This window comes from Bacillus sp. FSL K6-2839, from assembly GCF_038003365.1.
Lineage (GTDB): Bacteria > Bacillota > Bacilli > Bacillales > Bacillaceae > Bacillus.
Genome location: NZ_JBBOOZ010000001.1, coordinates 2,299,388 through 2,530,073, shown reverse-complemented (window position 1 = coordinate 2,530,073; position 230,686 = coordinate 2,299,388). Strand labels below are relative to the sequence as shown.

General features: G+C 42.1%; 236 protein-coding genes, 22 tRNA genes, 3 rRNA genes, 4 pseudogenes, 2 riboswitches and 2 other annotated features (2 of these 269 cut by a window edge). Of the genes and pseudogenes, 182 read left to right on the top strand and 83 right to left on the bottom strand.

The genetic code is table 11. The annotated features are described in order from the left end of the window. From MHH26_RS13075 to malK, 7 genes are all read right to left on the bottom strand, one after another. On the bottom strand, positions 1 to 105 hold the start of the coding sequence (locus tag MHH26_RS13075; RefSeq protein ID WP_003213451.1) for a 2-hydroxycarboxylate transporter family protein. It extends 1,233 nt beyond the left edge of the window; only the first 105 of its 1,338 coding nucleotides appear in the window; it begins with the start codon at positions 103 to 105; its stop codon lies off the left edge, out of view. A gap of 175 nt (positions 106 to 280) precedes the next feature. Beyond that, a complete protein-coding gene (locus MHH26_RS13070; protein ID WP_060597207.1) occupies positions 281 to 1,240 on the bottom strand; it encodes an ABC transporter permease in 960 nt (319 codons plus the stop codon). Further along, positions 1,241 to 2,287, bottom strand: a complete 1,047-nt coding sequence (locus tag MHH26_RS13065; RefSeq protein ID WP_003212654.1) for an ABC transporter permease — start codon at positions 2,285 to 2,287, stop codon at positions 1,241 to 1,243. Further along, positions 2,280 to 3,815 (bottom strand): ABC transporter ATP-binding protein, encoded by a 1,536-nt coding sequence (locus tag MHH26_RS13060; RefSeq protein WP_034659811.1) that lies wholly within the window; start codon positions 3,813 to 3,815, stop codon positions 2,280 to 2,282. Before MHH26_RS13060 ends, MHH26_RS13065 begins: the two co-directional genes overlap by 8 nt. 159 nt (positions 3,816 to 3,974) lie before the next feature. After that, positions 3,975 to 5,057, bottom strand: coding sequence for a BMP family lipoprotein (locus tag MHH26_RS13055; RefSeq protein ID WP_066030472.1), 1,083 nt, complete (start codon positions 5,055 to 5,057; stop codon positions 3,975 to 3,977). Positions 5,058 to 5,451: 394 nt separating this feature from the next. After that, positions 5,452 to 6,159 carry a response regulator gene (locus MHH26_RS13050; protein ID WP_340973634.1) on the bottom strand — a complete coding sequence of 236 codons (708 nt, stop codon included), beginning with the start codon at positions 6,157 to 6,159 and terminating at the stop codon, positions 5,452 to 5,454. Further along, positions 6,152 to 7,753 carry a malate sensor histidine kinase MalK gene (gene malK, locus MHH26_RS13045; protein WP_095285840.1) on the bottom strand — a complete coding sequence of 534 codons (1,602 nt, stop codon included), beginning with the start codon at positions 7,751 to 7,753 and terminating at the stop codon, positions 6,152 to 6,154. Before malK ends, MHH26_RS13050 begins: the two co-directional genes overlap by 8 nt. Positions 7,754 to 7,938: 185 nt before the next feature. Between malK and MHH26_RS13040 the strand changes: the two genes are divergently transcribed. Next, positions 7,939 to 8,496, top strand: coding sequence for a YufK family protein (locus tag MHH26_RS13040; protein ID WP_034659805.1), 558 nt, complete (start codon positions 7,939 to 7,941; stop codon positions 8,494 to 8,496). A gap of 243 nt (positions 8,497 to 8,739) precedes the next feature. Here the strand turns inward: MHH26_RS13040 and MHH26_RS13035 are convergent, their stop codons facing one another. The 3 genes from MHH26_RS13035 to MHH26_RS13025 all read right to left on the bottom strand — a co-directional run bounded on the left by MHH26_RS13035 (position 8,740) and on the right by MHH26_RS13025 (position 12,357). Then, the gene (locus tag MHH26_RS13035) at positions 8,740 to 9,150 is read right to left on the bottom strand and encodes a thiol-disulfide oxidoreductase DCC family protein (RefSeq protein ID WP_034659802.1); all 411 of its coding nucleotides are present in this window, start codon (positions 9,148 to 9,150) and stop codon (positions 8,740 to 8,742) included. An 18-nt stretch (positions 9,151 to 9,168) separates the two neighbouring features. Beyond that, positions 9,169 to 11,070: a transglycosylase domain-containing protein gene (locus MHH26_RS13030; RefSeq protein ID WP_340973633.1), complete on the bottom strand. Its 1,902-nt coding sequence runs from the start codon at positions 11,068 to 11,070 to the stop codon at positions 9,169 to 9,171. A gap of 108 nt (positions 11,071 to 11,178) precedes the next feature. Next, entirely contained in the window at positions 11,179 to 12,357 is a 1,179-nt protein-coding gene (locus MHH26_RS13025; RefSeq protein ID WP_249114944.1) for an MFS transporter, read from the bottom strand. Between the two features lie 217 nt (positions 12,358 to 12,574). Here MHH26_RS13025 and kapD point away from each other — a divergent pair, with 217 nt between their 5' ends. Then, positions 12,575 to 13,192, top strand: a complete 618-nt coding sequence (gene kapD, locus MHH26_RS13020) for a 3'-5' exonuclease KapD (protein WP_095285843.1) — start codon at positions 12,575 to 12,577, stop codon at positions 13,190 to 13,192. On the opposite strand, the gene MHH26_RS13015 is transcribed toward kapD, so the two are convergent. Further along, positions 13,189 to 13,581, bottom strand: coding sequence for a kinase-associated lipoprotein B (locus MHH26_RS13015; RefSeq protein WP_034659797.1), 393 nt, complete (start codon positions 13,579 to 13,581; stop codon positions 13,189 to 13,191). The genes kapD and MHH26_RS13015 overlap by 4 nt on opposite strands. Before the next feature lie 90 nt (positions 13,582 to 13,671). Here MHH26_RS13015 and MHH26_RS13010 point away from each other — a divergent pair, with 90 nt between their 5' ends. Continuing rightward, positions 13,672 to 13,851, top strand: a complete 180-nt coding sequence (locus MHH26_RS13010; protein WP_034659795.1) for a hypothetical protein — start codon at positions 13,672 to 13,674, stop codon at positions 13,849 to 13,851. Here the strand turns inward: MHH26_RS13010 and MHH26_RS13005 are convergent, their stop codons facing one another. Together MHH26_RS13005 and MHH26_RS13000 are read right to left on the bottom strand one after the other, a co-directional pair. Next, positions 13,852 to 15,144 (bottom strand): ATP-binding protein, encoded by a 1,293-nt coding sequence (locus MHH26_RS13005; RefSeq protein WP_307500171.1) that lies wholly within the window; start codon positions 15,142 to 15,144, stop codon positions 13,852 to 13,854. Positions 15,145 to 15,277: 133 nt separating this feature from the next. After that, positions 15,278 to 16,453, bottom strand: a complete 1,176-nt coding sequence (locus MHH26_RS13000; RefSeq protein WP_334750393.1) for a MalY/PatB family protein — start codon at positions 16,451 to 16,453, stop codon at positions 15,278 to 15,280. A gap of 83 nt (positions 16,454 to 16,536) precedes the next feature. On the opposite strand from MHH26_RS13000, the gene MHH26_RS12995 reads away from it, so the two are divergent. Continuing rightward, positions 16,537 to 16,797 (top strand): YugE family protein, encoded by a 261-nt coding sequence (locus MHH26_RS12995; RefSeq protein ID WP_003213422.1) that lies wholly within the window; start codon positions 16,537 to 16,539, stop codon positions 16,795 to 16,797. Here the strand turns inward: MHH26_RS12995 and MHH26_RS12990 are convergent. Beyond that, positions 16,794 to 17,618: an alpha/beta fold hydrolase gene (locus MHH26_RS12990; protein ID WP_034659788.1), complete on the bottom strand. Its 825-nt coding sequence runs from the start codon at positions 17,616 to 17,618 to the stop codon at positions 16,794 to 16,796. The two genes, MHH26_RS12995 and MHH26_RS12990, sit on opposite strands and share 4 nt — an antisense overlap. Before the next feature lie 176 nt (positions 17,619 to 17,794). Between MHH26_RS12990 and MHH26_RS12985 the strand changes: the two genes are divergently transcribed. The 3 genes from MHH26_RS12985 (at position 17,795) to yugI (ending at position 20,079) form a co-directional block, all read left to right on the top strand. Beyond that, positions 17,795 to 18,295, top strand: a complete 501-nt coding sequence (locus MHH26_RS12985) for an Lrp/AsnC family transcriptional regulator (RefSeq protein ID WP_003213765.1) — start codon at positions 17,795 to 17,797, stop codon at positions 18,293 to 18,295. Then, a complete protein-coding gene (locus MHH26_RS12980) occupies positions 18,296 to 19,483 on the top strand; it encodes an aminotransferase (RefSeq protein WP_307500169.1) in 1,188 nt (395 codons plus the stop codon). A 203-nt stretch (positions 19,484 to 19,686) separates the two neighbouring features. Continuing rightward, positions 19,687 to 20,079, top strand: coding sequence for a S1 domain-containing post-transcriptional regulator GSP13 (gene yugI, locus MHH26_RS12975; protein ID WP_307500168.1), 393 nt, complete (start codon positions 19,687 to 19,689; stop codon positions 20,077 to 20,079). A gap of 67 nt (positions 20,080 to 20,146) precedes the next feature. Here yugI and MHH26_RS12970 read toward each other — a convergent pair whose 3' ends face one another. Further along, on the bottom strand, positions 20,147 to 20,383 hold the full coding sequence (locus MHH26_RS12970) for a DUF378 domain-containing protein (protein ID WP_003212952.1): 237 nt from the start codon (positions 20,381 to 20,383) through the stop codon (positions 20,147 to 20,149). Positions 20,384 to 20,527: 144 nt separating this feature from the next. Here MHH26_RS12970 and MHH26_RS12965 point away from each other — a divergent pair, with 144 nt between their 5' ends. The 5 genes from MHH26_RS12965 to MHH26_RS12945 all read left to right on the top strand — a co-directional run bounded on the left by MHH26_RS12965 (position 20,528) and on the right by MHH26_RS12945 (position 25,233). Next, the gene (locus MHH26_RS12965) at positions 20,528 to 21,691 is read left to right on the top strand and encodes an iron-containing alcohol dehydrogenase (protein ID WP_340973630.1); all 1,164 of its coding nucleotides are present in this window, start codon (positions 20,528 to 20,530) and stop codon (positions 21,689 to 21,691) included. Between the two features lie 119 nt (positions 21,692 to 21,810). Beyond that, a complete protein-coding gene (locus tag MHH26_RS12960; RefSeq protein WP_034659782.1) occupies positions 21,811 to 22,983 on the top strand; it encodes an iron-containing alcohol dehydrogenase in 1,173 nt (390 codons plus the stop codon). Between the two features lie 126 nt (positions 22,984 to 23,109). Next, positions 23,110 to 24,465: a glucose-6-phosphate isomerase gene (locus MHH26_RS12955; protein ID WP_340973628.1), complete on the top strand. Its 1,356-nt coding sequence runs from the start codon at positions 23,110 to 23,112 to the stop codon at positions 24,463 to 24,465. A gap of 112 nt (positions 24,466 to 24,577) precedes the next feature. Beyond that, positions 24,578 to 24,739, top strand: a complete 162-nt coding sequence (locus tag MHH26_RS12950; protein ID WP_307500165.1) for a hypothetical protein — start codon at positions 24,578 to 24,580, stop codon at positions 24,737 to 24,739. Between the two features lie 92 nt (positions 24,740 to 24,831). Beyond that, entirely contained in the window at positions 24,832 to 25,233 is a 402-nt protein-coding gene (locus tag MHH26_RS12945; protein ID WP_034659780.1) for a YugN-like family protein, read from the top strand. Here the strand turns inward: MHH26_RS12945 and MHH26_RS12940 are convergent. Beyond that, positions 25,230 to 26,216, bottom strand: a complete 987-nt coding sequence (locus tag MHH26_RS12940) for a potassium channel family protein (RefSeq protein ID WP_106043645.1) — start codon at positions 26,214 to 26,216, stop codon at positions 25,230 to 25,232. The two genes, MHH26_RS12945 and MHH26_RS12940, sit on opposite strands and share 4 nt — an antisense overlap. Before the next feature lie 125 nt (positions 26,217 to 26,341). On the opposite strand from MHH26_RS12940, the gene MHH26_RS12935 reads away from it, so the two are divergent. The 6 genes from MHH26_RS12935 to MHH26_RS12910 all read left to right on the top strand — a co-directional run bounded on the left by MHH26_RS12935 (position 26,342) and on the right by MHH26_RS12910 (position 30,524). Beyond that, positions 26,342 to 26,566 carry a hypothetical protein gene (locus MHH26_RS12935; RefSeq protein ID WP_095285849.1) on the top strand — a complete coding sequence of 75 codons (225 nt, stop codon included), beginning with the start codon at positions 26,342 to 26,344 and terminating at the stop codon, positions 26,564 to 26,566. An 81-nt stretch (positions 26,567 to 26,647) separates the two neighbouring features. Next, positions 26,648 to 27,322, top strand: coding sequence for a zinc metallopeptidase (locus MHH26_RS12930; RefSeq protein WP_041816317.1), 675 nt, complete (start codon positions 26,648 to 26,650; stop codon positions 27,320 to 27,322). A 48-nt stretch (positions 27,323 to 27,370) separates the two neighbouring features. Further along, positions 27,371 to 28,663: a hemolysin family protein gene (locus MHH26_RS12925; RefSeq protein WP_034659775.1), complete on the top strand. Its 1,293-nt coding sequence runs from the start codon at positions 27,371 to 27,373 to the stop codon at positions 28,661 to 28,663. A gap of 138 nt (positions 28,664 to 28,801) precedes the next feature. Then, positions 28,802 to 29,203: a secondary thiamine-phosphate synthase enzyme YjbQ gene (locus MHH26_RS12920; RefSeq protein WP_340973624.1), complete on the top strand. Its 402-nt coding sequence runs from the start codon at positions 28,802 to 28,804 to the stop codon at positions 29,201 to 29,203. Between the two features lie 16 nt (positions 29,204 to 29,219). Beyond that, a complete protein-coding gene (locus tag MHH26_RS12915; protein ID WP_340973623.1) occupies positions 29,220 to 30,251 on the top strand; it encodes a nitronate monooxygenase in 1,032 nt (343 codons plus the stop codon). A gap of 24 nt (positions 30,252 to 30,275) precedes the next feature. Then, the gene (locus MHH26_RS12910; protein WP_334750381.1) at positions 30,276 to 30,524 is read left to right on the top strand and encodes a hypothetical protein; all 249 of its coding nucleotides are present in this window, start codon (positions 30,276 to 30,278) and stop codon (positions 30,522 to 30,524) included. 21 nt (positions 30,525 to 30,545) lie between these two features. On the opposite strand, the gene MHH26_RS12905 is transcribed toward MHH26_RS12910, so the two are convergent. Then, the gene (locus tag MHH26_RS12905) at positions 30,546 to 31,286 is read right to left on the bottom strand and encodes a protein-glutamine gamma-glutamyltransferase (RefSeq protein WP_307500160.1); all 741 of its coding nucleotides are present in this window, start codon (positions 31,284 to 31,286) and stop codon (positions 30,546 to 30,548) included. Positions 31,287 to 31,442: 156 nt separating this feature from the next. Here MHH26_RS12905 and MHH26_RS19265 point away from each other — a divergent pair. The 7 genes and pseudogenes from MHH26_RS19265 to MHH26_RS12880 all read left to right on the top strand — a co-directional run. Next, positions 31,443 to 32,492 (top strand): annotated as a pseudogene (locus tag MHH26_RS19265) (cache domain-containing protein); the annotation flags it as partial. Beyond that, positions 32,484 to 33,434, top strand: coding sequence for a methyl-accepting chemotaxis protein (locus MHH26_RS19260; protein WP_370876321.1), 951 nt, complete (start codon positions 32,484 to 32,486; stop codon positions 33,432 to 33,434). The pseudogene MHH26_RS19265 and the gene MHH26_RS19260, both read left to right, overlap by 9 nt. A 125-nt stretch (positions 33,435 to 33,559) precedes the next feature. After that, positions 33,560 to 34,606 (top strand): annotated as a pseudogene (locus tag MHH26_RS19255) (cache domain-containing protein); the annotation flags it as partial. Beyond that, the gene (locus MHH26_RS19250; RefSeq protein ID WP_409481746.1) at positions 34,601 to 35,551 is read left to right on the top strand and encodes a methyl-accepting chemotaxis protein; all 951 of its coding nucleotides are present in this window, start codon (positions 34,601 to 34,603) and stop codon (positions 35,549 to 35,551) included. The pseudogene MHH26_RS19255 and the gene MHH26_RS19250, both read left to right, overlap by 6 nt. Positions 35,552 to 35,727: 176 nt before the next feature. Continuing rightward, complete coding sequence (locus MHH26_RS12890) at positions 35,728 to 37,704, top strand: methyl-accepting chemotaxis protein (RefSeq protein WP_340973617.1); 1,977 nt, start codon at positions 35,728 to 35,730, stop codon at positions 37,702 to 37,704. Between the two features lie 165 nt (positions 37,705 to 37,869). After that, positions 37,870 to 39,858 (top strand): methyl-accepting chemotaxis protein TlpB, encoded by a 1,989-nt coding sequence (gene tlpB / locus MHH26_RS12885; RefSeq protein WP_034659765.1) that lies wholly within the window; start codon positions 37,870 to 37,872, stop codon positions 39,856 to 39,858. Positions 39,859 to 39,948: 90 nt separating this feature from the next. Further along, positions 39,949 to 40,473, top strand: a complete 525-nt coding sequence (locus MHH26_RS12880; protein WP_340973616.1) for a type 1 glutamine amidotransferase domain-containing protein — start codon at positions 39,949 to 39,951, stop codon at positions 40,471 to 40,473. Between the two features lie 61 nt (positions 40,474 to 40,534). Here the strand turns inward: MHH26_RS12880 and MHH26_RS12875 are convergent, their stop codons facing one another. Continuing rightward, positions 40,535 to 41,539, bottom strand: a complete 1,005-nt coding sequence (locus tag MHH26_RS12875) for a Gfo/Idh/MocA family protein (protein WP_307500156.1) — start codon at positions 41,537 to 41,539, stop codon at positions 40,535 to 40,537. A gap of 201 nt (positions 41,540 to 41,740) precedes the next feature. On the opposite strand from MHH26_RS12875, the gene MHH26_RS12870 reads away from it, so the two are divergent. From MHH26_RS12870 to MHH26_RS12855, 4 genes are all read left to right on the top strand, one after another. Continuing rightward, positions 41,741 to 42,133 carry a DoxX family protein gene (locus MHH26_RS12870; protein WP_095285853.1) on the top strand — a complete coding sequence of 131 codons (393 nt, stop codon included), beginning with the start codon at positions 41,741 to 41,743 and terminating at the stop codon, positions 42,131 to 42,133. A gap of 65 nt (positions 42,134 to 42,198) precedes the next feature. Beyond that, entirely contained in the window at positions 42,199 to 43,341 is a 1,143-nt protein-coding gene (locus MHH26_RS12865) for an AI-2E family transporter (RefSeq protein WP_034659761.1), read from the top strand. Between the two features lie 127 nt (positions 43,342 to 43,468). After that, positions 43,469 to 44,302: an undecaprenyl-diphosphate phosphatase gene (locus MHH26_RS12860; protein ID WP_034660680.1), complete on the top strand. Its 834-nt coding sequence runs from the start codon at positions 43,469 to 43,471 to the stop codon at positions 44,300 to 44,302. Between the two features lie 377 nt (positions 44,303 to 44,679). Continuing rightward, positions 44,680 to 45,153, top strand: coding sequence for a stress protein (locus MHH26_RS12855; RefSeq protein ID WP_340973614.1), 474 nt, complete (start codon positions 44,680 to 44,682; stop codon positions 45,151 to 45,153). A 41-nt stretch (positions 45,154 to 45,194) separates the two neighbouring features. Here MHH26_RS12855 and bioB read toward each other — a convergent pair whose 3' ends face one another. The 3 genes from bioB to MHH26_RS12840 all read right to left on the bottom strand — a co-directional run bounded on the left by bioB (position 45,195) and on the right by MHH26_RS12840 (position 47,280). Next, positions 45,195 to 46,190 carry a biotin synthase BioB gene (gene bioB, locus MHH26_RS12850; protein WP_340973613.1) on the bottom strand — a complete coding sequence of 332 codons (996 nt, stop codon included), beginning with the start codon at positions 46,188 to 46,190 and terminating at the stop codon, positions 45,195 to 45,197. Positions 46,191 to 46,352: 162 nt separating this feature from the next. After that, positions 46,353 to 46,703 (bottom strand): hypothetical protein, encoded by a 351-nt coding sequence (locus MHH26_RS12845; RefSeq protein WP_034659757.1) that lies wholly within the window; start codon positions 46,701 to 46,703, stop codon positions 46,353 to 46,355. Positions 46,704 to 46,902: 199 nt separating this feature from the next. Next, entirely contained in the window at positions 46,903 to 47,280 is a 378-nt protein-coding gene (locus MHH26_RS12840; RefSeq protein ID WP_307500155.1) for a helix-turn-helix domain-containing protein, read from the bottom strand. A 158-nt stretch (positions 47,281 to 47,438) separates the two neighbouring features. Between MHH26_RS12840 and MHH26_RS12835 the strand changes: the two genes are divergently transcribed. The 18 genes from MHH26_RS12835 to MHH26_RS12750 all read left to right on the top strand — a co-directional run bounded on the left by MHH26_RS12835 (position 47,439) and on the right by MHH26_RS12750 (position 58,693). After that, a complete protein-coding gene (locus MHH26_RS12835) occupies positions 47,439 to 47,702 on the top strand; it encodes a helix-turn-helix transcriptional regulator (RefSeq protein ID WP_034659755.1) in 264 nt (87 codons plus the stop codon). Next, on the top strand, positions 47,699 to 47,851 hold the full coding sequence (locus MHH26_RS12830; RefSeq protein ID WP_164847178.1) for a hypothetical protein: 153 nt from the start codon (positions 47,699 to 47,701) through the stop codon (positions 47,849 to 47,851). The genes MHH26_RS12835 and MHH26_RS12830 overlap by 4 nt, the downstream gene beginning before the upstream one ends. After that, positions 47,829 to 48,071 (top strand): hypothetical protein, encoded by a 243-nt coding sequence (locus tag MHH26_RS12825; RefSeq protein WP_307500154.1) that lies wholly within the window; start codon positions 47,829 to 47,831, stop codon positions 48,069 to 48,071. Before MHH26_RS12830 ends, MHH26_RS12825 begins: the two co-directional genes overlap by 23 nt. Positions 48,072 to 48,121: 50 nt before the next feature. Next, complete coding sequence (locus tag MHH26_RS12820) at positions 48,122 to 48,520, top strand: hypothetical protein (RefSeq protein WP_034659754.1); 399 nt, start codon at positions 48,122 to 48,124, stop codon at positions 48,518 to 48,520. Then, entirely contained in the window at positions 48,517 to 48,723 is a 207-nt protein-coding gene (locus MHH26_RS12815; protein WP_034659753.1) for an XtrA/YqaO family protein, read from the top strand. The genes MHH26_RS12820 and MHH26_RS12815 overlap by 4 nt, the downstream gene beginning before the upstream one ends. A gap of 119 nt (positions 48,724 to 48,842) precedes the next feature. Beyond that, positions 48,843 to 49,361, top strand: a complete 519-nt coding sequence (locus MHH26_RS12810) for a sigma-70 family RNA polymerase sigma factor (RefSeq protein WP_307500153.1) — start codon at positions 48,843 to 48,845, stop codon at positions 49,359 to 49,361. Positions 49,362 to 49,513: 152 nt separating this feature from the next. Continuing rightward, the gene (terS, locus tag MHH26_RS12805; RefSeq protein WP_307500152.1) at positions 49,514 to 50,158 is read left to right on the top strand and encodes a phage terminase small subunit; all 645 of its coding nucleotides are present in this window, start codon (positions 49,514 to 49,516) and stop codon (positions 50,156 to 50,158) included. Between the two features lie 8 nt (positions 50,159 to 50,166). Then, positions 50,167 to 51,468, top strand: coding sequence for a PBSX family phage terminase large subunit (locus MHH26_RS12800; protein WP_307500687.1), 1,302 nt, complete (start codon positions 50,167 to 50,169; stop codon positions 51,466 to 51,468). Beyond that, the gene (locus MHH26_RS12795; RefSeq protein WP_340973610.1) at positions 51,465 to 52,922 is read left to right on the top strand and encodes a phage portal protein; all 1,458 of its coding nucleotides are present in this window, start codon (positions 51,465 to 51,467) and stop codon (positions 52,920 to 52,922) included. The genes MHH26_RS12800 and MHH26_RS12795 overlap by 4 nt, the downstream gene beginning before the upstream one ends. Positions 52,923 to 52,960: 38 nt before the next feature. Continuing rightward, complete coding sequence (locus MHH26_RS12790; protein WP_340973609.1) at positions 52,961 to 54,049, top strand: XkdF-like putative serine protease domain-containing protein; 1,089 nt, start codon at positions 52,961 to 52,963, stop codon at positions 54,047 to 54,049. Positions 54,050 to 54,071: 22 nt separating this feature from the next. Then, positions 54,072 to 54,995, top strand: a complete 924-nt coding sequence (locus MHH26_RS12785; RefSeq protein ID WP_034659746.1) for a phage major capsid protein — start codon at positions 54,072 to 54,074, stop codon at positions 54,993 to 54,995. A gap of 13 nt (positions 54,996 to 55,008) precedes the next feature. Continuing rightward, positions 55,009 to 55,392 (top strand): protein YqbG, encoded by a 384-nt coding sequence (gene yqbG, locus MHH26_RS12780; protein ID WP_034659745.1) that lies wholly within the window; start codon positions 55,009 to 55,011, stop codon positions 55,390 to 55,392. Next, positions 55,389 to 55,745, top strand: a complete 357-nt coding sequence (locus MHH26_RS12775; RefSeq protein WP_307500148.1) for a YqbH/XkdH family protein — start codon at positions 55,389 to 55,391, stop codon at positions 55,743 to 55,745. The genes yqbG and MHH26_RS12775 overlap by 4 nt, the downstream gene beginning before the upstream one ends. Next, entirely contained in the window at positions 55,742 to 56,239 is a 498-nt protein-coding gene (locus MHH26_RS12770) for an HK97 gp10 family phage protein (RefSeq protein ID WP_340973607.1), read from the top strand. The genes MHH26_RS12775 and MHH26_RS12770 overlap by 4 nt, the downstream gene beginning before the upstream one ends. 4 nt (positions 56,240 to 56,243) lie before the next feature. After that, a complete protein-coding gene (locus tag MHH26_RS12765; protein WP_334750360.1) occupies positions 56,244 to 56,699 on the top strand; it encodes a phage tail terminator family protein in 456 nt (151 codons plus the stop codon). Then, positions 56,686 to 56,898, top strand: coding sequence for a hypothetical protein (locus tag MHH26_RS12760; RefSeq protein ID WP_003212736.1), 213 nt, complete (start codon positions 56,686 to 56,688; stop codon positions 56,896 to 56,898). The genes MHH26_RS12765 and MHH26_RS12760 overlap by 14 nt, the downstream gene beginning before the upstream one ends. A 3-nt stretch (positions 56,899 to 56,901) precedes the next feature. After that, a complete protein-coding gene (locus MHH26_RS12755; RefSeq protein WP_340973605.1) occupies positions 56,902 to 58,248 on the top strand; it encodes a phage tail sheath family protein in 1,347 nt (448 codons plus the stop codon). A 1-nt stretch (position 58,249) separates the two neighbouring features. Beyond that, positions 58,250 to 58,693 (top strand): phage tail tube protein, encoded by a 444-nt coding sequence (locus MHH26_RS12750; RefSeq protein WP_340973604.1) that lies wholly within the window; start codon positions 58,250 to 58,252, stop codon positions 58,691 to 58,693. A gap of 292 nt (positions 58,694 to 58,985) precedes the next feature. On the opposite strand, the gene MHH26_RS12745 is transcribed toward MHH26_RS12750, so the two are convergent. Continuing rightward, positions 58,986 to 59,075 carry a putative holin-like toxin gene (locus tag MHH26_RS12745; protein ID WP_081311383.1) on the bottom strand — a complete coding sequence of 30 codons (90 nt, stop codon included), beginning with the start codon at positions 59,073 to 59,075 and terminating at the stop codon, positions 58,986 to 58,988. 152 nt (positions 59,076 to 59,227) lie between these two features. Here MHH26_RS12745 and MHH26_RS12740 point away from each other — a divergent pair, with 152 nt between their 5' ends. From MHH26_RS12740 to MHH26_RS12655, 18 genes are all read left to right on the top strand, one after another. After that, a complete protein-coding gene (locus MHH26_RS12740; protein WP_334750349.1) occupies positions 59,228 to 59,668 on the top strand; it encodes a phage tail assembly chaperone in 441 nt (146 codons plus the stop codon). Positions 59,669 to 59,709: 41 nt separating this feature from the next. Continuing rightward, complete coding sequence (locus MHH26_RS12735; RefSeq protein ID WP_095285871.1) at positions 59,710 to 59,847, top strand: hypothetical protein; 138 nt, start codon at positions 59,710 to 59,712, stop codon at positions 59,845 to 59,847. After that, positions 59,848 to 64,005, top strand: coding sequence for a transglycosylase SLT domain-containing protein (locus MHH26_RS12730; RefSeq protein ID WP_445661637.1), 4,158 nt, complete (start codon positions 59,848 to 59,850; stop codon positions 64,003 to 64,005). Beyond that, positions 63,998 to 64,666 carry a LysM peptidoglycan-binding domain-containing protein gene (locus MHH26_RS12725; protein ID WP_003213616.1) on the top strand — a complete coding sequence of 223 codons (669 nt, stop codon included), beginning with the start codon at positions 63,998 to 64,000 and terminating at the stop codon, positions 64,664 to 64,666. Before MHH26_RS12730 ends, MHH26_RS12725 begins: the two co-directional genes overlap by 8 nt. 11 nt (positions 64,667 to 64,677) lie before the next feature. Beyond that, entirely contained in the window at positions 64,678 to 65,688 is a 1,011-nt protein-coding gene (locus tag MHH26_RS12720) for an XkdQ/YqbQ family protein (RefSeq protein WP_044140764.1), read from the top strand. Then, on the top strand, positions 65,685 to 65,951 hold the full coding sequence (locus MHH26_RS12715) for a DUF2577 family protein (RefSeq protein ID WP_034659738.1): 267 nt from the start codon (positions 65,685 to 65,687) through the stop codon (positions 65,949 to 65,951). Before MHH26_RS12720 ends, MHH26_RS12715 begins: the two co-directional genes overlap by 4 nt. Before the next feature lie 14 nt (positions 65,952 to 65,965). After that, a complete protein-coding gene (locus MHH26_RS12710) occupies positions 65,966 to 66,388 on the top strand; it encodes a DUF2634 domain-containing protein (RefSeq protein WP_307500142.1) in 423 nt (140 codons plus the stop codon). Continuing rightward, positions 66,381 to 67,430, top strand: a complete 1,050-nt coding sequence (locus tag MHH26_RS12705; protein ID WP_307500141.1) for a baseplate J/gp47 family protein — start codon at positions 66,381 to 66,383, stop codon at positions 67,428 to 67,430. Before MHH26_RS12710 ends, MHH26_RS12705 begins: the two co-directional genes overlap by 8 nt. Next, positions 67,414 to 68,337 carry a YmfQ family protein gene (locus tag MHH26_RS12700; RefSeq protein WP_340973602.1) on the top strand — a complete coding sequence of 308 codons (924 nt, stop codon included), beginning with the start codon at positions 67,414 to 67,416 and terminating at the stop codon, positions 68,335 to 68,337. Before MHH26_RS12705 ends, MHH26_RS12700 begins: the two co-directional genes overlap by 17 nt. Before the next feature lie 11 nt (positions 68,338 to 68,348). Then, on the top strand, positions 68,349 to 68,732 hold the full coding sequence (locus MHH26_RS12695; protein WP_003212666.1) for a phage tail-collar fiber domain-containing protein: 384 nt from the start codon (positions 68,349 to 68,351) through the stop codon (positions 68,730 to 68,732). Positions 68,733 to 69,005: 273 nt separating this feature from the next. After that, the gene (locus MHH26_RS12690) at positions 69,006 to 70,154 is read left to right on the top strand and encodes a hypothetical protein (RefSeq protein ID WP_340973601.1); all 1,149 of its coding nucleotides are present in this window, start codon (positions 69,006 to 69,008) and stop codon (positions 70,152 to 70,154) included. Between the two features lie 2 nt (positions 70,155 to 70,156). After that, positions 70,157 to 70,504: a hypothetical protein gene (locus MHH26_RS12685; protein WP_340973600.1), complete on the top strand. Its 348-nt coding sequence runs from the start codon at positions 70,157 to 70,159 to the stop codon at positions 70,502 to 70,504. Then, the gene (locus MHH26_RS12680; RefSeq protein WP_340973599.1) at positions 70,505 to 70,651 is read left to right on the top strand and encodes an XkdX family protein; all 147 of its coding nucleotides are present in this window, start codon (positions 70,505 to 70,507) and stop codon (positions 70,649 to 70,651) included. It begins immediately after the preceding gene. A gap of 146 nt (positions 70,652 to 70,797) precedes the next feature. Continuing rightward, a complete protein-coding gene (locus MHH26_RS12675) occupies positions 70,798 to 71,883 on the top strand; it encodes a pyocin knob domain-containing protein (protein WP_340973597.1) in 1,086 nt (361 codons plus the stop codon). Between the two features lie 135 nt (positions 71,884 to 72,018). Beyond that, positions 72,019 to 72,231: a BhlA/UviB family holin-like peptide gene (locus tag MHH26_RS12670; RefSeq protein WP_034659732.1), complete on the top strand. Its 213-nt coding sequence runs from the start codon at positions 72,019 to 72,021 to the stop codon at positions 72,229 to 72,231. 12 nt (positions 72,232 to 72,243) lie between these two features. Next, on the top strand, positions 72,244 to 72,507 hold the full coding sequence (locus tag MHH26_RS12665) for a phage holin (RefSeq protein WP_003212734.1): 264 nt from the start codon (positions 72,244 to 72,246) through the stop codon (positions 72,505 to 72,507). A 19-nt stretch (positions 72,508 to 72,526) separates the two neighbouring features. Continuing rightward, positions 72,527 to 73,330 (top strand): peptidoglycan recognition protein family protein, encoded by an 804-nt coding sequence (locus tag MHH26_RS12660; protein WP_340973595.1) that lies wholly within the window; start codon positions 72,527 to 72,529, stop codon positions 73,328 to 73,330. A gap of 112 nt (positions 73,331 to 73,442) precedes the next feature. Next, positions 73,443 to 73,631, top strand: coding sequence for a hypothetical protein (locus tag MHH26_RS12655; RefSeq protein WP_340973594.1), 189 nt, complete (start codon positions 73,443 to 73,445; stop codon positions 73,629 to 73,631). Positions 73,632 to 73,684: 53 nt separating this feature from the next. Here MHH26_RS12655 and MHH26_RS12650 read toward each other — a convergent pair. Together MHH26_RS12650 and cudC are read right to left on the bottom strand one after the other, a co-directional pair. Beyond that, positions 73,685 to 73,757: transfer RNA gene (locus MHH26_RS12650), tRNA-Ala, on the bottom strand. Positions 73,758 to 73,829: 72 nt separating this feature from the next. Next, the gene (gene cudC / locus MHH26_RS12645; RefSeq protein WP_340973593.1) at positions 73,830 to 74,387 is read right to left on the bottom strand and encodes a choline uptake/conversion transcriptional regulator CudC; all 558 of its coding nucleotides are present in this window, start codon (positions 74,385 to 74,387) and stop codon (positions 73,830 to 73,832) included. A gap of 206 nt (positions 74,388 to 74,593) precedes the next feature. Here cudC and betB point away from each other — a divergent pair, with 206 nt between their 5' ends. Then, positions 74,594 to 76,063 (top strand): betaine-aldehyde dehydrogenase, encoded by a 1,470-nt coding sequence (betB, locus tag MHH26_RS12640; protein ID WP_340973591.1) that lies wholly within the window; start codon positions 74,594 to 74,596, stop codon positions 76,061 to 76,063. A 27-nt stretch (positions 76,064 to 76,090) separates the two neighbouring features. Continuing rightward, positions 76,091 to 77,299: an iron-containing alcohol dehydrogenase gene (locus MHH26_RS12635; protein WP_034659709.1), complete on the top strand. Its 1,209-nt coding sequence runs from the start codon at positions 76,091 to 76,093 to the stop codon at positions 77,297 to 77,299. 40 nt (positions 77,300 to 77,339) lie between these two features. Here the strand turns inward: MHH26_RS12635 and MHH26_RS12630 are convergent, their stop codons facing one another. Further along, positions 77,340 to 77,819, bottom strand: a complete 480-nt coding sequence (locus MHH26_RS12630; RefSeq protein WP_307500131.1) for a DinB family protein — start codon at positions 77,817 to 77,819, stop codon at positions 77,340 to 77,342. A 204-nt stretch (positions 77,820 to 78,023) separates the two neighbouring features. On the opposite strand from MHH26_RS12630, the gene MHH26_RS12625 reads away from it, so the two are divergent. Together MHH26_RS12625 and MHH26_RS12620 are read left to right on the top strand one after the other, a co-directional pair. Beyond that, on the top strand, positions 78,024 to 78,554 hold the full coding sequence (locus MHH26_RS12625; RefSeq protein WP_060597128.1) for a hypothetical protein: 531 nt from the start codon (positions 78,024 to 78,026) through the stop codon (positions 78,552 to 78,554). 11 nt (positions 78,555 to 78,565) lie between these two features. Next, positions 78,566 to 80,113, top strand: coding sequence for a flotillin family protein (locus MHH26_RS12620; RefSeq protein WP_034659707.1), 1,548 nt, complete (start codon positions 78,566 to 78,568; stop codon positions 80,111 to 80,113). Between the two features lie 45 nt (positions 80,114 to 80,158). On the opposite strand, the gene ftsW is transcribed toward MHH26_RS12620, so the two are convergent. The 3 genes from ftsW to MHH26_RS12605 are packed head-to-tail and all read right to left on the bottom strand — an operon-like array spanning position 80,159 to position 83,086. After that, positions 80,159 to 81,277 (bottom strand): putative lipid II flippase FtsW, encoded by a 1,119-nt coding sequence (ftsW, locus tag MHH26_RS12615; RefSeq protein WP_400559262.1) that lies wholly within the window; start codon positions 81,275 to 81,277, stop codon positions 80,159 to 80,161. 5 nt (positions 81,278 to 81,282) lie between these two features. Then, positions 81,283 to 82,437: a rod shape-determining protein RodA gene (rodA, locus tag MHH26_RS12610; RefSeq protein ID WP_334750320.1), complete on the bottom strand. Its 1,155-nt coding sequence runs from the start codon at positions 82,435 to 82,437 to the stop codon at positions 81,283 to 81,285. 13 nt (positions 82,438 to 82,450) lie between these two features. Then, positions 82,451 to 83,086, bottom strand: coding sequence for a helix-turn-helix domain-containing protein (locus tag MHH26_RS12605; protein WP_034659703.1), 636 nt, complete (start codon positions 83,084 to 83,086; stop codon positions 82,451 to 82,453). Positions 83,087 to 83,257: 171 nt separating this feature from the next. Between MHH26_RS12605 and MHH26_RS12600 the strand changes: the two genes are divergently transcribed. Next, entirely contained in the window at positions 83,258 to 83,812 is a 555-nt protein-coding gene (locus MHH26_RS12600) for a GNAT family N-acetyltransferase (RefSeq protein WP_334750317.1), read from the top strand. Between the two features lie 240 nt (positions 83,813 to 84,052). On the opposite strand, the gene thiT is transcribed toward MHH26_RS12600, so the two are convergent. After that, a complete protein-coding gene (gene thiT, locus MHH26_RS12595; protein WP_034659700.1) occupies positions 84,053 to 84,628 on the bottom strand; it encodes an energy-coupled thiamine transporter ThiT in 576 nt (191 codons plus the stop codon). Positions 84,629 to 84,726: 98 nt separating this feature from the next. After that, positions 84,727 to 84,828: riboswitch (TPP riboswitch) on the bottom strand. A gap of 435 nt (positions 84,829 to 85,263) precedes the next feature. Here thiT and MHH26_RS12590 point away from each other — a divergent pair. The 24 genes from MHH26_RS12590 to MHH26_RS12475 all read left to right on the top strand — a co-directional run bounded on the left by MHH26_RS12590 (position 85,264) and on the right by MHH26_RS12475 (position 92,574). Beyond that, positions 85,264 to 86,812, top strand: a 16S ribosomal RNA gene (locus tag MHH26_RS12590). Between the two features lie 182 nt (positions 86,813 to 86,994). Then, positions 86,995 to 89,925 (top strand): 23S ribosomal RNA (locus tag MHH26_RS12585). A gap of 61 nt (positions 89,926 to 89,986) precedes the next feature. After that, positions 89,987 to 90,102: ribosomal RNA gene (gene rrf / locus MHH26_RS12580) — 5S ribosomal RNA — on the top strand. The 16S, 23S and 5S rRNA genes sit together here, the layout of an rRNA operon. Before the next feature lie 542 nt (positions 90,103 to 90,644). Next, positions 90,645 to 90,720, top strand: a tRNA-Val gene (locus MHH26_RS12575). A gap of 33 nt (positions 90,721 to 90,753) precedes the next feature. Further along, positions 90,754 to 90,829, top strand: a tRNA-Thr gene (locus MHH26_RS12570). Between the two features lie 37 nt (positions 90,830 to 90,866). After that, positions 90,867 to 90,942 (top strand) — tRNA-Lys (locus tag MHH26_RS12565). A gap of 8 nt (positions 90,943 to 90,950) precedes the next feature. Beyond that, positions 90,951 to 91,033, top strand: a tRNA-Leu gene (locus MHH26_RS12560). Positions 91,034 to 91,063: 30 nt separating this feature from the next. Beyond that, positions 91,064 to 91,135, top strand: a tRNA-Gly gene (locus tag MHH26_RS12555). A gap of 12 nt (positions 91,136 to 91,147) precedes the next feature. Beyond that, positions 91,148 to 91,233, top strand: a tRNA-Leu gene (locus tag MHH26_RS12550). Positions 91,234 to 91,245: 12 nt separating this feature from the next. Further along, a tRNA-Arg gene (locus MHH26_RS12545) sits at positions 91,246 to 91,322 on the top strand. 7 nt (positions 91,323 to 91,329) lie between these two features. Next, a tRNA-Pro gene (locus MHH26_RS12540) sits at positions 91,330 to 91,406 on the top strand. 8 nt (positions 91,407 to 91,414) lie between these two features. After that, positions 91,415 to 91,487 (top strand) — tRNA-Ala (locus MHH26_RS12535). 25 nt (positions 91,488 to 91,512) lie between these two features. After that, positions 91,513 to 91,586 (top strand) — tRNA-Met (locus MHH26_RS12530). A gap of 4 nt (positions 91,587 to 91,590) precedes the next feature. Further along, a tRNA-Ile gene (locus MHH26_RS12525) sits at positions 91,591 to 91,667 on the top strand. A 7-nt stretch (positions 91,668 to 91,674) separates the two neighbouring features. Then, positions 91,675 to 91,767 (top strand) — tRNA-Ser (locus tag MHH26_RS12520). A gap of 22 nt (positions 91,768 to 91,789) precedes the next feature. Then, positions 91,790 to 91,866, top strand: a tRNA-Met gene (locus MHH26_RS12515). 4 nt (positions 91,867 to 91,870) lie between these two features. Further along, positions 91,871 to 91,947 (top strand) — tRNA-Asp (locus MHH26_RS12510). A gap of 18 nt (positions 91,948 to 91,965) precedes the next feature. Continuing rightward, positions 91,966 to 92,038 (top strand) — tRNA-Phe (locus MHH26_RS12505). Positions 92,039 to 92,065: 27 nt separating this feature from the next. Further along, positions 92,066 to 92,141, top strand: a tRNA-His gene (locus tag MHH26_RS12500). 11 nt (positions 92,142 to 92,152) lie between these two features. Then, positions 92,153 to 92,226: transfer RNA gene (locus tag MHH26_RS12495), tRNA-Gly, on the top strand. 17 nt (positions 92,227 to 92,243) lie between these two features. Further along, positions 92,244 to 92,320 (top strand) — tRNA-Ile (locus MHH26_RS12490). 6 nt (positions 92,321 to 92,326) lie between these two features. Next, positions 92,327 to 92,401: transfer RNA gene (locus tag MHH26_RS12485), tRNA-Asn, on the top strand. Positions 92,402 to 92,404: 3 nt separating this feature from the next. Next, a tRNA-Ser gene (locus MHH26_RS12480) sits at positions 92,405 to 92,495 on the top strand. A 7-nt stretch (positions 92,496 to 92,502) separates the two neighbouring features. Beyond that, positions 92,503 to 92,574, top strand: a tRNA-Glu gene (locus MHH26_RS12475). A gap of 77 nt (positions 92,575 to 92,651) precedes the next feature. Here the strand turns inward: MHH26_RS12475 and MHH26_RS12470 are convergent. From MHH26_RS12470 to MHH26_RS12460, 3 genes are all read right to left on the bottom strand, one after another. Continuing rightward, entirely contained in the window at positions 92,652 to 93,128 is a 477-nt protein-coding gene (locus tag MHH26_RS12470; RefSeq protein ID WP_034620862.1) for a TspO/MBR family protein, read from the bottom strand. 86 nt (positions 93,129 to 93,214) lie between these two features. Beyond that, a complete protein-coding gene (locus tag MHH26_RS12465; protein WP_307500126.1) occupies positions 93,215 to 93,949 on the bottom strand; it encodes a TraR/DksA C4-type zinc finger protein in 735 nt (244 codons plus the stop codon). Between the two features lie 117 nt (positions 93,950 to 94,066). Next, positions 94,067 to 95,005 (bottom strand): 1,4-dihydroxy-2-naphthoate polyprenyltransferase, encoded by a 939-nt coding sequence (locus MHH26_RS12460; protein WP_340973588.1) that lies wholly within the window; start codon positions 95,003 to 95,005, stop codon positions 94,067 to 94,069. Between the two features lie 382 nt (positions 95,006 to 95,387). On the opposite strand from MHH26_RS12460, the gene MHH26_RS12455 reads away from it, so the two are divergent. The 6 genes from MHH26_RS12455 (at position 95,388) to menC (ending at position 102,828) form a co-directional block, all read left to right on the top strand. Continuing rightward, a complete protein-coding gene (locus MHH26_RS12455; protein ID WP_307500123.1) occupies positions 95,388 to 96,806 on the top strand; it encodes an isochorismate synthase in 1,419 nt (472 codons plus the stop codon). Then, complete coding sequence (menD, locus tag MHH26_RS12450) at positions 96,799 to 98,541, top strand: 2-succinyl-5-enolpyruvyl-6-hydroxy-3-cyclohexene-1-carboxylic-acid synthase (RefSeq protein ID WP_034665266.1); 1,743 nt, start codon at positions 96,799 to 96,801, stop codon at positions 98,539 to 98,541. Before MHH26_RS12455 ends, menD begins: the two co-directional genes overlap by 8 nt. After that, positions 98,526 to 99,377 carry a 2-succinyl-6-hydroxy-2,4-cyclohexadiene-1-carboxylate synthase gene (gene menH / locus MHH26_RS12445; protein WP_340973586.1) on the top strand — a complete coding sequence of 284 codons (852 nt, stop codon included), beginning with the start codon at positions 98,526 to 98,528 and terminating at the stop codon, positions 99,375 to 99,377. The genes menD and menH overlap by 16 nt, the downstream gene beginning before the upstream one ends. Next, positions 99,367 to 100,185: a 1,4-dihydroxy-2-naphthoyl-CoA synthase gene (menB, locus tag MHH26_RS12440; protein ID WP_034665273.1), complete on the top strand. Its 819-nt coding sequence runs from the start codon at positions 99,367 to 99,369 to the stop codon at positions 100,183 to 100,185. The genes menH and menB overlap by 11 nt, the downstream gene beginning before the upstream one ends. A 71-nt stretch (positions 100,186 to 100,256) precedes the next feature. Next, positions 100,257 to 101,717: an o-succinylbenzoate--CoA ligase gene (locus tag MHH26_RS12435; protein WP_340973585.1), complete on the top strand. Its 1,461-nt coding sequence runs from the start codon at positions 100,257 to 100,259 to the stop codon at positions 101,715 to 101,717. Beyond that, complete coding sequence (gene menC, locus MHH26_RS12430) at positions 101,704 to 102,828, top strand: o-succinylbenzoate synthase (protein ID WP_060597104.1); 1,125 nt, start codon at positions 101,704 to 101,706, stop codon at positions 102,826 to 102,828. Before MHH26_RS12435 ends, menC begins: the two co-directional genes overlap by 14 nt. Before the next feature lie 106 nt (positions 102,829 to 102,934). Here the strand turns inward: menC and MHH26_RS12425 are convergent, their stop codons facing one another. The 4 genes from MHH26_RS12425 to MHH26_RS12410 all read right to left on the bottom strand — a co-directional run bounded on the left by MHH26_RS12425 (position 102,935) and on the right by MHH26_RS12410 (position 105,778). After that, a complete protein-coding gene (locus tag MHH26_RS12425) occupies positions 102,935 to 103,126 on the bottom strand; it encodes a hypothetical protein (RefSeq protein ID WP_034665287.1) in 192 nt (63 codons plus the stop codon). 25 nt (positions 103,127 to 103,151) lie between these two features. Then, the gene (locus tag MHH26_RS12420; protein ID WP_008360682.1) at positions 103,152 to 103,310 is read right to left on the bottom strand and encodes a DUF1540 domain-containing protein; all 159 of its coding nucleotides are present in this window, start codon (positions 103,308 to 103,310) and stop codon (positions 103,152 to 103,154) included. 68 nt (positions 103,311 to 103,378) lie between these two features. Then, positions 103,379 to 104,425 (bottom strand): cytochrome d ubiquinol oxidase subunit II, encoded by a 1,047-nt coding sequence (locus MHH26_RS12415; protein ID WP_181185487.1) that lies wholly within the window; start codon positions 104,423 to 104,425, stop codon positions 103,379 to 103,381. Between the two features lie 21 nt (positions 104,426 to 104,446). After that, positions 104,447 to 105,778 carry a cytochrome ubiquinol oxidase subunit I gene (locus tag MHH26_RS12410; RefSeq protein WP_340973584.1) on the bottom strand — a complete coding sequence of 444 codons (1,332 nt, stop codon included), beginning with the start codon at positions 105,776 to 105,778 and terminating at the stop codon, positions 104,447 to 104,449. 175 nt (positions 105,779 to 105,953) lie between these two features. Between MHH26_RS12410 and MHH26_RS12405 the strand changes: the two genes are divergently transcribed. Then, positions 105,954 to 106,196: a type B 50S ribosomal protein L31 gene (locus MHH26_RS12405; RefSeq protein ID WP_034665302.1), complete on the top strand. Its 243-nt coding sequence runs from the start codon at positions 105,954 to 105,956 to the stop codon at positions 106,194 to 106,196. Positions 106,197 to 106,460: 264 nt separating this feature from the next. Here MHH26_RS12405 and MHH26_RS12400 read toward each other — a convergent pair whose 3' ends face one another. Further along, the gene (locus MHH26_RS12400) at positions 106,461 to 107,438 is read right to left on the bottom strand and encodes a metal ABC transporter substrate-binding protein (RefSeq protein ID WP_340973582.1); all 978 of its coding nucleotides are present in this window, start codon (positions 107,436 to 107,438) and stop codon (positions 106,461 to 106,463) included. 212 nt (positions 107,439 to 107,650) lie between these two features. Between MHH26_RS12400 and MHH26_RS12395 the strand changes: the two genes are divergently transcribed. Next, positions 107,651 to 108,217, top strand: coding sequence for a beta-class carbonic anhydrase (locus MHH26_RS12395; protein WP_034665310.1), 567 nt, complete (start codon positions 107,651 to 107,653; stop codon positions 108,215 to 108,217). A 1-nt stretch (position 108,218) separates the two neighbouring features. Here the strand turns inward: MHH26_RS12395 and yidD are convergent, their stop codons facing one another. Further along, a complete protein-coding gene (gene yidD / locus MHH26_RS12390) occupies positions 108,219 to 108,443 on the bottom strand; it encodes a membrane protein insertion efficiency factor YidD (protein WP_003217666.1) in 225 nt (74 codons plus the stop codon). Positions 108,444 to 108,569: 126 nt separating this feature from the next. Between yidD and MHH26_RS12385 the strand changes: the two genes are divergently transcribed. Both MHH26_RS12385 and MHH26_RS12380 read left to right on the top strand, forming a co-directional pair. Then, positions 108,570 to 109,043 (top strand): S-ribosylhomocysteine lyase, encoded by a 474-nt coding sequence (locus tag MHH26_RS12385; protein ID WP_003217624.1) that lies wholly within the window; start codon positions 108,570 to 108,572, stop codon positions 109,041 to 109,043. 114 nt (positions 109,044 to 109,157) lie between these two features. Continuing rightward, complete coding sequence (locus MHH26_RS12380; protein ID WP_034665315.1) at positions 109,158 to 109,592, top strand: FixH family protein; 435 nt, start codon at positions 109,158 to 109,160, stop codon at positions 109,590 to 109,592. Positions 109,593 to 109,599: 7 nt separating this feature from the next. On the opposite strand, the gene ytzI is transcribed toward MHH26_RS12380, so the two are convergent. After that, positions 109,600 to 109,746, bottom strand: coding sequence for a YtzI protein (gene ytzI / locus MHH26_RS12375; RefSeq protein ID WP_034665318.1), 147 nt, complete (start codon positions 109,744 to 109,746; stop codon positions 109,600 to 109,602). A 131-nt stretch (positions 109,747 to 109,877) separates the two neighbouring features. On the opposite strand from ytzI, the gene MHH26_RS12370 reads away from it, so the two are divergent. The 4 genes from MHH26_RS12370 (at position 109,878) to MHH26_RS12355 (ending at position 111,541) form a co-directional block, all read left to right on the top strand. Next, on the top strand, positions 109,878 to 110,315 hold the full coding sequence (locus MHH26_RS12370) for a Dps family protein (RefSeq protein ID WP_003217576.1): 438 nt from the start codon (positions 109,878 to 109,880) through the stop codon (positions 110,313 to 110,315). Between the two features lie 121 nt (positions 110,316 to 110,436). Next, positions 110,437 to 110,628 carry a hypothetical protein gene (locus tag MHH26_RS12365; RefSeq protein WP_034665322.1) on the top strand — a complete coding sequence of 64 codons (192 nt, stop codon included), beginning with the start codon at positions 110,437 to 110,439 and terminating at the stop codon, positions 110,626 to 110,628. Between the two features lie 156 nt (positions 110,629 to 110,784). Then, positions 110,785 to 111,189, top strand: coding sequence for a phage holin family protein (locus tag MHH26_RS12360; protein WP_034665325.1), 405 nt, complete (start codon positions 110,785 to 110,787; stop codon positions 111,187 to 111,189). A gap of 43 nt (positions 111,190 to 111,232) precedes the next feature. After that, positions 111,233 to 111,541, top strand: a complete 309-nt coding sequence (locus tag MHH26_RS12355; RefSeq protein ID WP_034665329.1) for a hypothetical protein — start codon at positions 111,233 to 111,235, stop codon at positions 111,539 to 111,541. Positions 111,542 to 111,570: 29 nt separating this feature from the next. On the opposite strand, the gene MHH26_RS12350 is transcribed toward MHH26_RS12355, so the two are convergent. Both MHH26_RS12350 and MHH26_RS12345 read right to left on the bottom strand, forming a co-directional pair. After that, complete coding sequence (locus MHH26_RS12350) at positions 111,571 to 112,362, bottom strand: AIM24 family protein (protein WP_307500116.1); 792 nt, start codon at positions 112,360 to 112,362, stop codon at positions 111,571 to 111,573. A 22-nt stretch (positions 112,363 to 112,384) separates the two neighbouring features. Continuing rightward, the gene (locus MHH26_RS12345; protein WP_340973581.1) at positions 112,385 to 113,038 is read right to left on the bottom strand and encodes a TerD family protein; all 654 of its coding nucleotides are present in this window, start codon (positions 113,036 to 113,038) and stop codon (positions 112,385 to 112,387) included. Between the two features lie 249 nt (positions 113,039 to 113,287). Between MHH26_RS12345 and ytkD the strand changes: the two genes are divergently transcribed. After that, positions 113,288 to 113,764: an RNA deprotection pyrophosphohydrolase gene (gene ytkD / locus MHH26_RS12340; RefSeq protein ID WP_034665337.1), complete on the top strand. Its 477-nt coding sequence runs from the start codon at positions 113,288 to 113,290 to the stop codon at positions 113,762 to 113,764. A 33-nt stretch (positions 113,765 to 113,797) separates the two neighbouring features. Here ytkD and MHH26_RS12335 read toward each other — a convergent pair whose 3' ends face one another. Genes MHH26_RS12335 through MHH26_RS12325 form a run of 3 tightly spaced genes read right to left on the bottom strand, consistent with a single transcriptional unit; the run spans position 113,798 to position 116,366 of the window. Further along, entirely contained in the window at positions 113,798 to 114,544 is a 747-nt protein-coding gene (locus MHH26_RS12335; RefSeq protein WP_370876318.1) for an ABC transporter permease, read from the bottom strand. A gap of 34 nt (positions 114,545 to 114,578) precedes the next feature. Then, positions 114,579 to 115,349 carry an ABC transporter ATP-binding protein gene (locus tag MHH26_RS12330; protein ID WP_034665342.1) on the bottom strand — a complete coding sequence of 257 codons (771 nt, stop codon included), beginning with the start codon at positions 115,347 to 115,349 and terminating at the stop codon, positions 114,579 to 114,581. Positions 115,350 to 115,364: 15 nt separating this feature from the next. Further along, positions 115,365 to 116,366 carry an ABC transporter substrate-binding protein gene (locus tag MHH26_RS12325; RefSeq protein ID WP_307500115.1) on the bottom strand — a complete coding sequence of 334 codons (1,002 nt, stop codon included), beginning with the start codon at positions 116,364 to 116,366 and terminating at the stop codon, positions 115,365 to 115,367. A gap of 434 nt (positions 116,367 to 116,800) precedes the next feature. On the opposite strand from MHH26_RS12325, the gene MHH26_RS12320 reads away from it, so the two are divergent. From MHH26_RS12320 to MHH26_RS12305, 4 genes and pseudogenes are all read left to right on the top strand, one after another. Then, positions 116,801 to 117,058 (top strand): hypothetical protein, encoded by a 258-nt coding sequence (locus MHH26_RS12320; RefSeq protein ID WP_340973580.1) that lies wholly within the window; start codon positions 116,801 to 116,803, stop codon positions 117,056 to 117,058. Then, positions 117,055 to 118,507, top strand: a pseudogene (locus tag MHH26_RS12315) (phytoene desaturase family protein). The gene MHH26_RS12320 and the pseudogene MHH26_RS12315 overlap by 4 nt, the downstream one beginning before the upstream one ends. Before the next feature lie 26 nt (positions 118,508 to 118,533). Next, the gene (locus MHH26_RS12310) at positions 118,534 to 119,328 is read left to right on the top strand and encodes an alpha/beta hydrolase family protein (RefSeq protein ID WP_340973578.1); all 795 of its coding nucleotides are present in this window, start codon (positions 118,534 to 118,536) and stop codon (positions 119,326 to 119,328) included. A gap of 39 nt (positions 119,329 to 119,367) precedes the next feature. Beyond that, the gene (locus MHH26_RS12305) at positions 119,368 to 119,610 is read left to right on the top strand and encodes a DUF2584 domain-containing protein (RefSeq protein ID WP_025092385.1); all 243 of its coding nucleotides are present in this window, start codon (positions 119,368 to 119,370) and stop codon (positions 119,608 to 119,610) included. 44 nt (positions 119,611 to 119,654) lie between these two features. On the opposite strand, the gene pckA is transcribed toward MHH26_RS12305, so the two are convergent. Beyond that, positions 119,655 to 121,241 carry a phosphoenolpyruvate carboxykinase (ATP) gene (pckA, locus tag MHH26_RS12300; RefSeq protein ID WP_012010978.1) on the bottom strand — a complete coding sequence of 529 codons (1,587 nt, stop codon included), beginning with the start codon at positions 121,239 to 121,241 and terminating at the stop codon, positions 119,655 to 119,657. A 228-nt stretch (positions 121,242 to 121,469) separates the two neighbouring features. Then, positions 121,470 to 121,604, top strand: a riboswitch (SAM riboswitch). A 195-nt stretch (positions 121,605 to 121,799) separates the two neighbouring features. Here pckA and metK point away from each other — a divergent pair. Beyond that, positions 121,800 to 123,002, top strand: a complete 1,203-nt coding sequence (gene metK, locus MHH26_RS12295; RefSeq protein WP_034665356.1) for a methionine adenosyltransferase — start codon at positions 121,800 to 121,802, stop codon at positions 123,000 to 123,002. 148 nt (positions 123,003 to 123,150) lie between these two features. Further along, positions 123,151 to 125,049, top strand: a complete 1,899-nt coding sequence (asnB, locus tag MHH26_RS12290; protein ID WP_066030514.1) for an asparagine synthase (glutamine-hydrolyzing) — start codon at positions 123,151 to 123,153, stop codon at positions 125,047 to 125,049. Positions 125,050 to 125,191: 142 nt separating this feature from the next. Here the strand turns inward: asnB and MHH26_RS12285 are convergent, their stop codons facing one another. After that, the gene (locus MHH26_RS12285; RefSeq protein ID WP_370876265.1) at positions 125,192 to 125,767 is read right to left on the bottom strand and encodes a gamma carbonic anhydrase; all 576 of its coding nucleotides are present in this window, start codon (positions 125,765 to 125,767) and stop codon (positions 125,192 to 125,194) included. On the opposite strand from MHH26_RS12285, the gene MHH26_RS12280 reads away from it, so the two are divergent. Then, the gene (locus tag MHH26_RS12280; protein ID WP_034665364.1) at positions 125,753 to 126,532 is read left to right on the top strand and encodes an alpha/beta hydrolase; all 780 of its coding nucleotides are present in this window, start codon (positions 125,753 to 125,755) and stop codon (positions 126,530 to 126,532) included. The genes MHH26_RS12285 and MHH26_RS12280 overlap by 15 nt on opposite strands. A gap of 30 nt (positions 126,533 to 126,562) precedes the next feature. Then, positions 126,563 to 127,642, top strand: a complete 1,080-nt coding sequence (locus tag MHH26_RS12275; protein WP_066030516.1) for a tetraprenyl-beta-curcumene synthase family protein — start codon at positions 126,563 to 126,565, stop codon at positions 127,640 to 127,642. A 215-nt stretch (positions 127,643 to 127,857) separates the two neighbouring features. Here the strand turns inward: MHH26_RS12275 and MHH26_RS12270 are convergent, their stop codons facing one another. Both MHH26_RS12270 and MHH26_RS12265 read right to left on the bottom strand, forming a co-directional pair. Further along, a complete protein-coding gene (locus MHH26_RS12270) occupies positions 127,858 to 128,433 on the bottom strand; it encodes a tRNA (mnm(5)s(2)U34)-methyltransferase (RefSeq protein ID WP_066030517.1) in 576 nt (191 codons plus the stop codon). Beyond that, entirely contained in the window at positions 128,430 to 129,395 is a 966-nt protein-coding gene (locus MHH26_RS12265; protein ID WP_340973576.1) for a TIGR01212 family radical SAM protein, read from the bottom strand. The genes MHH26_RS12270 and MHH26_RS12265 overlap by 4 nt, the downstream gene beginning before the upstream one ends. Positions 129,396 to 129,547: 152 nt before the next feature. Here MHH26_RS12265 and MHH26_RS12260 point away from each other — a divergent pair, with 152 nt between their 5' ends. The 7 genes from MHH26_RS12260 to MHH26_RS12230 all read left to right on the top strand — a co-directional run bounded on the left by MHH26_RS12260 (position 129,548) and on the right by MHH26_RS12230 (position 134,423). Beyond that, on the top strand, positions 129,548 to 129,823 hold the full coding sequence (locus MHH26_RS12260) for a YtzC family protein (protein WP_034665376.1): 276 nt from the start codon (positions 129,548 to 129,550) through the stop codon (positions 129,821 to 129,823). A gap of 142 nt (positions 129,824 to 129,965) precedes the next feature. Continuing rightward, complete coding sequence (locus tag MHH26_RS12255; RefSeq protein WP_034665379.1) at positions 129,966 to 130,145, top strand: hypothetical protein; 180 nt, start codon at positions 129,966 to 129,968, stop codon at positions 130,143 to 130,145. Between the two features lie 17 nt (positions 130,146 to 130,162). Continuing rightward, positions 130,163 to 130,555, top strand: a complete 393-nt coding sequence (locus MHH26_RS12250; RefSeq protein ID WP_034665384.1) for a GntR family transcriptional regulator — start codon at positions 130,163 to 130,165, stop codon at positions 130,553 to 130,555. Beyond that, positions 130,548 to 131,426 carry an ABC transporter ATP-binding protein gene (locus tag MHH26_RS12245; protein WP_340973574.1) on the top strand — a complete coding sequence of 293 codons (879 nt, stop codon included), beginning with the start codon at positions 130,548 to 130,550 and terminating at the stop codon, positions 131,424 to 131,426. The genes MHH26_RS12250 and MHH26_RS12245 overlap by 8 nt, the downstream gene beginning before the upstream one ends. After that, complete coding sequence (locus tag MHH26_RS12240) at positions 131,420 to 132,403, top strand: ABC transporter ATP-binding protein (RefSeq protein ID WP_034665391.1); 984 nt, start codon at positions 131,420 to 131,422, stop codon at positions 132,401 to 132,403. Before MHH26_RS12245 ends, MHH26_RS12240 begins: the two co-directional genes overlap by 7 nt. Positions 132,404 to 132,424: 21 nt before the next feature. Continuing rightward, positions 132,425 to 133,123 (top strand): ABC transporter ATP-binding protein, encoded by a 699-nt coding sequence (locus tag MHH26_RS12235; protein WP_066030519.1) that lies wholly within the window; start codon positions 132,425 to 132,427, stop codon positions 133,121 to 133,123. Then, positions 133,113 to 134,423: an ABC transporter permease gene (locus MHH26_RS12230; RefSeq protein WP_034665395.1), complete on the top strand. Its 1,311-nt coding sequence runs from the start codon at positions 133,113 to 133,115 to the stop codon at positions 134,421 to 134,423. The genes MHH26_RS12235 and MHH26_RS12230 overlap by 11 nt, the downstream gene beginning before the upstream one ends. A 62-nt stretch (positions 134,424 to 134,485) precedes the next feature. On the opposite strand, the gene MHH26_RS12225 is transcribed toward MHH26_RS12230, so the two are convergent. Together MHH26_RS12225 and MHH26_RS12220 are read right to left on the bottom strand one after the other, a co-directional pair. Next, positions 134,486 to 135,187, bottom strand: coding sequence for a coiled-coil domain-containing protein (locus tag MHH26_RS12225; protein WP_307500106.1), 702 nt, complete (start codon positions 135,185 to 135,187; stop codon positions 134,486 to 134,488). An 84-nt stretch (positions 135,188 to 135,271) separates the two neighbouring features. Beyond that, the gene (locus MHH26_RS12220) at positions 135,272 to 136,075 is read right to left on the bottom strand and encodes a PAS domain-containing protein (protein ID WP_034665400.1); all 804 of its coding nucleotides are present in this window, start codon (positions 136,073 to 136,075) and stop codon (positions 135,272 to 135,274) included. Between the two features lie 427 nt (positions 136,076 to 136,502). Here MHH26_RS12220 and MHH26_RS12215 point away from each other — a divergent pair, with 427 nt between their 5' ends. The 6 genes from MHH26_RS12215 (at position 136,503) to MHH26_RS12190 (ending at position 144,106) form a co-directional block, all read left to right on the top strand. Next, positions 136,503 to 136,832, top strand: a complete 330-nt coding sequence (locus tag MHH26_RS12215; protein ID WP_223249904.1) for a DUF4257 domain-containing protein — start codon at positions 136,503 to 136,505, stop codon at positions 136,830 to 136,832. Between the two features lie 103 nt (positions 136,833 to 136,935). Further along, positions 136,936 to 137,157, top strand: a binding site (T-box leader). A 97-nt stretch (positions 137,158 to 137,254) separates the two neighbouring features. After that, the gene (gene leuS, locus MHH26_RS12210) at positions 137,255 to 139,669 is read left to right on the top strand and encodes a leucine--tRNA ligase (RefSeq protein ID WP_340973568.1); all 2,415 of its coding nucleotides are present in this window, start codon (positions 137,255 to 137,257) and stop codon (positions 139,667 to 139,669) included. A gap of 130 nt (positions 139,670 to 139,799) precedes the next feature. After that, positions 139,800 to 140,702 carry a dienelactone hydrolase family protein gene (locus tag MHH26_RS12205; RefSeq protein ID WP_066030522.1) on the top strand — a complete coding sequence of 301 codons (903 nt, stop codon included), beginning with the start codon at positions 139,800 to 139,802 and terminating at the stop codon, positions 140,700 to 140,702. Positions 140,703 to 140,748: 46 nt separating this feature from the next. After that, complete coding sequence (locus MHH26_RS12200; protein ID WP_066030523.1) at positions 140,749 to 141,501, top strand: NAD-dependent epimerase/dehydratase family protein; 753 nt, start codon at positions 140,749 to 140,751, stop codon at positions 141,499 to 141,501. A gap of 219 nt (positions 141,502 to 141,720) precedes the next feature. After that, positions 141,721 to 142,581, top strand: coding sequence for a carbohydrate ABC transporter permease (locus MHH26_RS12195; RefSeq protein WP_087976618.1), 861 nt, complete (start codon positions 141,721 to 141,723; stop codon positions 142,579 to 142,581). A gap of 25 nt (positions 142,582 to 142,606) precedes the next feature. After that, positions 142,607 to 144,106, top strand: coding sequence for an extracellular solute-binding protein (locus MHH26_RS12190; protein WP_106031931.1), 1,500 nt, complete (start codon positions 142,607 to 142,609; stop codon positions 144,104 to 144,106). A 45-nt stretch (positions 144,107 to 144,151) separates the two neighbouring features. On the opposite strand, the gene MHH26_RS12185 is transcribed toward MHH26_RS12190, so the two are convergent. Together MHH26_RS12185 and MHH26_RS12180 are read right to left on the bottom strand one after the other, a co-directional pair. Next, positions 144,152 to 144,991 carry an aldo/keto reductase gene (locus tag MHH26_RS12185; RefSeq protein WP_106031932.1) on the bottom strand — a complete coding sequence of 280 codons (840 nt, stop codon included), beginning with the start codon at positions 144,989 to 144,991 and terminating at the stop codon, positions 144,152 to 144,154. Between the two features lie 13 nt (positions 144,992 to 145,004). After that, entirely contained in the window at positions 145,005 to 146,192 is a 1,188-nt protein-coding gene (locus MHH26_RS12180) for an MFS transporter (RefSeq protein ID WP_066031743.1), read from the bottom strand. Positions 146,193 to 146,349: 157 nt separating this feature from the next. Here MHH26_RS12180 and MHH26_RS12175 point away from each other — a divergent pair, with 157 nt between their 5' ends. Beyond that, a complete protein-coding gene (locus MHH26_RS12175; protein ID WP_003217763.1) occupies positions 146,350 to 146,721 on the top strand; it encodes a winged helix-turn-helix transcriptional regulator in 372 nt (123 codons plus the stop codon). 37 nt (positions 146,722 to 146,758) lie between these two features. Here MHH26_RS12175 and MHH26_RS12170 read toward each other — a convergent pair whose 3' ends face one another. Continuing rightward, positions 146,759 to 149,059, bottom strand: a complete 2,301-nt coding sequence (locus tag MHH26_RS12170) for a helix-turn-helix domain-containing protein (protein WP_034665420.1) — start codon at positions 149,057 to 149,059, stop codon at positions 146,759 to 146,761. Between the two features lie 235 nt (positions 149,060 to 149,294). On the opposite strand from MHH26_RS12170, the gene MHH26_RS12165 reads away from it, so the two are divergent. From MHH26_RS12165 to MHH26_RS12135, 7 genes are all read left to right on the top strand, one after another. Continuing rightward, the gene (locus MHH26_RS12165; RefSeq protein ID WP_066030527.1) at positions 149,295 to 150,260 is read left to right on the top strand and encodes an ABC transporter permease; all 966 of its coding nucleotides are present in this window, start codon (positions 149,295 to 149,297) and stop codon (positions 150,258 to 150,260) included. 18 nt (positions 150,261 to 150,278) lie between these two features. Beyond that, entirely contained in the window at positions 150,279 to 151,391 is a 1,113-nt protein-coding gene (locus tag MHH26_RS12160) for a glycoside hydrolase family 88/105 protein (protein WP_095286129.1), read from the top strand. Next, a complete protein-coding gene (locus tag MHH26_RS12155) occupies positions 151,388 to 151,912 on the top strand; it encodes a lipoprotein YteS (protein WP_334750194.1) in 525 nt (174 codons plus the stop codon). Before MHH26_RS12160 ends, MHH26_RS12155 begins: the two co-directional genes overlap by 4 nt. 17 nt (positions 151,913 to 151,929) lie before the next feature. Then, on the top strand, positions 151,930 to 153,219 hold the full coding sequence (locus MHH26_RS12150) for a Gfo/Idh/MocA family protein (RefSeq protein ID WP_340973564.1): 1,290 nt from the start codon (positions 151,930 to 151,932) through the stop codon (positions 153,217 to 153,219). A 24-nt stretch (positions 153,220 to 153,243) separates the two neighbouring features. Beyond that, on the top strand, positions 153,244 to 153,927 hold the full coding sequence (locus MHH26_RS12145) for a YesL family protein (protein ID WP_307500092.1): 684 nt from the start codon (positions 153,244 to 153,246) through the stop codon (positions 153,925 to 153,927). A 54-nt stretch (positions 153,928 to 153,981) separates the two neighbouring features. Further along, on the top strand, positions 153,982 to 154,293 hold the full coding sequence (locus tag MHH26_RS12140) for a rhodanese-like domain-containing protein (RefSeq protein WP_066030532.1): 312 nt from the start codon (positions 153,982 to 153,984) through the stop codon (positions 154,291 to 154,293). A gap of 99 nt (positions 154,294 to 154,392) precedes the next feature. Next, positions 154,393 to 154,575, top strand: coding sequence for a sporulation protein Cse60 (locus tag MHH26_RS12135; protein ID WP_003217582.1), 183 nt, complete (start codon positions 154,393 to 154,395; stop codon positions 154,573 to 154,575). A 44-nt stretch (positions 154,576 to 154,619) separates the two neighbouring features. Here MHH26_RS12135 and MHH26_RS12130 read toward each other — a convergent pair. The 5 genes and pseudogenes from MHH26_RS12130 to MHH26_RS12110 all read right to left on the bottom strand — a co-directional run. After that, positions 154,620 to 154,820, bottom strand: a pseudogene (locus MHH26_RS12130) (CbrC family protein); the annotation flags it as partial. A gap of 20 nt (positions 154,821 to 154,840) precedes the next feature. Continuing rightward, complete coding sequence (locus tag MHH26_RS12125; RefSeq protein WP_307500091.1) at positions 154,841 to 155,143, bottom strand: CbrC family protein; 303 nt, start codon at positions 155,141 to 155,143, stop codon at positions 154,841 to 154,843. A 126-nt stretch (positions 155,144 to 155,269) separates the two neighbouring features. After that, the gene (gene opuD, locus MHH26_RS12120) at positions 155,270 to 156,802 is read right to left on the bottom strand and encodes a glycine betaine transporter OpuD (protein ID WP_106031156.1); all 1,533 of its coding nucleotides are present in this window, start codon (positions 156,800 to 156,802) and stop codon (positions 155,270 to 155,272) included. 140 nt (positions 156,803 to 156,942) lie between these two features. Next, positions 156,943 to 157,140: a hypothetical protein gene (locus tag MHH26_RS12115; RefSeq protein ID WP_106031157.1), complete on the bottom strand. Its 198-nt coding sequence runs from the start codon at positions 157,138 to 157,140 to the stop codon at positions 156,943 to 156,945. Beyond that, positions 157,137 to 158,408 (bottom strand): BaiN/RdsA family NAD(P)/FAD-dependent oxidoreductase, encoded by a 1,272-nt coding sequence (locus tag MHH26_RS12110; RefSeq protein WP_106031158.1) that lies wholly within the window; start codon positions 158,406 to 158,408, stop codon positions 157,137 to 157,139. The genes MHH26_RS12115 and MHH26_RS12110 overlap by 4 nt, the downstream gene beginning before the upstream one ends. 175 nt (positions 158,409 to 158,583) lie before the next feature. On the opposite strand from MHH26_RS12110, the gene MHH26_RS12105 reads away from it, so the two are divergent. Together MHH26_RS12105 and MHH26_RS12100 are read left to right on the top strand one after the other, a co-directional pair. Then, the gene (locus MHH26_RS12105) at positions 158,584 to 160,206 is read left to right on the top strand and encodes a putative polysaccharide biosynthesis protein (protein ID WP_034665449.1); all 1,623 of its coding nucleotides are present in this window, start codon (positions 158,584 to 158,586) and stop codon (positions 160,204 to 160,206) included. A gap of 16 nt (positions 160,207 to 160,222) precedes the next feature. Then, entirely contained in the window at positions 160,223 to 160,939 is a 717-nt protein-coding gene (locus tag MHH26_RS12100; RefSeq protein ID WP_034665452.1) for a pseudouridine synthase, read from the top strand. Between the two features lie 270 nt (positions 160,940 to 161,209). Here MHH26_RS12100 and MHH26_RS12095 read toward each other — a convergent pair whose 3' ends face one another. Further along, positions 161,210 to 161,431: a DeoR family transcriptional regulator gene (locus tag MHH26_RS12095; RefSeq protein ID WP_008356419.1), complete on the bottom strand. Its 222-nt coding sequence runs from the start codon at positions 161,429 to 161,431 to the stop codon at positions 161,210 to 161,212. 371 nt (positions 161,432 to 161,802) lie between these two features. Next, positions 161,803 to 163,101, bottom strand: a complete 1,299-nt coding sequence (locus MHH26_RS12090; protein ID WP_034665455.1) for an NCS2 family permease — start codon at positions 163,099 to 163,101, stop codon at positions 161,803 to 161,805. Between the two features lie 94 nt (positions 163,102 to 163,195). Between MHH26_RS12090 and pepV the strand changes: the two genes are divergently transcribed. Both pepV and MHH26_RS12080 read left to right on the top strand, forming a co-directional pair. Beyond that, on the top strand, positions 163,196 to 164,596 hold the full coding sequence (gene pepV / locus MHH26_RS12085) for a dipeptidase PepV (RefSeq protein ID WP_340973561.1): 1,401 nt from the start codon (positions 163,196 to 163,198) through the stop codon (positions 164,594 to 164,596). A gap of 23 nt (positions 164,597 to 164,619) precedes the next feature. Next, positions 164,620 to 165,246 carry a Type 1 glutamine amidotransferase-like domain-containing protein gene (locus MHH26_RS12080; protein ID WP_060597036.1) on the top strand — a complete coding sequence of 209 codons (627 nt, stop codon included), beginning with the start codon at positions 164,620 to 164,622 and terminating at the stop codon, positions 165,244 to 165,246. Between the two features lie 50 nt (positions 165,247 to 165,296). Here MHH26_RS12080 and cysK read toward each other — a convergent pair whose 3' ends face one another. Continuing rightward, on the bottom strand, positions 165,297 to 166,226 hold the full coding sequence (gene cysK, locus MHH26_RS12075) for a cysteine synthase A (RefSeq protein ID WP_370876264.1): 930 nt from the start codon (positions 166,224 to 166,226) through the stop codon (positions 165,297 to 165,299). A 94-nt stretch (positions 166,227 to 166,320) separates the two neighbouring features. Between cysK and thpR the strand changes: the two genes are divergently transcribed. The 4 genes from thpR (at position 166,321) to MHH26_RS12055 (ending at position 169,896) form a co-directional block, all read left to right on the top strand. Beyond that, positions 166,321 to 166,872 (top strand): RNA 2',3'-cyclic phosphodiesterase, encoded by a 552-nt coding sequence (thpR, locus tag MHH26_RS12070; RefSeq protein WP_307500083.1) that lies wholly within the window; start codon positions 166,321 to 166,323, stop codon positions 166,870 to 166,872. A gap of 25 nt (positions 166,873 to 166,897) precedes the next feature. After that, a complete protein-coding gene (locus MHH26_RS12065; RefSeq protein ID WP_307500082.1) occupies positions 166,898 to 167,833 on the top strand; it encodes a hypothetical protein in 936 nt (311 codons plus the stop codon). 48 nt (positions 167,834 to 167,881) lie between these two features. Then, positions 167,882 to 168,811, top strand: a complete 930-nt coding sequence (locus MHH26_RS12060) for a YegS/Rv2252/BmrU family lipid kinase (RefSeq protein ID WP_034665473.1) — start codon at positions 167,882 to 167,884, stop codon at positions 168,809 to 168,811. 284 nt (positions 168,812 to 169,095) lie between these two features. Further along, entirely contained in the window at positions 169,096 to 169,896 is an 801-nt protein-coding gene (locus MHH26_RS12055) for a phosphotransferase family protein (RefSeq protein ID WP_170938436.1), read from the top strand. Here MHH26_RS12055 and MHH26_RS12050 read toward each other — a convergent pair. Then, positions 169,893 to 170,168 (bottom strand): YtzH-like family protein, encoded by a 276-nt coding sequence (locus tag MHH26_RS12050; protein ID WP_095286138.1) that lies wholly within the window; start codon positions 170,166 to 170,168, stop codon positions 169,893 to 169,895. The genes MHH26_RS12055 and MHH26_RS12050 overlap by 4 nt on opposite strands. 188 nt (positions 170,169 to 170,356) lie before the next feature. Here MHH26_RS12050 and trmB point away from each other — a divergent pair, with 188 nt between their 5' ends. The 3 genes from trmB to MHH26_RS12035 all read left to right on the top strand — a co-directional run bounded on the left by trmB (position 170,357) and on the right by MHH26_RS12035 (position 173,734). Continuing rightward, the gene (trmB, locus tag MHH26_RS12045) at positions 170,357 to 170,998 is read left to right on the top strand and encodes a tRNA (guanosine(46)-N7)-methyltransferase TrmB (protein WP_060597029.1); all 642 of its coding nucleotides are present in this window, start codon (positions 170,357 to 170,359) and stop codon (positions 170,996 to 170,998) included. Between the two features lie 116 nt (positions 170,999 to 171,114). Further along, the gene (locus MHH26_RS12040; protein WP_034665483.1) at positions 171,115 to 171,963 is read left to right on the top strand and encodes a YtnP family quorum-quenching lactonase; all 849 of its coding nucleotides are present in this window, start codon (positions 171,115 to 171,117) and stop codon (positions 171,961 to 171,963) included. Between the two features lie 73 nt (positions 171,964 to 172,036). Next, positions 172,037 to 173,734 carry an NAD-dependent malic enzyme gene (locus MHH26_RS12035; RefSeq protein WP_034665486.1) on the top strand — a complete coding sequence of 566 codons (1,698 nt, stop codon included), beginning with the start codon at positions 172,037 to 172,039 and terminating at the stop codon, positions 173,732 to 173,734. A 43-nt stretch (positions 173,735 to 173,777) separates the two neighbouring features. Here the strand turns inward: MHH26_RS12035 and MHH26_RS12030 are convergent, their stop codons facing one another. Beyond that, a complete protein-coding gene (locus MHH26_RS12030) occupies positions 173,778 to 174,092 on the bottom strand; it encodes a PepSY domain-containing protein (RefSeq protein WP_003217759.1) in 315 nt (104 codons plus the stop codon). Positions 174,093 to 174,291: 199 nt separating this feature from the next. On the opposite strand from MHH26_RS12030, the gene MHH26_RS12025 reads away from it, so the two are divergent. After that, positions 174,292 to 175,365, top strand: a complete 1,074-nt coding sequence (locus MHH26_RS12025) for a M42 family metallopeptidase (protein WP_307500078.1) — start codon at positions 174,292 to 174,294, stop codon at positions 175,363 to 175,365. A gap of 129 nt (positions 175,366 to 175,494) precedes the next feature. Here MHH26_RS12025 and MHH26_RS12020 read toward each other — a convergent pair whose 3' ends face one another. Further along, positions 175,495 to 175,941: a YtoQ family protein gene (locus tag MHH26_RS12020; RefSeq protein ID WP_003217634.1), complete on the bottom strand. Its 447-nt coding sequence runs from the start codon at positions 175,939 to 175,941 to the stop codon at positions 175,495 to 175,497. A 200-nt stretch (positions 175,942 to 176,141) separates the two neighbouring features. Between MHH26_RS12020 and MHH26_RS12015 the strand changes: the two genes are divergently transcribed. From MHH26_RS12015 to ccpA, 11 genes are all read left to right on the top strand, one after another. Next, positions 176,142 to 177,170: a PTS transporter subunit IIC gene (locus MHH26_RS12015; RefSeq protein WP_307500077.1), complete on the top strand. Its 1,029-nt coding sequence runs from the start codon at positions 176,142 to 176,144 to the stop codon at positions 177,168 to 177,170. Continuing rightward, positions 177,157 to 177,477, top strand: a complete 321-nt coding sequence (locus tag MHH26_RS12010) for a thioredoxin family protein (protein ID WP_034665496.1) — start codon at positions 177,157 to 177,159, stop codon at positions 177,475 to 177,477. Before MHH26_RS12015 ends, MHH26_RS12010 begins: the two co-directional genes overlap by 14 nt. 19 nt (positions 177,478 to 177,496) lie before the next feature. Further along, positions 177,497 to 178,309 (top strand): DUF1444 domain-containing protein, encoded by an 813-nt coding sequence (locus MHH26_RS12005; RefSeq protein ID WP_340973557.1) that lies wholly within the window; start codon positions 177,497 to 177,499, stop codon positions 178,307 to 178,309. A 16-nt stretch (positions 178,310 to 178,325) separates the two neighbouring features. Further along, a complete protein-coding gene (gene ytpR, locus MHH26_RS12000) occupies positions 178,326 to 178,931 on the top strand; it encodes a YtpR family tRNA-binding protein (protein ID WP_340973555.1) in 606 nt (201 codons plus the stop codon). Positions 178,932 to 179,127: 196 nt separating this feature from the next. Then, positions 179,128 to 181,875 (top strand): DNA translocase FtsK, encoded by a 2,748-nt coding sequence (locus MHH26_RS11995; protein ID WP_340973554.1) that lies wholly within the window; start codon positions 179,128 to 179,130, stop codon positions 181,873 to 181,875. Between the two features lie 303 nt (positions 181,876 to 182,178). Beyond that, positions 182,179 to 183,477: a UDP-N-acetylmuramate--L-alanine ligase gene (gene murC, locus MHH26_RS11990; RefSeq protein WP_034665503.1), complete on the top strand. Its 1,299-nt coding sequence runs from the start codon at positions 182,179 to 182,181 to the stop codon at positions 183,475 to 183,477. Positions 183,478 to 183,702: 225 nt separating this feature from the next. Next, positions 183,703 to 184,122, top strand: a complete 420-nt coding sequence (locus tag MHH26_RS11985) for a DUF948 domain-containing protein (protein ID WP_003217556.1) — start codon at positions 183,703 to 183,705, stop codon at positions 184,120 to 184,122. Between the two features lie 27 nt (positions 184,123 to 184,149). After that, positions 184,150 to 184,620, top strand: coding sequence for a YtxH domain-containing protein (locus tag MHH26_RS11980; protein ID WP_034665507.1), 471 nt, complete (start codon positions 184,150 to 184,152; stop codon positions 184,618 to 184,620). 33 nt (positions 184,621 to 184,653) lie between these two features. Then, the gene (gene ytxJ / locus MHH26_RS11975) at positions 184,654 to 184,977 is read left to right on the top strand and encodes a bacillithiol system redox-active protein YtxJ (RefSeq protein ID WP_034665511.1); all 324 of its coding nucleotides are present in this window, start codon (positions 184,654 to 184,656) and stop codon (positions 184,975 to 184,977) included. A 218-nt stretch (positions 184,978 to 185,195) separates the two neighbouring features. Continuing rightward, complete coding sequence (locus MHH26_RS11970; RefSeq protein ID WP_003217626.1) at positions 185,196 to 186,272, top strand: bifunctional 3-deoxy-7-phosphoheptulonate synthase/chorismate mutase; 1,077 nt, start codon at positions 185,196 to 185,198, stop codon at positions 186,270 to 186,272. 451 nt (positions 186,273 to 186,723) lie between these two features. Beyond that, on the top strand, positions 186,724 to 187,725 hold the full coding sequence (gene ccpA / locus MHH26_RS11965; protein ID WP_034665514.1) for a catabolite control protein A: 1,002 nt from the start codon (positions 186,724 to 186,726) through the stop codon (positions 187,723 to 187,725). 42 nt (positions 187,726 to 187,767) lie between these two features. On the opposite strand, the gene MHH26_RS11960 is transcribed toward ccpA, so the two are convergent. Genes MHH26_RS11960 through MHH26_RS11950 form a run of 3 tightly spaced genes read right to left on the bottom strand, consistent with a single transcriptional unit; the run spans position 187,768 to position 190,238 of the window. Further along, positions 187,768 to 188,928 carry an acetoin utilization protein AcuC gene (locus MHH26_RS11960; protein ID WP_066030541.1) on the bottom strand — a complete coding sequence of 387 codons (1,161 nt, stop codon included), beginning with the start codon at positions 188,926 to 188,928 and terminating at the stop codon, positions 187,768 to 187,770. After that, a complete protein-coding gene (locus MHH26_RS11955) occupies positions 188,925 to 189,566 on the bottom strand; it encodes a CBS and ACT domain-containing protein (protein WP_034665520.1) in 642 nt (213 codons plus the stop codon). The genes MHH26_RS11960 and MHH26_RS11955 overlap by 4 nt, the downstream gene beginning before the upstream one ends. Before the next feature lie 39 nt (positions 189,567 to 189,605). After that, positions 189,606 to 190,238: a GNAT family N-acetyltransferase gene (locus tag MHH26_RS11950; protein ID WP_340973553.1), complete on the bottom strand. Its 633-nt coding sequence runs from the start codon at positions 190,236 to 190,238 to the stop codon at positions 189,606 to 189,608. A 155-nt stretch (positions 190,239 to 190,393) separates the two neighbouring features. On the opposite strand from MHH26_RS11950, the gene acsA reads away from it, so the two are divergent. The 5 genes from acsA (at position 190,394) to MHH26_RS11925 (ending at position 197,605) form a co-directional block, all read left to right on the top strand. Beyond that, entirely contained in the window at positions 190,394 to 192,118 is a 1,725-nt protein-coding gene (gene acsA, locus MHH26_RS11945; RefSeq protein WP_340973552.1) for an acetate--CoA ligase, read from the top strand. A gap of 59 nt (positions 192,119 to 192,177) precedes the next feature. Continuing rightward, positions 192,178 to 192,416, top strand: a binding site (T-box leader). 53 nt (positions 192,417 to 192,469) lie between these two features. Beyond that, a complete protein-coding gene (tyrS, locus tag MHH26_RS11940) occupies positions 192,470 to 193,738 on the top strand; it encodes a tyrosine--tRNA ligase (RefSeq protein ID WP_034665529.1) in 1,269 nt (422 codons plus the stop codon). A 310-nt stretch (positions 193,739 to 194,048) separates the two neighbouring features. Beyond that, positions 194,049 to 194,636: an esterase/lipase family protein gene (locus MHH26_RS11935; RefSeq protein WP_370876317.1), complete on the top strand. Its 588-nt coding sequence runs from the start codon at positions 194,049 to 194,051 to the stop codon at positions 194,634 to 194,636. 380 nt (positions 194,637 to 195,016) lie between these two features. Continuing rightward, a complete protein-coding gene (locus MHH26_RS11930; RefSeq protein ID WP_340973550.1) occupies positions 195,017 to 195,580 on the top strand; it encodes a cysteine hydrolase family protein in 564 nt (187 codons plus the stop codon). 300 nt (positions 195,581 to 195,880) lie between these two features. Further along, positions 195,881 to 197,605, top strand: coding sequence for a BclA C-terminal domain-containing protein (locus MHH26_RS11925; protein WP_340973548.1), 1,725 nt, complete (start codon positions 195,881 to 195,883; stop codon positions 197,603 to 197,605). Between the two features lie 235 nt (positions 197,606 to 197,840). Here the strand turns inward: MHH26_RS11925 and rpsD are convergent, their stop codons facing one another. Continuing rightward, the gene (gene rpsD, locus MHH26_RS11920) at positions 197,841 to 198,443 is read right to left on the bottom strand and encodes a 30S ribosomal protein S4 (protein ID WP_340973547.1); all 603 of its coding nucleotides are present in this window, start codon (positions 198,441 to 198,443) and stop codon (positions 197,841 to 197,843) included. A 296-nt stretch (positions 198,444 to 198,739) separates the two neighbouring features. After that, complete coding sequence (locus tag MHH26_RS11915) at positions 198,740 to 199,237, bottom strand: GAF domain-containing protein (protein WP_340973546.1); 498 nt, start codon at positions 199,235 to 199,237, stop codon at positions 198,740 to 198,742. 126 nt (positions 199,238 to 199,363) lie between these two features. On the opposite strand from MHH26_RS11915, the gene refZ reads away from it, so the two are divergent. Next, positions 199,364 to 200,029 (top strand): forespore capture DNA-binding protein RefZ, encoded by a 666-nt coding sequence (gene refZ / locus MHH26_RS11910; protein ID WP_340973544.1) that lies wholly within the window; start codon positions 199,364 to 199,366, stop codon positions 200,027 to 200,029. On the opposite strand, the gene hisJ is transcribed toward refZ, so the two are convergent. Further along, positions 199,999 to 200,814 carry a histidinol-phosphatase HisJ gene (gene hisJ, locus MHH26_RS11905; protein WP_340973542.1) on the bottom strand — a complete coding sequence of 272 codons (816 nt, stop codon included), beginning with the start codon at positions 200,812 to 200,814 and terminating at the stop codon, positions 199,999 to 200,001. The two genes, refZ and hisJ, sit on opposite strands and share 31 nt — an antisense overlap. A gap of 340 nt (positions 200,815 to 201,154) precedes the next feature. Between hisJ and ezrA the strand changes: the two genes are divergently transcribed. Continuing rightward, on the top strand, positions 201,155 to 202,858 hold the full coding sequence (gene ezrA / locus MHH26_RS11900) for a septation ring formation regulator EzrA (protein WP_307500066.1): 1,704 nt from the start codon (positions 201,155 to 201,157) through the stop codon (positions 202,856 to 202,858). A 40-nt stretch (positions 202,859 to 202,898) separates the two neighbouring features. Here ezrA and brnQ (MHH26_RS11895) read toward each other — a convergent pair whose 3' ends face one another. Beyond that, positions 202,899 to 204,242 (bottom strand): branched-chain amino acid transport system II carrier protein, encoded by a 1,344-nt coding sequence (gene brnQ, locus MHH26_RS11895; RefSeq protein ID WP_060597011.1) that lies wholly within the window; start codon positions 204,240 to 204,242, stop codon positions 202,899 to 202,901. A 209-nt stretch (positions 204,243 to 204,451) separates the two neighbouring features. Further along, positions 204,452 to 205,795 (bottom strand): branched-chain amino acid transport system II carrier protein, encoded by a 1,344-nt coding sequence (gene brnQ, locus MHH26_RS11890; protein ID WP_340973541.1) that lies wholly within the window; start codon positions 205,793 to 205,795, stop codon positions 204,452 to 204,454. A gap of 200 nt (positions 205,796 to 205,995) precedes the next feature. On the opposite strand from brnQ (MHH26_RS11890), the gene MHH26_RS11885 reads away from it, so the two are divergent. The 5 genes from MHH26_RS11885 (at position 205,996) to MHH26_RS11865 (ending at position 211,202) form a co-directional block, all read left to right on the top strand. After that, complete coding sequence (locus MHH26_RS11885) at positions 205,996 to 207,138, top strand: cysteine desulfurase family protein (RefSeq protein WP_307500064.1); 1,143 nt, start codon at positions 205,996 to 205,998, stop codon at positions 207,136 to 207,138. Positions 207,139 to 207,142: 4 nt separating this feature from the next. Then, positions 207,143 to 208,348: a tRNA uracil 4-sulfurtransferase ThiI gene (gene thiI, locus MHH26_RS11880; protein WP_106031174.1), complete on the top strand. Its 1,206-nt coding sequence runs from the start codon at positions 207,143 to 207,145 to the stop codon at positions 208,346 to 208,348. An 89-nt stretch (positions 208,349 to 208,437) separates the two neighbouring features. Then, positions 208,438 to 208,650, top strand: coding sequence for an alpha/beta-type small acid-soluble spore protein (locus MHH26_RS11875; RefSeq protein ID WP_024424829.1), 213 nt, complete (start codon positions 208,438 to 208,440; stop codon positions 208,648 to 208,650). Positions 208,651 to 208,875: 225 nt separating this feature from the next. Next, a complete protein-coding gene (gene mbcS / locus MHH26_RS11870; protein ID WP_060597007.1) occupies positions 208,876 to 210,456 on the top strand; it encodes an acyl-CoA synthetase MbcS in 1,581 nt (526 codons plus the stop codon). Between the two features lie 131 nt (positions 210,457 to 210,587). Next, complete coding sequence (locus MHH26_RS11865; RefSeq protein ID WP_307500063.1) at positions 210,588 to 211,202, top strand: LysE/ArgO family amino acid transporter; 615 nt, start codon at positions 210,588 to 210,590, stop codon at positions 211,200 to 211,202. Between the two features lie 115 nt (positions 211,203 to 211,317). On the opposite strand, the gene MHH26_RS11860 is transcribed toward MHH26_RS11865, so the two are convergent. Beyond that, positions 211,318 to 211,749: a MarR family winged helix-turn-helix transcriptional regulator gene (locus tag MHH26_RS11860; protein ID WP_106031176.1), complete on the bottom strand. Its 432-nt coding sequence runs from the start codon at positions 211,747 to 211,749 to the stop codon at positions 211,318 to 211,320. A 117-nt stretch (positions 211,750 to 211,866) separates the two neighbouring features. Between MHH26_RS11860 and MHH26_RS11855 the strand changes: the two genes are divergently transcribed. Beyond that, positions 211,867 to 212,454: an NAD(P)H-dependent oxidoreductase gene (locus MHH26_RS11855; RefSeq protein ID WP_282068469.1), complete on the top strand. Its 588-nt coding sequence runs from the start codon at positions 211,867 to 211,869 to the stop codon at positions 212,452 to 212,454. A 104-nt stretch (positions 212,455 to 212,558) separates the two neighbouring features. Then, positions 212,559 to 213,911: an amidohydrolase family protein gene (locus MHH26_RS11850; RefSeq protein ID WP_340973536.1), complete on the top strand. Its 1,353-nt coding sequence runs from the start codon at positions 212,559 to 212,561 to the stop codon at positions 213,909 to 213,911. Between the two features lie 40 nt (positions 213,912 to 213,951). Here the strand turns inward: MHH26_RS11850 and MHH26_RS11845 are convergent, their stop codons facing one another. The 10 genes from MHH26_RS11845 to MHH26_RS11800 all read right to left on the bottom strand — a co-directional run bounded on the left by MHH26_RS11845 (position 213,952) and on the right by MHH26_RS11800 (position 225,104). Continuing rightward, a complete protein-coding gene (locus MHH26_RS11845) occupies positions 213,952 to 215,889 on the bottom strand; it encodes an ABC transporter permease (RefSeq protein ID WP_340973533.1) in 1,938 nt (645 codons plus the stop codon). Continuing rightward, positions 215,879 to 216,640, bottom strand: a complete 762-nt coding sequence (locus MHH26_RS11840; protein ID WP_012010889.1) for an ABC transporter ATP-binding protein — start codon at positions 216,638 to 216,640, stop codon at positions 215,879 to 215,881. Before MHH26_RS11840 ends, MHH26_RS11845 begins: the two co-directional genes overlap by 11 nt. 106 nt (positions 216,641 to 216,746) lie before the next feature. Continuing rightward, positions 216,747 to 217,751 (bottom strand): sensor histidine kinase, encoded by a 1,005-nt coding sequence (locus MHH26_RS11835; protein ID WP_340973530.1) that lies wholly within the window; start codon positions 217,749 to 217,751, stop codon positions 216,747 to 216,749. Continuing rightward, positions 217,751 to 218,440, bottom strand: a complete 690-nt coding sequence (locus MHH26_RS11830; RefSeq protein WP_307500684.1) for a response regulator transcription factor — start codon at positions 218,438 to 218,440, stop codon at positions 217,751 to 217,753. Before MHH26_RS11830 ends, MHH26_RS11835 begins: the two co-directional genes overlap by 1 nt. A gap of 110 nt (positions 218,441 to 218,550) precedes the next feature. Beyond that, positions 218,551 to 219,471, bottom strand: coding sequence for an iron-hydroxamate ABC transporter substrate-binding protein (locus tag MHH26_RS11825; RefSeq protein WP_034661895.1), 921 nt, complete (start codon positions 219,469 to 219,471; stop codon positions 218,551 to 218,553). A gap of 197 nt (positions 219,472 to 219,668) precedes the next feature. Further along, positions 219,669 to 220,268 (bottom strand): response regulator transcription factor, encoded by a 600-nt coding sequence (locus MHH26_RS11820; protein WP_034661892.1) that lies wholly within the window; start codon positions 220,266 to 220,268, stop codon positions 219,669 to 219,671. Next, on the bottom strand, positions 220,265 to 221,401 hold the full coding sequence (locus MHH26_RS11815) for a sensor histidine kinase (RefSeq protein WP_106031182.1): 1,137 nt from the start codon (positions 221,399 to 221,401) through the stop codon (positions 220,265 to 220,267). The genes MHH26_RS11820 and MHH26_RS11815 overlap by 4 nt, the downstream gene beginning before the upstream one ends. 118 nt (positions 221,402 to 221,519) lie before the next feature. Further along, complete coding sequence (locus tag MHH26_RS11810; RefSeq protein WP_095285570.1) at positions 221,520 to 222,569, bottom strand: fatty acid desaturase; 1,050 nt, start codon at positions 222,567 to 222,569, stop codon at positions 221,520 to 221,522. Positions 222,570 to 222,758: 189 nt separating this feature from the next. Then, entirely contained in the window at positions 222,759 to 224,201 is a 1,443-nt protein-coding gene (locus tag MHH26_RS11805; RefSeq protein WP_106031183.1) for a DEAD/DEAH box helicase, read from the bottom strand. Between the two features lie 99 nt (positions 224,202 to 224,300). Further along, the gene (locus tag MHH26_RS11800; RefSeq protein ID WP_106031296.1) at positions 224,301 to 225,104 is read right to left on the bottom strand and encodes an NAD kinase; all 804 of its coding nucleotides are present in this window, start codon (positions 225,102 to 225,104) and stop codon (positions 224,301 to 224,303) included. A 444-nt stretch (positions 225,105 to 225,548) separates the two neighbouring features. On the opposite strand from MHH26_RS11800, the gene sppA reads away from it, so the two are divergent. The 7 genes from sppA to MHH26_RS11765 form a co-directional block, all read left to right on the top strand. Continuing rightward, a complete protein-coding gene (sppA, locus tag MHH26_RS11795) occupies positions 225,549 to 226,550 on the top strand; it encodes a signal peptide peptidase SppA (protein ID WP_060596993.1) in 1,002 nt (333 codons plus the stop codon). 14 nt (positions 226,551 to 226,564) lie between these two features. Next, entirely contained in the window at positions 226,565 to 227,086 is a 522-nt protein-coding gene (locus tag MHH26_RS11790) for an RDD family protein (protein WP_106031184.1), read from the top strand. Positions 227,087 to 227,184: 98 nt separating this feature from the next. Beyond that, complete coding sequence (locus MHH26_RS11785; RefSeq protein WP_060597089.1) at positions 227,185 to 227,892, top strand: DUF2953 domain-containing protein; 708 nt, start codon at positions 227,185 to 227,187, stop codon at positions 227,890 to 227,892. Between the two features lie 14 nt (positions 227,893 to 227,906). Next, a complete protein-coding gene (ytfJ, locus tag MHH26_RS11780; protein WP_003216488.1) occupies positions 227,907 to 228,359 on the top strand; it encodes a GerW family sporulation protein in 453 nt (150 codons plus the stop codon). A 112-nt stretch (positions 228,360 to 228,471) separates the two neighbouring features. After that, positions 228,472 to 228,972, top strand: coding sequence for a thiol peroxidase (tpx, locus tag MHH26_RS11775; protein ID WP_034321005.1), 501 nt, complete (start codon positions 228,472 to 228,474; stop codon positions 228,970 to 228,972). An 88-nt stretch (positions 228,973 to 229,060) separates the two neighbouring features. Continuing rightward, the gene (locus MHH26_RS11770) at positions 229,061 to 230,035 is read left to right on the top strand and encodes a class I SAM-dependent methyltransferase (protein WP_034661875.1); all 975 of its coding nucleotides are present in this window, start codon (positions 229,061 to 229,063) and stop codon (positions 230,033 to 230,035) included. Between the two features lie 229 nt (positions 230,036 to 230,264). Then, a protein-coding gene (locus tag MHH26_RS11765; RefSeq protein ID WP_034661872.1) for an acetate kinase crosses the window boundary here: on the top strand, positions 230,265 to 230,686 show its beginning. Its footprint extends 763 nt past the window's final position; the window shows 422 of its 1,185 coding nt (coding positions 1–422); it begins with the start codon at positions 230,265 to 230,267; its stop codon lies beyond the right edge, outside the window.

The window sequence follows — 230,686 nt, the reverse complement described above, 5'->3', positions numbered from 1 at the left end:
AGGTAAGTCAATAACACCAATTTTCCAAGACATGATCTTACGGAAAACGCTTTTATTATTGTCAGAATCGTCTGTAATCGATTTCAATTGTTGTGTATTAGCCACATAAACACCCCCAAATGCTATTTGACTCAATTGTAGAAGATTCTGTGACACTCATCTATTTATTAAACTAAATTAAGTGTAATAAAAGTAAAATAAACAGGAGTTTTTATGTTTTTATCATACAAAAATCCCCTGAAGGTAGTTTGTCCTTCAGAGGATTGAACATACATCGTATTTATCGTTTTCCTTTTAAATAAGGGGTCCCAAGTGCTTTCGGTGCATCTGCCCGGCCGATGAAGCCAGTGAGTGCTAGGATGGTAAGCACATATGGTGCAATGAGCATATACACGTTCGGTATATCTTGGAATAGCGGCAGGAGAGAGCCAATGATGCTTAAACTTTGAGCAAATCCAAAGAATAAAGCAGCGCCCATTGCGCCGAATGGGTGCCATTTACCGAAGACAAGCGCAGCTAGTGCGATGAAGCCTTGTCCAGTAATGGTAGCATGTGAGAAATCAAGTGCGATGGTCGACGCATAAACAGCTCCGCCAAGACCACCAAACAGTCCACTAATAAAGACGCCGATATAGCGCATCCGGTACACTTTGATTCCCATTGTATCAGCAGCCATTGGATGTTCTCCGACTGCACGAAGACGAAGACCAAACGGCATTTTAAATAAAACAAACCAAGCAACAACCGCAAGCGCTAATGCCAGTATGGACGTATAATAAACATCTTTAAAGAATATATCGCCAATTATCGGAATGTCACTTAAAAGGGGAATATCACCTTTATAGAAAGGCTCTGTAATTTTATCTGTTTGTGCTTTCCCGTAAATGAGTTTCACGACAAACAGCGTAGCGCCAAGTGCCAGCATGTTAATAGCAACACCACTGACCGTTTGATCAGCCCGGAATGTAATGGTCGCAACTGCATGAATCAAAGAGAACAATCCGCCAATTGCCATACCGACGAGGAGCCCAAGCCACGGGGTCAAGGCCCCAAACGTATCAGCATAAAATAAGTTAAAGATAATACTAGAAAATGCTCCGACGACCATCAAACCTTCAAGACCGATATTCACAACACCTGATCTTTCTGAAAAGACGCCTCCAAGAGCGGTTAAAATAAGTGGTGCAGCATAGACAAGTGTTGCTGGGACGATGATTTCAAGAATTTGCAGAAATCCCACTTATTTTCCCCCCTTTTTCTTCATTTGGTTCATCACAAGACGGATAATATAGCTTGAGGCGACGAAAAGAATAATGATCGCTATGACAATATCAACGACCTCAGTCGGTACGCCAGATTCAAGCGGCATATTTAAAGCACCGACCTTCAATCCACCAAGCAGCAGTGCAGCAAGAACAACACCAACAGCAGTATTTCCACCTAATAAAGCGACGGCGATTCCATCAAAACCTACACCGGTAAAAGAGCCTTTAATTGAAGCATATTCAAATGTACCAAGACCTTCCATTGCGCCTGCAAGACCTGCAAAAGCACCTGAAATGAGCATCGCATAAATGATATTGCGGCGAACGTTCATACCGGCATAATGGGAGGCCTGCTGGTTCATTCCAACAGCCCGCAATTCAAAGCCTTTAGAGGTTTTTTGAATAATGACCCACATCACGACCGCAGCAATAATGGCAACAAAAATACCATTATGCATCCGGGAGAAATCGGTGATTTGTTCAAAGAAACCAGAGCGAAGCGAGGCAGTGGCATCGATTTTTTCTGTTTTATCTTTATTATTTGTTAAGACATTTGAGATCAGATAATTTGTAACATGAAGGGCAATGTAGTTCATCATGATCGTGACAATCACTTCATGAACATAAAAACGAGCCTTTAAAAACCCAGGAATAAAGCCCCATAATGCACCAGCAGCAGCTGCTGTGATGAGGGCAAGCGGCAGATGGATATACATAGGTGCATGGACAGTTGTACCGATCCATACAGCAGCTACCCAGCCAATCAGCATTTGACCTTCTACACCGATATTAAAGAGACCAGTCCGAAATGCAAAAGCAACAGCAAGTCCTGATAAAATGTAAGGTGTAACTTGTCTGATGGTTTCTCCCATATAATAGGTTTCACCGAAGACGCCATTCCAAAGGGCGCCATAGCCTTCGATGACACTATAACCGCTTGCCAGCATAATAATGGCCCCAACAAAAAGACCAAGTACAATGGCTATAAGCGGAATTAGCAGATTTGTTAAGCGATTAGACATTTGCTTCGTTCCCCACTTCCTGTTGCGTACTTCCAGCCATTAATAGACCAAGCTCTTGCTCTGTTGTTTCTTTTGGATCAACGATGGCAATAATGCTGCCTTCGAAAATAACAGCGATCTTATCACTGACATTGATAATTTCATCAAGCTCAAAGGAGATGAGCAGGACGGCTTTCCCTGAGTCCCTTTGCTCAATCAGACGCTTATGAACAAATTCAATTGCACCAACATCAAGTCCTCGTGTCGGCTGAGCGGCAATTAATAAATCAGGATTGCGGTCAACTTCTCGGCCAATAATGGCTTTTTGCTGGTTCCCGCCTGACAGGGCGCGTGCCTCTGTATATTCACTCGGTGTTCTTACGTCATACTCCGCAATGATTCGTTTTGCTTTTTGGTAAATATTTTTCATATTCATCAAGCCAAATTTTGAGTATGGGCGCTGATAATACGTTTGTAAGGAAATATTTTCTCCAATTGAAAAATCAAGCACCAGTCCGTGTTTATGACGGTCTTGAGGAATATGTCCAATTCCAGATTCGGTCACCTTCCGAGGCGGAAGGTTTTGAATGGCTTTCCCGTTTAGCATGATCGTGCCAGACTCTGATTTTTTTAGACCAGTAATGGCTTCAATTAATTCAGATTGACCATTGCCATCTACTCCAGCAATTCCGACAATTTCGCCAGCCTTCACTGAGAGGTTGAGATGTTTGACTGCCTCAATTCCTCGCGCGTCTTTTACCGTAAGGTCTTGAATTTGAAGCACTTCCTCAGCAGGGGAGGCGTCTTTTTTGTCTGTTTTAAATGAAACTTCACGACCGACCATGAGGCTCGCAAGTTCATCTTTATTTGTGCTTTCCACATCAAGTGTACGAATGCCTTGGCCTTTTCGGATAATGGTCACACGGTGACAGGCATCCATAATTTCTTTCAGCTTATGGGTAATTAAAATAATGGATTTGCCTTCATTGATTAAGTTTTTCATAATTTGTATGAGTTCTTTGATTTCTTGAGGTGTTAAGACGGCTGTTGGTTCGTCGAAGATCAAAATGTCAGCGCCGCGGTAAAGTGTTTTTAAGATTTCTGCACGCTGCTGCATGCCGACAGAGATGTCAGATACTTTTGCGGCAGGGTCTATTTTTAAACCATAGCGGTCAGAAAGCTCTTGTACTTGCTGTATGGCTTGTTCTTTGTCGATCTTTCCAAACTTCTTAGGCTCTTTTCCTAAGATGATGTTTTCAGCGACGGTGAATGTATCGACAAGCATAAAGTGTTGATGCACCATACCGATGCCTAAATCACTTGCATCATTTGGGCTAGAAATGGTTACAGGTTTTCCGTGAACCTTGATTTCACCTTTTTCAGGCTGGTAAAGACCGAAAAGCACGTTCATAAGCGTTGATTTTCCAGCGCCGTTTTCACCAAGCAGCGCATGAATTTCGCCCTTTTTTAGCTGCAGCGTAATGTTGTCGTTTGCTACAATGCCAGGGAACTCTTTGCGTATATTCAACATTTCAATGACATAATCCACAGGTTTAACCGCTCCTTTTTTAGGGTGCTGATAAAGATAAAAACTAGCAAAAGAAAAGCTGCAAAGCGAGGCTGCAGCTTTTCTTTTACCACCTTTTACGAATAAAGAGGAGGTAAAGGAGAGGCAAGGGGATAAGCCGCGCTTATCCCGATGCTCAAATTAAGCTTTAAAATCTTTTAGTTCATCACGTGTTGCAGGGATTTTGACTTCACCCTTGATGATTTTTTGTTTCCATTCTTCTACTTTCTTCAATACATCTTTGTCAAGGTTGTCCTGAGATGGAGAAATGTCAACAGCGCCTTCTTTCAGACCGTATGTGATCACTTCGCCGCCAGGGAATTTACCTTCTTTTGCTTTCGTCGTTAAGTCTTGTACCGCTGTGTCTACTTTCTTAATCATAGAAGTAAGAGTGACACTTTGTTTTGTTCCAGATACTTTTCCTTCGTCATACTGGTCTTTATCTACACCAATAACCCAAACTTTACGGTTAGGATCAGCTTTTTTCAGGTTTTTTGCTTCTGTGAAGACACCAGTTCCAGTACCGCCAGCTGCGTGATAAATGATGTCGACGCCAGATTTGTACATGCTTTCAGCTGTTGCTTTACCGATGTCTGCTTTATCGAATGCACCAGCATATTTCACTTCCACTTTTGCTTTCGGGTTAGCTGCTTCAACGCCTGCGCGGAATCCAACTTCGAATTTTCTGATTAATTCAGAGTCAACGCCGCCAACAAAACCGATTTTGTTCGATTTTGTAGAAAGAGCAGCCGCAACACCTACAAGGAATGATCCTTCATTTTCGTTAAACATAATGCTGGCTACGTTGTCTTTTTTCACAACTGCATCAACAATACCAAAGTGATTATTTTTACGTTGATCTGCGATTTCACTAATAGAATCTTGCATTAAGAAACCAATTCCATAAATCAGGTCGAATTTCTCACGAGCAAGTGTGTTTAAGTTCGTTGTATAGTCAGCGTCTGATTTAGATTGTAAGTAATCAAAGCCGTTTTTACCTTTTTTTAAATTGTTGTCTTTCCCAAAAGCTTGTAAACCTTCCCAAGCTGATTGGTTAAACGATTTGTCATCGACACCACCGACATCAGTTACCATTGCAACAGTGAATTGATCTTTATCTTTTTTGCTTTCACCGCTGTTTGAGCCAGAGTTGCCGCATGCTCCAAGGATGGTTCCTGCTGCTACGACTAAGGACAATGCTAGTCCAATTTTGCGCTTCTTCAAAACATAACCCCCTATAAAATTTAAAAGTTTCAGAAAAGTCTCGCGAAAAAAGACCGTTCTACCTCTTCTCACCCTTCTGAATAGGGTATTTTATCCTGCTTTCTCCTGAAACTTATGGAGGGCAGGAGAGAAGATGTAAGACATCAGACTTATATCTCGTTGAACTAATCAATCATAATTTATCATTTCCAATCGAATAAATAAATAGAAATTTGTTTTATTTTAAAAAAAATGTTAAAAGGCTAAATTCGATGTCTTTTTATCTGCTGAAATATGATATAATGCCGCTTTTGTGATGTGCTCTACTACAGTGGAACCGCTGATATCAAGGGGTTTGTGACATCGTGTGCCATAAAAAAACATCTGGCCTCTGTAAAAGGTCAGATGTGTCAAATTATAGATATTGCTGAATCAAATTCATATTTGTTGTACTGAGTTTATATTGGAAAACAGGACGTCCAATTGTCCCGTATGCCATTTCGACATCAACTACTTCGATGTCCTCAAGGAATTTCAAGTATTTTCTAATGGAGACTTGAGAGATTTCTGTATGATTCGCTAGGTCTTCGGTCGTGAAAGCTTGATGACCGAATGATTGAATACTTGTCCAGATGAGTTTGAGTGTGCTTTTGGTCAGGCCTTTTGGCAGAAGGACTTTTTCTGTCTCTGCTTTTTTATGAAAGAACTTCGCATCTAAATCATTTTGCGAGATGCTGTTCATCGTTTGGTACAAGGCGTGTTTACGTTTATACTCTGAGAGCGCTGATTGGAAACGTTCAAACTCAAATGGCTTGATTAAATAATCAACAGCCCCGTTTCGCATCGTTTGCTGGATCACGTCGACTTCATTGGCAGCTGAAATGACAATGACATCAACAGAATGATTTTGTTTGCGTATTTCTGATAATAGGACCAGTCCATTTTGTCCAGGCATATAAATATCGAGCAGTACAAGGTGAATGGCTTCTGTTTTTAAGATGTCCAGTGCCTGCTGAAAAGAGGTGGCAATCCCTTTTAATTCAAAGCCGTCGATTTGGGTCAGGTAGCGTTTGTTCAGCTCCCCAACCATTGGGTCGTCTTCTACTATTAACACATTAATCATGTGAATCCTCCTTTTGTTTATACGGAATGCGGAGACTAAAGGTTGTTCCTTCTCCTTTTTCACTCGTGACAATCAGGTGTCCGTTCAATTTTTTGATGCTTTGGTCAACAAAGTAGAGACCGAATCCTCTGTCTTCTCCTTTAGTTGAAAAGCCTTGATCAAACATGATGTCTTGTTCGTCTTTTGTGAGACCAACACCTGTGTCCGTAATCTCAATATGAAGCTGCTCCTGGACGTATCGGAATGAGATTGAGATGTTTTTCGTCTCAGTATGAGAAACAGCATCGAGTGCGTTATTTAACAGGTTGCCAATCACGGTAATGAGATCATGCGTCACTGCTGGGTCCTCTGAATTTGGGACTTGTGTGCTGCATATGACTTCTAAGGTCGCGCCTTGTTCCCTGATGTAGCTTTGTTTTCCTAGTAAAAATCCTGCTAAAACAGAGTTTTTCACATGGTTGATGATTTCATTTGTTTCCGTTTGCTGATATATCGCAATATCTTTGATATAGGTGCCAAGGTCATCGTAGTTTTTGAGCTGAACCAATCCTAAAATGACATGAAGCTTGTTCATAAATTCATGTGACTGGGCACGGAGGGCATTTGCATACATTTTGACCCCGCTCAGCTGCTCAGCCAAGTGTTTGACTTCTGTTTTGTCACGGAAGGTGGCGATTGCCCCGACAATCTCGCCTTTTACCGTAATCGGGACCTCGTTAAAGACAAGCTCCAGTCCGTTCATTCTCACATCGCGATCAAGCAGCGGCTTGCGTGTTTCAATGACTTGCTTTAAACCGCTTGAAGGGAGGAGAGCCTGAACATCTTGTTCTCTAGGGTCAACCATAATGCCCATATTATGAAAGAGCCGTTTGGCTTCAGCATTGGCTAGCTTGATTTTACCGTGCTGATCGACGGCAAGAATCCCTTCTTTTGTTGATTCTAGCATGGCGCTTCGTTCTTTTAATAGTGTGGCGATCTCATCTGGCTCTAGTCCAAACATAATCTTCTTCACTTTTCGTGCCACAATGAGTGCTCCGATGATACCAGAAAGAAGACTGAGCGATATGACGAAGTAGAGCGGAAGTAAGCTTTGATGAATAATCAAGTCAATTTCCTTTAACGTAATCCCTACTGCCACAGCCCCGAGCTGCTTTCCATCTTGATCATAAACAGGAACAAAAGCACGCATGGATCTGCCAAGTGTTCCAGAAGCCGTACTAATATGTTCTTTACCCTGTAATGCTGGTTTTTCATCACCGCCAGCAAACCGCTTCCCGATCTTCTGCGGATTTGGATGGGTTTTTCGAATACCGTTCATATCCATCACGACAACGAATTCGGTTTTGGTGATTCGCTGAACACTTGTTGTATATTGACGCAATGCTGAATATGATCGATTTTCTTCTAATGATTTCGCTGTGATCGGAGCCTCTGCGACCATTTTGGCAGTGGAGAGGGCGATGTCACGTTCCTGCTGATGAATGTTCTTAGCTGTTTCCGACCAGATCGTAAAGAATGTGATACAAAGGGAGATCAGGACAACGATACAAACAAAAATCGTCAGCCGTGTTTGCAGTCTTAATGTTTTTTTCACGAGTATACCCCTAACGCACGATTTTTTCGTAATAGTAATACTTTAACGGGAAAATGTAAGTTTGTGAAGGAATGTACGTGCAAAATCACAAATTTGATTTTGCTGCCAGTTTACTTTGAAAGCATCTTGTCAATCCGTTTTAAGTGAGCCATAATAAATGTGAGCTTATGAGAAAGGATCTATTTATGAAAAATACATATTTGACTGGATATTTTCCGCTGATTTCGATTTTACTATTCAGCTCTGCTTTTTCGATTTTCACAGTAGGTATCACGACTGATTTCTTGACTCAAGCAGGTATTTTAAAAGGAATGCTGGAATTTTTCTCGGAACAGGGCATCCGGCTTGCTCTTTTTGCTGCTTTTGCACTTGTTTATTTTATGATTTTATCAGCCTTGAAACTGATTGCAGATACGGTGTTAGAGCTGGCACTACTCTTTTTCGCGAAAGATCCTGAAGGGGAGAACTTAAAGAAAATTCGGATTGCATCCGTTGTTTATTTATTTGCCAGCTTGCTTGCATTTCTGTTGACGCAGCAGCTGATTCTGCTTGTCGGACTGTTTGTTTTAGCAAGTCTTGTCTATTTTATCTGGGTTGTGGTTCGCATTTATCAATCGCTTTCCATGCTGAATTTAATTGGATTTATGATGTTTATTCTTCTGTTTTGGGCAACGTTTTTAATCGGCATTTTGTACTTATTTATTAAGCTTTATAACAGTGTTATGGCGAGTCTGCCTTCTTAAACAGACAAAGAAAGCATCCTCCACCATCGGAGGATGCTCAGCGTGTAGACAAACCCTCGCATTCGGTGTCAGGGCTGCGTTCCGGTGCTCACGAATGTTCAATTCGCTCCGCTCCGGTACTCGTCCTTCCTAGACTGCAAAGGTTTTCAGGTCACGCTGAAAAGAAGACAAAGGGCTAAAATAAAAATCATTTTAGCCCTTTGTCAACAATGTGAGCATCCTCCAACATCGGAGGATGCTTTTTTATGAAAGAAACCGTTTTTGAATATCGGGTGTAGGCATCATACAAGATGTTTTTTGACCAAACCATTTGTAGCGATTTTTCGCCATCCGCTCATAAAACCAATCACGGATAGGGCGGGGAATGGCAATGAGTAAATAACTCCATTTGTAGATCCCTTTTAAATGCCGCGTGGCTTTTAAGATGCCTGTCGACTTCGTATAAAGGGTGCCTTTTTCAATATAAATGAATGAATTGAACTCATCTAAAGGCAAACCGTTTTCTTTTAAAATGCGCTGCCCTGTATCTGATTGTAATGAAGCAAACATCATTCGCTCATCTGGATCACGCTTAATCACAAACTGAACAGCACCGCTGCACACGTTGCAGACACCGTCAAATAAAATTAAATGGGGTGGATGTGTTGAATGCATCGCAATCAAACCTCCTGTTTATCTGGCGTATTGCATCGTATTTTTCCAAATACGTAAGTGCGGGCTGGAGCTGTAAATCGATTCAACCGTTCCTCTATCTCTTCCAACCCATACACCCATTGTATATTGATCTGTCAGTCCAACAAACCAAATGTCTTTGTAGTCATTGGATGTCCCTGTTTTACCACCAATGTAAGGGGAACTGAAATTCGCTTTTTTCCCTGTTCCGCTTTTTACAACGGAGGCAAGCAGTTTACGCATGGTGTCATTTGTACGCTGAGAATACACTTGCTTCGGTGACTCTTTCCACTTGTAAAGGGTCTTACCGTTTAAGTCTGTTACCTTTGTGATCGAATGACTTTGTGTGTAACTGCCTTGATTGCCAAAGACGGTATACGCATCTGTTATTTCTAGCGGCGAGAAGCCCTTCGTAAATCCGCCAAGTGCAGAAGGAAGGCGATAATCATCCGCTACGATATGTTCGAATGAGAATTTCTCTAAATAGCTGAAGCCTTTTTTGACACCGACTGTATCCAGCATTCGGATCGCAGGTGTATTGTAAGAGTTCTTAAAGGCTGTTTCAAGTGTGACAGTTCCATACGTTTTATGATTATAGTTCTGCGGACAGTATCCGCTGTTGCAAAACTTGCCGGCACTGATTTTGCTTGAAGCTGTTGCACCGGTTTGGTCGATGTAAGGACCATAGTCTAAAAGCGGCTTAATTGCAGAACCAGGCTGTCTTTGCGCTTGATAGGCGTAGTTGAAATCAAACTTCTTATAGTTTTTTCCGCCAGCAAGTGCGACAATTTGATGCGTTTCATGATTAATGACCGCTGATCCGCCTTCTACACCTTGGTAAGGGAGTTGCGTATTGAGCTGATAGACGGCTCGTTGCTGTAAGGAAGGATCAAGTGCCGTATAAATTTTGACACCATCCTGAAGCAGGGCACTAACTTTTTCAGATAATTCTTTTTGAATGGCTTTTTTTGCTCCATCTGTTTTGGCTTTCTTCAAGCGTTTTGTAAAGCCTTCCTGATCTGACACAAGATCGGTAAATTCCTCATTGGTATATGTCACATAGTCAGGATAAAGGTTTTTCTTTTCACTTAAGGACAGGCTGATTTTTTCTTTGACGGCTTTTTTGTATTGTTTTTTGGTGATGACGCCGTCTTTCTTTAAAATACCAAGCAGTCGTTCTTGGCGTTTCTTCGTGTGCTTGAATTGTTTCAATGGGTCATACAGTGTTGGGTTGTTTGGAATCGCAGAGATAAATGCCATCTGTGCAAGCGTTAAAGAACTAAGCGGCTTATCAAAATAGTAATTAGCCGCAGAACCGACACCGTAAACACCATTACTGAAATAAATCGTATTTAAATAGCTTTCGAGAATTTCATCTTTCGAGAATTTCCGCTCTAATTCATAGGAATAGAGAAGCTCTGTAAACTTTCGGGTGAACGAACGTTCATGGCTTAAATATAAGTTGCGGGATAATTGCTGTGTGATCGTACTCGCTCCTTGGCTGATGCCATGGTTTTTGACATTTGAGGCAAGGGCACGAACAACCCCCATAAAGTCAATGCCTTTATGGTCATAAAAGTTCCGGTCCTCTGAGCGGAGGAACAGCTCCTTCACAGAATCAGGAATTTTATCATACGTCACGAACACTCGGTTTTCATCGTTTGATACGATCTCGGAGATGAGAGAACCATCCCGATCATACATATAACTGTTTTGGGAAAAATCTATCTTTTCCAGCTTGATTTTTTGATCAAGCACTTCGTTAACAGGCTTGACACTTGCAGCTTCTTCCTTTGATAGATAAAAAGTCAGAACAAATAATGGAATGAGGGCAGCAAGTAATAACCAACCAATGATTGCACGAAACATGAGGTCACTCACTTTCTTCAATTTTCTAGCCATATCGTACCATTCTTTTGCGAATACGAGAAGGTTATTTTTAGAAAAGAATGGGCGTGAAGTCTAGTGAATAAGGCTTCTACACATGAAAAAAAAGTACCTGATGCTGGATCAGACACTCCTTTCTTTTGTCTTCGCATGCGAGCGGACCGCCCATAAAAATAACGCGCCAAACAGAAAAATTCCGGCGGTGACATAAAAGACAGCTGGAATCCCGTAATGACTCGCCACAATGCCGCCAATCACCGGACCGACGACATTCCCAAGAAAGCGGAAGCTGACATTGTATCCGAGCACTTCCCCTTGCATAGAGGCAGGTGCTTTGATCCGAATATACGCCGTCGTACACGGAATAATCCCGCCAAGTGCCATTCCGTATAGAAAACGGAAAAGTACTAACATCACATAGGAATCCGCCATCGCTTGCGGGATGAATAAAATAGAGGAGAGGATGAGAAGGGCAAGCAGCACCTTGTCGTGACCAATTCGATCTCCGAGATCTCCCCATTTTCGTGTAAAGAGCAGATTGCCAAGTCCAGTTGCAGAGAACGCAAGACCCGCATAAAATGCGAGATTAACAGGACCGTGTAAATCATGAATGTATAAAGCCAAAAGTGGCTGAATGCTAAAGTTCCCTACTTGTGTAATAAACGTTAAAAGCATCGTGACCACAAGCAAAGGCTGTTTGAAAATATGAACGAGTACATCCTTCCGTGAGTAAGAAACGCGCTTTGCTTCTTTTGAACGGATGGGCTGTTCTTTCACTCCGAAAATAATCACAATAGCTGACACATAAATGACAGTCGCTGTGAGGAAAAACGTATAAATAAATCCGACGCTGTCTGCCATGAAGCCGCCCATTAATGGACCAAACAACCCCCCGGCGACATTACTCATCTGCATCGTTCCAAGGGTTTTACCTGCAGTTGCCTTTTCCGTCTGTGCAGAGATCAGTGCCATTGAAGTCGAGATAAAGCCTGTGACAAGCCCCATGAAGAGCCGCAGTGCGAATAGCTGATAAACGGTTTGCACAAGCCCCATTAATAGAATACTTGTTGCAATCCCAATTCCGTTAATGAGTAAAATCTTTTTATAGCCATGACGGTCACCAATCCGTCCCCAAATCGGAGAAATCAGAAAGGCCGTTAAAAACGTGACCCCAAAGACATAGCCGCTCCACCTTTGGACAAATTCATTTGAATAGCTGCTATCAAGAGATTCTATGTAAAGTGATAAAAAAGGGACGATCATTGTAATGCTGGCAGATACAAAAAAGTTCACAAACCACATGATGTACAAGTTTTTCTTCCTGTTTGTGATAGAGACCACCTTCTTTATTTATTTCGTGTTCCTTAATAATTATAAAGGAAAATAAACGATCTTTCATCTGATGATAGGTTGGGCATAGTGAATCTGCATTATTTTCAAGAAAATGAAGTGATTTCAAGGTCCGTCTTAATATAATGATATCAGGATGAAAAACTGACGAGAAAGTGAGGTGAGACTGGTGGAACAGAAGGCGGTGCTTGTGGTCGATTTTGAATTTACGATGCCTGATGGAAAGTATCATCCACAAAATTTTTTTCCTGAAATTATTGAAGCTGGGGTAGTGAAAGCGGCAAGTGAAACGATTATAGACACGTTCTCTAGCTACGTCAAACCGAAAAAGTTCCCGAAGCTGACGAAGCGCTGTAAATCGTTCCTCGGCATTACGCAGCAGGATGTAGAGAGCGGAATTTCCTTTGAGGCGTTTATCGAGAAGCTCGTGTCGCTTGATGGGGGAGAGGATTGTGAGATTATTACATGGGGCAATATGGACATGAAGGTGCTGAAGCAAAACTGTATGCTGAATCACATTGCCTTTCCTTTTAAGGGGAAGCTGAGGGACCTTGCCTTTGAGTATAAAACCTTTTTTGGTGATCGTACACTGACAGGGCTTCGCAAAGCGGCAAAGGAATACGGCAGTGAAGGAGCTGGTAAGCATCATAAAGCACTTGATGATGCTATGACGACTTATCAGCTGCTAACCCTTTTTGAAAAAGACAGAGCCTATGTGGAAAATCCGCAAACAACCAAAATTGGTGAGCTGATCGATTTCTCACACTTTTTTGATTCGGCTGATTAGCGGGCGTCTTCTGGAAAATAATCTTTTTCGAGAGAAGATAGGCACGCTCTTGATTTTTCAGCCCATTTGGAATCATCCGCATGGAGCGTTTGTTTTAATTTATCTACAGCTTCTTTTAGTGATACTTGATAATCTGGTATACCGCCATCATAAGGCTTCACCATATGATGAGGGATATTCGTCTGTTCACGATAGGCCAAAGCCCGTCTCTCTTGGAAAAAAGGCACGTCTGCTTCTTTTGGGTGATGCAGGTCGCCTTGAGTGGGATGTGTCAGAACGGCTTTTACTTGAACGAGATAGGTCGATGGTTTCACTGCTGTCACTTCCCCAACGTAAACACCTGTTTTGTAAAATCCTTTCACAACTTGTCCAATTTGAATGTCTGTCATGTGAAATTCCTCCATTTCCTTCTCGCAGGAAGGTATTTCATTTCTTTTAGCCAATATAGTGAAGTAAACGAGCAAAAGGGGGAATGGCGAATGCTGTCGTTCATCGCACTCTTTCTACTGTATTTTCCTGAAGATAAAAGGGAGTACATCCCAGCGGCAATCACCACGGTGATTTTCTTCATTGCTGCTTTTATTTGCTTTCGTCTGATCGTTCGTGCGTCTAAGAAGCAGGAGCGGATAGATGAAAAAAGGACAAAAAAAATGGATTGATCATTTTCTTCTTGTATCTTCAGGAAACTTCACGGTGACGGTTGTACCAGACTGCAGCGAGCTTTTGAAACGAATGGTTCCATGGTGATTTTCAATGATAGAAAATGTCACTGTCAGCCCAAGTCCAGTCCCTTTATTTTTCAGGGTGTAATATGGTTCGCCAAGCTTTTTCATTTGGCTTTCTGTCATTCCTACACCGTTATCCACGAAACAAAGGCATATTTTATGATTTTCTTTTGAAGCAAAAAGTTCAATTTCCCCTTCGTGTTCTGGGGCTGCTTCAATCGCATTTTTGATTAAATTAATCATGACTTGCTTGATCTTCGTTTCATCACCTTGAATGTATAAGTCTGGTTCAATGGATTGATGAATCGTGACTGATTTGAAATTCGCATAGGATGTCATCAGTGATGCACATTCCTCTAGTAACTTAGATAGATTGAGAGATTCAATTTGATAATAGTTTTGTTTCGCAATGTCAAGATAACTCGTGATAATATCCTGCGCCCGGTCTAACTCGGACAGAACGAGATTTTTATAATCTTTATTGGTTGATGGCTCTTTTGTATTGTCACTAGAAAAGAGCAATTGGATAAAGCCTCTCACCACTGTCAGCGGATTGCGTACTTCATGGGCAACGCTTGCAGCGAGTTCACTTACAATGGTCAGTTTTTCTGAGTGGACGAGCTGTGTTCTCATTTGCGCATTTTCTTTGACGAATTCAATGGAATAGATACTTAGCACAAGAAAGAATATGTAGTAAAGGGTTGAGAAAAATAACTCCAGTAACTTTTGCTGCATAATAAAGGCTGGGCTGTATTCCATTAAGCTGACCGCGAACAGTCCAATGTAAATAAAGAATCCTTTGGATAAACCGATAAGCACTCCATACATCAGCTTTTTCAGCTTCGAATATTGACGCCATTTCCGGTAGAACAGAAATGGGATGAAAAAGTAAATCGGAACAACAATGAGTCCAACCCATAAGAAGGAGCCATACATTACGAATTTGACCATGGAACTTATCAAGATGGCGACGATCCCAGCAGTGTACCCTCCGTATAAAATGGCAAGTACAAGAGGGATGGATTGAAGCCCAGTCTGCAAATCTAAAATCGAACCAACTGGATATATAATACATAGTGCTGAAGAGATGGATGCGAATACTGTGATGAGCAGTTTATTCGTTTTTGGGAAATGAGCAGGGGTCCGGCTTAGCCATAGCGCATGATATAAAAAGATTGGAAATAGAATAAAAGATACATGGAGCAGAAAATCCTTGAACATTTCCATTTAAATGCTCTCCTCGTAAATAATTGTAATTCCTCTCATTATATCATCTCATGTACAAAGTAGATATGATAAAAGGAGGGTTTTTTTCTTTAAAAAGAACACCCGTTAGGATGTTCTTTCGATCGTATAGGGCTTATTCAGATGATTGCGTGAACGCTTGATGAAGGCGTTTCAATCCTTCTATGACTGTTGAAGCAGGACAGCCGAGATTCATCCGAATAAAGCCGTCTCCTTCGTGTCCGTACACGTGACCAAGCTCTAGGATCACTTTGCCCTTTTTCAGCAGATTCCGTTTCAATTCCGCTTGACTGAATTGATAATCCCGAATGTCCAGCCACAATAAATAAGAAGCATCTGGTTTCATATAACGCATATTTGGAAGGTGTTCGTCAATATAGTCCATCGCCATTTTTATATTGTTTTCGAGATAAAGAACAAGTGCATCGAGCCACTCATCCCCGTGGCGGTATGCTGCTTCCATCGCAGGAATCGCAAATGCATTCAGTTTGGCCAGTCCGTTTCTTTGCAATTCATTGGTGAAAAGGGTTCTTTTTTCTTCATCGGAAATGATAATGGCAGATGCTTGGAGGCCAGCTAAATTAAATGTTTTACTTGGTGCAATACACGTCACTGTGATATGTGCTATGTCGTCAGAAAGACTAGCAAATGGCACATGCGGCTTTCCGTATAGCATCAAATCAGAATGAATCTCATCTGAAACGACTGTGACACCATGCTTGACACATAAGTCTCCTACTCGTTTTAATTCCTCTTTTGACCACGCTCTTCCGGACGGATTATGCGGATGACAAAGGAACATGAGCTTCGCTTCTGGTCTGCTCAGTTTTTTCTCTAAATCATCAAAATCCATAAGATAGCGGTGGTTTTCTATTTTTAAAGGGTTGGTTGAGACTGTACGTCCATTTCGCTCAATCATTTGATAAAAAGGCGTATACACTGGTGACTGTATGACCACTTCGTCATTCGGTGCTGTAAAGGCTTGGACAGCAAAACTAAGTGCCGTGACAATCCCTGGTGTGAAGGTGACGGCTTCTGTCTGAATCGACCACCCGTGTCTTCTTTTGAGCCATTCGGCTACTGCCTGCTGCGTATCCTGGTCTTGAAAGGCATAGCCAAATACGCCATGATCCAATCGCTCTTTCAATGCATCAAGGACGACCTGCGGCGCTTTAAAATCCATATCTGCCACCCACATCGGCAGTGCATCTGTTGTCAGGAACAAAGACTCTGCTTGGTCCCATTTCACTGATTTTGAACCTTTACGTATGATCTGTTCGTCGAAATTCATGAAACCCACCTCTAGCCGTTTTTCAACCATTGTTGGTTGTGCTAAAATAAACATCACAAAATTTATTATAAGCGGTGATACCGATGAAAGATAGTCAAGCTGTAGAAGAGATGATTCAACTTATTAAGGCATGGGACCCTTTTCAATATGGAGAGGACTTTTATGAAACGGAGCCTGCTGACGTCATCAGTGCATTATACGACGCAGAAGACTCTTTATCTTTAGCAAAAGACATTCAAGCCATTTATCATCACTCATTTGAGCAGCTCCTGCCTTTCGAAAGCTGTCAACATATAGCGAATCAGCTTTTCGTCATACGAGACAGCAGCTCCTGCACACGCTAAGACAGGCTGAAATGTCCGATTTGATCAGACACAAAGACCGGATTTTCCTCAGGAACGAGGTGTCCGGTTTTTTTTAATGCATGCAAGGTCGAGTTTGGCAGATCCTTGTGCAGTCTTTCTCCTATTTGAATGGGAACGATCCGATCTTCCTCACCCCAAATGAGCAGCACTGGTGTCTCCATTTTCTTTAGGACATCCGAGGTCAAATCGCCTTCCCGGTGCCGAATCAAGCGGAAAATTCCTCGGAAAATTTGATCATCAGAAAAAGGCTTTAAATATCCGTCCACCATCTCTTGATCAATGATGGAATGATCATGTACAACAGCGGTTAAATTTTTCATTATGCCTTGCTTCAAGAGCTTTCTTTTGAGATAGAGATAAAAATAAGGAATATATGTGCTGTAAACAAGCGATCTCTTTGATTTATTTAAATACCCTGAGCTGCACAAAAGTACCGCCTTTTCAAATAGGTCTGGCCGTTCAGATGCAGCGTATAAAGCAATTTGGCCGCCCATCGAATGACCCACTAGGATCGCATGCTGAATCTGCAAGTAACCAGCTAGCTCAATAATGATCTTTCCCATGTTGCGATAGCTGTAAATAAACGTATTCGACTTCTCGGACTGTCCAAATGGCGGCAGATCGATTGCAATTAAATTGAAGTCTTGTTTCAGAAGCGGGATGAGCTTTCGATAGCTGAAGGTAGAAGAGAAGAGTCCGTGAATTAAGATCAATGTTTTCTTCCCCTTATTTGGATAGTGCTCATAATAGATATCTAAACCGAATTTACTTTTCATATAAGCTGGCTGAACAAAGTCCACACTCATCACTCCGATACTTGATACTCTCTCTGTTAGGTGACTGTATTGTACCCTAAAAAGTGGATTTTAAGCTATGGTTAGCATCTTTTCCCTGCTTAGCATAATGGGAAAAACGTGCTATAATGTTCAGAAGATTTTTTAAAACTAGCTTTTTACAATCTGAGGTGTGAAATCAAATGAAACTAACAGAAAAAGAAACTGAAATATTAGAGATTTTAGATGAAAACAGCCGTGCCGATTTAAATACAATTGCAAAAATGGCAGGCGTGACAACAGAAGAAGCAGAAGCGATTATTCAAAAACTTGAAGATCAAAAAGTCATTATTGATTATTCAACCATGATTGACTGGCGTAAAGTAGATGGTCACGAAGGCGTCACAGCAATGATTGATGTCAAAGTGACACCAAAAAGAGGCGTAGGATTTGATGAAATTGCTGAACGTATTTATCGCTTTCAGGAAGTGGAGTCTGTCTATCTCATGTCAGGTGTTTATGATCTATCTGTTGTGATCCGCGGAAGATCTATGTCTGATATTGCCCGCTTCGTGTCTGAAAAATTATCGACACTTGATTCCGTGGTTTCAACAACTACCCACTTTATTTTGAAGAGATATAAACATGATGGGAAAGTGTTTGAAACAGGAGACGATGACAAAAGAATCGTGGTGTCACCATAAATGAAAAAGTCTTATTTATCTGAAACGGTACAAAGCATTCAGCCGTCAGGTATTCGGAAATTCTTTGATTTGGCAGCCACAATGGAAGGGGTCATTTCCCTCGGTGTCGGCGAGCCAGATTTCGTGACAGCTTGGAATGTCAGAGAAGCAAGTATTATGTCATTAGAACAAGGGCTTACCTCTTATACGGCGAACGCAGGGTTGTTATCTTTGCGAAAAGAACTGAGCCATTATTTATATAAGCGGTTTCACATTGACTACAGTCCTGAAGAAGAACTTATTATCACAGTTGGCGGAAGCCAGGCACTTGATTTGGCCTTTCGTGCGATTTTAAACAGCGGGGATGAAGTGATCATTCCAGAGCCTTGTTTCGTAGCATATGGGGCCCTTACGACACTTGCAGGCGGAGTACCTGTTTATTTAAGTACCTCGGCTGAAAAAGATTTCAAAGCAGACTCGGCGGATCTGCGCACGAAGCTGACGCCTAAGACAAAAGCGATCCTGCTTTGCTCACCATCAAATCCAACTGGCTCTGTCTATTCAAAGGAAGAGCTTGAAGATATTGCTCATTTTGCAAAAGAGCATGACCTTCTCATTATCACGGATGAGATTTACGCAGAGCTGACGTACGATGAAGCTTTTACAAGCGTGGCGGCAATTCAAGATATGAAGGAAAGAACGATCCTGATTTCAGGCTTTTCAAAAGGGTTTGCCATGACAGGCTGGCGCTTAGGATATGTGGCAGCACCACCTGTACTGCGCGATGCTATGCTGAAAATACACCAATATTCTATGATGTGTGCGCCCGCTATGGCACAATATGCAGCAGAAGAAGCTTTGAAAAATGGGCTTGAAGATGTAGAGAAAATGAAGAAAAGCTACAGAAGGCGCCGTAATTTGTTTGTCGGCTCCTTGAATGAACTGGGGCTTGCATGCCACCAGCCAAACGGCGCATTTTACGCTTTCCCGTCCATTAAAACGACGGGCATGACGTCAGAACAATTTGCCGAGGAGCTGCTCCTGAGTGAAAAAGTAGCCGTTGTCCCTGGTAATGTCTTCGGGCCGAGTGGTGAAGGTCATATTCGCTGTTCATATGCTTCGTCTCTTGACCATCTTCAGGAATCACTTTCAAGAATCCAGCGCTTTTTGCAGGAACGACAAGTGAAAGAAGAAGCACCTGTCATCTAAAATAAAAAAAGGCATCAATCCATTAGGACTCATGCCTCTCAAATTAGGGGGGAATACTAGAAAGCATTCTTGTTTTCAGGTATTCCCCCTTTTGAACTGATCTAAACCCAAATAAAAAATATTTTGCGTAACTGACCGTTCTATGATATAGTTTTTAATTGCGTATAAACGAATATTAAAACATTTATTTAGGAGTTGTTATCATGGCGACAAAGTTTGAAGTAGGCAGTGTTTACACTGGTAAAGTAACAGGATTACAAGCGTATGGTGCGTTTGTTGCATTAGATGAAGAAACTCAAGGACTTGTGCATATTTCTGAAGTAACACATGGCTTTGTAAAAGACATCAACGAGCACCTTTCAATTGGTGACGAAGTACAAGTAAAAGTTCTTTCTGTTGATGAAAAAGCAGGTAAAATCAGCCTTTCTATCCGTGCTACACAAGATGCACCTGAAAGAAAAGAAAGCAAACCAAAGAAACAAAGACCACAGCAAGTGAAAGAAGAAGCTGCTCCACCACAAGGTTTCAATACACTTAAAGATAAACTTGAAGAGTGGATTGAGCAATCTAACCGTAAAGATCTTATCAAGAAATAAAAAAAGCACCGCTTCAAACGGTGCCTTAGGCTGCCTCGTATAGGCGGCCTTTTTTATGTCTTTTTGTTTAGCGAACCTCTGGATTCGGCTCGTCACGGCGAACAGCTTCTTCGCTTGGCTTGAACAATAGACCAAGGTTAACAAGACCTGCAATTCCAACAAGACCATAAATAATACGTGATAATGCAGAGCCTTGTCCGCCAAAGATCGCTGCTACTAAGTCAAATTGAAAAAAGCCGATTAGTCCCCAGTTAATAGCACCGATAATCGTGAGCACGAGGGCAATACGCTGAATAGCACTCATCGTGATTCCTCCTTTCGCTACAGCATCAATACATTTATATTTTGCAGATTTTTAGCCAAACTATGCGTAAGAAAATGGATTAAAGCAAATTACTTTACTTTTGGAATGATTGAGGCGCATAATGTAGCGCGAGGAGGAGATCAAATGGATCGATTTACTTATTGGAACCCAACGAAATTAATGTTTGGAAAGGGAGAAGTATCAGCCCTTTCAGATGAACTCAAACACTACGGAAAAAACGTATTACTTGTATATGGTGGAGGCAGTATTAAACGAAACGGTCTTTATGACCAAGTTGTCAGCATCCTAAAAGAATCAGGAGCTGCAATCACTGAACTTGCTGGTGTTGAGCCAAACCCGCGCTTAACAACAGTAAGAAAAGGGGTTGAGCTTTGCAAAGAGAACAACGTTGATTTTATTTTGGCAGTCGGCGGCGGCAGTGTCATTGATGCCACGAAAGCGATCGCAGCTGGAGCGAAGTACGATGGAGATGCTTGGGATATCGTGACGCGTAAGCATGTCCCAATGGAAGCTATTCCGTTCGGTACTGTGTTAACACTTGCTGCAACAGGTTCTGAAATGAACTCTGGATCAGTGATCACAAACTGGGAAACAAATGAGAAATATGGCTGGGGAAGTCCAGCAGTCTTCCCTAAATTCTCTATTCTTGATCCAGTGAACACATTCACTGTGCCAAAAAACCATACGATTTATGGCATGGTTGACATGATGTCACATGTGTTCGAGCAATATTTCCATCACACGGAAAATACACCTTATCAAGACCGTATGTGTGAAGGGCTTCTTCGTACGGTCATTGAAACAGCACCGAAGCTGATCAACGATCTAGAGAACTATGAGCTGCGTGAAACCATCTTATTCACTGGCACCATTGCCCTTAATGGAATGCTGTCAATGGGGGCACGCGGTGATTGGGCTTCTCATAACATTGAGCATGCGGTATCTGCTGTTTATGATATCCCTCATGCCGGCGGACTTGCGATCTTGTTCCCGAACTGGATGAAGCATGTCATTCAGGAAAACCCAGGCCGCTTTAAACAATTAGCGGTACGTGTATTCGATGTGGACCCTGCGGGCAAAACAGACGAAGAAGTGGGCTTAGAAGGAATCGACAAATTGTCAGCTTTCTGGACAAGTCTTGGTGCACCAAGCCGTTTAGCGGACTATGATATCAACGATGAGAAAATTGATTTAATTGCAGACCGTGCAATGGCACGCGGTGAATTTGGTCATTTTAAAAAGCTAAACAAAGAAGATGTTCTAGCCATTTTGAATGCTTCTTTATAATCGAACAACCAAAAGATAGCTGCTTTTGAGCAGTTATCTTTTTGAGTTCGACGTGTACATATGTTAAAGTAGTCTTTCATGTTTTTGGATATATACGCTGTAAGGAGATGTATCAACAGATGGAAAATTTTATTTACTATAATCCAACGAAATTAATGTTTGGAAAAGGACAACTAGAAGGACTAAAAAGCGAACTCGCTCGTTATGGAAAACGAGTGTTACTTGTATATGGTGGAGGCAGCATTAAGAAAAATGGTCTTTATGACAATGTGATCAGCGCGTTAAATGAAGCAGAAGCTGAAGTATTTGAGCTGTCAGGTGTTGAACCAAACCCGCGCCTTACCACAGTGGAAAAGGGAATCGACATCTGCCAAAATGAAAAAATTGATTTCTTATTAGCTGTTGGCGGCGGCAGTGTGATTGACTGTACAAAAGCGATTGCAGCCGGAGCAGAGTATGACGGAGATGTGTGGGACATTATCTCTAAGAAAACAACCGCTCAAAAAGCATTGCCATTTGGCACAGTACTGACACTTGCAGCAACCGGTTCAGAAATGAATCCAGACTCTGTCATCACAAACTGGGAAACAAATGAAAAATATGTGTGGGGCAGTTCAGTCACTCATCCTGCTTTTTCCATTCTAGACCCTGAGCATACATATTCTGTGCCAGAAAACCAGACGGTGTACGGCATGGTCGATATGATGAGCCACGTCTTCGAGCAATACTTCCATAATGTAAAAAACACGCCGCTACAGGATCGAATGTGTTTTGCTGTTCTTCAAACAGTCATCGAGACAGCACCAAAACTGCTTGAAGACTTACAAAACTATGAGCACCGTGAAACGATCCTTTATGCAGGAACGATCGCTTTAAATGGCACGCTGCAAATGGGCTACTTTGGAGACTGGGCGTCCCATACGATTGAGCATGCGGTATCGGCTGTCTATGACATTCCGCATGCAGGTGGACTTGCCATCCTCTTCCCAAATTGGATGCGTCATACACTCGATCACAATGTGGAACGCTTTAAAAACCTCATGCTGAACATGTTTGACATCGAGACAGAAGGAAAATCAGATCGTGATATCGCATTAGAAGGAATCGACAAGCTGTCAGCCTTCTGGACAAGCCTCGGTGCACCAAGTCGTTTAGCGGATTATGACATTGGTGAAGATCAGTTGGACAAAATTGCCGACATTGCGGCGAAAGAAATGGAATACGGTGGTTTTGGTAACTTTATGAAACTTGGTCGTGATGACATTCTTTCTATTTTGAAAGCTTCTTTATAATCCTGCTTGCCGTTTCTCATAGAGAGAAACGGCTTTTTGCTATGCCAGTGACGATCACTTGATTTCAATAGCTAGTTCCGCTAAAGTGAAAGGGACAGAACTAACGTAATGGAGGGCTTACAAGCGATGACACATATTCAATTTGACTACTCGAAAGCGTTACCTTTCTTTCAAGAACATGAGCTTACATATTTAAAAGATTTTGTGAAGGTGGCCCATCATAATATTCATGAACAAACGGGTGCAGGCAGTGATTATTTAGGCTGGGTTGACTTACCGAAGCAATATGATCGCGAAGAATTTGCCCGCATTAAAAAAAGTGCAGATAAAATTAAGTCTGACTCTGATGTCTTGCTTGTTGTCGGAATCGGCGGCTCTTATCTCGGCGCACGTGCGGCGATTGAATTTTTGAACCACTCTTTCTATAACACGCTGCCAAAAGGCAAACGCAAGACGCCGCAAATCATCTTTATTGGAAACAACATCAGTTCTTCTTATTTAACAGATGTGATGAATCTATTGGAAGATGCAGATTTCTCTATTAACGTCATTTCAAAATCTGGAACAACAACAGAGCCAGCGATTGCGTTCCGCATCTTTAAAAAGCTCCTCATTGAAAAATACGGTGCTGAAGAAGCGAAAAAACGTATTTATGCGACAACTGACAAGGCACGCGGTGCACTGAAAACATTAGCAACTGAAGAAGGCTACGAATCATTTATCATCCCTGATGATGTAGGTGGACGCTATTCTGTATTAACAGCAGTTGGTCTATTGCCAATCGCTGTGAGCGGTGCAGACATTGATCAGATGATGGAAGGGGCGGCAAAAGCAAGCGAAGACTTCGCTTCATCTGAGCTTTCTGAGAATGCGGCATACCAATATGCTGTCGTCCGTAATGTCCTTTATAATAAAGGCAGAACGATTGAAATGCTGATTAACTATGAGCCAGGCCTGCAATACTTTGCAGAATGGTGGAAGCAATTATTCGGTGAAAGTGAAGGAAAAGATGAAAAAGGAATTTATCCTTCATCTGCGAACTTCTCAACAGATCTTCATTCACTTGGTCAATATGTTCAAGAAGGAAGAAGAGACTTGTTTGAAACAATCGTCAATGTAGACAAACCTCGCCATGAGCTTGTCATTGAAGCAGAAGAACAAGACCTTGATGGCTTGAACTATCTAGCAGGAAAAACGGTTGATTTCGTTAATAAAAAAGCATTTGAAGGAACGATGCTTGCTCATACAGATGGAAAAGTACCGAATCTTATCGTCACAATTCCTGAGATGGATGCTTATACATTCGGATACCTCGTTTACTTCTTTGAGAAAGCATGTGCGATGTCTGGATATCTACTAGGCGTCAATCCATTCGACCAGCCTGGAGTAGAAGCTTATAAAGTGAATATGTTTGCTTTATTAGGAAAACCAGGCTTCGAAGAGAAAAAAGCCGAGCTTGAAAGCCGTCTAAAACAATCGTAAGAATGAAAAAGCACACCTTTTGATAAGGGTGTGCCTTTTTTGTTTTCTCATGGTTCCTGTGCAAGCTTCCTCATGCTCTGTACATAGAATAATGAGTAGAGGAGAGTGAAACATGAGAACGAATCATATTTACATTCACGATATTTCTGGCCAGGCAATCGTCAACTTTGGCAATGTCGGACGTATTTGTTCTATGAGTGCTGTCAAAGATACTGAAGGTGCTGGCAGTGTGAACGAGACGAATCAATCAATTATCCAATCAAAGCTTATTTGATGCTGCTTTTACAAACAATGTACAAATCACGAGGGGCAATGTATGAATTCCTCTCTTTAACGAACCCTATTATACAAAAAGGAGGGTTTCGTATGATTCATGTACCATCCAGGCTGCCTGGTGAAAGCTTTTCACTTTACCATTTAGAAGAGACCATGAAGCCGCTCGGTTATGTCATTAATGGCAACTGGGATTATGATCACGGGTACTTTGATTATAAAATTGATAACCGTGATGGCTATACTTTTCTCAGAGTTCCTTTTACAGCCGAAAAAGGCCAGCTGGATCAGCCAGGCGTTGTGGTGAAAATGGGAGATCCATTTCTCTTAAAGCATGTATATCAAGATAAGTTAGATGATCATGCGATGGTTGGAAATGTGGGAGCATCCTTTAACCAATTCCAAGAACCAAAAGAGAAAGATGGAGATGTATCAAAAGCTTATACTGAGATTGGCTTTTCACTCGTCAAGGAATTAGAAGACGCACTGCTTTAAAGGCTGATCAGTTCATCCTCTGGATGAAGCTCATATCCAAAGGGAGGATTCATCATGGGTCCTTCTTTTTTTTGTACACCGACAATGATCACATGATGCTCTAAAAAGTGATGGAGCACTGTTAAGAATGTTTCTCCGGCTAACGAAGCTGGAACCGGTATGATGGTGACGTGTTTATGCAAGGTCATATGGCTTTTTTTCTTTAACGCTTTGAACTGTTCCTTTAGAAGAAAATGTTCGACCATTAAATGATTGACTGCATCAGAGGTATGAATGACTTGATTGGCTCCAGCACGCTCGGCATTTTTCACGTAACGATCTGTTAAGATTTCAATTAAACAGTATAGCGAAGGGTTTAATCCTTTTGCTGCAAGTAATGTTAAAACACTCTGCATATCAGCTGTCACTTCATTTTCGTGCTGATCTGCGGTAATCATCAGTGCATCTGCACCGGTAATATTGGCTTTGCGAAGTGTGACATCTTCGGTGCCATGCCCTTTAATAAAATGAACATTCTCTAAAAGTGGCCCTTCCTTCAAGGAGTCATCAATCAGCACAATCGGCATAGCTGGATCAATTGTTTGAAACGACTGAAGCAGTTTGTTCGTTTTCTCATTCCAGCCGACGATAATGAGATGTCCTTTCCCTTTAAAGGCGACCTTTCCTTCTACATAATGGTGCTGCTTGCTGAACACAGCGGCGGCAAGCGTGGCGAAATAAGCTGTGACAAAGCTTGCGCCGATCAAAATCAGAGCCATACCCGCTACTTGTCCAGGCATGGTTTGCGGCACAAAATCACCATAGCCTACCGTAGAGACTGTAATGAGCGCCCACCAGATCCCATCAAAGATCGTATGATACTGCTTCGGTTCAAGCAAAACGATTAATTGTCCAAAAAAAAGAAGCAAGAAACAGATGATGATGGCAATTCGAAGATAGAGTGGCCACCTTAGCCAAGCGATAAAGATACGATTTGATTTCATCGGACTCTTCCTTTCAGGAGACTGCTAATGTCAGTATGCCCGATTGAGGAACATTTTTTCATCTTCGTCATGTATTGAAACAGATCCCATATCTTAAAATAAGAGAGAAGAAGGAGGGAATGCGAATGTCGTTCGTTCAAAAGACCGTACTTCTTTTTATCGGTGCGCACTTTTTATCATCAGCTGTGATCTTGCTCGTGTTTGACTTAAATGCTGTGAATCATTTTATGAGTGATTTTTCTTGGCTGCACTTTTTTCAAGACCTATACGGAACGGTGACCTTTTATACAGCATGCTTAGGTGTGTTCTTCTTTTTTATTGGCGCAGTTGTTCCCCTTAAAAAGACCTAGTGCTTTTTTCTGTACACGTTACATAAAAGTCATTAAAATTGTAAATAAATATATAAAATAAAAAGGAAGCTGATGAGCATGCTGTTTTTTTATTTTTTAACTTTTGCCGCATTGGGATTGTCATTTTGGGCACAATTTAAAGTAAAGAATAATTTTGAAAAGTATTCAAAGGTTGAAGCATCCAGTATGAAAACAGGTGCGGAAACCGCTCGGCATATTTTAGATCGCAACGGGTTATATGACGTGCCTGTTGAACCGGTAAGAGGAACTTTGACTGATCATTACGACCCGACGCAGCGTGTGGTTCGCTTATCTGAACCTGTGTACTACGGTCATTCCATATCGGCCATTTCAGTCGCATCACACGAGGTTGGACATGCCTTGCAGCATCAGGAATCCTATGGTGCGCTTGTCTTGAGACATAAGATCTTCCCTGTCGTGAACTTTGCATCTGGTGTTGCCCCGCTTCTTTTCCTTGGAGGAATCTTGCTCGGCAGCCTTAACTTAATCGGGCTTGGGATCATTTTGTTCTCAGCGGCTGTGTTTTTTCAGCTTGTGACATTGCCTGTCGAGTTTAATGCAAGTTCTCGTGCAAAAGATATCATTGTTTCAGAAGGAATCATTAGAAGCAGTGAAGAAAGAGGCGTGAACAAGGTGTTAAATGCTGCAGCTCTTACGTACGTCGCAGCGGCCCTTGTTTCCTTGTTTGAATTGCTCCGTTTTGTAATGATCTTCCTAAATGGCCGTAATGATTAATTGATGCCAGAGGAGGTGAGCCCTTACCATTGTTAGGTAAGGGTTTTTTTGTATATTTTAAACGTATTTTTAGTCATATTACTTATTGCTGCGACAGCATTTTTTGTTGTCACTGAATTTGCGATTGTGAAAATTAGAGGCTCTAAAATCAATCAGCTGATTGAAAGCGGTGATAAGAGAGCCATCCACGTACAAAAGCTCATATCAAATCTCGACGAATATTTATCCGCCTGTCAACTCGGAATTACCATCACCGCTTTAGGCTTAGGGTGGCTGGGCGAGCCGACGGTGGAACATTTTCTGCATCCGCTGTTTGAGGAATTAGGGCTTCATTCCGCATTAACCGACATCCTATCGTTTATCATCGCATTTGTGATCATTACGTTTTTACATGTCGTTGTGGGAGAACTGGCGCCTAAAACGATTGCCATTCAAAAGGCAGAGGCCGTCAGCCTTGTGACAGCAAAGCCACTCATCTTTTTCTATAAAGTCATGTACCCGTTTATTAAAGCATTAAATGGGGCGGCACGAGGCATTGTGAAATTATTCGGTTTTCATTCTGTCAAAGAACATGAAGTGGCGATCAGTGAGGAAGAATTGCGTCTCATTTTATCTGAAAGCTATGAGAAGGGCGAAATTAACCAATCTGAGTACAAATATGTGAATAAAATTTTTGAATTTGATAACCGGGTGGCGAGAGAGATCATGATCCCTCGTACAGAAATTTCAGCCATAGAGGTTGAACAGACGCTTGAAGACATGACGCATTATATGCTGAACGAAAGATACACACGCTACCCTGTTATTAAAGAAGACAAAGATCATGTGATTGGTGTCATCAATAGCAAAGATGTGTTTAAGGCGAGCTTCCTGAATCAAGATGTGACGATTGAAGACTTAATGCGTCCGGTGATTCGGGTGATTGAAAGTACTCCTGTTCAAGAATTGCTCATTTTGATGCAAAAGGAACGAATTCATATGTCAGTGCTCGTAGACGAATATGGAGGAACAGCCGGACTTGTCACAGTAGAGGACATTTTAGAAGAAATCGTGGGCGAAATTCGGGATGAATATGATCAAGATGAAACACCTCATATCGTCAAAAAAGGTGACTTCCACTATGTAATGGATGGGAAAGCCTTGATTGATGAAGTAAATGATTTATTGGATTTAGCCATTGAGAATGATGATGTTGATACAATTGCTGGCTGGATGATGACACATAAATTTGATTTTGAGATTGGAGATACGATTGAAGCAGAAGGCTGTGAATTTACCATCATAGATGCAGAAGACCATCATATTCGGACCATTGAAATCAAAAAGGTTCACTTTTTCTAAAAACCTCGTAACACTTGACGAGGTTTTTTTAGTTGGTAAACTTTAGGTAAGAGAATGCCTTCTGCCGATAAGCAGTGATTTATTTCACATAAAAAGGGTATGGTGGTTTTATAGAAATGACAAAAAGGAGCCGCTCATATGAAAAAAATCAATGTACAAACAGACAGACGCGATGAGATGATCGACGTGACGAACGAGATCCATCAATATGTCAAGGAAACAGGTATTCAAAACGGAACCGTCATTGTCTACTGTCCTCATACGACAGCAGGGATGACCATTAATGAAAATGCGGACCCAGATGTGAAACGAGATATGCTCCGCCGGCTTGACGAAGTCTTTCCGTGGGAACATCCGAAGGACCGCCATATGGAAGGAAATACAGCCGCACATATGAAAGCGAGCTATATGGGTGCCTCACAGCATGTTCTCATCAATCATGGTGATCTTGTACTTGGCACATGGCAGGGAATCTATTTCTGTGAGTTTGACGGGCCGAGACATCGCCATTTTTATATACAGGTGTCTTCAAACGAATAAGAGATGGGGGAAATGAATGGGAGATATCACGAAATTACTGCAAATCAAATATGGAATTATTCAAGCGCCAATGGCAGGAGGAGCCGTGACATCGCAGCTGGCAGCCGCTGTTTCACTGTACGGGGGACTTGGCAGTTTGGCAAGTGGATATGTGCAGCCTGACAATTTAAGGAAGCAGATCAGACAGGTCAAGCAGCTGACAACTCGCCTGTTTCAGGTCAATGTATTTGTACCAGAGCCAATTCCTGAAGTCAAACAAGAGGATGTGGCATTTTGGGAGAAGAGACTGCCTGCATGGCCAGCAGCTGATAGGCTGCCGAGTGAAGAGGAATTGTGGGATGATTTTGAACAGAAAATCAACATTATTCAGGAAGAAGACGTACCGGTCGTTTCCTTTACCTTCGCTTGTCCAAATGAACAAACGATTCATCGCTTAAAACAAAAGGGGATCTTTTTAATTGGAACCGCCACAACAAAAGAGGAAGCACTGCTTTTAGAGGAAAAAGGGATGGATGCCATTGTTCTGCAAGGAAGTGAAGCAGGGGGTCACCGAGGTACCTTTTTACCTGCAAAAGGAGATGCCCTGGTGGGACTCTTTAGTCTGATCTCTGACGTCAAGCCGCTCTGTCATGTGCCATTGATCGCCGCAGGCGGGATCACAGAACGAGCAGGTGTGAAAGCCGCTCTAGCGCTTGGAGCGGATGCGGTTCAAATCGGCACACGATTTTTAGTCAGCCAGGAAAGTGCTGCGGCAGACGTATACAAAAAGGCGATTTTACAGGCAGAAAGCAGTGAAACAAAGATCACGAAGCTTTTTTCTGGGAAAAGAGCAAGAGGAATTGTGAATCAGTGGATGGAGGAAGAAAGACAGAATGAAGATAGGGTTCTTCCTTATCCGGTTCAGCATGTATGGACGACACCGATGCGAAAAGCAGCCGCGGCTGCAGGAAACCCTGATCAAATGGCTCTTTGGGCAGGACAGGGCGTTAGCCGTATTCACTCGATTTTAACCGTTGAGGAGATCATGCATGAACTGACGCACATATAAAATCATGTTGGGTGGTGTGAAAGGATGGACATCTTAAAGCATTCATACCGAAAAAAAGGACAAATTGAATGTTGGTTTGATGAATTTCCGCACTCTTCTGCCGTCCTTACGCCCATTCGTCATTACTATTTTGTTCGTTACGTAAAATGGAGCCGGCACGATCCGCCGGTCACAAGAAAAGACTTAGAAAAAATGGAGATCCTTGCGAACACGATGCTTGGCACGTTGCAAGATTATCGTAAACGCAAGGCATACAAAAGCCCCTTGTCATAACCAATAGACAAGAGGCTTTTTTTAGCTGCCAAACATTTGCCTGAGATAAATCACATCCATCCGGGTGGTCTGCGGCAATAGATAAGCAGATTGAACAGCACCTGGCCGCCTTCTCTTATTCAATTTGTCGATAATTTCTGCCGCTGTTAAAATCCCAAGTCCATGTCCGTAATATTGATCTTCTCCTAAGTAAATCACATTTTCCCCGCGCCACTGTGACTGCTGATAGCTAAACTCTGGATTTTCAAAATATAAGCAATCCCCATAGATAAAGTCATTCCCGCGTTCTGTATAAATCGACAATGTATCATAATGCCAGTCATACAGGGTTAAGCTGCGAAGCCTTCGGTTAAACTTCTCCTCTCCTACCGTTTGCAAGACCCCCATATAAAATACGATCACAATGGCTGTGGCACATTCAAATGCATATTGTGAGCCATTTTCAAAAATGTCTTTAATTCCTCTAGATGGTTCCACTTGATAGCGCAGCTCTAGTGCTCCTGCTTCCGATACACGCCAAAAGGCATCATTTGCACGAGATTTTTGGAAGATGGCAAATGAGGCACCACTTTTATGCAAATCTCTTGCAGCATTCATAATGTTCGATCTCAATGTGACCTCAAATAACAAATCAGATGCTTGCCTGTAGCGGAACGTATCATTTGAGGCTTGTAACTGCATCAAAATGATCCGCTTTTGTCCCTCTAGCTGAAATGAAGCCAGCTGCTCATTTGTCACTGGCTGTCCTGAAAGAATAATCATAAGAAAAGCGCCCCCTTTTGTATTAGCGTATGCAGGATGCTTGGGCAAGGAATCAATTAGTGAAAATAAACAAAAAGGCATCCTTTTTATTTGAAAAACATGAAAATAATATGAAGATGTCCGATATATAACATATCGTTTAAAAGGAGGAAAAACATGAAAAATGCAATAAAATGGTTGAAAAAACCATCGATTTCTAAGAGACTGATTATTTCATTCATGCTCGTTCTTGTCTTGCCAATTATTACACTCAGTACGATTTCATATCAGATTGCCAAAGAAGAATTAGATCATGAAATCATGTACGGAGCAAACACAAGAGTCAATGAACTGAATGACATGATTCAGCAAAAGCTTATGAATAAGGAAAACGCAGTAAAACTCTTTACTGAAACATCTACTGCTGCAGACTTTAAGAAGAACAACCAGGACAAGCTGTATGAGCATTTCGAGATATACAGTAAAATCAATGAAGATGATGTGGTTGGCTTTTATGCAGCAAGTAAAAAGCGTGATTTCATTCAGTTTCCTAAAGTAGACATGCCAAAAGGCTATGATCCAACAACACGCGATTGGTATCAACTAGCTATGCAGGATGACAGTGGTAAGCCAGTTGTTACTAATCCATACATCTCTGCCACAACAAACGGCATGGTTGTCACGATTGCCCAGCGTCTGAAGGACGGGTCGGGAGCGATCGGAATTGACATTGATGTGCAAGACATTGTCGATAAAATAAAAGAGATTAAAATTGGACGACAAGGATATCCAATTATTGCGAATAAAAATAAACAAATTGTGGCCCATCCAGAAGAAAAGTCAGGATCTAAGGTCACTGAAAATATTTCATCTATCCTTTACAGCGGAAAAGAAGGAACGTCAACTTATGAGAATAAAGGAGAACAAAAGCGTCTTGTTTTTGTGACAAATGATTTAACAGGTTGGAAAATTGCTGGAACGATGTTTGTATCAGAAACAGAAGAAGCAGCACAGCCAGTTTGGAATTCTGCCATTATTCTTTTAATTTCTTCATTTATCCTTGGCGGCGTTGCGATCTTCTTTATCGTTCGATCCATCACAATTGGACTTCGAAAGCTTGTTGATTTCTCAAACAAAGTGAGTGAAGGGGATTTAACCGAAACCCTTGAAACCAAATCGAAGGATGAAATAGGAGAGCTGACAAGAAGCTTTAGCAAAATGAGTGAATCCCTCCGTGACGTCATTCGAGCGGTACAGCAATCTGTCGACAATGTGGCTTCCGCTTCCGAGGAGCTGACGGCAAGTGCCAGCCAAACAAGTCAAGCAACTGAGCATATCACGATGTCGATTGAACAATTTTCAAATGGAAATGAAGCACAAAACGAGAAAGTCGAATCTAGTACGAATCAGCTTGTGGCAATGAATGAAGGGTTACAAGACATGTCACATACGTCATCAGAAGTGGCTGCTGTCTCACTTCAATCGACAGAGGCGGCTGGTCAAGGTGGCCGAATTGTTGAAAGCACAGCGAGCCAAATGAAACATATTGATACATCTGTACAAGAAGCAGAACAAGTCATGAAACAATTAGAATACAAGTCTAAAGATATTACGAGCATTTTAAATGTTATTAACGGCATTGCAGATCAAACGAATTTACTTGCGCTAAATGCAGCCATCGAAGCAGCAAGAGCAGGTGAATCAGGACGCGGCTTCTCCGTCGTTGCAGAAGAAGTGAGAAAACTAGCTGTCCAATCCGCAGATTCAGCGAAAGAAATTGAAAAGCTCATTCAAGAAATTGTGTTAGAAATTGCTAAATCTCAAGATATGTTCAAAACGGTCAATCGAGAAGTACATGCAGGACTCGGTATGACAGAAGAAGCAAAAGAAAGCTTCCAGAACATTTATGAGGCGGCAGAAGGAATGTCGAAAAAACTGACTCAATTAAACGATACAGCGATTGATCTATCGAGCGGTTCAAAGCTTGTCTCACAAGCTATGCAGGAGATGCGCCAAGTCTCTAGAGAAAGTGCGGCAAACATTCAGGACATTGCGGCTTCTGCTGAAGAGCAGCTTGCATCTATGGAAGAAATCTCATCTTCTTCTGTGACACTTGCTAACATGGCAGAGGAACTAAAAGAGCTCACAAGTCAATTTAAAATTGATTAAAAAATGATGAAAAAATACCCAGAATTGTCTGGGTATTTTTTTTATGTTTAAACATCGTTTTCAGCCTGTAAAAATAAACCTTTCATCCGATAATAACTTTAGAGAAGTAAAGGGGGAAAGAGAAAATGGGGAAAATGATCCAATGGTTAAAAAAACCATCCATTTCAAAAAAATTAATTATTGCCTTTTTGGTAGTCCTTATCCTGCCAACCACTGCACTGACAATTAGTGCATTTTTTACATCAAAGACAGAGCTAGACAAACAGATTATGGGCAGTGCGATGAGTCAAGTCAATGCATTTGATACCTTAATCAATGAGAATATAGGAAACAAAGCAGATGCTGTGACCCTGTTTACAGACTCACTCAAAGCGTCTAATCTTCAAGAAAAAAATAGAAATGCGACCATTAAAGAATTGCAGCAATTTGGAAAAATTAATGAAAAAGATGTTTCTGCTATCTATGCAGGCTCCGAAAAGGGATTGTTTATGCAATATCCTGTTCAAAAGATGCCTGATGGCTACGATCCAAGAGAGCGTCCATGGTATCAAGAGGCACTCAATGCAGAAAACGGCAAACAAGTCATCACAAAACCATACGTAGCAGCCTCCACAGGAAAAATGGTCATCACCATTACTCAAAAAATGAAAGATGGTTCAGGTGTTATTGGAATTGATTTAGAAATTGACACCCTACTGCAAAAGTTAAAAGAAATCAAAATTGGGCAAAAAGGCTATGCCTTTATCATGGAGAAGGATAAAACAGTTTTAGCAGATCCGACCCAAAAGCCAGGAAGTCAGGTAAATGAGAATCTGGCGAATATTATTTTTAAAAACAAAGAAGGAAACGGCAGCTACACACTCAAAGGAATAGATAAAAAGGTTGCGTATGTGACCAATGAATTAACCGGCTGGAAAATCGGTGGAACGATGCTCGTATCAGAAGTAGAAGATGCAGCAAAGCCCGTTTTCAATACAGCCATTATTGTGTTCAGTGTGACACTTATCGTAGCAGGTACCCTTATCTTCTTTATCGTCCGCTCTATATCTAAAAGATTATCCAACCTTGCCCGCTTCTCGAAAAAAGTCAGCGAAGGTGATTTGCGCGATAAGCTTGAGATCCAATCAGATGACGAAATTGGACAAGTTGGGAAAGGCTTTAATACAATGATTGACTCATTAAGAACCCTCATTGGTGCCGTTCAAACCTCAGTCGAAAATGTCGCTTCTTCATCAGAAGAACTGACCGCCAGCGCAGGGCAAACAAGTAAAGCAACAGAGCATATTACACTAGCCATTGAACAATTCTCCAATGGAAATGAAAGTCAAAATGACAAAGTCGAATCCAGCTCAGACGAGTTAGAGGAAATGAACCGAGGACTTCAGCACATGAATGAGTCGGCTGAATCCATTACTGCTTCATCGATCAAATCAACAGATATCGCAGGGGAAGGCGGACAGCTTGTGGAAAAAACCGCTTCTCAAATGAATGTCATTGATCAGTCCGTGAAAAAAGCAGAGAATGTCATCAGCGCTCTTGAAAGTAAATCAAAAGACATTACACAAATTCTAGGTGTCATCAATGGAATCGCTGACCAAACGAATTTACTTGCGCTAAATGCAGCAATCGAGGCAGCAAGAGCTGGGGAATCTGGCAGAGGCTTCTCCGTTGTAGCAGAAGAAGTAAGAAAACTGGCTGTTCAATCAGCCAATTCGGCGAAAGAAATCGAGAATTTGATTAAAGAGATCGTTCAAGACATCGATGTATCACAGGAAGTATTCACTGCGGTGAATCGAGAAGTTCAATCAGGCTTAAGCTTCACTGAACAAACAAGAGCCAGCTTCCATAATATTTTCGAAATGACAAAAGAAATTTCTGACCAGCTTCAAACGATGAATCAAACGGTTATCATGCTTTCAAATGGCTCTGCCCATGTGTCAGAGGCTGTCCGTGAGATTGCAGACGTCTCACGTGAAAGCTCCGCAAACATTCAAGACATTGCGGCTTCAGCGGAAGAACAGCTGGCATCAATGGAAGAAATCAGCTCATCCTCTGCTACGCTCTCATCAATGGCAGAAGAATTGCGTGATTTGATCAGCAAATTTAAAGTCGAATAGACATAATGAAAAGAGTCCTACAGCTAGAGGGCTCTTTTTTCATTAAATAAATCAAAAGAAATAGGTGAATTTACTCGTTTTAATTAATTTAAGAACATTGAGTCTTGAAAAATAATTCGTATTACCTAAGAATAGAAGGGAAAGACCACAAATCATAATTCAAAAGGAGTAGAGTCATGAAAAAAATCAACTTTTTTAAGCACTTTACAATGTCGAAGAAATTAATTACTGCATTCTTAGCGATTCTCCTAGTGCCAATTCTCGTATTGGCAGCATTTTCTTATGAAGTGGCCTCAAAGTCTCTCAATGATGAGATTATGTCTAGTGCTGCAAATGGTGTTCAGCAATTAAACGAACTCATTAATAAAGATGTACAGCCTAAAATTGATATCGTTTCCTATTTAGCCAAATCGGTGAAAAAGAGTGAATTGGCTTCTAAAAACAAGGATTTACTCAAGGTAAAATTAGAGCAATTATCGGAAACAGATGAAGATGTGGTGGAAGTATTCATTGCAGATCAAAATGGTAAACTAACCGAATATTCCAAGATTCACAAAGGTAGTGCCTCGAGCGCAAAAAACGAATCGTGGTTTCAACAATCGATGGGAGATGAGAAACTCATCATTTCAGATCCTTTTGTCGACAAGTCATCAGATGACCTGCTCATCACAATATCAGAACAATTAGCAGATGGTTCTGGTGTGATTGGGATCAATGTGCGCTTGAACACGATCGTGAAAGATACAAACAGCATCAAAATTGGCAAAGAAGGCTATGCGTTTGTCGCGACTGCAGATCAGCATTATATTGCCCATAAAACAGACAAGCCTGGGGCGAAATTGACAGGTGATTTCATCTCGAAATTGTATGATAAAAAACAAGGCAGCTTCAAATATGAATACAATGGACAGCCGAAGCAAATGTTTTTTGACACAAATGAAGCAACAGGCTGGAAGCTTGCTGGAACAATGTATACGGGCGAAGTCAAAGAAGCTGCACAGCCAGTTCTCGACTTAACAATGATCATACTGGCAGCTGCGATGGCCATAGGCGGAATCGCGATTTATTTTATTATTAAATCGATTCGAAAGCCACTGATAGAGCTCTCTGAATCGGCTGAGAAAATCAGTCAGGGTGATCTGACCCAGCATATTGAAGTTCGTACGCACGATGAAATCGGGAAGCTTGCGCAGAGCTTTAACGAGATGTCAGCAAAGCTGAAACACGTCATTCAAGCTGTTCAGAATTCCATTGAAAATGTGGCCGCCTCTTCTGAAGAATTAACAGCAAGTGCAGGACAGACCACCCAAGCGACTGAGCATATCACAACGTCTATTGAACAGTTCTCAAACAGCACTGAACACCAAAATGATATGATCGAAAAAAGCTCAGTCCAGTTGAACGAAATGGATCGCAGCTTATCCCATATGGTCGATACGACCTCACATATGATGGAATCGTCGATTGATTCGAGCAAAACGGCTCAGGCTGGTGGAGAACTCGTTCAAAAAACAGCAGGTCAAATGCAAACCATCGAGCAGGCAGTGAAAGAAGCAGAGCTTGTTATTCAAGGCTTAGAGCAGAAATCAAAGGATATTACTAACATTCTGGGTGTCATTAACGGCATTGCTGACCAGACCAATCTCCTTGCTTTAAATGCTGCGATAGAAGCCGCTCGGGCAGGAGAAGCAGGCAGAGGTTTCTCTGTTGTTGCAGAAGAAGTTCGTAAGCTGGCAGAGCAATCAGTAAGCTCTTCAAAGGAAATTGAAAGCCTGACGAACGAGATTGTGGAGGAAATTGAAAAGTCACAGAAAATGTTTAAACAAGTAGCAGGTGAAGTACAAGCTGGATTAAACATTACAGATGAAACGAAAGTCAGCTTTGAGAAAATCACCGATAAAACATCAGAAATGACAGAAAAAATGAAACAAATGAACGGAACCGCCAAAGAACTCTCGCATGGCTCAAATGATATTTCACATGCGGTGAATCAAATCAAAGAGCTTTCAAGAGAAAGTTCCGCAGGCTTCCAAGATATCGCAGCATCCGCAGAAGAACAGCTGGCATCTATGGAAGAGATCAGCTCATCCTCTGCCACGTTATCTCAGATGGCAGAAGAGCTAAGAGAGCTCATTAAACAATTTAAAATGTAAGAGATATAGGGAAGCACCTGATGTTTTGACGTCAGGTGTTTTTCCATTCGATGCATATAATTTGGGTGTTTTGGACTTATTTAGACTTTAATAAATTAAAAAAGTAAACAACCTAGTAGTACTTCCGATATATATACTATCTTACTAAAAGGAGTTTTCTTTTTTATGAAATTCATACAGTATTTCAGGAAGCCATCTATTTCAAAAAAGCTCGTATTCTCTTTCTTATTTATTCTCTTATGCCCAATCATTGTATTGGCATTCTCTTCATATCATACGGCGAGCACCTCTTTAAATGATCAAATCATGCAAAGCGCCAAGGAGAACGTAGAGCAGCTAGATAAAAATATTACGAAGGTTGTGAAAGTGAAAACAGACGCAGCCGATTTCTTTAGCAAATGGATCACGGAGAAAAAGCTTAAGCAAAAAGGCACGACAGATATTCAAGGGCGCTTTGAGCAGTTCATGAGTATGAATGATGACACAGAAGGCATTTTTGTCGCTTCAAGTGATGGCAAAGTGTTTTCAAGATATCCTAATAAAAAAATGCCTGCTGACTATGTCGCAACGGAGCGGGATTGGTATAAAGACGGCTGGGCGAAAAACGGGGAGCTGTCTGTTTCAGCACCGTATCCAACGGCTTCAACCGGTACGCTTGTGGTCACAATCTCTAAAAAGTTAGAGGACGGATCAGGAGTCATTGCAATGAACCTAGACATTGCGAATCTAGTAAAAGAATCAAATAGCATAAACATTGGGAAACAAGGCTATGCCTTTATCGGAAGTCCGGATCGTACCTTTGTTGCCCATCCAACGAAAAAAGCTGGATCCAAATTATCTGGTGAATGGCTAGAAAAGCTTTATTCACAAGATGAAGGTTCTATGAGTTATATGTTTGAAGGAAAAGAAAAGCAAATGGAGTTCACCACAAACAAAGCGACTGGCTGGAAAATTGTCGGTACGATGTTTGTGACGGAAGTAGAAGAAGCTGCACAGCCAGTCTTTAACATGGCCGCTATCATTTTAGCAGGCGCGCTCATCATTGGCGGGATTCTGATCTTCTTGATCATCCGTTCCATTACAAAACCACTTTCTATACTTGTCTCTTCCTCAAGGAAGATCAGTGAGGGAGATTTAACAGAAAAAATTGATGTCCGGTCAAAAGATGAAATTGGACAGCTAGGCACAAGCTTTAATGAAATGAGTGAGTCATTAAGAGATGTCATCCAAGCTGTACAAACATCTGTTGAAAACGTGGCTTCTTCATCTGAAGAACTGACGGCCAGTGCAGGTCAAACAACAAAAGCAACTGAACATATTACATCATCTATTGAATCATTCTCAAATGGCAACGAAAATCAAAGCGAAATGGTGGAACAAAGTGCGTCTCATTTAAAACAAATGAACGAAGGATTGAACGAAGTCGCAAAAACGTCTGATGTCATCACAGCGTCATCTATTCAATCAAAAACAGTTGCGGAATCAGGCGGACAGCTTGTGGAGCAAACCGTTGGCCAAATGAAGACGATCGACCATTCAGTGAAAGAAGCTGAAGGGGTGATCAACGGGCTGGAGCATAAATCAAAAGATATCACAAACATCCTAGGCGTGATTAACGGCATTGCGGATCAAACGAATTTACTTGCACTCAATGCTGCCATTGAAGCAGCACGTGCAGGTGAGTCAGGCAGAGGCTTCTCTGTTGTCGCAGAAGAAGTGCGTAAACTTGCAGTTCAATCATCGGATTCAGCAAAAGAGATTGAAAAGCTTGTGAAAGAAATCGTATCTGAAATCGAAACATCTCAAAATATGTTCAAATCAGTGAATGAAGAAGTGAAGAATGGTCTTTCCATTACAGATCAAACGAAAGAAAGCTTCTCACAAATTAATCTGCAAACAGCGGAAATCGCAACAAGAATCAATGAAATGAATACAACAGTACGCGAGCTTTCAAAAGGATCAGAGCAAATTTCTAAAGCGGTGAATGAAATTGCAGATGTATCACGAGAGAGTTCAGCAAGCATCCAAGATATCGCCGCATCTGCTGAAGAACAGCTTGCTTCTATGGAAGAGATTAGTTCTTCATCTACGACTCTTTCCCAAATGGCGGAAGAATTACGTGATTTAATTAAAAAATTCAAGATCAGCGAATAAGATCAAGTGGTTCTCCTCAAGGGGAACCGCTTTTCTTTTTAAGAGGTCATCTCGTACAATAGAGGAAATCGAAAGAATAGGAGAGATGTTATGCGTTTATCAGATAAGAAGATCATTGCGTTTGTCAGTGATGATTTTGAAGATTTAGAGCTATGGTATCCGGTTCTGCGTTTAAGAGAAGAAGGGGCAACTGTGCATCTTGTAGGAGAAAAAGCAAATCATGAGTACATCGGAAAATACGGTGTGCCGGCTGTATCTGATGCAGATTTTTATTCCATTCAAGCGGATGAATATGATGCTGTGCTTGTCCCTGGTGGATGGGCACCAGATAAACTGCGCCGTTATCCAGAAGTGTTAAACATTGTTCGTTCATTTGATGCAAAGGCAAAACCAATCGGGCAAATTTGCCACGCTGGCTGGGTGCTGATTTCAGCAGGAATCCTGCAAGGCAAAAAAGTAACAAGTACACCTGGTATTAAAGATGATATGACAAATGCTGGAGCGGACTGGTTTGATGAAGCAGTCGTCACAGATGGCCACCTCGTCTCGAGCAGACGTCCGCCGGATCTCCCTCCATATGTGAAAGCATTTGCGGATGTGTTAGCGGCAACATAAACAAAGGATCCGAAACAAAAAACAAAGGGCGAACAGACACATCATGTTCGCCCTTTGTTTATCATTTCATGCCCCATTCATTTTGTCTGTCGGCAGGATACATCACACCCATTTGTCTTCTCGCCTCGTCCATGACGGACATGGTTTGAACAGATAAGGCAAATGTATTGACTGAAGACTGACCCATTCCTTGCTGAATACACTCAATAAAATGACAGATTTCATAATACATGGCTGGCTGATCATCTTTGAGAGAGATATCGGTTTGATGTCCTTGACGATCGTGGATCGTGATACGCGAAGGACGGTGGAATTGATCAATCACCATCGTGGCGTCCTCTCCTTGAATTTCCGCAGATAAATGAGACGTTGAAATTTTAGAATGGAAAAGGAGTGCTTGATGCCCGTCATATTGTAAAAGGACAGAGCCGCTCCCATCTACACCAGAAGAAAGCTTATAGCCTCTCGCGGTGATTTGATTCGGCAGACCAAATAAATAGATCGCCGGGTAGACAAGATACACACCGATATCCATTAAAGAACCATTCGATAATTCAGGCTTAAAAGCATTTGGAATCTCGCCATTTCGGTAAGCATCGTATCTTGAGGAATATTTACAGTAATGAGCGACCACTTGCCGAATGGGCCCGAGCTGATCAAGATGCTGTTTGATTTGCAGGAAGTTTGGCAGAAATGTCGTTTTCATCGCTTCCATTAAACACACATGATGTTTTTTCGCTGCAGCAATCATCTCTTCCACTTCTTTTCGGTGAGAGGCGAATGGTTTTTCGCATAAAACGTGCTTTTGGTGCTCCATCATCAACATGGCCTGCTCCTTATGAAGGGCATTTGGACTTGCAATATACACGGCATCAAACGCATCACTTTCCGCCATTTGATGTAAGTTCGTAAAAACTGTATCAATCCCGTATTTTTCGGCAAATGCCTGGCCTTTTTCAGCGGACCGTGAATAGACGGCTGTACATGTAAAATCAGCTGCTCCTTCACCGGCCTGTAAGAATCGATCTGTAATCCAGTTCGTTCCGATGACAGCAAATCGAATCATGTCATTCCCTCCTTCTGCTTTTCTCTGATTATACATCCTTTGAAAGCGTTTGTATGAAAGAACATTCTTTTTATTGAAGAGCGGATGAAACCTTTATATAGGCTGATGCGTCTTACATAAAGGATATAAATGTACGAAAAGTGGGTAGTTTCTTCCTTCATTCGGGTAATACTCTGATAGAAGGGAGAGGAGGAAACGAACATGAAGCGCACCCTGCATATAGGAAGTACATACGTCTTTGCGCTTTTATTCATAGCAGCCGGTATTTTTCATGTGATAGAGCCGAGCGGCTTTGCCCGTATGATGCCAGGCTGGCCATTTCCATATGTGATAGTCTATGCGACTGCATGCCTTGAATGGCTGCTGGCTGTCTTGCTGCTTTTGCCAAATGTCAGGATTGCAGCAGCAAAAATCATGGCTGTCTATCTTGTACTCATTTTCCCTGCAAACTTATTTGCTGCACGAGAGGGAATTCCATTTCCAGGTCAAAAAAGCACAGATCAGGCCTTGCTATGGATAAGGCTTATTGGACAGCCGATTCTCATTATATGGGCGATGTCCATTGCGAAATGGGAAAAAAAGCTGAAACAATGACCACCATATCATGATCAGATAGTGTACAATTTATTAATAAAATAGCCCGAGTTTGGAGGAACGATATGAATTCTATGCAAATGTGGAGCAGTCGATTTAGAAAATTTTTTCTTGATAACAAGTTTGTTCTCTTTTTACTCGTCCTGCTATTAATCGGATTGAATATCCTTGTTTTCATGAAAACATCTTTTATTTTCACACCGCTCATTGTACTCGTCAAAACCATAGCCTTACCGATTATTTTAACGGGGGTCGTGTATTATTTATTAAATCCGATTGTCAACTTGTTAGAGAGGTTTAGAGTCAAACGGATCTTTTCAATTTTGCTTTTATATATTGTCATTATTGGTATCATTACAGTGACCATTGTGTCTATTATTCCTTTTTTACAAGCACAAACGATGAGTCTGTTTCATAACCTTCCGAAATATGTTGATACGGTAGAAGAACAGATTCGCCAACTAACGGGAAGCAACTTTATTAATCAAGCGCAGAAAGCGATGAATTTTAACGTCTCTGAATTGGTGAGTAAAGCGTCAAGTCAAGCGACGAAGATTTTGGAAAGCACCTTTACCGGTGTAGGGACATTTTTAGGGGCGCTCACCGAAATCATCATTTCGATCGTGACCGTTCCGTTCATTCTGTTTTATTTATTAAAAGACGGTAAAAAATTGCCTGACTATTTCCTGAAATTTATTCCGAATAAGTTTAGAGATCATACACATATCGTGCTTCACGAAATGAACCATCGCCTGAGCTCTTATATTCTCGGACAGATCATTGTCAGCTTCTGTATTGGTGTTCTTCTTTTAATCGGTTATCTGATTATTGGACTTGACTATGCGTTGCTGCTGGCGATCATTGCGGCATGTACAAGTGTGGTGCCTTACCTTGGTCCAACGATTGCGATTACACCAGCGATTGTGATTGCGCTTGTGACATCACCAGTGATGCTTTTAAAACTCATCATTGTCTGGACAGTGGTTCAGCTCATTGAAGGGAAATTTATTTCACCTCAGGTCATGGGGAAAAACCTTCATATCCATCCGATCACGATTATTTTTGTTCTATTAACAGCAGGTAAATTGTTCAGCGTAGTCGGCATCATTGTCGCGATTCCAACATATGCCGTCCTGAAGGTCATCACGACCCACTTGTTTGATTGGTTCAAAATGCGATCCAATTTGTACAAAGAAGAAAAGGTTTAATGTCATAATCTTTTTTTGAAAAAAATATAGTATCATAAAGACGAGCTTTCGATGAAGAAAGCTTGTCTTTATGTGGACATAGATGGTTGGCCTGTTCAAAAGATCAGAATTGAAAGGAAAGAAAATCATGAATCTATGGGATTTATTCGTGGCACTGGTTTTAGGAATTGTCGAAGGATTAACAGAGTATGCACCTGTCTCATCTACAGGTCACATGATCATAGTCGATGATCTATGGTTAAAATCAAAGGAAATCATTACGCCAGAGGCGGCAAACACATTTAAAGTCGTGATTCAGTTAGGTTCTATTTTAGCTGTCATGATTGTGTTCAAGGATCGTATTTTGAACTTGTTAGGCTTAAAGAAAAATATCACCGAAGAACAAAAGCGCAGCGGGCATAAGCTGACTATTGCTCAAATTGCAGTAGGACTCGTCCCAGCCGTCATTTTAGGATTCTTATTTGAAGACTATATTGATAAATACTTGTTTGACGTGAGAACAGTCGCTGTCGGTTTGATTTTAGGCGCAGTGCTGATGCTTGTCGCTGACTGGATCAATAAACGTAAAACAGAAACAAGCTCTGTCGATAACATGACATACAAACAGGCGCTTTATATCGGACTGTTTCAATGTTTGGCATTATGGCCAGGCTTCTCTCGCTCAGGTTCGACGATCGCAGGCGGGGTTATTCTTGGTTTGAATCACCGTGCTGCAGCTGACTTTACATTTATCATGGCGATGCCGATTATGGCAGGCGCAAGCTTCTTAACACTTGTGAAAAATGCCGAATATTTAACAACAGACATGCTGCCATTCTTTATCGTCGGCTTTGTGAGTGCATTTGTTGTGGCTCTCTTTGTTGTTCGATTCTTCCTAAAACTGATCAATAAAATCAAACTTGTGCCTTTTGCGATATACCGAATTATCCTAGGTGTAATTTTATTTATCCTGTTCATGTAATGCTGTAAACTACTCTTATAAAAGAGTAGTTTCAGCGTGTAGACAAACCTTCGCATTCGTTGTCAGGTCTGCGCGCCGGTGCTCACGAATGTCAAATTCGCTCCGCTCCGGTGCTCGTCCTTCCTAGACTGCAAAGGTTTTCAAACACGCTGAGCTGAAAAGAAGACAAAGGTCTAAAATAAAGATCATTTTAGCCCTTTGTCAACAATCTGAAACTACTCTTATAAAAGAGTAGTTTTTTTGTTGTTTCAGCTCTTTTAAACAGTAAAATCACCCTCTTAATTGGTAGAAAAAGAAGTTTTTTCATAATTTAGTGTTTAAGAGACAGAGGAAGGGGTAGTACATAAACATACCAATTAAAGGAGGAGTTAGAAATAATGAGCAAAACAAGCAAATTTGTTGTTAGTTCTATGATTGCTACGTCAATGGTTGCTGCCCCTCTATCTCTTACGACTTTTGGTCAAACGGCTGAAGCTGCTACGACAACAGGTGTTGACGGAAGTGTCTCTATTGATCCAGTAGCCATTGCCGATAAAATTGAACAAGCAGTAAAATCATCTCAAAATCGTGATGGATTTGTAAAAAATGCGGCGTACAGTGCCTTCTATGAAGCAGGTCAAAACTATAACGTAGTTGTCCAAAACTTAAGCCAAGATCATGACTTTAGCGGACTGAACAATGTTGTCTACTATGATAGTGTTGAATATGATGGTATTACGTTTGGTATTTGGGTATTTGAAGATGGTACGTTCGTCAACAATGGTGACGGCGGCTATATTAACTGGACATTTGTTGGCAGCTTTGACCGTGAGGAAGGAAGCGGCACTGTCGATTTCCATAAAAGATTCTAATCTTATTGCCAAAAGTCTGCCGATTCACCGGCAGACTTTTTTTATAACGCACATTCTTCTATGTCAAAACCTAAATCTTCAATGATGTGATGATCCGTTTGGACTTGCTGGCCTTTTGTTGTTAAATAATCGCCTACGAAAATGGAATTTGCCGCATAAAGGGCAAGCGGCTGAAGCGTCCGTAAATTGAACTCTCTGCCTCCAGATACTCGAATTTCCTTGGTTGGATTGACAAATCTCATGAGTGCTAACACTTTCAATGCTTTGATCGGATGTGTTCGTTCTTGATGCTCAAGCGGTGTTCCCTCGATTGCATGAAGAAAGTTGACTGGAATGGAATCCGCATCAAGGGCTCTGAGCGCAAAAGCCATTTCAACAATTTGCTGGTTGGTTTCACCCATCCCAATAATAATCCCTGAGCAAGGAGACATGCCCGACTGTTTGACCTCCTCAAGGGTCGACAAACGATCATGATATGTATGAGTTGTCGTAATGTGAGCATGATGATCTTGATGTGTATTGATATTGTGATTATACCGATGAACCCCTGCTTCCTTCAGCCGCCTCGCTTTGTCTTCATTTAATAACCCAAGACATGCACACACCTTCAAAGGCATGGTCTCAGTGATCTCTTTTACTGCTGCCGTCACCTCATCTAACTCTCTGTGAGAAGGTGCTCTGCCGCTTGCGACAATACAATAAGTCCCCGCTTTTCTCTTGAGCGCCTCACGCGCGCCAGCCACAATCGTTTTTTGATCAAGCATTGTATATCGTTCAACCGGTGCTTTTGAAATGATCGACTGTGAACAATAACCACAGTTTTCAGGACAATAACCGCTTTTTGCGTTAAAAATCATATTTAATTTCACCTTGTTTTGAAAAAAATGAAATCGTACTTGATAGGCTGCATGCATCATAGATAATAATTCTTTATCGTCAGCTGCAAGAATGTCTAGACCTTCTTGCAGCGTGATCCGTTCATTTTTCAGCGCTTTCTCCGCCATCGCTTCCCAAGACAAAGATATTTGTTTTCCCATCATAAGCTCCTCTCATTATGTTAACTTATTTTTATTAAAAGTTAACATAAGAGATGGTCGTTGGCAAGCATTGGATAAATGAAGTCTATGAATATACATGTAGACACACAAAAAGGCGATGATCATGAAGTCATCGCCTTTTCATATGTAAAGCAATATGGCTTATCGAACAGTAATATAGTTAATCACACGTTCTCCAAGTGAATTATAGTAAGAAACCGTCACTGAACCACGTTGTACGGCACGAATCCAAGTGAAGTTTGGAGCTGTTTGATCTAATTGAATCGCATAAGTTGCGCCCGTCACAGTAATTTGGCTAGCTGGAAGAGAGACGGCGATCGAAGAACCTACAGGAAGCGTACGGGTCAACGTAATTACTTTATTCATAATAGGAGCTTTTGCTATGACTGGTTCTTTTGGCTGTGCAGCTGCATGAGCACCTTCAGTTTGGAAGAACGTAAGAGCACCTAAAGCAGCTAAAGACAATGTACAAGCTTTCATTAATTTTTTCATCGGTAACACTCCTTTTTTTGGTATATACATATATTATTAATAATAGAATTATATGTCAATAAAATTACGTAGAAAAAAGAGTATTTATGGTGAAAATTGCCATATATTATTCATATGCCTTCTCTTTTTTAGGGGAAAAAGAGGCATAAAAAAAAGCTGGGCTCATCCCAGCAATGTAAAGCTTTATGAAAAGAGATCATCAATCGTCGTCTCGCTGTTTTGGCTGACGGCCTTTTTGCTTCTCTTTTTCTCTAATGTAGTGAATAAAATCGATGGTTTGTCTTCGTGCTTCTTCGGAAAAATCGGAGGCAGCCTTAAACGCAATTTGCAAATCAGGATCGTCTGAAAGGTCGGCATCAGTTCCGCCTTTGTCCTTACCTGTGAGAAGATAATCCGTTGAGACCCCATATAACTCGGCGATTTTCACAATCATCTCACCGTCAGGCTTTCTCAAGCCATATTCCCAATTTGCATAAGTGGACATCGCCTTTAATCCGAGTTTTTTAGCAACCGTTGACTTGCTCCATCCATGCTTCTCTCTTAATTCAGTTAAAATCTTTCCAGTCAAATTATCCATTGGAAACACCTTTTTTCATGTTATGAGTAAATTTTATCATGAATTACACGGAAAAGATAAATAATTACACAAAAAGAATAAAAAATGATTGACTTACTCGTTTCGTGTATATTATCATGATGAATATAACTTACACATATTGAGTAAGAGGTGGAAAGATGAAACTTGAACATTTACGAGAAGAACGCATATTACAAGGAAAAACACAAACCTATATGGCGAAAAAATTAGGATATAAGTATACGAGCGGCTATGCAAATATAGAAATGGGCAGAACGAAGCCTAGCTTAGAAATCGCAAAGCATATTGCAGATCTGCTGAATAGGGGTGTTCAAGAGCTTTTTTTTGACCAAAAGTTACACGAAATGAGTAATTCTCTGAAGGAAGAGCATTTCTTAGAAAAGGGGAGACGAACAAAATGAATATTGAACATCCAATGGTAGCGCAGATGAATGACTTTGGATATCCAAAAAGCTACTGGTCATATGACATGAAACGTTATGGATATCAAACAGAGATTGAGGACAGTCTGGAGGGATTTGAAGAAGATGAAACATCAGATGACGTTTGATGCCAGAAAGGAAGCGCAGCTTTGTTTAGTCCAAGCCGGCGGTTGGATGACCTTTCATCACCAGAAACCGGTGTTTGTTTTTTCCACAGCAGAAGATAAGCAAACATACATGAACCTCTTGGCGGCAAAGGTCGCTGAAGCAAAAAAGGAGGAATCAAGGCGACGTGAAACGATGGAAGCAAATTATGACAATCCTCAAATGCTTGCTCAAAGCGAGTAAAAACGAACAAGACATCCGTCAGTTTGAAAAGGATGACGGGAGATCCTAACATGGTCATCCATTTTATCATTGAGGCAGAGTTTTTAACAAAAGATACATTGATAAAAAGAATACGAGCAGCTGCAAAAGCACAATGCCCGCATAAAATAAAAGGCGCACTATCACTCGAGATTCGCTTATTTGACGACATGCCGCTTGACATAGCTGACTGTCAAAACAAGCGTACATACGCAGAAAAAGGTTTGATACGCCCGGTGCACGTCAGCATCTTTCAGCCAAGACTACAACATATTCAAGAAGCACTTCATTCTATTGCGGATAAGGTCCCTCTACAGATTGTCGATTTAAGAGTTTCCCAGTTTTATAGTATGCGTCCAAGAATTGAAATCATTTTAAATACGATAGGTGATGGCACGAAATCCTCACCAAATAAGGAGACAAGCATATGAACGAGCCAAAACAATTATTCATTCAAGAAAACCAGACATTTGTCGGTGAGATGGAAACAGGAAAAATTCAAGTCATCGTGTTAGATGGGAATGTAGGAACGGCTTATAAGTTGGATGTACCTGAACATGGAAAAACCATTATTCAAACGGCAAAAGGTCACTTTGCAAGAGTAGATCACGAGATTGGTTTTAAAATCAGCTAGATCACAACACAACATAATACGTCCAAGACGGAAAGCCTGCGGACACTGATCAAGACCCTATGAAAAGGGGACTGATTGGTGTCCGTTTTTTATTTTCTTAAAAAAGGGAGAGAGCCAATATGCAAGATTTACTCATCGAATACAAACGAGCATTAAAGGATGCTAGAAAAAGATATGAACCATATAGAGAAAAAGAAGAGAAACAGCTGTCGGATCAAGAGAAGCATGATAAAAAAATTATCGCCAGTATGGTCAGCGATCTCGAATACGTCGTGGAATGGCTTCAAATCGGCAGGCAGCCAGGTGCACGCAGAGGATTAGACAGACGTTCAGTCTATCAGCGCACCATCCTGGCAAATCCAGAAGTGTTAGAGGCTTTATCACATGAATATACACTCATCCAAGAAAATGAAAAAGAATTCAGTGAGCGGGACAAGAAACGAATTGACGAAGCCTTGTCCGTTTTAACGGATCGAGAAAAGGACGTATTCTTCATGCACACAACACAAGGATTATCGTTTAGCGAGATTGCGATTATGCTGGATGTGAAAAAAGGAACTGTCCAAAAACATATGGAGAGAGCTCGGACAAAGATGTCCAAAAAAGTACAAGAACGCCTATTCGAAGCAGCTGAATAGGCGTTTTTTCTTTTACAAAATAAATGGAGCAAAACTTGTCTTACAGTTGCCACCTATAGTTAGAAAGACCAAACGGATGTTTGCTAGCCCTACACAAATGATTCCTTCACAGGAAATCGTTCGAATTAAAAGGAGGCGGCAGGTGAATGTAAATGAAAGATAAACAGATAGGAGCCAAGCAAGATTATATGAAAGGGATGACGTACCAGCAAATTGCTGATCATTACAATGTCTCGATCCATACCGTGAAATCATGGAAAAGACGATACGGATGGCAAAGGCAAAAAGGTTCGTCAAAGCAGGCACACTCGATCTTCAATCAGTTTCTTTCAGATGAAACAATTGAAATCATGGAGAAAATGGCCGAGCGTACATCGCTTGATTTAATCTGGGATCAAATTCAAATTCAATATGCTGCCATTATTCGGGCGCAGCGCATCATGTATGTGTCAGATCAAGATGACATGATCAAAGAGCTGAAAAAGGCGGCATACATGCCTTCTTCATTAGAAGAAACAGTAGAAGGCATTCAGCCAGAACAAGAAACCAGCACAGAAGAATATTCGTTTCAATTTTCGTGGGATCGGCATGCCACCTTTTTAAATGCCCAATCCCGTGCAATGGGAGAGCTCAGGCGTCTCATTAAACAGTTTGAAGAGCTCGCACATGCGAAGGATGAACGAAGATTAAGGCTAAAGCAAATTGAACTGACCATCGAAAAAACAAAAAAAGCAGTGCGCGAAGAAAAAGAGGAAGATCTTCACATCATGATCAAGCGAAAAGAGGATAACTCATGACGTCATTGATTGAAAAAGAAGTCAATCCTCACTTTGAACATTTTCTATTCGATTGGAATCAAAAGTTTCAATTTTTAGTAGGCGGCTACGGCTCCTCGAAAAGCTATCACATTGCGTTAAAACTCATTTTAAAGCTGCTGGAAGAAAAACGGACAGCACTTGTCATTCGAGAAGTATATGATACGCACCGCGAATCAACATTTTCTCTCTTACAAGAGATCGTCAGCGATCTTGGCATCGGTCATGTGGTGAAGTGCCGCAGTTCGCCGCTTGCCTTGACGTTTCGAAATGGCAGCAGCATCTTATTCAAAGGGCTGGACAAGCCTGAGAAATTGAAATCGATCAACAACATCTCGATCATTTGGATTGAGGAGTGTTCAGAGGTTTCTTATGAAGGCTTTAAAGAGCTGCTTGGAAGGCTGAGGCATCCGTCCTTACCGCTTTATATGATGTTATCGACCAATCCTGTTGGTCAAGATAATTGGACGTACAGACATTTCTTTCGAGATGAACAGCTGAAGCGATTTGTCCTAGATGACGAAACCTTATACAAAAAGCGCACCGTTGTGATCAGAGATACGTACTATCATCACTCCACAGCGGAAGATAATCTATTTCTCCCTAAAAGCTATGTGAAGCAGCTGGATGAGCTGAAAGAATACGACCCAGACCTCTATCGAATTGCGAGGAAGGGCTATTTCGGCATCAATGGCACAAAGGTTTTTCCTCAATTTGAGGTAAGAAATCATTCTGATGTATTAGAAGCGATTCACCAGATTGACCGGCCGCTGAAACGAGCAGGCATGGATTTTGGATTTGTTGAATCATACAATGCGCTCATTCGATTAGCCGTCGATCATGAAAAAAAGTACTTATATATTTACTGGGAATATTACGACCGCGGGAAAACAGATGATGAAACAGCCGTTGATCTAAAAGAGTTCATTGAATCAAAGGAACTCATCAAAGCTGATGCAGCTGAGCCTAAAACCATTCACTATTTTCGGCAGCGTGGATTTCAAATGGTGGCAGCACATAAATATCAAGGCTCCCGTTTGCAGTATACAAAAAAGATCAAACGGTTTAAGAAAATCATTTGCTCTGATGCTTGTCCGTACACAATCTATGAACTTCAATCACTGACCTATAAGGCAGATAAGGATGGCCGTTTAGAGGAAGATGCATTTCAAATCGATCCGCACACATTATCAGCCATTTGGTATGCGCTGGATGATTATGAAGTGACGGATTTGAAACAGACCGCCTCGGAGCGTGTCCGCCCAAACAGAGAGAGGAGGTCCATACAATGAAACAATTGAAAGCAACGATTATGAAGGCAAACATGTCTGATCATACAAAACAAATGTATGCAGATGAATTTTCCTATGAAAAAGATGACATTGTTCCCCCGCCTTACAACATCAATGAATTAAAAAGCATGGCAGAATATTCAACCATTCTTCAGCAATGTATTGATGCGTACAAAACGAATATTTTAGGCTTTGGATTTGGAGTGGAATATGCCTTTGACTTTAATGCAGAAGGTGTAAAACCGGCAAAAAAGAAAGCCGCAGAAAAGGAATGGACAAGACTTGAAGAGTTTACGAAGTACATGAACTATGATGAGTCCGCTGATGTGATTCTTGGCTATGTCCTCGAAGACCGAGAGAAAACGGGCAATGGTTTTTTAGAGGTGCTGAGAGATGGACAAGGAAAGCCGGCAGGAATCGAGTATTTAGATGCGCTTCATACCCGCATTTGCAAGCTTAGTGAGCCAATCGACGTCGAATTCAGGTACACCGAAAATGGCGAAATGAAGACAATGAATCGAAAGAAACGATTCCGTAAATATGTACAGGTGATCAACGAAAAGAAAGTCTTCTTCAAGGAGTATGGTGATCCGCGCATTTTGCACTGTGAAACAGGCAAATACGATGACACCACACCAGAGCCGCTTCGCGCAACAGAAGTGATTCATTTTAAAATTGGCAGTGGAACGTATGGGATTCCCCGCTGGATTGGCAACATCGTCAATATGTACGGAGCACGCAAGGCAGAGGAGCTGAACTACCTTTATTTTAAACAAGGGCGGCATGTACCAGGTGCCATTATTGTCGAAAATGGCATGCTGTCAGAATCCTCTTATCAGCAGCTTCAAGATTATATGGACGATATTGAAGGATCTGATCATGCACATAAGTTTCTATTGCTTGAAGTTGAAGGTCTACCGACAGAAAAAGGGTTAACGGGAGAAGAAGATGTCTCAAATGTCAAAGTGAACTTTAAATCCCTAGCCGAGATCCTGCAAGAAGATGCGCTCTTTTTAGAATACGATGAAAAAACAAGAAACAAAATCCGCTCTGCGTTTCGCCTTCCTCCAATTTACACAGGTGAGTCTCAAGACTATAACAAAGCGACAGCAGATACGGCGCGTAAAACAACAGAAGAGCAGGTATTTCAGCCGGAACGGCATCTCATCACAGGAAAACTCAATACTCTTTTCCTGCCGGATCTTGATATTTGGCATGTCCGTTTTCTATTAAATGGCCCTGATTTTAGAGACCCATTAGAGATTGCGAAAGTACTGACGCCATTTATTCAGGCTGGGGCAGTGTCACCTAACGATTTGCGCGATCTAGCAGGAAGAATTCTCGGAAAAACGCTAGAAGAATGGCCTGAGGAACTATATCACCGACCTTTAGAAAGCCGCATGAAATCAGCTGAAGAAAAGTCTCAACCAGAGCCGGACCAGCTGACGAAATAAACAGAAGCGCGTGCACTTTTTTGAAAGGGGGTGAACATATGCCAAGAGAACTAAAAAACGCTAAAATTACGCATGTTTCCTACGTGGACAAAGCAGCGAACAAGAAGAAATTCTTTTTGATGAAAGCAAAGAAAAAGCGGCCTGACTTTCAAAAGGAGGTCAGTGTCCTAACAAAGGCTGAAGATGCTCATCGCCTCGTGTACGGTGTCGTGTATGAACCGAATACGCCTGATGCACATCAAGACTTTATGACAGCCAAGGAAATTGAAAGAGCGGCACACGGCTTTATGAAGGATGCCCGTCATATTGACAAGCAGCATGATTTTCAGGATGGTGTTGGCGAAGTGGTTGAATCGTATATTGCTCCGGCTGATGTTGAAGTGGGCGGGGAGCTGATTCGAAAAGGATCTTGGGTGCTTGTGACAAAAGCTTCCCAAGAGATTTGGGATCAAATTCAAAAAGGCCACATTACAGGCTATTCAATGGCTGGAACGGCGGACATCGTCGCCATAGAAGAACAAGATCAGCTTCTATCTCAAGGCACGAATGAGAGAGGGCTTTTTTCTTTGCTGAAAAATTTCTTTTTAAAAGAGGAAGGTGCAAACATGTCACAACCATTTTGGAACGTTTTAGACCATCTGCTGGAAACCTTACAGTCAAGTGATGGTGATGAGGCGGATGTAAGAGCTGCCTTAGAACAGCTCATTTCAATCATGCAGGACATCCTGAAGACAGAGGATGTACTTCAAACGATTGGTGAAAGGTCAGCCGCCGTACAAAAGGAAGATGCTGCTTTGACGACAGATCAAGTACGAGAGCTCGAAAAAGCAAAAAAGGCCATCGAAAACGTCTTACAGCAGGCTGAACAACAGGAAACAGATCAAACCGGGGAAGAACCTGTCCAAAAAGTGCTCGAGCAAGTCGTTGCACCGATTCGTCATCAGCTCTCTTCCTTAGAGAAATCAGCCAGCAGAGAAAAAGCAGCGGTGCAGGAAGTGCTTGAGCAGCAGCTTTTGCCTATTTCAGAGCGAATTCACATGCTTGAAAAGGCGCGGGGCATGTCAAAACAGACAATCCACGATACACAAAACGACACGACAACACCCATATGGGATGGCTTACTATAAGCCTAAATAAGGAGGAAACAGTGTGAGAAATCAAGAGTTGATTCGCAAGGCTGAAATGACACTTGCCAGCTTAAAAACCGGCGGTCTCATGAACGCAACCCAATCCAACACATTCATTAGAATGATGCAAAACACACCAACCGTTTTAAATGATGCACGCATCATTCCGATGGAAAGTGATTCACAAAAAATCGAAAAAATTGGCTTTGGCCAGCGTATTTTGCGCCCAGCAGAAGAAGGCCAAGCGCTTGATGCAAAAGACCGTGTTGTCCCAGCGACAAGCACTGTCCAGCTAAATGCGAAAGAGGTCATTGCAGAGATTCACATGACCTACGACAGCATTGAAAACAATATTGAAAAAGACGGAATCCAGCAGACAATTATGCAAATGCTGGCTGAACGAGCGGCGGTCGATATTGAAGAGCTCATCGTCAATGGGGATACGACTTCATCAGATCCATTTTTAGCCCAAATGGATGGCGTGAGAAAACAAGCAGTATCTCATATTGTTGATGCAAATGGAGCGGAAATTAGCCGCCAAATGTTTAAACAAGCCTATAAAGCGATGCCGTCAAAATATTTACGTGTACCTCAGGATTTCCGTTTCTACACATCCCCAAGTTTAGAGGTTGAGTGGAAGGATCAAGTAGCAAACCGTCAGACAAATCTCGGAGATGCGGTCATTCAAGGCGGACTTTCTTCTGCATTCGGTGTGCCGGTCAAAGGTCTTGCCAATATGCAGCCATATGACGAAGCGGGAACAGACGTATCAGATATTTTGCTGACACACCCTAAAAATATTATCGTAGGTTTTTCTCGTAATATTCGAATTGAAGTAGAAAAAGATATTCGCAGCCGTAAATTTATTATTGTCCTGACAGCGAAGCTAGACAGCAAATTTGAGGAAGAGGATGCTGTAGCAAAAGTGATGAAAGTGAAAGAGTAGGTGACGGCAGGCCATGATTATTTCTCCTGAAGAAGTACAAGCCTATTCTGTATTTGAGCGTGTGAAAAATCGCTCTGTAGAAAGACTGACAGCAGATATTATCGAAGCCGAAGCTGCGGTATTTCAGATCGTAGGTCATGATTTCTCAAGCGAAAAATATCAGCCCCTTCCTGAAAAAGCAAGAATCGCATTATTAAAAATGGCCCAATATTTTGCCATGCTGAATGATGACGAATCTATGATGAAAGGCTTTACGTCAGAAAAAATGGGTGATTATTCATATGCGAAGGCAGCTGATCAAGTGAAAGGCAAACCTTATGTATATGCCCTGCTTGTCGATTACATTGAACCATCATTAACTGGCGGCAGTACCAAATTAAAGGCGAGATCATTATGAGTTATCACTCTTTATTAACAGACCGCTGTGATCTTTTTCACCTTGAACATCAGGAGGCTTCCCGAGGAAAATTCGGGGTTCCAGCTGATGACGTACAAATGACTCTTTCCTATCCCGATGCTCCTAGCCTGACAGATCTGGCTTGTTATGTCATAGAAAAGAATCAGTCCCTTGTGCAAGAAGAGCCGAATACAGTTATTTATCAGTCCTATCTTGTCCATTTCCCTTTAGCAAGTGATATTCGCCTGCATGACAAAATGGTGTGGAACGGCGTCTCACTTAAGTTGCAGCAGCCCAAAATAGTGAAAAATCATCACATTGAAGTGATGGCAGTCAGGAAGGAAAATCTATGAAAATTGATGGACTTGACCGGCTGCTTTCACAGCTGGAAACAGCGTGTGCCGGCGGCTTAAAAGCAGAATATCAAGATTTGTTGCAAGACATGTGCCTAGAACTTTTGGACATCATTCAGGATGAGCTAATCAAGGAGAATGCTGTCGATACAGGCCGGCTTCTAAGCTCCTTTACGCAAGGAGACAAGGAGAATCATTTTCTTATGTCAAAAGGTGGTCTCACGCTTGAAGTGGGAACGCAGCTTGAATATGCCTCCTATGTCAATGACGGACATGCTACTTCTTCAAGTGAAGAGCGAAGATGGGTGCCTGGCAGATGGGCTGGCAGCCGCTTTGAATATGATCCGAATGCAAAGACAGGAATGATGCTTGCCTCTCAATGGATAGATGGAAATGGCTACTGGGATCATGCTGTCATGCTCTATGAGCAGATGTTTGAACAGTCGCTGGATCGAAAGCTTCAAAGCTGGTTCGATCGACATTTTGGGAGGTGATGAAATGAATCAAGAAGTCGGGGCAATCATGCATTATATTTACACACACTTTCCTGTGACAATGTATGATCGACTTTTGCCAGAGCGTTTTCAAGTGCCATCCGTTTATGTGCCGCCCGTAACAGTCATCAGCGGTCCAGATACGGTATCTACGTTTATGAAATCTTATTCGCTGCAAGTGAAAGTGTTTCATATGGATTCAGAAAAAGCGCATGACGCAGCAGAAACAATTGTTGATGCATTGCTTGCTGATCGTCAAATGATTCAGATGATGAGTGAAGATGGAGAGGTGCTTGATGATTATGTCCGCATAAAAAGAGTGGAAACCAGAATGATAGATCAAGGCGTAGCAGCGATTGTCCTGACGTGGGATAGCAGTTATTGGTACAACCGAGACAAACAAGCAAGCCTTGAAGATATCAACTTTTCAGATGGAGTGATCAAACGTGAGCAAGACTAAAAAAGCAGAGCCCGCTCAAACAGCTGGCGAAGAAAAAGAATTTGGCTTTTCATTTGAAGCCTTAAAAGAGCACAGTAAGGATCTTTTTGGGGTTAAACCAGAAATCCTTGAAGGTGCTCTTTTTTATATCAAACATCAACCAATTACAAAAACAGAAGCGAAAAAGCACATTGATGCTTTTTTGTCCAAGGAGGTTTAAAGGATGAACGGAGGCACATTTACACCAAGTACAGAGAAAAAGCGTCCTGGCATTTACTTTAATTTTAAAACAACAGCAGAGCAGCGAATTACTTTAGGCGATCGAGGTACGGTGGCACTTCCTCTTGTGATGAGCTGGGGAGAACCAAAAACCTTTATTTCCGTTTCCAATATGGAAGACTTAAATAAAAAGGTTGGACTCAACATTGATGACAAGTCACTTCTTCTTTTCCGTGAAGCAAAGAAAAAAGCACAAACGGTCTTGCTTTACCGCCTAAATGAAGGGGAGACGGCCAAAGCCGAAATCGCTGAAAATTTTGTGGTCACAGCCAATTATGGCGGTCTAAAAGGAAATGAGATCACTGTACAAGTGGCAGAAAATGTACTTGATAGCACAAAGCGTGACGTCATCACTTATCTTGGAACAGATATTGTCGATAAGCAGGTTGTCACGGATGTCAAAGATCTTGTGAAAAACAAATATGTTCATTTTTCTGGTGAAGGTGAAGCCGTCATCACAGCTGGTGTGGCACTAAGCGGCGGGAAAAATGGTGTGGCAAGTGTCGCAGATTATACAGCTTTCCTAGAAGCAGCAGAAACAGAATACTTTGATGTTATTGCTCTCCCGATCGATAATAGTGAGCAATTAAAAGCGACCTTCGCTTCATTTATCGAGCGTTTACGTGATAAGCAAGGACGTAAGGTGCAAGGAGTTGTGGCCAACTATGCAGCTGACCAAGAAGGCATCATCAATGTGACAAGCGGTGTTGTGCTGGAAGATGGAACAGAACTAACGCCTGCTCAAGCAACAGCATGGGTCGCAGGTGCAAGTGCAGGTGCAAACTTCAATCAGTCACTGACCTTTGTAGAATACGAAGGAGCAGTGGATACATTAGAACGCCTTGATAATGATCAAGTAGAATACCGATTATCACAAGGGGAGTTCCTGTTCACCTTTGATGCGAGAGATCGTACCGTGAGTGTTGAAAAAGATATTAACTCCTTGACAAGCTTTACAGCTGAAAAGAACCAGCAAATGGCGAAAAACAAAATCATTCGTGTGCTTGATGCGATCAACAATGATTTGACGTTCGAATTAAAAAATCTGATTAAATTACGCAAAGCCAATGGCAATGACATTCCAGCATCAGATGATGGGGTGCAGCTTGTGAAAACACTGATTACTCAGTATCTCACACAGCTTCAAGATGGCAGCGGCATTACAGGCTTTAACTCAGAAACAGATATCGTGATCGGTCTCAATGAAGATCGTGATGGATTTATCATCGATCTAGCGGTTCAACCAGTAGATGCAGCAGAAAAATTTTATTTCAATGTGGAGGTGAAGTAAGATGGCTTTTAAAGCGCAAAATACAATTTCAGGTAAAGAAGGTCGTCTTTTCTTAGAAGGTGAGGAGCTTGCCTTTATCAAAACGTTTGAAGCAAACGTGGAGAAAAACAAATCAGAAGTCAACGTAATGGGCCGCCGAATGACTGGTCATAAAACAACAGGGGCAAACGGAACAGGAACGGCAACATTCTATAAAGTCACGTCACATTTCGTTCAATTAATGCTCAACTATGTGAAAAAAGGGGAAGACCCATATTTCACTCTTCAGGCTGTAATTGACGATAAGTCATCAGGCCGAGGCACTGAGCGTGTGACATTATTTGATGTCAACTTTGATTCAGCTAAAATCGCTGGATTGGATGTTGATTCAGAGGCGCTTGAAGAAGAAGTTCCGTTTACGTTCGAGGACTTTGATCTTCCTGAAAAGCTGAAGAATTCTTTCTAATTACAATTGAAAAAGGCATTACGAATGACGAAAATATATGTTATTTTTATTTTATTCAACGATATGGTATAATTTTTCATAGTTACAGAGTAGCTACAAAAGAGTTACTGTGTAACCCCAAAAAGTTTCTTAGAAATATGTTTACATGCAAAGTACTTTGCATAAAATAAAAAGAAGCCAGGATGCGTCAACATCCCGGCAATGTACAATGAGGCCCTCAAGGGGCTGGCTAATCAATTAGATAGTTTTAAGGATAGACTTTCCCTTCAACCGTCCAAAGCTCAAGGGGAGTCTATTTTTTGTCTATATACGTCAACAGGGCAACGATAAATGACCCGAATGCAAGCATTAACATAAGCGCTTGAAATGTTGACATGAGCATCACCCCCTTCCTATCGGGGATGAGCCAGACACCCTTGAGCAAGCCATTCAATTGTACAACCTAAATTATACATGAAAAGATTGGAAAGCACATTTAAAAAATGGATGTGCTTTTTTGCATTCAAAAAAACATAACAAAGGGAGTTTTTAAACATGACCGAAAAACAAACATTTGATCTTTCATTTTTTATGCCAGGACAAACAGTAGAAGCGGAAGAGGTCAAAGTACCGATTTCTAAGCGTTTTGTTGATAAAAAAGGGAATGTCATTCCTTTTGTCTTTAAAGCCATTACAACTGAACGCATTGATGAACTGGAAAAAGAAAATACGACCTTCAAAAATGTCAAAGGCAGAGGCCGCGTAAAGGACTTAGACAGTCAGCGCTTCTACGCACGAATTGCGATTGAATCGACCATTTATCCAGATTTCCGCTCAAAGGAATTAAGGGAAGCCTACAGCACACAAGATCCAGTTGAAGTAGCAAAACGCGTCCTGTCAGTTGGCGGTGAATATGCGAACTGGTTAAACAAAGCCATTGAAATCAACGGATTCGAAGACGAAATTGAAGATTTAGAAGAAGCAGCAAAAAACTAATAAAAGATGGGGATAAAGAAGCCGTGTTTTTATATTACGCCATGCACGAGCTTCACTACTCCCCATCTGAACTCCTAGATTTATACGAATCACCAAGACCGTTCAAAGCATTCCTATTCGGACTCATCAGCTACAAACTAGACATGCTAGAAAAAGAAGCAAAGAAAGGAGGGAAATAATTGGCGAAACTCACTGCACGATTTGAATTAGAAGACAAAGTATCGAAGAAGCTTATGCGCATTCAAAAACGATTTCAAACGTTTGAGAAGCAGCTAAAACCATTTAGAAAACCAGTGAAAATAAACCTGGAAATAGATGAAAAGAAGTTAAGAAACTTCAGTTTATCGCTTCGGAAAATTTCAGTATTTTCCATGAGACTGGATCAGGGAATCTATCGTGATTTAAAAGCATTAAACAATCAGTTAAATATGCTCCCAAATCATCTGGTCATATCCATTCAAGCGAAGGGACTAGATGTCATTAAATCCAGCATAAATCGTTTAAAACAAGCGGGAATAAGCCCCATTCTGCTGACGTTTAAACTAAACGATCAATTGTCAGGTAAAATGTCATCGATCAAAAAATCTATCCTTCAGCTCATGAACAGAACGTATTATATGAGATTAAACATGGTTGACCAAGCCACCGCTGCAATTCAACGAATCAAAAAGACACTCAAAAGCTTGACGATGTCTAAACACGAAATCAGAGTGTCTGTTCAAGACAATGCAAAGAGTAAGTTGAAAAAACGAGATCAGGCTGAGTCGGTTGTGAAAGAACAAAACATAAAAAAAGAAACTGAGGCTGTTAGTCCGTCAGTGAAAACGGAAGATCCTAAACAGAGCTGGCTCCAGAACCTTGCCAATAAGGGATTAAGTGAAATTCAAAAATATGCAGGTGATGTTGCAGATAAAGTGAAGGAAAAATTGAATCCTAGAAAGTTTTGGGATGAAAAGGCACTTCCTTGGGTTGAAAATAAAATAGAAGAGTACAAGCAAGACGTGATCGGAAGAATTAAAGAGAAAATTAAATTTAATCCTGAAGAAAAACTAGATCAATTGGTGAAGACTGGATTAGATCGTCTCTTTGGTGCAAGTGATCAATCAAGTGAAAGTGCCACTCCAGCACCAACAACAGCACCAACAACAGCACCAACAACAGCACCAACAACAGCACCAACATCAACACCAACAACAGCACCAACATCAACACCATCAAATCCAGCTCCCAAAACGAAACCTCAGCCGCGAGGTGGAAAAGGCTTGTTTCGCAATAGTTGTTGCCCCTGTTGTGCAAGAGGTTTAAGCAGGGGAGGATCTACTAAAACTAAAAATAGAAATGGTCAATCACCAAGACAATCCACAAACCCAAATGCCACAACAAGAACCGAAATGAATAGAAGACCTCCAAGTAGATTAGGGAAACTTAAAACAAATGCAGGTAAATTATTTGGAAAAATTCCTAGTGGACTAAAGAAAGGTGCGGGTATCGCAGCTTCAGTTGGCGGACTTACGGGTTTAGTGAAAGGTAGCAAGGGGTTAAGTGGATTAGGGAATGCGATGAAGAGTATAGGTAAAGGGAGCGGCAAGTTATTAAAGAAAGTACCTATTCTAGGAAGTGTACTTAGTGCAACAAATCTAATCGGTATGAACAAAGAGAATGCTGGTGAAAAGATTGGTACGACTGGAGGCGGAATCGCTGGCGGGATGGCAGGTGCTGCAGCAGGTGCAGCTATTGGAAGCGTAGTTCCAGGGGTAGGTACAGCCATCGGCGGTCTAGTAGGCGGCATCGCTGGAAGTATGGGTGGAGAATCTATCGGTGAAACAATTGGAAAATGGTTTGATGGCGGCGGATTTGAAAAGATTGGCCAAAAAGCCATTGAAATCAAAAATCAAATTGTCGAAGTTTGGTCAACAGTTGCGGCTTGGTTCACAGAAAATGTATGGACACCATTAAGCAATACGGTTGTCACAGTAGCGTCATCCATTTGGTCAAGTTTAGTCAATGCATGGACATGGATACAAGAAACCTTCAGTGCAGTTGCAGGCTGGTTTATTGAAAATGTATGGACACCGCTAAGCGATACAGTCGTCACAGTAGCAACGACCATATGGACAAGTCTAGTTAATGCCTGGACATGGATTCAAGAAACATTTAGTGCCGTAGCAGGCTGGTTTATCGAAAACGTTTGGACACCTCTCAGCGACACAGTTGTTACGGTAGCAACGACCATCTGGTCAAGTTTAGTGAATGCCTGGACATGGATTCAAGAAACGTTCAGTGCAGTAGCGGGTTGGTTTATTGAAAACGTTTGGACACCGCTAAGCAGCACAGTCGTTACAGTCGCTACAGAGATTTGGACAGCATTATCAAATGCATGGAAAACGATACAATCAATCTTTGGAGCTGTATCGTCATGGTTTATGGAAAATGTATGGAACCCACTTGTAGATACGGTAGGAACCATTAAAGATAGTTTCGGTAAAAAGTTTGAAGAAGCGTATAAAGTCGTGACAGATATATGGGATGGATTATCCAAATGGTTTGAGGACAACATTCAAAAGCCGATTGTAAAAGTAGCAGAAGCTATTAGTGATGGGTTTTCTGCAGCATTTGGTTGGGTTAAAAAGATTTTTGACAAAGCAGGCGGTATTGTAGATGTAGTCATAAATTGGATTGTTGGGAAGAAAAAACCCGATAACAATGCCACAGGCGGCTATATCACCCAGCCAACCTTATCATGGGTCGGAGAAGCAGGTAACGAATTTGTTATTCCAACTCAAAATAACCGAGGACGCGGGAAGATGCTGCTTGCTCAGGCTGCTTCTCATCTTGGAATGTCTGTTATGCCAAGCGGAGCAGCTGGAAATCAAGTATCAAGCTCTCCAGCTCCTACAGCAGTAGCTTCATCATCTTCTGTCGGTTCAATAGACGGATCTGTCTCGATGACTGGGAACATTCAAGCCTCCAGCATAGGCGAGCAATTTAATAAGGATTTTGAACAAGGATTAAATCAAAAAGTGATTACACTTGATCAATGGAAGCAAAAGAATATTCAGCAACCTTTTGCTCAATTGACCTCAGACTCAGGTAAGTATGGTCAGCAAACAGTTGCTGCTTTTGCGAATGGTCAGCAGGTGACACCCACAGGAACAGACAGCTTTTTGCAAAGTCGTGTAAAAGCACCATACCAACAAGTGATGACAGCATCACCAACTTGGGGTTCTGGAACAGTTAATGGTTTTGCCACAGGTCAAAATGCCACATCAGTTGGTACTAGCCAATACGTAGATCAGCACATCAAACAACCATTCCTACAAGCAAAACAAGAATCACCAGGCTGGGGCTCAGGAATGATGGATGCCTTTAACAACGGCATGCGTTCAAAAGCAAGTGAAGTCACACAAGCTGCCAAAGAAATGGCGAAGAAAGTAGAGCAGGCGTTTAGAGAGGAATTAGACATTCATTCCCCTTCACGCGTCATGATGAGTCTTGGGAAATTTGCATCGATCGGTGTCGTTAAAGGGCTCGACTCAGTGGATGTGAAAAAGTTTGCTGAAAATCAGGCTGGTTCATTAATCGGAGCTTTCAGTGGTATGGGGGTTTCAGGTCTTAGTGTTCAGCAATGGCTCATGGCAGCTCTCATGGCAACTGGCACATCGATGAACTGGCTTCCAGGTCTTATGACCATTGCACAGCATGAATCGAATGGAAATCCGAGAGCAATCAACTTATGGGATTCCAACGCTAAAAAGGGAACGCCTTCTAAAGGCTTAATGCAAACCATTGGACCGACGTTTAACTCCAATAAAGGCAAAGGTATGAATGACATTTGGAACCCAATTCATAATGCCGTAGCCGCCATTAACTACATTAAGGGCAGATATGGAACAGTCTTCAATACACCGGGATTACGAAGTATGAGAAGAGGCGGGCCTTATAAAGGCTACGCAAATGGTGGACTGATTACTCAGGAGCAGGTTGCTAGAGTCGGTGAAGGAAACAAACGCGAATGGATCATTCCTGAAGAAAGAGGTATTCGCGGAAGGTATTTATTAACGCAGGCAGCCAAGGCACTTGGGATGCAAGTATATGATCCAGCAAATGCGTCTGCACCTTTACCAGAATCACAAATGCAGCAAGTCACCTCAGCTCATTCTTCTAGTGGTACAACAGCGTCAGGCAATAAACAAATTACCATTCAATTCAATGGGGATCAGCATTTCCATAATGGACAAGATCAGCAATCGCTTGTCGAAAAAATTAGACAAATGCTCGTAGATGAACTGGAAGTAGAGCTTCATACAGGAACGAAGGGGGTCGTGATCGATGGGTAAATCAGTGTATCAATTGTGGATTTCCCAAGGAAAGGACAAGTTGCGATTCCCTGTCCTTCCATCCGAACTTGAAATCACAAATAACGTACAAAATGAAACGGTAAAGGTTGCTTCTTTTGGAGAACTGACCTTTATTGATGTCCCATCGGCTAAGCAAGTATCATTCACTTCATTATTTCCTAAGAAATATTCGCCAATTGCTGAATATAAAAGCATTCCATCACCGGAGAATGCGATAGCGAAAATAGAACGAATGATGCGTTCAAAGAAGTCTGTGCGGCTGATTGTAACGGGGACAAAAATCAATATGACGTGCAGCATTGAAAGCTTCACCCATAAAGAAGGGTCATATGATATTGGCGATCGTGAATTTACGATCGAGTTAAAGGAATACAAAACCGCATCGCCTAGGAAAATTAAACGAAAGAAAAAAGCAAAACAAACGAAAAAGAAAAGGCCTTCAAAAACCCCGCCAAAAATGTACACCGTCAAAAAAGGGGATACGCTATGGGCTATTTCAGGCAGATTTTATGGCGACAGTACAAAATGGCGGCGTATTTGGAATGCCAATAAATTAGCGATGATTAAACGTAGCAAACGCAATATTAAGCAGCCGGGGCATTGGATTTTCCCTGGACAAAGGTTAAAAATACCACAATAGGGGGGCTGGCATTGATCGAGCTTTTTGCCATCAGAAGCGGCACCATGTATGAGCTTGTCACAGAGAGTGTGACACTTCAGGGGCAAAGGTATCAAGCCCCTCGCTCTATTCAGGCAAATATTATCACTAAACAAGGCAGTCAAACATATTACCGTGTCTCAGAAGGGGACACGGTTCTTTTTAAATGGAAAGGAAAAGAGCTGTTCAGAGGCATTGTGTTTTCCCGGACGCCTGTTGAAGGGAAGCTGACCTTTACCGCATACGACATGCTTCAATATTTGGTGAAAAACCAAGATGTCTATGTTTTTTCAAAACAAAGAGCAGATCAAATCTTGAGACGGATAGGGGCTGACTTTCAAATTCCAATGACCTCCATCGCCAATACAGGACATGTCATAAAATCACTAGTGTTTAAAAACGATACGAGTTTGTATGACATGATTCTGAAAGCGTTAAAAGAAACAAAGCGTCAAACCGGTAGAAACTATCAAATCTATTCTGCTAAAGGAAAGATGGGGCTGAGAGCTTGGCCAGATCCAGAGGACGTATGGGTCATTGAATCAGGCGTCAATCTCATTGGTTATCAGTACAGCACCTCAATTGAAGAGACAGCCACTCGTGTCAAACTGCGCACGTCTGCAGATGAACAGGGAAAGAATAAGAAAAAAGGCAGCAAATCAGAGATTGTGGTGGTCGAACAGGATAAAGCAGGTCAGAGTAAATACGGTATTTTACAGCATGTTGAGACAGTTACAGGGCAAATCAACCAGCCGCAGCTACAAAAAAGAGCCAAAGTACGGCTGGCAGAGAAAAAAGGCGTGAAACAAGAAGTCAAAAGCATACAAGCGCTAGGCATTCCTGAACTGCAAAGCGGTCTTCCAATCTATTTAAAAATCCCTGAAATCAACGTGAAAAAAACCTACTGGATCGATCAAGACAAACATGAATTCAGTGGGGTGAAACACACCATGACAATTGATGTCGTTGAGAAAAATTCCATTCCAAAGGGTGATCAAGCGTGAGGTTAAGTGAAGCGATTAAACGATTAGCAGTGAATGCTGTAGATGCCGCCTCTCCAATTGATCTCGTGGTTGGAGAAGTCACGGCAGTTTCTCCTGTAAGCATCCGGTTAAATGAAAACCATAAGCTAGTCATTCCGGAAGAATTACTGATTTGGCCAAAGCGCCTAAATAAGGGTGAGGATGATGAACTGAAAAGGGGAGACAGCATTATGGTGCTGGCAATGGCAGGAGGGCAGTCCTTCTACATCATCGACAAATTGTAAGGGAGGTGATGAATGTGGCACTTTCACCAGAGGAAGAAATCGAGGAAATAGAAGAAGAGGAAGAGGTGGAAACCTCGACGACGTATCGAATAGATGTTGAAACTGGCAGACTGACAGGTGAAACCATTTCAGGCATTGAAGCAATTCGTCAATTCGTTTATATGACACTCAGGACAGAGCGGTATGCATATCCTATCTACAGCCACGACATTGGCACTGAAATCCAGGAGCTCTTGACAGATACAGAAGCCACCGATGAATACAAAGAAATGGAGATTCCGAGGCTGCTAGAGGAAGCACTGATCATTGACGAACGGATTGATCATATTGAAGAGTTAGAGGTCACAAAGCAAAATGACTCGTTTCATGTCAAACTAGCTATTGTCACAGATGAAGGCACATTAGAAATAGAGGAGGTGATGGAGGGCGATGTTTGAGGAACAAACGTATGAAGCATTGATAGAAAGAATGCTGGACAGACTGCCAGATGACATAGATAAAAGAGAAAACAGCGTCATTTGGAATGCCTTGGCACCTGCTGCCGCTGAACTGGCCCAGTCCTATATTTGGCTTGATCAAGTGTTCGAGCTGGTCTTTGCAGATACAGCACAAGGAGAGTTTCTAGATCGGCGGGCTGCTGAAGTAGGGATTGAAAGAAAACCAGCGACTAAAGCGATTTGGTCAGCAGCTATTCAGCCGGAGGATATCAACATCCCAGTTGGCTCACGGTTTTTTATTGAAGACGTCTATTTCCAATATTCGAAAGAAGGCACGCTAGAATGCGAGACACCTGGCAAGATCGGCAATGGTCAATTAACAGATCAGCCGCTGCTATCACTTGATACAATTCCAGGACTCGAATCGATTACCATGAAAGAACTGGTGATACCAGGACAAGAGGAAGAAGATGACGCTTCGTTATATGATCGCTACTTAATACGTGCTAGGCGAGAGGCTGTCAGTGCCAACAAGGCGCATTATAAAAAATGGGCTGAGGAGGTGACAGGGGTTGGCAGAGCGAAAGTATTCCCGCTTTGGAATGGAGAAGGAACGGTCAAAATTGTCATCACAGACAGCAATCTAGATGTTGCATCAGATCTTCTTGTTAAAAGAGTACAGGAATATATCGACCCTGTGCCAGGCGAAGGGGAAGGACAAGCGCCTATCGGTTCAAAAGCAACCGTCGAAAGCGCCAAATGGCTGGATATTGACATAGAAGTAGCCGTCGAACTTCAAATGGACTGGACCCTTGAAGGAGCGCAGAAAGAAATAGAAGAAAAGGTCAAAGCGCTGTTGAAATCAATCGCATTTGAAAAGAGTACCATTCGAATGTCCGCCTTAAATGACATTCTGTACCATTCAGAAAGTGTATCAGATTATGCAAACGTGTTATTGAATGGGGAATCGAAAAACTTAGTGTTACAGGACATTGAGATACCGCGTCTGAGGCAGGTGAAGGTTATTGAGCAAACAGGATGAAATGAAAAACTACTTGCCGCCATATTTTACAGAGATTTATGAAGTAGATCATCTACTCAAAACAGAAGCACCGGAGTTTGAGCAATTGGATGAATCCATTTTCGATTTAACGGATCAGTTCTTCCCTTTAACTGCGACATGGGGATTGAATAGATGGGAAAGAATGCTGAAGGTGCAGCGAGAATCAGATGACTCCATTGAACTTCGCAGGGCACGCTTACTCAATATGATGTCAAACATTCCACCGATCACGTATCTTTCATTAGAGAAATCGGTGAATCGCTTTCTCAAAAATCCAAGTGCCATCATCCGTCTCATCACCAATCGCTATCATTTCGCCTTACGTGTGAACCTAGATGACCTGCAAAACACTAGATATATTGTAGAAATACTTGAAACGTTAAAACCAGCGCATTTGGCTTATACGTTCACTGCTTTTCATCATACCGATGTACATGAAAAAAATGACCATCACGGGAGGCTCACACTGCGAAGCAGAGTGGGTTTTTTCGATCATATCCCGATTTTACTGAATGGTGAATTTGTATTAAATGGTACGTTTTATCTTAGCGGGACAAGAGGTTCAACCGATGTACCTGCTCGTTTTCGGCATTCGTTGAAGATGAGAATGCCGCTTCAGCATAAGTCAGAAACCACATATCGCATGAATTATGTCATGACTGGAGCGTTAAATGAAAAAGGGCAAACAGCGGCACTGACTTTACGCACAAAGAACCAGCTGACACATCAAACCAAAAAGAAGATGACGTTCCGATTGCCAGTACATGTCAAAACTGAACAGCGCGGCAGCTTACTGATTAAGGATCATTACTGGATTCTCGATGGATCTGTTCCGCTGGACGGATCAAAAATGCTAGCAGCAACTTCTCAAAAAATAGAGCTATAAGGAGGATCACAATGGCTGATCAATTAACCGTAACAACACTATATGCACGTCAACAAATGGCAAAGGCAAGAGCAGAAGGAACAAAACTCACAAAAGTCGTCAAAATGGCATTTGGAAATGGTGGGACGAAGGATGGGAAACCAATTTCACTAGACGGAACTGAACAAAAACTCAAAAAAGAACTAGTCCAAAAAGAGATTGATTCGTTTACCTTCATGGAACCAGCAAAAATCCGCTACACTTGCACGATCGCCGAAGGAGAACTTGCAGGAGAAGTCATCAACGAACTAGCACTTGTCGACGAAGCCGGCAAATTCACCGCCATCCGCACCATGACAGACAAACAAAAAGACGGCGACATCGAATTTGTTTTTGAGATTGATGATATTTATTAATGGAGTGACTTCAGGAATTAACCCAGTGTTTATTTTTTCAGAAGAATACAGCCAAAGCAGGCGATCTACTTTATAGGAGTTGCTTTGAGTATAGAGGCACTAGGAGCACTTCAATCACATCGTTAGATCAATTTAAAGGTATGTGTGCATCTTTCTTCATATAAAGCCAATCCCACTGGGTTTTAAGTTTAGTAAAAGGTGAAGTCATATATCATTACAAGTAAAAATAGATTAAACAAGCGATTATAGATTTTGAAAGGAGAATGATCAAACATGGAGATTAAGACACCACGAACTTTTAAAACAACTGATAAAGCCCATGCCGACCTATTTAATAATATGGTTGAAGACTTTTTTGACAATGATGTAGGACTATTAGAAGCAATCAATCAACATATTGTTGATACAAATCCACATACGTCTGAAGCAGAAAAGAAAAAATGGAATGATTCTCAGAGCTATAAGATTACTGCAGATAATGGTAGCCAATTAATTAATGTTCCAGCTGATGCTAGGATCTTTGACGCGATAAAAGGGAAAGGAATGTGTACTTTTTATGCAGCTGCTGGAGTTGAAGATTCCCCGACCCCAGCGAATATTTCATTGAGAGGATTACAGACAGTAGGGCAAGATAACATTGGTACTGGCTTTGCTGTAGATATTGCTGGTAATGCTTATAGCTTTTATTATAATTCTGCGCATACTGCTATTAACTGGACAAAGCTTCCGACAGACGCGGAGAGAAATAAATGGAATGAAGGGCAATTATCTAAGATCACTGCAGATAATGGAGGGGTGATTATATCTGTTTCTGATGGTGAAGATTTACTTGAAAAGGTTGTTTCTTTAGGTCCGAGCCATGGTACATTTTATGTCACAGGTAAAGCATTAAACACCCCAACAACTAGATCGTGTCGTGGTATGTATCATTTTACTTCTCAAGATAGCAATGGAAAAGGGACATTTGGGTGGGTTATGGCAATAGATTATAACAATTACATGTATACAAACTATCTTGATTTAAATTTGGGGTGGCAAGGCTGGAAACGTGTTTTAACAAATGCAGAGCAAATAGAATGGAAGTTCCCAACAACAATAATAAACGGATGGAAACAATACAGCACTCAAAAAGTGCAATTTTATAAGAATCCATTTGGAGAGGTAGAGTTAATTGGTTCTATTACAGGGGGGACTATCGGTTTTGAAGTACCTGTTTTTACATTGCCAAGTGGTTATCGTCCTATACAAGGTATGCATTTTATAGGGGTAGCATCTAGTATCGGCGCTGGTTCAACACCACAAACACACAGGACATTTATTGATACTAAAGGTAATGTGTATATACAAAGTGTCTCCAATTCAACAAACCCAAATGAATTTATCACTTTCGGCTTTAAATTCATGGCGGCACAGGAGGGATGAAAGTGAAATGGATATATAAATACGATGAAAAATTTAATTACATTCCAGGAGAAGAAATAGAAATTGAAGGGGACGCAGACATCCCAAAAGGATATACAGATGTAAGACCTCAAGATGGTTTATACAAAGGTAAATACAATGAAGCGAAAAGGGCATGGTATGAGTCGGCAACACAAGAATACATTGATAGTTTGCAGCCAAAACCACTGCCACCATCAGATATTGATTTATTAAAACAGCAAAATGCTGATCTGCTTCAGCAACTGGCAGAGTCAGAAAAGAGAGCAGAAGAACAATCAAAAACAACATCAGAACTTGTCATGCTGCTGACTGAAAAGGGGGTAATTTAATTGGATTGGTTCCGTAGTATTTCATTGTTCTATCAATGGAAGTGTTATGAAAATGAAGACGTAGCAAAATTTGTTCGTTTCGAAAAGATTACGCTGGAACAATACAAAGCAATAACGAAAGAAGAATATCCAACAAACGCTGAATAGGCGTTTTTATTTTGCCTTTGGGAGTAGGATGGAAATGGATTTGCCTCAATATTTAATGACACAAGGCCCATTGCCGTTCTCTTTTGCTGGATTCTGTCTTAATCTCATTGAAACAACTTACGTAATGGTAGAAAGGAGAGTACACATTGGATATAAAAACTCCTCGTTCTTTTGAAACGAGTGATAAAGCTCATGCTGATCTATTCAACGAGATGTTGAAAACATTGCTTCATAACGACACTAGGATATCAGAACAATTAACTCTTCATATGGGGGATTCGAGACAACACTCTTCAGAAGTAGAAAAAAAGAAATGGAATGAGTCGCAGCTGTATAAAATTACAAATGATAATGGAGTACATCTTTTAAATATTCCTGCCGGCTCAAGAATCTTTGATTCAATTAAAGACAAAGGGACATGTACTTTCTATGCGCCCAGTGGAATAGAGGATAGCCCTTCACAATTTGCCATTAGAGGGATTCAGACAGTGGGACAAAATAATGTTGGAACAGGTTTTGCGATAGATACATCAGGTAATGCATATTACTTCTACTACAATTCTAGCCATATATCTATCAATTGGACTCAGCTTCCGACAACTGCTGAAAAAGATAAATGGAACAATGGACAGCTGTATAAATTGACTCAAAACAATGGTAGGCCTATTTATAAAGGGGTAAGTGAAACCACTGACTATAATGAGATTACAGAAACAGGAATGTATCTCATTTATAATGCTGGTTTAAATGGTCCAAAAGAGATCAAAAGGGCATTTATGATAGTGATAAGTTATGGAAATACCCTATTACAAACTATTTATGATGCAGTCAACGGTCTTAATTCTTTTTATAGAATTAGGAAGATTGACTATACATGGACTGAATGGGAAAGGCAGCTTACATCTACAGATTTAGATGCCTCCTGGTATAATGTAAATCTAAATAGTAATATAAAGCAATATTTAGTCAACCCATTAAAATACTCTGTTAGACAAAATATTTTATATTTGAGAGGATCATTTGAGCAAGTTCCGGCTAATGAAACAGAAATTGCAATTTTAACGCAGAAACCTTCTTCTTTAACCGTTTTCACTTGTGCGACGGTTGGTTCATACGGATCTGCAAGGTTGTCTTTATCTAAAGATGGTATTCTAAAATTTGATGGATTAATTGCAAATGATCCGTTAAATGTAACCCGTATTGAAATTAATGAAGCAATTCCACTATGGTAGCTATAATATGGGCAAGCTACTATGACTTTTTTATGTAGTTAATTTGAATCACCGCAGACGACTACCAAGATATAACTGGAGAAATGTACAAAGCCTAATAGCTTTATTTTTTTGCCGGAAAGAAGGTGATTTCAAATGGAAGTAGATGTCGTCCAAAACTTAATGACACAAGGCCCATTTGCCGTTCTCTTTTGCTGGATTCTGTTTTATGTTCTCAACACAACAAAAGAAAGAGAAAGTAAACTCAATGAGCAAATCGAGGCGCAAAATGAAGTGTTAGCAAAGTTTAGTGAGAAGTATGACGTCGTGATCGATAAACTCGACAAAATTGAACGGAATTTAAAATAGGAGGAAAAAATTATGAAAACATTCGACAAAGGCACTGTGATTCGCACAGTGCTTCTTTTTATTGCTCTCATCAATCAAACGCTTGTCATGTTTGGACAGACGGTGCTGCCGATTAGTGAGGAGCAAGTACAAACCGCCGGTGAGGCACTATATGTAGCAGGTTCCACCATTTTTACGATGGTGACAGCTATTATCGCTTGGTTTAAAAACAATTATGTGACCTACAAAGGTCAATTACAAAAAGATACCCTGAAACAAAGAGGGCTAACAAAATAATAGTTGAAGGAGAAACAATATGGTCAATATCATTCAAGCCTACATTCCAAAACACAACCGCAACAGACCAGGAAATAGGATGAAGCCTCTCTATATTACGGTGCATAATACCTCTAACACTGCAAAAGGTGCAAATGCGGGGAGTCACGCTGCGTTTGTTGCACGTTCAAGTACTGGGGTCAGCTGGCATTACACTGTCGATGATCAGGTCATTTATCAGCATTTACCGTTAAACGAGAACGGCTGGCACGCAGGCGATGGCAGGGGCACTGGCAATATGAAATCAATCGGAATTGAAATTTGTGAAAATACAGACGGCAATTTTGAACAAGCAGTCGAAAATGCTCAATGGCTCATTCGGAAACTGATGGGCGATTTGGGGATTCCTTTATCAAATGTAGTGCCCCATAAACATTGGAGCGGGAAAGAATGTCCAAGGAAACTGCTCGGACGATGGGATCAATTTAAAGCTGGAATAGCTACAGCTCATACCGGCAGCAAAAGCACAAGAAAGCCAGTCCGAACAGAAAGCTTGAGCCACAAAGCACCCGTAACCAAACAGAAATCGTCAAATCTGCCATCTGGCATTTTAAAAATAACCAAGCCCTTGACAAAAGGATCTCAAGTGACAGCCGTGCAAAAAGCCTTATCTTCCCTCTATTTTTACCCAGACAAAGGAGCAAAAAACAATGGGATTGATGGCTATTATGGACCGAAAACAGCGAATGCCGTTAAGCGATTCCAGCTCATGAACGGCTTAGCGGCAGACGGGATTTACGGACCAAAGACGAAGAATAAAATGGAACAATTGCTGAAAAAGTGATCATTCATAAAGTGCTATCAGCAGGTGAAGGGATTTTTCCTTGCTGATAGCTAATAAAAAATGACATCATTTGTGATATAATCGACCGAATCTATCATAAGGGGAGAGTAAAATGAAAAAGGAACTGTTCCAAGTCATCATGCTGTCAGTGCTGCTCATCTATTTCATTTATCACGGAATGACGAGCGATTTCCCTGTGCCTTACACAATCATTCTCATCACGGCTTATCTCTCTGTGATCGCGTACCGGATCATAAAGATATTAAGGTTAAGAAAAAACAAAGAACAAACACAACTGTAAGAAATATATACATAAAAAAACCATCCTTGATTTCTCAAGAATGGTTTTTCGTATGGAGCATAGCGGGATCGAACCGCTGACCTCTACGCTGCCAGCGTAGCGCTCTCCCAGCTGAGCTAATGCCCCGAAGTATGACGACATAATTTATTATAATCAATCCTCCTGTAAAATTCAAGCTGTAAAACGCAAACATATCGCCTATTTATCTTTCTGATCAATCGGAATATAGTCGAAGATCTCCCCTGATTGTACAGAGTCCGCTAAGCGTCTCAGCCAGTCATAATAGGCTTTCGAGCTTTCAAGCTGTTCAAGAAGCTGCTGCGCTTCCTCTCTTACATGTTCCTCCAGTTGATCATCACGCGCCACCTCTTGAAGCCGCTCTTGCGCTTCTTCAATCGCCGCTAAATTGACCTCGACCTCTCGTTCCCATTTTTGCGGAAAGAAGTTCGTGAAAAACTTAAAGAAGTCTTTTTCAGCAACAAAGCTGTGTTTTCTTCGGCCCCGGTGAAACGTCTTTTTGACAATATTCATATCTTGCAGTTTTTTCACACCCGTACTCATACTTGGCTTGCTCATTTGCAGTTCTTCACGCATTTCATCGAGCGTCATTTCCTCATTTAAATACATGGTCCCATAGAGAATACCTGCACTTCGTGTAATGCCATAGAGATCCATCGTTTCAGCTATGGAATCAATGACTAGATCTTTAGCAGCTAAAATACGATCTTCTGCTTGTGGCTGTTCCTGCTTTTTCATCTTGTCCCTGCTTTCTATTAAGAGAATTCAATACGTTCAAAAAAATCTTTATGGACTATATGTTAACGAAAGAATACAAAATGTCAAAATAAATGAAGCCTATCTCCCTTTGACAGAAAAATTTGAACATGATAAGTTAATTATGTTCAAAACGTTAAATTTTTATTTAACAAACTTACCAAAGAGAATCAGAGGAGGTTCCTTCTATGAGTCAAACACTATTTATAGATGGACAATGGGTTGGCGCCAAAAGTGGCGACACACGGGATATCATCAATCCATTTAATCAAGAAGTGATCGCGACAGTCAGCGAAGGATCAAGAAATGATGCGCAGCTAGCCATCAAAGCAGCGAGAAAAGCCTTCGATCAAGGGGACTGGGCAAATCAGCCTGGACTTGAAAGAGGAAATATGGTGTTTAAGATTGCTGAGTTGATTAGACGTGATCTTGATGAACTAGCCAAATTGGAATCCCTTGATACTGGTAAAACATTAGAGGAAAGCAAAGCAGATATGGACGATATAGCGAACGTGTTCCAATATTACGCAGGTCTGGCTGACAAAGATGGCGGGGAAATCATTGCGTCACCAATCCCGAACTCAAAAAGTGAATTAGTCAGAGAGCCAGTCGGTGTGTGCGGGCAAATCACTCCTTGGAACTATCCATTGCTTCAAGCAAGCTGGAAAATCGCTCCTGCTCTTGCAGCGGGGAACACAATCGTTTTAAAACCAAGTGAAATTACACCACTCACCACGATCAAAATATTCAAACTCATGGAAGAAGCAGGAATTCCAGCAGGAGTTGCAAACCTAGTCCTTGGACCAGGGGCAACGGTTGGCGATGAGCTTGCTGTGAATGAACATGTAGATTTGATTTCATTTACAGGCGGTATTGAAACAGGCAAGAAAATCATGCAGGGAGCCAGTGGGAATGTGAAGAAAATCGCCCTTGAGCTCGGCGGGAAAAATCCGAATATTGTGTTTCAAGATGCTGATTTAGACGTAGCGGTTGACCAGGCAATGAATGCTGTGTTTTTCCATGCAGGGCAAGTATGTTCAGCAGGTTCACGTTTGCTAGTGGAAGAATCCATTCATGATGAATTTTTAGAAGAACTGGTGAAGCGTACGAAAAAAATCAAGCTAGGCAACGGCTGTGATGAAGAAACCCAAAGCGGGCCGCTCATCTCAGCTGAGCATCGAGAAAAAGTAGAGAAATACGTCAGCATTGGGTTAGATGAAGGCGCAAGATTAGAAACAGGCGGAAAAAGTCCTGACGCAGAGGAGCTTTCAAATGGGTTCTTCTACTTGCCAACGATTTTCTCAGGCTGTACGTCAGAGATGCGGATTGTCCAAGAAGAAGTCTTTGGCCCAGTATTGACAGTCGAATCCTTCCGAACAGAGGAAGAAGTGATCGAGCTGGCAAATGATACGATTTATGGATTAGCAGGAGCTGTGTGGTCTTCTGATATTGGAAAAGCCGAAAGAGTGGCTCGTCAATTAAGATTAGGCACAGTTTGGATCAATGACTTCCATCCTTATTTCGCTCAAGCACCTTGGGGTGGATATAAGCAGTCAGGTCTTGGACGTGAATTAGGGCGTACCGGGCTTGAGGAATATACGGAACTGAAGCATGTATATCGAAATACGAAACCTGAAGCGGTTCATTGGTTTAAATAAATATCACACATTTGGAGGAGATTCTATATGACATTAAATATGAAAATTGAAAGCATGCAGAAATTCCACACATTTGAAATCCCGACTGTCATCAAACATGGCATCGGTGCAGTGAAACATGTTGGGGAAGAAGTGAAAGCATACGGTGTCTCGAAGGTATTGCTTGTAACAGACCCTGGTATTTATCAAGCGGGCGTAGTAGACCCAGTGGTTGCTTCATTAAAAGAAGCACAAATCGATGTGATCCTATTTGATAAAGTAGAGCCAAACCCGCCAGTTCGTTTAGTGAATGAAGGATCTGCGTTATATGAAAAAGAAGGCTGTAATGGATTAGTCGCTGTAGGCGGCGGAAGCTCAATGGATACAGCGAAGGCAATCGGAGTAGAGGTGACTCATAAAGGCTCAGTCCTTGATTACGAAGCGGCAGAGGGAAAAAAACCGCTTGAAAACAGAATCCCACCTTTAACCACCATTCCGACCACGGCTGGTACAGGTTCAGAAGTTACGCAGTGGGCAGTGATTACGGATGAAGAAAGAGAATTTAAATTCAACACAGGTGGACCACTCATTGCAGCTCACCTCACAGTGATTGACCCAGAGCTTCATGTATCCATGCCTCCTCATGTGACAGCAATGACTGGAATTGATGCGCTTGCTCACGCTATCGAATGCTATACAATGAAATTTGCTCAGCCCATTACAGATGCGGTAGCGCTCATGGCCATTGAATATGCTGCTCATTATATCCGCCGTGCCTTTGCCGATGGCGAAGACCTGGAAGCGAGATATGGAATGGCACAAGCTGCAATGCTTGCCGGGCTTTCTTATGGAAGCGAGTCAGCTGGAGCTGCACATGCGATGAGTCAAACACTCGGAGGCATTATTCCTGTAGCGCATGGCCAGTGTGTAGCAGCAATGATGGGACCGGTGATGGAGTATAACTGGAAAGGGTATCCGGAAAAATTCGCTCGTATTGCGCAAGCGTTCGGCATTGATACAAGCAGAATGTCTACAGAGGAAGCAGCAAAAGCTGCTGTGAACTGGATGTATGATTTAGTGGAAGATCTAGAAGTTCCTTCATTAGAAGAACAAGGTGTATCAAAAGATATGATTGACCGTTTATCTAAAGAAGCAATGAAAGATCCGCAAACAATTGGAAACCCAAGAGATCTAAATGAAAAAGCGTACAACTGGATTTATGCTCGCTGTTTTGATCTAACACCTAAAACAGTGTAACAATGAAAAAAGGCTCCCAAAAGGGAGTCTTCTTTATGTCTTATAGCTGTTCTTTAATTTCTTTGATTTGATGAATATGACGTTTTTCGTGTGCGCCGATAAAATCAAGATATTGCTTAAGGGATAACTCTTCAAACACAGGGTGCGCAATGACACGTTTGAAATCATCCTCAGTAAACGTTGATAAAATTTGATTGAGCTGTTCACGAGCTGTATCGAGCTCATCCTTTAAATGTGTAGGTGTCACATGCTTGCATTCAGGCTCAACAATACTAGGTGCAGTGGCTTTTCTAGAACGGTCCTCTGCCATTTCCACCGGCTTTGGCTCATATTCCTTGATCGGTGCTTTTTTTCCCTCAGCAGCTAGATGTTTGGCTGCCATGAGATCCATCTTCTTTAAGTGATCTGTCACCTCTTGAATACTCCAAGTATCATCAGATAACTTTTGATTCAATTGTTCTTCGTTCAAACCTTGCAGCTCTTGCCACAATTCTTGTCTTGCCTCATGTAATAAACTCATTTTCATCACCTCAAGATCAAATTTTAACATAGTGGTACATGACAATCATTCTTGAGCTATCGGGGAATTCCTGTGAAGAATTGTGAGGAAATTTGAAACCTTTACAAAAGTGGTTCGTATTACCTGTTAGAAGGAATACATTGGAGGTGAGCATGGTCTAAATGAAACAAAGGCTGTTCATTTCATGAAGAAAGGGTGAGGAAGATGGATGTGTTCGGGCTGCCGCTTGAGACGCTGTATTTATACATATTGATGATATCAGGAATCCTGACACTAGTTTTCGTCTTTTTCGGCGATGTATTTGATGGATTGTTTGAAGCGATTCCTGTTTCATTCCTTCAACCAACATTGATCCTCGCATTTCTTACCTTTTTCTCGGCTGGAGGGTTTATCTCTGAAAAAACAGCAATTGTAGGGAGTGGACTTGGCGCAGTATTATCTGCCATCCTCGCAGTGGTCCTTGTGACCTGTTTGAATGTATTTGTCTTAGTCCCGCTTTCCTCTGCTGAAGAATCTCTTTCATATACAGAGGCCGACTTAAAAGGAAGAACTGGGGAGATCATTGTATCTGTTCCAAAAGACGGGTTTGGAGAAGTGCTGTTAATTAGTAATAGCGGGAAAATCTCAAAGCCTGCCGTCAGTTTCGACGAAGAGGAGATTCCATATGGAACCCGGGTGCTGGTCGTCGAAGTGAACAAAGGCGTCTTATCAGTTATACCAAATGAAGAAATCTAGGAGGGAATGCTATGCCAGGAACAACCATTTTGATTATCATTGGAATTGTGCTTGTGATTCTTATTGCACTTATTGGTGTATTTGTTTCGAAATACCGGACAGCAGGTCCAGATGAAGCGTTAATTGTCACAGGAAGTTACCTAGGAAGTAAAAATGTCCACGTGGATGAAGGTGGAAACAAGATTAAGATTGTAAGAGGCGGAGGTACCTTTGTGCTCCCTGTTTTTCAACAAGCAGAGCCGCTCAGCTTACTATCTAGCAAGCTGGATGTTTCAACGCCTGAAGTCTATACCGAACAAGGTGTACCGGTCATGGCGGACGGAACGGCCATCATTAAAATTGGCGGATCGATTGAAGAAATTGCTACTGCTGCAGAGCAATTTTTAGGTAAAACAAAAGAAGACCGCGAAAACGAAGCGAGAGAAGTACTAGAAGGACACCTTCGCTCCATCTTAGGATCAATGACAGTCGAAGAGATTTATAAAAACAGAGAAAAATTTTCTCAAGAAGTACAGCGTGTCGCTTCTCAAGATTTAGCGAAAATGGGCCTCGTCATTGTGTCGTTCACGATCAAAGATGTCCGTGATAAAAATGGCTATTTAGAATCACTAGGTAAACCTAGAATTGCCCAAGTGAAACGCGATGCAGATATTGCAACAGCTGAAGCAGATAAAGAAACACGTATCAAACGTGCCGAAGCAGATAAAGATGCGAAGAAATCTGAGCTTGAGCGTGCTACTGAAATCGCTGAAGCAGAAAAGATCAATGAGCTGAAAAGAGCAGAATTCAGACGTGAACAGGATACAGCGAAAGCAAGCGCTGACCAAGCGTACGATTTAGAAACAGCTCGTAACCGTCAGCACGTAACTGAACAAGAAATGCAAGTGAAAATCATTGAACGTCAGAAGCAAATTGAATTAGAAGAAAAAGAGATCCAGCGTCGTGAGCGTCAATACGATTCTGAAGTGAAAAAGAAAGCAGATGCGGATCGTTATGCTGTTGAGCAGTCAGCTGCGGCGGAAAAAGCGAAACGCCTCGCTGAAGCAGATGCCAAGAAATACAGCATTGAAGCAATGGCAAAGGCAGAAGCTGAGAAAGTCCGAATTGACGGGCTTGCCAAAGCGGAAGCTGATCGTGCGAAAGGGGAAACCGAAGCAGAAGTCATTAGACTGAAAGGACTTGCGGAAGCCGAAGCGAAAGAGAAAATAGCTGAAGCATTCGAACAATATGGTCAGGCAGCGATCCTTGATATGATTGTGAAAATGCTTCCTGAATATGCGAAGCAAGTATCTGCACCACTTTCTAACATTGATAAAATTACTGTTGTGGATACGGGAGGTAACGGCGAAGGCAGCGGTGCCAATAAAGTCACAGGCTATGCTACAAACCTCATGTCCAGTTTACAAGAAAGCTTGAAAGCATCTTCAGGAATCGATGTCAAAGAAATTATTGAGAACTTTTCCGGTAAAGGCAATGTGAAGCAAAGCATTCAGGAACTAACGAATGAAATCAAACAGCCAAGAAAAAAAGAGATCGCTGATCATCAAATAGAAGAATAAAATGAATAGACACCTTCCATCAGAAGGTGTCTATTTGGCATGCGCCTAATATGGATTCCTCTTTACATATGAAGAAAGATTCACGAGAATACCAGCAGATATCATCATGAACACAAGGGAGGAGCCGCCATAGCTAATAAAGGGAAGCGGAATGCCTGTGATTGGAAGAAGACCAAAGACAGCGCCTAAATTAAAGACTGCTTGGAGCATGATTTGAAACGTAAGCCCAATCGTTAACAGCTTTCCAAAAGGGTCATGTAAAGCCTGTACAATTCGCATAGCGCGATACATGATGAGTAGATATGCACCAATCACAATCAAAATCCCCATGATTCCCAGCTCTTCACTGATGATGGCCATGATAAAATCCGTATGGGCTTCAGGAAGAAAGCCTAGCTTTTGAATGCTCCCGCCTAAGCCATTCCCTGTCAGCCCGCCTGAATTCATTGCGAGATACGAATGAATCAGCTGATATCCATCTCCATCTTCATACTGAAAAGGATCACGAAAAGAAGTCAGCCTCTTCAAACGGTAAGGAGCTGTCACTGCAAAAAAAGTGATACCTGCTGCCGCAGTCGATCCTAGCAAAATGAGATGGTGCGTTTTCAGCCCAGCGCATAATAAAATGATGCCGCAGCTTAATAAAATAGACACAGCTGTGCCTAAATCAGGCTGCTTTAAGATCAACAAAAAAACAAGACCTAAAAGAATGAGTGGCGGCAGTACGCCTTTTTTAAAAGATGTAATGTACGCCTGTTTTTTCGCGTACACATAGGCAAAATAGATCACCATCACTAGTTTCACAGCTTCAGAAGGTTGGAGCATGAGAGAGCCCAACTGAACCCAGCGCTGGGAATTGTTTTTGACAACACCGATTCCAGGAAGCAGGACTAGGATCAGGCATAACAATGACAGCATAACAAGCCACCGAATCCATTTACGATAAATCTGATAAGGGAACAGAGCGGCAATGAAGAAAAAGAATCCCCCAATCAGGAGCCATTGCCATTGTTTGATGAAGAAATAGCTGCCCTTTTCATACTTCACTTCTCCTAAAGGATAACTCGCACTGTAAACCATCAGTAAACCAAATAAACAGAGGAACACAATCGTTCCAACAAGAATGCGGTCGACTCTTTTGAGATGAGATAGAAGAAATGTCATCATCTTCAATTCCAATTGCGCCCAAACATATAGGATGATGACCTAAGATTGACGCTAAACACGAGGCCAATGGCGATCATGTTGGTCAAAAGCGCACTGCCCCCATAGCTGATAAAAGGAAGCGCGAGTCCCGTCACAGGCATTAAACCGACTGTCATCCCTACGTTTTGGAAAACTTGAAACACGATCAGCCCAACGACTCCCGCACATATGTACAATCCATAAAGCGTATTAGCATGCATAGCCACATGAATGATTCGGTAAATCATCATTAAGTACAAACACATCAAAAGGGAGGCGCCGATAAAACCAAACTCCTCACCAATAACGGCAAATATAAAATCCGTATGCGCTTCAGGGATATTACCTCCTTGTACTTGATGCCCCTGTGTAAAACCGCTTCCTGATAATTGACCTGATCCAATGCCGAGCATCGATTGTTTCAGCTGATACCCGTATGTTGAATCAAATTCATCAGGAGAGAGCCAGCCATAAATGCGATCAAGCTGATGAGGCTTAATGATTTTTGTAAAATGCTCAAAGTGTTTATTGTGCAAGTAGACCAAAAATGCAAGAAGTGCAAGAAAAGTAGCCATTAATGCGGCCATCATCTTGCTAGAAATCCCTGACACAAGCATCAGTGTAAAGGCGATGGATAATATCACGAGCGCTGTCCCTAAATCAGGCTGAATTAAGATGAGGAAAAAAGGGACAACGGTCCAGCAAACGACTTTACTTGTAGGAATGATGCTTTCTTTAAACGAAAATCGCTGATGCTTGTATTGGTTCAAGACAGCCGCTAGCAGCAGGATCACAAAAATTTTCATGAACTCTGATGGCTGAACTTTGATTGAACCGAAGCTGATCCACCTTTGGGATCCGTTTTGACTCGTTCCGAAAAAATGCACAAGAATAATGAGGAAAATACCACCTGCAAATAACCGAAAAGATAAACGCTCAAGCAGTTCATAATCAAAGTATGCAGCAGCTGCCATGAGGCCGAAACCGACGATATACCAGAAAATTTGTCTTTTGACGAAATAAAACATATCTTGCGTTTCATACTGTCCCGATCCGCTATATACAGCTATCAGGCTGATGACAAATAAACAAATCACAGTGAATAAAAGTACGAAGTCAATGCTGTACTGTTTTTTCATAGCTTCTTTCCTGCTACCTATTTGTCAGCTGGTCAATGACAATTTTCACAGCCGCAGCATCATCAATATAACCGATCGGAAAAATATAATCTGGTATTAAGTCAACAGGCATAATGAAATAAAGGAGTGCGCCCCCCATCAGCATTAATTCTCGAGAAGTACCCCGTCCGGTCATAAATAAGCTGTACATGTTTTTCAAATGTTGAAGGAACGGTCCGACGCCGCTTAGCGTCTCCTTCTTTTTCTCAAAATTTGCCGAGATCGTTTCTTTTCCCTCGTTTGTTTGGCTATAGGCTTCGTATTCGTTTAACTTTTGTTTCAATTTGGTCTGACTAAATGTACCGTCGTAGACGTCCTGATCTTTCAGTATTTTTTCGATCTCTTCTACCGCTTGAATGAACGTATCACCGTGCACCTTTTCGCTTTTGACTGGAAACCCTGCAGCAGTCAATAGTTGATCTAATGATATGTTCAGAGAATCTGAAAGCCGCTGCAGATGATTCAAAGTTGGTTTTCTTTTTCCATTCATGATTCGAGACAGTGTCGCTTTATCAATTCCTGTGTATGTGCTGAGATCTCTTAAAGATAGAGAACGTTGTTGCAATTTTTCCTTTAAGAGCGGCCCAAGCTCAGTTGTCTTAAAATCCATCTTTTACGCCATCCTTTGTATGATGTATGAACTCTTCTATAGAAGAAGTCGTACCCAATATAAAGGTGTGTTGACAAAATGTCAACAAATATCCTGTATTGATTGAATTTTAGGAAATAGGAATTTATCATAATGAAGATAGGGTGAAAACAGTGAGAAGGAGTGGCGCGGATGAAGGTGAGACATGCTGTACAACAAGATATACCTAAAATCGCCGAGATACATGTGAAAAGCTGGCAGACGACTTATCATGGCATTATTAATCAGGAGTATTTGGATGGTTTACATATAGAAGATCAGGAAGAGAGCTGGAGAAGAAGGTCGCTTGAAGGGACGTTTGTCGCAGAAGATGATGACGGGGTATTTGGTTTTGCTTCTTTTGGAAAACAACGTGATGAGCGCTATTCAACATATGATGGAGAACTTTATGCGATCTATTTATTGCAAGAGAAACAGAAATCAGGAGCAGGTATCGCTTTACTTGCAGAAGGAGTGAGTTATTTAATAGAGAAAGGGTATCAGAATATGATGCTGTGGGTGTTTGAACAAAATTCGGCAAAGCATTTTTATCAAAAGCTTCAACCTAGTTTTGTCGTTACCAGCCAGTTCGAGCTGGCTGGCGAGAAGTATAATGAAATAGGGTATGGGTGGGAACTGTCTGTATTACATGACCATGTACACCGAATTAAATCGTCAGCTTCCAATAATAATGAGAGAAAAAAGTGAAAAGCACAGCTAGCAAAATATAAGAGATAAAAGGAGAAGCTTCTACTTTTCCTTTTATTCCTGCTATCTTTAAAGCTTCATAGAAACCTGCCAAAAAATAAGCAAGACTGAGAATATAACAGCACAGCATAATGGAGTAAGGGTTCATTGGCGTACCTCCAGTATGAAATCTTCTACTATTAATAGATTCCATAGAGCGGCAATTTATGCATAAAAAAATAACCAGCTGAAATCAGCCAGTTATTTTTTGTGAGGAAAAACCAAACGAGATGCACTTGGTATGAGTATGCAAAGAACGATACTGCAAATAATAAATGAAGGAACCATATATGTGCTGTTATAAATTAAAGAGTAAACCCAACCTGGAGTTCCTTTTGGTGCATAATGAGAAAAGAAAACAACACCAGAGATAAAGAACGTCAACAGTCTAAAGAAACTTGCAACAAATACGGATAAGGTAATATAGAAGAATTGCTGCTTTCGCTTTTGATCCTGAATGGCTTTTTTGATCAATCCAGAAAATAGACCGCTTAGGGAAATGACAACAGATGCGACGAAATAATCGAGAAATCCTTGAACAGGTGTAGCGATAATAGGGCCATTCATCAGCTGAAGGCCTGCAATAAGCACACCAATGATAAACCCGGTTGATATTCCCCATCTAATAGACATAAGAATGACGGGTATCATAATCAGCGCAAGAGATCCGCCATTTGGCATTCTTAAAAATAGCCCTGATAAGTAATCTAATACAAGTGCAAGTGAAGTCATAATTGCGATTTCCATCAGTCGTACCAATTGATTTGATTGCTGCATAAAAAAATCTCCTTTTTCATGAATTGAGCAAGGAGAGACCGTGTAAGGATGAGTATGTTATTCATAGAAAAACATATCGAGTTGAATACACCACATGTATTCAATTGAATCCACATTCCTACTTCAGTATTAACTGACAGGTTCAAAGGGTCAGAACAACGAGTGTTCACTCTCAGCACAAAGCTCCCCCTGCGGTTATTTAGTTTTTTTCTATTATAAATATACTAAAGACCTTCAGGATCAACAATAGAGAATTCCTGTGGTAATCAATTTTTGTATGATTATATAGGAAGAGATAAGGAAAAATAAATTATTTAGAAAAAATACTTGTTTCCTCTCTCGAAAGGTGTTATATTTATATTCGCCGCTAAAACAGCGCGGTTATTAAATAACATAAAGAAAAAAGTTGTTGACTTTATCTTGATAGAATGTTATATTAATAAAGTCGCCTCTGAGAGACGATGAAGATGATCTTTGAAAACTAAACAAGACAAAACGTACCTGTTAATTCGAGTTTTTATAAAAAAATCCTATGATACATCATAGGTAGTCAGTCAAACTGGCGAGGCAGGAAATGATCACATGCTAATTTCGCTACATCGTGTAGCAACGCATGTGTGATATGCATCCTGCATACCTCGGAGAGTTTGATCCTGGCTCAGGACGAACGCTGGCGGCGTGCCTAATACATGCAAGTCGAGCGGACAGAAGGGAGCTTGCTCCCGGATGTTAGCGGCGGACGGGTGAGTAACACGTGGGTAACCTGCCTGTAAGACTGGGATAACTCCGGGAAACCGGAGCTAATACCGGATAGTTCCTTGAACCGCATGGTTCAAGGATGAAAGACGGTTTCGGCTGTCACTTACAGATGGACCCGCGGCGCATTAGCTAGTTGGTGGGGTAATGGCTCACCAAGGCGACGATGCGTAGCCGACCTGAGAGGGTGATCGGCCACACTGGGACTGAGACACGGCCCAGACTCCTACGGGAGGCAGCAGTAGGGAATCTTCCGCAATGGACGAAAGTCTGACGGAGCAACGCCGCGTGAGTGATGAAGGTTTTCGGATCGTAAAGCTCTGTTGTTAGGGAAGAACAAGTGCGAGAGTAACTGCTCGCACCTTGACGGTACCTAACCAGAAAGCCACGGCTAACTACGTGCCAGCAGCCGCGGTAATACGTAGGTGGCAAGCGTTGTCCGGAATTATTGGGCGTAAAGGGCTCGCAGGCGGTTTCTTAAGTCTGATGTGAAAGCCCCCGGCTCAACCGGGGAGGGTCATTGGAAACTGGGAAACTTGAGTGCAGAAGAGGAGAGTGGAATTCCACGTGTAGCGGTGAAATGCGTAGAGATGTGGAGGAACACCAGTGGCGAAGGCGACTCTCTGGTCTGTAACTGACGCTGAGGAGCGAAAGCGTGGGGAGCGAACAGGATTAGATACCCTGGTAGTCCACGCCGTAAACGATGAGTGCTAAGTGTTAGGGGGTTTCCGCCCCTTAGTGCTGCAGCTAACGCATTAAGCACTCCGCCTGGGGAGTACGGTCGCAAGACTGAAACTCAAAGGAATTGACGGGGGCCCGCACAAGCGGTGGAGCATGTGGTTTAATTCGAAGCAACGCGAAGAACCTTACCAGGTCTTGACATCCTCTGACAACCCTAGAGATAGGGCTTTCCCTTCGGGGACAGAGTGACAGGTGGTGCATGGTTGTCGTCAGCTCGTGTCGTGAGATGTTGGGTTAAGTCCCGCAACGAGCGCAACCCTTGATCTTAGTTGCCAGCATTTAGTTGGGCACTCTAAGGTGACTGCCGGTGACAAACCGGAGGAAGGTGGGGATGACGTCAAATCATCATGCCCCTTATGACCTGGGCTACACACGTGCTACAATGGACAGAACAAAGGGCTGCGAGACCGCAAGGTTTAGCCAATCCCATAAATCTGTTCTCAGTTCGGATCGCAGTCTGCAACTCGACTGCGTGAAGCTGGAATCGCTAGTAATCGCGGATCAGCATGCCGCGGTGAATACGTTCCCGGGCCTTGTACACACCGCCCGTCACACCACGAGAGTTTGCAACACCCGAAGTCGGTGAGGTAACCTTTATGGAGCCAGCCGCCGAAGGTGGGGCAGATGATTGGGGTGAAGTCGTAACAAGGTAGCCGTATCGGAAGGTGCGGCTGGATCACCTCCTTTCTAAGGATATATGGAGCAGCGTACGTTTTCGTCTTGTTTAGTTTTGAAGGATCATTCCTTCAAAATATGTCTCTAGCGAGACAGGATTGTTCTTTGAAAACTAGATAACAATAAGTAATACATTCACATTGAATGCAATGCAAAGTTCATCACACATAGTGATTCTTTCTAAAGTAAGAAATGGTTAAGTTAGAAAGGGCGCACGGTGGATGCCTTGGCACTAGGAGCCGATGAAGGACGGGACGAACACCGATATGCTTCGGGGAGCTGTAAGCAAGCGTTGATCCGGAGATTTCCGAATGGGGAAACCCACTGCTCGTAATGGAGTAGTATCCATACTTGAATACATAGAGTATGAGAAGGCATACCCGGGGAACTGAAACATCTAAGTACCCGGAGGAAGAGAAAGCAAATGCGATTCCCTGAGTAGCGGCGAGCGAAACGGGAACAGCCCAAACCAAGAGGCTTGCCTCTTGGGGTTGTAGGACACTCTATACGGAGTTACAAAGGAACGATATAAGCGAAGAGGTCTGGAAAGGCCCGCCAAAGAAGGTAACAGCCCTGTAACTGAAATGTTGTTCTCTCCAGAGTGGATCCTGAGTACGGCGGAACACGTGAAATTCCGTCGGAATCCGGGAGGACCATCTCCCAAGGCTAAATACTCCCTAGTGACCGATAGTGAACCAGTACCGTGAGGGAAAGGTGAAAAGCACCCCGGAAGGGGAGTGAAATAGATCCTGAAACCGTGTGCCTACAAGTAGTCAGAGCCCGTTAATGGGTGATGGCGTGCCTTTTGTAGAATGAACCGGCGAGTTACGATCCCGTGCAAGGTTAAGCAGAAGATGCGGAGCCGCAGCGAAAGCGAGTCTGAATAGGGCGCATGAGTACGTGGTCGTAGACCCGAAACCAGGTGATCTACCCATGTCCAGGGTGAAGTTCAGGTAACACTGAATGGAGGCCCGAACCCACGCACGTTGAAAAGTGCGGGGATGAGGTGTGGGTAGGGGTGAAATGCCAATCGAACCTGGAGATAGCTGGTTCTCTCCGAAATAGCTTTAGGGCTAGCCTCAAGGTAAGAGTCTCGGAGGTAGAGCACTGATTGGACTAGGGGCCCCTACCGGGTTACCGAATTCAGTCAAACTCCGAATGCCGATGACTTATCCTTGGGAGTCAGACTGCGAGTGATAAGATCCGTAGTCGAAAGGGAAACAGCCCAGACCGCCAGCTAAGGTCCCAAAGTATACGTTAAGTGGAAAAGGATGTGGAGTTGCTTAGACAACCAGGATGTTGGCTTAGAAGCAGCCACCATTTAAAGAGTGCGTAATAGCTCACTGGTCGAGTGACTCTGCGCCGAAAATGTACCGGGGCTAAACGTATCACCGAAGCTGCGGACTGTTCTTACGAACAGTGGTAGGAGAGCGTTCTAAGTGCTGTGAAGTCAGACCGGAAGGACTGGTGGAGCGCTTAGAAGTGAGAATGCCGGTATGAGTAGCGAAAGACGGGTGAGAATCCCGTCCACCGAATGCCTAAGGTTTCCTGAGGAAGGCTCGTCCGCTCAGGGTTAGTCGGGACCTAAGCCGAGGCCGAAAGGCGTAGGCGATGGACAACAGGTTGATATTCCTGTACCACCTCCTCACCATTTGAGCAATGGGGGGACGCAGGAGGATAGGGTAAGCGCGGTATTGGATATCCGCGTCCAAGCAGTTAGGCTGGGAAATAGGCAAATCCGTTTCCCGTAAAGGCTGAGCTGTGATGGCGAGCGAAATTTAGTAGCGAAGTTCCTGATTCCACACTGCCAAGAAAAGCCTCTAGCGAGGTGAGAGGTGCCCGTACCGCAAACCGACACAGGTAGGCGAGGAGAGAATCCTAAGGTGATCGAGAGAACTCTCGTTAAGGAACTCGGCAAAATGACCCCGTAACTTCGGGAGAAGGGGTGCTTCTTAGGGTGTTAAAGCCCCGAGAAGCCGCAGTGAATAGGCCCAGGCGACTGTTTAGCAAAAACACAGGTCTCTGCGAAGCCGTAAGGCGAAGTATAGGGGCTGACGCCTGCCCGGTGCTGGAAGGTTAAGAGGAGCGCTTAGCGTAAGCGAAGGTGCGAATTGAAGCCCCAGTAAACGGCGGCCGTAACTATAACGGTCCTAAGGTAGCGAAATTCCTTGTCGGGTAAGTTCCGACCCGCACGAAAGGCGCAACGATCTGGGCACTGTCTCAACGAGAGACTCGGTGAAATTATAGTACCTGTGAAGATGCAGGTTACCCGCGACAGGACGGAAAGACCCCGTGGAGCTTTACTGCAGCCTGATATTGAATGTTGGTACAGCTTGTACAGGATAGGTAGGAGCCTTGGAAACCGGAGCGCTAGCTTCGGTGGAGGCATCGGTGGGATACTACCCTGGCTGTATTGACCTTCTAACCCGCTGCCCTTATCGGGCAGGGAGACAGTGTCAGGTGGGCAGTTTGACTGGGGCGGTCGCCTCCTAAAATGTAACGGAGGCGCCCAAAGGTTCCCTCAGAATGGTTGGAAATCATTCGCAGAGTGTAAAGGCACAAGGGAGCTTGACTGCGAGACCTACAAGTCGAGCAGGGACGAAAGTCGGGCTTAGTGATCCGGTGGTTCCGCATGGAAGGGCCATCGCTCAACGGATAAAAGCTACCCCGGGGATAACAGGCTTATCTCCCCCAAGAGTCCACATCGACGGGGAGGTTTGGCACCTCGATGTCGGCTCATCGCATCCTGGGGCTGTAGTCGGTCCCAAGGGTTGGGCTGTTCGCCCATTAAAGCGGTACGCGAGCTGGGTTCAGAACGTCGTGAGACAGTTCGGTCCCTATCCGTCGCGGGCGCAGGAAATTTGAGAGGAGCTGTCCTTAGTACGAGAGGACCGGGATGGACGCACCGCTGGTGTACCAGTTGTTCTGCCAAGGGCATCGCTGGGTAGCTATGTGCGGACGGGATAAGTGCTGAAAGCATCTAAGCATGAAGCCCCCCTCAAGATGAGATTTCCCATTCCGCAAGGAAGTAAGATCCCTGAAAGATGATCAGGTTGATAGGTCTGAGGTGGAAGCGTGGTGACACGTGGAGCTGACAGATACTAATAGATCGAGGACTTAACCTATATTCTAATGTGAAGCTTGAACATTGTTATCTAGTTTTGAGAGAACATTCTCTCCATCAGGTTTGGTGGCGATAGCGAAGAGGTCACACCCGTTCCCATACCGAACACGGAAGTTAAGCTCTTCAGCGCCGATGGTAGTTGGGGGTCTCCCCCTGTGAGAGTAGGACGCCGCCAAGCTCTTCTAAGGATCAGTTTCATACGGAACTGGTCTTTTTGTGTTGCTTGAGAGGATATTTTTTTGATTGCACTTGTTTGATGAACGTGCGGCACTCCAACTCATTTACAAGTATGTGAGACATTTTAAATCAAAAAGATAGAACGTTCATCATATTATAAATCCTTGTTATGAAAAAACTAGTAGAGAGATAGAGTATTAGATTATAGAAGGGGACTGTATCAATCTTTATAGTTAACTCTATTCTAATATCTATAAAAACTGTACCTAAAGTTTGATTCCAAGGAATACCTATACCATGAAAGCATAAAAATAATAGGCTGCTGATATTTCTGAAGGAATTGACCGTTATTAAAGAGAATATAGAGAGGAGAACTTCAGCTGATAAACGTTGAATGACAGTAGTTTGAATGGAGAAAATGACGATCATTTGCTAAAAGAAATACCAATGAAAATTGAAATAAAATTTTTTTAATATAGCCTTTACAAATGATGAAAACCTGTATATAATAATCTTTGTCGGATCGAGAGATTCCTACATAGTGGAGGATTAGCTCAGCTGGGAGAGCATCTGCCTTACAAGCAGAGGGTCGGCGGTTCGAGCCCGTCATCCTCCACCATATTTATTCTTACATAATGTTAGGATAGATAAAGCCGGTGTAGCTCAACTGGTAGAGCAACTGACTTGTAATCAGTAGGTTGGGGGTTCAAGTCCTCTTGCCGGCACCACTTTCATATGGTAAGATAGACAAGTCGCTTTTAAAGAGAGCCATTAGCTCAGTTGGTAGAGCATCTGACTTTTAATCAGAGGGTCGAAGGTTCGAGTCCTTCATGGCTCACCATGTTTCATGCGGGTGTGGCGGAATTGGCAGACGCGCTAGACTTAGGATCTAGTGTCTTTATGACGTGGGGGTTCAAGTCCCTTCACCCGCATTGCCAAATAAAATAAAGAAATCCTGTAATGCGGAAGTAGTTCAGTGGTAGAACACCACCTTGCCAAGGTGGGGGTCGCGGGTTCGAATCCCGTCTTCCGCTTATACCATCCACGCCGGGGTGGTGGAATTGGCAGACACACAGGACTTAAAATCCTGCGGTAGGTGACTACCGTGCCGGTTCAAGTCCGGCCCTCGGCATTATAAAAATAAGCGCCCGTAGCTCAATTGGATAGAGCGTTTGACTACGGATCAAAAGGTTAGGGGTTCGACTCCTCTCGGGCGCGCCATTAAGATCGGGAAGTAGCTCAGCTTGGTAGAGCACTTGGTTTGGGACCAAGGGGTCGCAGGTTCGAATCCTGTCTTCCCGACCATCTTTTATGGGGCCTTAGCTCAGCTGGGAGAGCGCCTGCCTTGCACGCAGGAGGTCAGCGGTTCGATCCCGCTAGGCTCCACTTTTTAAAAGATTATTTTGATCATGGCGGTGTAGCTCAGCTGGCTAGAGCGTACGGTTCATACCCGTGAGGTCGGGGGTTCGATCCCCTCCGCCGCTATAAAGGACCTTTAGCTCAGTTGGTTAGAGCAGACGGCTCATAACCGTCCGGTCGTAGGTTCGAGTCCTACAAGGTCCACCATCTATACGGAGGAATACCCAAGTCCGGCTGAAGGGATCGGTCTTGAAAACCGACAGGGGTGTCAAAGCCCGCGGGGGTTCGAATCCCTCTTCCTCCGCCATATTTTTTAAAACCCATATCATCGCGGGGTGGAGCAGTTCGGTAGCTCGTCGGGCTCATAACCCGAAGGTCGCAGGTTCAAATCCTGCCCCCGCAACCAAAATGGTCCGGTAGTTCAGTTGGTTAGAATGCCTGCCTGTCACGCAGGAGGTCGCGGGTTCGAGTCCCGTCCGGACCGCCATTTTCAAAAAGAATACTTGGCTCGGTAGCTCAGTTGGTAGAGCAACGGACTGAAAATCCGTGTGTCGGCGGTTCGATTCCGTCCCGAGCCACTTTTATAAAAAAATATTGACAGTATGGCGGTTGTGGCGAAGTGGTTAACGCACCAGATTGTGGCTCTGGCACTCGTGGGTTCGATTCCCATCAATCGCCCCATACATATTTTTGCGGGTGTAGTTTAGTGGTAAAACCTCAGCCTTCCAAGCTGATGTCGTGGGTTCGATTCCCATCACCCGCTCCATTTGTATATCCGTTCATGGGCCTGTAGCTCAGCTGGTTAGAGCGCACGCCTGATAAGCGTGAGGTCGGTGGTTCGAGTCCACTCAGGCCCACCATGATATTCCGCAGTAGCTCAGTGGTAGAGCTATCGGCTGTTAACCGATCGGTCGTAGGTTCGAGTCCTACCTGCGGAGCCAAATGGAGAAGTACTCAAGTGGCTGAAGAGGCGCCCCTGCTAAGGGTGTAGGTCGCGCAAGCGGCGCGAGGGTTCAAATCCCTCCTTCTCCGCCATTTATCTGGCCCGTTGGTCAAGCGGTTAAGACACCGCCCTTTCACGGCGGTAACACGGGTTCGAATCCCGTACGGGTCATGTTTAAAAGAGGTCTTGTCAAAGATCTCTTTTTTATTTTCTTCAAAAGGAAAGACCGCCATCATAGCGGTCTTTTTTTACATATTCATGGAATAGATCGTATAAGACAAGTATGTTGCAAAGAAGCCCCATAAGACATAAGGGATCAGTAAAATTGGAACGACTTTGCTTAGTTTACGCGAGACGATGACAAGTGCAAGTGCTGTCAGTGCTACAAGCAGGCAGTCGATCGTAGCGGCAAATAAATCTTTTTGTGTAAATTGAAAAAAGCTAAAGGCTTGATTAAATACGTAATTTAAAAGAAAAAGAATCCAAAATGGTAAAGTGATTTTTTGAAATCCGTACTTTCCATAAATGATCGCTGCGGACAACGAGATCAGAGCAAATAAGACAGCCCACACAGCACCAATTACACCACCACTCGGTGTCCATTCTGGTTTATTCAGTGCATCATACCACTCTCTGTCAATCGGAAACAAGAATCCGGCAATAGAGAATAATGCGTATGTAATAAAGAAGACAACCACTGCCCAAATGATACTTTTTCTTGCCATTAAGAATCTCCTCCAATCAAATTCACTCTTAAAGTGATTTCCCAATCATTACATGATATAAACATAAAGCCCCCAATATGAGGGGACTAATGATTTTCTTCTGTATAAGGTTCTTCTTCGTACGGCTTCAAGTCACCAAATACCGTCATGACACCTTCTTCGTCTAATGCCTCTTCATAGGCTTCGTGGGCTTTATTTGGATATACCTTGCTTGCTTTGCCCTCAATATCAGCTGCTGCGAATCCTTCATAGTCCTCCACATAATCTTCATCTTCTGATTGCGTATACACATCATCGTATGTCAATGGAGGGAATTCCATATCGGACGGGGTATCAGAGTTTCCATAGCGTTCTACGTCTTGATATGCATCCTCTCCATCGTAGGCTGCGCTTTCTTCATTTTCAAATTGACCTGATGGCGGACTTAATAAATCCTCTTCAATCGGACGGTTTTGTGAAACGGTTTGTTCTTTTGAATGTTCTGTGCATGTGACGGCACTAGGCAAGGCTTCTAAGCGTTCCTTTGAAATAGGGGCCTTACAGACCTTGCACAGACCATAAGAGCCGTCTGTGATGGCTTGAAGTGCTTCATTGATGTCTAACAGATGTTCATGTTCCAAACTGTTTAACGCAATATCTTTCCCGCGTTCGAATAGCTCTGTCCCTTGATCACCTGGGTGGTTATCATAGGCTGACAGTTCTCCGAGCGAATCATAAGGAAATGATACTTTTTGTTCATCGTCATGGCTTTTAGCTTCGAGTTCTTGCTTTTCATCGAGAAGTCGCTGCTTCAAATGATGTAATTCGTCTTTAGACAACAAAGCGATCATCCTTTCATATCAAACATAATGTTAGTATGAGCAATTTTGTCTGCAAGACTAGTTCCAATTTGAAGCAATTCCTCATGAAAAAACGCCTGCGGCTGCAGGCGTTCTTTGTTACGCAATATAGTATTGTAAGATCAAAGCGATTGTCAGCAGGAAACCGAAAAATGTATTGGTTTGAGCTGTAGATTTCATGGCATTCATTAATTCAATTGGTTTTTCTTTTTGCTTAAATTCTTTGATAGCTGTATATGCTTTTGGCACACTGAGTAAAACAAGAAGACTCCAAAGGCCGACAATATCTGTGAAGATATAAACAAAAATAAGTACGTATGAGACCAAAAACATGGAAAGTAAAATGTTCACTGCAGCTTTTCGCCCAGCAAGGATTGCAAGTGTTTTTCGTCCATTTTCTTTATCGCCGTCTAAATCGCGGATATTGTTCGATAGTAAGATGGCACCAACTAAAATAGAAATTGGTAGTGAAACGAGAAAAGCTTTAGATGTCAGTGTGCCTGTTTGGATATAGAAACTAATCAAGATGATTCCTAGTCCCATAAATGCACCTGACACAAGTTCTCCAAACGGCGTATATGCAATGGGTACAGGGCCGCCGGTATAGAAATAGCCTGCTGCCATACAAATGAGTCCTATCAGTGCAATCCACCAGCTAGACATCATGCAAATATACACCCCTAGTAGTAAAGAAAGCGCAAATAGTGCATAAGCGAGGATGAGGACTGTTTTTGGCTTCACACCGTTTCTTACAATGGCTCCGCCGATGCCAACAGATTTCTCGTTGTCCAATCCGCGAACATAATCAAAGAACTCATTAAACATGTTCGTTGCGATTTGGATAAACATAGATGCAAACAGCATAGCTAAAAATAGCCCAACATGTATTTGACCACTTGGAAGTGCTAGAACAGTTCCTAAAGTAACGGGAATAAATGCCGCTGTTAATGTATGCGGTCGTAGTAAATTCCACCAAATCCGCCAGTTCTTATCAGGCTTAATCGGTGAAAGCTGATCTGATATCGATTGATGCTGCATAAAATATACTCCTTTAAATAAAAAAATACGTACACGTCCAAATTCCAGTTTAGCAAAGTTCAAAAAGGTGTCAATATATTGATGCGATGAAACCGAAAAAAGATGTTTGCTAATCGTTGCCATATCGAGAGAAAGCTTGATCTTAGAACAGGACTTGCCATTTTTCCTTTAGATGCTCTCGTTTCAAGAAGCAGGAGCGAAAAAATCTAGAAAGCGTGATATAATAAGGATTCGAGGTTTTAAAAGCTGTTTTCTTTACTAAGTTCATCTGTTAAGGTTTATAATAGAAAAGCAGGTCATTCGACATACTCGAATGATCATGTATTTTTTCATTATGGTTTTATTTTTTTATGTTATTTCATGGATTTTGGAGGAATGTATCATGGTGACAACAGTGCAAAGTACTTTCCGGCAGGAAGCGCTTGCGACATTAGAAGAAGCGAATAACGTCAACCATGCTGTTTTGATAAGCTACTCCAGAAGAGTTGACGATCTGGATCCTCTTGCCTTTTTCCAAAGCGGCGAAGCGGATTTTTTAGGCGAGCGGTTTTTTTGGTCTGATCCAGAAAGCCAAATGATATTTTCTGGACTTGGCAGAGCGGCCGTCATTAAATCAACTGAGCAAGGCAAGGAACGATTTGATATAGTCCATCAAGAATGGGAACAGCTGAAGCAGCACATGTTCCATTTTCATGATGAGAAAGAGTTAAGGCAAGCGGCTGTTGGTCCGCTTTTATTTGGAGGATTCTCATTTGATCCGTATGAAGAGAAGGCGCGTCACTGGGAAGCTTTTGGCGAGGCTCATTTTTTTGTGCCATCGATGATGCTCACTGTCTCGAAAGAAGGCACGTTTCTTACGATCAATGAATGGAAGCAGGTGGACGGGAATGTTCATCAGCTCATTCAAGAATTAGAACAAAAAGCCTCTCATTTCGAAACATTACCGTTCAGACATGATGGACAAGCTGAACTTGTTCATATGGAAGAACTAGATGTGAAGGAATGGATGAAGGCGATCCAAGAAGCGACAGACCACATTCGTGCAAACGAATATGAAAAGGTTGTTTTAGCAAGAGAAGTCTTGCTTCACTATAAAAATCAAATTGAACTCGCTCCACTGTTAGCAGAATTATTAAAGCATCAAACAACGAGTTATGTATTTGCGGTTGAACAAGGAAGACAAGCATTTGTCGGAGCTACGCCGGAACGCTTAGTAAAAAAAAGCGGCGGAGAGGTCTTTTCATCTTGTTTAGCAGGTTCGATTGTTCGAGGAAAAGATGAAGCGGAAGATCGAGCATTAGGCGAGGAACTGCTGCATGATGAGAAGAATTTGATTGAACATCAAATTGTCGTCAATATGATTGAGCAAGCATTTGAGGCCAATTGCCTTCACGTGCACAAACCAAATCAACCTAGTCTTTATAAAACAAAAAACATTCAGCATTTGTTTACACCGATTGTGGGAGAAATTAAAAGCAGCTGTTCCCTCTTTTCATTAATTGAACAGCTCCATCCGACGCCAGCATTAGGCGGATATCCGAAGGAAAAAGCGGTTGAGGTCATTCGTGAAATCGAACCGTTGAAGCGTGGCTGGTACGCGGCGCCGGTGGGCTGGATTGACTCTCAGGATAATGGAGAATTTGCTGTCGCCATTCGGTCAGGTCTTATTGAGGAAGACCATGTTCGTTTGTTCGCTGGCTGCGGCATTGTAGAGGATTCCCTTGCAAAGCAGGAGTACGAGGAAACGCAAGTGAAATTAAGACCAATGCTATCTGCTCTTGGAGGTCGTCCGATTGAATAATCAAATCATGACAACATATATTGGCAGATTGATGGATGAATTTGTACAAGGTGGTGTGAAGGAAGCGGTTGTCTGTCCTGGTTCCCGTTCAACCCCGCTTGCGATGCTGGCTCTTGCCCATCAAGACATCAATGTTCATGTATTAGTGGATGAACGGTCTGCTGCTTTTTATGCGCTTGGTCTTGCAAAAGCAAGTCAAGCACCAGTGCTGCTTATTTGTACATCAGGTACGGCAGCTGCTAACTTTTACCCAGCCATTGTAGAGGCACATTATTCCCGTGTACCACTTATTGTTTTAACTGCTGATCGGCCGCACGAATTGAGGGAAGTTGGGGCACCTCAAGCGATTGATCAGCAATTCTTATTCGGTAAGTTTGTTAAATGGTTCACAGACTTAGCATTGCCAGAAGAAAGTCAGACGATGTTACGCTATGTTCAGACGGCTGCGGCAAGAGCAAATCATATGTCAATGCAAGAGCCGAAGGGACCTGTTCAGATCAATGTCCCTCTGAGAGAACCATTGCTTCCTGATTTGTCTATTGATCCTTTTGAGCGAGAAGAAACTGGCCGAAAAAAGGTCATAGCTGCAGGACAGGCTTTCCCAAATGATGATGTGATGTCTGAAATCGTGACGGTCATGAACCATTCCAAAAAGGGACTGATTGTGTGTGGTGAACTTCATACGCAGGAAGAGAAAGAGGCAGTGTTACGTCTTTCGAAAGCCTTGCATATTCCGATTTTAGCGGACCCGCTTTCTCATTTGCGAAATGGTCATGAACATGCAGATCTTATTATTGATGCGTATGATTCATTATTGAAAGATGAAGCATTGCAGCAGCATCTATTGCCGGATATGGTCATTCGTTTTGGACCGATGCCTGTGTCCAAACCTTTATTCAAGTGGCTGGAAAAACATGTGGAAGTGAATCAGATTGTCGTTGATGCTGCCGGAGGTTTTCGAGATCCTGGATTAAGTGCTTCATACGTCATTGAAAGTGATGTGGCAACTTTTGTAGATGAAGTATTCAAGAGAGCGGATCAACGTGAGGATACAAGTTTTCTAAAACGCTGGCAGAATGTTAATTCTTCATTCAGAACGCATGCATCCCATTATTCTGATGAGAATCTGTCATTTGAGGGAAATGTGTACCGTCAGCTTCAGCATCTCTTGCCGAAGGAGAGTGTCCTTTTTATCGGAAACAGTATGCCGATTCGTGATGTGGATACATTTTTTGAAGCGCAATCGAAGCCTTTTCGGATGATGGCGAATCGAGGAGCCAATGGCATTGATGGCGTTGTGTCTACAGCACTTGGCACGTATGCGGCTTTGAAACAGCCAGTCACCTTAGTGATTGGAGATTTATCATTTTATCATGATATGAACGGTTTGCTTGCAGCTAAGCTGCTGGACATTCCGCTGACGGTTGTGTTGTTAAACAATGATGGGGGAGGCATCTTTTCTTTCCTTCCACAGGCGTCTGATGAACCGTATTATGAAAAACTCTTCGGTACGCCGACTGGACTGAATTTTGAGTATGCTTCGAAGCTGTATGGGGGAACCTATTCGAAACCGTCAACGAAACAAGAATTACATGATGTCTACATGGCACATATAGAAGAGCCTGGGCTTCATTTAATTGAAATTGAAACTGATCGCCATTCTCGTGTAAGCAAGCATCGTCAAATGATGGATGACATATTGGAAGAAGTGAAAAAAGAATGTCTTCTTTCATAATACGGATGCGTGATGGTGTGGCGTACGAGGTGGTGGATCAGAATCCATTGGCTGAGAATGCCACGCTATGCTTACATGGCTTCACTGGAAGCGCGGCTTCTTGGACGTTCTTGAATGGTTATATGGAGAATACAAGATTGATTCAAGTCAGCTTGCTTGGACATGGCCGCACGGACTCACCAGAAAGTATGAGAAGATATGCGATGTCACATCAGCTGGCAGATCTTGCAGAGATTTTAAAGCAATTAAAGCTTCACAAAGTGAATATTCTCGGATATTCTATGGGAGGACGTATTGCTTTATCATTTGCCTCTCGTTATCCAGATCGTGTCAACAAATTGATCCTTGAGAGTACCTCTCCAGGGCTTCGCACTTTTAAAGAGCGGATGGCAAGACTCAAACACGATCATCAGCTCGCTCAGAAACTTAGACATGAAGGTTTAGTGAAGTTTGTGGATTTTTGGGAGAGTATTCCACTGTTTGCTTCGCAGAAAACTTTATCAGCTGAAACGCAGGCTCAACTGAGAGAGGGAAGGCTGAAAGCCAATCCACTTGGACTGGCTCGCAGCTTAGAAGGCCTAGGAACAGGTTCGCAGCCCTCTGTTTGGAAGGCATTAAAGCATATGAATTTACCTGTTTTGTTGATTTGCGGAGCGCTTGATGAAAAGTTCTGCAATATCGCCAAACGTATGCAGCAGGAGCTTGAAGACAGTCAATTCATATTGGCTGAGCAGGCTGGGCATACAGTTCATGTGGAACAACCACATTTTTTTGGTAAAATAGTAAGTGAGTTTATTACGCAAGATTTTAGAGGAGGAACTATTGATGGCTATTGAATGGCAAACTGAGCGTCAGTATGACGAAATTTTATATGAAACGTACAATGGGATCGCAAAGATCACGATTAATCGTCCACATGTACATAACGCGTTTACACCAAAGACTGTGAGTGAATTAATTGATGCATTTTCACGTGCTCGTGATAATTCAAATGTTGGTGTAATCGTACTTGCAGGAGCTGGCGGCAAAGCATTCTGTTCTGGTGGAGATCAAAAAGTACGCGGCCATGGCGGCTATGTAGGAGACGATCAAATTCCGCGTCTAAATGTATTAGACTTACAGCGTTTGATTCGTGTGATTCCAAAACCGGTGATTGCAATGGTTGCTGGTTATGCAATCGGCGGCGGGCACGTTCTTCACGTTGTATGTGACCTGACAATCGCAGCAGATAATGCAATTTTTGGACAAACTGGTCCAAAAGTAGGCAGCTTTGATGCTGGTTATGGTTCAGGCTACCTTGCACGTATTGTTGGTCATAAGAAAGCGAGAGAAATCTGGTACTTATGCCGTCAATACAATGCACAAGAAGCGCTTGATATGGGACTTGTCAATACAGTTGTACCATTAGAGCAGCTTGAAGAAGAAACTGTGAAGTGGTGTGAGGAAATGCTAGAAAAGAGCCCGACTGCTTTACGATTCTTGAAGGCTGCATTTAATGCAGATACGGATGGATTAGCTGGAATTCAACAATTTGCAGGAGATGCGACACTTCTTTATTACACAACAGATGAAGCAAAAGAAGGACGCGATTCCTTTAAGGAAAAACGCAAGCCGGACTTCGGTCAGTTCCCGCGTTTCCCTTGATTCAATCATATCGATGAAAAACAGCTTAGTGCATCAGACTAAGCTGTTTTCTTTTAAGAAGAGGAGGTGTCATGATGAAGCAACCTAATTGGCTGCTGTACCGTGCTTATTTAACGCCAGAAAGAATCGCGCTCATTTATCAGGATAAAAAGTGGACATTTCGCGATTTAGCTGATGAAGTAAATGAGCTTTCTAATAGACTTGCAGATGCATCATTGAAAAAAGGGGAAACGGTTGGGCTTTTGATGAACAATCAGCCTCAAATGGTGATGCTTGTTCATGCTTGTTTTTCATTAGGATTAAAAATCGTGCTATTGAACAATAAGTTAACAAAAGCTGAGAGGCGCTATCAGCTTGAAGATGCAAAAGCAGCCGCTTTATTAACTGAACCTGTTTATGCCAGTGATCATAAAGGTGATCTCCCCGTTTATACAATGGAGACTTTACCTGAAGCAGGTCAAGATAATGAAAAGAAAATCGAGAGCGAATTTGATTTGAATGAAACAGCGACCATCATGTATACATCTGGCACAACAGGACGCCCAAAAGGCGTGGAGCAAACGTTTGGCAATCATTTTCATAGTGCTGTTTCCTCTGCACTAAATATGGGCATCAGAGAGGATGACCGCTGGCTTATTGCACTGCCTCTTTTTCATATTAGCGGGTTATCCGCTTTATTTAAGTCTGTGATCTATGGGATGACTGTTGTACTTCATGAGAAGTTTGATGTCGATGAAGTAAAGGATTCTATTGAACAGCATCGTGTGACGATGATATCTGTTGTTCAAACGATGTTATCCCGTTTATTAAGCAGACTGGAAGAATGCCCGTCTTCTTTGCGCTGTCTTTTATTAGGCGGAGGACCTGCGCCTTTTGCGATGCTTCAAGAAAGCAAAGAGAAAGGATTCCCTGTGTTTCAATCGTACGGTATGACGGAAACCTGTTCACAAATTGTGACCCTTGCGCCTGAATTTAGTGTAGAGAAGCTTGGATCAGCTGGAAAACCCCTTTTTGGGTGTGAGCTGAAAATTCAAGATGGTACACGCACTTGTCGTCCTTTTGAGCATGGCGAAATTATGGTGAAAGGGGCAAATGTCATGAAAAGATACCTTTACCGTGAAGAAGCAACCACAGCTGCCTTTGATCAAGGCTGGCTGAAAACGGGTGATATTGGCTATGTGGATGAGGAAGGGTTCTTATTTGTGCTTGACCGCCGTTCAGATTTAATTATTTCTGGCGGTGAGAATATTTATCCTGCTGAAATTGAAGCGGTTCTGTTAACACATCCGCATGTAAAGGAAGCCGGAGTGGCGGGTATGTATGATGATAGATGGGGAGAGGTACCGGCTGCCTTTCTTGTCACAGACCATAAGATACCGGAGAATGAGCTCTATGCATTATGTGAGTCGCATTTAGCAAAATATAAATGGCCCACCGCTTTTCACTTTGTGGACGAGCTGCCAAGAAATGCGTCGAATAAATTGCAGAGGCACAGACTCAAATCAAAGGGGTTTTTAGATGATTCAAATTGAACGAGTGATTTTATATCATGTCACGATGAAGCTCAAGCAGCCATTTACAACAAGTCTTGGAACCATCTCAGAGCGTGAGTTTATTATTGTCGAGGTAAAAGATCAAACAGGATTGACTGGATGGGGAGAGGTGTCAGCCTTTTCTTCTCCATGGTATACAGAAGAAACCATTGAGACTTGCTATCATATGCTGAGAGCTTTCTTTATACCGAATGTACTGACACGCACCTTTACACACCCTTCAGAAATACCAGACAGCCTGTACCAATTTAAAGGTAATAGGATGGCGAAAGCGGGAATCGAAGCGGCTGTTTGGGATATTTATGCGAAGCGTGAGAATAAGTCGTTACGCGATGTATTAGGCGGCACCAAAGAGAGAATACCTTCTGGTGTTGTGGCGGGGTTAGGACCCATTGACGACATGCTGAAGCAAATTCAGCAATATGTTGACCAAGGCTATCAGCGTGTGAAGGTGAAAATTAAGCCGGGACAGGATATTGGACTTCTTAAAAAAATTAGAGAGTCTTTCCCTAACCTTCCATTAATGGCGGATGCAAACTCTGCTTATGAATTAAAGGATATTAGCAAGCTCAAGCAGCTCGATGACATTCGTTTATTAATGATTGAACAGCCATTAGCTGCAGATGATATCGTGGATCATCGCCATTTGCAAAAGCATTTAAAAACACCGATATGTTTGGATGAAAGTATTTGTTCTTTAGATGATGCTAGAAAAGCTGTAGAGCTTGGCAGCTGTCAAATTATTAATGTGAAGCCTTCACGAGTTGGGGGGCTGACAGAAGCCCTTAAAATCCATACATTCAGTAAGGAGCATCAAATTCCATTATGGTGCGGAGGGATGATTGAAACAGGCATTTCCCGCGCGCAGAACGTGGCACTTGCTTCCCTTCCTCAATTTACAATCCCAGGTGATATTTCAGCTTCATCAAAATATTGGGAGCAAGATATCATTTTTCCTGAAATCAAGGTTGAGAATGGTTTTATTGAGGTACCTCGTTCCCCAGGAATGGGCGTAGAAGTGGACTATCAAGCGCTTCGTTCTTTTTCAGATAAAATTGACGTGTTTACAAAACATGATTTTGTGATGTGAAAACGAGTGAATCACCTTTTGCACATCCAATAAAATCTATGTATAGTGAGAGAAAGTTTTTCCTTCCTGTCTCATTAAGAAAGAAAGAGCGGTGATCCGCTCTTTCTTACTCTTCTACAAGCTCGCTGTCGTAAGCAAGCTGTCCGATATAGTGATTCATTTCATTGGGCATGTCTGCTGCATGGCCATATTCATAATCCCAAAGGTTTAAAAAGGAGTGAGCAGCCTGATAAAATGCGGCTTCGTCCGCGTCATGAATTTCGTCAAAAAACGTTTGAAGCAGCCGATCGTGTTTCAATGTGAAGCGCCTCCTTTAATGAGACTTAAAGATCTTGTGGTTTAAACGTTTTACAATCCGTTTCTTCACTTTTTTCAGCCGTATTTCCTGTGTGGCTGACGACATAGATTGCATCTGCCCCACAGCGGTTTCCAGCATTCCAATAGGAACAGTTATTGACTTCACAAAGGATTTTTTGACTCATACAGATGACCTCCTTTTGAGTATGTCTTTCTTCTATAATGTAACCGAAATGAACCTCGTCCATTCATGTTAATCTTCCTGACGAATATAGCGCTTATCCTTCATAAACAATTTCCAGAAGAAATAGAACCCAGGGAATAAGATGATAAAACCTACAATATAGGTGATAAACAATGCTCTAAATGTGACAGGGTCTGTAAATCCAGACATGATTGTAATATCTGGATAGGCCATATAAGGCAAGTGGGCACGTCCGTACACGTAGCTTGCTAAAAAATATTGAATGGTAATCGCAATGACAGCTAAACGTGGCCGGCCTTTCCGCTGCTTAAACCGGCTGTTTGGTAAAAATAGAGCTAGTCCTGCTAGCAAAAACATCAGGAGTGATACAAGAAGAATAGGAATGTTCTGCATCATTTTTGTGAACAGCCAATTGGCCTCGCTTCGTAATGTCAGCATGATAAAAAAGGCCATCAAGAGTGAAAGCGGACCCGTAATGAGAGCCCCTCTTCTATAAATGCTGTAAGCTTCATCTTCATCAGCCACATTCGAGAAATCAGCTAAAAGCAAAGACGAAAGAAAAAGGGTGCTGAAAATGGCAAAGCCGACAAAAGAATAGACATTTGCACTCGTAAAGACCAGTCCAAGATCTAATGAGTAGACGTTGTTCTCCTGAAAGATAAATCCACCATGAGTAATCGGAAGAACCATGATCAGGATGGACGGAATGATAAAGCCGCTAATCCCTGAAATGTAAGTAACCGCTTTTCGGTATTTTTTAGGGAGAGAATGAGAAAACACGAGAAACCCGCTTCGCAGTGCAAGTAGTAACAATATGATGCTGCCGGGTATTAATAAAACGGTACCAAGTACAAAGGTCGCACCTGGAAACAAGCTAAACAATGCAACAACAATCGCCACAATGAAGACGTTTGTTACTTCCCATGTTGGAGAAAGATATTTATTTGCAATATTAGCGGCCTTTGTTTGTTCTCTATTCATATAAATCATCGACCAAAATCCTGCGCCGAAATCCATTGATGCCATCACTGCATAGATAAAAACGAATCCCCATAAGATGGTGATTGCAATGAGCGCATCAGTTGTAACATCCATTTGCATCTAGATCGCTCCTTTTTAAGATTCTGTTAACCGTAGGTCTTCTTCAATCGAATGTTTTCTAAAGTAGTACGTCAGTACAATAACGGTTGCTATGCCTAAGATGAGATAGACAATGGCAAAAAGGATAAAGAGCGTACCGATTGAACCGGATGATGTGACGACCTCTGAGGTTTTGAGCATTCGATAAATGACCCATGGCTGACGGCCTGTACATGCAAAGATCCAGCCGAACTCAATGGCCAAAAGACTAAGGGGCCCGCCGAATAAGTAAAGAAAAAGGAGCCACTTCGGATAATGTTCGCGTTTTAAAATTTTGCGGTAAAGCAGTGCTAACACTGCAAACAAAATGAGGACTGAGCCAATGATAACCATGCCGTTAAATAATGTGTGAATAAATAAAGGCGGCCACTCGTCACGAGGGAAATCATTTAAGCCTTTGACCACCGTATCAAAGCTATTTCCTGCCAGAAAACTAAGCGCCCAAGGGATTTCAATTGCTCCTTTAATTTCCTGTGAATCGGCATCAGTAAAACCACCTATTGCAAGAGGCGCATGTGATTGTGTTTCAAATAAACCTTCAGCACCGGCTAACTTTTCAGGCTGATATTCATACAGAAGCTGAGCAGACTCATGACCATTTAAGGCCGTAAGAAATGAGAAAAGGCCTCCTACAATAAGTCCAAGAAAAAGGGCTTTTCGATGAAAAGTATAGAGTTTCTCATTCTTTCTTGTTTTGAGCATTTTAAAAGCGGCCACCGAAGCAATCACAAAAGCACCTGTTGTAAAAGCAGACAGCACGACATGTGTCGCAGTCACCACAAAGCTTGGATTGAAAAAGGCCTTCCAAGGCTCGATATTTGTAATCTCTCCATTGACCATTTGAAAGCCAGCAGGTGTTCCTTCAAACGCATGTACGTTTGTGATCAGAATCGCTGAAGCGGCTGCGCCAATCACGACAAAAATAACGGTAATGATGCGCATAGCAGGTGATAGGCGATCCGCTGCGTACACATAAATAGACATAAATAATGCTTCAATAAAGAACGCATAAATTTCAATCTGAAATGGCAGTGACATGACCTTTCCGATGACCTCCATAAAACCTGGCCATAGAAGAGCGAGCTGGGTACCAGCAATCGTGCCTGTTGGAATGGCGACACCTAACAAGACAGCCTGCGCATTCGTCCACCGTTTGGCCATGACAGCATAGTGAGGATCCTTCGTTTTTTGGAAGATGAGTTCAGCTAACAAAATCATTAGCGGGATGCCGACGCCAAGCGAGGCATAAATAATATGAAAGCCCATGGTTGTGCCGAACAGGCTTCTAGCTAAAACGAGATCAGTCAATTTTTTCTCCGCCTTTCTTATCGCTTCTCTTTTTCATGATGTTATTATTCTCCACCATTTTTAGATTATTCTTCCTGACTAAGAAAGCTTGATTTTTGACAAGTTGTAAAAGAGGGAGTAAAATATAAATATAAAGCGTAATCATTACGTTTTGATAATGAAAGGAGTTTTGACATTGAAAAGAGATATTCATCCAACCTCACATGAAGTTGTATTTATGGACGTAAACAGCGGTTACCGCTTCTTGAGTAAATCGACAAAGACATCCAATGAAACAGTAGAATGGGAAGATGGGAAAACGTATCCTGTGATTAAAGTAGAAACAAGCTCTGATACGCATCCTTTTTATACAGGACGACAAAAATTCGGAGAAAAAGGCGGAAGAGCCGAGTTGTTTAAGAAAAAATATCAAATGTAATAAAAAGCACACCCTGCATTGGTGTGCTTTCAGCGTGTAGACAAACTGTCAGTCCTGTGCGCCGATGCTCACGAATGTTAAATTCGCTCCGCAAAGGTAGCTGTCCTTCCTAGACTTCAAAGGTTTTCTATCACGCTGGAAAGAAGACAAAGGGCTAAAATAAACATCATTTTAGCCCTTTGTCTACAATCTAAAAGCACACCCTACAAATGGTGTGCTTTTTTGCAGCAAAAAACCCCGGATGATCACCCGGGGTTCTAGTAATTAATCATTTAAAGCGGTTTTTAAGGTCTTTAGATTTTGTTTCATTAAGCTGATGTAGCTTTCGCCATTTTTGGCATCATCTTCAGTAATAGATTCTAGATTTTTAAGTGTGAGGGTTTTTGCCCCAATTTCACTGCGGATTGTATCTGATACTTTGCTGCTGACGTTGTTTTCAAAAATCACATATTGAATGTGATGCTTTTCAGCTTTTTGTACAATGCTTTCGAGCTGTTTTTGTGAAGGCTCTTCAGAAGCGGATAACCCTAATACACTGATTTGCTCAATACCGTAGCGCTTTTCCCAATAACCGTAGGCTGCGTGAGAAACAAGGATTTCTTTATGTTTTGCTTTAGATAACGTTGTGTTGAACTCTTGATCTAGCGATTGCAAATCCTTTTTTAGTTTTTCATAGTTTTTTGTGTATTCGTCTTTATGATCTGGATCTAATGAAACGAGCGTGTCCTTAATGTTTTTCGCCATTTGCTTTGCATAAACCGGGTCTAACCATGCGTGAGGATCTTTATCTCCATGGTCGTGTTCATCATGGTCATGAGCTTCACTTTCATGGTCTTCGCCTTCTTCATGTGAATGCTCTTCTTTTGTCGATAACAATTTGATGCCTTCGGCTGCTTTGACTGTTTTCACACCTTGGTCTTTTAACGTAGAAGCGGTTTTATCAGCGAATGCTTCAGCTCCTGTACCGCTGTAGATGAAGGCGTCACCTTCAGCCATTTCAACCATCGTTTTTGAACTTGGTTCAAAGCTGTGTGCATCTGCATTGGCAGGGTAAACACTTTGTGCATGAACGTGAGAACCGCCAATTTTTTCAGTGAAATCTTGGATCGGGAAGATCGTGGTGTAAATGGTTAGTTTCCCGTCTGCCTTTCCTTTTGAAGCATTTGTTCCCGTACTGCTTGAGCAAGCGGCAAGACCGATCGCAAATAAAGCAGCTGTTAAAATATAAAAGATTTTTTTCATGTAGAAATGTCTCCTCTCAATCTATTAGATAGAAATGATTACGATTTAATGTCCTGAGTTATTGTATCGTAATAATTACGATTTGAAAAGAGGAAAATAAAAAAATTTCATCAGCAGATGTTTCCTTTAAAAAAATGCGCTGCAAAACGTGACGAAATTTCTCACATTGTGCTATATTTATTTTTAAAAAAGATAAAGGAATGGGCAAACGTATGAAACTTTTAGATGAAATCATCGAATATAATCAACAGTTTATTGAAGAGAAGAAATACGAAGAATTTACAACAACGAAGTTTCCACAGAAAAAAGCTGTCATTCTGTCATGTATGGATACAAGACTTGTCGAGCTGCTTCCGCGTGCAATGAACATGAAAAATGGAGATATCAAGATCGTTAAAAGTGCTGGTGCTCTTGTTTCTCATCCATTTGGAAGTATTATGCGAAGCATTTTAGTGGCTGTTTACGAATTAAATGCTGACGAGGTTTATGTCATTGGGCATCATGATTGCGGTATGAGCAAAATAGACAGTCAAACACTTTTAAACAAAGCCATTGAGCGTGGTATTCCAGAAAAGCGTATTGAAGTACTGGAATACTCAGGAATCGACTTTAAACAGTGGCTCAAAAGCTTTAGTTCTGTTGAAGAGAGCGTGAAGGACAGTGTGTCCGTTGTAAAAAATCACCCGCTTCTTCCATCAGATGTGCCTGTGCACGGTCTTGTCATTGATCCTGGAACAGGCAAGCTTGACTTAGTCGTCAACGGATATGAAGAAAAATAAGTTATTTTTCCTTTTTCGGCGGGACAGGATCGATGCCGCCAGGATGGAGCGGATGACATTTTAAAATCCGTTTGATGGTGAGCCAGCCGCCTTTTAAAGCGCCATGCGTTTTGATCGCCTCTAGCCCATAGTTTGAGCATGTTGGGTAAAACCGGCAGCTGGGCGGTGTAAGAGGGGAAATACATTTTTGATAAAAGCGTATGATGCCGATAAAAATTTGTTTCATAGAGGTTCCTCCTTGTCTGTCTTTCACAGTATAAGAAAAAAGGACAAGGAAGGAAAGTTTTATAAACTAAGCTGGTCGGAGAAATATGTTATAATATAGGAAATTGCAATTATAGGAGTGGTGATTATGCCTTCAGTTGAAAGCTTTGAACTTGATCATAATGCTGTAAAAGCGCCATACGTTCGTCATTGCGGCGTTCATAAAGTGGGATCAGATGGGGAAGTAAATAAATTTGATATTCGTTTTTGTCAGCCTAACAAGCAGGCGATGAAACCTGATACGATTCATACATTAGAGCATTTACTTGCGTTTAACATTAGAACACACTCAGAGAAATACGATCATTTTGATATCATTGATATTTCTCCAATGGGCTGCCAGACAGGCTACTATTTAGTGGTCAGTGGTGCACCTACTCCAAAAGAGATCGTTGAACTTCTTGATGCAACATTCAAGGATGCAGTTGAGGTAACAGAGATTCCTGCTGCAAACGAAGAGCAATGCGGCCAAGCGAAGCTTCATGACCTTGAAGGGGCAAAACGTTTGATGCGTTTCTGGCTTTCTCAAGATCAAGAAGAGCTTCTAAAAGTATTTGGTTAATAGATCATAAACCGGACATGTTGATGTCCGGTTTTTTGAATTCGATCATGAGATGTCAAAATAGGGGATATTTGTTAAAATGGACATGTCAGTAAAAGAAGGGGGAAACTCGGGATGCGAAAAATGTTGGGAATGATTTTGATGCTCATGTTACTAAGTGCATGTGGGAACTCTGCAGCAAATAGCGGCAAAGGGGAGGTGCCTGAGCTATTAGAAGTGAAGCTTACAGGACCTGAGCAAGTGGAGAAAAATGAAAGCGTTATAGTAAAAGCAGCTGTCACATATGGTGATACCCCTGTTGATGATGCAGACGATGTTCAATTTGAAGTGTGGAAAGATGGTGACAAAGATAACAGCAAGATGATTCAGCCAAAGAAAGAGAACAAAGGTGTATATGAATTGCATACAGCCTTTAAAAAAGATGGCCTTTATATCATACAAGTCCATGTGACAGCTAAACAGCAGCATAATATGCCGAAGACGAATATCCACGTAGGTGATGTGAAAAAAGAGAGTTCATCTACTGAAGCAGAAACCTCACATCATTAAGTGCGATTTATTTTGGGTTAGGACGTTGGTTTGGTTCAGCATCCTGTGGTGAATCGATTTTATGCTTATATTCATAAGCCTTCGATGTTGTCCACAGTGATAAAAAGACAACGATTGAGATAATGATAAAGCTGATAATCCCAAGTAACAGCATCTAACTCCCTCCTTATTTCCATATTAACATATATTTCATGCAGTCAAAATAGAAGAAATTCATGGCAGGTTTCAGTATAATAGGAAAAGGGTATTCTCATACTAAACGCAATTACATAAGGAGGAATGAACATGTCTGAAAAATTATTAAACGTCGTCAATAAACAAGTAGCTGATTGGACTGTGCTTTACGTGAAATTACATAACTATCATTGGTACGTAAAGGGAAAAGACTTCTTTACACTCCATGAGAAATTTGAGGAACTTTATACAGAAACAGCGACATACATTGATGATTTGGCTGAGCGTATGCTTGCGTTAAATGGACAGCCTGTTGCGACAATGAAAGAATGCTTAGAAATTTCTAGCATTCAAGAAGCTGAAGGCAATGAATCAGCGGAGCAAATGGTGAAAAATCTATATGATGATTTCTCCAATATCGCAGAGGAATTAAAGCAAGGAATGGAGCTGGCTGGAGAAGTTGGCGATGAAACAACAGGTGATATGCTGCTTGCGATACATCAATCTATTGAGAAACACAACTGGATGCTTAAAGCATTTTTAGGATAATACGAATGTGAAAGGAATGTCGATCATAAGATCGGCATTCTTTTTTGATGGATTTGTGACAGACAGCCCATTGAAATCATAGGGCTTTCAGCCGAAGAGAAAAGAGAAGGGAGGGGAGAAGATGTCTTCCATTGCAGGAATGATGAGTCAGCAAGTCGCGAGCATTCAAAGAACACTCAATATTAGTTTGTTGAATTCACAGCTTGCTACGAATACAGCACAAGCCATGGTCATGCTGGATCAAGTTCAGCAGCAGCCTCAAGCTGTTCAGCCAAAGGATTCAGACGCTCGCTTTATTGATGTCAGAGTCTAAGAATGGAAGCCGCCGCACAAGGCGGCTATTTTTCTTGTCATCACTCTGTCCGATTTAAAAGACGACGCCTTTATTTTTTGTCGTCCAAGCTATTGCGAGGATCCGGCATATACTATTGAGGTAAGGAGTTCCACTATGAAAGGATGTTGATGCCAAGTGAGCAAGGATTTAGGCATCTTTTCGTTGTTTACAGTCAGTTTGTCAGCGATGAGCTTTCTGTTTGGTGGAGCAGGATATTTACTGATGATATTAGTAACATTGATGGCCATTGAATTAATTTGTTCAAGCCTAAGAGAATCTTTGACTGGGCAGCTCACAATGAAACGTTTTTTTACACGGCTTGTTCGAAAGATTGTGACGGTCTCCTTAATATCGATGGCGCATTTCTTCGATGTCATGCTGAAGACAAATGGGATGATTAAGGATTTAGCGATCATCTTTTATATTATTTATGAATCTTACCAAATCGTCTCGACAGCCAATGCCCTCGGAATTCCCATTCCACAGTTGTTTATTGATGTGTTGGACATGTTGAAAAATAAATTACGCAAAAAGCCGTAATTTCTTCATATCTGGTCATACTAAAGGAAAAAGGATGAATCAGATGGCGAGACACACATATTATGTATCTGTACAGGATGGGTCGATATCGCAGCATAGAGATGCGGCGGCTTGGCAATTTCAAATAGAAGCAGATGATGATCAAATTTTGCAGCTGAGAGACTATTTCGATGAACAGTATATGACAGATTGGAAAGGATTCTTTCGAGCGCATGTTCCGTTTCTTGAATATCATTATGACAGTCCGAATGATGAAATGGATCGAAAAAGACAAGAGATTTACTCAATGATTTATGAGCTCGGGAATGAAGAGACAAAGAACTTTATTGAAACAAATGGATTAATGAATTGAAAAAGCATGTAGAGATTTTCTACATGCTTTTATTTTCGCGGTTGTAAAATGCCTCCGATCAGATCACTAAGCCCGCCTTTATTCTCTTGCTGTGATGTCTGTGAATTAGTGAAATCATGAGAAGAGCTCTGGCTTTGAGGCTTGTAGCGATTATCATCTAAACCAACCCGTAAGCCAGATGTGCGCTCAGATGGCTGGATAATGACAATTTGGTCTTGTTCTTGAAACTCAAATAAGTAGGATTCACCAGATGTTTGTCCAATGAAGGTTTTCCAGTTCACATCTAATTTGACCTTCGGTGCTTTGCCTGTCCAAGCGACAATGGCGTCAGGATCTACACGGCAGGGGCCTTTTAAAATGAGCGGGTTTCCATTCGTTTTAATGGCGACCTGCGCTCCATGACCTTGATAGGAGAGCTTTGATGTAAACAGTCCTTTCTGTGATAAAATACCAACGCCTACTGGTGTCACGCCGTAATGACACTCCTCAGTAAAGGCAAGTAGATCTTCACTTTCTACACTTACATGCTGCCAAGGACCGCTCGGCTCAAGATTAATCACTGTCACGTGCTCGCTGGAATCAGCTAAATAACAAGTACCTTGTCCACTCACTTCCATCACCTCAAGGTTTTCACCTGTCAATTTTCTGCTGATATGGTTAAATACTTGACTGACCATATTTCCTTTATTTGTCCCGAGTAGTCGTTTGCGGTATTGAAACGTTCCTTGATCGGCAATCATTGCGCCTTTTTTCGCAAAAAAGATTCCGCTGCCTTCTGCTTGTAAAGTGAGTTCTTCTATCGTGTTGAAATGAAATCCCATTGGTGCCAGCTCCTTTCCTGCGTCAAGTTGTGAATCCATAGATGAGGCATAAGTCGTTTAAATCTAGCGTAGTTCCTTGCCCGGTCGCGATGATTTTCCATTCGTCCTCATCTCTTATGAGTTCAGCGCAAATAATGGATGTGCAATACGAATAATCTTCTGTTAATTGAAAGGTACAAATCTCTTGTTGGGAGATTTGATCAGTAAGATGCACGTAGGCATTGGTCACTTGTCCAAAATGATGCTTGCGCTCGTGTGCATCATGTATCGTGGCTGTTACGACGATTTTATGAATATCAGGTGAGACTCTACTTAATTGCATAATGATCATTTCATTGTCTCGATATCCGCCGCCAAATTGATGATCACCAAGATGACGAACAGCCCCGTCTAAGCTTTGCTGCTGATGATAATAGATCAGATGGCTTGGAGACAACAGCTTGTCCTCTTCATTTAAGAGAAACACTTGCGTATCTAAATCAATTGGCTGGCCAGCCAGATCCCAGCCAAGCCCGATATGAATTTGATCGATATTTGGATTGTCTTTTGTTAAATCTAGCTTTTGTCCTTTGATGAGGTGTTTCTTGATCACCTCATGAGGTGCGTCTTCTTTCTCATTTTTCCTGAGCGGAAGCGCTTGATCTTTCTCTTGTTTTGACCCATTTGTTATATTCATGCTGTTTTCCTCCTCGTCGTGATAGGGCAAACACGAATTGATTTACGTCATCAAGGGATAAAAGGTTTCATGATTAAAATTGGGTTAAGTTGGAAATGATAAAAAGGTTTTAGCAACAATAACCTCATTTTAAATACAGACGAGATGAAACCACTCGTTTGTTTCACTTTTGATAAAAATTCTTCAGAGAAATGTGATCTGTGGTATGATGTTTTACAAGAAGCAAGGACAGGATATGAGGGATTTAACATGCATGTATTTAAAGACTATTATCATAATACGGTCAAGCTCTCCTTTGAAGAGAAGCCTTTTTCAAGTCATCCAAAGCATGTTTGGGCCATCTGCCGCTACCAGGGAAAATGGCTGCTCACTGAACATGAGGATCGGGGCTATGAGTTTCCAGGAGGGAAAGTTGAGCCAAATGAAGAAGCAGACCAAGCCGCTATACGTGAGATTCAAGAAGAGACGGGTGCTGTTGTTCGTGAATTAACGTATATTGGCCAATATCAGGTGCTAGGCAGAGAAAAGGTCATCGTAAAGAATATTTATTTCGCTGATATTGAAAGGCTAGTGAAGCAGGACACGTATTTTGAAACGAAAGGACCTGTTCTTTTCGCAGACTTGCCAAGATCCATCGCAAAAAATAAGAATTTCAGTTTTATTATGAAAGATGATGTGCTAAGACAAAGTCTTGCTTATTTAGAAAAGAACGGTTTGATTCGTTAAAAAAAGCGCAGGGAGACCATCCCTGTGCTTTTTTTATTTTTGGAGAAAACGGCGCTCAAGCCATTCCACAAGCTGGTACATGATGGTAGCAAAGACAGCAATAATGAAAAGACTTAAGAACACGAGTGTAAAGTTGAAGACTTGAAAGCCGTAAATAATCATGTAGCCGAGCCCTTTTGAGGATACAAGAAATTCCCCTACAATGACCCCAACCCAAGAAAGACCGACATTGACTTTGATGGCAGAAATCATCGTTGGAATACTGGCTGGCAACATGACCTCACGAAAGACGACGCCTTTTTTCGCGCCAAAGGTTTTCATCACCTTTAAATAATTCTCATCGACCTCTTGAAAGGCAGTGTAAATGACGATCGTTGTAATAATCACACTAATGATCGCACCCATCGCAACGATGCTGATCATACCAGGCCCAAGGGCAACAATTAAAATGGGGGCAAGGGCAACTTTCGGCATGGCATTTAAAATGACTAAATAAGGATCAAGAACGTTTGCTAATCGGGTGGACCACCATAAGGCGGCAGCGAGCAAAATGCCGCAAAAGGTACCAAGTAGAAAACCGAGCACCGTTTCAAATAACGTAATACTCATATGATTTACTAAAGAACCATCTGATATTTTTTGCACAAATAATTGGCAGACCGCAGATGGTGAACTGAAAATCAGCGGATCGATGAGCCTGAAATGACTGGCAAGCTCCCAAAGCGAAAAGAAGCTGGCGAATATGATGAACTGATAGATACGTGTGATACGTTTTTCCATTCGGTATTTTTTGCGATAGGCTTCATGTAAAAGGTCACTGTGTTTCAACTGTTTTCAGCTCCTTCCAAATCGTTTGAAAGAGCTCTTGGAAACGCGGGGTCTGTCTCGCTTCGAAAGGAGAGAGAGCCCTTATATCGTCTGGTACGGTAAAGATTCGCTGGATAGAGCCTGGATGCTTTGAGAATAAGAAAATGCGGTCACTCATCGCAATGGCTTCGCCGATGTCATGTGTCACAAGGACTGCTGTTTTTTGATAGTTTTTTAATGTGTGAAAGACGAGATCTTCTAATGTCAGTTTGGTTTGGTAGTCTAGCGCAGAAAATGGCTCATCTAGTAAAAGCAGACCGGGATCAACTGCAAGCGTTCGGGCGAGAGCCGCACGCTGCCTCATTCCGCCAGACAGCTCCTTCGGATATTTTTCCTCTACTTCATGCAGTCCAAACTTTGGCAGTAAATCAAGGGCAGCTGAGGTGGCCTCATGTGAATCTTGTTTCGCAATTTTCAACCCGAGAATCACATTTTCCTTGATGGTTTTCCAAGGAAACAAATAATCTTGCTGGAGCATATAGCCGATTTGATGCTCCTTTTGATTTGGTTCTTTTCCTTCGATTAAAATTCGACCTTCAGAGGGCGGCGTAATGCCTGCGATGATAGACAGCAAGGTGGTTTTTCCGCAGCCGCTGGGACCAATAAATGAGATGAATTCACCTTGGTCTATCTCCATATTGATGTGCTGTATAGCCGTTGTTTTTTCTTTTAAAGAGAAGTACGTGTGGGTCACATGGTCAATTTGAAGGAAAGACATGTGCTACCTCCTATTCTATTTGTGATCTGTGACCTTCTTTGCAATGGATGAATCGACAAGCTGTTTGTACGGGATAAATTCCGGCAATTCACCGCTCTCCTTCATGATTTCCTGCAATTTGTTCCATTCCTCTTCATTCAGAAGGGGATCTGTTGCATAGGAATCTTGCTGTTTGTAGCGTTTGATGGCAGTTGATAAGACATCAAAATCTGTATCAGGAAAATGAGATTGAATGGCCTTTGCGATCTCCTCAGGCTGCTTGGCTTCTACCCATTTCTGCGCTTTGTAAATGGCTCGGGTGAAGGCTTCAGCTGTCTCTTTGTTTTCCTCTAAGTAACTCTTCTTTGCCATGAAGGTAGTATATGGCACCTTGCCAGAAGCTTCTCCAAAGGAGGCGGTAATGTACCCTTTACCTTCTTTTTCAAGTAAGGAAGCGGTCGGTTCGAATAACTGCACAAAATCGCCAGTTCCAGAGGAGAACGCACCTGAAATGTTGGCAAAATCAATATTTTGAATCATGCGAAGATCCTTTTTTAAATCAATGCCTTCCTTTTTCAAGACATATTCACCGACCATTTGCGGCATGCCGCCTTTCCGCTGTCCTAAGAAGTCTTTTCCTTTTAATTGATCCCAAGAGAATTGGTTTATTTCCTCCCTTGAAACAAGAAATGTGCCGTCTGTTTGTGTCAGCTGTGCAAAGTTCATGACAGAGTCCTTTGTGTCTTGAGCCTCTACATAGATAGAGGATTCAGACCCGGTCAGGGCGATATCAGCACCGCCTGATAAGAGAGCTGTCATCGTTTTATCACCGCCCCAAGTGGTTTTCAGTTCAACCTCCAAGCCTTCTTCTTTGAAGAAATCCTCTGATAAGGCGACATATAGCGGAGCATAAAAGACCGAATGGGTCACCTCGGCTACTTGTACGGTCTGCTCTTGTTCTTTTTTACAGGCGACAAATGGAATAAAGAGCAGGACCACGACGATGAATGCCAGTCTGACTTTGATGGAACGATTCAAGAGTAATTCGCCTCCTTTGTTCTAGATCACTATTAAAGTATGTGAAAAGGGATTTTTGGTGAGTGCCTAGATGAAAATAAGAAGCGCATTGTTTATTTATAGAACGCGTCTTTTTTTCTATACTAGGGGAATGAATGCTTTCTTGAATTTGGCAGAAATAAAGGAGCGGTTTCGTGTATAAAGTGAGTTGGGTATTTGTTGGATGGTATTTAGTAGTCTTATCTTAATGGTCTTTTTTGAAGTGCCAGCATGGCTTCAGTTTGCAAATGGAATCTTTCTTGTGCTGTATGCCTGCTGCGTCATAGAGATTGGGCGACATATTTATGGCTCATAGGGGCTTGTGATCAAAAGGGCAGCCATTGTTGGGGTGCTTACATTTACGGTTGAGTGGGTAGGTATCACAACGGAGTTTCCATTCGGGGCCTATGAACACCATGCTTTATTTAGCTCCTGTCATTTGTTTGATGATGGCTTTGCTGCAGCTGGATGTGCTCAGTATATGCTTAGCCATTCTTTGCTACGGGCTGGGTGTGTCGATCAAAGTGGCAATTGATATCGAGAACGGGAGAACATCTGCAATGGCCTTTTTATTGCCGGTCAGCATATTAAGTTTGATCGCCATTGGCTTTGCTTCTATGAAAATCGGGGTGAAAAAAGAAGGGTATGAATGGAAAGGGAGAAGGTACGAATGAAAAAAGTGTTCATCATCGGAGGCGGGCTTGGCCGATTATCAGCAGCGATCCGCTTACAGTCACGCGGGGTTCAGGTCACCATATTAGAAAAAGAAGCGGCTTTAGGCGGGAAATTGCAGCGCCATCAGGGAGCTGGCTACTCTTTTGATCTAGGACCGAGTACCATTACAATGAAGTCATACTTCGAGGAAGTGTTTGCTTCCTGTCATAGACGGATGGAGGATTATGTCACATTTTATTTCAGATGGACATACGGTCGAATTTACGCCCAATTTTGAGCAAATGGAATCTCAAATTGCAGCATTCAGTCCTGAAGATGCGAAGCAATACCGTGCATTTTTACAGGAATCAAAGATGTTTTTTCAAAAGGCTGAGGAGCAGTTTTTAAATCGTTTGTTATTGACGTGGAAGGATAAGGCGGATGTAAAGCTCATGAAAGCACTTCTCTCTGTCAAACCGTTTACAACCGTTCAACGCCTGCTGCGTCAATATTTCCGTCATCCGCATACATTGGCGATGTTTGGACGGTATGCTACATACATCGGCTCTTCTCCCTATGAGGCACCGGCTATTTTTAATATGATGGCGTATTTAGAAGGGGAGAAAGGGATTTATGGAATAAAGGGCGGTACATATCGTTTAGTTGAAGCATTTGAGACTTTGGCAAAGGAATTAGGCGTACAGATTCACCTCAATGAACAAGTCAACAAGATTCATGTGAAGGACCGACGAATCAAAGGAGTAGAGACGGCTCACCAGATGTATGAAGCAGATCAAGTCATTGCAGGGGCGGACGCGCTGACTGTCTACCGCCATCTCATAGATGAAAAAGACCGCCCAAGCTTTTTAAATCAAAAGCTGGCTAATATTGAACCGTCATTATCTGGCTTTGTTCTCTTATTAGGTGTACCTAAAGTCTATGAACAGCTGTCCCATCACAATGTGTTTTTCCCAGAGAATTATGAGCAAGAATTCAAAGATATTTTTCAGAAAAAACAACTGTCTCAGGATCCAATGCTTTACATATGTTATTCAGGTCATTAAGAACCAGCTTTAAGCGGAGGACCGGGAAAAAGCAACCTTTTTGTACTGGCGAATGCGCCTTATGTGACAAAAGAGCAAGATTGGGACATGCTAAAGGAGACATACCCGCAGCATTTGAAAACAAAATTAAAGGAAAAGGGTCTCTTTGATATGGATGAGGTTGCCGAATATGAAGCGGTTCAAACTCCGCTTGATCTGCAGCAGAAAACAGGAGCATATCATGGCGCCATTTATGGCATGTCTTCCAACTCGTTCAAGCAGGCGTTCTTCCGAATCAATAATCAGTCAAAGGACATTGAAGGGCTTTGGTTTGTTGGAGGAACAAGTCATCCAGGCGGCGGCACGCCGATGGTGACAAAATCAGGCCAGCTCGTCGCAGAAGCGATCATGAAGCATTTGATGTAAGAACAGATGAAAAGGAGAGAAATCAAGTGATTATGGAAAAAAGAAGGTTTCCGTCCCCCCATCCGCATATTCACTTATTTACAGTGACCTATGAGGCAGATGGGCTTCGGATCAAAGGACTGCTCGCTGAACCGGCCGGAGAAGGTCTCTATGACGGCTTTTTGTATTTACGAGGCGGCATTAAAAATGTGGGGATGGTGAGACCAGGCCGGATTGTGCAATTTGCAGCGCAGGGCTTTGTCGTATTTGCTCCCTTTTACCGAGGAAATCAGGGAGGCGAAGGAAACGAGGACTTTGCCGGAGAGGACCGGAAAGATGCTTTTGCTGCCTTTCAATTGTTAAAGCACCACAAAAAGGTGAAGCAGGATCGTATTCATATCTTTGGTTTTTCGCGCGGAGGGATTATGGGCATTTGGACCGCTGTTGAAATGAAACAAGAGGCGGCTTCCTTTGTGACATGGGGAGGCGTCAGTGATATGAAGCTCACCTATGAAGAGCGTGTGGATATGAGAAGAATGATGAAGCGTGTGATTGGCGGTCCCCCGCACAAGGTGCCAGATGCCTATGAGGACAGAACGCCTTTAAATGATGTGGACAAAATTGAAGCGCCTGTTCTCATCATCCACGGAGAAGAGGATCAGAATGTATCGATTGAGCATGCGTATTTATTAGAAGATGCGCTGCGCCAGCACGGAAAGTCAGTGGAGACTTGGTATTTTCACGGATACAACCATTATTTCCCGCCGCAGCATAATCGGGAAATTGTCAGAAGGCTGACGACGTGGATGCACAGCCGGAAAAGCGGAAATGTGGTAAAATAAGCAGTATAACGAAATTTAGAAAGTAGGGGGATTTTCAATATGGGAATGCCTGTTGAATTTAATACAATGATTGTCACGAAGGGAAAAGAGACAAGAATTGAAGAGAATGTATTTGAGCTCATGAAGGATGGGTACCGCATTTATCCATTAAATATTCCGCTTGAGGTACGTAAAACGAAAGACGGAGAAAAAACAGGGACAGCACACGTTGAAAAGCTGGAGCTGACAGACAATGTGACAAAGGTAACTTACCGTCTCGTGTCATTACATTCAACGAACTAACAAAAAAGCTGAGGGAATGATTCCCCTCAGCTTTTGTCATTTGATTATACGAGTGGTCCGCCTTTGGCTTCAATGTCACTTGCTGCGTGGCTGAATTTTTGGAAGTTCTTTTTAAATTCATTGGCAAGGAAGTGTGCTTTTTCTTGATAAGCCTCTTGGTCATCCCATGTTTTAGAAGGTTGAAGCACTTCATCTGGTACGCCAGGAATATGAAGCGGGATGTGTAATCCAAAGATGTCGTCAGTGATCATTTCGGCGTTGTCGAGATCGCCTTCGATCGCTGCCTGCACCATTGCTCTTGTATGCGCTAGGTTCATGCGTTTGCCTGTACCATAGCCTCCGCCAGTCCAGCCTGTATTCACAAGGAATACTTTTGCGCCGTGCTCATCAATTTTCTTGCCAAGCATTTCAGCATAGACGTGAGCTGGAAGCGGCAAGAATGGTGAACCGAAGCAAGTAGAGAATGTCGTTTCTGGTGATGTGACACCGCGTTCAGTTCCTGCTAATTTACTTGTGTAACCGCTCAAGAAATGGTACATTGCCTGTTCTTTTGTTAAACGGCTGATTGGAGGTAAAACGCCAAATGCATCAGCTGTTAAGAAGACAATGGCAGAAGGATGTCCTGCGATACTTGGCTTCACGATGTTATCAATCATTTCGATTGGGTAAGCAGCGCGTGTGTTTTCAGTGAAGAATGTGTCATCATAATCCGCTTCACGTGTTTCTTCATCAAGCACAACATTTTCAAGAACTGATCCGAAGCTGATGGCTTTGTAGATTTGCGGTTCTTTTTCTTCGCTTAAGTTCACACATTTCGCATAGCATCCGCCCTCAATATTGAAGACTCCTGAGCCAGACCAGCCGTGTTCATCGTCACCGATCAGCTTGCGGCTTGCACTTGCAGAAAGCGTCGTTTTCCCAGTACCTGAAAGGCCGAAGAATAATGCGACATCGCCTTCTTGACCGACGTTTGCTGAGCAGTGCATGGATAAAATATCTTGCTCAGGAAGCAGGTAATTCATGACAGAGAAAATGGACTTTTTCATCTCTCCTGCATATTCTGTACCACCGATAAGAATGGTGCGTTTTTCAAAAGAAACGATAATAAACGTTTCAGAGTTTGTGCCATCTGTTTCAGGATCTGCTTTAAAATGCGGTGCAGATAAGATGGTGAATGGTTTTTCGTTTGAAGAAGGTGTTGATCCGTCAGGTCTGATGAATAGCTGCTTTGCAAAGAGATTGTGCCATGCAAATTCGTTTACCACTGTAATTGGCATACGGTATCTTTCATCAGCGCCGGCAAATCCTTCAAAGACGAATAGTTCATCACGTTCTTTTAAGTATGACACAACCTTTGTATATAAACGGTCAAATGCTTCTTTAGAGATCGGCTGGTTGACTTGACCCCAATCAATTTTATGTTCAGAGCTTTCTTCTTTGACGATAAATTTATCTTTAGGCGAACGTCCTGTGTAGGCACCAGTTGTAGCGCGGACAGCTCCTGTTGATGTTAAAACGCCTTCATCACGTGCCAAAATCTTTTCAACAAGTTTCGGAACAGATAAATTTTGGTGCGTATTTTCTAATGAGAGCAATGACTGCAAATCTTCTTTTAAATCCACTGAGTTCATAAAAAAAACCCTTCCTTTACCGTTGAATTTGTTTGTTTCGATTAGTATAACACATTCATAATAATAGTCTATACTATTTAAATGTTTTTGTGTGTGTTTTTTCATTTCTGCTATGAAAATATGCTTTTTGGTGATGCTAAGTGTGAGGTGAAAAAAGAGGGGAGATAATTCTGATGAAGCATTGACATGATGCAAGGGTTTGAGATAAGATATCTTATTGAACGGATACTCTTATCCCGAGTTGGTGGAGGGACAGGCCCGATGAAGCCCAGCAACCGGTTTCTTATGAAAAAGGCATGAATATGCTGAGAAACCAAGGTGCTAACCTGATGCAAGGTACAAGAACACCTTGAGCGATAAGAGTGAAAGGCATGCGATCTCAGACCCTTTCCTCGCAATGAAGGAAATGGTTTTTTTATTTTTGGGATATCATATGAACAAATTGCCAATAACATCTCTAATAGTAACGTTTTCAAATATAAGAGGGAACGAGTTCCGTATCATATTGGAGGCCTCATCTTGGGATGATGTGGTCTTGTACAGGAGGAAATAGCCATTATGAGTCAAAATCGTCGTTTATTTACTTCAGAATCAGTAACAGAAGGACATCCGGATAAAATCTGTGATCAAATTTCAGACAGCATTTTGGATGAAATTTTAAAGAAAGATCCAAATGCACGTGTTGCCTGTGAAACTTCTGTTACAACGGGTCTCGTATTAGTAAGCGGTGAAATTACAACGTCTACTTATGTCGATATTCCAAAGACGGTGCGTGACACGATTAAGGAAATTGGCTACACACGTGCGAAATATGGTTTTGATGCGGAAACATGTGCAGTGCTCACATCCATTGATGAACAGTCTGCTGATATTGCGCAAGGTGTAGACAAAGCGCTTGAAGCACGTGAAGGAACAATGACTGAAGAAGAAATTGATGCGATCGGTGCAGGTGACCAAGGATTGATGTTTGGTTTTGCCAACAACGAAACCGAAGAGCTCATGCCGCTGCCGATTTCACTAGCGCATAAATTATCTCTCCGTTTAACTGAAGTGCGCAAGGATCAAACACTTGCCTATCTTCGTCCAGACGGAAAAACACAAGTAACAGTAGAATATGATGAGCAAAATAAACCTGTTCGTATTGACACAGTGGTTATTTCTACGCAGCATGCACCAGAAGTGACGCTTGAACAAATTCAAAGCGACTTAAAAGAGCATGTCATCCGCCCTGTGGTTCCAAGCGAACTCATTGACGAAGAGACAAAATACTTTATTAACCCAACAGGCCGTTTCGTCATCGGCGGGCCTCAAGGAGATGCTGGTTTAACTGGACGTAAAATCATCGTTGATACGTATGGCGGGTACGCTCGTCATGGCGGTGGTGCTTTCTCTGGGAAGGACGCAACAAAGGTTGACCGTTCTGCGGCATACGCTGCTCGTTACGTAGCGAAAAACATTGTAGCTGCCGGTCTTGCAGATTCTTGTGAAGTACAACTTGCTTATGCAATTGGTGTTGCACAGCCTGTATCGATTTCAATTGATACATTCGGAACAGGAAAAGCTTCTGAAGAAAAATTAATTGAAGTGGTTCGTGCGAACTTTGATCTTCGTCCAGCTGGCATTATTAAAATGCTTGACCTGCGTCGTCCGATCTATAAACAAACAGCTGCATACGGACATTTCGGCCGTCATGATTTAGATCTTCCGTGGGAAAAAACGGATAAAGCCGATACACTTCGTAAAGAAGCATTAGGACAATAACAACATAGAAAACCGCTTATTTTAAGCGGTTTTCCTTTTGATTAAAAAAAATTCTACAAAAAGTGAAAAAATGTGAAACAAAATCGGACAAAATACTGTCTAATTATAGGTCTACTTTTAAGAAATAACATAACGTGGAGGCAATAATATGTGTGGGTTTGTTGGTGTATTTAATCACCGTCCATTGTCCGAAACTACTGAGCAGGAAGAGTTAATTAAACAAATGAATCGTCTCATCGTTCACCGTGGTCCCGATGATGAGGGTTACTTTCATGACGAGCATGTAGGATTTGGATTTAGACGTTTAAGTATTATAGATGTTGAGCACGGAAAGCAGCCGCTTTCTTATGAAGATGAAAAGTATTGGATTATTTTCAACGGAGAAATTTATAACTATGTGGAGCTGAAGGAAGAGCTTGTGAAAAAGGGCTATACGTTCAGCACAGATTCTGATACGGAAGTACTGCTTGCCACATACCGTCATTATAAAGAAGAGGCGGCTTCTAAACTTCGCGGCATGTTTGCATTTTTAATTTGGGATAAAGAAGCGCAGCAATTATATGGCGCGAGAGATCCTTTTGGCATCAAACCGCTTTATTTTACACAAATGGATGAGCAAGTGTACTTTGCGTCTGAACGCAAAAGCTTGATGGCTGTGAACGAGAACATTTTATTTGATGAGACTTCATTGCAGCAGTACATGTCGTTCCAGTTCGTTCCTGAGCCAAATACACTTGATCAAAAGGTGCACAAAGTTGAGCCTGGTCATCAGTTTATTTTACGCCCAGGACAGGAGATCGAATTTAAGACATACTGGAAGGTTCAATTCAAGCCTGAACAAACACAAGAACAGAAATTAATAGAAGAAGTACGCGATGCAATCTATGATTCTGTGAAAGTTCACATGAGAAGTGATGTACCTGTTGGTTCATTCCTATCAGGTGGTATTGATTCTTCCTTCATCGTGTCTGTCGCAAAGGAATTACACCCTGAGCTGAAGACATTCTCTGTTGGCTTCCAGCAGGATGGCTTTAGTGAAGTCGATGTCGCGAAGGAAACAGCTGATAAGCTAGGCTTACAAAACTTCAGTGCCGTCATTTCTCCAGAGGAATATATGAACGAGCTTCCGAAGATTGTCTGGCATTTAGACGATCCTTTAGCTGATCCGGCGGCGATTCCATTGTATTTTGTGGCAAAAGAAGCGAAGAAACAAGTGACGGTTGTTCTTTCAGGTGAGGGAGCGGACGAGCTGTTCGGCGGATATAATATTTACCGTGAGCCTCTTTCTCTTAAACCATTTGAATCTGTACCATCTATGCTGAAAAAGCTTCTTCTTCGTCTGGCGCGATTAATGCCAGAAGGAATGAAAGGGAAGAGCTTTATCGTTCGCGGCTGTACGCCATTAGAGGAACGTTATATCGGTAATGCGAAAATCTTTGAAGAGCCAGTGAAGAAAAACCTCTTAAAACATTATGATCCAAGCATCACGTATCGTGACGTAACGAAGACATACTTCGAGGAAAGCGCAGGCTACAGTGATATTAACAAAATGCAATATGTTGATATTCATACGTGGATGCGCGGAGACATCTTACTGAAAGCAGACAAGATGACGATGGCGAATTCTCTTGAGCTTCGTGTTCCATTCCTTGATAAGGTCGTTTTTGAAGCGGCTTCTAAAATTCCAGAAGAGCTGAAAACAAAAGATGGCACAACGAAATATTTATTGCGTAAAGCAGCAGAAGGCATTGTGCCTGACCATGTGTTAAACCGTAAAAAGCTTGGTTTCCCTGTGCCAATTCGTCATTGGCTGAAAAATGAGATGAATGCTTGGGCGAAAGACATCATCAAAAACAGTCAAACAGATGAATACATTAACAAAGAGTATGTGCTTGATTTATTAAATGAGCATTGTGCTGGCAAAGCAGATCATAGCCGTAAGATTTGGACCGTCCTCATCTTTATGATTTGGCACAGCATTTATGTGGAGCGCAGCATTGATCCAGAGCAGTTGAATCATCAACCGAAAGAAGTCATCTTTAGTTAATGAAAAAAGGTTTTCAGCTTTGTGCTGAAAACCTTTTTTGTCATGATAGAAAGCAGTGGAAAAGGGTAAAATAACAAGCGGTTCATAGTTATTGCTTAATATCCTGAAAAAAACATGATAAAGTGAAGATACACGTATGATGTTAACGGGATAAAAGGGAACGATAGTATTGTCCTTTTTCTACATATTCTCTACGGATTCTGTCCATGTCTTGGATATCTTCATCTGTTAACTGACGGACGACCTTGGCTGGACGGCCAAAAGCGAGTGATCCTTTTGGAATAACCTTTCCTTGAGGGACAAGACTACCTGCACCGATAAAGGCACCTTCGCCAATTTCTGCACCATCGAGAATGATGGACCCCATACCAATGAGGGCATTTTTTCGAATGATTGAGCTATGTAATGTGACTTGGTGTCCAATGGTAGCACCATCTTCTATAAGAAGTGTTTTTCCAGGACTTTGATGCAGACAGGATAAATCTTGAATATTGACGTTTTTTCCAATTCTCACAGGAGCGACATCGCCTCTGATGACGGTTTGAAACCACACGCTCGAATATTCTCCAATCGTGACATCACCAGTAATGGTGACGTTATCTGCGACAAAGACCGATTCATGAATCTCAGGTGTAAACTGATGATATGAATAAATCACTTTTTCGACTTCCTTTCTTAATACAACATTTGTGAGGTGTTTACTTTGTGGACTTGGCATGCTGAAAGACCAGTTGGTACAATTGTAATTGTACATGGTGCGAGTGAATATCACGGCCGATATAAATGGCTGATCGAAATGTGGCGAAATGCAGGCTATCACGTCGTTATGGGTGACCTCCCTGGGCAAGGGACATCGACACGTGCGCGCGGCCACATTCGCTCGTTTCAGGAATACATTGATACAATAGATGAATGGATCGAACATGCGAAATCATTCAGGCTTCCTACTTTTTTACTTGGACACAGTATGGGTGGACTCATTTCAATTGAGTGGATCAAGCAGTATACCCATACGAAGATTGATGGCCTTATTTTATCATCACCTTGTTTAGGTCTGCAATTTAAACCGAAGAAGCTAATGGATTTTGCATCAAAAGGTCTAAATGTGCTGGCACCGTCCTTTAAAGTCGAGTCAGGGCTGTCGATTGAACTAGCCACACGGAATCAGGCTGTGATTGAGGCAGACTCAAATGATTCTCTTTACGTAACAAAGGTGTCGGTTCGCTGGTACCGAGAGCTGATCAAAAATATTGATGCGGCCATGCAGCCAACGAATGTCTTTAAATCGATTCCGCTCCTTTTAATGCAGGCGGGCGATGATAAGATCGTGGATAAAACGAGGGTGATCAAATGGTTCAATGGCATTGAATCAACCAATAAATCATACCGTGAATGGGAAGAACTGTATCACGAAATTTTTAATGAACCGGAAAGAGAAGATGTGTTTAAGGCAGCAAGAGCCTTTACAGATCAATATATTTGATGGTGAGCTTTAAGTTGGGGGTGGATTGATTTGTCAGTACCAGAGCGTCCTTTTGCACTGATGACAAAGGTGTATAAAGATATTTTTCCGCTTGTTCATCAGGAGCTGAAAAAGTGGCGGGCTCATGCAGAAATGATTGAAAATGAAGAACTGCGAACGCAGGCACTAGCGAGCATATCCAGTAAAACCTTTCACTGTGAAGGCGGAGGCATTTTATCTCTTCTAGCAGGTGAGTCGAAAGAAACGTGTATTGAATTCATTGTGGCGTATCAAACCATCAGTGATTACTTAGATAACCTATGTGACCGCAGCACGTCGCTGGATCCAAAAGATTTTCATATGCTGCATCAAGCGATGAGAGATGCGCTTGATATTCATGCTGAGCTCAAGCCGTACTATCAATTCCGTGATGATCAAGAGGATCATGGGTATTTACATGCGCTTGTCCGCACATGCCAAGACGTGCTTACGCGCCTTAAGCATTATCCAATCATTCAGCCATATTTACACACGCTGTGTGATTACTACAGTGATTTGCAAGTACATAAACACGTCGTTCCTCATGAACGGGTCCCGCGTCTAGAATCGTGGTTTCGCCAATATGAAAAGGATTTGCCTAAGATGGAATGGTATGAATTTTCAGCTTGTGCAGGATCAACGTTAGGGATTTTCTGTCTTGTGGCGTATGCGCTGCAGCCGGATTTTACAGAAAAGCAGGCGAAGCAAATTTACGAAAGCTATTTCCCTTATATCCAAGGTCTGCACATTTTACTTGATTATTTAATTGACCAAGAAGAAGACCGGCTTGGGGGAGATCTGAACTTTTGCTCCTACTATGCCTCTCATCATGAGATGATGGATAGACTTCAGCATTTTATTGAAAAAGCGGATGAGCAGCTGAAAGGCATTCCGCACGAAAACTTTCACAAATTGATTAACAGAGGGTTACTGGCAGTCTATTTGTCCGATGAAAAAGTGACAGCCCAAAAAGAGATGAATAAGCTGGCAAAACGGCTGATCAAATCAAGCGGGAAAACATCATTCTTTTTCTATATCAACGGAAGAGCTTACCGGACCTATCAGAAAATGCCTTGGATGAAATCCTCATAAAAAAGCTCAAATCCATTAGGATTTGAGCTTCAGCGCGCAGACAAACCCTCGCATTCTTTGTCAGTCCTGTGCGCCGGTACTCACGAATGTCAAATTCGCTCCGTTCCGGTGCTCATTCTTCCTAGACTGCAAAGGTTTTCTATCACGCTGAAAGAAGACAAAGGGCTAAAATAAAAATCATTTTAGCCCTTTGTCAATAATCTGAGCTCAAATCATTAGGATTTGAGCTTTTTTTCAATGGCGACCACAAAAGGCGGGTCGTTTTGAATATTCATGTATTGATATGATAAAACTTGTACCTCTTCATGAGGAAGTGATCTGCAATAGTCGAGAAGTACTTCTTTTTCTCTTTTTCCTTCGGGGTGTCCATGGTAAATCACAAGGACGATCAGACCGCCGGGTTTAAGCCAGTCGAGGAGCTGCTCGATGGCTTCGATGGTTGTATGAGCCTGAGTGGTGACGGCTTTATCGCCTCCGGGCAGGTACCCAAGGTTAAACACCGCACCAGAAATATGTCCATAAACATCCTTTGGCAGGTGATGAGCCAGTTTTTCATGCCCATCGTGGATCAGATGAACGTAAGGATATCCCTCGCCAAGCCTTTTTCTCGTCTGCTGTAGGGCTTCCTCTTGTACGTCGAATGCGAAAACTTGTCCATCATTTCCTACAAGATCAGCTAAATAGCGTGTATCGTGGCCATTTCCCATCGTTGCATCAATGACGATGTCGCCTTTTTGACAAGCCTGTTCTAACAGCTCTTTACTAAAAGGGAGCATGCGTTTCAAAATCATTTGGCTGCTTCTTCCAATCTGACGAAACGTTTGCCTTGGTAGCTGTTACGTCTTTCGAGCTCAGCATTAATGGCATTTAGTACTTCCCACTTGTTTACACTCCACATCGGACCAACCATTAATTCAATTGGGCCATCCCCTGTAATGCGGTGAATAATCATTTCTGGCGGCAGGATCTCCAGTTGATCACAAACAAGCTGAACATATTCTTCCTGGCTTAGAAACTCCAATTTGCCTTTTTCGTATTGCTTGACCATTGGGGTTCCTTTTAAAAGGTGAAGTAAATGAATTTTAATTCCTTGCACATCTAAATCTGCGACAGCTTTTGCTGTTTCCATCATCATGTCCCGGTTTTCTAGAGGCAGTCCGTTGATGATATGCGAGCAGACACGAATTCCGTGTTTTCGCAGTTTTTCTACACCTTCTACGTAGCATTCATAATCATGGGCACGGTTAATGAGCATCGCTGTCCGTTCATGAACCGTTTGAAGACCAAGCTCTACCCAGAGATAAGTGCGCTTATTTAATTCTGCTAAATACTCCACCACGTCATCTGGCAGGCAGTCAGGTCTTGTCGCAATAGATAAACCAACCACACCATCCAAATTCATAACGGTTTCAAATTTTTCCTTTAAAACAGGAAGCGGGGCGTGTGTGTTTGTATACGCTTGAAAATACGCCATATATTTTCCGTCTTTCCATTTTGTGTGCATCCGGTCTTTGATTTCGTTAAATTGAGTGATGAGATCATCAGCCCGGTTTCCTGCAAAATCACCAGATCCAGCTGCACTGCAAAATGTACAGCCTCCGTGGGCTACAGTACCATCACGGTTTGGGCAGTCAAAGCCGCCGTCTAAGGCCACTTTAAATACTTTATGACCAAAGTGCTCTCGCAAATGATAGTTCCATGTGTGATAGCGTTTTTCGCTGTTTGAATATAAAAAAGGGTTATGCTGATCCAAGTCAGTAACCTCCTTGCGTAATAATAGGCATCCTTAAAGTTTAACAAAAATCATGAAGGAGGACAATTGAATCTGTCCAACATTTTCTTTAGTGAAAAAGCTTTACGTGGGCAAAATAGGCGGGAGCAATGATGAAATGGAGGGAATGCAAGATGGCAACAAGGCAGTCGATCGATGAATTTATCCAAAAAAGTACTGAAACCCTTGAGTTTGCAAATGAGCAATTTGATTTGAACTTACGCCAAGAGCATTATAATGAGGACGAATTTTCTAAGGCGCAGCTTATGCTTGAAGATGCGGTGAACGAATTAGAAAAATTAAAAGATGTCGCCAATGACCAGCAAAGAGAGCGATTAGACAGGGCGCGTGTTCAAATTCAAAGCTTGCAAAATCAAATGATTTTAGGTATTTCTTACGACAACGAATGATGAACAGATCCTTTTTTTAAGGGTCTGTTTTTTATTTTTTAAAAGGCTATTGACTTTTTGGCTGAGTGTCTTTATTGTGTTAAGTGTACTACAACAACTAATACACTAAAGACACTTAAAAAGTGAAGAAAGGTGTTCAACCATGAAAAAAGAAAAAAAACCAATCAATTTGAAGTGGATGGTGCTGGCTGTTGCGTTAGCATGTACATTTTTTTTCGTTCTCGTTTTCATTGGTTTTGAAGTTCAAAAAGATTTGATACCTAATTCAATCCCTTTAATGCAAGGGCATGAACAAGCGATAGGACTGCAAAAGCATGAATGAGGAAAGAGGGAGCCATCATGATTCAAATAGATCCACGAAGCGCTGCGCCATTATATGAACAAATCATTGAGCAGTTGAAAATTTTATGTCTAAAAGGTGTAATGAAACCTGGTGACAAACTGCCCTCTGTCAGAGAGCTCGCCACCATTATCATCGCCAACCCAAACACCGTCAGTAAAGCATATAAAGAGCTTGAGCGGGAAGGGATTATTGAAACACTAAGAGGCCGTGGTACGTATGTAACAGAAGGGGCTCAGTTAAAGCTGAATGAAGGGAAGGTGTTGGAGATGAAGGAGCAATTAAAACAACTCATTATAGAAGCTCATTATGCCGGTATTGATATTCAACAACTGAAGGAATGGATAGAAGAGATCGGCTCAAGTCTTGAGGGAGGAAAACAAGTTGATTGAGGTTAGAAATGTATCAAAGACATTAAATGGACGTGAAGTACTCAGTGACGTTTCCTTCAATATAGGCGAAGGTGAGATCTTCGGTCTGCTTGGCAGGAATGGCTCAGGAAAAACAACACTTCTCCGCTTGATTCAGCAAATTCTTCTTCCAGATGAAGGAGAGATTTATTTTAAAGACGTGCTTGTGAAAGACCACCCGTTAGTGAAGCAAAATATTGTGTATATGCCAGTCGTAAATCCCTACTTTGACAGATACAATTACGGACAGCTTGTTCAGCTGTTAAAGCATATTTATCCGAAGTTTGACGTGACATATGCCAATGAGCTTGTGAACCGCTATGAAATTCCGGAAAAAGTGAAATATCGTGAACTATCGACAGGGTTAAAAAAACAGCTGTCATTAATTTTAAGCTTTGCGATCAAGCCAGCGGTGATTTTGTTAGATGAACCGACAGATGGAATTGATGCCGTCACAAGAAATGATGTTCTTCAGCTCATGATCGACGAGGTAGCGGAACGTGAAACATCGATTCTCATTACATCGCACCGATTAGAGGATATTGAGCGTATGTGTAACCGAATCGGGTTTTTAGAAGGAAATCAGCTTACAAGTGTCATGGATCTAGATGAGTTAAAGAATGATTATGTCAAAATACAGATGGCTTTTGAAGAAGATATGAACTTGAGTATACGAAAAAATGGCGTTGCTATATTAGATCAAGCGGGCATTTTTTATACAGCGCTTGTTCTTAAAACCGATGTAGAGGCTAAAGATTACTTGAAGTCGCTGCAGCCAAAAGTATGGCATGAACTGCCTGTAAATTTAGAAGAAGTATTCATTGCAAAGTTTGGAGGGAAACGGAGATGGTAAAGCGGCAATTATTATATAAGGAGTGGAAGCAATCAGAGCTGACATTTATTTTAGTGATGCTGGTTGCGGCGCTTGCGACGCCCTTATCCCTCCTAATGGGATATTCATCCTTTCAAACATGTTTAAAGGATCCCACATGTATTTTGGATACATCACATTTTTCCTATAGTTTTAAGAAAGATGCTTTTCTCGCTCTTTCATGGTTAATGGGAATCCTTTTTGCCATAATTCAGCTTGGCTTTGAGAGAAATAAAGGGCAAATGGATTTCACCTTAGCCTTGCCTTTTAGTAGAAGTACCATCTATCAGACAAAATTTTTCTTGGGTGCCGGGATCATTGCACTCATTCATGCATTCTCATATGCCTTAACTTACTTACTTATATTAGGTATCAAACCTGTTGAGACACCTGGATTTAACAGTATGTATTTATATGCTTTGGTGTCATCCTTGATGATATATGCCCTGTTTTTTGCAGCAGGCACTTTAACAGGAAGTGCAATTGCCCAAGCAATCGTTGCATTCAGTACAGCCATTTTACCTTTTTTACTAATTGGTCTACCATTGGTTCATTTAGAATTTATATTGAGAACAAATGGGGAGTGGGTTGATCAGTGGCTTAATCATATTATCTTGGCAATTTCTCCAATCACTTATATAGCTGAATTTAATCAGTATGAATATACGATTTGGTTCAGCGGTGAAGAATTCATCGTACCAATTGTCATGATGATTTTATTTTATTTCATTGGTTTGTTTAGCTTCATCAAACATCCAATTGAACGAAGTGGCCGTTTTTTCCTTTACCCAAAAATGGATCGGCCTATTCAAATTATGGTTATTGCTTTTGGTGTTTTAGGTTTTGGCTGGGGTGGATTCTCCTCAGACAATTCCATGTTTGGTTATATCGCTGGCATGATAATCGGCGGTGCTGTAGGCGCACTAACGAGTTATTTCTTAATATATCGAAAAAGATAAACAGAGAGTAGGGGAGTAGAGATGATTCAGGTTCAAGCGTTAGATCATGTGTTTAAAATTGGTAAAAAGGGCAGAGAGAATGAAATTCCTGTGCTGAAAGGGATTGACCTATCCATCAAAAGAGGCGACATTGCTTGTATTGTGGGACGAAGTGGTTCGGGGAAATCTACCTTATTGAACTTAATTTCAGGATATATTACGCCAACGAGCGGACAAATTGTCATTGATGGTACCGATGTGACCGGCTTTAATGAAAAAGAATGGGCGGACTTCCGCTTAGATCACTTTGGCTTTATCTTTCAAAGCTTTCAATTGATCGGGAGCTTAACGACGTATGAAAATGTTGAACTTCCGCTCACTTTAAAAGGTGTAAAGCCGTCTGAACGAAAGACGAAAGTAAAAGAAATGCTGAAACGAGTAGGTCTAGAACATCATGCAGGGCATTACCCGAATGAGTTGTCAGGCGGGCAGCAGCAGCGTGTGAGTATTGCAAGAGCCTTGATTTTAAACCCATCTATTATTTTAGCGGATGAACCAACAGGCAGTCTAGATTCAGAAACCGAAGGAGAAATCTTAGCATTTATCCAGCAGCTCAATCGTGAAAAAGGAATCACGTTTGTCATCATTACACATGACGATGAAGTCGCTTCAATCGCAGATACAACGTTCCAGCTTCATGATGGTGTATTAAAGAAAGGGGAACAGACCATTGAAATTTAGAGATCAGGTCAAATTCATTAGAAGAAACATGAAGAAAAATAGATTGCGTGTGTTTATGACCATTCTTGCGACGACAATGGCATGCTCTTTCTTAATCGTTCTAGCATCAGTCGGTTTTGGTTTGCAAAAATCGGCGCAAGATGAAATCATGAAACAGCAAATCATCACAGAAGTGAAAGTGTTAGGCAAGGAAAAAGGTGCCGTCAAGGTAGATGATTTAAAGAAATATGATCATGTGAAATCTGTCGTCTCAAGAACGTCTCTCGTTCCATCGGTAAACGTCGAGCTCGATGACCGCTCAAGTGAAACGCAGGCTGCTCTGACCGATATGAAAGAGGAAAAAGAAGCAGGGCTTGAACTAGACAGAGGGAAAGTCCCAACATCAGCAAACGAAATTGTGGTTGGGTACCATATGGCAGAACAACTGTGGACAAAAAAAGAGCGCAAAGCCTATGAAAAAGAATTAAATCAAACGTCAAACGGTGAAGAAGAACCAAAAGAGCCAAAAGGCTACACGAAAGATATTTTAAATAAAGTGATTCAAATCAAGGTACCAAAACTCAACGAAGAAAATGAAGTCGTCAAAGAAAAAACATTTGATTTCCGTGTAGTAGGAGTCATGAAAAAGCCAAATTTGGAGTGGCAGCAGGATCATAAAATTCTCATTCCGAATGCGTATGAAAAGGAATTTGGTCAAATACTTGATCTATCTCCTGAAGCAGGAAATGTCGAGAAAATGACCTCTGTCTATGCAGATAAATTCGACAATGTCGGTGCACTCACGAATAAGCTGACAGATGAGGGCTACCAAGTCATCTCTGTGACGAATCAGCTCGAAGGTATGGATATGTTCTTTACTGTCTTCAAAATTGGACTCATTTTTGTCGGCTGTATCGCAGTCATTATTTCTGCAATTGGTATTTTTAATACGATGACAATGGCAGTAACAGAGCGAACACAAGAGATTGGGATTATGAAAGCCATTGGTGCGAATCCATCGATTATCAAGCGAATGTTCCTCATGGAAAGTGCTTATATTGGGGTGATTGGGTCGATCATCGGTATTATCATCTCATATATCATTAGTTTCGCCGTCAATTTAATCATTCCAGCCATTTTGTCGTCCATGTCAGAGGGAGGGTCAAGCGATCAATTCTCGATCACCTTCTCCTATATTCCGCTCAGCCTTGTGATCACAGCAACAGTGATTAGCGCAGGGGTAGCGATCCTTTCAGGGCTTAACCCAGCACGTAAAGCAACAAAAACGAATGTATTAGCAGCATTAAGAAGAGAAATCTAAAAAAAGAACCTCCTAAGACACCCGATTGGGCTGACAGGAGGTTCTTTTTTTGTGACACATGGCTATTGCTTAGGTGCCCGGTACCCTGCACGTTCTGCCTCTTCTACGGAGCAGAATAGTTCGGTTACATTTTTTGTTCTAGAGTAGTATCTGCTGCTCGGTGTGTGATAAATGCCATTGACACTTCCTTTGATGTTACAGGCAGCTGATTCTTTTTTTGTTTCCTTCTGCGATTCATGACCGCCTGTACTTTTTCCTTCATCTTTAGGAGCGGAGCGCTGAACAGTGGAAGACTTCGTATCGCTGCTGCTTTTCTTATTCTCTTTTTTGAGTGTTTCGTTGCTCGAGGCAAGCTTGTCTATTTTCTCTTCAAGCACTTGAATGGTCTTTTCTTGCTTTTTGACTGTTTCTTTTTCTGAGGTGATGGCTTCTAGCTTTTTAGCTAGTTTTTCTTTATCCTTTGTTGCGTCCTCTAAAGAGGCGGTAAGCTCCTCTTTATCAGCTTTTAAGCGCGTTATGTCAGATGTGAGCTGTTTTTGATCCTTTAACAGCTGTTCTGAAGATGGATCTGCTTGTGCCTTCGGTGCATCTGTGGCAGCAAACGGTAATGACATAATGGAAAAGACGAGACCGAAGATCAAAAAAGGATAAAATAGTTTCTTTGAAAAGATATGCTCGTTCTGGTGTTTGAGTAATAAGAAATTGACGGCATATCCTATGGCGAAACAAACACATAAAAGACCTATGATGAGTAACATCATCATCTAGAAGCCCCCCTAAATCTTTATTTACTCCTATCATACCTCATTTTTCCATTTTTAGCGGCGGTTTAACTAAAAAAGCCCTGTTTACACAGGGTTTTCAGCTAATGTTAATCCTTTGATTGCTTCCTTAACCGTCAAATATGTGATCGTATCCTGGAAATCTGTATCCAAGTCTTTCATTTTCATTGCAAGCTGCGGTTTGATCCCTGTGATGATCAGTTCGGTTCCAGTTAAACTGAGAAGATGATGCAGCTTGAAAATGCGTCCTGCAACGGAATCATCGACATCGATTAAGCCAGAAAGATCGACAATTAAATAATCATCCTTTGAATCATCTAATATACAAGTTAACTTCGCAACAATGGCATCAAAGCGTTCTTCAGATAGTTTTCCAATGAGTGGTAGAGCAGATACACCATTTTTGATTGGGACGATTGGCGTCGAAAGAGAGGTGACTTCCTGTAAGGAATCTTCTAGGAGTTGTTCATATTCTTTCTGTTTCGTAATATCCTTTTGAAAGCCAATGAAAAATGTTTTATCATCTTGTTCAATGTATAGAGGATCTATATTGAGTTCATTCCAAAAAAAAGTACCGTCTTTTTTATAATTTTTTAGCTGTGTGGTAATAGGTATTTTATTCTGTATTCCATGACGTATTAAATCAAGCTGTTCTTGATCTGTGTCTTTTCCTTGAAGGAATCGACAATTACGCCCAAGAATCTCATCTGGTTTGTATCCAGTCATGTGTGTAAAGCCATGGTTCACATAAATGATAGGGTTATCCTCTAAAGAAGGGTCTGTAATGACAACACCGATCCGCGCATGATCTAGCGCTTTTTTTATGAGTTCAAGCTGTTTTTGCAAGCCGAAGATGTTCGAGCTGACCATATTACCCTCCTTTGCTGCTACTAGCAGACATATCAAATGGCTGTTTTTTCAACCAAAGGTATTCCTTACTAAAGTAACATAACATATGTTCTGTTTCAATGATTGCAATGGCTTTGTTAAATTTGTCATCATAGTTTGTCCTCCATTAGAATATAGTAAGTAAGGAGACTTTTCTTTAGAAAAAGAAGGAATCAATTGCTCATAATTCATAAAATGACAAAAATAGTTAATATGGATTAGGTAAAAATGATTCCAATGCATCAAGATTGTTTTTGGGTCATTCACATATAATGGAAGAAACAAGCTTTTTTTTCTTCGTTAGAGAGAATAGACCTTTTACATGGATTATGACGGAACAGCAGAATGGCATTACAGGGGGCTGGACAGCCTGAAGTCGCTTTACTATTCTAAGGGCTTTAGGAAGGTGATGAAAATGCTGCAACAAGTCATTATTGCTTGCGCCATTGGAGGGGTCATGGGCATTCTCGGTCACGTAAAGAAAAAAGGCAGGCTAGAGAAGCCCAGAATGACAAAAAAGTTTATTTATTTAGGGTTTATTGAAGATTGGCTCGTTGGGATGATTGCCGCTACACTGCTTGTCTTATCCTCAAATCCCGATTCTAGTCTGCACTTGGTCATCTTATCAATTATTTCAGGTTACGGGGGAGAAGCAGTTCTGCGAAGCTTTGATTTTGTAAGAGAACAGCGTTCACAGGATGCAGACTCCAACCGTCATAACCGATCTCCACACGAATAATATCCTCTACTTTACCCTGATCTAGGGTACATTCCCATTGTATACAAACCTGCTTGCACTTATGATCATAATTCTATAAAATACTACTTAGATGACGGTTACGATAAGAACAGTGAAGAGGAGTAGTAGGAAAGCAGTATTTGTCTTTAGAGAATTGACGGCTGGTGAAAGTCAATCAAATCTGCTTCTGAACTCGCCTCAGAGTTGCAGTTGCATTAAAGCTTCTGTCGCATGTCTGCGTTAAAGATATTAAGTGAGCGTACAAACAGAAAGTGACGCTAACAAGGGTGGTACCGCGGGAACCAAAAAATCTCTCGTCCCTTTCCAGGGATGAGGGTTTTTTGTTGATTTTAGAAAAATCTGAATTCTTGCAGTGGTCATCTGAGCAGATACAGCCGTACATATTAAAGGAGGTTTTCACATTGAGTTTTCAGCATCGGGAAATTGAAAAGAAGTGGCAGGATTATTGGCTGACACATAAAACATTCGCCACATCTGACTCGGAAGATAAACCAAAGTTCTATGCGCTTGATATGTTTCCATACCCATCAGGAGCAGGGCTTCATGTCGGGCACCCTGAGGGCTACACAGCAACGGATATTTTATCACGCATGAAACGTATGCAGGGATATGATGTTCTTCATCCAATGGGATGGGACGCATTTGGTCTTCCAGCAGAACAGTATGCACTAGATACAGGGAATGATCCAGCGGTCTTTACAGAAGAGAACATCAATAACTTCCGCCGCCAAATTCAATCACTAGGATTCTCATATGATTGGGATCGAGAAATCAACACGACTGATCCGAATTATTATAAATGGACACAATGGATTTTCTTGAAATTGTACGAAAAGGGATTGGCGTATATCGATGAAGTACCAGTGAACTGGTGCCCGGCGCTTGGTACAGTTCTTGCAAATGAAGAAGTCATTGATGGAAAAAGTGAACGCGGAGGGCATCCAGTTGAAAGACGTCCGATGAAGCAATGGATGCTGAAGATTACGGCATATGCGGACAGGCTGTTAGAAGATTTAGAAGACATTGATTGGCCTGAAAGCATCAAAGATATGCAGCGTAACTGGATCGGACGTTCAGAAGGTGCACACGTTCATTTCGAAGTAGAAGGACATGACGAACAGTTTACTGTTTTCACAACGCGTCCGGATACATTATTTGGTGCAACATATGCGGTACTTGCACCAGAACATGCACTTGTTGAAAAAATTACAACAGCTGCTCAAAAAGAAGCAGTCGAAGCATATATCAAAGAAATTCAATCAAAGAGCGACTTAGAGCGGACAGATCTTGCAAAAACGAAGACGGGTATTTTCACAGGCGCTTATGCCCTCAATCCATTAAATGGTGAAAAGATGCCGATCTGGATTGCAGATTACGTGCTGGCTACTTATGGAACAGGCGCGATTATGGCGGTACCTGCCCATGATGAGCGTGACTATGAATTCGCCAAAACATTTGATCTTCCAATCAAGGAAGTTGTAGAAGGCGGAGACATTGAAAAAGAAGCTTACACAGGTGATGGAAAACACATTAACTCTGATTTCCTCAATGGATTAGGAAAAGAAGAAGCGATTGAAAAAGCCATTGCATGGCTTGAAGAACATCAAAAAGGTGAAAAGAAAGTCACCTATCGTTTAAGAGACTGGCTATTTAGCCGCCAGCGTTACTGGGGTGAGCCAATTCCAATTATTCATTGGGAGGACGGAACTTCTTCAGCCGTTTCAGAGGAAGAGCTTCCACTGATTTTGCCTAAAACCACTGAGATTAAGCCAAGTGGTACAGGTGAATCACCTTTAGCCAATATCAAAGAGTGGGTTGAGGTTGTAGATCCTGTAACAGGTAAAAAAGGACGCCGTGAAACCAATACAATGCCGCAATGGGCAGGCAGCTGCTGGTATTTCTTACGTTATATTGACCCGCATAACTCAGAAAAGCTTGCATCTCCTGAGAAGCTAAAGAAATGGCTTCCTGTTGATGTATATATCGGCGGAGCAGAACATGCTGTACTGCATCTTCTATATGCGCGCTTCTGGCATAAGTTCTTGTATGATATCGGTGTTGTTCCTACAAAAGAACCTTTCATGAAATTGTTCAACCAAGGAATGATTCTTGGAGAAAATAATGAAAAAATGAGTAAATCAAAAGGGAACGTTGTCAATCCAGATGATATCGTAGAATCTCATGGTGCGGATACATTACGACTTTATGAAATGTTCATGGGACCTTTAGATGCATCAATCGCTTGGTCTGAAACAGGACTTGATGGTGCTCGCCGTTTCCTTGATCGTGTATGGCGTCTATTCACAAATGAAGATGGCACAATCAGTGATAAAGTGACGGAGCAAACTGGAGGTGCATTAGAACGCAGCTATCATGAAACCGTGATGAAGGTAACGGACCATTATGAAGGCCTGCGCTTCAATACAGGGATCTCACAATTAATGGTGTTTATCAATGATGCCTACAAGGCTGATACACTGCCGAAAGAATATGCAGAAGGCTTTGTGAAACTTCTTTCTCCAATTGCACCGCATTTAGCGGAAGAGCTTTGGAATAAACTTGGTCATGAAGGGTCTGTTTCTTATGAAGCATGGCCGCAATATGACGAGTCAAAGCTTGTCGACGATGAAGTAGAAATTGTCGTACAGTTGAATGGAAAAGTGAAAGCAAAATTAACCGTTCCTGCTGATGCAACAAAAGAACAGTTAGAAGAGCTTGCGAAAAATGATGCACGCGTAAAAGAACAGCTTGAAGGGAAAACCATTCGCAAAGTGATTGCGGTTCCTGGGAAGCTTGTCAATATTGTTGCGAACTAATGATGACACCCATCGGTATGAACCGGTGGGTGTTCTTTATTTCCCGGGACATAATTTTGTCGAAAACAAGGTGATTACTTCATCGACCTCGTATTTTAACAGGTGATCAAGAAAATGAGGAGTGACGTGAATGGAAAAGGAAAGCAAACGTGAACAACTGCTCAGTCTGTTAGGAGAAATGCCAGAACGCCATCGCGTGGAGGCATATACGTTAAAGATCGAGGAACGTGAATCGTATGTAGTCGAAACACTCATTCTTTCGATTCATGGTGTAGAGGAAGTGCCCGCTTATTTTGTAAAGCCAAAGGATACGGTGAAAAAAAGACCTGTTGTGCTGTTCCAGCACTCTCATGGCGGGAACTACGTGGATGGGAAGGAAGAGCTGATCAAAGGTGCTCATTATTTGCAAGCGCCTTCATATGCGAAAGAGTTCACATCAAAAGGCTATAGTGTCCTGGCTATCGATCATGCAGGGTTTGGTGAGAGAAGAGGAAGAACAGAAAGTGAAATTTTTAAGGAGATGCTTTTAACAGGAAAAGTGATGTGGGGCATGATGCTGTATGAAAGCATGTGTGCGATTGATTATGTGCTGTCTCGATCTGATGTGCTACCGGACCGGTTAGCTGTTTTTGGAATGTCAATGGGAGGGCTTCTTTCCTGGTGGACTGCTGCGCTTGATGAGAGGGTCAGTGTGTGTATTGATCTTTGCGCACAGGTCGATCATCACACATTAATTGAAACGAACAATTTAGACAGGCATGGCTTTTATTACTATGTACCAAGCTTAGCAAAGCACTTTACAGCAGCTGATATTCAGGAAATGATTTTTCCAAGGCCGCATTTAAGCTTAGTGGGAAAACTTGATCCACTCACGCCTGCTGAAGGCGTCGGACGCATTCAAAAGGGATTGAGCCAAACCTATCAAACTGCTTCATTGAAAGAACGGTATCAGCTTGTTGGTCTTCATGCAGGTCATTTTGAAACAGCGGCTATGCGTCACGAGGCCACTCGATTTTTGAAAAAGTGGCTGTAATCCATAAAGGCTTGGACATACTACGTCAAAAGAAAGGAGGAGACAGATGAAAAAGATCACGATCATTGGCGGATGCGGTGTGATAGGCCGTATATTAACAAAAGCGCTCTCTTCTGAGTACGAGATCACCATCATTGATCAAACGAGTTGTGTAAAAGGAGCCATTTTAGCAGATGCAGCGAATGAACAGGAATTATATGAGGCGATTCCGAGAGATACAGATGTTATCATGCACCTTTTAAACATGGATATGACGCATGATGTGATGAATCTTGAGGAGTTTGAAAAAATGAATGATATTTTTTGGAGGAGCTCCTATTATATGTTTCGATCAGCTGTACGTCTCGGCATACGAAAAGTCATTTTTGCAAGCAGCAATCATGTGACCGATCGTTATGAAGAGGGTGGCCGCTCCTTACTAGGGCGAAATATTACAACAGACGATGTGCCAGCGACTAAAAATGTCTATGGTATTTTAAAATTTGCTTCAGAACAGCTAGGCCGTTTGTTCCACGATCAAACGGGGATGTCTGTTATCAATTTACGGATTGGAACGGTTGTGACAGATGAGATGGAGGCATTACACAAGAAACGAAGAACGAAACGAACACTTCTGTCACATGAAGATCTTATAGGGATGACAAAGGCAGCGATTGAAACGACCGTCCCCTTTGGGACATATTATGCCGTATCAGAAAACGAAGAAAAGCCCTGGTCTACGGAAAAAATAAAGCAGGAGTTAGGCTACAGACCTGATGTGAATACGACGGAAATCCTAGAAGAAAATGATCAGGCATAGGGCATAATCATGTCATTAGCTGATGATCTTATTCTTTTGTTTCATGAGCATAAAAGCACGATTGACATGATCCATTCAGTTGGTCTGTCAAGATGATTATAGACGCTTTCTTCCCCCGTTTGTTACATTTTAATCACGATATCGTCACAGGCTGCAGCTTATTTTCGGACGAAATGATAACGCTTTCAAAGAAAGGGCGTGATGAACATAGATCGTTCTATTAAAGGCCGATTGTTCAACTTATTTAATTACTCTTTTCTACTCATGTTCGCATTAATATGTGTGCTTCCGTTCATCCATGTCATTGCAGCCTCTTTTGCTACAGTAGAAGAGGTCATCACGAAGAAGTTTATCTTGTTCCCGACCACGTTTTCTTTAGAGGCCTATCGATATATTTTCTCTACGGATATTGTGTATCGCAGCCTCATTGTGTCCATTCTTGTGACGCTCGTTGGAACAGCTGTCAGCATGTTTTTGTCCTCACTCATGGCATATGGGCTGTCTCGTCAGGAGCTAAAAGGCCGGAGAACATTGATGTTTCTCGTTGTCTTCACGATGTTGTTTAGTGGAGGTATGATTCCGACGTTTATTGTGGTGAAAACACTTGGTCTGCTTGATACCTATTGGTCACTTATTCTACCGGTTGCGATCAATGCGTTCAATTTGATCATTTTGAAAAACTTCTTTCAAAACATCCCGGCAAGCCTTGAGGAATCAGCGAAGATGGATGGCTGTAACGATTTAGGGATTTTCTTTAAAATTGTGCTGCCACTTTCTTTGCCAGCTATTGCGACCATTTCACTTTTTTATGCCGTGACGTATTGGAATACGTACATGACCGCCATCCTGTATTTAAATGATTCAGTGAAATGGCCGATTCAGGTGCTGCTAAGGCAGATTGTCATTGTCTCAAGCGGGATGCAGGGAGATATGTCGGATATGGGATCATCCACACCACCGCCAGACCAAACGATTAAAATGGCTGTCATTGTGGTAGCGACCATTCCAGTTCTGCTTGTCTATCCATTTATTCAAAAGCATTTTAACAAAGGGGCATTACTAGGTTCTGTAAAAGGTTAAAAAGATGGAACAACGGAGGGATCTTATGGGGAGAAAGAAATTATGGTTGATTGCGTTTGTCCTGTTATTTGCAGCAAGCGGTATTCTATCCGCATGTTCAAGCAAAGGAACAAGTTCATCAGATGAAAAGGTTGATTTAGATAAAAAGGTAAAGCTGACCTGGATGGCTATTTTGTATCATCAGCAGCCGCCGAAGGATTCCGTCATAAAAGAGATTGAGAAGCTCACAAATACAGAGCTTGATATTACATGGGTGCCTGATGCCGTGAAGGAAGACCGTTTAAATTCCGCACTTGCCGCAGGGAATCTGCCGCAGATTGTCACGATTCAAGACATTAAGAATTCGTCTGCTATTAATGCGTTCAGATCAGGCATGTTCTGGGAAGTCGGTCCGTATTTAAAGGATTATCCAAATTTAAGTAAGATGAACGAACTGATTAATAAAAACGCCTCTATAGACGGTAAGCTTTATGGCATTTATAGAGAGAGACCACTTTCAAGACAAGGAATTGTCATTCGAAAGGATTGGCTTGAAAATTTAAATTTGGATACACCAAAAACATTGGATGATCTTTATGAGGTAGCTAAAGCTTTTACTGAAAAAGATCCGAATCAAAACGGAAAAGCGGATACAATTGGCTTTACGGATCGGAACGATTTGATTTATGGGGCATTTAAAACACTCGGTTCATATGAGGGAATGCCGACAGACTGGAAAGAAGAAAACGGCAAATTCACGCCAGACTTCATGACAGATGAGTACATGAATACAATGAAATACATGAAGAAACTGCGTGACAATGGCTATATCAACAAAGACTTCCCTGTTACAAGCAAAACACAGCAGCAGGAATTATTCTCACAAGGAAAAGCAGGGATCTATGTTGGGAATATGGTAGACGCAGTGAACTTGAGAGATGACGCGACAGATAAAAACATGGAAGTAGATATCATCAACCGAATCAAAGGCCCAGATGGTAAAGAACGTGTGTGGGCATCAGGTGGTCATAATGGCATCTTTGCATTCCCTAAAACAAGCGTGAAATCAGAGGCAGAATTAAAACGGATTTTGGCCTTCTTTGACCGCATTGCAGAAGAAGATGTATATGGTCTCATGACGTACGGTATTGATGGCGAGCATTATAAGAAAGAAGAAGGGAATACATTTGTCAGAGAAGAAAGCCAAGTGAAAAGCTGGCAGACAGACGTACAGCCGCTTGTCAGTCTAGTAGGAATTGATAAACGTTACTTGAAAAATAAAGGAGATGCGGTTCGTACAAAATATGAAGAGCTAGAAGAAGACAATCAAAACATCATCGTCGCCAATCCTGCTGAAAGCCTGTATTCAGAAACTGCCTCAGAGCGAGGAAACGAATTGAAAAAAATCATCGATGATGCGACCTATAAGTTCATTCTTGGAGACATCAGTGAAGATCAATTTAAGAAAGATGTAGAGAAGTGGAAATCAAACGGTGGTCATAAAATCATAGAAGAATATGAAGCTTCCTTTAAAAAATCAAAATGATCAACATAAACACCCCCGCACAGTTAAAAAGCGGGGGTGTTTTTATTAAAAGTCAAAGTTGTCTGGGTCTGGACCGATACGTTTGTTTTCATTTAAGTCAGAAAGGCGCTTCATATCCTCATCAGATAAGGCAAAATCAAATATGTCTGCATTTTCTTTTAAACGATGGGCTTTCGTTGATTTTGGAATGGTGATGACGCCTTTTTGCACATCCCAGCGCAAAATAATTTGAGCAGGTGTTTTGCCGTATGTGTCCGAGAGCTCTTTGATCACCGGATGATGAAGCAGTTCCCCCTGCATTAGCGGTGACCAAGCTTCCATTTGAATGCCATGTGTGTTCAAATACGTAAAGAGTGTTTCCTGCGTCAGTTTTGGGTGAAACTCCACTTGATTGATAGCTGGTTTAATGTCTGCATCTTTTAATAGCTCGTCTAGGTGATGCGGCTGGAAGTTGCTCACTCCGATGGCTCTGACTTTTCCTTCACGATACAAGGTTTCCAGTGCACGCCAAGCTTCTTTGTATTTTCCTTCAACCGGCCAATGGATTAAATACAGATCAAGGTAGTCAAGCTGAAGTTTTTTCAAGCTTTCCTCATATGCTTGTAGGGTGGATTCATATCCTAAATCGGCATTCCACACTTTTGATGTCACAAAGAGGTCTTCGCGGCGAAGTCCTGTTTCTGCTAGACCAATTTGTATGCCTCGTCCAACCCCTTCCTCATTGCCATAAATAGCCGCTGTATCAATACTGCGATAGCCTAATTGAATGGCTGTTTTGACGGCGTCTATTAATTCAGCGCCATCTTCAACCTTGAATACACCAAGACCAAATCCTGGCATGTGGATCCCATTGTTTAATGTTTTTGTACTTTGTAAATGGTTCATATTGAAAACTCCTTTAGATGGTTTGATTTTGTTCTTGTTGTTCCATTCGAAAACTAATCATCGTGAGAATTGCTGCGAGAAGGACCATGATGCCGCCGACCCAGCCTGTATGCACAAGCCCAAGAGTATCTGTCACGATGCCGCCTAAAAATGAGCCGATGGCGATACCGGCATTAAAGGCAGCGATATTCATAGCGGAAGCGACATCGACTGCTCCTGGTGTGTATCTTTCTGCAAAGTCAACGACAGCTACCTGCAATCCAGGAACATTCATGAAAGCAAACAGTCCCATCAGCATGACGGTTCCAATGCCTAGCACCGTGAATCCAGCAGTCAAGCTAAGGGTAAACAAAATGATGCTTTGGATGATAAACATGTAAATCAGTGCTTTCATTGGCTGCTCATTAGCAGCCTTTCCGCCAATGACATTTCCGGCTGCGATCGTGATCCCGTATAAAAGCAGGATCAAGGCCACCGCCCCAGGCGCAAGACCTGTCACATGCTGTAAGAGAGGGGATAAATACGTAAAGACGACAAAGGTTCCTCCGTATCCTGTTGCTGTAATGACAAATAGAAGCAAGATTCTTTTTGTTTTTAATAAGACAGCTTGATCCTTAAATGATGTTTTCACGCCTTGCTTTAATTGAGATGGAACAAGAAAATAGTTGGATATCAGTGCGATCAGACCAATGATGACAATCACACCAAATGACGTCCGCCAGCCGAGCTCATGGCCAAGAAACGTCCCAAATGGCACGCCCGTCACAGTAGCAACTGTTAATCCAGTGAACATAAAGGCAATCGCACTTGCCCGTTTTTCTTTCACTACAAGGCTTGCAGCAATCGTAGAGCCGATGGACATAAAGATTCCATGGGATAAGGCTGAAATGACCCGTCCGATTAATAGCACTGAAAAAGTCGGAGCAATCGTGGCTAGTGTATTTCCAATCAAAAAGACGAGCATAATGAGCAATAGCAATGTCTTTCTTTTCATCGTTGAAGTCAGAGAAGTCAAAATAGGCGCGCCGAATGTCACACCAAGTGCATATAAAGAAACGGTCCAGCCCGCCTGGCTGACGCTCACTCCAAAGTCCTCTGAAATCATCGGCAAAAGACCGACACTAATGAACTCAGTGGTTCCTATAGCAAAAGCACTAATGGCTAGTGCGAGAAGGGCAAAGTGGTTTTGCTTTTTCTTCATGAATAAGTGTTCACATCCTTCTATGATGACATTTTGATAGACGAAGCCGATCGGCAAGAGTTATTATCTAACATAGATGACGAAAAAAAAAGTACGTACTTTTTTGTAATATAGGTACTAAAAAGTGCCTGTTCGCACAAAGAGGAGTGAGGATTTGATGGAAAAGAAAAAATATAATATCTCAGTGGAAGCGACCCTTGAGGTCATTGGCGGGAAGTGGAAGTGCGTGATTTTATGTCATTTAACACATGGAAAAAAACGCACGAGTGAATTGAAGCGGCTCATGCCAAACATCACACAAAAAATGCTTACACAACAGCTGAGAGAGCTTGAAAGTGATGGGGTGATTAACCGAATTGTGTATGAGCAAGTACCGCCTAAAGTGGAATATGAATTAAGTGAATACGGACAGTCGCTCGAAAGAATTCTGAATGCGCTTTGTGATTGGGGAGCAGCTCATATTGAACGTGTGTACGGAGAGCCGCTTTCAGTGCTGGAAGACAGCATTTTAAATGAACAATTTAAATAAAAAAGTCCCGCTTCCTGTGCGAGCGGGACTTTTTGTCTTATGTGCCTTTTTTGTGGTCGCGGTATTTGCCAGGGGTCGTGCCTTCTAGTTTTTTGAAGGAACGGATGAAGTTTTGCGGATTTTTATATTTCAGTTTTTCCGAAATTTCTTTGACGGACATATCGGTTTCCACGAGCCAGTTTTTGGCGACATGGTGTCTGTAGGACGAGAGATATTCACTAAAGGAGATATCCATTTCCTTTCTAAAAATACTGCTTAAATAATTGGGATTGTAATGCAGGCGTGTGGCGATTTCATCCAATGTAAGATCTGAGTCGAATTCTTGATGAATGATATGAATGATTTTCTCTGAGATGTTTTTGTATTGTGAGTCCTCACGTGCACCTAGCTGGTCAATAATCGGCCGAATGATCTCATGTTTCAGCCATGCTTCGGTATCTTCAAAGGTTTTAAATTCAAAAATCGTATCATACAGCATTTTGTTGTCTTCGACCTCAAATAATTCAATGCCAAGCAAATGCATCAGCTCAATCAAATTGTTTAAAAAACGGGCGAGAGCGATATGGTATTCATGCGGTCCTGCATTTTTAGAGAAAATGGATTGCAGGAGCACATGTAAATAATGATCCGCCTTGCCTTGATCACCTGCTTTCATCGCATCGAATAAATCATGCTGCAGCTGTTTTGGAAAATGGGTTTTAAACGTTTTTCCTTGCTGAATATGTTCATATAAGATAATGGATTTTTTCTCTGCTTTGAGCCTGTATTTTAAGGCTTCTTTTCCTTCAATGTAAGCCTGTTTCGCCATCGTGAGCTCCTTAAACTGGCGGCTGATCCCGATGCTGATCGATAAACCAAGCTCTTCCTCGATGCGCTGCTGAATAGTTTCCGCTAATTGATTTAAATATTCAGTAAACTCTTCATCTGACTTTGAGTGATTCAGGATAATCGTCGTTTGATGCTGATTGACAACCGTTGGCTGAAGGTGCTCATCTTGCGGAATCATCTGCTCGATCAGTCCATTGATGGCAAATAACAGCAAGTCAGCATCCTTTTTTTCATAAGGTGTTCCTTTTAACGTATCGATTTGGGTCACAAGCATGGATAAATGAGACCAGCCCTGAGGGAATCCCAAACTTTGGAACCGGTTGTTAATCTCTTCTTCTGTCAGCTTACCGAGCAATAGCCGCACCATAAAGTATTGCTGAAGGTGCGTGACTTGCTGCTCAATACGTTCCTCTAAATCATTGTTTTGATCCTTCATTTGTTTAATACTCGACTCAATCAACTCAAATTCATTTTGAAAAGGCTGTTTTTGCAAAAAGGATTCATTGCGTGCAAAGGACTCATATAACAAGCGGATTGGTTTATAAAAATGTCTGGACCCAAACCATGAAAATAGTAATGAAAGCGCTAACAAAATAAAGCAGATAATAAAAGTGATCCACCCAATTGATTTTGTTTGTGCCTTGAGTTCTGGAATGGAAACAAAGGATAGGTACGTCCATTCGTTATAGTCTGATTTTTGAAACGTAATTTGATAGTCTAGTTCCTCGATCTTCATGTTAAATTGACCTGATCGTTCTTCACGTGATAGGACATGCTTGACGAGCTCTTGATTCTTCAAGGATTCACCAATTTGTTCTTTGCGGTTATGGAGCAGCACTTTTCCGTTTGTATCAATGACAAACATACTGTCAGATTGAGAGAAGTCAGGCATATTATCAGCAATCGTGCAGCTCGGAATGCTGGCGACAGCGATCCCTTTTTTCTGGACACTGTTCATAGGGAGTTGTTTGATTAAGTTCACATTGTATTTGCAAAAGGAGGCCTTTCCTTCTTTTGTCGCAACAAGTGGATTATTCTCTTCAAGTGCCCAGCTGGAATGACTCGGTATATTGAGGTAAGAGGTGAGCGCTTTCTCTTGGTCTCCGCTTGTGACATGATAAAGTCCCGAATTGTTCATGTACCAGTCTTCCATTTTACTCACGAGTGTAATATTGGAAAGATCGGTGTCAAAGGTTTGCAGGTAGTTTAGTTCCTGCTGTACTTGATTATAAAGCTGGAATTGGTCTGGATTTAAAGGTTCTGCCAGTGTTTGAAGGAGAGGCGGCGAACTGACATAGTGAGTGAGAGAATGATCCACTGTTTTTAAAATATGCTCAATATTGGATTGCGTTTGTTTGACGCTGTCCAGCTTTTCATTTGAGATATTTTCGAGTGCGGTTTTTTGCGAATGCTGATAAGAAAAAATACCGACAATGATGACAGGAATTGTACTAAGCATGAAAAAAAACGTCACAAGCTTGTAATAAAATTTATACTGCCTTCTTTTCATAAAACCCCCCATTTCAAACGGAACAATCTTTTCCCCTTAATTTATTAATCCAAAAATTTGGTAGGTTTGTCAATAATCATTTTCTGAGATTAGGATCATTTTCTTATGTTTTATGTAACGTTTTGAGTAGCTTCCCCTAAGTAAATATGATCTGATGATATGATTGTAGACGGATTTTTCATCCTTAAGATACAGTTAACACATGCATCAATCAGCATGAGGGGAGGCTTTATCTATGAAAACAGAGGATGTCACTGCCAAGGGTATGCCTGCGGCAGCTTTGAAAAAAGAAAGGAGAAAGCGCTTACTTAATCAATTGCTTAGTCAAAAGTTTTTGTATGTAATGATTTTGCCAGGGCTCATTTATTTTCTTGTCTTTAAATATGTGCCGATGTGGGGGCTTATCATTGCCTTTCAAGATTACCAGCCGTTTCTCGGTATTCTTGGGAGTGAGTGGGTTGGCTTCAAACACTTTATTCGATTGTTTACAGAACCAACATTTTTCATCTTATTAAAAAATACACTGATTTTATTTGCCATGAATGTCGTGATTTTCTTTCCGATTCCGATCTTATTGGCCCTGCTTTTAAACGAGGTCAGATTGGCATTGTTTAAGAAATTTGTCCAGACGATGATATACATTCCTCACTTCATGTCATGGGTGATTGTCGTGTCCTTATCTTTTGTTTTGTTAACAGTAGATGGCGGGTTAATCAATGAATTGATTGCTTTCTTTGGAGGGGAAAAGATTAACTTCCTCCTTAGTCAGGAATGGTTCAGACCCATGTACATTTTACAGGTGATCTGGCGGGAAGCAGGCTGGTCGACGATCATTTACCTTGCGGCGATTACAGCGGTAGATCCGCAGCTATATGAAGCAGCAAAAATGGATGGAGCCGGCAGACTGAGACAAATGTGGCACATCACTCTTCCTGCCATTAAAAGTGTGATTGTCGTTCTGCTTATTTTGAAAATTGGTGACACATTAGAGCTTGGCTTTGAGCATGTCTACTTATTACTCAATGCAACGAACCGGGAAGTAGCAGAAATCTTTGATACGTACGTCTATACAGCTGGTCTTAAGCAAGGACAATTCAGCTATAGTACCGCTGTTGGTCTATTTAAAGCAGCCGTTGGACTCATTTTGGTCATGCTGGCGAACCGTTTAGCGAAGAAATTCGGGGAAGAAGGTATTTACTAAAAAGGGAGATGAAGAAGAATGACATTATCGACTGAAAAGGGATCACCACTTGAGCATGCAGAGAAATTAGCACAAACAATTATGAAAGCGCATACACCAATTGAGCTGCCTCCAGCTGGAAGATGGCATTATCATCAAGGCGTTTTTCTTTGCGGTGTGATGAAGCTATATGAGGCAACGAAGAACGAGACGTATTTCAATTATGTGAAAAGCTACGCAGATTCGCTCATTGATGAGTATGGAAACCTGTTATTTCGCAGAGATGAGCTTGATGCGATCCAAGCAGGTCTCATTTTATTCCCTCTTTACGAACGGACGGGAGAGAAGCGGTATGTGCTGGCAGCGGAGAAGCTTCGGGGGCTTTACCGCACATTGAATCGCACATCTGAGGGCGGGTTTTGGCATAAAGACAATTATGCCTATCAAATGTGGTTGGATGGTCTCTACATGGGAGGACCTTTTGCCTTAAAGTATGCAAAGCTGAGAGGTGAAGAGGAACTGGTGGATATGGTGATCCATCAAGAGCATCTCATGAGAAAGCATACAAAAGATGAAAAAACAGGTCTGTACTATCACGCGTGGGACGAACGAAAAGTGATGCCATGGGCTGATCAAAAGACTGGCTGTTCCCCCGAGTTTTGGGCAAGATCGTTTGGCTGGTATGTCCTTGCATTAGCAGATATGATCGAGGATCTGCCAGAAGAGCATGAGGGACGAAAGGTTTGGAAGGAAACGCTGACAGACATGCTGGAAAGTGTATCCAAGTACCAGGATCAAGACACAGGTCTCTGGCATCAAATCATTGATAAAGGTACTCATAGCGACAATTGGCTTGAAAGCTCAGGATCGTGTTTATTCATGTACGCCATGTCAAAAGCCATGAATGAAGGGTATGTCAGCCTTCGTTATGTCGATCATGTGGTGAAAGCATACCAAGGCTTAATTCATCATAAGACGGCTGAGACAGAAAACGGTGATTTTACCATCAATGATATTTGTATCGGAACATCTGCTGGATTTTATGATTACTACGTTGAAAGAGAGCGAAGCACAAATGACTTGCACGGGGCAGGCGCTTTTATTATGGCGTTAACTGAGCTAGAGAAGCTGTCTGTTTTTCAGAAGGCATGAAGAGGCGAAAAAGGGGTGAGGTATGGCTCCTCAGCTTCATCGCTGCCCTTTGTTTGTCAGCCTGCCAAGGGAAAACAAACGGTATTGATGTTCTGATTTTTTCTGACATGTCAAAGGGGATGAAGGAGCAATTAGTCGAGAAGGCTTTTCAGACAGAACAAGAGTCTTATAGCGTCCACATCTTTCCGGCGATTCCTGAAAAGCTTCTTGTTGAAATTACCGCAAAAGAGGGGGACGTCATGCTTGTCCCAGAAGAAATGTTTAGAACATATGATGATCCTGAAAGCTTTCAGCTGCTTGAAGAAATGGGCATAAATGATCAAGCGGCAGGGCCATATACGGTCGAGGACAAAAAGACAGGGAAAACGGTCGATTATGCGGTTCAAGTCAATAAAGGCACGAAAAAGCTAAACGGCTATACCTTTCAATTACACCGAGATATGGTCGCTTTTATTCCCGTGTATGCTGACAAGTCCAATGAGGCGCTGTCTCTCATGAAACAACTTCGTGAAAATCGATAGAAAAAGGGGTGGGGCCTGTGAAAAGGGTCGTGGTTTGCGGACTCAGTCATCGTGCGTTCAATATGTTTATTAAACCGCTCACAGAGGATTTCTATGAGCATTACAAGATTACAGGGCTTCTAGATATAGATCATCATCGGTATACACTTTGTCAGGAGCGTTTTCCATCACTGCGAGGCGTCACGTTTTTTCATGAAGAGGCATTTGATCAAATGGTGAAGGAAGCAAAGCCAGATATCGTCATTGTGGCAGGCCGGGATGACACACATGTCACATATATTTTGCAAGCACTTGACCATGATCTCGATGTCATCACTGAAAAGCCAATGGTCACAACTGCAAAAGACGCAAAAAAAGTGATGGAAAAAGAAAAGGAAAGTAAAGGGAAGGTCACAGTCACTTTTAATTATCGCTACAATCCATTTCATCGAAAGGTCAAAGAACTCATTTTAGAAGGAAAAATTGGAAGGGTCACATCTGTTGAACTGAGCTGGCTCATTGATACGTATCATGGCGCTAGTTACTTCAAAAGGTGGAACCGAACGAGGCAATTCTCTGGCGGACTATCCATTCATAAATCGACGCATCATTTTGATTTGGTCAATTGGTGGATCAATCAAAAGCCGAAGCAAGTATTTGCCTATGGGGCGCTGAACTATTACGGAAATGAAAGTCCTTGGAATCCCTTGCAGGGGGGAGAAAACAGGTATTGCGGAACATGTCATGTGAAGGATACATGTCATTATGAAGCAAGGTGGAATCCGCGGGTAGAACGCTCAAAGGTCGAGGACGACCATATCGAATCCGGTAAGGAGCAAACGCAGCAGTACTCAAATTATCGCCCAGACGCCTGTATTTTTGATCAGGAAATTGACATTGAGGATACATATGTGGCATCAGTGGCATATGACCAAGGGGCTCTGCTCAGCTATTCAATTCAATTCTCAGCGCCATATGAAGGATACCGGCTTGCCATTAATGGGACGAAGGGGCGTATTGAAACAAATGAGTTTCATGTGCCATCAAGAATTCCTTTTCAATTCCCAGAACAGACGATTTCTTATTATCCGATGTTTGGGGCAAAAGAGACAATTGAAGTCGTGAAACAGCCAGGGGGGCATGGCGGGGGAGACCCTCTGCTTCTGGCCGATTTATTTATAGGAAAAGATCCTTTAATTCACTATGACATATCAGCAGGAGCAGAGGCTGGTGCTTATTCGATTGCGCTTGGGGAAGGCATGTGGCGGTCTGTTGCAGAGAAGCGCCCAATTGAAATAGAAGAATTGTTTCAAAAAGAGACGGTGTAATGAGAAAGAGAGGAGGGGAAAGAGATGGATCATGATGGTTCAATGAGCAGAATGCTTCGAATGTGTGAGTGGGTGATGAGACTTGCCTATACGAATTTGCTATGGCTGCTGTTCACCATGCTGGGGCTTGGGATCTTTGGATTGATGCCTGCGACCACTGCGCTATTTTCAGTGATGAGAAAGTGGATACAAGGGCATGAGCAAGTCAGCGTTTTCCGGACTTTTTGGAAGGTGTATCGTGAGGAGTTTGTACGCTCTAACTTAATTGGAGTGGCGCTGCTGATCATAGGGACGATTATATATGTAGACCTTGCGTTTATTTATCCAACGAGCTGGTTTTTGCATGTGCTTCGTTTTGCCATTTATATCTTTGGTTTTCTCTTTGTTGTGAGCTTGTTTTATATTTTTCCGCTGCTGGCTCATTATGATTGGAAAAAACGTCTCTATCTGAAATTCTCTCTATTGCTTGGTATCTCATATTTGCAATATACACTCTGTATGCTCGTTTTCTCGGCTGTGCTGTTTGTTCTCTTTGCTTATTTGCCGGGAATCGTGCCGTTCTTTAGTGTGAGCATACTCGCCTATGGCCACATGTGGCTGGCCTATCAAGTATTCAAAAAGGTAGAGTTTGAAAGTGAGCAGCAGACAGCCGAAGTGAAGAAACAGCTGCCGTCTTTCCTTCAATCGAAGCGGGTGAATACACAGTGATGTGAATCATTTGCTATAATGGTGTCACCGTGATTAAAAGGAGAGATGAGCGTCGTGTCAGTAAAAGAAATCTCAATAGAAGAATTAAAACAAAAGCTAGAGCAAGAAGAAGCCATTCAGCTTGTTGATGTGCGTGAGGACGAGGAAGTAGCAGAAGGAATGATTCCAGAAGCTGTTCACATCCGAATGGGAGATATCCCTGAGAAGCTGGATGCATTCGATCAAACGCAGGAATATTATATTATTTGCCGCTCCGGTAAACGTAGTGAAAATGTCTGCTATTTCCTAGAAGACCAAGGCTATCAAGCGACCAATGTCATTGGCGGGATGCTTGCTTGGACAGGAGAAACAAAACCGAAGCTGTAAAAGAAGGCCTTTCATCAATGAGATGAAAGGTTTTTTTGTTCATATGCCCGCCCTGATGTGCATAAAGATAGAGTAGCGAGAGAAGGGAGAGTGGCATATGTGCTAAAGGTAGCTGTATTTGATGAAGAACACGAAAAAGATTTGCAGAGCGAAATCAATCTTTTTTTAAAAGGAATGGATGACGACCAAATCATTGACATCAAGTACAATGTAGCGGTGATCTGTGAGCAGGGAGGAGAACAGCTCTACTGTTTTTCTGCACTCATTTTATATAAAAAATAGATGGTATCAAAAAAGGACCTGTTTGTAGGGTCCTTTTTCTTTGTTTAACTAGCGTCAATATATAAACGATGCTTTTTGCAGCGAACACATTGAAAGAGGTAGCCCTGCAAGTCTCCTCCGTTGACGAGCCATTGTTTTAGGTTCTCTTTCGTTAATCCCCCGCCGCTGCAAATGTCTTCGATATCTTCTATGAGTTCTTCCTCTAAATGTTCTACCTCTTTCCATCCGACATACTAGACGATTGCGCAAAAATCTCCGCAATGGCTTAACCAATATTCCTGCTGCCAGCCGCGATAACCTGGCGTTCAAAGATCAGTTCATCTATATATTCCTCTTGGTCAACGTCATCACAACTTGCATCGTCTTGAAAGGTGCCATCGTATTTTTTAGCGGCTGATCCATCTTTAATACACCAAGGGCAAATTCCTTCCACATCTTCAACAGTATAAAATGGACCATGATACACGTAATCTCTTTCTTTCTCACAAACAGGACATGTCGTAGGCTCTTTTTTGATCACGTTTAACGAAACTGGATCTGGGTTGTACTTGAATGTAGGCAGCGTCATATAAACCTCCATTATGTAGAAATGATTTCATCATTATTTTACAGGAATCCTCAAGCTTGCAACAATCTTAAATTGTCTATATAGAAAAAAGCCGATCGGATGAGGAACGGCTTTTTTCGCTTGAGATTATGCTTTTTTTACTCTTGGACTTCGTGGTTTACTGACTTTGTTGGCTTGCTTGATAGCTTTTCGTTCATCATTCAGTGACTTGTACAGTGAGACAATCATCAAAATAATGACAACGGAGAACGGCAAGGCTGCGAGCTTGGCTGTATTTTGAAGAGCTCCAAGTCCCCCTGAAAATAAAAGCACGGCAGCAACAGCAGATTGGATGATACCCCAGCTGACTTTGACACTGCCAGAAGGGTTCAATGATCCGTAGGTTGTCTGCATTCCAAGCACAAATGTAGCTGAATCAGCCGATGTAATAAAGAATATGGCGATTAAAATGAGTGCTAGAATCGATGTGATCATCGCCAGCGGATATTCATTTAGTACACCGAAGAGCATTGTTTCTGTTGAAAGACCTGCAACATCGACAATATTCTTTTGCTGTAAATCCATCGCAGATACACCGAAAATCGAGAACCATAGGAATACTAGGATAGAAGGAGCCACTAAGACACCTAGTAAAAATTCTCGAATCGTTCGTCCGCGTGACACCCTTGCGATAAAGATTCCGACAAATGGTGCCCAAGAAATCCACCATGCCCAATAAAAGATTGTCCATCCATTAATCCATTCTCTCTTCTCAGGATCATTTGGAGATAGACGGAAGCTCATTTGAACGATATTGGATAAGTATTGCCCAATCGAGTCAGTAAATGAATTTAAGATAAAAACAGTTGGACCTACCAAAAGTAAGAAAAACATCAGAACAGCTGCTAATACCATGTTGATATTACTTAAATATTTAATGCCTTTTCCAATCCCGCTTAGAGCAGATGCAAGGAAAAGCACCGTCACAATCATGATAATGATCAATTGTGTGCTAAAAGCATTCGGAATTTGAAACAGGTAATTCAATCCCCCGTTTATTTGTGCCGCACCTAATCCTAGGCTTGTCGCAACACCAACAACAGTTGCAAATACCGCAATACAATCGATGGTTTTTCCGATCCATCCATTCGTTTTATTTCCTAAAACTGGCTGCAACGTTGCACTAATTAAGCCAGGTGCATCTTTTCTAAATTTAAAGTAAGCAATGCAAAGTGCAACAATGGCATAAATAGCCCATGCATGAAGCCCCCAATGGAAAAATGTATATCGAAGGGAATCTCGGAAGGCCTGCGCCGTTTCAGTTTCACCCGTTGGTGACTGTATGGCATAGTGGCTGATCGGTTCAGCTGCTCCGTAAAAAACAAGACCAATTCCCATACCGGCACTAAATAGCATCGCAAACCAAGAAAATAAGCCGAATTCAGGCTCTTCCCCAGGTTTTCCTAGCGTAATCTTACCGATTGGGCTAAAGATAAAGAATAGACAAAAGCCGACGAGCAGTGACACCACTAACAAGTAATACCAGCCAAAGTCATTTGTAATGTATGTTTGAATTTGATCTGTGACATTTTGCAGTGTTTCTGGAGAAAAAGCTCCCCATATGACGGCAACAAATGTGATCGCAATCACAATCCAAAATACACTTGATACGTTTTTCACACCATCTCACTCTCCTGTTGTTCTACACGTTTAAGCAGAGGATTTTGCTTAATATCCCCTAACTCAACTAATTTCAAACAAAAAGAGGCGAGCTTCTCACTCGACCTCTACTTTACCGTAACATGTTTTGCTTCCATTAATCAACTATCGGTATGTGAAGATGATTTTTCTTCAATTCGTTTACGAAGACGGTAGACGTATTCTTTTAAACAAACAGCGAAGATGGTAAAGGCCAAAACAATGGCGACTTTTAACGGGGTAATTGATAGCTTCAAGAAAACAGCGGCTGTCAAACTAATCACAACCGCTAGGATAATCGGAAGTGCACGTCTCATCATGAAAATCTCTCCTTTGCTTCGAGTGCAGCATTCATACCGGCAAGCCTGCCTGTCACAAGTGCTGACGTGATATTGTATCCGCCTGTATAACCGTGAATGTCTAAAATTTCTCCGCAGAAATAAAGACCGGGCATTTTTTTAGACGCCATTTTCTTCGGTTCAATTTCTTTCACAGAAACGCCGCCTCCTGTGACAAACGCTTTGTCTAAGGAAAGAGTGCCGTTCGCATGAACGATAAAGTGTTTGCAATCATTTACGAATGCGCGCAGTTTGTCCTTAGCAAGACCAGAAAATGTGTCTTGCGGATCTATGCCGTTCCGTTCTAACAGAAACAATAAATAGCGTTCTTGCATCCAAGACTTCAGGACATTTTTTATGGCTTTTTTGGGTTCATCTTTTAGGTCTCGATGAAGCTTTTGGAACAGCTCCTCGTCATTAAGCTTCGGATATAAGTCTATTTGCAGACGAACAGTCGGCTGTTTTTTCAATTCTTTCACAACAAATCCGCTGCATCTAAGAACAGCTGGGCCGGATAAGCCAAAGTGAGTAAAAATCATATCCATGACATGTGTGACGACGGGTTTCCCCTTTTTATTTAAAACACTGACAGCCACACTTCTTAAAGAAAGACCTTGTAGCACTTTTTCTTTAATAAAGCGCTCATCTGATGTGACCGGTACTTCTGTTGGGAAGAGCTCTGTAATCGTATGACCAGCGGCTTCTGCCCATGCATAGCCGTCACCAGTAGAACCAGTATGCGGCACACTTTTTCCGCCAACAGCAATGACAACGGCGTTACTTGAAATTTTTTCATCATTATTTGTAACAATTCCAGCTGCTTGTCCGTCTTGATACAGAACTGTTTTAATCTTTTCATTCGTTCGAATGGTGACATTGAGGTTGCGGAGCCTGTCTAAAAGGGCATCCACAACAGATTGTGCTTTGTTTGAGACAGGGAACATACGTCCATGGTCTTCTTCTTTAAGTTCAATGCCGAGGTTTTCAAAAAACGAAATAATATCCTCGTTATTGAACTCAGAAAATGCACTATATAAAAAACGGCCGTTTCCGGGAATATGCTTGATGATTTCTTCTACTGGAAGGCGGTTGGTGACGTTACAGCGTCCACCGCCAGAAATGGCGAGCTTCCTGCCAAGTTTGTTTCCTTTGTCAATTAACAGAACAGTCGCTCCGTGCTCTGCTGATGCAATCGCGGCCATCAGTCCAGAAGGTCCACCGCCAATGACAATGACATCATAATGTTTCATGTTACATTCCTCTTTCTACTTTCAGTCATTCCTCTATTATAACGAAAATTGGGGAAGGCTGAAATATGAATTGATTGGTTTTGTGCCTTCTGTATTGGATTTGTTACCTGTGCGTCGAAATGATGTGGTAAAATAGTTAAGTTGAATATTCATTAGAAAAATGGTGGTTAAGCGCATGTCTAATAAACTGCTTCGTGGTACGTTGGTTTTAACGATAGGGACTTATCTCTCTCGTATTCTTGGTATGATTTACTTAATTCCATTTAGCGCAATGGTTGGAGCTACTGGTGGAGCGCTATTTCAATATGGATACAATCAGTATACGATCTTTTTAAGTATTGCTACGCTTGGTTTTCCAACAGCGGTATCAAAATTTGTTTCTAAATATAATGCAATCGGCGATTATGAGACAACAAGGAAAATGTTCAGGGCGGGTATGTCGGTCATGCTTGTCACCGGGATTATCGCCTTTTCTATTTTATATTTGACCGCACCGATTTTTGCCAAGATTCAGCTTGGCGGATCGAATGAAACAGGCGGTTTGACTGTCGATCAAGTGGTATATGTGATTCGGATGGTCAGTTTAGGTCTTTTGGTTGTACCTATTATGAGTCTTGTGCGGGGGTTCTTCCAAGGACACTCCATGATGGGACCGACAGCTGTTTCCCAAGTGATTGAGCAGCTTGTCAGAATCATCTTCCTATTAACTGCAACGTTTATTATTTTAAAAGTGCTTGACGGCGGGCTTGTCATCGCTGTCGGATATGCCACATTTGCAGCACTTATCGGCGCATTTGGGGGTTTATTCACGCTTTATTTATATTGGCTGAAGCGCAAGGACCGGCTCTTATCCATGCAGCCGAATACAGGTGCTTCCTCTGACTTATCTTATAAACAAATGTTTACAGAGCTGTTTAGCTATGCGGCACCGTATGTGTTTGTTGGACTTGCGATTCCAATTTATTCTTATATTGATACAAACACCATTAACAGAGCTATGATTGCATCAGGACATCAGGATATTAGTACAGCGGTATTGTCTATCGTGACGTTATATTTACCGAAGCTCGTGATGATTCCTGTGTCGCTTGCAACAGCGTTTGGCTTAACCTTAATCCCGACGATTACGGAATCATTTACAGCTCGTAACTACAAGCTTCTCAATAGACAAATTGATCAGACGATGCAGGTCATTTTATTTTTCGTACTGCCTGCTTCATTTGGTATCTCGGCATTGGCTGGACCGGTTTATTGGTTTTTCTATCCGTCCGTTCATCCTGAGATTGGGATGTCAATTTTGTTCTGGTATGCACCTGTTGCGTTATTGTTTTCCTTATTCACCATTAATGCAGCAATTTTGCAGGGAATTAACAAACAAAAATTCGCCATTGTCAGTCTGTTGTTAGGGATCATTATTAAAACGGTTCTGAACATTCCGCTAATCAGCTGGCTGCAAGGAAATGGTTCTGTGCTTGCGACTGCGTTAGGCTATAGCGCGTCCATCTTGTATATGTTTATCATGATTAAGCGCCATGCCGGCTACTCGTTCCGCAGGATTTTCAAACGATTTATTCTCATTGGTATTTTAACGGCGATTATGGCTGTTGTGGCGTATGTGACATGTCAGCTTGTGAGCCAAGTGATTTCGTATGAGGGTGGAATTGTACAAGCGGGTATCGTCATTTTGATTTCAATGATCACTGGCGGCGGTGTGTATCTGTTCTTGTCTTATAAGGTAGGATTACTTGAGCGTGTACTCGGCAGCCGTATGCCGAAATTTTTAAGAAAAAAGAGTTAAGAAGAGGTGGATATTCATGAGGCTTGATAAATTGCTTGCTAGCAGCGGCTTTGGTTCAAGAAAAGATGTGAAGAAGCTGGTCAAGGCACGGGCGGTCACAGTGAATGGAGAAGTGGCGAAGCAGGTGAAAGATCATGTTGATCCATCGAATGATGAAGTGCTCGTACACGGAGAGCGTGTAGAGTATAAAGAATTCATTTACTTAATGATGAACAAACCGGACGGGGTCATCTCAGCAACTGAAGATCTGCGGGATGAAACGGTCGTCGATTTACTAGAGCCGGAGGATATCGCAAGGGAGCCATTTCCTGTGGGGAGACTGGATAAGGATACAGTCGGTCTTCTCCTCCTCACAAATGATGGACAGCTTGCTCATCAATTACTTTCTCCAAAAAAGCATGTGCCAAAAACATATGAAGTTCATTTGAAATACCCATTAGGAGATCAAGACATCAAGCGTCTTGAAGAGGGCGTTGTCATTTTAGATGATTACCGCACGAAGCCGGCGAAGGTTGAAGTAGATGCGAATGAAAACGAAGATACACGCATCCGTTTAACGATTACTGAAGGAAAGTACCATCAAGTGAAGCTGATGGCGCAAGCAGTGGGAAATGAAGTCATCTTTTTAAAAAGGCTCTCGATGGGAGCTGTTTCTTTAGATGAAGATCTAGCGCCTGGAGAGTACCGTGAATTGACGGATGAAGAATTGGACAGCTTAATCAATCGACCATAAATGTAGAATAAAAGAAAAGAACCGGCATATCGCCGGTTCTTTCAGCGTGTAGACAAACCCTCGCATTCGGTGTCAGGTCTGCGCTCCGGTGCTCACGAATGTCAAATTCGCTCCGCTCCGGTACTCGTCCTTCCTAGACTGCAAAGGTTTTCTATCACGCTGAAAAGAAGACAAAAGGCTAAAATGAAGATCATTTTAGCCCTTTGTCAACAATCTGAAGAACCGGCATATCGCCGGTTCTTTTTGTTATATGGACAGTTCATTATAAGCTTAAGATGATATTTTCACTTTTTTTCTCGTTGTTTCCCATTTGCCTCTGCTTGGACTATGAACAAGATCGTTATAGGCAAGCACGTTTAAGTCTCTTTGAATGGTTCTAGGTGTGATCCCGAATTCATCAACCAGCTCTTGTGTCGTCACAAGACCTTTCTCTTGAATGAACATATAAACTGATTTAATTCGAGTCATCATACGGTTTGTTGAAGGTTTCAAAAAACCACTCCCTATCAATAAGATCGGATGGACTTGACTAACCACAACTTACTACACTAAAACTGCGAAATAAGGACATGCAACAATGGTAAATGTTCGTGTTTCTTAATGTTTTATTCTATTATACACGTTATTATGCATCTAGTTCCACCAAAAAGTCAACTTTACGTGTTTTTTAACTTGTCTTCATGAATCGAAACATGGTATATACCATGTTTTGAATTCGGTTACAACCCAATAGGCGTAAGGGGTATGGAGAATACCGTCACATTCAAACATCCAAAAAATAAACACAGAAAATTTACAAAATAAAAAATTCACTCATCTCAAAAAGACACATCCCTTGTTAGAATGTGCCTTTTTTGTTTCTGTTATCCTTCTAAGAAAAAGAGCTGAATGAAAAATAAAATGGCAAAGATGAGAACAAGTACATGTACTTCTCTCCATTTCCCTTTTGCCAGTTTCACAAGGGGATATGAGATAAATCCAAGTGAAATTCCTGTAGAAATACTAGATGTCAGCGGCATGGAAAGGATCACAAGAAAAGCAGGGAATGCTTCGTCTAGCTCGTTCCAGCGAATGCGTGACACTGAGTTCATCATCAAGCACCCGACAATGATGAGAACAGGTGATGTGATGGATGGTAAAGAAGAAATGGCTTGAACGAGCGGGCCGAAAAACAATGCCACAATAAACAGTGCAGCGACCGTTAAAGACGTTAGTCCAGTTCTTCCGCCAGCAGCAACCCCAGATGATGATTCAATATAAGCTGTTGTTGGGCTTGTCCCAAACATAGAACCTATCGTCGTTGCAGCAGAGTCAGCGAGCAGGGCTCTGCGTACCTTTGGCAGCTGGCCTTTTTTCATGAGTCCTGCTTGTTCAGCCACTCCGATCATTGTGCCCGTTGTATCAAAAATCGTCACTAGTAAGAAGGAGAAGACGACAGCATATAAATGATGAGAGAATACATCGCCAAAAGCAGCGAATGGATTTGTAATCAGCATGCCTTCGGGTAGTGCAGGGATATCCATCAGCATTTTAGGGAAATGAAGCTGGCCTGTTACGAGCGCAATCAGTGTCGTCGCTAACATGCCGATAAACAGAGCGCCATTTATTTGAAGAACCATTAAAATAACAGAGATCATTAAGCCGACAAGCGTTAATATGACAACAGGCGAGTTTAAGTTGCCAAGCTTCACTAGATTTTCAGGGTCAGCTGCGATAATCCCAGACTGACGGAGGCCGATAAATGCAATGAAAAGCCCGATTCCTGCTGTAATGCCGTACTTTAAATTATCTGGAATGGCTTGAATCAGTTGTTTTCTAAGGGATGTTAACGATAAAATAATAAAGAGTATACCAGCAACAAATACCGCACTGAACGCTGTTTGATAGCTGATGCCGCCACCACCGACAACTGTAAAGGTGAAATAGACATTCAGCCCCATGCCTGGTGCAATAGCAATCGGATAGTTTGCAAATAGTGCCATCCAGAGCGTACCGACGACAGCAGCGATAATTGTTGCAGTAAAGACTTGGTCAAAAGGAATGCCTGCTTTTGAAAGAATTCCTGGGTTAACGGCAACAATATATACCATGGTAAAGAATGTCGTCATACCAGCGATTAATTCTCTCTTTATGTTGGTTTGGTTTTCTTTTAACTGAAACATAAAATCCTCCATTTACGAACATTATTACAAAACAATTAATATAATATTCGTTTTAAGGATGGATTGCAACCTTTTTTCAAGGAGGAATGGAAAAATGAATTGGGAAGCTGAAGTGATACGAAAAAAAGACGACTTAATTAAGGACACACAATCTTTTTTGCAAATTGAAAGCGTCCTTGATGAAGAAGGTGGAAAAGAAGGAAAGCCATTTGGTGAAAAAGTCGATCAGGCCCTTCAGTATATGCTGAAAAAAGGGGAAGACGAAGGATTCACAGTCAAGAATGTCGATGGCTATGCAGGTCATATTGAATATGGAGAAGGCGAAGACATTGTAGGTGTGCTATGCCATGTGGACGTTGTGCCTGCTGGTGACGGCTGGACAACCCCGCCATTTTCAGCGGACATAAGAGAAAATAAAATATTTGCACGAGGGGCCATTGATGATAAAGGTCCAACCATGGCGGCTTTCTACGCGCTAAAGATGATAAAAGATACAGGGATGAAGCTGTCAAAAAAGATTCGAATGATCATTGGAACGGATGAAGAAAGTGATTGGCGCTGTGTGGACCATTATTTCAAGCATGAGGCGATGCCGCAAATTGGATTTGCGCCAGATGCCGATTTTCCGATTATTCATGCTGAAAAAGGGATCATTGATGCCATCGTGTCATTTACATATCAACATACAGAAAATCATCAGCGCTATACGCTCAAGCAATTCACATCGGGTATGCGGCTGAATATGGTGCCGGATGAGGCAGCTGCCACTGTGACAGCTGCACAAGATCACGATGCTGAATCATTAAAAACAGCTTTTGAAGCTTATCTTGCTCACAATCATTTATCAGGTGAGGTAAAGAAAGCAGCGGACGGACTGCATCTCACATTAAAAGGTGAATCAGTTCATGCCATGGAGCCGGCGCATGGCATCAATGCGGGCATTCATATGGCCAATTTCCTATGTGGACAAGAGTTAGATGAAGACGGGCTTGCTTTTACCTCCCAAATCAACGCTTTATTTGATCAGGATACAAGAGGGAAAAAGCTGGGGATTGCTTGTAAAGATGAGATTAGCGGAGATTTGACTTTAAATGTTGGAACGATCCGCTATACACAAAACGAGGAAGCGAAGCTAGGATTAAATGTCCGCTATCCAGTGACAGCAGACGGCAAGGACGTTAAAAAAGGGATCGAAGGCATCAAAGGGGCCATCCTTCTGAAATTTGACGACAGCCCTCCGCATCACGTCTCAAAAGATCATCCGCTTGTGAAAACATTGCAGCGGGTATATGAGGAACAAACGGGAGATCCAGCTAATCTGATTGCGATTGGTGGAGGAACGTATGCGAGATCTTTAGAAGCGGGCGTTGCCTTTGGACCTCTATTCCCTGGCAGACCAGATTGCGCACACCAGAAGGATGAATATATCGAAATCGATGATCTACTAAGAGCAACCGCTCTATATGCACAAGCCATGTATGAATTGGCAAAATAGAAAAAGAGAAGAGGGGATTCACAGTGAAAAAAATGTTCTTATGCTCTTCATTCAAAGACAGCTATTCTCTCTTATCTGACTTTGCGGGTGAATCATTAAAAGGAAAACGCGTGACGTTTTTTCCAACAGCCAGTGCTGTGGAAGAAGTCACGCACTATGTGGAGGCAGCGAAAGAAGCCTTTCATCAACTAGGTATGCATCTAGAGACCGTTCAGATAGCTGAGCAGTCTACTGAAGAAATCACAAAGATGATGGAACAAAATGATGTGATGTACGTATCAGGAGGCAACACCTTCTATTTGCTGCAGGAATTAAGAAAGCATCGTCTTGATGACGTGCTGAAAGAAGAAATCAATAAAGGCAAGCTGTACATCGGAGAGTCCGCAGGGAGTATCATCATGGCACCAAGCATTGAATATATCTCCGTGATGGATGATCGGCAGAAGGCAGCAGAACTTTCATCATGTCAAGGATTCAATGAGATAAGCTACTATCCGGTACCGCATATGTACAATACCTATTTAGGCGAGGCTGCGCAGCAAATCATGGAACAGTTTGAGCAGACGCTCGATTTATGCCCGCTTACTGATGAGCAGGTTTTACTCATCACAGGGGAGCAGGCTGAGGTGAAGTCCGACAAATCGTCCTAACCTTGAAACGAAGAAAAAGGAACAGGGATTCATGACCCTGTTCCTTTTTTTTAATCTTGAAAAACATCACTTGATAAGTATCGTTCGCCTGTATCTGCTGTCATACAGATCACGATTTGTTCTGCCGGCAGTTGCTTGGCTGTTTCAATCGCAGCATAGCAGGCTGCACCAGATGATGGACCAACTAAAATTCCTTCAAGCCGGGCAAGCTGACGTGTGATGGTGTACGCATCTCCATCGCTTACTTGCACGATCTCATCATAGACATGCTCGTTTAAAATATGGGGAATAAATCCTGGGCTTGTGCCAACAAGTTTATGTTTGCCAGGTTTCCCGCCAGATAAGACTGGAGATCCCTTCGGCTCTGCCACACGTATGGTCAAATGAGGGAATGCCTTCTTTAATTCCTCTCCGGTGCCTGTAATGGTTCCGCCAGTTCCTGCTGTTGCGACAAAGGCTCCAAGGGGCTTTCCAAGTTGTTTGACAGCTTCCATGATTTCAACAGCCGTTGTGCCTCTATGTGCATCTGGGTTCGCCCCATTATCAAATTGCATCGGGATAAAGCTATGAGGAATTTGAGACGCCAGTTCCTCTGCCTTGCGAATACAGCCTGGCATTTTTTCTTCTCCTGGGGTTAAAACGACCTGCGCCCCATAAGCCTTCAAAATATTGATTCTTTCCTTTGTCATCGTATCTGGCATGACAAGGATGGCTTTATAGCCTCTTGCTGCTGCGTTCATGGCTAAACCAATCCCTGTATTCCCACTCGTTGGTTCAATAATTGTCGCTCCTTTTGTAAGCTTTCCTTGCCTTTCAGCCTCGACGATCATATTGTAAGCAGCGCGGTCCTTCACACTGCCGCTAGGATTAAATGATTCCAGCTTTAAATAAACAGCTGCCGCATTGTCTGGCTGAAGCCGCTGTAATTTAACAAGTGGTGTATCGCCAATCAGCTCAGCTATATTTTGTGCAACCTTCATCATGTGACACCCTTTCTTCTCATTCCGCATTTCTTTAGTTATACTATCATCAATGGGGATTCGTAAAGTTTGTTAAAAAAGGACAGGTGATATTGTGGCAGAAAACCGTCATTATTTTATAGGGATTCACATCCCTGAACAACTTGCGCATCAAATCAAAAAAGACATGGATCTAAGGAGCGGACTATCCTTTCAAAAGTGGACAGCACCAGATGATTATCATGTGACCCTGATCTTTTTAGGTGCCATTCCAGATGAGCGTTTAAAAAAGATCATCGAGCTGCTTGATATCCTTTCAAATGAAGCCGCTGCATTTTCACTAGAGCTGAATGAGGTAGGACAGTTTGGCATGAAGGAGCGCCCGAGAGTCTTTTTTGCAAAACCTAATGAAAGTGAACCGCTCATGCAATTAAGAGAAAAGGTGAAAGAAGCCGTATTGTCAGCAGGACATCCTGTTGAAAAGAGACCGTTTCATCCGCATATGACGATTGCGCGAAAATGGAACGCGGATTACTCTTTTGCAGAACAAGCGCCTTTACGCAAAGAGCCATACGTGATAGAGGTTTCTTGTATGACTCTATTTGAAATACGTCCGAAAGAAACCCCGCGTTATCACGCAATCAAACAATTTGCACTACATAAATGATTCTAAAAGTTGGAGTGAGCAGCAGATGGCGCAAATTATCAAAATTCAAGATTATATATCACGATATGAACAAGACCCGCATCACTACATCAATCAATTCATTCGATTGAAAAAGCAAAGGTGGGACGAGTTAAAAAAGGCTTCAAAACAGGAGGCGCAGCATTCATTTGACCAAATCTCTGAACAAGTGCCTGAACAAGAGGAAGAAAAGAGAAAGAAATTCTCCTTAAAAAGAAAGCAAAAAGCAGCCGATATGAAAAAGGAACGGGACCTGAGTCTTTTTAACGAGCCGACAGATATAGAGCAAGGTGTCTTTACAAACGTTCCTACCGATGAAACGAAGCTCATTCATTTTTTTAAGGATCATCTATACGATGTTCAATTAAAATGGGCGAGCTCGACGATTTCCCACATTTCAACCGTCTCCCATCATATTCGGTATGATGAAAAGCTGCGTATGCTTGCTAGGCAGCTTCCGGATTCATATTTTGTGATGTATAAGCCGGTGCTGCTCATTCAAAAAGCAGAGATGGAATTATGTTCAGTACTTATTACGCCGCTGGAAGTGATTTGTTTATCCTTCTTAGAGGCAGAGCCTGACAGCGTATATATCGGAACGAAGGAACGTTTTTGGGAAAAGCGGGCGAATGGGAAAGCTGTTCAGTCCGTTTTGAATCCTTGCGCAAGCCTTCTGCGCTCTGGCACCGTCGTGTCAAAGATCTTACAGCAAAGCGGTGTCGATCTTCCTGTGAAAAAAATCCTGATCAGCAGAACCTCTTATATTGACTTACCGGAAGTTCCATACGGGATGGAGGTTGTCGATAAGAAGAAGGCGGAAGATTGGTTTGAAAAGCAGCGGAAAAATACCGCGCCGACAAAGCATCAGCAATTTAAGGCGACAAAGGCATTGCTTGCTTATGGTGAATCAGACAGCAAAAGAAGGCAGGAATGGCTCGATTAAAGGCATAATGGAAGGTCACGAAAAATGAGACCTGAGTGGAGCTAATATATGAATGAATGGTACTTTATCGTTAATCCAGCAGCAGGACATGGAAAAGGACTTCGTACATGGAGGAGCATAGAGAAAGAATTACAAAAGGTGGAGATCTCTTATCGATCGTTTCTCACCCAGCATGAAGGCCATGCAGAAGTATTGGCAAGACAAATTAGCGCCATGCAAGATGACAGGCTGAAGCGCCTGATTGTCATTGGCGGTGACGGCACCATTCATGAAGTCCTGAATGGCTTAAAGGAAATGGATCATGTGCAGTTAAGCTTTGTTCCCGCCGGTCATTGGAATGATGCGGCGAAGGGCCTCGGCATCCATCGTCAGGATGTCCTAAAAGAAGTGAGAAAGCAAAAGAGAATGCTCACCAAAACATTTTCTCTCGGCTCCTTTCAAGATCATGCAGAAAGCCCGCAATCCGTTCTCTTTCTCAATCATATCGGTGCTGGGTTTGATGCGCATGTGCTAAGGAAAACAGTGCATTTCAGAGGAAAAAAGTGGCTGAAACGGCTGGGGCTTGGGTTTATCATCTACCCGCTGTCATTTCTCCATTCTTTATGGTCCTTTAAGCCGTTTGACCTTGCGCTGTTTATTGAAAATGAGAAGAAGGTCTTTCGCCAAGTGTGGTTTGTGATTGTATGCAATCACCCCTATTACGGAGGCGGGCTGGAAGCAGCACCGGAAGTGAGCGCGAGGCAGCCAGGCTTTCAAACGATCGTTGTCACGGATTTGAATCCATTCAAAGTGCTCTTGTTTTTAAGTGCGATGGTGTTTCGAAAGCATCTTGGAATGAAGGGCGTTACCCTGTATCAGCACGAGGAAGCGTACTTGGAGGCAGATGCAAAAATCTTATTTCATGCAGATGGAGAAGTGATCGGCGCAACGCCTGTCTTTGTGAAGGCGAGTGAGCGCTCCTTAAAATTACGTGCTTAAATGGCTTCTCGTGAATGCCCTAGTCAAAAAACCATGAAAAAAGCCTTCCTTTTCATAAGGTTCTTGTCCTGATTTTCTAGTTTTGCTTGACGAGTATAAGAAGGTAACGATAAAATCTATAGGACGGCTATTGTTTAGCATCTCATTCTCAATAGCTGTCCTTTTTGTTTTTATGATCATATAAATAAAAAAGAAACAGCCAATTGATCTTCAATCGGCTGAATTTTGTCGACTAAAAAAGCAAGATTTAAAATATTTTAAGAAATGATGGGTTGAAAATTGATATGAACTGGTTGGGACAAATATTAGGTAGCGAATGGCACATCTCTCCTGCTGGAGGCGCTACGGGAGATGCGTACTTCGCAACACACAATGACCAAAAGCTATTTTTAAAACGCAATACGTCACCGTTTCTTGCGGTTTTGTCAGCTGAAGGCATTGTGCCGAAGCTTGTCTGGACAAAACGAATGGAAAATGGGGATGTCATCACTGCGCAGCACTGGCTGAGCGGCAGAGAGCTGAAGCCAAAGGACATGAATGACCGTCCTGTAGCAGAGCAGCTAAGAAAAATTCATACATCTAAAGAATTGCTTGATATGCTGAAAAGATTAGAGAAGCACGCTCTACACCCAGAATCCATTCTGAAGCATTTAAAACAGTCCATATTAAAAGAGCAAATCGATTCACAAGACATTACACGTGCCATCCAGTACTTAGAGAAGCATGTGGAGGCAGTCCAATTTGAGGACAAGGTCGTGTGTCATTGTGACCTCAATCATAATAATTGGCTGCTGACAGATGAAAATCAGCTTTACTTGATCGATTGGGATGGGGCGATGATTGCTGACCCAGCCATTGATCTTGGACCACTTTTATACCATTATGTTGAAGAAGAGAACTGGGAAAGCTGGCTCTCGATGTACGGTGCCCCGCTGACGGACAATTTGCGAAAACGCATGGATTGGTACGTCCTCGCTGAAACCGTATCGTTTGTCGTGTGGCATAAAAGAAAAGGAAATGAAAAAGCGCAGCAAGAAGTGCAAGCGGAGCTGAGCGCACTCTTAAAGCGGTTAAACATCCATTAAGACATAGGAATATTCTCGACCCACTCTGACAAATGCGATTGATGCTCCTCGATATGTGCATCAATTGAACTGACAGAAGTGCCCTTTTGGCTGTAATCATAAATATCTGTTAATAATTGACGAATGTCGGCATCAAGGTCTTCTTTTGCCAGCATTAATTGAATCACACGTCCCACCTGTTCATATTCTGCAACAGTCCCGCAGCAATCCAACTGGTGATCGGTTAAAATATCTTTGATTAATTGAAGCTGATGTTGACGGTTTAATCCCATACGTATGCTCCTTTTCTGCGTGTCATTTATGTGGTTAAACTGTGCATTCATCGCCCAATTTATACATGCGGCAGACCAGCTCAAGCGAAGGGCTGGTCTTTTTCATATGCGCATAAAGATGCTGTCTTGCGGGTCTTTATGTTTCATGGTATCTTGATAAAATGTAAAGAAAATAGAGGTGTATCAAATTGAGAATGCGACATAAACCATGGGCGGATGATTACTTAGCTGAAAATGCTCATATTGCCTTAGCTAGCCCCGAGCAATATAAAGGGAAATGGCATGAGCTGTTTGGAAATGATCATCCAATCCATATCGAAGTTGGGACAGGAAAAGGGAGCTTTATCGCTGGAATGGGCAAGCTTCATCCTGATATCAACTATATTGGCATTGAATTATTTAAAAGTGTCATTGTGACAGCAGTAGATAAAATCAAAGAGACAGACGTTGAAAATGTAAAGCTTTTGAACATTAATGCTGAAACGCTGACAGATGTGTTTGCGGAAAATGAAATTGACCGGGTGTATTTGAATTTCTCTGATCCGTGGCCAAAAGCAAGGCATGAAAAGCGCAGATTAACGTTTAAGGCCTTTTTAGAGCGATATGAACATATTCTCCGTCCAGGTGGTGAATTGCATTTCAAAACAGATAACCGCGGATTATTTGAATATTCCTTAAAGAGTTTTTCTGCATATGGCCTTCTTTTAACGTATGTAAGCTTAGATTTACATAAGGACGGATTAGAAGGAAATGTGATGACTGAATACGAAGAAAAATTCTCGTCTATGGGACAACCCATCTATCGATCAGAAGTAAAATTTCCAGATTAACAAGTGACATCAAGCTGGCTGCAAAGAAAAATTGCAGTCAGCTTTTTTCATGAAAAGATTGATGCATGCGATTTTCAGCTGTATTTGCTACGATAGAAAAAGGAGGGATGACAGCAATGGAGACAATGAAAATAGGTGACATGGAACTGTTCTGGTTAAATGGGGGAGATACACACATGGACGGCGGTGCGATGTTCGGTGTAGTGCCAAAGCCGTTATGGTCAAAAAAATACCCGGTGAACGATCGCAATCAAATTGAACTGCGGTGTGATCCGATCCTCATTCGGTGGAATGGTCTTCATTTATTAGTGGATTCCGGCATCGGATCAGGGAAGCTGACAGATAAACAAAAACGAAATTACGGCGTAACAGAAGAGACGAAATTGGAACAATCGCTAGCGGCACTCGGCCTGCAACCAGCTGATATTGATTACGTTTTAATGACACACCTTCACTTCGATCATGCAAGCGGGCTGACAAAACGTGAGGGAGAAGAGCTCGTGTCTGTTTTTCCGCAGGCAAAAATCATCACATCCAAAATCGAATGGGATGAAATGAGGGCGCCTAACATCCGCTCAAGAAATACATATTGGAAAGAAAACTGGGAGCCTATAGCAAATCAAGTGGTGCCATTTGAAGAAAGCATCGAAGTAACAAAAGGCATTGGGCTACATCATACAGGCGGTCATAGCAATGGCCATAGCATCTTAACGCTCACAAGTCAGGGCGAAACAGCGATTCATTTGGCTGATATCATGCCAACACACGCTCATAAAAATCCATTATGGGTCTTGGCTTATGATGATTACCCAATGACTTCGATTCCAGCTAAGCAAAAATGGCAGGCATTTGCAGAAGAAAAAAATGCGTGGTACTTGTTTTATCATGATGCGATTTACCGCGCTGTAAAGTGGGATGAAGACGGGCAAATCACACATGAAGTTAAAAGAGAAACAGGAAGATAAAAGATCATCTGCATGTTTTTTCGCCTTTCACACAAAATAACGACAAAATGAACTTGTGAAAGGAAGAGTGCAGGTGAACCAATTTTATCGTGTACATGGTGATGTCATTGAAACACCATTAAGAGGGATGGAAGTCATGTCCGTCCCTTATTTAAACAAAGGGGTTGCATTTACTAAGGAAGAGCGGGAAGAGCTTGGTTTAAAGGGATTTCTACCGCCTAAGGTTTTAACATTAGAGGATCAGGCAAAGCGTGCATATGAGCAGTTCAAGGCACAGCCGGATGAACTGGGGAAAAATGTGTATTTAACATCACTTCATGACAGAAACGAAGTGCTTTTTTACAAATTACTGAATGAGCACTTGGCGGAGATGCTGCCGATTGTCTACACGCCGACTGTTGGAACAGCCATTCAGCGTTATAGCCACGAGTATCGAAAGCCAAGGGGGCTTTATTTATCGATTGATGATTTGGAAGGCATGGAAGAGATTTTTGCCTCTTACGGTGTTGATGAATCAATTGACTTAATCGTTGCGACAGATGCAGAAGGCATTTTAGGTATTGGAGACTGGGGTGTTGGCGGTATTGCCATTTCAGTCGGGAAACTTGCTGTTTATACAGCCGCAGCAGGCATTGATCCTAGCCGCGTGCTGGCCGTTGTGCTTGATGCCGGGACGAACCAGGAAAGTCTCTTGAATGATCCGCTTTATGTTGGAAATCAGCATTCTCGCGTTCGAGGAGAACGTTATGATCGGTTCATTGATCAATATGTAGAGCTTGCCCGCGCAACTTTTCCAAATGCACTCCTTCACTGGGAAGACTTTGGGACAAAAAATGCCCGAGCCATATTGGAAAAATATAAGGAACGTATTTGTACATTTAATGATGACATTCAAGGTACTGGAGCTGTTTCACTTGCTGCGGTTCTGGCATGTGCAAAAGCTTCGAAGGTTCCGCTGAAAGATCACCGAATCGTCATTTTCGGAGCGGGTACGGCAGGGATTGGCATAGCGGAGCAGATCCGTGATGCTCTCGTAAGAGACGGTGTCAAAGAAGAGGAATCATATGATCATTTCTGGTGTATTGATAAAACAGGATTGCTTACAGATGATTCGCCTGACATTCAGCCATTTCAAAAGCCATATGCAAGACGTTCTGACGAAGTAAAGGATTATGCCCGTAACGGTCCTAAGCATTCCATTGATTTATTAGAGGTCGTCAAACAGGCGAAACCAACCATCTTAATTGGCACCTCGACGGTAGGAGGAGCATTTACAGAGGAAATTGTGAAAGAAATGGCGTCACACGTGGAGCGCCCAGCCATTTTACCGATGTCGAACCCAACACCTCTTTCAGAAGCAAAGCCTGAAGATCTCATCGAGTGGACAGAAGGACGCGCCCTTGTGACAACGGGAAGCCCATTTGATCCTGTCGAATATGGCGGCGTGACATATGAAATTGGTCAGGCGAATAATGCCCTTGTGTTCCCAGGGCTTGGTCTTGGAACGATTGTGTCTAAAGCCCGCCTTATAACAGACAGCATGTTTGTTGCGAGTGCTGAAGCGATTGCCAGCATGGTCAATGTCGGAAAGCCGGGTGCAGCGATGCTGCCAAGTGTGGATCAGCTTCGAACTGTTTCAGCGACAGTGGCTGTCCGTGTGGCGCAAGCAGCGATCGATGAAGGAATTGCAGAGGAAACGCCTGAGGATCTCATTCAGGCTGTACAGGACGCCATGTGGCATCCTGTGTACAAAAAAATCAAAGCCATATAAAAAAGAAGCTTCGCAAGGACACGCCTTTGCGAAGCTTTCTTTATCAAGCCACAGAATCAATGACATCAACGATCATGCCTGTTTTGGCATCAATCATGACTTCGTACTGTTCAAGCTCGCCAAAGGCTGAGCGAGTAATGCCAGATTTGTACACATCAATCGTTTCACCATTTACGGTATACGGTTCTGGTACAGTATAAATCCAAGAGCCATCAATCGGGCCGCGCTGTTTAAAAGCAGATTTCACAATTTTTAATGCTTTTTCAGACGAGATATACGTAGGGAAAAATACTTTCTTTGCAACAATTGCAGCGGCTACGCCAATACTCGCACCAATCAGAACATGTTTTAACTTCAACGTGCTGCACCTCCGTATTGCTGTTTTTTCCATTATACAAAACTTGTCCATTGATGTTAAGGAATCCGAATACTTGAAAGCATATTCAAAATTTCTGGAGAGATACTTGGAAAACCGAAAGAATTCTTATAGTATAAAGTGAGTGTTATTTTTATAGGAATATATATGGTCATTACATAGAAACGAGGTAAACCGTAGAATGAATGAAGAAACATTGTCGCTTTTCCGAAATTTAACAGAATTACAGGGAACTCCGGGTAATGAGCACCATGTGCGTGCTTTTATGAAAAAGGAACTTGAGAAATATTCTGATGAACTCATTCAGGATCGTCTTGGCGGTGTGTTTGGCGTACGCAAGGGGCCGGAGAACACACCTAAAATTATGGTGGCTGGTCATATGGATGAAGTGGGATTCATGGTTTCATCCATTACGAAAAATGGGATGATACGTTTCCAAACACTCGGCGGCTGGTGGAGTCAAGTCATGCTGGCGCAGCGTGTGGACGTTCATACCGATCACGGGCCAATTCCTGGTGTCGTCTCTAGTACACCACCTCATCTTCTGACACCAGAACAAAAAAGCAAACCTGTGAAACCATCAGACATGCTGATTGATATTGGTGCAGACAGTGAAGAAGAGGCAAAAGAGCTTGGCGTTCGCCCAGGACAGCAAATCGTGCCCGCAACAGTCTTTACCCCAATGGCGAATCCCAAAAAGATTTTAGCGAAGGCTTGGGATAACCGCTATGGCTGCGGACTTGCGATTGAGTTATTAAAAGAAATAAAAGACGAACCCCTTTCATGTCAGCTGTATTCAGGTGCAACGGTTCAAGAAGAAGTAGGGCTTAGAGGGGCAGAGGTAGCTGCCAATATGATTCAGCCGGATCTGTTCTTTGCTTTAGATGCAAGCCCTGCTAACGATGTGACAGGTGACAAAACCCAATTCGGCCAGCTTGGAAAAGGTGCACTTCTGCGTATTTTTGATCGAACAATGATTACGCACCGCGGGATGAGAGAATTTGTGCTCGATACTGCTGAGTCAAACAGCATTCCATACCAATACTTCGTATCACCGGGTGGTACGGACGCTGGGCGTGTGCATGTGTCAAACCAAGGCGTGCCTTCTGCTGTCATTGGGGTGTGCGCTCGCTACATTCATACAAGTCATTCAGTATTGCATGTGGATGATTACGCAGCGGCAAAAGAGTTAATTGTACGCCTTGTGAAAAAATGTGATCAAAGTACAGTGGATTCTATTTATCAACAGGTGTAAATGTAATAGAAAAGGCTGCCTCTTTCATGAGAGCAGCCTTTAGTGTGTATATGTAGACAAAACCTCGCATTCATTGCCAGGTCTGCAAAGGTTTCGAAAAGAGGAAAAAAGGTTGCAGTTTCACCTTTTTTATTGCTGTTCAAACACGTAAGATAACGCCTTGATCGCTTGGTTCACGGTTTCTACAGTGATATTCGCTTTGTTTGATAGTTCCTTTAACGGATGGTGCAGTTCTTTTGGGCGGATCAAAATGAGAGGTTTTCCTTTTGCGATGGCAGCAGATGCATCCATTGCCGTGTTCCACTGTTTATATTTCTCACCAAAGCGGGCAATGACGACGTCTGCCTTGTTTAATAAGATCTCAGTACGGAAATTGTTCAAATCAGAAGCCGCATCATCTTTGAAAATGGCATTCGGCTGCTCACCTAAAATGTCCTCACCAATGTGATCTGAGCGGTCATGATTCTCCATTGGACCAACAAACGTCACCGGCAGTTTCAACGATTGGCTTTTCTCCTTGATTTCATCACGCCACTGGCTATGAATTTCTCCTGCTAAATAGACGGTTAATTGCATAACGATCTCCTCCTTTTGTACAAACTTAGTAAAGGTTTGCCCTGTTTCTTTTCATGTTACACAAGAAGTGCTTGATAAAGCAAAAAAAATATGATTATGATATTCATGGTAGAGACTATTTTTCATCGTAAGAATACTACATATAATGGGAAGGACAGGCCTCTTCGTCTTTCCTATGAGAAAGCAGGAAGACGACGTTGATGACTTATTTGAAAAGAAAGGGGATCTCCCTTTCGCCAAAAGTGTACTTCATTGATGCACTCTCTTATATGGCTTTAGGTCTATTTGCTACATTAGTGGTAGGGCTGATTTTAAAAACAGCAGGCGGTCTGTTATCACTTCCGCTCATCATCAAAATGGGAACACTTGCGATGGGGCTCATGGGACCAGCAATCGGTGTAGCCGTTGCGTATCGCTTACATGCATCTCCTTTGATCATTTTTGCAAGTGTTGTCTCAGGTGCTGCAGGAGCAGAGCTTGGTGGACCTGCTGGAAGCTTTGTCGCAGCATTAATTGGTGTGGAACTCGGCAAGCTGGTCAGTGGTGAGACAAAAATTGATATTATTTTAACGCCGCTTGTCACCATTATTACTGGCTTTTTCACCGCCGCTTTGATCGGTCCTGGGATTGAAGCCATGATGACAGGGCTTGGCAGACTCATCATGTGGGGGACTGACCAAAGTCCGCTCATCATGGGCATGCTAGTAGCGACCATTGTTGGACTTGCCCTCAGCTCACCGATTTCAAGTGCGGCGCTTGCGCTCATGCTTGACTTAAGCGGAACAGCGGCTGGTGCTGCAACGATTGGCTGCTGCGCTCAAATGGTCGGCTTTGCCGCTGCAGGCTTTAGAGAAAATCGTTTTGGCGGTCTTGCTGCTGTCGGCATTGGCACGTCAAAATTGCAGCTGCCGAACATTGTGAAAAATCCCCTTATCCTTATTCCGCCGACGATTGCGGGCCTCATTCTCGCGCCAATTGGTATTATTGGCTTTGGGATGGTCAATAATGCGGCAGGGGCAGGTATGGGAACGAGCGGCCTCGTTGGACAGCTCATGACACTGACCGTTATGGGATTTCATCCATCCGTTTTTCTGGCGATCGCTCTTTTGCATATCGTTGGCCCGGCAGTGATTAGTTTGGTAGTATCAGAATGGATGAGAAAGAAAGGCTATATACAATTCGGAGATTTAACCATACAAACTGGAGGAATGAAACATGAAAAAAATTGAATCAAACGAAGAATTACAAAAAGTGATTCAAGAAGACTTAACAGTATTGCTATTTTCAGCTGACTGGTGCCCTGACTGCACCTTTATCGAACCATTCTTGCCAGAGCTTGAAGCAAACTACCCAGAATTTGAGTACTTCTATGTGGATAGAGATCAGTTCATTGACACTTGCGCAGAGTGGGAAATTTACGGCATTCCAAGCTTTTTAGTTTTTAAAAATGGACAAGAGGTTAACCGCTTTGTCAGCAAGGATCGTAAGACGAAGGAAGAGATTGAAGCATTTTTAACAGATTCTCTTTCTAAATAATGAAAGGAGAGTCTAAATCATGGCAAAAATGACATCAAGAAAGCTTGCGAACGAACTTAAAAGCCGTCTGACAAATGACAGCTGGTCACACCAGTTTGACCGAGAAAAAGATACGCTTCGTATTGAAGATAAACAAACAAGTAAAGGTATTACACTAGAGCTCCCGCCAATCATTGCAAAGTGGGAAGTAAAGCCTGATGAAACATTAGATGAGATCGTTTACTATGTGAAAGAGGCGCTAAGTGCCATGAAAGGCGAAGCGCAGCACATCTCAGGAAAAGAAAAGCAGATCTATCCTGTCATTCGTTCCACTTCCTTTCCTGAGGCATCAAGTGATGGCATTCCCCTAGTTTTTGATGAGCATACAGCTGAAACGAGAATCTTCTACGCACTTGACCTTGGAAGCACCTACAGATTAATTGATGAGAAAATGCTTCAAAAGGAAAACTGGACAAAAGAGCGAATTAGGGAAACTGCAAGCTTCAATGTCCGCTCACTTGAAACTGTGGTGAAAATGGATGAAGTTGCAGGCAATCGGTTTTATTTCTTCCGTGCGAATGACGGATATGATGCCAGCAGACTTTTAAATGAATCGATTTTACAAGAATACGCGCAAAAAATAGAAGGACAGATGGCCATTTCTGTTCCCCATCAAGATGTATTCATCATTGCAGATGTTCGCAATGAATCAGGCTATGATATTTTAGGACAGATGTCGATGAGTTTCTTCGCCAGCGGCACGGTTCCGATTACCGCATTGTCATTTTTATATGACGAGAGCAAGCTTGAACCGATCTTTATTCTTGCTAAAAGCAGACCAAAACAGCAGTAGAAGGGAATTTTGAAGAATGAACGTTTTTTATAATGCAGAAGGTGTAGGCGACACACTCCTTATTTCATTGAAAGATGTGACGAGAGAAGAAGTAGGTCATGAGACGTTTGGAGATGTCGTAAGAATCTTCAATCAAGAAACAAAAGAAACAACAGGTTTTAATATCTTCAACGCATCCACTTACATGAAAATTGAAGAAAACGGACCTGTACCGCTTTCTGAAACACTTGTTCAAGATATCAACGAAATTTTAAACCGCAACGGTGTAAGTGAAACGTTGACTGTAGATCTATCACCAAAATTTGTTGTCGGTTATGTGAAGGAAAAAGAAAAGCATCCGAATGCAGATAAATTAAACATTTGCCAAGTAGATGTTGGCGATGAAACATTACAAATCGTGTGTGGTGCACCAAACGTTGATCAAGGGCAATATGTCGTGGTTGCGAAGGTTGGTGCGGTGATGCCAAGCGGTTTGGTCATTAAAGATGCTGAGCTAAGAGGTGTTCCATCAAGCGGAATGATTTGTTCAGCAAAAGAACTAGATCTTCCAGACGCGCCTGCTGAAAAAGGGATTCTTGTTCTAGAGGGAAGCCACCAAGCTGGCGAACCCTTTAAAGCGTAACCTCCCATAAACGGGCATATAGGAGCGAAGAATGTGTTATACCAAAAGTCACTAAGTACGTACTTAGTGACTTTTTTTCATCTACAGACAGCACAAATAGCAAAGAGCAGCACTTTTCTCGCTTTTCTGCATGAAAAAGCAATGGTATACTAAAAATCGCCCAAGAAAACGTAAGGGGAGTTAAAGTGAGTGATAAATGATGAGTTGGTTAGATAAATTTTTTAGTGTATTTTTAGGAGAAGAAAAGAAAGAAGAAAAAGCTGTGAGACCTGAGGAAGGTCCAGCTGCACGAGCGCAGCCAGTTTTTGAACAGCATAAAGAATATAAAAAAATTGAAGATACAAAAGTCTATTATGAATATCCGAAAGGCAACTTCCGCTTTCCGCTCGTACCTGATGAACCTCTGCGTGACGGAGTGAAGCAGGAAAGAAGACGCGCAAAGCCAAGCAAGCCAAAGGCTAAGCAGAAGACCTATGAGCCAAAACAAACGGTGCAGCCTGACATCAATAAAAAGCCATTCAAAACAGAGCAAATTCCATCACCGATCTATGGCTATCATCAGGATATGCGTCCAAAACGAACAGAAGCGAAAGAAGAATCATCTCCTGTTCAAATGAAAGCAGCAGAAACAGCGCAGCGTGTCACCCTGTTATCAGAAGAGGCAGAGCGTGTACGAAATGTCAGACAGCAAATGAACATTCCGTCAATACGGAAAGAAAATCGTATGGAAGAAACGGTTTCAGCCCCAGCAGAAGAAAGAGTGGACATGCAAACAGACGTGACCCCGCTTACTTTGCAAGAGGAACTCGCTTATCAGGATCACGTTCAATCGACGATGGAGCGTTTAAATGACGAGCCTTTCATTCAAACAGAGGAAAAAGAGCCAGCCTTTTCTGAGCCTCAAGACCATATTGAAGCTGACTTACATAATCAGGAGGCCGAAGCTTATCAAGAACAGCCGGTAGAGGCTGAGCCGGAACAGGATGTCTCAAGCGATGACGAAGAAATAAAAGGCGAGCCGGTACATCAGTTTGTAGATCATACGGAGGAAATAGAACCGTTGACATTTGAAACAGCAGAAGACACACATCCCGCGATTGAAATGGAAGTAGACATGTCGGCAGAAGAAGTTGAGGTAACAGAAGACATCACAGCAGAACCGGTCGCGGAAATAGAAGCTGATTCCATAGAAGATCATCAAGAAGAAGTGCCAGCGGCAGCATTTGAAGAAGCTGAGCCAGTCGCCAAGCATGATCTGCAAGAAGACCAATTGTTGGAAGAAGCTGAAATAGTAGAAGATCAAATGATGCCAATAGAACAAGTAGCAGACGATGAGACCGCTACTGAACCAGCAGAACCTGTCATAGAGCAGCAAGAAAAGCAAGAACAAGTGCATGAAGTGATGGAAGAAAAACCGAAACAAGCAGCTCCGCAGACGCAACGTACAAGCGGACAAACCTCAACGGTACCTTTTAACGTCATGATGTTAAAAAGTGATCAGCGTGTGCAAGGGCAAAAGAAAGCAGCAGATGCACAAGGGTATGTTTTTCCAAGTCTCGCCCTTTTAGACGTACCTCCAGCTCAAAAAGAAGAGGACGGGACATGGGTGAAAGAGCGGGCAGACCTGCTCAATGCCACGCTGAAAAATTTCAATGTCAGAGCAAGTGTGGTTCATGTCACGCAAGGCCCTTCTGTGACAAGGTTTGAAGTACATCCAGAACCAGGTGTCAAAGTGAACAAAATCACGAACCTATCAGATGATATTAAACTCAGTTTGTCCGCAAAAGATATTCGAATCGAAGCACCGATTCCAGGAAAGAACACGATCGGGATCGAAGTGCCGAACCTTCACAGTAAAATGGTTTTCTTACGAGAGATGATCAGAAGCAGTGCATTTAGAGACAATCCATCACCTTTAACAGCAGCACTCGGATTAGATATATCTGGCCAGCCTGTTGTGGTTGATCTGCAAAAAATGCCGCATGGCTTAATTGCTGGAGCAACAGGGTCAGGAAAAAGTGTCTGTATCAATACCATTTTAGTGAGCTTAATGTTTAAAGCGTCACCAGATGAAGTAAAAATGCTCTTAATCGACCCTAAAATGGTTGAATTAGCGCCATATAATCACATTCCGCATCTCGTGAGTCCTGTCATCACCGATGCCAAGACAGCGACAGCCGCTCTGAAATGGGTAGTGGATGAAATGGAAAGGCGCTACGAACTGTTTGCGCACTCTGGCGTGAGAGAAATTAAACGATTCAATGAGCTTGTCAAAGAAAAACAAATGGGTGAAAAACTGCCTTATCTTGTCGTTGTGATCGATGAGCTCGCTGATTTAATGATGGTCGCACCAAATGAAGTCGAAGAAAGCATTTGCCGAATCGCACAAAAAGCAAGAGCATGCGGCATTCATTTATTGATTGCGACACAAAGACCTTCTGTTGATGTCATTACAGGTCTCATTAAAGCCAATATCCCAACAAGAATTGCTTTCTCTGTCTCAAGTCAGGTAGATTCTAGAACGATCATTGACATGGCAGGTGCAGAAAAGCTTCTCGGAAAAGGAGACATGCTTTTCTTAGAAAATGGCTCCGGCAAGCCGACGAGGCTGCAAGGGAACTTTGTATCAGACCGTGAGATTGATCAAGTAGTGGCACATGTAAGAAAACAGCGTAAGCCAGTGTTCCTTTTCGAACAGGAGGAATTAATGCTCCAAGGCTCTGCGATTACAGATGAAGACGAATTGTTTATGGATGCCTGCCGTTTTGCGATTGAGCAGAATAGCGCTAGTACATCGAGTTTGCAGCGAAGATTTAGAATTGGCTACAATCGTGCAGCCAGATTGATCGACATGATGGAACGCGAGGGCATGATCTCTGGTGCAAAAGGCAGTAAGCCAAGGGAAGTCCTCATGACACTGAGTGACTTAGAACAGCTGATCTAAACAAACCACTTCATTTTTTTTATAAACATGGTATGATAGCACATAGGTGCAATTTTGTAATTGGACGCTTTTCGTATGCCTGTCAGAACGCTTTTTTATGTAAAATGAGCGAAAGCAGGTGTTAGAAATAGGAAAGTTGTCGGATACTAATCATAGTTAATATTGATTAGAATAGGAAGATCGGAAAAAAATCTTTATTTGGAGCTGCGATCTGTGAGCCGCTAGAGGCGAAAATCACAAGTTGCAAATTGAAATGAGCGTCATATACTGTAAGTCAGATAGACGTTTGTTGGAGGTACAATTATGACTGTTTATCATTTTGTTGGAATAAAAGGGACAGGTATGAGTCCACTGGCCCAAATTCTTCATGATACTGGGTATACTGTCCAAGGATCGGATATCGAAAAACATATCTTTACACAAAAAGCATTAGAAGAACGAAATATTAAAATTCTTCCATTTGACCCAGATAATATTCAGCCAGGGATGACCGTGATTGCAGGTAATGCATTTCCTGATACACACCCTGAGATTGAACGTGCCCTTTCTGAAGGGATTCCTGTCATTCGTTACCATAAATTTCTTGGAGAATACATGGATTCATTCACAAACGTTGCGATTACTGGTGCTCATGGTAAAACGTCGACAACAGGACTGCTTGCCCATGTGATGCAATCAGCGAAACCAACTTCATACTTAATCGGTGATGGATCTGGTATGGGGAAAGAAAACAGCGAGTATTTTGTATTTGAAGCATGCGAATACCGCAGACACTTCCTCAGCTATCATCCAGACTATGCGATCATGACCAATATTGATTTTGATCATCCTGATTATTTCTCGGACATTGACGACGTGTTTGATGCATTTCAAAACATGGCGCTTCAAGTGAAAAAAGCCATTATCGCTTGCGGTGATGATGAGCATCTGCCCAAGATTCAAGCGAAGGTACCTGTTGTGTACTACGGTTTCAATGAAGAAAATGATTTCCAAGCACGCAATGTTGTGAAAAACACGGAAGGCACTACATTTGATGTATTTGTACGCAATACGTTTTATGATACCTTCTACATTCCTGCCTACGGAAATCATAATGTCCTCAATTCATTAGCTGTGATTGCATTATGTCACTATGAAGCCATTGATGTAGAGCTCATCAAAGGGGCACTAATGACATTTGGCGGGGTGAAACGCCGCTTTAATGAAAAAGTGGTCGGTGAGCAGGTTTTAATTGACGACTATGCCCATCACCCAACGGAGATTGAAGTCACCATTGAAGCAGCACGTCAAAAATATCCAGACCGTGATATTGTCGCTGTCTTCCAGCCGCATACCTTCACACGCACACAGCAATTCTTAAGTGAATTTGCTGACAGTCTGAAAAAAGCGGACTATGTATACCTATGCGATATTTTCGGTTCAGCCCGTGAAAACATTGGGAAGCTGAGTATCGAAGATTTACGAGAAAAAATCCCGCAGGCCCAATTGATTGCGGAAGAAGATACATCTGTGCTGAAAGCGCACGAAGATGGGATTCTGATCTTTATGGGAGCAGGAGACATTCAAAAATATCTGCGTGCTTATGAGAAAGTCGCTGTATAAATGCTTAAACGAAAAGTGCCGTTTTGATCGGCACTTTTTTTATTTTGAATAAAATGTGACAAAGGGGCTAAATGTGTCAACATCTGCCGCTTTTTTTCGTTCGCTGTGGACAGGAATCAGCGAATAAGTGTAGAATTATTATTCAATCGGTCATTCTAGGCGATGTTTGAATGATACAACGAGAGGGTAATGAATTGCATATGCCCGCAGCAAAGGAGGTATCAGATGATTATTATTCTATATCTAAGCGTTGCACTGATCGCAATTGCTTTCCTCATTCTTGTCATCTATTTGTCCAAAACATTAAAATCCTTACAGCTGACATTAAAGAATGTTGCATCAACTTTAGAAGGTCTTGAAGGTCAGATGCAAGGGATCACCACAGAGACGACACAGTTGCTACATAAGACGAATCAGCTTGCTGAAGATATTCAAGACAAATCGGCAAAACTCAACACAGTTGTGGATGCGGTGCAGGGAATTGGCGGCTCGATCAACCAATTTAATACAAGCATAAAGCAGGCAGCTGGTGCAGTTTCTTCATCCGTTGAACGAAATCAAGAAAAAGTCACGGATGTGGTAAGCTGGAGTAACGCAGCACTTGAAATTTATAAAAAATGGAAACAACGAAAGCACCAAAAATAAAACCATTTTCGCATAGGAGGAATAATCATGAGCAAAGACGGAATCAATAGCAAAGACTTTTTGATCGGAACACTTATTGGTGGAATTGTTGGTGCAACAACAGCCTTATTTTTAGCACCGAAGTCAGGGAAAGAGCTTCGCGATGATTTGAACACCCAAGCGAATGTTTTAAAAGAAAAAACAGATCGCCTCACAACAGATGCAAAAGAAAGAGGCACTGAATATGTGACGATTGCGAAAGATAAAACGTCTGAATTGTCCCAACTGGTAGCAGAACAGTCAAACCAGATTTTAGACAAAGTGAAAGACATAAAAGAGCGTGCAGCTGGAAAAGCTAATCATGTGAAAAGTGAAGCAGAAGATGCAGCAGCTGACCTAGCAAATGAAGCTTCAGATGTAGCAGACGAAGCAAAAGTACGAGCACAAGAAGCGAAATCAGAAATTGAAGATGGCATCAAAGATGTCAAAGAAAAAGTAGAACAATCGACTAAAGGCTAACTCTCACTGCTCGGAGTGAAGAAGGAGAACATCATGTCAAAACAACTCATTGAAACAGAAGAACAGTTTGATCAACTAACGAATCAAGATGGGACGTTTGTCTTTTTTAAGCACAGTTTGACATGTCCGATCAGTCAAGCGGCTTTTCAAGAGTTTGAAGCATTTGCGTCTGCACATGAAGACGTGCCTACTTATTTCTTGCAAATCCAAAACACAAGAGAGCTTTCATCCTATGTGACTGAAAAGTCGGGGGTAAAGCATGAAAGTCCCCAGGCACTCGTCTTTAGCGGTGGAAAAGTGAAGTGGCATGCATCCCACTCAAGCATTACAAAAGAAGCGCTTGAACATAATCTGTAGAAGAAACGTCAGCAATTGCTGACGTTTTTTTATAAAAAAAAGGTTTACTTCAACCAAAAGTATGCTATAATCTTACACATAATACTTTATCGCTTAAAAGCGTTTGGGTAATAAAGAAAATTTTCGTGACAATTCCGAAATCTTTGTTTATAATAAACCCTATCATGAGAGAATGAAAAAATAAAAAGCGAGAACAGGCAGAGGAAAGGATGACAAAAATGAGCAACAATGAACTAGAACAATTGAGACAGCAGGCAGATGAACTAAATCTTCAAATCTTAAAACTGATCAATGAAAGAGGAAGCATTGTAAAAGAAATTGGAAAGGCGAAAGAAGCGCAAGGTGTCAACCGTTATGATCCTGTCAGAGAGCGCACAATGCTGAACCAAATTCTTGAAGCAAATGATGGACCATTCGAAAACTCAACGATTCAGCATATTTTCAAAGAGATTTTCAAAGCAGGTCTAGAGCTTCAAGAAGATGACCACAGCAAAGCACTTCTTGTTTCTCGTAAGAAAAAATCGGAAAATACAATCGTGAACATCAATGGAGAAGCGATCGGTGATGGGAAACAGCGCTTCATCGTTGGACCATGTGCTGTTGAAAGCTACGAGCAAGTCGCAGAAGTTGCGGCAGCAGCGAAACAGCAAGGACTAAAACTACTTCGCGGAGGTGCATTTAAACCTCGCACAAGTCCATACGATTTCCAAGGACTTGGTGTAGACGGTCTAAAAATTCTAAAGCGTGTAGCGGATGAATACGGTCTTGCTGTCATTAGTGAAATCGTCAATCCTGCTCATATTGAAGAAGCGATTGAGCATATCGATGTCATCCAAATTGGTGCACGGAACATGCAAAACTTCGAGCTATTAAAAGCAGCCGGATCTGTGAAGAAACCAGTTCTTTTAAAGCGTGGTCTTGCAGCGACTATTTCAGAATTCATCAATGCAGCTGAATACATCATCGCCCAAGGAAATGACCAAATCATCCTTTGCGAACGCGGTATCCGCACATACGAAACAGCGACAAGAAATACACTTGATATCTCTGCAGTGCCAATCTTGAAACAAGAGACACATTTACCAGTATTCGTTGATGTGACGCACTCAACTGGACGTAGAGATCTTCTCCTTCCAACAGCGAAAGCAGCTCTTGCGATTGGAGCAGACGGTGTCATGGCAGAAGTGCATCCAGATCCATCTGTTGCTCTATCTGACTCAGCGCAGCAAATGGACATTCCTCAATTCGAAAAATGGTTAGATGCGTTAAGACCACTTGTCAACATTCACGCGTAATCATAGATAGAAAAGCCGCCGGATAACTGCCCGGCGGTTTTTCTATGGATAAAATATGATGGAGATTGGGAATGAAAGGAAAAGAGCACATTACAAGTCTCAAAAGTGCTTGTTCACAATGTTTTCATTTTTAAAATTCGATAGAATCTGCTAAGATCATTGTCATAGCTGACGTTCTCGACGATTTTTCATGAAATATGATTCAATTTACAGGAAACAAGCTCATTAAAGTTTGTTTAATTTAGTTATAAAAAGAAAGGGAACGTTTTCATATGGTGAAAAAACGTGTATAATTTCATAAAAGAATGTCATTTTGATGTAGATTGAAAAATTATGTGTCTCTTTTCATCGTTTTAATGACAAATAGGATATTATTTTCCTCGTATCTGACATGTCTCTATCCAATTGGTGAATGCTATAGATATGAAGTGTATTTGAAGGAGTGATTTATGTGAATAATGTTACAATATATGATGTAGCAAGAGAAGCAAATGTAAGTATGGCAACGGTATCACGCGTAGTGAATGGTAATCCGAATGTAAAACCAACAACAAGAAAAAAGGTACTTGAAGCGATTGATCGTCTTGGCTACCGTCCGAATGCTGTGGCACGAGGCCTTGCAAGTAAAAAAACTACAACAGTTGGGGTGATCATCCCTGATATTTCTAGTATCTTCTATTCGGAGCTTGCTCGCGGAATTGAAGATATCGCAACGATGTATAAGTACAACATCATTTTAAGCAACTCAGATCAAAATACCGATAAAGAGCTTCATCTATTAAATACAATGCTAGGTAAACAAGTAGATGGGATTGTCTTTATGGGCGGAAACATCACAGATGTGCTTGTTGAAGAATTTAAGCGCTCTCCTGTGCCAATTGTTCTTGCAGCATCTGTTGAAGAGCAGGCTCAAACACCATCTGTCAATATCAACTACGAGCAAGCGATTTATGATTCAGTTCAGCTTTTAGTTGAGAAAGGACATAAGCGAATTGCCTTCGTATCTGGCCCAATGTCAGAACCGATTAACTCTATGAGAAAGCTTGCAGGTTATAAGCGTGCGCTTGAAGAAGCGGGCATCGCATTTGACGATGCGCTCGTCGCTGAAGGCGATTACTCCTATGATTCTGGAATTGAATCACTTGCTCATTTACTTGAGCAGTCTGACAAGCCGACAGCTGTTATTGCGGCTACCGATGAAATGGCGCTAGGTGTCATTCACGGAGCACAAGATAGAGGCGTATCGATTCCTGAGGATTTAGAAGTGATTGGCTTTGATAACACGAGACTTTCTCTCATGGTGCGTCCTCAGCTGACAACAGTTGTTCAGCCGACCTATGATATTGGCGCTGTCGCAATGAGACTGCTGACAAAGCTGATGAACAAAGAACAAGTGGACGATCAAATTGTTGAGCTTCCGCACAGAATTGAAGAAAGACAATCAACAAAATAAAACGAAAAAGCAGGCTTACACATTAGTGAATGCCTGCTTTTCTTATGCATTTTTCTTTTCTCTTCTTACAGGCATAAGTGCTTTTTCTACAGTTTGAGCATTCTTTTCTGTGATTTCTGCTTTTCTTGGGATCGGTGGATATAAATCGTCAGGGTCTCCCCATGTCGATGGCAGGCTGACAGGCGATTGTTTATGCCAAGCCTGAACCCAGTCCTGAGGCAGTTCAGCCGGCGGTGTGATGCCTTTCATCTCAAGCCAAATCCGGCTCCATGCCCTTGGAACGACACGCCAAATATCATATCCCCCTCCGCCAACAGCAATCCATTTGCCATCACAATATTGATGCGCTAACTCATGGGCAAGTCTAGGAATTTCCTCATATATTTTCATGGTGGCAGATAAATGGGTTAACGGATCATAGTAGTGTGCATCCGCGCCGTTTTGCGTCAAAATTACATCTGGTTTAAAAAAAGCAGCAATTTCAGTCACTGCTGTTCGGTATGCTTCGAGGAACGATTCGTCTTCTGTAAATGCATCAAGCGGAATATTATAGGCGTAGCCATAGCCTTTATCGTGACCTCTTTCCTGTACTTGTCCAGTTCCAGGGAACAAGTAGCGCCCCGTTTCATGAATAGAGACCGTACAGACCTCTGGGTCGTCATAGAAGCTGAATTGTACACCATCTCCATGATGGGCATCTGTATCAATATATAAAATTCTTGCACCATATGTCTTTTGAATATATTGAATGGCCACGGAGCTGTCATTATATATACAAAAGCCAGATGCACGTCCTTTAAACCCGTGGTGAAGTCCGCCGCCAAGATTGAGTGCATGCTGCGAGTGTCCCATCATTACTTGGTCAACGGCTGTTAATGTTCCGCCAACAAGGAGAGAAGCTGCCTCATGCATACCTGCAAACATCGGTGTATCCTCCGTGCCAAGGCCGTAGCGTTCACCTTCTGCTGTAGAGAGCTTTCCTTCACTAGCCCGCTGCACAGCTTGAATATAATCGGCTGTATGGACGAGCTTTAATTCCTCCAGTGTCGCCATACGCGGTGCGACAATCTCATCATCTGTTAACGCCTTCATTTTTTGAAGAAGATCATATGTTAAGTAGACACGAAGCTGATTGAAGGGATGGTCTTGGTGAAATTGGTACGTTTGAAAAGAGGGTGAAAAAACAAAGGTTGCTTCCTTCATTTGATCGTCTGCTCCATTGGCCACAGCACCTTATAGCCTTTTGCACGAATCAGCTTCGTCACATGATCTGCATGAATGGTTTGAAGGCGGAATACGAGCACTTTAGAGGCTTCATTTGCATGCGGATACACGAGCACACTCAGCATTTGAATATGCTGCTCCTTTAAAATGGCCGTAATGTCTGCGAGGCCTTCTGTCATCTGGTCCACTTCAACCTCTAAGTGTGACCCAGGCTGATCTGCACCTGTCAGTCTGACAAACGTACGAAGCAAATCAGTCTTTGTGATAATGCCTACGAGCTTGCCTCGTCTCACCACTGGAAGGCAGCCAATTCCGTGTTCAAAAAAGACACTTGAAATCTCTTCAACGAAATCAAGCGGATGAGCAGTGATCGTCTCTAATACCATGATCTCTTCAACAGGACGCTGAATAAAGAGCTGCCTTTTTTCTGTTTCAAATATACTTGGACTGGCATTTTTAATATCCCGGTCTGTCACCATCCCAATGACAGAACCTTGATCAGATACGATCGGAATATGCCGAATGTGATGTGCACTCATTTTTTGAATGGCTTCTTCAATCGTATCGGTTTTTCGCAGCGTGATCACATCACGCTCCATAATTTGTTCAATCATCATTGTTTACCAATCCCCTTTGCCAAAAAAACGAATTGAACGTTAATACATAAAGCGTTGATGGAAGCGAAGACGATCGAAACGCTCAATCGAATCAGGATTCACATTTTTCCCGATTCTGGCCATTAAACAATTGGCTGGATGTGAGCTGATCTCTGGCTCGTCTGTTGCAAACCAGACAAGACCGCCTGCGTTCATCATTTTCTCCATCATTTTGCGGTACTCCCACACGTTTTTCTTTGTCCCCTTTAAATCCCAATGCCAGTAATATTCAGTTGTAATGATGATATAATTCTCCATTTGCTCATCCATCATGCTCACATCAAGTAAATGCTTGCCAAGTGAGCAGCCTCTAAATGGAGGAGCGACCTCAATCGCGCCAAGCTCGATTAAATTGTCCATGTTACCCTCTGACCAGCGCTCAAGCGGATCAGGATACAAATACGTGACATAGCCTACGACAAGCTCATCCATTCTTGCAATGATAATACGTCCTTCTGGAAGGTTTGCTATTTCAACAAGTGCTTGTTTCTGTTCCTCAGGCGTGCGAAATGCCGTCAGTCCTTCATGAAAGGTATAGTTCGCAAGCTCTGGTGCAGGTACCGGACCTTCAATAAGGATGGAACCTGTTTCTTGCTCAATGGTTTTTGAATAATAAGTTTTAGGATGCTCCACGTATCCACCGCCTCAAATTCTAGTGAGTCGTCTCTATTTTATCTTAAAACTTGCAAGAATTAAAACGGTTTCACCATAAGTTTTTTAAAAATTGAGAAAAAAAGTCATCTATACTATAATGGTCATTGTAAACGTATGCAAAGGGGGACTGTTTGATGAAATTGGAAACGCTGCCATCAGTAAAAGGGGACTATCATTTAAATGATTATGAGCAGGCATACAAAGAATTTTCATGGGAGGAAGCAAGAAAAAACTTCTCGTGGTATGAAACAGGAAACATAAATGCAGCCTATGAAGCGATTGACAGACATGCGGACTCGTTTCGTAAGAACAAGGTGGCGCTTCACTACAAAGATTCACAGCGTGATGAAAAGTATACGTTCAGGGATATGAAAATCAACACAAATAAAGCGGGAAATCTATTCAGAGAAAAGGCGCATGTGCAAAAAGGGGATCGCGTATTTATCTTTATGCCAAGATCACCTGAGCTCTATTTTCTTCTGCTTGGCGCAGTCAAAATTGGTGCGATCGTTGGTCCGTTATTTGAGGCATTTATGGAAGGAGCGGTCAAAGACCGTTTAGAAAATAGTGAGGCGAAGGTCATTGTGACAACGTCGGATCTGCTTGAACGCATTCCGTTTGCAGAGCTTCCGAAGCTTGAATCCGTCATCATTGTCGGCGGTGAAAAGGAAGACGTCGATGGCGTTCGGACAATCCATTACGAAGAGGCGTTTGAGCAGGCAGCAAAGGACCTTGAGATTGAATGGATGGATGAAAAAGACGGCTTTCTGCTTCATTACACGTCAGGGTCCACAGGTACGCCAAAAGGTGTGCTGCATGTCCATGGCGCAATGGTGCAGCAAGACCAGACCGGTAAATGGGTGCTTGATCTGAAAGAAGACGACGTCTACTGGTGTACAGCTGACCCAGGCTGGGTAACAGGCACAGTGTACGGCATTTTTTCACCGTGGTTAAATGGGGCGACGAATGTCATTTTAGGCGGCAGGTTTAACCCTGATACGTGGTATGAAACCATTGAATCACTAGGTGTGACCGTTTGGTACAGTGCTCCGACTGCCTTTAGAATGCTGATGGGAGCAGGAGATGACCTCATTCAAAAATATGATCTCAGCTCGCTCCGTCATGTGTTAAGTGTAGGTGAGCCTCTAAATCCAGAAGTCATCCGATGGGGAGACGCTGTATTTGGCAAACGAATTCATGACACTTGGTGGATGACTGAAACCGGTGCACAGCTGATTTGTAATTATCCATGCATGGACATCAAACCAGGTTCAATGGGGAAACCGATTCCAGGCGTAGAAGCTGCGATTGTCGATAATGCCGGAAATGAACTCCCGCCATACCGGATGGGCAACCTCGCCATCAAAAAAGGCTGGCCGTCTATGATGCATACGATCTGGAACAATCCTGAAAAATATGAATCTTACTTTATGCCGGGAGATTGGTATGTTTCAGGAGATTCAGCTTATATGGACGAAGACGGATACTTTTGGTTCCAGGGACGTGTCGATGATGTGATCATGACATCAGGAGAGCGGGTTGGTCCTTTTGAGGTGGAAAGCAAGCTGGTCGAACATCCGGCCATTGCAGAGGCTGGTGTCATTGGAAAACCAGATCCAGTCCGCGGTGAAATTATTAAAGCATTCATTGCGCTCAGAAGCGGTTATGAGCCGACAGATGAGCTGAAAGAAGAAATTCGTACGTTTGTGAAAAAAGGACTCGCTGCACATGCGGCACCGAGAGAAATCGAGTTTAAAGACAAACTACCTAAAACGCGAAGCGGAAAAATTATGAGACGTGTGCTAAAGGCGTGGGAACTGAATTTACCGGCTGGCGACCTATCGACAATGGAAGATTAATTTTTTTCATCAGTTGACTTGATACCAAAAGTATGTTTAAAATGACATTAGTTGAATATGTAAAGGTTTTGACTGAGATTCAGTAGAATTATCTTTCCCTGTCCAAGAGAGCTGACGGCTGGTGCGAGTCAGTACAAAGAGATATTCGAATTACCCTCACGAACCGCTTTTACGAAAAGGAGCATGCATGCTGTCCTGATTAGTGAAAGAACGGATCTGTCCGTTATCAGTGTAAGTGAAAAGACGTGATTTGTTGTCTTTTAAGCAGGGTGGTACCGCGATATATATCGTCCCTTCGTTCATTCGAAGGGGCGTTTTTTATGTTGAATTGTAAAAAAAGGAGAATTGGATATGAGTCAATTGATGGAAGAGTTATCGTTCAGAGGATTAATTCAGCAGCAAACAGATGAAGAAGGTTTAACAAAATTATTAGCAGAAGAAAAAATCAAGCTTTACTCCGGCTTTGATCCGACAGCTGACAGCTTGCACATTGGTCATCTATTGCCAATTTTAACATTACGCAGATTCCAGGAAGCGGGCCATCACCCGATTGCTCTTGTTGGCGGCGCGACTGGACTGATCGGCGATCCTAGCTTCAAAAAAGCAGAACGTTCACTAAACCCAGCAGAAATCGTAGAGCAGTGGTCAGATAAAATCAAAGGACAGCTGTCGCAATTTCTTGATTTTGAAGCAGACGAGAACCCAGCCGTAATCGTGAATAACTACGACTGGATCAGCCAGATGAATGTCATCACGTTCCTTCGTGATATTGGAAAGAACTTCGGTGTGAACTTCATGCTGGCAAAAGATATCGTCAGCTCGCGTATCGAGACAGGAATTTCGTACACAGAGTTCAGCTACGTCATCCTGCAATCTTTAGACTTCTTAAATCTTTACAGAAATGAAAACTGTAAGCTGCAAATTGGCGGAAGTGACCAGTGGGGAAATATCACATCTGGACTTGAGCTGATTCGTAAGTCTGAAGCAGAAGGGGCAAAAGCATTCGGTCTAACAATGCCGCTTGTCACTAAAGCAGATGGCACGAAGTTCGGTAAAACAGAAGGCGGCGCCATCTGGTTAGATAAAGAAAAAACGTCTCCATATGAGTTCTACCAATTCTGGATCAACACAGATGACCGTGACGTCGTGAAATACTTAAAATACTTTACGTTCTTATCGAAAGAAGAGATCGCATCGTACGAAGAAAAAGTACAAACAGCTCCTGAAAAGCGTGAAGCACAGCGCCGTCTAGCAGAGGAAGTCACAACACTTGTACATGGACGTGAATCACTAGAACAGGCTGTCAACATCTCAAATGCGCTATTCAAAGGCGAGATCAAATCTCTTTCAGCCGAAGAAGTCAAAGTAGGCTTTAAAGATGTTCCATCAATGGAGAAAAGCAGCACAGAAGAATTAACACTTGTCGATGTCCTTGTTGAATCAAAGCTGTCTCCATCAAAACGTCAAGCACGTGAAGACATCACAAATGGTGCAGTTTCCATCAACGGAGAGAGACAAACCGATAAAGACTACGTCCTTTCAGCTGAAGATCGAATTGAAAACCAATTTACCGTCTTAAGAAGAGGGAAAAAGAAATACTTCCTTGTGAATTACAAATAAGAACGATGTGCAGCCGGCTGCGATAACCGGCTGCTTTTTTTATGCAAAATGAGAGATGAGTGCTCTTTGAAGAGTCTAATAGACTGTTCAAAGAGACTTTGTCTAGTCTTTTGGCATTGGCGTTGAGAGAGTCAAAGGTGCTTTTTCATTATTTATTTTCTATAAATTGATTGAACAAACAGTGCCTTGTTCACTTTTTTTACATATTTTTCTTGTATAAAATAGAGTCGAATAAGATGAATAAGGGGGAATGAAAGTGATTCGTTTTAAGAAAAGGAGTTTGCAAATTCTTGTTGTGCTTGCATTGGTGATGGGTTCAATGGCCTTCATCCAGCCAAAAGAGATCAGAGCGGCTGAGCATAATCCGGTTGTGATGGTACATGGCATGGGCGGTGCGTCTTATAACTTTGCTTCGATTAAAAGTTACTTGGTATCACAAGGATGGGATCGAAACCAATTATTTGCTATCGATTTCATAGACAAAACAGGTAATAACCGCAACAATGGTCCGCGTCTATCCAGATTCGTCAAAGATGTGCTAGCCAAAACAGGTGCCAAAAAAGTTGATATTGTGGCTCATAGTATGGGCGGAGCGAACACGTTATACTATATTAAGAATCTAGACGGCGGCGATAAAATAGAAAACGTCGTTACACTTGGTGGAGCGAACGGACTCGTTTCACTCAGAGCATTACCAGGCACCGATCCAAATCAAAAAATCCTTTACACCTCTGTCTATAGCTCAGCCGATCTTATCGTCGTCAACAGCCTCTCGCGTTTAATTGGCGCAAGAAACGTCCTCATTCACGGCGTTGGTCACATCGGTCTATTAGCTTCAAGCCAAGTCAAAGGCTATATCAAAGAAGGACTGAATGGCGGGGGACAGAATACGAATTAAAAAATGAAAAAAGACAGCGACTTGTGCTGTCTTTTTTTGATGTCATCGGACATATGACAGCTGCTAGATGATGAAAGAAGGTTATAATGGAGGTAAAATGATGACACAAAAACTCAAGCAATATTTTTTAAGATATTTCCTCTATTATCCGTGCTCATTTCTCCTCATCTATTTCATCTGGATGAAGTTTGTTAAATCAGTTCAAATAGGCGAGGTGATGTCCAACTGTATTCAATCATTGGTATCTATTACATCGTTGCCAGTGTGTGGTTTGTTTTTTTGATGCAAAAACAGGCAAAACATCATTAAAAGCATGTACAAATGGATCACCATTCCTTACACTACATGTAGTAAATGAGAATCTACGGAGGTGGGCGTTTGTGCAAAAGAATCAAAAGGCTTTGATCATTGTGGATGTACAGAAGGTGTTCGAGCATGAAAAATGGGGAGAACGAAATAATCTAGATGCAGAGAAAAATATCAGTCGTTTATTGACGTTTTGGAGAGAGAAAGGCTGGACAGTGATTCATATTCAGCATACATCTGACAAGCCGGACTCCTTATTTCATCCGGCAAATGAAGGGCATCTCTTCAAAGATATCGCCAAACCGCTAGATGATGAAATGGTGATACAAAAGAAAGTCAACAGCAGCTTTATTGGCACAAATTTGGAGGAACAACTAAGATCAAACGAGATCGACACTGTTGTAATCGCAGGATTAACAACACCGCACTGCGTATCTACAACAACAAGAATGAGCGGCAATCTAGGCTTTGATACATATCTCATTTCTGATGCATCTGCTGCCTTTGGACTAACAGATCAAAACGGTACATATTATGATCCCGAAATGATTCATCGGCTATCACTTGCTACATTGCATGATGAATTTGCTACTGTCATGACAACAGATCAATTGATTAGTAATTGGATGGTAAAATAAAAGATATCGCTATACGCTTAATAATACTTGAGTGAACCATGGAACAAAAAAATCCTCTGGAATTCTAGGGGATTTTTTTCATGATAGATTATATAGTTTTGGATAGCTTCTTGAGACAGGCTAGTCATCATGAAAAAGTTTAGCGCAAAATACAATCAAATTTTCACAACCAAAAGACTTTTGGAATACTATAGAAATTTATATTTATTCTACGCTTATCTTTATTCTTTGTACGTTTTACTTATCTGCACCTATTTACAGATGTAACATATGAATAATGATAAAGGAGATGAACAACTGATGGGTTGTGATAAGTATAAAAAATGCCCTTATTGTAAACAGAAACTATCAAAATCAAACTGTTGCATCATTTGTGAAACAAAAGTAATTGTAGGGCGACGAGGATTACGGGGATTACGAGGGATTCGAGGAGCTACAGGAGCTACAGGAGCCACTGGACCTACAGGGGCCGCAGAAGCCACCGGAGCTACAGGAGCCACCGGAGCCACTGGTCCAACAGGAGCCACAGGAGATACCGGAGCAATCGGTCCAACAGGAGCCACGGGAGATATCGGAGCCACTGGAGCAACGGGTGCCACGGGAGCAATCGGTCCAACAGGTGCTACAGGAGATACCGGAGCGATTGGTCCGACAGGAGCCACAGGAGATATCGGAGCCACTGGAGCAACGGGTGCCACGGGAGATATCGGAGCCACTGGTCCAACAGGAGCCACAGGAGATACCGGAGCAATCGGTCCAACAGGAGCCACGGGAGATATCGGAGCCACTGGAGCAACGGGTGCCACGGGAGATATCGGAGCCACTGGTCCAACAGGAGCCACGGGAGATATCGGAGCAATCGGTCCAACAGGAGCCACGGGAGATATCGGAGCCACTGGAGCAACGGGTGCCACGGGAGATATCGGAGCCACTGGTCCAACAGGAGCCACGGGAGATATCGGAGCCACTGGTCCAACAGGAGCCACGGGAGATATCGGAGCCACTGGAGCAACGGGTGCCACGGGAGATATCGGAGCCACTGGTCCAACAGGAGCCACGGGAGATATCGGAGCAATCGGTCCAACAGGAGCCACGGGAGAAATCGGAGCCACTGGAGCAACGGGTGCCACGGGAGATATCGGTCCAACAGGTGCTACAGGAGATACCGGAGCGATTGGTCCGACAGGAGCCACAGGAGAAATCGGAGCCACTGGTCCAACGGGTGTCACCGGAGAAATCGGAGCCACTGGTCCAACGGGTGTCACCGGAGAAATCGGAGCCACTGGTCCAACAGGAGCCACCGGAGCAACGGGAGCCACGGGAGAAATCGGAGCCACTGGTCCGACAGGGGCTACAGGAGATACGGGAGCGATCGGTCCAACAGGGGCTACAGGAGATACGGGAGCAATCGGTCCAACAGGAGCCACGGGAGATATCGGAGCCACTGGTCCGACAGGTGCTACAGGAGATACGGGAGCGATCGGTCCAACAGGAGCCACGGGAGAAATCGGAGCCACTGGTCCAACGGGTGCCACGGGAGATATCGGAGCCACTGGTCCGACAGGGGCTACAGGAGATACCGGAGCGACCGGTCCAACAGGAGTCACAGGTGCAGGGCTAGCTGAATTTGCATATGTATACAATCTAAGTGCTCAAACAGTAGCTTTAGAAGCCCCGGTGATTTTTGACTCAACTGGAATTACTACTCCTGGTATTACACATGCCCCTGGAACTTCTCAAATTATAGTGACCAATCCAGGAAACTATGAGGTTACTTTTTCAGTTTCTGGCGTAGAGCCAAATCAATTCACCCTATTTGTAAATGGAGCTCCTGTGACGAACACAGTTTATGGTTCAGGAGCTGGTACTCAACAGAATAACGGTCAGGCCATCCTCGCTCTAGCAGCGGGTGACACGCTTACTCTTGTAAACCATACTTCCGCAGCAGCAGTTACTCTTCAAACTCTAGCAGGAGGGACCCAAACAAATGTGAACGCTTCTATTATTATTAAAAAATTAGACTAACTTAAATGTTTAGAGGTGCTTTTAGAAGCACTCAAAAGGACCTTTTCATTTGAATATCTTTTTTCAGCCGTTTCTTGGAAGTCTTGCCCGGTGCTCGTCTTGTGCATAGTCTGTTTCCCATTATATGTTTTAAATTCATTTGTTCATACGAGAATACAAACAAAAAACCCTAGACCACCTTGAACAATCAAGGTCTCTAGGGTTTGTTTGATTTCTCTTTAAGAGAGTAATGAAATTAACGAGAGTAGAACTCAACGATTAGTTGTTCGCTGATTTCAGGCGCTAATTCAGAACGCTCTGGAAGACGAGTGAAAGTTCCTTCAAGCTTTTCAGCATCGAAAGTAAGATATTCAGGAACGAAGTTGTTTACTTCAACTGATTCTTTCACAACTGCAAGGTTTTGAGATTTCTCACGAAGAGCAATCGTTTGACCTGGTTTCACAGAGAAAGATGGGATGTCTACACGGCTTCCATCAACAAGGATGTGACCATGGTTGACTAGCTGACGAGCTTGGCGGCGAGTACGAGCAAGGCCAAGACGGTATACTAGGTTGTCAAGGCGAGTTTCAAGAAGAATCATGAAGTTTTCACCTTGTTTACCAGGAAGTTTAGCAGCTTTGTCAAATAGTGTACGGAATTGACGTTCGTTGACACCGTACATGTGACGAAGCTTTTGCTTCTCTTGTAATTGTAAACCGTATTCAGATAGTTTTTTGCGTTGTCCTGGACCATGTGGGCCTGGAGCGTAAGGGCGTTTTTCAAGTTCCTTACCTGTTCCGCTTAATGAAATGCCTAAACGGCGGGAAATCTTCCAACTTGGACCTGTATAGCGAGCCATAATGTGACTCCTCCTTATTTGTTTTTATTTGTGAAAAATAAAAACCGTCTGTTCTTTGTCTTTTCCGTCATTATGTTTTCATGCATCCTCGCTCCAGCAGCAGGGAGTTACAAGATGCACCTTCATATAGAAGGAACAAAATGATACAAAAAAGCCGAACAAAAAGGCTGCCATATTTCACACAAACTCTATTATATGACGCTGGATAGGAGAAGTCAACCTATTTAGAGGCAATGGCGGTGCCTTGCGTCTGCGAAGAAAAAAAAAGCAGACAATATGCCTGCTTTTTTGTAAGATTACGCATTTGTAGAGGCGGATAATGCCTTCTGGAGTACCTCGGTAAATTGAATTAAGTAGGTTTCATCTACCTCACTAAAACGGTCTTTCACAGGGCTGTCAATGTCGAGTACCCCAATGATCTGTCCATTTACCTTGAGCGGAACGACAATTTCAGATTGCGATGCTGCATCACATGCGATATGTCCAGGGAATGCATGCACATCAGCGATACGCTGGACTTCACCTGTTGCAAACGCAGTACCGCAAACGCCTTTTCCAGACGGGATTCGCACACATGCAGGCAGTCCGTTAAACGGTCCGAGCACAAGCTCGCCCCCTTTAGCCAAATAAAATCCAGCCCAATTGACCTCTGGGAGTGAATGGTACAATAGCGCCGCAGCATTTGCCAAATTGGCAATGAGATCAGGCTCACCATCTGTAATGGCTTCTACCTGTTTAACAAGCAATTGATAGTCTTTTGATGGATCGCCAGACTGTTTTTCGACATGAAACATGAAAATCTCCTACTTTCTATCTCAAAAATACATAACTTGCGTCTCGCATGTGGGATTTGTCGAGCAATTGTAAAAGGAACTTCCGCCTTCATCTTGAAGTATGTACACATGAAGAGGGGTGAGCGGATGAAAACATCAACAACCGTGCAAACAAAAGACCGTATTATTGAAGCTTCCATCAGACTTTTTAACCAAAAAGGATTTTCTGGAACCTCTGTCCGTGAGATTGCGAAGGAAGCAAACGTCAACGTTGCCCACATATCTTATTACTTTCAAGGAAAAGGAGGGCTGCTTGAGCAGCTTGTATCCGATTTTTATGAAGGCTATATTCACATGATTGAATCACATATCCATCACATGGAAACTCGTCACGCAAAAAAATGTTTACTTCATGTGGTTTTTGATATTTTATCTTATCAGCACGAACACCGTCAATTAACCCGTTTTGTTTATCGAGAGGTGACGATTGATTCGACGCTCATTAGAGAAATTATGTCGACCTATTTAACAAAAGAAAAATATTTGTTTCAGCTCATCATTGAAAAAGGGAAAAACACCCATGTGATTTGTGAGCAGCTCTCACTCTCATCGTTTATGATTCAACTGAAATCACTACTCATGATGCCCTATTTACAGCCGCAATATTTAACAGAGGTGCTTTATTTGAATCCAAATGAGCCATATTTCTATCAAATGTATTTTAAGGAACTAAGCCGCTCGCTTCATCATTTACTAGAACCAAAAAAGCCGGCATTAGATTCTCACTTAAAACTCATGATGTCTTCGAATTGATCATAAGCATATCCGAGATCTTCCGCTTGATGGGCATCAGACCCGAATATGAGCGGAATTTTTTTCTGTTTTGCAAGATCAATCATCCATTGATCTAAATAGATACTTCTGGCATATGTTTTACGAAGACCTGATGTATTAAAATCTAAGGACATGCCTTTTTTTGCCGTTTCTTCAAGACAAAGGGTGACCTTTTGACAAAGTTCAGGCGGCATCTCAAATGGGAAAAGCTGTTTAAATTTCTGCACAAGGGTGATATGACCGATTCTCTTTGGCTTATAGCGACCTAAAGATGATAGAATAGAAGAATGAATTTGGTCATAGTAGCTTTGATAGACCTGTTCGATGCTGCCATAGGCGCTTATTAGCTGCTTGAAGGCATGCTCGTCAAAATCAAGGCAAATATAATCATCGCCAGCAGGAAGAAAGTGAACAGATAAAATGCTATCATCTAGTTCTGGACCGTAGCAGTCTAAAAAGGCACTTGTTTCCTCTTCATACTCTTTGATATAGTCAACCTCAAGCCCAGTTTTTACTATTAATTGGCCTTTGTATTCCTGTTTCAACTGATCCAATTTCGTTATATACGAGTCAAGTTCTTGGAGCTTCATGGCACTATCCTGCTCTGGTGTTGGATCTCGAAACGATGGAGGCAGAGGGGCATGTTCGGTAAAGGTTATGGAATCAAATCCCTTTTTGATGGCTTTTTCAATATAAGAATGAAAAGGATCAAGCGAGCCGTGCGGGCAAAACGGTGTATGTAGATGTGCATCCTGCTTCAGCATGTCGTCACCTCTTGTCGATATTTTGAAAAACGTGATGTTTATCAGCGAAAATAATGAAAAATCATGACCAAAAATGCTGGTTACATGGTATCATAATAACAATGAAAACGACAGCTTCCGCATACATAAAAGCAGGTCACATGGATACGTGTGATCAAATGATAGAAAGCGCTCAAATACTTTCTTGAAAAACATACATAAAACCGTGAATGGATGGTATTGGAAAACATACGATCCTGTTTATAAAAAGACAAATGCAAAGCGGACACGAAAGGGTTCTCAGGTCTACTCGGGACACTTTTACCCTGACATCACTTAGATCACAACAAGGGGGCTCATTATGGAGTTTATCATCGGTTTAATTGTCATTTTGCTTGCTTTGTTTTCAGTCGGTTATTTCCTGCGAAAAAATATATATAAAGAGATTGACCGATTGGAAGCATGGAAAATTGAAATTTTAAACAGATCAATTGTAGAAGAAATTTCAAAAATCAAACATTTAAAAATGACCGGAGAAACAGAGCAATTTTTTGAAAGATGGCGTGCAGAGTGGGACGATATCGTCACAGCCCATCTTCCAAAGGTAGAGGAGCTATTATATGATGCAGAAGAGTATTCTGATAAATATCGATTCTCCAAAGCCAAGCAGGTTCTTACGCACATTGAGGACTTGCTGAGTGCTGCTGATTCGAACATTGAAGACATTTTAAAAGAAATTGCAGACCTTGTCACAAGCGAGGAGCAAAATCGCAAGGACATTGAAAAAGTCAAAGAGCAATATCAAACAGTTCGAAAAAATTTGCTTGCGTATAGCCATTTATATGGCACCCTTTATGACAAAATGGAGCAGGACTTAGATGAGGCCTGGGAAGGGATCAAGCAGTACGAGGAAGAAACAGAAAACGGAAACTACATGAAGGCAAGAAAGATTTTGCTTGAGCAAGACCGCAGACTCGACCAGCTTCAACTATATATCAATGATGTACCAAAGCTTATTGCAGACTGCAAACAAACCGTACCAGGTCAGCTGACGAAGCTGAAAGACGGATATCAAGAAATGACAGAAAAAGGCTACAAGCTGGAGCACATCCAGATCACGAAAGAGCTGGAGACTTTAAACAAACAGCTTGCGAGAGCGGAAAAATTGCTCATTGATGAACTCAATTTAGAAGAGGCATCAAGCATTCTGCAAATGATCAATGATGCGATTGAGACGCTGTATGATCAGCTGGAGGCGGAAGTAGAAGCAGGTCAGGAAATCAAAAGCAAAATGCCTGAGCTCACAGAAGCATTCGAGAAGCTCGAACAAGATCACACACAAACAAAGGCAGAAACGGCTCTTGTGAAAGAAAGCTACAAGCTGACAGCAGGAGAGCTCGATCAACAGAAAGCATTCGAAAAACGTTTAGAAGAAATTGAAAAGCTGATGAAACAAATCCGCGAGAAGCTTGATCGTGACCACGTGGCATATTCATTATTAATGGATGAAATCAATCAGCTGGAGACGTTTATCGATGATGCAAAAGCATTGCATGACACATTTAAAGGTCATCTACAATCATTAAGAAAAGAAGAATTAAAAGCGAGAGAAACACTGGCTGAGCTCAAAACCATGCTGACAGATACAGTCCGCCAGCTGCATAAAAGCAATATCCCAGGTGTACCTGCTGAGATGAAAGAGCGGGCTGAAAAAGCGCAGGAGATGATCCAGCAAGTGCATGAGCAGCTGGAAAACCTGCCGCTCAACATGCCGGCAGTGAATCAACAATTAAAAGAAGCCTCTGACACAGTCAGAAATGTTGTGGATGAGACAGAAGAAATGCTCAGTAAAGTGGATCAAATTGAACGAATCATTCAATACGGCAATCGTTTTAGAAGCCAAAACCACATTCTTTCAGAACAACTAAAAGAGGCGGAACGAAGATTTTACGCTTACGATTACAACGGATCATTTGATATAGCAGCTGCGGCTGTTGAAAAAACATCACCCGGAGCTGTCCAAAAGCTGTTAGCTCAGCAAGAAAAAGAGTATCAGCACCAATAAAAAAGCTGAAGTCCATTTACAGGACTTCAGCTTTTTTCTGTTAAGATGCTTGTTTCTCCCGCTTTTGGGAAGCAGAAGAAGTGAAAAGAGAAAGAACGAACCCAATGACCACTCCGAAAATAGCAGGAACAACCCAGCCAATACCAAGGTCATATAAAGGTAATATCGTTTGAAAGAGATCCTCCACTGGTCCAATCGGGAGTTTCGCTGCTACTAAGCCGTCAAACAAACTGACGCAGCCAGTTAAAATCAAAGTAAGGACATAAACAGGTCTTCTTTGACCAAGCCATTTATCTGCCAGCGATAACACAATGATGACAATCGCTAGCGGGTAAATGGCAGTTAAAACTGGTACAGAGAAAGCGATAATATGAGCAAGTCCAAAATTTGAAATGATAAAACTGAATAATGTCACTAGTGTAACGACCATTTTATAAGAAAGTTTAGGTAATAAATTTGAGAAATACTCTCCGCATGATGTAACGAGACCGATACTTGTCGTTAAACAAGCAACCGTAATCGCAGCACCCAACACAATATTTCCTAAACTGCCAAATAGGAATTGAGAAGACTGAGCCAAGATTTTACTGCCATCTCCAACAAAACCAATGGCGTGTGTACTTGAAGCGCCTAAATAAGCAAGAGATAGATAAACAAATGTTAATCCGCAAGCTGCAATCAGACCCGCTTTGATACAAGCAGAAGTCAGTGCCTTTTTACTTGTCACACCGCGTCCTTTAATGGCGTTGATGACAACAACCCCAAACACAATAGAAGCAAGAGCATCCATTGTTTTATAGCCCTCTAGAAATCCTTTGAAAAATGATCCGCTGCTATAGGATACATCAGGTGTGCCAACGGCGCCCATCGGCGTTAAAATGGCTTTGACAATAATAATAAAAATAATCGTAAATTTAATTGGTGTTAACACTTTCCCTACACGATCCACAATCTTCGTTGGATTTAGAGCAAGATAATATGTAATACCAAAAAAGACAAGTGTGAATAAAAGAAGTGAGAGCCAAGCTGGTACACCTGCTAAAAAGGGTAATGCACCAATTTCATATGAAACCGTTCCTGTACGAGGAATAGCGAAAAGCGGCCCAATAGATAAATATAAAATGACGGTAAACGCTGTTCCAAAAGCTGGGTGAGCTTTATCAGCTAATCCTTTCGCATCTCTACCTGTTAAAGCAATCGCAATAATCCCTAGAAGAGGTAAACCGACACCTGTTAATAAAAATCCGCCCATTGCTTTCCACACATTTTGCCCAGCATATTGCCCAAGCTCTGGTGGATAAATCATATTTCCGGCGCCGAAGAATAGAGCAAATAACATAAAACCGATAATAACTGTATCTTTCGTCGACAAAGTTGCCTTCATTGCATTTAAAGCCTCCATATTATGTTGAAATATTCTGTTAATTAGTTGCTAAGTAACCGTTCATCATTAACATTCACTAATTATAAAGGATGTACGCCTGATGTCAACATGTGTTTTCGTACAAAAGTCATGAATTTTTCTATTTTAGTATATGGAGAACAATAAAAAACATCCCCTTCCAATGAAGAAGGGGATGTTTCGGTTTATGACTATGAGGCGAGCTGTTTGGGCGGGCTGGTAAACATCGAAATAAGTAAACCAACCACAGCACCGATAATGGCTGGTACGATCCAGCCAATGCCTAAATTGTAAAACGGTACGATTGAACCCAAGATGTCAGGCAAGTCACCGAGATTCATTTTGGCAGCTAATAATCCATCAATGATGGCAAAGAAACCAGTAAAGATGAGGGATACGATATAAATGACTCGTCTGCCGTTAATCCAGCGATCAAGGAATGACAATAAAATAATAACAATTGCCAGTGGATAGATTGTCACAAGAACTGGAACAGATAGAGAGATAATTTGTGCCAAACCAAGGTTTGCAACCAGTGTACTAAATAAAGAAACAATTAGAACGACTGTGTGATAAGAAAGGCTAGGGAAGAGCTTTGAAAAATATTCCCCACAGGATGAAATAAGTCCAACACTAGTCGTTAAACAAGCGAATAAAATGGCTGCGCCAAGTACAATGTTTCCAGCAGAACCGAATAAAAAGTTGGCAGAAAGTGAAAGCAGTTTGCCGCCGTCATTTGCTCCAACCATTCCCGTCACATCGGGACTTGAAGCACCCACATAAGCAAGTGAAATGTACACCAATGCCAGCCCAACAGCTGCCACGAGTCCTGCTTTAATACAAGCCGCTGCAAGAGATTTACGCTCCGTGATGCCTCTTTCCTTAACAGCTGTCACCACGACGATCCCAAATACGATAGAAGCAAGAGCATCCATTGTTTTATAGCCTTCTAAAAATCCAGTGAAGAGCGGGTTTGCTTCATATGTTGCATCAGGAGCACCGATCATTCCCATTGGCGTAGCAATGGCTTTAATGACAATAATGGCAATAACAGTTAATAAGATCGGTGTCAAAATTTTACCAATTCGATCAACTAGCTTTGAAGGATTTAAAGCTAGCAGGTATGAAATAGTGAAAAACATAACGGTAAAGATGAATAGTGGTACCCATGAAGTGGACTGTGCCCCTGACAGAAATGGAGCTAATCCTATCTCGTATGAAACCGTACCAGTTCGCGGAATAGCGAAAAATGGTCCGATGGATAAATACAGAATAACGGTGAAGATGGTCCCGAATTTTGGGTGCGCTTTATCCGCAAGGCCTTTTGCACCGGTACCTGTAAGGGCGACTGCAATCACCCCTAGAAGCGGAAGACCTACTCCTGTGAGTAAAAATCCACCGATGGCAAGCCATACATTCTCACCCGCATATTGTCCAAGAACAGGTGGGAAAATCATATTTCCTGCGCCAAAGAATAATGCAAAAAGCATTAGACCAATGGCTAGCGTCTCTTTTATACTTAAACTATTTTTCAAAATAGTTCCTCCTTAATCAGTGTTGTGTGTCAAATTAAAATATTCTGACAATTTGGATGATCGTGTGACAATTGCACTATGGATGATATAGTGAAAATGAAAAGTTGTCAACTGCCATTTTCAGAAAATTCTCTGTCTGACTTCATTATGGTAACATATAAATGCATTTATTTTTTAAGCTTTTTGTAAGGAGTTACAATATGATCTATCTTGATAATAGTGCAACAACCAAGCCTTATCCAGAGGTTATACAAGTATATCAGCAAGTGAGTGAGCGTTTTTTTGGTAATCCGTCTTCGCTTCATCAGCTCGGAATTGATGCCAGCCGGCTGCTAAGTGAAACGAGAAAACAAATGCTTCACTATACAGGATTGAAACAATATGAGATTATTTTCACTTCTGGTGCAACAGAAGCAAATAACATTGCCATTAAAGGAGCAGCTCTAGCCAAAATGAACCGGGGGAAACATATTGTGACAACAGCAATTGAACACCCCTCTGTCATCGAATCGTTTGAACAGCTGAAGGCTTTATTTGGCTTTGAAATCTCCTATATTCAAGTAGATGAGCATGGCCATGCTGATATGAATCATTTAAAAGAAGTGATACGCCCTGATACAGTACTGGTCAGCATGATGCATGTCAATAACGAAACGGGTGCCATCCAGCCGATTGAAGAAGCTGCTGGCATCATTCGTGAGCATGCCGAAAATGCCCTTTTTCATGTCGACGGGGTCCAGGGAATGTGCAGAGTAGCACTTAATAAACAGCTGGATGTGGATCTTTTGACGATATCTGGCCACAAAATTCATGGCTTAAAAGGGACAGGAGCGCTCTTTTTAAAGAAAGATGTTGTGCTTGCCCCTTTCATCACAGGAGGAGAGCAGGAATTAGGACTACGGTCAGGTACTGAAAACCCTGCTGGTGCTGTCAGCTTAGCAAAAGCCATGAAACAATCATTCGAACGGCTGAAAAATTATCATGATGAAATGCTTAACTTAAAAACGCAGCTGCAAAAACAGCTTGGAGAAATAGAAGGTATTGTCATCAACACACCGCTGACGCAAAGTGCGCCGCACATTGTGAATTTTTCAGTGCCAGGTATTCAAATCGAGGTTCTTCTCCATATGCTTGAAAAAGACGGCATGTATGTCTCGACAACCTCTGCCTGCTCAGCCAAGAAAAAAGAGCCAAGCCGTGTGCTGCTAGCGATGGGGAAACCGGAAGAAGCGGCCAAAAGCAGTATGAGAATCAGTTTGACATATGGCCAAGGACCAGAGCTAGCGCCGCATATCATCACAACGATCGCACAAAGTGTGAAAAAATTAAAAGGAATGAGATAACAACATGAAATATGATCATATTTTAGTCCGTTTTGGTGAGATTTCAACAAAAGGGAAGAATAGAAAGAAATTTATTGAAAAACTAAGACAGCATATCCGATTTGTATTAAAAGATTTTGATGCATTAAAGTACGCATCTGACAGAGACCGCATCACGATCATGCTGAACGGAGAAGACCCTGAACCGATTTCAGAACAGCTTAAAGGTGTATTTGGCATACAAAGCTTTAGTCTTGCGGTGAAATGTGAGACAAATCTCGATGCCATCAAAGAAGCGTCACTCACAGCGGTACAGGAAGTATATGAACAAGGAAATACATTTAAGGTCTCAACGAAACGCTCTTATAAACAATTTGAACTTGATTCAAATGAAATGAACCGCGAAATTGGCGGATATGTGCTGAAGAATACGGAAAACTTAACGGTCAATGTCAAACAGCCGGATGTACATTTGCGCATAGAAATAAGAGAACATGCGACGTATATTACATTTAAAGATGTCAAGGGTGCTGGCGGCCTGCCGGTTGGTTCAAGCGGAAGAGCGATGCTCATGCTTTCAGGCGGCTTTGACAGCCCAGTTGCCGGCTATCAAGCAATGAAACGCGGGATTCAAATTGAGGCTGTACATTTCTTTAGTCCCCCATATACAAGTGAACGTGCCAAGCAAAAGGTCATTGATCTTACAGAATGCTTAGCAGCATATGGAGGCGAAGTGAAGCTTCACATCGTTCCTTTTACAAAAATTCAAGAGCTGATTCACAAACAAGTACCTGAAAACTATACGATGACATCAACAAGAAGAATGATGCTGAAAATAGCTGATAAAATAAGAGCGAAGCGTGATGCTCTTGCGATTATTACTGGTGAAAGCCTTGGACAAGTCGCAAGTCAGACACTTGAAAGCATGTATGCGATTAACCATGTGACCAATACACCAATCATTCGACCGCTCATTGCTGTTGATAAAAATGACATTATTGATGAAGCGAGACGAATTGGCACTTACGAGACAAGTATTCAGCCTTTCGAGGATTGCTGCACGATCTTTACGCCGCCATCTCCTAAAACAAAACCAAAGCTTGAGAAAGTAGAACGCTACGAAAGCTTTGCTGATTTCGAGCCGATGCTCGACGAGGCAGTGGATCAAATGGAAACGATCATCGTCACAAATGAGAAGAAAGCGGCAGACGAATTCGCTGATTTATTCTAAAACAAAAATTTCATAATAATTACCATAAAATCAATCGCATGAAGTCATGTGTTTCTACACATTCTATATTCACAAGGAGGTGAGAACACATGGCTCAACAAAACAGACAAAGCAGTTCTAACCAATTACTAGTACCAGGCGCTGCACAAGCAATCGACCAAATGAAGTACGAAATCGCTTCTGAATTCGGTGTAAACCTTGGTGCAGAAACAACATCTCGCGCTAACGGATCAGTTGGTGGAGAAATCACTAAGCGTCTTGTATCTTACGCTCAACAACATATGGGTGGCGGATCTTTCTAAGACACACAATTAAAAAGTTATGGCTTAGGAGCGGGATCATTCCCGCTCTTTTCTTTTTGTACATAAAAATAGTTTGAATATTTCTAAAAAAGGAGACGAATGAAAAAAATTATGGCATAATATTAGGAGTAGGTCCTAATTCAAGCATTTTTCAGTTATGAGTGTTAAAATAGGTAAATTGAAACATGTTTCGTTTCATAGAAAGAGGCTAAAAGGAGCTGTACCATGAAAAGAGAAGACTTAATTGCACCAGAACAATATAACTTAGTCAGTGAGATTGAAGCGTTCAGTCATGACAAGGAGAAAATGGCCCTGCACTGGCAGGATGGAAATGGCCACGAAGCGCATGTGACGTATGCAGCTTTAGTGGAAGAAGCAAATAAAATTGGTCATGTATTATTAAATGCAGGCTTTAAAAAAGGCGATAAAATCATTGTGATGGTGCCGCGCATGCTAGAGGCATACAGCATTTATTTAGCAATTTTGAAAACAGGAATGGTCGTCATTCCTTGTTCAGAAATGCTGCGTGCAAAAGATTTAGATTACCGAATTGAACATGCAGAAGCAAAGGGAGCGATTGTTTACTCTTCATTCATTCAATCGTTCGACGGAACCAATCAGCCAAACGATTTTAAAACATTCTCAATCGGTGAAAACGATCATGGCTGGACAAATATTCTAGCGCAAAAGGATCAACAATCAAGTGAGCTGCAAATGGCTCCAACAACACGTACAGACATGGCGTTCTTATCCTATACATCTGGTACGACAGGTCATCCAAAAGGGGTTGTTCATACACACGGATGGGCGTATGCACATTTACGCACAGCTGCCAAAGCATGGCTCTCTATTAATGAGGGAGATAAAGTATGGGCGACAGCAGGACCAGGCTGGCAAAAATGGGTGTGGAGCCCTCTCTTATCAGTGTTAGGAAGTGGAGCAGAAGGCTTTGTATACGGAGGGAAATTCAATCCAAATACGTACTTAGAGCTGCTTCAAAAAAATGAAATCAATGTCCTATGCTGTACCCCGACAGAATATCGTTTTATGGCGAAAGTAGATGACTTGAGTCAGTACGAGCTGCCAAAGCTGCATAGTGCCGTTTCTGCGGGAGAGCCGTTGAACCGTGAAGTCATTGATACATTCAAAAAGCATTTCGATATAGAAGTACGAGATGGCTATGGCCAAACAGAAAGCACACTGCTCGTAGGGGTGCTAAAAGGAATGGACATCAAGCCAGGCAGTATGGGAAAACCAACACCTGGCAATGAAGTCGAGATCATTGATGAGGACGGCAGCGTATGCGCTCCTGGAGAAGTTGGTGACATTGCGGTCCATCTCGAAACGCCGGCGCTATTTAAGGAATACTACAAAGATGAAGAGCGTACAAAAGCGCAGCGCCGCGGAAATTACTTTATTACCGGTGACCGCGCGAAAAAAGACGAAGATGGGTACTTCTGGTTTGAAAGCCGCAGAGATGATATCATCGTCAGCTCAGGCTATACCATTGGGCCGTTTGAAGTAGAAGATGCACTGATTAAACACCCAGCAGTCAAAGAATGTGCGGTTGTGGCTAGTCCAGATGAAATCAGAGGATCAATTGTGAAGGCATATGTCGTCCTGCGTGATGGATCAGCACAAAGTGATGAGCTGATCAAAGAGCTGCAGACACATGTGAAAAACACAACAGCACCTTACAAATACCCAAGAGAAATTGAATTCATTGACGAACTGCCAAAAACACCGTCAGCGAAAATCCGCCGTGTCGAGCTGAGAGAAAGAGAGCTTGCACGAAAAGGATCATGATGAATAAACGAAAAGCGTTTGGATGGAAGCATCCAGCGCTTTTTTTTACGGAACATCAAATCCGCTGGAAGCGGTCATGATGTTCTATGATAAAATGTGTAAGAATTGCTGGAAAAGGAGAATGTTAGAAGATGTTCATTGCCATCATTCATGGAATTGTGCTTGCCTTTGGTCTCATTTTACCATTGGGCGCACAAAATGTATTTGTGTTTCAGCAAGGAGCGCTTCAGCCGCGATTATATCAGGCCTTACCTGTCGTTATCACTGCTGCTCTTTGTGACACACTATTAATTGCATTAGCTGTCATTGGTGTTTCAGTTGTGGTGTTCACCATTCCTGTACTGCAAATCGGCCTTTATATTATTGGGTTTTGTTTTTTAGTTTATATGGGATGGTCCGTGTGGAACACAAGCTCATCATCAGGTGATAAAGAGAAGCAGGAATTCATGCCTGCGAGAAAGCAAATTGTCTTTGCCTGTTCAGTTTCACTTTTAAATCCCCACGCCATTCTTGATACAATTGGTGTGATTGGAACAAATTCGCTTCAATATAGCGGGGCAGAAAAACTGGCATTTACACTCGCCTGTATCATCGTGTCCTGGTTATGGTTTATTGGGCTCGCTTTTTTAGGGAAGATGCTAGGGAAGTTAGATACAAACGGCGAGTGGATGAACCGTATCAATAAAGCTTCAGCGGTCATGATCTGGCTTGTCGCGTTATACATTGCGTATCAATTGATTGTATAAAGGTTCATAGAGAAAAAAGCGAGAAGCGTCTGGGCGGATTAGAGCCCGCGCTTTTTTGTATTTTGAAGTTTAGCAACCTTTGCATGAGCGTATCTCCCATGCTTTCCTCATGAGGTCATTTTTTGAAAATCGTTTGATTTAATAGGCGGAGAGCTTGTACGATGTCATCCATTTGTTCTGTATCTGTGGAAGATAGGCTGTCTAATAGCATCCTTTCGATATGCTGGAAAGCATCGTTCATACAAGCGCGGCCTTTGTCAGACAGCATGATCACATGCTTTCGCTTATCATCTTTGTCTTCCTTTTTATCTATAAATTGTTTTTCGTGCAGTTTTTTTAGTTCTCTGCTGACATTTGGAAGAGACATGTGCTGACAGTCGGCAATTTCACTAGGCGTAAGCGGTTCGCTGACAGCTAGCTGCTCTAGAATTAAGTATTGTAAGGTCGTTAGGTCAACTGGTTTGACTTTGCTCATCAGGGCGTGCTTCAGCTCTGAAAAAGTAGAAGCAAATGCTACGAATTCCTTGAAGAAATGGGGATGCTTCATGTTTATCACCTCTTATGTAACATACCAAAATTATTATCAAAAAACAATTATCATTTGACAACTAATTAAGAGGGGTATATCATTTAGTTATCAAATGATAACAAAAGGAGACAACACATGAATCTACTCATTATTTATACTCACCCTCATCACAATAGTTTAAATGGTGCTTTTTTAAAAGAAATTATGAAAGGCAGTGAAGAAAATCCACTGGTTCATGAAGTGAAAATCATCGATTTATACAAAGAAGAATTTGATCCTGTGCTGATTTTTAATGAAGAGAAAAAAAGGCGTGATATGCATAAGGACCCTGACATTAGGGTGTATCAGGAAAAGATCAAATGGGCAGATAAAATCGTGTTCGTTTATCCCATTTGGTGGGGGCGGCCGCCAGCCATGCTGCTTGGCTTTATTGACCGCATGTTTGCTGCTAATTTTGCTTACCGTCAAACAGGCGGGCTGCTTCCAGAAGGACTGTTAAAAGGAAAAAGTGCTGTTTGTGTATCGACAATGCAAGGGCCAACCAATTACCCTTTATTCTTTTTGCAAAATGCACACAAGATGTTAATGAAAAGAGCCCTCTTACAATATGTCGGAATCAAACCTGTGAAGTTCTTTGAGTTCGGCATGATGGAAAGCCCAAAAGGGAAACACGAGGCCAAATTAAAACGTATTTACAACTATTTCAAAAAAATCAGCTCATAAAACAGTTAGTGAAGTCACTTTTCTTCTAATTCGATCCTTATATGTTTTAAAATGACAGTGAGGGTGAGGGAACTCTTCCTCGTCATTTGAAAAGGGGGATATGGATGAAGAAAACATTGTTTAAAGATGCAGCCATTTTAACACTTGATCCAACTTTAGGTTTTTTAGAAAAGGGAGATTTATTAATTGAAGGGACACACATTTTAGAGGTCGGACCTTTAATTGAAGCAAATGATGCTGACATTGTCGATGCGTCCGATATGGTGATCATGCCAGGGCTTGTGGATACACATCGTCATGTGTGGCAGTCTGTCATCAGAGGCATAGGCACAGATTGGTCTTTGCAGACATATTTGAGCAAAATCTATTATGGTAACTATGGTGCGATGAGACGCCCATCCGATGATCGAATCGCAAATTATTTAGGGGCATTAGAGGCGTTAGATGCAGGAGTGACCACATGTTTAGACTGGACGATGATCAATTCAATGGATCATACAGAAGAGCTCATCGGAGGATTAAAAGATGCGGGCATTCGAGCTGTTTTTGCTTTTGGCTCTTCTGGAGATGCTGAGTATTGGGATAGGGAGAGCACGCTCACCAATATGGAGGACGCAGCACGCGTGAAAAAAGCGCATTTTCAATCATCAGATCAGCTTTTGACGATGGGGCTTGCGATTCGTGGACCAGAGTTTTCTTCATGGGAAACTTCAGTATTTGAAATTGAAACAGCCCGGTCTCTAGATGCTCTATGCAGTATGCACATTGGCTTTGGAAACTGGGGAGCAGAGGATCGTTCGATTGAGCGGCTTCACAAAGCAGGGTTACTTGGACCTGACCTCAACATGGTGCATATCAATGCAATCGATGCGGATCAAATGAAGATGCTGGCAGACAGCGGAAGCTCCATATCCATTACACCTGAAATTGAGATGATGATGGGTCACGGTTATCCTGTCACAGGACTTGCGATCGAACAAGGTGTTCTTCCAACGCTCGGTGTAGACGTGGTAACAGCGACAGGCGGAGATTTGTTTGCTCAAATGAAATTCGGACTTCAGGCAGAGCGCGCGCTTCAAAATCAATCATTGCTGATGGAGGGAATCATGCCAGGACCTGAACTTGGGATTTCTGCTCATCAAATGCTTGAAGCTGCAACGATCAATGGGGCTCGTGCATTACAGCTTGATCATAAAATTGGCTCACTCACACCTGGAAAAGAAGCTGATTTCATCCTGATCGACCGGACAAGCATGAATCTTCTGCCGATGACAGATCCGGCTGGAGCGGTTGTCCAAACGGCACATCCTTCAAATGTTGATTCTGTCTATGTGGCTGGAAAAGCAGTGAAACGAAGCGGAAAGCTTGTTGGAGTGAACCTAGAAGAGGTCAAACGCAAAGCTTATGCGGCAAGAGATCATATTCTATCGCACAAGTTTGAATCAACTCCATCATAAACAAACATATCCCCATAGGCAGCGGCCTATGGGGAATTCATTACAAGGATTCTTTAATGACCTTTTTGTAATACTGGACAGATAGGAATCCGAAGACAGAATATAAAACCGTATAAATCGACATGACGATGAGCATTGGTGTCCACAGTTCACCGCCGAATAAAAACCAGCCAGACTGAACTGCAAAGTAGCTGTGCAGCAATCCGATGATGAGCGGAATCCCAAAGTTAAATAGCTGTTTGAGCCGAATGCCTTTTAATAGATCTTTCTCTGTAAAGCCAAGCTTACGTAAGATCGTGTACGAGCTTTGTTCTTCTTCACTTTCATTCATCTGTTTGAAGTATAAAATACAGCCTGATGTCACAAGGAAGCTTAGACCTAAAAATCCAACCACAAACATCATCAGTCCCATTGTTTGCTTTTGCTGCTGAGCTGAAGCTAATTGAGACATGCTGTCGTCACCTAGTTTTAAAGATGTAAACACATCATTGGCTTGTTCAAGGTTTTTATCATCTTTTATATTGACCGCGTTATATTGATTATTCTCAAGCTGCAGTTTAGGATCTTTCTGCTGGTCAAGCTTCTCAAAGACATTTTGACTGACGACGGCAACAGGCAGACCGCCAAAAGTGAATTTGTAAGAGATGATGTAATCTTTCTTCATATCAATGACTTTTAAATCAAGCGGCTTCTTGATGAGAAGTTTCACATCACCTGAGCTTTGAATCGGCATGAATTTCTTCAATAAATCACTGTAGCCGCTTAAGATGACTTCGTTGTTTTCCACATGAATATTAGGTGCATTTTTCTCACTGATCACAGGCAGTGTCAAGACTCCTGGATCCTTTTTCAAACTTTGTAATTCCGAATCCATGATCTTATGTGCATCAAAATCCGCTTGGATGACCTTGAACTGCTTTTTTTCATACGCAATATGTTTGTCAGAAAGTGCACGAGTGAAGGTATCGGCTTCTTTCTCTGAGCCCATGACAAAATGTGATGGAATCTGTTGTTCAGCCGTTTTTTCTGCTGAGTAATAGGAAATGTAGCTTAATGATAACAACCCGATGGCAAGTGCAGATACGGTTGTAATAATCGTTAAAAGCAGTGCATTTGATTTTAATCGGAACATTATAGATGACAAAGACAGGACTTCATGAATGGCGAGATAGCCATTTTTTCTTTTCCGTACAATATTGGCAATAAAAGAAACAGAGCCTTTATAAAAGAGAAAGGTACCGATAATGACAGAGGCTAGAATATAAATCATGGCTGAAAATAACTCAAGCATGGACGTATATGAGCCGCTAAAAAGCTGAGAAGAAATATAATAGCCTGAGATGATCAAGACAATACCGAAAACCCCAATGATGATTTCAAACACAGAGATCTTTTTCACACGCTGCTCTGTAGAAGACGTGGTTCTAAACAAAGATAAAATTGTCTGTTTACTAATAAACCGTCTATTTCTTAGCATAATTAATCCATAGATGATGAAAAAGACAATGAGCGTTTGCAGAAGGGCCATGCCTGAAAAATGCAGATGGGCGATGGCATTAACGCCTGTTACTTTAAATAGCACCATCAGCATGAGCTTTGAACCGATAAATCCAGCTATGATGCCAACAGCCATTGAGAACACATATAGGATGAAATTTTCTGCATTGAGCAGTTTGGCAATTTTTTGTTTCGTCATGCCAATGAGCTGCAGGAGACCTATTTCTTTCCCTCGGCGTTTAATAAAAATGCTGTTCGCATATAACAGGAAGATCCCAACAATGGCAATGAGCAGTACCGAAGCGGCTTTAATCGACGCACCGCCTTTAATGGACCCTTTTACATCATCAAGTGCTGGTGAGTACTGCAAGGTGACAAAAGAAAAGTAGAGCGCCACACTAAACACGAGAGCAAACACATATAAATAGTAATTCTTCAAATTTTTCTTCAGGTTACGGAAGACGAGCTGATTAATGTTCATGCTTCACACCGCCTAAGACACCTTGCGTTTTCATAATATCCTCGAAAAACATCTTTCTCTCTAAAGCACCTTTATTCAACTGAGTATAGATCTGTCCGTCCTTGATAAAAATGACGCGTCTTGAATAGCTGGCTGCGACAGGATCATGTGTCACCATGACAATAGTTGCTTTTCGTTTGCGATTGAAATCTTGCAGCTTATTGAGTAAATCAGATGCAGATTTGGAATCAAGCGCTCCGGTAGGTTCATCCGCGAAAATCAGACTCGGCTCATGAATGAAGGCACGAACTGCTGATGTCCGCTGCTTTTGTCCACCAGAGAGTTCATTCGGATATTTGTCTCTTAGTTCATAGATGCCCATGTCCTCCGCGAGCTGTTGAAAACGTTCAAAAGCTTCTTTTTTCGGCGTTTTGGAGATGGATAATGGCAAGAGGATGTTCTCTTTGACCGTGAGTGTATCAAGTAAGTTATAATCCTGAAAGACAAAGCCAAGCTGCTTTTTTCTAAATTCTGCGAGCTGCTGATCCTTCATCTGTGTCATCTCAGCATCTGCGATACGAATCGATCCGCTGGATACATGATCGATAGAGGACAATACGTTCAGAAGGGTTGTTTTCCCCGAACCTGATGGCCCCATAATGCTGACAAATTCTCCGGCTTCAATGGTCAAATCAATGCCGCTCAGCACCTCTTGTTTGTTGAATTTATTTCCGTAGCTTTTATATATTTTGCGAGCTTCTAAAATGTTCATTTGTCGATCCCCTTTTTCTATTTAATTGATACCTCTAGTATAAAAAGAAGCCCGCCGCACTTCCTTCGATTTGGCGAACAAAACAGACGAGCATGTGACATTGTTGTCACATGCTCGCAATATGCACAAAATCATTCTTTTTCGGAAAAATAAAGGTGAAGGTTGTGCCTTGATCTATCGTGGAGTTGACCTCGATCTTGATATGAAGAGCGTCTGCTCCTTTTTTCGTTAAATAAAGCCCCATTCCTGTTGAGGCGGTGTCATTGTGATGTCTTGTTGAGGTAAAACCCTTTTCAAAAATACGCGGCAGGTCTCTTGGGTCTATCCCTCTGCCTTGATCTGAGATCGTCAGCATCACTTGGTCATTCATTCGCTTGCTTTCAATGGCAATATCGGACGAATGACTGTACTTAACTGCATTTGTGAGCACCTGTCTGATCATAAAGGATAACCATTTTGTATCACTTAATACGTGACGTTCTTCTAGCGTGAGTTCAAAGCCGATTCCTTTTTGCATGCACCATGATTGGAGCGCTTTGATTTCCTTCGCTAAGATGCTTTGCAGGTCAAGCTGTTCAATAAATAAATCATTTTCGATATGACGTATTCTGCTTTGGTGCAGCTGGGCATCGAGTAATAAATGAATTCTAAGCCATTCGTACGTCATATTCGATTTCAGCGGCTGCTCTGTTAAGCGGTCAATCATTAAGCGCATCGCTGTGAGAGGTGTTTTCACTTCATGTATCCATGAGAGCAATTCATCCTTCTCTTCTTCAAGGGCGATTTGCTGCTCTGCTGCCATTTGCCGGTAGCGGGCAATTTGCTCTGACGTCGCATCATGTACAAGCTGTTCAAATGGGGAAGATGGAGTGAGCCGCATTTGATGATCAATATGATCATCCCATTCTTTCAGCCGCTCATAATACGCTGTTTCTTTACGATATCGGAAAAAGAGAAAAACGATCATGAAAAACGTAGATAATAACACAATATAAAAAAGAGACGCCATTGGAATGGTCGTATCCAAATAAGCAACAAACAGAATGAGGAGCTGCAAACTAAGAAAGAACAGGATCCAGCTTCTTCGTTCTTTTAAAAATGCTTGCAGCATCAGTGATCATCCTTTTCCTTTGCAAGATAGCCTTGACCCACTTTTGTCTCAATGTAGGTGCCAAGGGAGATCTCATCTAGTTTTTTTCTTAGGCGATTGACGTTGACAGTCAGTGTATTGTCACTGACAAACCGTTCATCCTCCCACAATGCTTGAATGAGTGATTCTCTGCTGACAATATGATTTTTATGCTGAATCAATTCCTTGAGAATAAACAGTTCATTTTTCGTTAATTCCACTTCACCGTGATCATTTGTTACGGTGTTTTTTTCAAGGTCAATCGTAGCGCCGCACCATACCTTTAAGCTGGAAGGTTCTGCATTATAATCATGCACTCTGCGAAGAACGGCACTGACTTTGGCAATGAGCACGTCAAAGTGAAAGGGCTTTTGTACAAAATCATCGGCACCGAGCTGCATCGACATGACCATATCAGCAGGGTGGTCACGAGAGGAGAGGAAGATAATAGGTACATTTGAATGATGCCGAATCATCCGGCACCAATGAAAGCCATCGTATTTTGGGAGCTGTATATCAATAATGACGAGATCAGGCTGAACAGAAGTGAATTCCTGCATGACCTGTTGAAAATCGTGAATCCCATAGACATCATAGGACCAGTTAACTAGACGTTCTTTGATTTCTTGGAAGAGGGTTGTATCGTCCTCAATCAGTAAAATTTTAAACAAAACCAGCACCACACTTTTTGTATTCGCTTGTATGTAATTGTAGCGGAAAAAAAGCGCTGCCGCTAGAAGCAGACAAGAAAAAAGCAAGGGAAGGGTTCCCTTGCTTCAGTTTATTTACCTAAAAAGTGCTTTTTAAAGAATGATAGTTGATAGTCGAGTGTAAGCGGATCATTAAAATAGAATTCTTCTGCATTTGCCTCATACACACGATGTTTTTTCACAGCTGGGATGGACTTGTAGATTTCACTGTTTTGATAGGAATTGTCCATTTCGCTGTTTTTACTTATGATCATATAGTCTCCAGCAAATTCAGGAATCACTTCTTGTGAAACCGCATAGTAGCCAGCTTTTAATGCTTTTTCTTTCACTTTTTCAGGCATTTTTAGTTTCATTTCTTGGTAGAGGATTTCTGTGCCGCGGCCCCATGCATCTCCAAACACGTAAAGATCTTTTGTGCCGCTTTCAAACACAGAAACCGTCGCATCCTCACCGATTTTCGCTTTGATTTCTTTCCCAGCTTCAGCTGCGCGTTCTTTAAAATCTTTTACCCATGCTTTGGCTTCTTTTTCTTTGTTTAATACTTTTCCAATTTCAATATGCTGCTGAAGGTAATCGACTTTGTTATACGTAAACAAGACTGTTGGCGCGATTTTTTTTAGTTTTTCTACATTTTTTGTATTGCTTAAGCCAATGATGACATCGGGCTTTAGCTTCATGATTTTTTCGACATTGGCATCCGACACTTCTTCCACATCTTTCAATTCCTTTTGGAAGCGAGGGTTCTTTTTTGACCAAGAGTCGACGCCGACTAGGTTCACACCAAGTGACATGACATTACCCGTGTAAGAACCAAGTACAACGACACGTTTTGGATGCGCTGGCAGCTTCACAGGGCCATTTTCAGATTGATATGTAATCTTGTCTGATGATGTTGATTGATTTCCTTTATTTGAGGAAGAGCTGCTGCTATTGCCACATGCGCTCAACGCAAGTACAAAGATGAGCATCAGAGGGAACAATATTTTCTTCATGAATGTAGACTCCTTTGAAATCGGCACATAAGCCGGTATTTGATTGTACAAGTGATAATGATAATTATTATCACTTGGATATCATATCATAGGAGTGCGGTCTGTTGTCAATTACATTTTGATAGTTGGTGATAAAAAATAGAGGGGGATTTTTGGTAGAAAAAAAGATCAAGGCACATGTGTCCTGATCTTTTTTCTTATTTAAACCAGCCTTTTTCTTTTGAGCGTGTAATGGCTTCAATGCGGTTTTTCACTTCTAGCTTATCTAAAATAATGGAAATGTAGTTTCGGACAGTGCCGCTTTTAATGCTGAGTTCCTTAGCAATTTCTTTTGTGTTTTTGCCGTCTGCGACGAGTTCAAGGACTGATTTCTCTCGTTCTGTTAAAGGGTTTTCGTCACTATATAAGTCTTCCATTAATTCAGGGGCGTACACCTTTTTCCCTTTCATCACACTGCGAATGGCACTTGCCAGATCTTCACTTGGACTGTCTTTCAGCATATAGCCGCTGACGCCAGCTTTGAGCGCCCTTTGGAAATAACCTGAGCGGGCAAAGGTCGTTAAAATGATGATTTTCACATCTGTCCCTTTGAGCTCTTCTGCTGCATCAAGTCCGGATTTCCCTGGCATTTCAATATCCATTAAGCAAATATCAACAGGGTGCTTTTGGGCAAAATCGATGGCATCCTGGCCATTCGTTCCTTTCCCAACTACCTTCATATCGTCTTCTAAATCAAGAAGTGAACCGAGTGCACCGAGCAGCATTTGCTGATCCTCTGCGATAAAGATGTTGATCATTTCATCCCCTCCTTTTCTTTTGCTGCTGAATCATTTGGAATGCTCATGATCAGCTTCGTCCCATCTTTTGTCTCAAGGTGAAGGCGTCCATTTGCAAATTCCAATCGTTCTCTAATCCCTAAAAGGCCATGTCCCTTCGTTTGAGAGGAGGGGTGATCTCCTTTAAATGTCCCATCATCTTCAACCGTGATGACCGCTTCTTTTGACTTTTGATGAATGGTTATTTTACAGACCGTGGCATCACTATGTTTGACGATATTGGTGACCGCTTCTTTTATACACATGCTCACAATGTTTTCGTTGAGAAGAGAGATGTGTTTCGGTGCTTCCTTTTCATCATAGATCAATTCTATCCCGGCCGCTTCGAGAATTTGCTCTATGTTCAACATTTCATCCTTGATCCGAATACCTTTCATGGAGGAAACAATTTTCCGAACTTCATTGAGAGACGTTCTGGCTGTTTGCTGGACGCTTTTCAGTTCGGCACGAGCCTGCTCTGGGTCTTTATAAACCAGTTTTCGGGCAAGATCACTCTTTAAACCGATGAGGGAAAGCTTTTGTCCAAGGGTATCATGCAGATCACGTGCAATGCGCTGCCTTTCTTCAATTTTTACAAGGTCAGCGATACGTTCATTGGCATCTTCTAATTTCTCTTCGAGCCGTTCACGTTCCTTCCTGCTTCGAATGCTGAGGGGGAGGAGAATGGCACTAATGAGTGTAATGAGAACCAAGGGAATTTGCGTGAGAAACCAGCCCTTTTTTAAGATCAGACTGAAATTCACCGCAATGGCGGCGCTCCCGACATGAATATAGTATAAGATATAGAAAGGTACTTTTCTTTTAATATGCCCATTGAAATAGGCGATGCAAAAAGCGAAATAAATGTAGCTGTAGAGCATGACATAGCCAGTAGAAATCGCAATCAAGAGAAGGCCTAATACATATAAAGACCAGCCTTTTGCGATAAAGGCAAAACGATAGACAGCGAAAAAGACAACGTTCAAAATAATGCCGATCACAATGCCTAAAGTCGAAGGAGCCTTAATGATAAAATAAAATGGAAGGATGAAAAAAATGGCCCATATATACGGGGATATCCCATGCAATTTTTGAATTTTAAGTTGTTTTTTCATCCGTGAATCACCTTTTCCATTTTTTCATTCTTTTTCACTACTTTATCAAATTGAACACGTTATCGCATCCTGCAAATACCAACAAGCTCCTTCTATTGTAAGAAAGAGCTTGCGTCGTTTACGCATTCTTCTTGAGAATGTCTCCTTTGATGACAGGTGTGCTTCTAGTCTGACGTGCTTCTTTAAAGGTTACAAATGCTTTCGTTTCTTCATCCCAAAGTCTAAATTTCATTGACTCGATACTTGTTTTTAAAGTGATGGTTGGAACATTTTGAAGCGGCTCACTATGCTCATGTGCATGCTCCAAGTGATAATTCGGTACCCTCGGGCTTAAATGATGGACATGGTGATAACCGATATTGCCTGTTAACCACTGAAGGAGCTTTGGCAATTTGTAAAAAGAACTGCCTTCTACTGCTGCCTGCACATAATTCCAATGTTCATCTGCTTCAAAGTAAGAATCCTCAAACGTATGCTGCACATAAAACAGCCATACACCGATTGATCCAGAAATCAGGAAGATTGGACCTTGAACAAGTAACAAACCTTGCCAGCCAAAAAGGAGATAGGTCGCTCCTGCCAATAAAACAATTGATATGTTTGTGAAATACGTATTCCAGCGCTCTTTTTTACGAGCATTTTTGACGTTGAAACGGTTTTTAAACAGGAAAACAAAGATCGGCCCCAAAATAAACATCACAAAAGGATTACGATAAAATCTGTAGCGAAATTTCGTCCATACTGATGCTTCTTGATATTCTTTGACTGTCAGGAGCCAAATGTCACCAGTACCTCGTTTGTCTAAATTACTGCTTGTGGCATGGTGAATCGAATGATCTCTTTGCCATTGAAGATAAGGGAAAAGGGTGAGTACACCTGTTAAGAAACCGAACAAGTGATTCAGCTGCTTCTGTTTGAAAAAGGATTGGTGGCAGCAGTCGTGAAAAATAATAAAGACACGTACTAAAAAACCAGCTGCAATAACCGCAAAGAAGAGGGTTAAAAGGTAGGAGATGTTCAGGCTATAATAGGCAAGAAACCAAAGCCCCAAAAATGGAATAAATGTATTAAAGAGCTGCATGATACTTTTTTTAGAATTAGCACCAGAGAATTGGCCAACTTGTTTTCTTAAAGTGGCTTGCTGCTGTGTGTTTGTTGAAGTCGTCATGAACGTTCAAGTCCTTTCCGTTTCTTTCTACTTCAAAGTATAGAAGGAAAGGTGTCATGCTCATAGTAGCACCCATCATGTATTCGATATGACATTTGTCATGTTGGACGCCGGAAAGGCTGACGGCATCAGGGTTTGTAAGCTTATTTTATTTTAAATAAAAAAGTAAAGGCGCTTAGCCTTCACTTTTTATGAACGTGCTTCATGAACTTTTAACTGCTTGCCTTTAATGGTTGTATGGCGCATGGCATTCAGCACAAGAGGGCCTTTGCCGTTTAAAATATCGACATATGTTTTCGTGTCTTGAATGGTAATAATCCCAATGTCATCGAAGGCAACGCCTTCTATTTTGGCAATGGTCCCAACGAAATCAACGGCCCGCAGCTTCTTTTTCTTTCCGCCGTTAAAATAAAGCTTCATAATATCCTTCTCAACGCCTGCCTGTTTATTTTCCTTTTGAATCGGTGTTTCAATCTTTTCTTCAAAGCTTTCTACATACTGCTCTGCTTCTTCCTTTGTTGGATAAGGCTGCGTCTGGAAATCAATACCTGCTTCCTGCTTTAATTCATCAATCAGAGGCATTGCGTTTTTGGTCATAAACGCAATGGTTTTCCCGCTTTTCCCCGCTCTGCCAGTTCTTCCTGTTCGGTGAATATAGCGCTCTTTTTCATAGGGCAGATCGTAATGAATCACATGTGTCATATCACTGACATCAATGCCCCGGGCTGCTATATCGGTTGCGATCAAATAACGGAACTCACCGTTTTTGAATTCATCCATGACAGCGAAGCGGTCTTCCTGTCTCATGCCTCCATGAATTTTGTCACAAGGCACATCCCATTCGTCCAGCTTCATTGTGAGTTCATTCACTCGGTCCTGTGTATTACAGAAAATAATGCAGCTATCTGGATTTTCAATGACGATCGTACGCTGAAGAAGGGAGAATTTTGCTTCTTCTTCCGTTTCAATCACGGTGTGGGTGATTTGTTGTACAGACGTTTCCGCGCGTGCGATTTCAATCACTTTTGGTGATTGTAAAAACTGTTCGCTCAATTTCTTCATCTCATCAGACATGGTCGCTGAAAACAGCATTGACATGCGCTTTGGCGGCAGATACTGAATAATAGAAGAGACTTGATCAATAAATCCCATGTTCAGCATTTCATCCGCTTCATCTAACACGAAAAATTTGAGGTTTTCTAATGAAAGAGTACCTTTCTCAAGGTGATCCAAGACTCGTCCTGGTGTTCCGCACACAATATGGTTTTTTTGTGCAAGCTCTACTTTTTGGGCTTGAAAAGGGGCTTTTCCATAAATGGCTGCGGCTTTGATTCGTTTCAATCGTCCAAGGCTTGTGAGATCCTGTTTGACCTGCATGGCGAGTTCTCGTGTTGGAACGAGGATGAGGGCTTGAGGTTTATTCTCAGCCCAATCGACCATTTCACAAATCGGCAAACCATAGGCTGCGGTCTTGCCGCTGCCAGTCTGAGATTTGACGATCAGATCCTGCTTTGAAAAAGCAACGGATAACGTCTCGTGCTGAACAGGTGTAGGTGTATGGAAGTGAAGTGCTTTTAGCGCTTGTTTTAATTCATTGCTTAATGGATATTGATCAAATTGTTGTAATGTCATCGTGTTCTCCTTTTCGTACATTCATACTTGTGACATCATACCATAACCATGACCGTGAATGAAAAGACATGAAAAAAAGCCCCATAAAGGAGCTTTTGATTAAAGGAATCTGCGTTTTACTTTTTCCCAGTAGGAGTTGTCTTTTAATTTCACTGTTTTAATGACTTTTCCTGAAAGGCCGATGTCAATTTGTTTGACGTGTTTCGTGCCAAGCGCTTCGTTATCAAGCCCGATAATTGGATGGTCGTTTCCGTCCTGCACAACCTTCAGCGTTAGCTTGCGGTCACTGCTTAAGATGAAAGGAGCACCCAGTGTACGGTACGAGTTGTTGTTTAGCGATGCAAGCTCTGTGACTTGCATACAAGGGAGCATCGGATCAACCACTGCGCCGTTTACCGATTTATTGTAGGCTGTTGAGCCGGTCGGAGTAGAAATAATCATTCCGTCTCCTCTAAATGTTTCAAAGTGGAAATCATCTATATACACATCGATCACAAATGTTTTAATAATGCTTGAGCGGATCGACAGTTCATTTAAGCAATGGAACCGATTGGTACTGTCAACGCTTACATCGATGATCGGATATTTTCTCACTTCAATCTGTTCAGTGTTCATGGCATCAATCATTTTATCAAAATGCTCTAATGAAAAATCGCAGTATAGATGCGAATTCTCTGTTTTTGATACCCCTACATACAAGCAGTCATCCCGGAAATTCGTTTTGCGGACTGCTTGAAGAAATGTGCCATCCCCGCCAATTGAAGCAATAATATGGGCATCCTCTGCACGCTTGACGACTTGAAAGCCTTGATCGGTAGCGAGCTTCTCCAGAGAAGAAATGTGTCCATCCAATTCATGATCTTTTTTGTAAAAGAAAAATACATTGCGACGATTGTCTGTCATTGACGTTCTCCCCTTTGTTGTCAAAAATAGTTTTCCAATAATAAAGGGCTTACATGTGAACCCTTGCTCACATTTTACACTTTTTTCATATGAAAGTAAAAACATTAGAAAAACCTGCATGATGATGGCATTCGTTTTTAGAAATGAGCCAATGTAAGGGATTCGAAAAGGGCAGGATTTGAGCATAATTGAATAGCTTCTTTCTCATGAAAGAGTGGTTTAGGTGTTTCGTTGTGGTGTAGAACTAGCCTATTAGGTGCAGAGGGAGGATAAAAAAGCCAATTTTTCGTCATGCGCATCTCAAAGGAGACGATGTAAAGTTGATCGTGAATGAAAAGAGGTGCTATCATATGATGAAATGAAATGTAAAAAACCACAATTCCTGTGAAACATTTCATATGAATATTCGTATCAATGAAGAGAGACAAAAAGGAGGAGAAAAAGATGAATGCGAAAAGATGGGTAGCGTTAATCATTGCACTAGGTGTTTTCGGATTTTCAATTGTGATAAGTGTCACGATGGCCTTGTTCGAAAACTTCAATGACAATAAAATGAGCTATCAATTTGGGGATGAAATAGAAGAAAAGGTACTAGAGGATGGAAGCGGTGCTGGGAAAATTGCGGTTCTTGAGATTAATGGAACCATTCAAGATAATGGCGGCGCATCAAGTCTGTTAGGCGGAGAAGGATATGATCATCGTGCATTCCTCAAGGAACTAGAAAAAGCGAAAGATGATGCTTCAGTAAAAGGTGTACTGCTGCGCGTCAACTCTCCTGGCGGCGGTGTCTATGAAAGTGCGGAAATACATAAAAAATTAGAAGAAGTGAAAAAAGCGAAGAAGCCGATTTACGTCTCCATGGGCTCAATGGCAGCTTCTGGCGGTTACTACGTATCAACTCCAGCCAAGAAAATCTTTGCTTCACCTGAAACATTAACAGGATCGTTAGGTGTGATCATGCAAAGCTTGAACTATTCAAAGCTGGCGGATAATTTAGGTATTAAATACGAAACAATTAAGAGCGGAAAATTTAAAGACATCATGTCACCAAATCGTGATATGACAAAAGATGAGCGCGACATCATGCAAAGCATGGTTGATAACTCGTATGAAGGGTTTGTCAAAGTCATCTCTGAAGGACGCGGCATGTCAAAACAAGACGTTAAGAAAATTGCTGATGGCCGGGTCTATGACGGAACACAGGCGAAATCGAACGGATTAGTCGATGAGCTAGGATATTATGAAGATGCAATCAAAGCAATGAAGAAAAATGAAAAAGGGTTAAAAGGAGCGACAGTGATCAGCTATTCTCAAAGCTTTGGCTGGAACTCTCTCTTCAATATGAGCGCAAGCAAACTCTTTAAAAGTGAAATTGATTTTCTCAATCTAAAAGAAACACTGGCTGGCTCAAACGGGTCTAAACCGATGTATCTCTATTCAAAATAAAGGAGGGATCATAGATGGATTCTACATTCGATGAAGTAACCGAAAGCCGCAGCCAAGAAGAATCGAATCCGGCTCTTGCGAAACGTGCAGTGATTGAAGCACAGGCGTTTGCAGGCTTTTGGATTAGGTTTTGGGCGTTTATTCTTGATTGGCTCGTCGTCTGGGGTGTCAACCATTTGACGGTTTCTCCAATCTTTAGTCTGTTTGGCTGGTCCAAAGGAGGAGGATGGTTTTCTCCATTTTCCGTCACAACGACGATTGTATTCCTGCTTTATTTCGCCATCATGACGAAAATCTTTCAACAAACACTCGGCAAAATGGTGTTTGGGATCAAAGTGGTCTCGCTTCAGCCTGAGAAGAGGCTGGCATGGGATGTCATTTTCTTTAGAGAGATTGTAGGTCGCTACATTAATACGCTCTTTGTTCTCTATGCTGTCGTTGGGTTCTCACCGAAAAAGCAAGGGGTTCATGATTACTTTGCCGATACGGTGGTCGTCCATGAACATTTATATGAAAAAACAGAAGCAAACGTATAATCAGAGGAGTTTGGCCGGGTACCGGTCAAACTCTTTTTTCATGATTGGGTATAAAATCCAGAATGAGAGCCATAATCGTAGAGGAAGCATCATTTGTTATGGAGGAAGTGAGCACAGTGCTTTACGTTTGGATCGCAGCTTTTTTGTTCCTTGGGATCTTATTGATCTTCATGAAAGTGACCATTTCACTGGATTATTCACATGCAAATGACAATGACCACCTTGCACTGAAGATCATCACCTTATATGGAATCATCAGACTCAAAAAAGACATTCCGATGGTGAGGGTCAATCCAGAAGATCAAACGATTGATATACGTGAAAAGAAGATGGCGAGCGCCAAAACCCCTAGTCACGAAAAAGAATCCATACATCAAAAAGTGGGAAAACGTGATATGAAGCAAATCCTTCATCAAATGGAGCGCATCACAAAAGAGATCGTCGATTTAAACCGGATCATGCGTAAATTCTTCATTCACATTAGAATTGTATCGTTTCACTGGTCAACATGGATCGGCTTTCATGACGCCGCTTTAACAGGTGTAGCAGCTGGCGGTGTATGGTCAGTCAAAGGAGCACTGCTTGCCTTTATGCAGGAGCATCTCACCTTTAAGCATAAACCGGTATATGAGGTGATTCCCGCCTTTCAGCATAATGTGTCACAGACCCAGTTTACATGTATAGCTTATTTTCGTATTGGACATGCTATGCTTGCAGCCATTCGTTTACTTGTCCATTGGTTAAAAGGAAGAAAGGCGAGAAAAAATGCCTCTCTTCAAGCAACGAAGAATGAATCATCTGTTTAAGGAGGAACCCGAAAATGGCAGATCATCCGATCCAAGGTCTTATGAAGACAGCGATGGAAAACTTAAAAGAAATGATAGACGTGAATACGATCATCGGCGATCCAGTCGAAACCCCTGACGGCAGTGTCATTCTTACTGTGTCGAAGGTTGGTTTTGGATTTGCAGCCGGCGGCAGTGAATTTAACGGGAACCAAAAGAAAGAAAAACGTTCTGATGATCAAGAACGAAAAGAACCGAGACTCCCATTTGGCGGAGGAAGCGGCGGAGGTGTGTCTATTACACCAATCGCCTTCTTAATTGTCGGAACAAACGGCGTTCGAATGCTTCATTTGGATGAACATACACATCTGCTTGATAAAATATTGGATTCTGCTCCTCAAGCAATTGAACGTCTTCAGCACATGTTTAAGAAGGATGAACGGGAGAACCGTCATAAAGAACGAAAACTAGATGACATAGACCTTTAAAAAGTTAGCTGCGCTGCAGTTAACTTTTTTTTCAAAAGTGACGATTAGGCTTTGCAGTTTTTTGCTTTCTCTACTATGATAGAACCATACATTTGATAAGGGAGGAATTGTTTTGGCATCGATCACATTTAAAGGGAGTTCTGTCACGCTTGTAGGAAATGAAGTGAAAGTAGGCGAGCAGGCTCCAGATTTCACGGTATTAACGAACTCACTAGGGGAAGTTTCACTTTCAGATTTAACAGGAAAAGTGACGATCATCTCAGTGATTCCTTCTATTGATACAGGTGTGTGTGACGCACAAACAAGACGTTTCAATGAAGAGGCAGCCGGTTTAGGTCCGGTCAATATCTATACAATTAGTGCAGACCTTCCATTTGCACAAGCACGCTGGTGCGGAGCAAACGGAATTGAAAATGTCGAAACATTATCTGATCATAGAGATATGTCATTTGGTGAAGCATTCGGAGTATATATGAAAGAATTGCGTTTATTGGCGCGCGCAGTCTTCGTATTAGACCCGAGCGGAAAAGTGGTTTACACTGAATACGTAAGCGAAGCAACGAATCACCCAAATTATGAAAAAGCCATTGAAGCTGCAAAATCACTGTTATAAAAGCAGCATCGACAAGAGCTCCGGCTTCATCCTGGGGCTCTTTTCAATGAGGAGATATAGCTTTTAACAAAGCGAGGAGAGAAAAGCATTGCAGAAAGATCAAGTAAGTACGATTTTTGAGCTGCTCGATACAGCTTCTATTCGATTAAAAAAGGACCAAAGCATTTCCTATATTGAAGCATTGGCTGAAGCAGGAGAAGCCTTTTTCCAAGCAAATGATCGAGACGGTTTACTAAAGGATTTAATAGAGAAAGCAGATTTTGCTTCTTATGATCATGAGCAGATTCGTAAAGCGTTTCAGCTCGCCGTATTGAAAGGACAAAAGGATATTTCCCATCCAAATCGTCAGATGACCCCAGATACGATCGGGCTGTTTGTCAGCTATTTGGTGAATAAATTTTTAGAAGGACAAAAAGAGCTTGTTGTCTTTGATCCAGCAGCGGGAACAGGGAACTTACTGCTTGCTGTCTTAAACAATCTCACTGCAGAAACAAAGCGCGGCTTTGCGTCTGAAATTGATGATGTACTCATTAAAATTGCATGGGCACAGGCAAACTTGGAAGAGAAGGAAGTCGAGCTTTTCCATCAAGACAGCCTTGAGCCGCTTTTGATCTCACCAGTAGATGTCACTGTATGCAGTCTGCCAGTCGGTTATTACCCAAATGATGAGCGTGCAGCAGACTATGATTTGAAGGCAAAAGAAGGACATGCCTTTGCCCATTATTTATTCATTGAACAAAGCCTTCGTTATACGAAAGAAGGCGGCTTCTTATTCTTCATCATTCCAAACGATTTGTTTGAAGGAAAAGAAAGCGTGCAATTAAAGGATTTTATCAAAGATCATGCATATATGAATGCGTTAATTCAGCTGCCAGTCTCCATGTTCAAGGACAAAAAGCACGCCAAAAGCTTGTTTGTGATGCAAAAGAAAAAGGAAGGCTTGGAAGCACCAAAACGGATGCTCTTTGCCAATCTGCCGTCTTTCTCACAAAAGGAAGCCATGGTGGGTGTGATGAGAAAATTAGACCAGTGGTTTATAGAAGAAAAAGAAACGAAAGAATAGCCAGAGTGATTTCTGGCTATTTTATTATTCAGAAAATAACGACTTATCGATGAAAGCGGTAACAGTTCGAAGGTGCACTTGAAATGCAAAGTTTTCAATGTTTAAATGAAAAAGTCAGATATTTTTCGGACTTATCGTTAAACTATAAAAGACCCGTCAAACAGGTTGAATATAGCACCGGAAAAAACGTGAAACCTTATATAACAACTGAGTAAAAGGAGCGACAGGAATGTCTAAAATTATTGCAATCAACGCAGGAAGCTCATCTCTTAAATTCCAATTGTTCGACATGCCAGAAGAAACCGTTTTAACAAAAGGCCTTGTTGAAAGAATCGGAATGGACAACAGTATCTTCACGATTTCTGTAGATGGAGAAAAGAAAACAGAAATCACAGATATTCCAGATCATGCAGTAGCGGTCAAAATGCTGCTTGAAAAACTAATTGAATTTAACATCATCAAAGACTTTAATGAAATTGATGGCGTAGGACACCGCGTTGTTCACGGCGGAGAGAAATTCAGCGACTCTGTTCTTTTAACTGATGAAGTCATCAATGACATTGATCAGCTTTCAGAGCTAGCACCACTGCACAACCCTGCAAACGTTGTAGGAATCAAAGCATTCAAACAAATTCTGCCTGACGTACCAGC

Coding starts and splice junctions, on each gene's coding strand:
- yugI (WP_307500168.1), top strand. CDS start 19,687: ATGGCGACAAAGTTTGAAGTAGGCAGTGTTTACACTGGTAAAGTAACA.
- MHH26_RS12995 (WP_003213422.1), top strand. CDS start 16,537: ATGAAAGATAGTCAAGCTGTAGAAGAGATGATTCAACTTATTAAGGCA.
- MHH26_RS12060 (WP_034665473.1), top strand. CDS start 167,882: ATGAATGAATGGTACTTTATCGTTAATCCAGCAGCAGGACATGGAAAA.
- MHH26_RS12890 (WP_340973617.1), top strand. CDS start 35,728: ATGAAAAAAATCAACTTTTTTAAGCACTTTACAATGTCGAAGAAATTA.
- MHH26_RS12260 (WP_034665376.1), top strand. CDS start 129,548: ATGGCAACAAGGCAGTCGATCGATGAATTTATCCAAAAAAGTACTGAA.
- MHH26_RS11970 (WP_003217626.1), top strand. CDS start 185,196: ATGAGCAACAATGAACTAGAACAATTGAGACAGCAGGCAGATGAACTA.
- MHH26_RS12945 (WP_034659780.1), top strand. CDS start 24,832: ATGATTCATGTACCATCCAGGCTGCCTGGTGAAAGCTTTTCACTTTAC.
- MHH26_RS12420 (WP_008360682.1), bottom strand. CDS start 103,310: ATGAGTCAAAAAATCCTTTGTGAAGTCAATAACTGTTCCTATTGGAAT.
- MHH26_RS12020 (WP_003217634.1), bottom strand. CDS start 175,941: ATGCAATTAACCGTCTATTTAGCAGGAGAAATTCATAGCCAGTGGCGT.
- MHH26_RS12740 (WP_334750349.1), top strand. CDS start 59,228: ATGACCGAAAAACAAACATTTGATCTTTCATTTTTTATGCCAGGACAA.
- MHH26_RS11885 (WP_307500064.1), top strand. CDS start 205,996: ATGATCTATCTTGATAATAGTGCAACAACCAAGCCTTATCCAGAGGTT.
- MHH26_RS13005 (WP_307500171.1), bottom strand. CDS start 15,144: ATGGAAATGTTCAAGGATTTTCTGCTCCATGTATCTTTTATTCTATTT.
- MHH26_RS11985 (WP_003217556.1), top strand. CDS start 183,703: ATGATTATTATTCTATATCTAAGCGTTGCACTGATCGCAATTGCTTTC.
- MHH26_RS11835 (WP_340973530.1), bottom strand. CDS start 217,751: ATGCTGCAAGCATTTTTAAAAGAACGAAGAAGCTGGATCCTGTTCTTT.
- MHH26_RS12775 (WP_307500148.1), top strand. CDS start 55,389: ATGAGTTATCACTCTTTATTAACAGACCGCTGTGATCTTTTTCACCTT.
- MHH26_RS11840 (WP_012010889.1), bottom strand. CDS start 216,640: ATGAACATTTTAGAAGCTCGCAAAATATATAAAAGCTACGGAAATAAA.
- MHH26_RS12745 (WP_081311383.1), bottom strand. CDS start 59,075: ATGCTCATGTCAACATTTCAAGCGCTTATGTTAATGCTTGCATTCGGG.
- MHH26_RS12755 (WP_340973605.1), top strand. CDS start 56,902: ATGAACGGAGGCACATTTACACCAAGTACAGAGAAAAAGCGTCCTGGC.
- MHH26_RS12435 (WP_340973585.1), top strand. CDS start 100,257: ATGATGAAGCAACCTAATTGGCTGCTGTACCGTGCTTATTTAACGCCA.
- MHH26_RS12630 (WP_307500131.1), bottom strand. CDS start 77,819: ATGAGTTTATTACATGAGGCAAGACAAGAATTGTGGCAAGAGCTGCAA.
- MHH26_RS12330 (WP_034665342.1), bottom strand. CDS start 115,349: ATGTCTTTCCTTCAAATTGACCATGTGACCCACACGTACTTCTCTTTA.
- MHH26_RS13025 (WP_249114944.1), bottom strand. CDS start 12,357: ATGTGGTTTGTGAACTTTTTTGTATCTGCCAGCATTACAATGATCGTC.
- ytkD (WP_034665337.1), top strand. CDS start 113,288: ATGCATGTATTTAAAGACTATTATCATAATACGGTCAAGCTCTCCTTT.
- MHH26_RS12810 (WP_307500153.1), top strand. CDS start 48,843: ATGCAAGATTTACTCATCGAATACAAACGAGCATTAAAGGATGCTAGA.
- MHH26_RS13050 (WP_340973634.1), bottom strand. CDS start 6,159: ATGATTAATGTGTTAATAGTAGAAGACGACCCAATGGTTGGGGAGCTG.
- murC (WP_034665503.1), top strand. CDS start 182,179: ATGACTGTTTATCATTTTGTTGGAATAAAAGGGACAGGTATGAGTCCA.
- MHH26_RS12670 (WP_034659732.1), top strand. CDS start 72,019: ATGGAAGTAGATGTCGTCCAAAACTTAATGACACAAGGCCCATTTGCC.
- MHH26_RS12160 (WP_095286129.1), top strand. CDS start 150,279: ATGACATTATCGACTGAAAAGGGATCACCACTTGAGCATGCAGAGAAA.
- MHH26_RS12215 (WP_223249904.1), top strand. CDS start 136,503: ATGAAAATGCTGCAACAAGTCATTATTGCTTGCGCCATTGGAGGGGTC.
- MHH26_RS12950 (WP_307500165.1), top strand. CDS start 24,578: ATGAGAACGAATCATATTTACATTCACGATATTTCTGGCCAGGCAATC.
- MHH26_RS12415 (WP_181185487.1), bottom strand. CDS start 104,425: ATGGATGTTACAACTGATGCGCTCATTGCAATCACCATCTTATGGGGA.
- sppA (WP_060596993.1), top strand. CDS start 225,549: ATGAATGCGAAAAGATGGGTAGCGTTAATCATTGCACTAGGTGTTTTC.
- MHH26_RS13065 (WP_003212654.1), bottom strand. CDS start 2,287: ATGTCTAATCGCTTAACAAATCTGCTAATTCCGCTTATAGCCATTGTA.
- MHH26_RS11960 (WP_066030541.1), bottom strand. CDS start 188,928: ATGAAGGAAGCAACCTTTGTTTTTTCACCCTCTTTTCAAACGTACCAA.
- MHH26_RS12835 (WP_034659755.1), top strand. CDS start 47,439: ATGAAACTTGAACATTTACGAGAAGAACGCATATTACAAGGAAAAACA.
- MHH26_RS12705 (WP_307500141.1), top strand. CDS start 66,381: ATGTTTGAGGAACAAACGTATGAAGCATTGATAGAAAGAATGCTGGAC.
- MHH26_RS12335 (WP_370876318.1), bottom strand. CDS start 114,544: ATGGAAAAACGTATCACACGTATCTATCAGTTCATCATATTCGCCAGC.
- MHH26_RS12620 (WP_034659707.1), top strand. CDS start 78,566: ATGCCAGGAACAACCATTTTGATTATCATTGGAATTGTGCTTGTGATT.
- MHH26_RS12125 (WP_307500091.1), bottom strand. CDS start 155,143: ATGACGCTGCCTACATTCAAGTACAACCCAGATCCAGTTTCGTTAAAC.
- MHH26_RS12880 (WP_340973616.1), top strand. CDS start 39,949: ATGCGTTTATCAGATAAGAAGATCATTGCGTTTGTCAGTGATGATTTT.
- MHH26_RS12225 (WP_307500106.1), bottom strand. CDS start 135,187: ATGATGATGTTACTCATCATAGGTCTTTTATGTGTTTGTTTCGCCATA.
- MHH26_RS11875 (WP_024424829.1), top strand. CDS start 208,438: ATGGCTCAACAAAACAGACAAAGCAGTTCTAACCAATTACTAGTACCA.
- MHH26_RS12380 (WP_034665315.1), top strand. CDS start 109,158: ATGCGAAAAATGTTGGGAATGATTTTGATGCTCATGTTACTAAGTGCA.
- MHH26_RS11850 (WP_340973536.1), top strand. CDS start 212,559: ATGAAGAAAACATTGTTTAAAGATGCAGCCATTTTAACACTTGATCCA.
- MHH26_RS11825 (WP_034661895.1), bottom strand. CDS start 219,471: ATGAAGAAAATATTGTTCCCTCTGATGCTCATCTTTGTACTTGCGTTG.
- MHH26_RS11955 (WP_034665520.1), bottom strand. CDS start 189,566: ATGATGATTGAACAAATTATGGAGCGTGATGTGATCACGCTGCGAAAA.
- MHH26_RS12010 (WP_034665496.1), top strand. CDS start 177,157: ATGAAAAAAATTGAATCAAACGAAGAATTACAAAAAGTGATTCAAGAA.
- MHH26_RS12385 (WP_003217624.1), top strand. CDS start 108,570: ATGCCTTCAGTTGAAAGCTTTGAACTTGATCATAATGCTGTAAAAGCG.
- MHH26_RS12870 (WP_095285853.1), top strand. CDS start 41,741: ATGAAGCGCACCCTGCATATAGGAAGTACATACGTCTTTGCGCTTTTA.
- rodA (WP_334750320.1), bottom strand. CDS start 82,437: ATGAAAAAACAGTACAGCATTGACTTCGTACTTTTATTCACTGTGATT.
- MHH26_RS12920 (WP_340973624.1), top strand. CDS start 28,802: ATGAAAAAAATCAATGTACAAACAGACAGACGCGATGAGATGATCGAC.
- MHH26_RS13035 (WP_034659802.1), bottom strand. CDS start 9,150: ATGCATTCAACACATCCACCCCATTTAATTTTATTTGACGGTGTCTGC.
- MHH26_RS12285 (WP_370876265.1), bottom strand. CDS start 125,767: ATGCCAAGTCCACAAAGTAAACACCTCACAAATGTTGTATTAAGAAAG.
- MHH26_RS12875 (WP_307500156.1), bottom strand. CDS start 41,539: ATGATTCGATTTGCTGTCATCGGAACGAACTGGATTACAGATCGATTC.
- MHH26_RS12165 (WP_066030527.1), top strand. CDS start 149,295: ATGAAAACAGAGGATGTCACTGCCAAGGGTATGCCTGCGGCAGCTTTG.
- MHH26_RS12305 (WP_025092385.1), top strand. CDS start 119,368: ATGGGAATGCCTGTTGAATTTAATACAATGATTGTCACGAAGGGAAAA.
- MHH26_RS12840 (WP_307500155.1), bottom strand. CDS start 47,280: ATGGATAATTTGACTGGAAAGATTTTAACTGAATTAAGAGAGAAGCAT.
- MHH26_RS12205 (WP_066030522.1), top strand. CDS start 139,800: ATGGAAAAGGAAAGCAAACGTGAACAACTGCTCAGTCTGTTAGGAGAA.
- MHH26_RS12255 (WP_034665379.1), top strand. CDS start 129,966: ATGAAAAAAGAAAAAAAACCAATCAATTTGAAGTGGATGGTGCTGGCT.
- rpsD (WP_340973547.1), bottom strand. CDS start 198,443: ATGGCTCGCTATACAGGTCCAAGTTGGAAGATTTCCCGCCGTTTAGGC.
- MHH26_RS12665 (WP_003212734.1), top strand. CDS start 72,244: ATGAAAACATTCGACAAAGGCACTGTGATTCGCACAGTGCTTCTTTTT.
- MHH26_RS11855 (WP_282068469.1), top strand. CDS start 211,867: ATGAATCTACTCATTATTTATACTCACCCTCATCACAATAGTTTAAAT.
- ytpR (WP_340973555.1), top strand. CDS start 178,326: ATGAACGTTTTTTATAATGCAGAAGGTGTAGGCGACACACTCCTTATT.
- MHH26_RS13015 (WP_034659797.1), bottom strand. CDS start 13,581: ATGACAGACATTCAAATTGGACAAGTTGTGAAAGGATTTTACAAAACA.
- MHH26_RS12865 (WP_034659761.1), top strand. CDS start 42,199: ATGAATTCTATGCAAATGTGGAGCAGTCGATTTAGAAAATTTTTTCTT.
- MHH26_RS13010 (WP_034659795.1), top strand. CDS start 13,672: ATGCTGTCGTTCATCGCACTCTTTCTACTGTATTTTCCTGAAGATAAA.
- MHH26_RS12905 (WP_307500160.1), bottom strand. CDS start 31,286: ATGATTATTCTTTCAGGACAGCCAGTGACAAATGAGCAGCTGGCTTCA.
- MHH26_RS12470 (WP_034620862.1), bottom strand. CDS start 93,128: ATGGCAAGAAAAAGTATCATTTGGGCAGTGGTTGTCTTCTTTATTACA.
- MHH26_RS12455 (WP_307500123.1), top strand. CDS start 95,388: ATGGTGACAACAGTGCAAAGTACTTTCCGGCAGGAAGCGCTTGCGACA.
- MHH26_RS11925 (WP_340973548.1), top strand. CDS start 195,881: ATGGGTTGTGATAAGTATAAAAAATGCCCTTATTGTAAACAGAAACTA.
- MHH26_RS12105 (WP_034665449.1), top strand. CDS start 158,584: ATGTCTAATAAACTGCTTCGTGGTACGTTGGTTTTAACGATAGGGACT.
- MHH26_RS11845 (WP_340973533.1), bottom strand. CDS start 215,889: ATGAACATTAATCAGCTCGTCTTCCGTAACCTGAAGAAAAATTTGAAG.
- MHH26_RS12625 (WP_060597128.1), top strand. CDS start 78,024: ATGGATGTGTTCGGGCTGCCGCTTGAGACGCTGTATTTATACATATTG.
- MHH26_RS12695 (WP_003212666.1), top strand. CDS start 68,349: ATGGCTGATCAATTAACCGTAACAACACTATATGCACGTCAACAAATG.
- MHH26_RS12055 (WP_170938436.1), top strand. CDS start 169,096: ATGAACTGGTTGGGACAAATATTAGGTAGCGAATGGCACATCTCTCCT.
- MHH26_RS12370 (WP_003217576.1), top strand. CDS start 109,878: ATGTCTGAAAAATTATTAAACGTCGTCAATAAACAAGTAGCTGATTGG.
- yidD (WP_003217666.1), bottom strand. CDS start 108,443: ATGAAACAAATTTTTATCGGCATCATACGCTTTTATCAAAAATGTATT.
- MHH26_RS12190 (WP_106031931.1), top strand. CDS start 142,607: ATGGGGAGAAAGAAATTATGGTTGATTGCGTTTGTCCTGTTATTTGCA.
- MHH26_RS11935 (WP_370876317.1), top strand. CDS start 194,049: ATGGGTTCAATGGCCTTCATCCAGCCAAAAGAGATCAGAGCGGCTGAG.
- MHH26_RS19250 (WP_409481746.1), top strand. CDS start 34,601: ATGATTGACTCATTAAGAACCCTCATTGGTGCCGTTCAAACCTCAGTC.
- MHH26_RS12155 (WP_334750194.1), top strand. CDS start 151,388: ATGAAGAGGCGAAAAAGGGGTGAGGTATGGCTCCTCAGCTTCATCGCT.
- MHH26_RS12050 (WP_095286138.1), bottom strand. CDS start 170,168: ATGGGATTAAACCGTCAACATCAGCTTCAATTAATCAAAGATATTTTA.
- acsA (WP_340973552.1), top strand. CDS start 190,394: ATGAAATTGGAAACGCTGCCATCAGTAAAAGGGGACTATCATTTAAAT.
- MHH26_RS12935 (WP_095285849.1), top strand. CDS start 26,342: ATGTCGTTCGTTCAAAAGACCGTACTTCTTTTTATCGGTGCGCACTTT.
- MHH26_RS12770 (WP_340973607.1), top strand. CDS start 55,742: ATGAAAATTGATGGACTTGACCGGCTGCTTTCACAGCTGGAAACAGCG.
- mbcS (WP_060597007.1), top strand. CDS start 208,876: ATGAAAAGAGAAGACTTAATTGCACCAGAACAATATAACTTAGTCAGT.
- MHH26_RS12395 (WP_034665310.1), top strand. CDS start 107,651: ATGAAACTTTTAGATGAAATCATCGAATATAATCAACAGTTTATTGAA.
- MHH26_RS11815 (WP_106031182.1), bottom strand. CDS start 221,401: ATGAAAAAACAACTTAAAATTCAAAAATTGCATGGGATATCCCCGTAT.
- menB (WP_034665273.1), top strand. CDS start 99,367: ATGGCTATTGAATGGCAAACTGAGCGTCAGTATGACGAAATTTTATAT.
- betB (WP_340973591.1), top strand. CDS start 74,594: ATGAGTCAAACACTATTTATAGATGGACAATGGGTTGGCGCCAAAAGT.
- MHH26_RS12320 (WP_340973580.1), top strand. CDS start 116,801: ATGCTTTATTTAGCTCCTGTCATTTGTTTGATGATGGCTTTGCTGCAG.
- MHH26_RS12970 (WP_003212952.1), bottom strand. CDS start 20,383: ATGAGTGCTATTCAGCGTATTGCCCTCGTGCTCACGATTATCGGTGCT.
- MHH26_RS12660 (WP_340973595.1), top strand. CDS start 72,527: ATGGTCAATATCATTCAAGCCTACATTCCAAAACACAACCGCAACAGA.
- MHH26_RS12855 (WP_340973614.1), top strand. CDS start 44,680: ATGAGCAAAACAAGCAAATTTGTTGTTAGTTCTATGATTGCTACGTCA.
- MHH26_RS13000 (WP_334750393.1), bottom strand. CDS start 16,453: ATGAATTTCGACGAACAGATCATACGTAAAGGTTCAAAATCAGTGAAA.
- hisJ (WP_340973542.1), bottom strand. CDS start 200,814: ATGCTGAAGCAGGATGCACATCTACATACACCGTTTTGCCCGCACGGC.
- MHH26_RS12345 (WP_340973581.1), bottom strand. CDS start 113,038: ATGAATATAACAAATGGGTCAAAACAAGAGAAAGATCAAGCGCTTCCG.
- MHH26_RS12005 (WP_340973557.1), top strand. CDS start 177,497: ATGGCAAAAATGACATCAAGAAAGCTTGCGAACGAACTTAAAAGCCGT.
- MHH26_RS12825 (WP_307500154.1), top strand. CDS start 47,829: ATGAAACATCAGATGACGTTTGATGCCAGAAAGGAAGCGCAGCTTTGT.
- MHH26_RS11995 (WP_340973554.1), top strand. CDS start 179,128: ATGATGAGTTGGTTAGATAAATTTTTTAGTGTATTTTTAGGAGAAGAA.
- MHH26_RS12350 (WP_307500116.1), bottom strand. CDS start 112,362: ATGGGATTTCATTTCAACACGATAGAAGAACTCACTTTACAAGCAGAA.
- MHH26_RS11980 (WP_034665507.1), top strand. CDS start 184,150: ATGAGCAAAGACGGAATCAATAGCAAAGACTTTTTGATCGGAACACTT.
- MHH26_RS11800 (WP_106031296.1), bottom strand. CDS start 225,104: ATGACAGACAATCGTCGCAATGTATTTTTCTTTTACAAAAAAGATCAT.
- MHH26_RS12820 (WP_034659754.1), top strand. CDS start 48,122: ATGGTCATCCATTTTATCATTGAGGCAGAGTTTTTAACAAAAGATACA.
- ftsW (WP_400559262.1), bottom strand. CDS start 81,277: ATGACATTTCTTCTATCTCATCTCAAAAGAGTCGACCGCATTCTTGTT.
- MHH26_RS12725 (WP_003213616.1), top strand. CDS start 63,998: ATGGGTAAATCAGTGTATCAATTGTGGATTTCCCAAGGAAAGGACAAG.
- terS (WP_307500152.1), top strand. CDS start 49,514: ATGAAAGATAAACAGATAGGAGCCAAGCAAGATTATATGAAAGGGATG.
- MHH26_RS12220 (WP_034665400.1), bottom strand. CDS start 136,075: ATGGTCAGCTCGAACATCTTCGGCTTGCAAAAACAGCTTGAACTCATA.
- MHH26_RS12955 (WP_340973628.1), top strand. CDS start 23,110: ATGACACATATTCAATTTGACTACTCGAAAGCGTTACCTTTCTTTCAA.
- MHH26_RS11865 (WP_307500063.1), top strand. CDS start 210,588: ATGTTCATTGCCATCATTCATGGAATTGTGCTTGCCTTTGGTCTCATT.
- MHH26_RS12845 (WP_034659757.1), bottom strand. CDS start 46,703: ATGAAAAAATTAATGAAAGCTTGTACATTGTCTTTAGCTGCTTTAGGT.
- MHH26_RS13040 (WP_034659805.1), top strand. CDS start 7,939: ATGAAAAATACATATTTGACTGGATATTTTCCGCTGATTTCGATTTTA.
- MHH26_RS11805 (WP_106031183.1), bottom strand. CDS start 224,201: ATGACATTACAACAATTTGATCAATATCCATTAAGCAATGAATTAAAA.
- MHH26_RS11915 (WP_340973546.1), bottom strand. CDS start 199,237: ATGTTTCATGTCGAAAAACAGTCTGGCGATCCATCAAAAGACTATCAA.
- MHH26_RS12860 (WP_034660680.1), top strand. CDS start 43,469: ATGAATCTATGGGATTTATTCGTGGCACTGGTTTTAGGAATTGTCGAA.
- MHH26_RS12115 (WP_106031157.1), bottom strand. CDS start 157,140: ATGATGAGACGTGCACTTCCGATTATCCTAGCGGTTGTGATTAGTTTG.
- tlpB (WP_034659765.1), top strand. CDS start 37,870: ATGAAATTCATACAGTATTTCAGGAAGCCATCTATTTCAAAAAAGCTC.
- menC (WP_060597104.1), top strand. CDS start 101,704: ATGATTCAAATTGAACGAGTGATTTTATATCATGTCACGATGAAGCTC.
- thiI (WP_106031174.1), top strand. CDS start 207,143: ATGAAATATGATCATATTTTAGTCCGTTTTGGTGAGATTTCAACAAAA.
- pepV (WP_340973561.1), top strand. CDS start 163,196: ATGAATTGGGAAGCTGAAGTGATACGAAAAAAAGACGACTTAATTAAG.
- MHH26_RS12795 (WP_340973610.1), top strand. CDS start 51,465: ATGAAACAATTGAAAGCAACGATTATGAAGGCAAACATGTCTGATCAT.
- MHH26_RS12175 (WP_003217763.1), top strand. CDS start 146,350: ATGGAAAAGAAAAAATATAATATCTCAGTGGAAGCGACCCTTGAGGTC.
- MHH26_RS12170 (WP_034665420.1), bottom strand. CDS start 149,059: ATGAAAAGAAGGCAGTATAAATTTTATTACAAGCTTGTGACGTTTTTT.
- MHH26_RS12100 (WP_034665452.1), top strand. CDS start 160,223: ATGAGGCTTGATAAATTGCTTGCTAGCAGCGGCTTTGGTTCAAGAAAA.
- yqbG (WP_034659745.1), top strand. CDS start 55,009: ATGATTATTTCTCCTGAAGAAGTACAAGCCTATTCTGTATTTGAGCGT.
- MHH26_RS12460 (WP_340973588.1), bottom strand. CDS start 95,005: ATGCAGCATCAATCGATATCAGATCAGCTTTCACCGATTAAGCCTGAT.
- MHH26_RS12240 (WP_034665391.1), top strand. CDS start 131,420: ATGGTAAAGCGGCAATTATTATATAAGGAGTGGAAGCAATCAGAGCTG.
- MHH26_RS12750 (WP_340973604.1), top strand. CDS start 58,250: ATGGCTTTTAAAGCGCAAAATACAATTTCAGGTAAAGAAGGTCGTCTT.
- MHH26_RS11790 (WP_106031184.1), top strand. CDS start 226,565: ATGGATTCTACATTCGATGAAGTAACCGAAAGCCGCAGCCAAGAAGAA.
- brnQ (WP_060597011.1), bottom strand. CDS start 204,242: ATGAAGGCAACTTTGTCGACGAAAGATACAGTTATTATCGGTTTTATG.
- MHH26_RS12270 (WP_066030517.1), bottom strand. CDS start 128,433: ATGATTTTGAAACGCATGCTCCCTTTTAGTAAAGAGCTGTTAGAACAG.
- MHH26_RS12015 (WP_307500077.1), top strand. CDS start 176,142: ATGACTTATTTGAAAAGAAAGGGGATCTCCCTTTCGCCAAAAGTGTAC.
- MHH26_RS11785 (WP_060597089.1), top strand. CDS start 227,185: ATGGAGGAAGTGAGCACAGTGCTTTACGTTTGGATCGCAGCTTTTTTG.
- MHH26_RS12145 (WP_307500092.1), top strand. CDS start 153,244: ATGGATCATGATGGTTCAATGAGCAGAATGCTTCGAATGTGTGAGTGG.
- MHH26_RS12940 (WP_106043645.1), bottom strand. CDS start 26,216: ATGAAATCAAATCGTATCTTTATCGCTTGGCTAAGGTGGCCACTCTAT.
- menH (WP_340973586.1), top strand. CDS start 98,526: ATGTCTTCTTTCATAATACGGATGCGTGATGGTGTGGCGTACGAGGTG.
- MHH26_RS12690 (WP_340973601.1), top strand. CDS start 69,006: ATGGAGATTAAGACACCACGAACTTTTAAAACAACTGATAAAGCCCAT.
- ytxJ (WP_034665511.1), top strand. CDS start 184,654: ATGTCAAAACAACTCATTGAAACAGAAGAACAGTTTGATCAACTAACG.
- bioB (WP_340973613.1), bottom strand. CDS start 46,190: ATGGGAAAACAAATATCTTTGTCTTGGGAAGCGATGGCGGAGAAAGCG.
- cysK (WP_370876264.1), bottom strand. CDS start 166,226: ATGAAGGTTGCACAAAATATAGCTGAGCTGATTGGCGATACACCACTT.
- refZ (WP_340973544.1), top strand. CDS start 199,364: ATGAAAACATCAACAACCGTGCAAACAAAAGACCGTATTATTGAAGCT.
- thiT (WP_034659700.1), bottom strand. CDS start 84,628: ATGCAGCAATCAAATCAATTGGTACGACTGATGGAAATCGCAATTATG.
- MHH26_RS12960 (WP_034659782.1), top strand. CDS start 21,811: ATGGAAAATTTTATTTACTATAATCCAACGAAATTAATGTTTGGAAAA.
- MHH26_RS12815 (WP_034659753.1), top strand. CDS start 48,517: ATGAACGAGCCAAAACAATTATTCATTCAAGAAAACCAGACATTTGTC.
- MHH26_RS12250 (WP_034665384.1), top strand. CDS start 130,163: ATGATTCAAATAGATCCACGAAGCGCTGCGCCATTATATGAACAAATC.
- cudC (WP_340973593.1), bottom strand. CDS start 74,387: ATGAAAAAGCAGGAACAGCCACAAGCAGAAGATCGTATTTTAGCTGCT.
- MHH26_RS12185 (WP_106031932.1), bottom strand. CDS start 144,991: ATGAACCATTTACAAAGTACAAAAACATTAAACAATGGGATCCACATG.
- MHH26_RS19260 (WP_370876321.1), top strand. CDS start 32,484: ATGAGTGAATCCCTCCGTGACGTCATTCGAGCGGTACAGCAATCTGTC.
- MHH26_RS12635 (WP_034659709.1), top strand. CDS start 76,091: ATGACATTAAATATGAAAATTGAAAGCATGCAGAAATTCCACACATTT.
- MHH26_RS12090 (WP_034665455.1), bottom strand. CDS start 163,101: ATGTTTCAGTTAAAAGAAAACCAAACCAACATAAAGAGAGAATTAATC.
- MHH26_RS11810 (WP_095285570.1), bottom strand. CDS start 222,569: ATGACGACTTCAACAAACACACAGCAGCAAGCCACTTTAAGAAAACAA.
- MHH26_RS12765 (WP_334750360.1), top strand. CDS start 56,244: ATGAATCAAGAAGTCGGGGCAATCATGCATTATATTTACACACACTTT.
- MHH26_RS13030 (WP_340973633.1), bottom strand. CDS start 11,070: ATGGCTAGAAAATTGAAGAAAGTGAGTGACCTCATGTTTCGTGCAATC.
- MHH26_RS12790 (WP_340973609.1), top strand. CDS start 52,961: ATGCCAAGAGAACTAAAAAACGCTAAAATTACGCATGTTTCCTACGTG.
- MHH26_RS12965 (WP_340973630.1), top strand. CDS start 20,528: ATGGATCGATTTACTTATTGGAACCCAACGAAATTAATGTTTGGAAAG.
- asnB (WP_066030514.1), top strand. CDS start 123,151: ATGTGTGGGTTTGTTGGTGTATTTAATCACCGTCCATTGTCCGAAACT.
- tyrS (WP_034665529.1), top strand. CDS start 192,470: ATGAGTCAATTGATGGAAGAGTTATCGTTCAGAGGATTAATTCAGCAG.
- MHH26_RS12985 (WP_003213765.1), top strand. CDS start 17,795: ATGAAACTAACAGAAAAAGAAACTGAAATATTAGAGATTTTAGATGAA.
- MHH26_RS12735 (WP_095285871.1), top strand. CDS start 59,710: ATGCACGAGCTTCACTACTCCCCATCTGAACTCCTAGATTTATACGAA.
- ytfJ (WP_003216488.1), top strand. CDS start 227,907: ATGGCAGATCATCCGATCCAAGGTCTTATGAAGACAGCGATGGAAAAC.
- MHH26_RS12980 (WP_307500169.1), top strand. CDS start 18,296: ATGAAAAAGTCTTATTTATCTGAAACGGTACAAAGCATTCAGCCGTCA.
- MHH26_RS12910 (WP_334750381.1), top strand. CDS start 30,276: ATGGACATCTTAAAGCATTCATACCGAAAAAAAGGACAAATTGAATGT.
- ytzI (WP_034665318.1), bottom strand. CDS start 109,746: ATGCTGTTACTTGGGATTATCAGCTTTATCATTATCTCAATCGTTGTC.
- MHH26_RS12365 (WP_034665322.1), top strand. CDS start 110,437: ATGTCTTCCATTGCAGGAATGATGAGTCAGCAAGTCGCGAGCATTCAA.
- MHH26_RS12235 (WP_066030519.1), top strand. CDS start 132,425: ATGATTCAGGTTCAAGCGTTAGATCATGTGTTTAAAATTGGTAAAAAG.
- MHH26_RS11860 (WP_106031176.1), bottom strand. CDS start 211,749: ATGAAGCATCCCCATTTCTTCAAGGAATTCGTAGCATTTGCTTCTACT.
- MHH26_RS12110 (WP_106031158.1), bottom strand. CDS start 158,408: ATGAAACATTATGATGTCATTGTCATTGGCGGTGGACCTTCTGGACTG.
- MHH26_RS11820 (WP_034661892.1), bottom strand. CDS start 220,268: ATGATCAACATCTTTATCGCAGAGGATCAGCAAATGCTGCTCGGTGCA.
- MHH26_RS12915 (WP_340973623.1), top strand. CDS start 29,220: ATGGGAGATATCACGAAATTACTGCAAATCAAATATGGAATTATTCAA.
- MHH26_RS12040 (WP_034665483.1), top strand. CDS start 171,115: ATGGAGACAATGAAAATAGGTGACATGGAACTGTTCTGGTTAAATGGG.
- metK (WP_034665356.1), top strand. CDS start 121,800: ATGAGTCAAAATCGTCGTTTATTTACTTCAGAATCAGTAACAGAAGGA.
- MHH26_RS12400 (WP_340973582.1), bottom strand. CDS start 107,438: ATGAAAAAAATCTTTTATATTTTAACAGCTGCTTTATTTGCGATCGGT.
- ezrA (WP_307500066.1), top strand. CDS start 201,155: ATGGAGTTTATCATCGGTTTAATTGTCATTTTGCTTGCTTTGTTTTCA.
- MHH26_RS12605 (WP_034659703.1), bottom strand. CDS start 83,086: ATGGATTTTAAGACAACTGAGCTTGGGCCGCTCTTAAAGGAAAAATTG.
- MHH26_RS12065 (WP_307500082.1), top strand. CDS start 166,898: ATGGCGCAAATTATCAAAATTCAAGATTATATATCACGATATGAACAA.
- pckA (WP_012010978.1), bottom strand. CDS start 121,241: ATGAACTCAGTGGATTTAAAAGAAGATTTGCAGTCATTGCTCTCATTA.
- MHH26_RS12180 (WP_066031743.1), bottom strand. CDS start 146,192: ATGAAGAAAAAGCAAAACCACTTTGCCCTTCTCGCACTAGCCATTAGT.
- MHH26_RS12600 (WP_334750317.1), top strand. CDS start 83,258: ATGAAGGTGAGACATGCTGTACAACAAGATATACCTAAAATCGCCGAG.
- MHH26_RS12355 (WP_034665329.1), top strand. CDS start 111,233: ATGGCGAGACACACATATTATGTATCTGTACAGGATGGGTCGATATCG.
- MHH26_RS12025 (WP_307500078.1), top strand. CDS start 174,292: ATGAATGAAGAAACATTGTCGCTTTTCCGAAATTTAACAGAATTACAG.
- MHH26_RS12200 (WP_066030523.1), top strand. CDS start 140,749: ATGAAAAAGATCACGATCATTGGCGGATGCGGTGTGATAGGCCGTATA.
- MHH26_RS12830 (WP_164847178.1), top strand. CDS start 47,699: ATGAATATTGAACATCCAATGGTAGCGCAGATGAATGACTTTGGATAT.
- MHH26_RS12655 (WP_340973594.1), top strand. CDS start 73,443: ATGAAAAAGGAACTGTTCCAAGTCATCATGCTGTCAGTGCTGCTCATC.